The sequence below is a fragment of the Streptomyces sp. NPDC107538 genome (genome assembly GCF_055657445.1).
On record NZ_JBVKAY010000001.1, the window covers coordinates 510,457 to 741,142 of the forward strand.

Annotated in this window: 186 protein-coding genes and 9 pseudogenes (2 of these 195 running past the window's edge); 96 read left to right on the plus strand and 99 right to left on the minus strand. The window is 72.0% G+C overall.

What is annotated here, in order from left to right; genetic code table 11:
• Nucleotides 1–1,182 carry the 3' portion of a serine/threonine-protein kinase gene (locus ACZ7MG_RS02265; RefSeq protein WP_471385813.1) on the plus strand. 720 nt of this gene lie to the left of the window's left edge, so 1,182 of the gene's 1,902 nt are visible here — the last part of the coding sequence; the start codon falls outside the window, past its left edge; its stop codon occupies nt 1,180–1,182.
• A gap of 14 nt (nt 1,183–1,196) precedes the next feature.
• Here ACZ7MG_RS02265 and ACZ7MG_RS02270 read toward each other — a convergent pair whose 3' ends face one another.
• Both ACZ7MG_RS02270 and ACZ7MG_RS02275 read right to left on the minus strand, forming a co-directional pair.
• Complete coding sequence (locus ACZ7MG_RS02270) at nt 1,197–1,964, minus strand: hypothetical protein (RefSeq protein ID WP_471385811.1); 768 nt, start codon at nt 1,962–1,964, stop codon at nt 1,197–1,199.
• Nucleotides 1,965–1,967: 3 nt separating this feature from the next.
• Entirely contained in the window at nt 1,968–3,044 is a 1,077-nt protein-coding gene (locus ACZ7MG_RS02275) for a LacI family DNA-binding transcriptional regulator (RefSeq protein ID WP_471385809.1), read from the minus strand.
• Nucleotides 3,045–3,273: 229 nt separating this feature from the next.
• Here ACZ7MG_RS02275 and ACZ7MG_RS02280 point away from each other — a divergent pair, with 229 nt between their 5' ends.
• From ACZ7MG_RS02280 to ACZ7MG_RS02290, 3 genes are all read left to right on the plus strand, one after another.
• Nucleotides 3,274–4,218, plus strand: coding sequence for an ROK family protein (locus tag ACZ7MG_RS02280; protein ID WP_471385807.1), 945 nt, complete (start codon nt 3,274–3,276; stop codon nt 4,216–4,218).
• Nucleotides 4,219–4,532: 314 nt separating this feature from the next.
• Nucleotides 4,533–4,778 (plus strand): hypothetical protein, encoded by a 246-nt coding sequence (locus ACZ7MG_RS02285; RefSeq protein ID WP_471385805.1) that lies wholly within the window; start codon nt 4,533–4,535, stop codon nt 4,776–4,778.
• A 171-nt stretch (nt 4,779–4,949) separates the two neighbouring features.
• Nucleotides 4,950–5,987, plus strand: coding sequence for an NUDIX hydrolase (locus ACZ7MG_RS02290; RefSeq protein ID WP_471385803.1), 1,038 nt, complete (start codon nt 4,950–4,952; stop codon nt 5,985–5,987).
• A gap of 124 nt (nt 5,988–6,111) precedes the next feature.
• On the opposite strand, the gene ACZ7MG_RS02295 is transcribed toward ACZ7MG_RS02290, so the two are convergent.
• Nucleotides 6,112–7,467 (minus strand): M20/M25/M40 family metallo-hydrolase, encoded by a 1,356-nt coding sequence (locus ACZ7MG_RS02295; protein WP_471385801.1) that lies wholly within the window; start codon nt 7,465–7,467, stop codon nt 6,112–6,114.
• Between the two features lie 182 nt (nt 7,468–7,649).
• Between ACZ7MG_RS02295 and ACZ7MG_RS02300 the strand changes: the two genes are divergently transcribed.
• Entirely contained in the window at nt 7,650–8,855 is a 1,206-nt protein-coding gene (locus ACZ7MG_RS02300; protein WP_471385799.1) for a geranylgeranyl reductase family protein, read from the plus strand.
• 39 nt (nt 8,856–8,894) lie between these two features.
• On the opposite strand, the gene ACZ7MG_RS02305 is transcribed toward ACZ7MG_RS02300, so the two are convergent.
• The gene (locus tag ACZ7MG_RS02305; RefSeq protein ID WP_471385797.1) at nt 8,895–9,347 is read right to left on the minus strand and encodes a nitroreductase family deazaflavin-dependent oxidoreductase; all 453 of its coding nucleotides are present in this window, start codon (nt 9,345–9,347) and stop codon (nt 8,895–8,897) included.
• 135 nt (nt 9,348–9,482) lie between these two features.
• Here ACZ7MG_RS02305 and ACZ7MG_RS02310 point away from each other — a divergent pair, with 135 nt between their 5' ends.
• Genes ACZ7MG_RS02310 through ACZ7MG_RS02320 form a run of 3 tightly spaced genes read left to right on the plus strand, consistent with a single transcriptional unit; the run spans nt 9,483 to nt 12,273 of the window.
• Nucleotides 9,483–10,187: a TetR/AcrR family transcriptional regulator gene (locus tag ACZ7MG_RS02310; protein WP_471385795.1), complete on the plus strand. Its 705-nt coding sequence runs from the start codon at nt 9,483–9,485 to the stop codon at nt 10,185–10,187.
• A gap of 59 nt (nt 10,188–10,246) precedes the next feature.
• The gene (locus ACZ7MG_RS02315; RefSeq protein ID WP_471385794.1) at nt 10,247–11,611 is read left to right on the plus strand and encodes a sensor histidine kinase; all 1,365 of its coding nucleotides are present in this window, start codon (nt 10,247–10,249) and stop codon (nt 11,609–11,611) included.
• Nucleotides 11,608–12,273: a response regulator gene (locus ACZ7MG_RS02320; protein ID WP_471385792.1), complete on the plus strand. Its 666-nt coding sequence runs from the start codon at nt 11,608–11,610 to the stop codon at nt 12,271–12,273. Before ACZ7MG_RS02315 ends, ACZ7MG_RS02320 begins: the two co-directional genes overlap by 4 nt.
• Here the strand turns inward: ACZ7MG_RS02320 and ACZ7MG_RS02325 are convergent.
• The 5 genes from ACZ7MG_RS02325 to ACZ7MG_RS02345 all read right to left on the minus strand — a co-directional run bounded on the left by ACZ7MG_RS02325 (nt 12,234) and on the right by ACZ7MG_RS02345 (nt 16,223).
• Nucleotides 12,234–12,575, minus strand: a complete 342-nt coding sequence (locus ACZ7MG_RS02325) for a DUF6332 family protein (protein WP_471385790.1) — start codon at nt 12,573–12,575, stop codon at nt 12,234–12,236. The two genes, ACZ7MG_RS02320 and ACZ7MG_RS02325, sit on opposite strands and share 40 nt — an antisense overlap.
• A gap of 149 nt (nt 12,576–12,724) precedes the next feature.
• The gene (locus tag ACZ7MG_RS02330) at nt 12,725–13,471 is read right to left on the minus strand and encodes a maleylpyruvate isomerase family mycothiol-dependent enzyme (protein ID WP_471385788.1); all 747 of its coding nucleotides are present in this window, start codon (nt 13,469–13,471) and stop codon (nt 12,725–12,727) included.
• A gap of 160 nt (nt 13,472–13,631) precedes the next feature.
• Nucleotides 13,632–14,615 (minus strand): ATP-grasp ribosomal peptide maturase, encoded by a 984-nt coding sequence (gene tgmB, locus ACZ7MG_RS02335; protein ID WP_471385786.1) that lies wholly within the window; start codon nt 14,613–14,615, stop codon nt 13,632–13,634.
• A 16-nt stretch (nt 14,616–14,631) separates the two neighbouring features.
• Nucleotides 14,632–14,823 carry a putative ATP-grasp-modified RiPP gene (gene tgmA, locus ACZ7MG_RS02340; protein ID WP_013005676.1) on the minus strand — a complete coding sequence of 64 codons (192 nt, stop codon included), beginning with the start codon at nt 14,821–14,823 and terminating at the stop codon, nt 14,632–14,634.
• Between the two features lie 179 nt (nt 14,824–15,002).
• Nucleotides 15,003–16,223 carry an MFS transporter gene (locus tag ACZ7MG_RS02345; RefSeq protein WP_471385783.1) on the minus strand — a complete coding sequence of 407 codons (1,221 nt, stop codon included), beginning with the start codon at nt 16,221–16,223 and terminating at the stop codon, nt 15,003–15,005.
• A gap of 503 nt (nt 16,224–16,726) precedes the next feature.
• Between ACZ7MG_RS02345 and ACZ7MG_RS02350 the strand changes: the two genes are divergently transcribed.
• Together ACZ7MG_RS02350 and ACZ7MG_RS02355 are read left to right on the plus strand one after the other, a co-directional pair.
• On the plus strand, nt 16,727–17,704 hold the full coding sequence (locus ACZ7MG_RS02350) for an SMP-30/gluconolactonase/LRE family protein (protein WP_471385781.1): 978 nt from the start codon (nt 16,727–16,729) through the stop codon (nt 17,702–17,704).
• A 388-nt stretch (nt 17,705–18,092) separates the two neighbouring features.
• Nucleotides 18,093–18,599 carry a MarR family winged helix-turn-helix transcriptional regulator gene (locus ACZ7MG_RS02355; RefSeq protein WP_471385779.1) on the plus strand — a complete coding sequence of 169 codons (507 nt, stop codon included), beginning with the start codon at nt 18,093–18,095 and terminating at the stop codon, nt 18,597–18,599.
• A 92-nt stretch (nt 18,600–18,691) separates the two neighbouring features.
• Here ACZ7MG_RS02355 and ACZ7MG_RS02360 read toward each other — a convergent pair whose 3' ends face one another.
• A complete protein-coding gene (locus ACZ7MG_RS02360) occupies nt 18,692–20,971 on the minus strand; it encodes a heavy metal translocating P-type ATPase (RefSeq protein ID WP_471385777.1) in 2,280 nt (759 codons plus the stop codon).
• Between the two features lie 160 nt (nt 20,972–21,131).
• Here ACZ7MG_RS02360 and ACZ7MG_RS02365 point away from each other — a divergent pair, with 160 nt between their 5' ends.
• Nucleotides 21,132–22,124 carry a hypothetical protein gene (locus tag ACZ7MG_RS02365; RefSeq protein ID WP_471385775.1) on the plus strand — a complete coding sequence of 331 codons (993 nt, stop codon included), beginning with the start codon at nt 21,132–21,134 and terminating at the stop codon, nt 22,122–22,124.
• Here ACZ7MG_RS02365 and ACZ7MG_RS02370 read toward each other — a convergent pair.
• On the minus strand, nt 22,116–23,666 hold the full coding sequence (locus tag ACZ7MG_RS02370) for an amidase (protein ID WP_471386456.1): 1,551 nt from the start codon (nt 23,664–23,666) through the stop codon (nt 22,116–22,118). The two genes, ACZ7MG_RS02365 and ACZ7MG_RS02370, sit on opposite strands and share 9 nt — an antisense overlap.
• A gap of 20 nt (nt 23,667–23,686) precedes the next feature.
• On the minus strand, nt 23,687–25,018 hold the full coding sequence (locus tag ACZ7MG_RS02375) for an Nramp family divalent metal transporter (protein WP_471385773.1): 1,332 nt from the start codon (nt 25,016–25,018) through the stop codon (nt 23,687–23,689).
• A gap of 226 nt (nt 25,019–25,244) precedes the next feature.
• Here ACZ7MG_RS02375 and ACZ7MG_RS02380 point away from each other — a divergent pair, with 226 nt between their 5' ends.
• Complete coding sequence (locus tag ACZ7MG_RS02380; protein WP_471385771.1) at nt 25,245–26,249, plus strand: Lrp/AsnC family transcriptional regulator; 1,005 nt, start codon at nt 25,245–25,247, stop codon at nt 26,247–26,249.
• A gap of 84 nt (nt 26,250–26,333) precedes the next feature.
• Here ACZ7MG_RS02380 and ACZ7MG_RS02385 read toward each other — a convergent pair whose 3' ends face one another.
• Complete coding sequence (locus ACZ7MG_RS02385; RefSeq protein WP_471385769.1) at nt 26,334–27,113, minus strand: DeoR/GlpR family DNA-binding transcription regulator; 780 nt, start codon at nt 27,111–27,113, stop codon at nt 26,334–26,336.
• 109 nt (nt 27,114–27,222) lie between these two features.
• Between ACZ7MG_RS02385 and ACZ7MG_RS02390 the strand changes: the two genes are divergently transcribed.
• The 3 genes from ACZ7MG_RS02390 (at nt 27,223) to ACZ7MG_RS02400 (ending at nt 29,938) form a co-directional block, all read left to right on the plus strand.
• Nucleotides 27,223–28,113: an SIS domain-containing protein gene (locus ACZ7MG_RS02390; protein ID WP_471385767.1), complete on the plus strand. Its 891-nt coding sequence runs from the start codon at nt 27,223–27,225 to the stop codon at nt 28,111–28,113.
• A 13-nt stretch (nt 28,114–28,126) separates the two neighbouring features.
• A complete protein-coding gene (locus ACZ7MG_RS02395) occupies nt 28,127–28,999 on the plus strand; it encodes a class II fructose-bisphosphate aldolase (protein ID WP_471385765.1) in 873 nt (290 codons plus the stop codon).
• 141 nt (nt 29,000–29,140) lie between these two features.
• Nucleotides 29,141–29,938, plus strand: coding sequence for a helix-turn-helix domain-containing protein (locus ACZ7MG_RS02400; RefSeq protein WP_471385763.1), 798 nt, complete (start codon nt 29,141–29,143; stop codon nt 29,936–29,938).
• On the opposite strand, the gene ACZ7MG_RS02405 is transcribed toward ACZ7MG_RS02400, so the two are convergent.
• Nucleotides 29,925–31,130 carry a methyltransferase gene (locus ACZ7MG_RS02405; protein ID WP_471385761.1) on the minus strand — a complete coding sequence of 402 codons (1,206 nt, stop codon included), beginning with the start codon at nt 31,128–31,130 and terminating at the stop codon, nt 29,925–29,927. The two genes, ACZ7MG_RS02400 and ACZ7MG_RS02405, sit on opposite strands and share 14 nt — an antisense overlap.
• 99 nt (nt 31,131–31,229) lie before the next feature.
• Here ACZ7MG_RS02405 and ACZ7MG_RS02410 point away from each other — a divergent pair, with 99 nt between their 5' ends.
• Together ACZ7MG_RS02410 and ACZ7MG_RS02415 are read left to right on the plus strand one after the other, a co-directional pair.
• A complete protein-coding gene (locus ACZ7MG_RS02410) occupies nt 31,230–31,916 on the plus strand; it encodes an alpha-ketoglutarate-dependent dioxygenase AlkB family protein (RefSeq protein ID WP_471385760.1) in 687 nt (228 codons plus the stop codon).
• Between the two features lie 52 nt (nt 31,917–31,968).
• Nucleotides 31,969–33,210, plus strand: coding sequence for an ROK family protein (locus ACZ7MG_RS02415; protein WP_471385758.1), 1,242 nt, complete (start codon nt 31,969–31,971; stop codon nt 33,208–33,210).
• 7 nt (nt 33,211–33,217) lie between these two features.
• Here ACZ7MG_RS02415 and ACZ7MG_RS02420 read toward each other — a convergent pair whose 3' ends face one another.
• The 4 genes and pseudogenes from ACZ7MG_RS02420 to ACZ7MG_RS02435 form a co-directional block, all read right to left on the minus strand.
• Nucleotides 33,218–33,607 carry a GtrA family protein gene (locus ACZ7MG_RS02420; RefSeq protein WP_471386454.1) on the minus strand — a complete coding sequence of 130 codons (390 nt, stop codon included), beginning with the start codon at nt 33,605–33,607 and terminating at the stop codon, nt 33,218–33,220.
• A 44-nt stretch (nt 33,608–33,651) separates the two neighbouring features.
• Nucleotides 33,652–34,647: a glycosyltransferase family 2 protein gene (locus ACZ7MG_RS02425; protein WP_471385756.1), complete on the minus strand. Its 996-nt coding sequence runs from the start codon at nt 34,645–34,647 to the stop codon at nt 33,652–33,654.
• Nucleotides 34,648–34,674: 27 nt separating this feature from the next.
• Complete coding sequence (locus ACZ7MG_RS02430; protein ID WP_471385754.1) at nt 34,675–37,356, minus strand: YfhO family protein; 2,682 nt, start codon at nt 37,354–37,356, stop codon at nt 34,675–34,677.
• Between the two features lie 230 nt (nt 37,357–37,586).
• Nucleotides 37,587–38,322 (minus strand): annotated as a pseudogene (locus tag ACZ7MG_RS02435) (LysR substrate-binding domain-containing protein); the annotation flags it as partial.
• A gap of 249 nt (nt 38,323–38,571) precedes the next feature.
• Here ACZ7MG_RS02435 and ACZ7MG_RS02440 point away from each other — a divergent pair.
• A pseudogene (locus tag ACZ7MG_RS02440) lies at nt 38,572–39,945 on the plus strand (ketol-acid reductoisomerase); the annotation flags it as partial.
• 264 nt (nt 39,946–40,209) lie between these two features.
• Here ACZ7MG_RS02440 and ACZ7MG_RS02445 read toward each other — a convergent pair.
• On the minus strand, nt 40,210–40,710 hold the full coding sequence (locus tag ACZ7MG_RS02445; protein ID WP_471385752.1) for an ATP-binding protein: 501 nt from the start codon (nt 40,708–40,710) through the stop codon (nt 40,210–40,212).
• 273 nt (nt 40,711–40,983) lie between these two features.
• A complete protein-coding gene (locus tag ACZ7MG_RS02450; protein ID WP_471385750.1) occupies nt 40,984–41,304 on the minus strand; it encodes a hypothetical protein in 321 nt (106 codons plus the stop codon).
• Nucleotides 41,305–41,658: 354 nt separating this feature from the next.
• Between ACZ7MG_RS02450 and cds1 the strand changes: the two genes are divergently transcribed.
• On the plus strand, nt 41,659–42,789 hold the full coding sequence (gene cds1, locus ACZ7MG_RS02455; protein WP_471385748.1) for an L-cysteine desulfhydrase Cds1: 1,131 nt from the start codon (nt 41,659–41,661) through the stop codon (nt 42,787–42,789).
• A gap of 70 nt (nt 42,790–42,859) precedes the next feature.
• Here the strand turns inward: cds1 and ACZ7MG_RS02460 are convergent, their stop codons facing one another.
• On the minus strand, nt 42,860–43,693 hold the full coding sequence (locus tag ACZ7MG_RS02460; RefSeq protein WP_471385746.1) for a DeoR/GlpR family DNA-binding transcription regulator: 834 nt from the start codon (nt 43,691–43,693) through the stop codon (nt 42,860–42,862).
• Between the two features lie 292 nt (nt 43,694–43,985).
• On the opposite strand from ACZ7MG_RS02460, the gene ACZ7MG_RS02465 reads away from it, so the two are divergent.
• Nucleotides 43,986–46,451, plus strand: a complete 2,466-nt coding sequence (locus ACZ7MG_RS02465; RefSeq protein WP_471385744.1) for a hypothetical protein — start codon at nt 43,986–43,988, stop codon at nt 46,449–46,451.
• Nucleotides 46,452–46,496: 45 nt separating this feature from the next.
• Here ACZ7MG_RS02465 and ACZ7MG_RS02470 read toward each other — a convergent pair whose 3' ends face one another.
• From ACZ7MG_RS02470 to ACZ7MG_RS02490, 5 genes are all read right to left on the minus strand, one after another.
• Nucleotides 46,497–48,005: an alpha/beta hydrolase gene (locus ACZ7MG_RS02470; RefSeq protein WP_471385742.1), complete on the minus strand. Its 1,509-nt coding sequence runs from the start codon at nt 48,003–48,005 to the stop codon at nt 46,497–46,499.
• Nucleotides 48,006–48,102: 97 nt separating this feature from the next.
• Entirely contained in the window at nt 48,103–50,541 is a 2,439-nt protein-coding gene (locus ACZ7MG_RS02475) for a right-handed parallel beta-helix repeat-containing protein (protein ID WP_471385740.1), read from the minus strand.
• Nucleotides 50,542–50,652: 111 nt separating this feature from the next.
• Entirely contained in the window at nt 50,653–51,276 is a 624-nt protein-coding gene (locus ACZ7MG_RS02480) for an Rv1733c family protein (protein ID WP_471385738.1), read from the minus strand.
• 169 nt (nt 51,277–51,445) lie between these two features.
• Complete coding sequence (locus tag ACZ7MG_RS02485) at nt 51,446–52,270, minus strand: MOSC domain-containing protein (RefSeq protein ID WP_471385736.1); 825 nt, start codon at nt 52,268–52,270, stop codon at nt 51,446–51,448.
• Nucleotides 52,271–52,348: 78 nt separating this feature from the next.
• Nucleotides 52,349–52,783, minus strand: coding sequence for a DUF6643 family protein (locus ACZ7MG_RS02490; protein WP_471385734.1), 435 nt, complete (start codon nt 52,781–52,783; stop codon nt 52,349–52,351).
• Nucleotides 52,784–53,100: 317 nt separating this feature from the next.
• On the opposite strand from ACZ7MG_RS02490, the gene ACZ7MG_RS02495 reads away from it, so the two are divergent.
• Nucleotides 53,101–54,402, plus strand: coding sequence for a TerD family protein (locus ACZ7MG_RS02495; protein WP_471385732.1), 1,302 nt, complete (start codon nt 53,101–53,103; stop codon nt 54,400–54,402).
• Nucleotides 54,403–54,435: 33 nt separating this feature from the next.
• Here the strand turns inward: ACZ7MG_RS02495 and ACZ7MG_RS02500 are convergent, their stop codons facing one another.
• Nucleotides 54,436–55,611, minus strand: a complete 1,176-nt coding sequence (locus ACZ7MG_RS02500; RefSeq protein ID WP_471385730.1) for a glycosyltransferase — start codon at nt 55,609–55,611, stop codon at nt 54,436–54,438.
• A gap of 57 nt (nt 55,612–55,668) precedes the next feature.
• On the opposite strand from ACZ7MG_RS02500, the gene ACZ7MG_RS02505 reads away from it, so the two are divergent.
• Nucleotides 55,669–56,475 carry a glutamate racemase gene (locus ACZ7MG_RS02505; RefSeq protein WP_471385728.1) on the plus strand — a complete coding sequence of 269 codons (807 nt, stop codon included), beginning with the start codon at nt 55,669–55,671 and terminating at the stop codon, nt 56,473–56,475.
• A gap of 50 nt (nt 56,476–56,525) precedes the next feature.
• Nucleotides 56,526–57,083, plus strand: coding sequence for a hypothetical protein (locus ACZ7MG_RS02510; protein WP_471385726.1), 558 nt, complete (start codon nt 56,526–56,528; stop codon nt 57,081–57,083).
• Nucleotides 57,084–57,100: 17 nt separating this feature from the next.
• Here the strand turns inward: ACZ7MG_RS02510 and ACZ7MG_RS02515 are convergent, their stop codons facing one another.
• Nucleotides 57,101–58,090, minus strand: coding sequence for an O-antigen ligase family protein (locus ACZ7MG_RS02515; RefSeq protein ID WP_471385724.1), 990 nt, complete (start codon nt 58,088–58,090; stop codon nt 57,101–57,103).
• Between the two features lie 293 nt (nt 58,091–58,383).
• Here ACZ7MG_RS02515 and lnt point away from each other — a divergent pair, with 293 nt between their 5' ends.
• Together lnt and ACZ7MG_RS02525 are read left to right on the plus strand one after the other, a co-directional pair.
• Nucleotides 58,384–60,000 carry an apolipoprotein N-acyltransferase gene (lnt, locus tag ACZ7MG_RS02520; protein WP_471385722.1) on the plus strand — a complete coding sequence of 539 codons (1,617 nt, stop codon included), beginning with the start codon at nt 58,384–58,386 and terminating at the stop codon, nt 59,998–60,000.
• A gap of 67 nt (nt 60,001–60,067) precedes the next feature.
• Complete coding sequence (locus ACZ7MG_RS02525) at nt 60,068–60,541, plus strand: NUDIX hydrolase (RefSeq protein ID WP_471385720.1); 474 nt, start codon at nt 60,068–60,070, stop codon at nt 60,539–60,541.
• A 42-nt stretch (nt 60,542–60,583) separates the two neighbouring features.
• On the opposite strand, the gene ACZ7MG_RS02530 is transcribed toward ACZ7MG_RS02525, so the two are convergent.
• From ACZ7MG_RS02530 to ACZ7MG_RS02540, 3 genes are all read right to left on the minus strand, one after another.
• On the minus strand, nt 60,584–61,786 hold the full coding sequence (locus ACZ7MG_RS02530) for a hypothetical protein (RefSeq protein WP_471385718.1): 1,203 nt from the start codon (nt 61,784–61,786) through the stop codon (nt 60,584–60,586).
• Between the two features lie 87 nt (nt 61,787–61,873).
• The gene (locus ACZ7MG_RS02535) at nt 61,874–62,884 is read right to left on the minus strand and encodes a zinc-dependent alcohol dehydrogenase (protein ID WP_471385716.1); all 1,011 of its coding nucleotides are present in this window, start codon (nt 62,882–62,884) and stop codon (nt 61,874–61,876) included.
• Nucleotides 62,877–63,338, minus strand: a complete 462-nt coding sequence (locus tag ACZ7MG_RS02540; RefSeq protein ID WP_471385714.1) for a tautomerase family protein — start codon at nt 63,336–63,338, stop codon at nt 62,877–62,879. Before ACZ7MG_RS02540 ends, ACZ7MG_RS02535 begins: the two co-directional genes overlap by 8 nt.
• Nucleotides 63,339–63,433: 95 nt before the next feature.
• Between ACZ7MG_RS02540 and ACZ7MG_RS02545 the strand changes: the two genes are divergently transcribed.
• The gene (locus tag ACZ7MG_RS02545; RefSeq protein WP_471385712.1) at nt 63,434–64,024 is read left to right on the plus strand and encodes a TetR/AcrR family transcriptional regulator; all 591 of its coding nucleotides are present in this window, start codon (nt 63,434–63,436) and stop codon (nt 64,022–64,024) included.
• 54 nt (nt 64,025–64,078) lie between these two features.
• On the opposite strand, the gene ACZ7MG_RS02550 is transcribed toward ACZ7MG_RS02545, so the two are convergent.
• Nucleotides 64,079–64,831, minus strand: coding sequence for a PaaX family transcriptional regulator C-terminal domain-containing protein (locus ACZ7MG_RS02550; protein WP_471385710.1), 753 nt, complete (start codon nt 64,829–64,831; stop codon nt 64,079–64,081).
• A gap of 75 nt (nt 64,832–64,906) precedes the next feature.
• Here ACZ7MG_RS02550 and ACZ7MG_RS02555 point away from each other — a divergent pair, with 75 nt between their 5' ends.
• Both ACZ7MG_RS02555 and ACZ7MG_RS02560 read left to right on the plus strand, forming a co-directional pair.
• Nucleotides 64,907–66,586 carry an acyl-CoA dehydrogenase family protein gene (locus tag ACZ7MG_RS02555; RefSeq protein WP_471385708.1) on the plus strand — a complete coding sequence of 560 codons (1,680 nt, stop codon included), beginning with the start codon at nt 64,907–64,909 and terminating at the stop codon, nt 66,584–66,586.
• 98 nt (nt 66,587–66,684) lie between these two features.
• Nucleotides 66,685–67,263, plus strand: coding sequence for a TetR/AcrR family transcriptional regulator (locus ACZ7MG_RS02560; protein WP_471386451.1), 579 nt, complete (start codon nt 66,685–66,687; stop codon nt 67,261–67,263).
• Nucleotides 67,264–67,282: 19 nt separating this feature from the next.
• On the opposite strand, the gene acnA is transcribed toward ACZ7MG_RS02560, so the two are convergent.
• From acnA to ACZ7MG_RS02585, 5 genes are all read right to left on the minus strand, one after another.
• On the minus strand, nt 67,283–69,955 hold the full coding sequence (gene acnA / locus ACZ7MG_RS02565) for an aconitate hydratase AcnA (RefSeq protein ID WP_471385706.1): 2,673 nt from the start codon (nt 69,953–69,955) through the stop codon (nt 67,283–67,285).
• Nucleotides 69,956–70,092: 137 nt separating this feature from the next.
• On the minus strand, nt 70,093–70,983 hold the full coding sequence (locus ACZ7MG_RS02570; RefSeq protein ID WP_471385704.1) for a GntR family transcriptional regulator: 891 nt from the start codon (nt 70,981–70,983) through the stop codon (nt 70,093–70,095).
• An 83-nt stretch (nt 70,984–71,066) separates the two neighbouring features.
• Nucleotides 71,067–71,453: a beta-propeller fold lactonase family protein gene (locus ACZ7MG_RS02575; protein WP_471946114.1), complete on the minus strand. Its 387-nt coding sequence runs from the start codon at nt 71,451–71,453 to the stop codon at nt 71,067–71,069.
• A complete protein-coding gene (locus ACZ7MG_RS02580) occupies nt 71,450–71,575 on the minus strand; it encodes a hypothetical protein (RefSeq protein ID WP_471386512.1) in 126 nt (41 codons plus the stop codon). Before ACZ7MG_RS02580 ends, ACZ7MG_RS02575 begins: the two co-directional genes overlap by 4 nt.
• A 66-nt stretch (nt 71,576–71,641) precedes the next feature.
• Nucleotides 71,642–71,821, minus strand: coding sequence for a hypothetical protein (locus tag ACZ7MG_RS02585; RefSeq protein WP_471386509.1), 180 nt, complete (start codon nt 71,819–71,821; stop codon nt 71,642–71,644).
• Between the two features lie 218 nt (nt 71,822–72,039).
• Between ACZ7MG_RS02585 and ACZ7MG_RS02590 the strand changes: the two genes are divergently transcribed.
• On the plus strand, nt 72,040–72,750 hold the full coding sequence (locus tag ACZ7MG_RS02590) for a FadR/GntR family transcriptional regulator (RefSeq protein ID WP_471385702.1): 711 nt from the start codon (nt 72,040–72,042) through the stop codon (nt 72,748–72,750).
• Nucleotides 72,751–72,813: 63 nt separating this feature from the next.
• Here ACZ7MG_RS02590 and ACZ7MG_RS02595 read toward each other — a convergent pair whose 3' ends face one another.
• The 4 genes from ACZ7MG_RS02595 to ACZ7MG_RS02610 form a co-directional block, all read right to left on the minus strand.
• Nucleotides 72,814–73,539, minus strand: a complete 726-nt coding sequence (locus tag ACZ7MG_RS02595) for a macro domain-containing protein (RefSeq protein WP_471385700.1) — start codon at nt 73,537–73,539, stop codon at nt 72,814–72,816.
• A gap of 160 nt (nt 73,540–73,699) precedes the next feature.
• Nucleotides 73,700–74,593, minus strand: a complete 894-nt coding sequence (locus tag ACZ7MG_RS02600; RefSeq protein ID WP_471385698.1) for an SDR family oxidoreductase — start codon at nt 74,591–74,593, stop codon at nt 73,700–73,702.
• A gap of 381 nt (nt 74,594–74,974) precedes the next feature.
• A complete protein-coding gene (locus ACZ7MG_RS02605; RefSeq protein WP_471385697.1) occupies nt 74,975–77,287 on the minus strand; it encodes an ABC transporter permease in 2,313 nt (770 codons plus the stop codon).
• The gene (locus tag ACZ7MG_RS02610; RefSeq protein WP_471385695.1) at nt 77,284–78,054 is read right to left on the minus strand and encodes an ABC transporter ATP-binding protein; all 771 of its coding nucleotides are present in this window, start codon (nt 78,052–78,054) and stop codon (nt 77,284–77,286) included. Before ACZ7MG_RS02610 ends, ACZ7MG_RS02605 begins: the two co-directional genes overlap by 4 nt.
• Before the next feature lie 139 nt (nt 78,055–78,193).
• On the opposite strand from ACZ7MG_RS02610, the gene ACZ7MG_RS02615 reads away from it, so the two are divergent.
• The 5 genes from ACZ7MG_RS02615 (at nt 78,194) to ACZ7MG_RS02635 (ending at nt 83,618) form a co-directional block, all read left to right on the plus strand.
• Nucleotides 78,194–79,129 (plus strand): sensor histidine kinase, encoded by a 936-nt coding sequence (locus ACZ7MG_RS02615; protein WP_471385693.1) that lies wholly within the window; start codon nt 78,194–78,196, stop codon nt 79,127–79,129.
• Nucleotides 79,126–79,830, plus strand: coding sequence for a response regulator (locus tag ACZ7MG_RS02620; RefSeq protein ID WP_471385692.1), 705 nt, complete (start codon nt 79,126–79,128; stop codon nt 79,828–79,830). Before ACZ7MG_RS02615 ends, ACZ7MG_RS02620 begins: the two co-directional genes overlap by 4 nt.
• 205 nt (nt 79,831–80,035) lie before the next feature.
• Entirely contained in the window at nt 80,036–81,478 is a 1,443-nt protein-coding gene (locus ACZ7MG_RS02625; protein WP_471385690.1) for a hemolysin family protein, read from the plus strand.
• Nucleotides 81,475–82,497: a hemolysin family protein gene (locus ACZ7MG_RS02630; RefSeq protein ID WP_471385688.1), complete on the plus strand. Its 1,023-nt coding sequence runs from the start codon at nt 81,475–81,477 to the stop codon at nt 82,495–82,497. Before ACZ7MG_RS02625 ends, ACZ7MG_RS02630 begins: the two co-directional genes overlap by 4 nt.
• A 164-nt stretch (nt 82,498–82,661) precedes the next feature.
• The gene (locus tag ACZ7MG_RS02635; RefSeq protein WP_471385686.1) at nt 82,662–83,618 is read left to right on the plus strand and encodes an ion transporter; all 957 of its coding nucleotides are present in this window, start codon (nt 82,662–82,664) and stop codon (nt 83,616–83,618) included.
• A gap of 45 nt (nt 83,619–83,663) precedes the next feature.
• On the opposite strand, the gene ACZ7MG_RS02640 is transcribed toward ACZ7MG_RS02635, so the two are convergent.
• The 6 genes from ACZ7MG_RS02640 to ACZ7MG_RS02665 form a co-directional block, all read right to left on the minus strand.
• Complete coding sequence (locus ACZ7MG_RS02640; RefSeq protein WP_471385684.1) at nt 83,664–85,619, minus strand: hypothetical protein; 1,956 nt, start codon at nt 85,617–85,619, stop codon at nt 83,664–83,666.
• On the minus strand, nt 85,616–89,752 hold the full coding sequence (locus tag ACZ7MG_RS02645; protein ID WP_471385682.1) for a vWA domain-containing protein: 4,137 nt from the start codon (nt 89,750–89,752) through the stop codon (nt 85,616–85,618). The genes ACZ7MG_RS02640 and ACZ7MG_RS02645 overlap by 4 nt, the downstream gene beginning before the upstream one ends.
• Nucleotides 89,749–90,909, minus strand: a complete 1,161-nt coding sequence (locus tag ACZ7MG_RS02650; RefSeq protein WP_471385680.1) for an ATP-binding protein — start codon at nt 90,907–90,909, stop codon at nt 89,749–89,751. Before ACZ7MG_RS02650 ends, ACZ7MG_RS02645 begins: the two co-directional genes overlap by 4 nt.
• A gap of 220 nt (nt 90,910–91,129) precedes the next feature.
• On the minus strand, nt 91,130–96,097 hold the full coding sequence (locus tag ACZ7MG_RS02655) for a DNA-binding protein (RefSeq protein ID WP_471385678.1): 4,968 nt from the start codon (nt 96,095–96,097) through the stop codon (nt 91,130–91,132).
• Nucleotides 96,094–96,960 (minus strand): DUF4132 domain-containing protein, encoded by an 867-nt coding sequence (locus ACZ7MG_RS02660; protein WP_471385677.1) that lies wholly within the window; start codon nt 96,958–96,960, stop codon nt 96,094–96,096. Before ACZ7MG_RS02660 ends, ACZ7MG_RS02655 begins: the two co-directional genes overlap by 4 nt.
• Nucleotides 96,961–97,312: 352 nt before the next feature.
• On the minus strand, nt 97,313–97,906 hold the full coding sequence (locus tag ACZ7MG_RS02665; RefSeq protein ID WP_471385675.1) for a TetR/AcrR family transcriptional regulator: 594 nt from the start codon (nt 97,904–97,906) through the stop codon (nt 97,313–97,315).
• A 525-nt stretch (nt 97,907–98,431) separates the two neighbouring features.
• Here ACZ7MG_RS02665 and ACZ7MG_RS02670 point away from each other — a divergent pair.
• From ACZ7MG_RS02670 to ACZ7MG_RS02715, 10 genes are all read left to right on the plus strand, one after another.
• Nucleotides 98,432–98,959, plus strand: coding sequence for a hypothetical protein (locus ACZ7MG_RS02670; RefSeq protein ID WP_471385673.1), 528 nt, complete (start codon nt 98,432–98,434; stop codon nt 98,957–98,959).
• A 430-nt stretch (nt 98,960–99,389) separates the two neighbouring features.
• Nucleotides 99,390–101,519, plus strand: a complete 2,130-nt coding sequence (locus ACZ7MG_RS02675; protein WP_471385671.1) for a hypothetical protein — start codon at nt 99,390–99,392, stop codon at nt 101,517–101,519.
• A gap of 186 nt (nt 101,520–101,705) precedes the next feature.
• On the plus strand, nt 101,706–103,214 hold the full coding sequence (gene pelF, locus ACZ7MG_RS02680) for a GT4 family glycosyltransferase PelF (protein ID WP_471396763.1): 1,509 nt from the start codon (nt 101,706–101,708) through the stop codon (nt 103,212–103,214).
• Nucleotides 103,211–104,629 (plus strand): hypothetical protein, encoded by a 1,419-nt coding sequence (locus tag ACZ7MG_RS02685; protein WP_471396711.1) that lies wholly within the window; start codon nt 103,211–103,213, stop codon nt 104,627–104,629. Before pelF ends, ACZ7MG_RS02685 begins: the two co-directional genes overlap by 4 nt.
• Before the next feature lie 57 nt (nt 104,630–104,686).
• Nucleotides 104,687–105,688 carry a GDP-mannose 4,6-dehydratase gene (locus ACZ7MG_RS02690; protein WP_471396713.1) on the plus strand — a complete coding sequence of 334 codons (1,002 nt, stop codon included), beginning with the start codon at nt 104,687–104,689 and terminating at the stop codon, nt 105,686–105,688.
• 84 nt (nt 105,689–105,772) lie between these two features.
• Entirely contained in the window at nt 105,773–106,486 is a 714-nt protein-coding gene (locus tag ACZ7MG_RS02695) for a nucleotidyltransferase family protein (protein ID WP_471396716.1), read from the plus strand.
• 7 nt (nt 106,487–106,493) lie between these two features.
• Nucleotides 106,494–107,579 carry an NAD-dependent epimerase/dehydratase family protein gene (locus ACZ7MG_RS02700; RefSeq protein ID WP_471396717.1) on the plus strand — a complete coding sequence of 362 codons (1,086 nt, stop codon included), beginning with the start codon at nt 106,494–106,496 and terminating at the stop codon, nt 107,577–107,579.
• On the plus strand, nt 107,576–108,238 hold the full coding sequence (locus ACZ7MG_RS02705; RefSeq protein WP_471396719.1) for a spherulation-specific family 4 protein: 663 nt from the start codon (nt 107,576–107,578) through the stop codon (nt 108,236–108,238). Before ACZ7MG_RS02700 ends, ACZ7MG_RS02705 begins: the two co-directional genes overlap by 4 nt.
• Entirely contained in the window at nt 108,235–109,041 is an 807-nt protein-coding gene (locus ACZ7MG_RS02710; RefSeq protein ID WP_471396722.1) for an endo alpha-1,4 polygalactosaminidase, read from the plus strand. The genes ACZ7MG_RS02705 and ACZ7MG_RS02710 overlap by 4 nt, the downstream gene beginning before the upstream one ends.
• A gap of 185 nt (nt 109,042–109,226) precedes the next feature.
• Entirely contained in the window at nt 109,227–110,456 is a 1,230-nt protein-coding gene (locus ACZ7MG_RS02715) for a PP2C family protein-serine/threonine phosphatase (RefSeq protein WP_471396725.1), read from the plus strand.
• A gap of 25 nt (nt 110,457–110,481) precedes the next feature.
• On the opposite strand, the gene ligA is transcribed toward ACZ7MG_RS02715, so the two are convergent.
• Nucleotides 110,482–112,599 (minus strand): NAD-dependent DNA ligase LigA, encoded by a 2,118-nt coding sequence (gene ligA / locus ACZ7MG_RS02720; protein ID WP_471396727.1) that lies wholly within the window; start codon nt 112,597–112,599, stop codon nt 110,482–110,484.
• Nucleotides 112,600–112,777: 178 nt separating this feature from the next.
• Entirely contained in the window at nt 112,778–114,223 is a 1,446-nt protein-coding gene (locus tag ACZ7MG_RS02725) for a glyceraldehyde-3-phosphate dehydrogenase (RefSeq protein WP_471396731.1), read from the minus strand.
• A gap of 209 nt (nt 114,224–114,432) precedes the next feature.
• On the opposite strand from ACZ7MG_RS02725, the gene ACZ7MG_RS02730 reads away from it, so the two are divergent.
• Nucleotides 114,433–117,081: a glycoside hydrolase family 2 TIM barrel-domain containing protein gene (locus tag ACZ7MG_RS02730; protein WP_471396734.1), complete on the plus strand. Its 2,649-nt coding sequence runs from the start codon at nt 114,433–114,435 to the stop codon at nt 117,079–117,081.
• Nucleotides 117,082–117,110: 29 nt separating this feature from the next.
• Here the strand turns inward: ACZ7MG_RS02730 and ACZ7MG_RS02735 are convergent, their stop codons facing one another.
• Complete coding sequence (locus ACZ7MG_RS02735) at nt 117,111–120,017, minus strand: helix-turn-helix transcriptional regulator (protein ID WP_471396737.1); 2,907 nt, start codon at nt 120,015–120,017, stop codon at nt 117,111–117,113.
• 135 nt (nt 120,018–120,152) lie between these two features.
• A complete protein-coding gene (locus ACZ7MG_RS02740) occupies nt 120,153–121,442 on the minus strand; it encodes an alpha-L-fucosidase (protein ID WP_471396740.1) in 1,290 nt (429 codons plus the stop codon).
• A 231-nt stretch (nt 121,443–121,673) separates the two neighbouring features.
• On the opposite strand from ACZ7MG_RS02740, the gene ACZ7MG_RS02745 reads away from it, so the two are divergent.
• Entirely contained in the window at nt 121,674–124,652 is a 2,979-nt protein-coding gene (locus tag ACZ7MG_RS02745) for a carbohydrate binding domain-containing protein (RefSeq protein ID WP_471396743.1), read from the plus strand.
• 101 nt (nt 124,653–124,753) lie between these two features.
• Nucleotides 124,754–125,176, plus strand: coding sequence for an SseB family protein (locus tag ACZ7MG_RS02750; RefSeq protein WP_471396745.1), 423 nt, complete (start codon nt 124,754–124,756; stop codon nt 125,174–125,176).
• A 22-nt stretch (nt 125,177–125,198) separates the two neighbouring features.
• Here ACZ7MG_RS02750 and ACZ7MG_RS02755 read toward each other — a convergent pair whose 3' ends face one another.
• From ACZ7MG_RS02755 to ACZ7MG_RS02785, 7 genes are all read right to left on the minus strand, one after another.
• A complete protein-coding gene (locus ACZ7MG_RS02755; protein WP_471396748.1) occupies nt 125,199–125,600 on the minus strand; it encodes a MarR family winged helix-turn-helix transcriptional regulator in 402 nt (133 codons plus the stop codon).
• A 70-nt stretch (nt 125,601–125,670) separates the two neighbouring features.
• Nucleotides 125,671–126,024: a VOC family protein gene (locus ACZ7MG_RS02760; RefSeq protein WP_471396751.1), complete on the minus strand. Its 354-nt coding sequence runs from the start codon at nt 126,022–126,024 to the stop codon at nt 125,671–125,673.
• Between the two features lie 329 nt (nt 126,025–126,353).
• Entirely contained in the window at nt 126,354–128,597 is a 2,244-nt protein-coding gene (gene glgB, locus ACZ7MG_RS02765; RefSeq protein WP_471396754.1) for a 1,4-alpha-glucan branching enzyme, read from the minus strand.
• A 4-nt stretch (nt 128,598–128,601) separates the two neighbouring features.
• The gene (locus tag ACZ7MG_RS02770; protein WP_471396757.1) at nt 128,602–129,990 is read right to left on the minus strand and encodes a maltokinase N-terminal cap-like domain-containing protein; all 1,389 of its coding nucleotides are present in this window, start codon (nt 129,988–129,990) and stop codon (nt 128,602–128,604) included.
• Nucleotides 129,991–130,019: 29 nt separating this feature from the next.
• Nucleotides 130,020–131,738: a maltose alpha-D-glucosyltransferase gene (treS, locus tag ACZ7MG_RS02775; RefSeq protein WP_471396760.1), complete on the minus strand. Its 1,719-nt coding sequence runs from the start codon at nt 131,736–131,738 to the stop codon at nt 130,020–130,022.
• On the minus strand, nt 131,735–133,774 hold the full coding sequence (locus tag ACZ7MG_RS02780; protein WP_471946103.1) for an alpha-1,4-glucan--maltose-1-phosphate maltosyltransferase: 2,040 nt from the start codon (nt 133,772–133,774) through the stop codon (nt 131,735–131,737). The genes treS and ACZ7MG_RS02780 overlap by 4 nt, the downstream gene beginning before the upstream one ends.
• Nucleotides 133,775–133,842: 68 nt before the next feature.
• Nucleotides 133,843–134,178: a DUF5133 domain-containing protein gene (locus ACZ7MG_RS02785; protein WP_471395668.1), complete on the minus strand. Its 336-nt coding sequence runs from the start codon at nt 134,176–134,178 to the stop codon at nt 133,843–133,845.
• A 267-nt stretch (nt 134,179–134,445) separates the two neighbouring features.
• Here ACZ7MG_RS02785 and ACZ7MG_RS02790 point away from each other — a divergent pair, with 267 nt between their 5' ends.
• Together ACZ7MG_RS02790 and glgX are read left to right on the plus strand one after the other, a co-directional pair.
• A complete protein-coding gene (locus ACZ7MG_RS02790) occupies nt 134,446–134,949 on the plus strand; it encodes a pep a2 (RefSeq protein ID WP_471395669.1) in 504 nt (167 codons plus the stop codon).
• Nucleotides 134,950–134,972: 23 nt separating this feature from the next.
• Complete coding sequence (gene glgX, locus ACZ7MG_RS02795; RefSeq protein WP_471395670.1) at nt 134,973–137,072, plus strand: glycogen debranching protein GlgX; 2,100 nt, start codon at nt 134,973–134,975, stop codon at nt 137,070–137,072.
• Between the two features lie 30 nt (nt 137,073–137,102).
• Here glgX and ACZ7MG_RS02800 read toward each other — a convergent pair whose 3' ends face one another.
• Nucleotides 137,103–137,927 (minus strand): VOC family protein, encoded by an 825-nt coding sequence (locus ACZ7MG_RS02800; RefSeq protein ID WP_471395671.1) that lies wholly within the window; start codon nt 137,925–137,927, stop codon nt 137,103–137,105.
• A 225-nt stretch (nt 137,928–138,152) separates the two neighbouring features.
• On the opposite strand from ACZ7MG_RS02800, the gene ACZ7MG_RS02805 reads away from it, so the two are divergent.
• Complete coding sequence (locus ACZ7MG_RS02805) at nt 138,153–139,766, plus strand: MFS transporter (protein ID WP_471395672.1); 1,614 nt, start codon at nt 138,153–138,155, stop codon at nt 139,764–139,766.
• 27 nt (nt 139,767–139,793) lie between these two features.
• On the opposite strand, the gene ACZ7MG_RS02810 is transcribed toward ACZ7MG_RS02805, so the two are convergent.
• The 4 genes from ACZ7MG_RS02810 to ACZ7MG_RS02825 are packed head-to-tail and all read right to left on the minus strand — an operon-like array spanning nt 139,794 to nt 143,966.
• On the minus strand, nt 139,794–140,825 hold the full coding sequence (locus tag ACZ7MG_RS02810; RefSeq protein ID WP_471395673.1) for a LacI family DNA-binding transcriptional regulator: 1,032 nt from the start codon (nt 140,823–140,825) through the stop codon (nt 139,794–139,796).
• On the minus strand, nt 140,822–141,727 hold the full coding sequence (locus ACZ7MG_RS02815) for a carbohydrate ABC transporter permease (protein ID WP_471395674.1): 906 nt from the start codon (nt 141,725–141,727) through the stop codon (nt 140,822–140,824). The genes ACZ7MG_RS02810 and ACZ7MG_RS02815 overlap by 4 nt, the downstream gene beginning before the upstream one ends.
• Nucleotides 141,724–142,647, minus strand: coding sequence for a carbohydrate ABC transporter permease (locus tag ACZ7MG_RS02820; protein ID WP_471395675.1), 924 nt, complete (start codon nt 142,645–142,647; stop codon nt 141,724–141,726). Before ACZ7MG_RS02820 ends, ACZ7MG_RS02815 begins: the two co-directional genes overlap by 4 nt.
• A complete protein-coding gene (locus tag ACZ7MG_RS02825) occupies nt 142,644–143,966 on the minus strand; it encodes an extracellular solute-binding protein (RefSeq protein ID WP_471395676.1) in 1,323 nt (440 codons plus the stop codon). The genes ACZ7MG_RS02820 and ACZ7MG_RS02825 overlap by 4 nt, the downstream gene beginning before the upstream one ends.
• 210 nt (nt 143,967–144,176) lie before the next feature.
• Here ACZ7MG_RS02825 and ACZ7MG_RS02830 point away from each other — a divergent pair, with 210 nt between their 5' ends.
• A complete protein-coding gene (locus ACZ7MG_RS02830; protein ID WP_471395677.1) occupies nt 144,177–146,198 on the plus strand; it encodes a beta-galactosidase in 2,022 nt (673 codons plus the stop codon).
• A 200-nt stretch (nt 146,199–146,398) separates the two neighbouring features.
• The gene (locus tag ACZ7MG_RS02835) at nt 146,399–147,967 is read left to right on the plus strand and encodes a glycoside hydrolase family 53 protein (RefSeq protein ID WP_471395678.1); all 1,569 of its coding nucleotides are present in this window, start codon (nt 146,399–146,401) and stop codon (nt 147,965–147,967) included.
• A gap of 76 nt (nt 147,968–148,043) precedes the next feature.
• Here ACZ7MG_RS02835 and ACZ7MG_RS02840 read toward each other — a convergent pair whose 3' ends face one another.
• Nucleotides 148,044–148,868: an ATP-grasp domain-containing protein gene (locus tag ACZ7MG_RS02840; protein ID WP_471395679.1), complete on the minus strand. Its 825-nt coding sequence runs from the start codon at nt 148,866–148,868 to the stop codon at nt 148,044–148,046.
• A 110-nt stretch (nt 148,869–148,978) separates the two neighbouring features.
• Here ACZ7MG_RS02840 and ACZ7MG_RS02845 point away from each other — a divergent pair, with 110 nt between their 5' ends.
• The 10 genes and pseudogenes from ACZ7MG_RS02845 to ACZ7MG_RS02890 all read left to right on the plus strand — a co-directional run.
• Nucleotides 148,979–149,962, plus strand: a complete 984-nt coding sequence (locus ACZ7MG_RS02845) for an SMP-30/gluconolactonase/LRE family protein (RefSeq protein ID WP_471395680.1) — start codon at nt 148,979–148,981, stop codon at nt 149,960–149,962.
• A gap of 403 nt (nt 149,963–150,365) precedes the next feature.
• Entirely contained in the window at nt 150,366–150,929 is a 564-nt protein-coding gene (gene crcB, locus ACZ7MG_RS02850; RefSeq protein ID WP_471395681.1) for a fluoride efflux transporter CrcB, read from the plus strand.
• Nucleotides 150,926–151,300, plus strand: coding sequence for a fluoride efflux transporter CrcB (gene crcB / locus ACZ7MG_RS02855; protein ID WP_471395682.1), 375 nt, complete (start codon nt 150,926–150,928; stop codon nt 151,298–151,300). The genes crcB (ACZ7MG_RS02850) and crcB (ACZ7MG_RS02855) overlap by 4 nt, the downstream gene beginning before the upstream one ends.
• Before the next feature lie 74 nt (nt 151,301–151,374).
• The gene (locus tag ACZ7MG_RS02860) at nt 151,375–152,208 is read left to right on the plus strand and encodes an undecaprenyl-diphosphate phosphatase (protein WP_471395683.1); all 834 of its coding nucleotides are present in this window, start codon (nt 151,375–151,377) and stop codon (nt 152,206–152,208) included.
• Nucleotides 152,209–152,282: 74 nt separating this feature from the next.
• A complete protein-coding gene (locus ACZ7MG_RS02865; protein WP_471395684.1) occupies nt 152,283–153,014 on the plus strand; it encodes a FadR/GntR family transcriptional regulator in 732 nt (243 codons plus the stop codon).
• Nucleotides 153,011–154,456, plus strand: a complete 1,446-nt coding sequence (locus ACZ7MG_RS02870) for an amino acid permease (protein WP_471395685.1) — start codon at nt 153,011–153,013, stop codon at nt 154,454–154,456. Before ACZ7MG_RS02865 ends, ACZ7MG_RS02870 begins: the two co-directional genes overlap by 4 nt.
• A gap of 11 nt (nt 154,457–154,467) precedes the next feature.
• Nucleotides 154,468–155,511: an asparaginase gene (locus tag ACZ7MG_RS02875; RefSeq protein WP_471395741.1), complete on the plus strand. Its 1,044-nt coding sequence runs from the start codon at nt 154,468–154,470 to the stop codon at nt 155,509–155,511.
• A 322-nt stretch (nt 155,512–155,833) separates the two neighbouring features.
• Entirely contained in the window at nt 155,834–157,246 is a 1,413-nt protein-coding gene (gene aspA, locus ACZ7MG_RS02880) for an aspartate ammonia-lyase (protein ID WP_471395686.1), read from the plus strand.
• 137 nt (nt 157,247–157,383) lie between these two features.
• Entirely contained in the window at nt 157,384–158,772 is a 1,389-nt protein-coding gene (gene mptB / locus ACZ7MG_RS02885) for a polyprenol phosphomannose-dependent alpha 1,6 mannosyltransferase MptB (RefSeq protein ID WP_471395742.1), read from the plus strand.
• 266 nt (nt 158,773–159,038) lie between these two features.
• Nucleotides 159,039–159,626: pseudogene (locus tag ACZ7MG_RS02890) on the plus strand (glycosyltransferase 87 family protein); the annotation flags it as partial.
• Between the two features lie 275 nt (nt 159,627–159,901).
• Here ACZ7MG_RS02890 and ACZ7MG_RS02895 read toward each other — a convergent pair.
• The gene (locus tag ACZ7MG_RS02895) at nt 159,902–161,086 is read right to left on the minus strand and encodes a D-alanyl-D-alanine carboxypeptidase family protein (protein ID WP_471395687.1); all 1,185 of its coding nucleotides are present in this window, start codon (nt 161,084–161,086) and stop codon (nt 159,902–159,904) included.
• Nucleotides 161,087–161,181: 95 nt separating this feature from the next.
• On the minus strand, nt 161,182–162,324 hold the full coding sequence (rho, locus tag ACZ7MG_RS02900) for a transcription termination factor Rho (RefSeq protein WP_471395688.1): 1,143 nt from the start codon (nt 162,322–162,324) through the stop codon (nt 161,182–161,184).
• 384 nt (nt 162,325–162,708) lie between these two features.
• Here rho and ACZ7MG_RS02905 point away from each other — a divergent pair, with 384 nt between their 5' ends.
• The gene (locus ACZ7MG_RS02905; RefSeq protein WP_471395689.1) at nt 162,709–164,502 is read left to right on the plus strand and encodes an alkaline phosphatase family protein; all 1,794 of its coding nucleotides are present in this window, start codon (nt 162,709–162,711) and stop codon (nt 164,500–164,502) included.
• Nucleotides 164,503–164,575: 73 nt separating this feature from the next.
• Here ACZ7MG_RS02905 and ACZ7MG_RS02910 read toward each other — a convergent pair whose 3' ends face one another.
• Complete coding sequence (locus ACZ7MG_RS02910) at nt 164,576–166,168, minus strand: alpha-amylase family glycosyl hydrolase (protein WP_471395690.1); 1,593 nt, start codon at nt 166,166–166,168, stop codon at nt 164,576–164,578.
• A gap of 64 nt (nt 166,169–166,232) precedes the next feature.
• Between ACZ7MG_RS02910 and ACZ7MG_RS02915 the strand changes: the two genes are divergently transcribed.
• Nucleotides 166,233–167,030 carry a class I SAM-dependent methyltransferase gene (locus tag ACZ7MG_RS02915; RefSeq protein ID WP_471395691.1) on the plus strand — a complete coding sequence of 266 codons (798 nt, stop codon included), beginning with the start codon at nt 166,233–166,235 and terminating at the stop codon, nt 167,028–167,030.
• A gap of 70 nt (nt 167,031–167,100) precedes the next feature.
• Here the strand turns inward: ACZ7MG_RS02915 and ACZ7MG_RS02920 are convergent, their stop codons facing one another.
• The 8 genes from ACZ7MG_RS02920 to ACZ7MG_RS02955 form a co-directional block, all read right to left on the minus strand.
• Complete coding sequence (locus ACZ7MG_RS02920) at nt 167,101–167,907, minus strand: alpha/beta fold hydrolase (protein WP_471395692.1); 807 nt, start codon at nt 167,905–167,907, stop codon at nt 167,101–167,103.
• Nucleotides 167,908–168,051: 144 nt separating this feature from the next.
• Nucleotides 168,052–169,212: a serine hydrolase domain-containing protein gene (locus tag ACZ7MG_RS02925; protein ID WP_471395693.1), complete on the minus strand. Its 1,161-nt coding sequence runs from the start codon at nt 169,210–169,212 to the stop codon at nt 168,052–168,054.
• A 183-nt stretch (nt 169,213–169,395) separates the two neighbouring features.
• A complete protein-coding gene (locus ACZ7MG_RS02930; protein WP_471395694.1) occupies nt 169,396–170,364 on the minus strand; it encodes an acetylxylan esterase in 969 nt (322 codons plus the stop codon).
• A 171-nt stretch (nt 170,365–170,535) separates the two neighbouring features.
• On the minus strand, nt 170,536–172,155 hold the full coding sequence (locus ACZ7MG_RS02935; protein WP_471395743.1) for a solute symporter family protein: 1,620 nt from the start codon (nt 172,153–172,155) through the stop codon (nt 170,536–170,538).
• A gap of 32 nt (nt 172,156–172,187) precedes the next feature.
• A complete protein-coding gene (locus ACZ7MG_RS02940; RefSeq protein WP_471395744.1) occupies nt 172,188–172,661 on the minus strand; it encodes a DUF485 domain-containing protein in 474 nt (157 codons plus the stop codon).
• A 55-nt stretch (nt 172,662–172,716) separates the two neighbouring features.
• Nucleotides 172,717–173,301, minus strand: coding sequence for an Rv1733c family protein (locus tag ACZ7MG_RS02945; RefSeq protein WP_471395695.1), 585 nt, complete (start codon nt 173,299–173,301; stop codon nt 172,717–172,719).
• An 844-nt stretch (nt 173,302–174,145) separates the two neighbouring features.
• On the minus strand, nt 174,146–174,919 hold the full coding sequence (locus tag ACZ7MG_RS02950; protein ID WP_471395696.1) for a ferredoxin reductase: 774 nt from the start codon (nt 174,917–174,919) through the stop codon (nt 174,146–174,148).
• The gene (locus ACZ7MG_RS02955; protein ID WP_471395697.1) at nt 174,912–175,517 is read right to left on the minus strand and encodes a sulfite oxidase-like oxidoreductase; all 606 of its coding nucleotides are present in this window, start codon (nt 175,515–175,517) and stop codon (nt 174,912–174,914) included. Before ACZ7MG_RS02955 ends, ACZ7MG_RS02950 begins: the two co-directional genes overlap by 8 nt.
• On the opposite strand from ACZ7MG_RS02955, the gene ACZ7MG_RS02960 reads away from it, so the two are divergent.
• The 5 genes from ACZ7MG_RS02960 to ACZ7MG_RS02980 all read left to right on the plus strand — a co-directional run bounded on the left by ACZ7MG_RS02960 (nt 175,516) and on the right by ACZ7MG_RS02980 (nt 180,397).
• Complete coding sequence (locus ACZ7MG_RS02960) at nt 175,516–175,731, plus strand: hypothetical protein (RefSeq protein ID WP_471395698.1); 216 nt, start codon at nt 175,516–175,518, stop codon at nt 175,729–175,731. The two genes, ACZ7MG_RS02955 and ACZ7MG_RS02960, sit on opposite strands and share 2 nt — an antisense overlap.
• A gap of 108 nt (nt 175,732–175,839) precedes the next feature.
• On the plus strand, nt 175,840–176,586 hold the full coding sequence (locus ACZ7MG_RS02965; protein ID WP_471395699.1) for a GNAT family N-acetyltransferase: 747 nt from the start codon (nt 175,840–175,842) through the stop codon (nt 176,584–176,586).
• Nucleotides 176,587–176,793: 207 nt separating this feature from the next.
• On the plus strand, nt 176,794–177,579 hold the full coding sequence (locus ACZ7MG_RS02970; RefSeq protein WP_471395700.1) for a putative protein N(5)-glutamine methyltransferase: 786 nt from the start codon (nt 176,794–176,796) through the stop codon (nt 177,577–177,579).
• A gap of 190 nt (nt 177,580–177,769) precedes the next feature.
• Entirely contained in the window at nt 177,770–179,800 is a 2,031-nt protein-coding gene (locus tag ACZ7MG_RS02975) for an FAD-dependent oxidoreductase (protein ID WP_471395701.1), read from the plus strand.
• Between the two features lie 21 nt (nt 179,801–179,821).
• The gene (locus ACZ7MG_RS02980) at nt 179,822–180,397 is read left to right on the plus strand and encodes a PadR family transcriptional regulator (RefSeq protein ID WP_471395702.1); all 576 of its coding nucleotides are present in this window, start codon (nt 179,822–179,824) and stop codon (nt 180,395–180,397) included.
• Between the two features lie 41 nt (nt 180,398–180,438).
• Here ACZ7MG_RS02980 and ACZ7MG_RS02985 read toward each other — a convergent pair whose 3' ends face one another.
• Nucleotides 180,439–180,975: a hypothetical protein gene (locus ACZ7MG_RS02985; protein ID WP_471395703.1), complete on the minus strand. Its 537-nt coding sequence runs from the start codon at nt 180,973–180,975 to the stop codon at nt 180,439–180,441.
• A 200-nt stretch (nt 180,976–181,175) separates the two neighbouring features.
• A complete protein-coding gene (locus ACZ7MG_RS02990) occupies nt 181,176–182,075 on the minus strand; it encodes a fibronectin type III domain-containing protein (protein ID WP_471395745.1) in 900 nt (299 codons plus the stop codon).
• Nucleotides 182,076–182,573: 498 nt separating this feature from the next.
• Here ACZ7MG_RS02990 and ACZ7MG_RS02995 point away from each other — a divergent pair, with 498 nt between their 5' ends.
• The gene (locus tag ACZ7MG_RS02995; protein WP_471395746.1) at nt 182,574–183,305 is read left to right on the plus strand and encodes a glycoside hydrolase family 75 protein; all 732 of its coding nucleotides are present in this window, start codon (nt 182,574–182,576) and stop codon (nt 183,303–183,305) included.
• Nucleotides 183,306–183,356: 51 nt separating this feature from the next.
• On the opposite strand, the gene ACZ7MG_RS03000 is transcribed toward ACZ7MG_RS02995, so the two are convergent.
• From ACZ7MG_RS03000 to dhaK, 3 genes are all read right to left on the minus strand, one after another.
• Nucleotides 183,357–183,830 (minus strand): PTS-dependent dihydroxyacetone kinase phosphotransferase subunit DhaM, encoded by a 474-nt coding sequence (locus ACZ7MG_RS03000; RefSeq protein WP_471395704.1) that lies wholly within the window; start codon nt 183,828–183,830, stop codon nt 183,357–183,359.
• The gene (gene dhaL / locus ACZ7MG_RS03005; RefSeq protein ID WP_471395705.1) at nt 183,823–184,440 is read right to left on the minus strand and encodes a dihydroxyacetone kinase subunit DhaL; all 618 of its coding nucleotides are present in this window, start codon (nt 184,438–184,440) and stop codon (nt 183,823–183,825) included. The genes ACZ7MG_RS03000 and dhaL overlap by 8 nt, the downstream gene beginning before the upstream one ends.
• Before the next feature lie 85 nt (nt 184,441–184,525).
• Nucleotides 184,526–185,518, minus strand: a complete 993-nt coding sequence (gene dhaK / locus ACZ7MG_RS03010) for a dihydroxyacetone kinase subunit DhaK (protein WP_471395706.1) — start codon at nt 185,516–185,518, stop codon at nt 184,526–184,528.
• A gap of 675 nt (nt 185,519–186,193) precedes the next feature.
• On the opposite strand from dhaK, the pseudogene ACZ7MG_RS03015 reads away from it, so the two are divergent.
• Both ACZ7MG_RS03015 and ACZ7MG_RS03020 read left to right on the plus strand, forming a co-directional pair.
• A pseudogene (locus tag ACZ7MG_RS03015) lies at nt 186,194–186,624 on the plus strand (transposase); the annotation flags it as partial.
• Between the two features lie 24 nt (nt 186,625–186,648).
• A pseudogene (locus ACZ7MG_RS03020) lies at nt 186,649–187,500 on the plus strand (IS5 family transposase); the annotation flags it as partial.
• Nucleotides 187,501–187,521: 21 nt separating this feature from the next.
• Here ACZ7MG_RS03020 and ACZ7MG_RS03025 read toward each other — a convergent pair.
• Together ACZ7MG_RS03025 and ACZ7MG_RS03030 are read right to left on the minus strand one after the other, a co-directional pair.
• On the minus strand, nt 187,522–188,037 hold the full coding sequence (locus ACZ7MG_RS03025) for a DinB family protein (protein ID WP_471395707.1): 516 nt from the start codon (nt 188,035–188,037) through the stop codon (nt 187,522–187,524).
• 251 nt (nt 188,038–188,288) lie between these two features.
• A complete protein-coding gene (locus ACZ7MG_RS03030; protein WP_471395708.1) occupies nt 188,289–189,044 on the minus strand; it encodes a WD40 repeat domain-containing protein in 756 nt (251 codons plus the stop codon).
• 177 nt (nt 189,045–189,221) lie between these two features.
• On the opposite strand from ACZ7MG_RS03030, the gene ACZ7MG_RS03035 reads away from it, so the two are divergent.
• Complete coding sequence (locus ACZ7MG_RS03035) at nt 189,222–189,554, plus strand: hypothetical protein (RefSeq protein ID WP_471395709.1); 333 nt, start codon at nt 189,222–189,224, stop codon at nt 189,552–189,554.
• Here the strand turns inward: ACZ7MG_RS03035 and ACZ7MG_RS03040 are convergent.
• Nucleotides 189,524–190,132 carry a hypothetical protein gene (locus ACZ7MG_RS03040; protein ID WP_471395710.1) on the minus strand — a complete coding sequence of 203 codons (609 nt, stop codon included), beginning with the start codon at nt 190,130–190,132 and terminating at the stop codon, nt 189,524–189,526. The two genes, ACZ7MG_RS03035 and ACZ7MG_RS03040, sit on opposite strands and share 31 nt — an antisense overlap.
• A 377-nt stretch (nt 190,133–190,509) precedes the next feature.
• On the opposite strand from ACZ7MG_RS03040, the gene ACZ7MG_RS03045 reads away from it, so the two are divergent.
• The gene (locus tag ACZ7MG_RS03045; protein ID WP_471395711.1) at nt 190,510–191,625 is read left to right on the plus strand and encodes an alpha/beta hydrolase; all 1,116 of its coding nucleotides are present in this window, start codon (nt 190,510–190,512) and stop codon (nt 191,623–191,625) included.
• A gap of 245 nt (nt 191,626–191,870) precedes the next feature.
• Nucleotides 191,871–192,062, plus strand: a complete 192-nt coding sequence (locus ACZ7MG_RS03050; RefSeq protein WP_471395712.1) for a hypothetical protein — start codon at nt 191,871–191,873, stop codon at nt 192,060–192,062.
• A gap of 652 nt (nt 192,063–192,714) precedes the next feature.
• On the opposite strand, the gene ACZ7MG_RS03055 is transcribed toward ACZ7MG_RS03050, so the two are convergent.
• Complete coding sequence (locus ACZ7MG_RS03055; RefSeq protein WP_471395747.1) at nt 192,715–193,182, minus strand: DUF6194 family protein; 468 nt, start codon at nt 193,180–193,182, stop codon at nt 192,715–192,717.
• 32 nt (nt 193,183–193,214) lie between these two features.
• Between ACZ7MG_RS03055 and ACZ7MG_RS03060 the strand changes: the two genes are divergently transcribed.
• Complete coding sequence (locus ACZ7MG_RS03060; protein WP_471395713.1) at nt 193,215–194,021, plus strand: MerR family transcriptional regulator; 807 nt, start codon at nt 193,215–193,217, stop codon at nt 194,019–194,021.
• A 424-nt stretch (nt 194,022–194,445) separates the two neighbouring features.
• Here ACZ7MG_RS03060 and ACZ7MG_RS03065 read toward each other — a convergent pair whose 3' ends face one another.
• The 3 genes and pseudogenes from ACZ7MG_RS03065 to ACZ7MG_RS03075 form a co-directional block, all read right to left on the minus strand.
• Entirely contained in the window at nt 194,446–194,886 is a 441-nt protein-coding gene (locus ACZ7MG_RS03065) for a hypothetical protein (protein ID WP_471395749.1), read from the minus strand.
• 11 nt (nt 194,887–194,897) lie between these two features.
• Nucleotides 194,898–195,044 (minus strand): annotated as a pseudogene (locus ACZ7MG_RS03070) (IS5/IS1182 family transposase); the annotation flags it as partial.
• Between the two features lie 128 nt (nt 195,045–195,172).
• Nucleotides 195,173–196,585, minus strand: a complete 1,413-nt coding sequence (locus ACZ7MG_RS03075; protein WP_471395714.1) for a cytochrome P450 family protein — start codon at nt 196,583–196,585, stop codon at nt 195,173–195,175.
• 128 nt (nt 196,586–196,713) lie between these two features.
• Here ACZ7MG_RS03075 and ACZ7MG_RS03080 point away from each other — a divergent pair.
• A pseudogene (locus ACZ7MG_RS03080) lies at nt 196,714–197,130 on the plus strand (winged helix-turn-helix domain-containing protein); the annotation flags it as partial.
• Nucleotides 197,131–197,272: 142 nt separating this feature from the next.
• Nucleotides 197,273–197,765 (plus strand): annotated as a pseudogene (locus ACZ7MG_RS03085) (transposase family protein); the annotation flags it as partial.
• Between the two features lie 326 nt (nt 197,766–198,091).
• On the opposite strand, the gene ACZ7MG_RS03090 reads toward ACZ7MG_RS03085, so the two are convergent.
• The 6 genes and pseudogenes from ACZ7MG_RS03090 to ACZ7MG_RS03115 form a co-directional block, all read right to left on the minus strand.
• On the minus strand, nt 198,092–199,351 hold the full coding sequence (locus ACZ7MG_RS03090; protein WP_471395715.1) for a DUF3500 domain-containing protein: 1,260 nt from the start codon (nt 199,349–199,351) through the stop codon (nt 198,092–198,094).
• 423 nt (nt 199,352–199,774) lie between these two features.
• Nucleotides 199,775–200,377, minus strand: a complete 603-nt coding sequence (locus ACZ7MG_RS03095; protein WP_471395716.1) for a hypothetical protein — start codon at nt 200,375–200,377, stop codon at nt 199,775–199,777.
• The gene (locus ACZ7MG_RS03100; protein WP_471395748.1) at nt 200,374–200,946 is read right to left on the minus strand and encodes an RNA polymerase sigma factor; all 573 of its coding nucleotides are present in this window, start codon (nt 200,944–200,946) and stop codon (nt 200,374–200,376) included. The genes ACZ7MG_RS03095 and ACZ7MG_RS03100 overlap by 4 nt, the downstream gene beginning before the upstream one ends.
• Before the next feature lie 13 nt (nt 200,947–200,959).
• A complete protein-coding gene (locus tag ACZ7MG_RS03105; RefSeq protein WP_471395717.1) occupies nt 200,960–201,319 on the minus strand; it encodes a hypothetical protein in 360 nt (119 codons plus the stop codon).
• A gap of 39 nt (nt 201,320–201,358) precedes the next feature.
• Nucleotides 201,359–201,481 carry a hypothetical protein gene (locus tag ACZ7MG_RS03110; RefSeq protein WP_471395750.1) on the minus strand — a complete coding sequence of 41 codons (123 nt, stop codon included), beginning with the start codon at nt 201,479–201,481 and terminating at the stop codon, nt 201,359–201,361.
• Between the two features lie 131 nt (nt 201,482–201,612).
• Nucleotides 201,613–201,972, minus strand: a pseudogene (locus tag ACZ7MG_RS03115) (FAD-dependent oxidoreductase); the annotation flags it as partial.
• Between the two features lie 119 nt (nt 201,973–202,091).
• Here ACZ7MG_RS03115 and ACZ7MG_RS03120 point away from each other — a divergent pair.
• The 3 genes from ACZ7MG_RS03120 (at nt 202,092) to ACZ7MG_RS03130 (ending at nt 205,264) form a co-directional block, all read left to right on the plus strand.
• Entirely contained in the window at nt 202,092–202,766 is a 675-nt protein-coding gene (locus ACZ7MG_RS03120) for a DUF485 domain-containing protein (protein ID WP_471395718.1), read from the plus strand.
• Complete coding sequence (locus ACZ7MG_RS03125) at nt 202,763–204,340, plus strand: sodium/solute symporter (protein WP_471395719.1); 1,578 nt, start codon at nt 202,763–202,765, stop codon at nt 204,338–204,340. Before ACZ7MG_RS03120 ends, ACZ7MG_RS03125 begins: the two co-directional genes overlap by 4 nt.
• A gap of 312 nt (nt 204,341–204,652) precedes the next feature.
• On the plus strand, nt 204,653–205,264 hold the full coding sequence (locus tag ACZ7MG_RS03130) for a helix-turn-helix domain-containing protein (RefSeq protein ID WP_471395720.1): 612 nt from the start codon (nt 204,653–204,655) through the stop codon (nt 205,262–205,264).
• Nucleotides 205,265–205,281: 17 nt separating this feature from the next.
• Here ACZ7MG_RS03130 and ACZ7MG_RS03135 read toward each other — a convergent pair whose 3' ends face one another.
• Nucleotides 205,282–206,055, minus strand: a complete 774-nt coding sequence (locus tag ACZ7MG_RS03135; RefSeq protein ID WP_471395721.1) for an IclR family transcriptional regulator — start codon at nt 206,053–206,055, stop codon at nt 205,282–205,284.
• 476 nt (nt 206,056–206,531) lie between these two features.
• On the opposite strand from ACZ7MG_RS03135, the gene ACZ7MG_RS03140 reads away from it, so the two are divergent.
• The 14 genes from ACZ7MG_RS03140 to ACZ7MG_RS03205 all read left to right on the plus strand — a co-directional run bounded on the left by ACZ7MG_RS03140 (nt 206,532) and on the right by ACZ7MG_RS03205 (nt 220,689).
• Nucleotides 206,532–207,872, plus strand: a complete 1,341-nt coding sequence (locus tag ACZ7MG_RS03140; RefSeq protein WP_471395722.1) for an aromatic ring-hydroxylating oxygenase subunit alpha — start codon at nt 206,532–206,534, stop codon at nt 207,870–207,872.
• Complete coding sequence (locus ACZ7MG_RS03145) at nt 207,872–208,234, plus strand: bifunctional 3-phenylpropionate/cinnamic acid dioxygenase ferredoxin subunit (protein ID WP_471395723.1); 363 nt, start codon at nt 207,872–207,874, stop codon at nt 208,232–208,234. Before ACZ7MG_RS03140 ends, ACZ7MG_RS03145 begins: the two co-directional genes overlap by 1 nt.
• Complete coding sequence (locus tag ACZ7MG_RS03150; protein ID WP_471395724.1) at nt 208,231–209,457, plus strand: NAD(P)/FAD-dependent oxidoreductase; 1,227 nt, start codon at nt 208,231–208,233, stop codon at nt 209,455–209,457. Before ACZ7MG_RS03145 ends, ACZ7MG_RS03150 begins: the two co-directional genes overlap by 4 nt.
• A 127-nt stretch (nt 209,458–209,584) precedes the next feature.
• A complete protein-coding gene (locus ACZ7MG_RS03155; RefSeq protein ID WP_471395725.1) occupies nt 209,585–210,151 on the plus strand; it encodes a 3-phenylpropionate/cinnamic acid dioxygenase subunit beta in 567 nt (188 codons plus the stop codon).
• Between the two features lie 71 nt (nt 210,152–210,222).
• The gene (locus ACZ7MG_RS03160; RefSeq protein ID WP_471395726.1) at nt 210,223–211,089 is read left to right on the plus strand and encodes an alpha/beta fold hydrolase; all 867 of its coding nucleotides are present in this window, start codon (nt 210,223–210,225) and stop codon (nt 211,087–211,089) included.
• Between the two features lie 2 nt (nt 211,090–211,091).
• Nucleotides 211,092–211,949: an SDR family NAD(P)-dependent oxidoreductase gene (locus ACZ7MG_RS03165; RefSeq protein ID WP_471395727.1), complete on the plus strand. Its 858-nt coding sequence runs from the start codon at nt 211,092–211,094 to the stop codon at nt 211,947–211,949.
• A 61-nt stretch (nt 211,950–212,010) separates the two neighbouring features.
• Nucleotides 212,011–213,597 carry an acyl-CoA synthetase gene (locus ACZ7MG_RS03170; RefSeq protein WP_471395728.1) on the plus strand — a complete coding sequence of 529 codons (1,587 nt, stop codon included), beginning with the start codon at nt 212,011–212,013 and terminating at the stop codon, nt 213,595–213,597.
• 24 nt (nt 213,598–213,621) lie between these two features.
• Nucleotides 213,622–214,194, plus strand: a complete 573-nt coding sequence (locus tag ACZ7MG_RS03175) for a GNAT family protein (protein ID WP_471395729.1) — start codon at nt 213,622–213,624, stop codon at nt 214,192–214,194.
• Nucleotides 214,195–214,363: 169 nt separating this feature from the next.
• The gene (locus tag ACZ7MG_RS03180; protein ID WP_471395730.1) at nt 214,364–215,365 is read left to right on the plus strand and encodes a zinc-binding dehydrogenase; all 1,002 of its coding nucleotides are present in this window, start codon (nt 214,364–214,366) and stop codon (nt 215,363–215,365) included.
• 9 nt (nt 215,366–215,374) lie between these two features.
• Nucleotides 215,375–216,313 (plus strand): 3-carboxyethylcatechol 2,3-dioxygenase, encoded by a 939-nt coding sequence (locus ACZ7MG_RS03185; protein ID WP_471395731.1) that lies wholly within the window; start codon nt 215,375–215,377, stop codon nt 216,311–216,313.
• Nucleotides 216,310–217,146 carry a 2-keto-4-pentenoate hydratase gene (locus ACZ7MG_RS03190; RefSeq protein WP_471395732.1) on the plus strand — a complete coding sequence of 279 codons (837 nt, stop codon included), beginning with the start codon at nt 216,310–216,312 and terminating at the stop codon, nt 217,144–217,146. Before ACZ7MG_RS03185 ends, ACZ7MG_RS03190 begins: the two co-directional genes overlap by 4 nt.
• Nucleotides 217,143–218,093 carry an acetaldehyde dehydrogenase (acetylating) gene (locus tag ACZ7MG_RS03195; protein ID WP_471395733.1) on the plus strand — a complete coding sequence of 317 codons (951 nt, stop codon included), beginning with the start codon at nt 217,143–217,145 and terminating at the stop codon, nt 218,091–218,093. The genes ACZ7MG_RS03190 and ACZ7MG_RS03195 overlap by 4 nt, the downstream gene beginning before the upstream one ends.
• The gene (dmpG, locus tag ACZ7MG_RS03200; protein ID WP_471395734.1) at nt 218,090–219,112 is read left to right on the plus strand and encodes a 4-hydroxy-2-oxovalerate aldolase; all 1,023 of its coding nucleotides are present in this window, start codon (nt 218,090–218,092) and stop codon (nt 219,110–219,112) included. The genes ACZ7MG_RS03195 and dmpG overlap by 4 nt, the downstream gene beginning before the upstream one ends.
• Before the next feature lie 233 nt (nt 219,113–219,345).
• A complete protein-coding gene (locus ACZ7MG_RS03205; RefSeq protein WP_471395735.1) occupies nt 219,346–220,689 on the plus strand; it encodes an MFS transporter in 1,344 nt (447 codons plus the stop codon).
• 485 nt (nt 220,690–221,174) lie between these two features.
• Here ACZ7MG_RS03205 and ACZ7MG_RS03210 read toward each other — a convergent pair whose 3' ends face one another.
• Genes ACZ7MG_RS03210 through ACZ7MG_RS03225 form a run of 4 tightly spaced genes read right to left on the minus strand, consistent with a single transcriptional unit; the run spans nt 221,175 to nt 226,287 of the window.
• Nucleotides 221,175–222,014, minus strand: a complete 840-nt coding sequence (locus tag ACZ7MG_RS03210) for an ABC transporter ATP-binding protein (protein WP_471395736.1) — start codon at nt 222,012–222,014, stop codon at nt 221,175–221,177.
• Nucleotides 222,011–223,780, minus strand: a complete 1,770-nt coding sequence (locus ACZ7MG_RS03215; protein ID WP_471395737.1) for a dipeptide/oligopeptide/nickel ABC transporter permease/ATP-binding protein — start codon at nt 223,778–223,780, stop codon at nt 222,011–222,013. Before ACZ7MG_RS03215 ends, ACZ7MG_RS03210 begins: the two co-directional genes overlap by 4 nt.
• Nucleotides 223,777–224,718 carry an ABC transporter permease gene (locus ACZ7MG_RS03220; RefSeq protein WP_471395738.1) on the minus strand — a complete coding sequence of 314 codons (942 nt, stop codon included), beginning with the start codon at nt 224,716–224,718 and terminating at the stop codon, nt 223,777–223,779. The genes ACZ7MG_RS03215 and ACZ7MG_RS03220 overlap by 4 nt, the downstream gene beginning before the upstream one ends.
• 9 nt (nt 224,719–224,727) lie before the next feature.
• Nucleotides 224,728–226,287, minus strand: coding sequence for an ABC transporter substrate-binding protein (locus ACZ7MG_RS03225; protein WP_471395739.1), 1,560 nt, complete (start codon nt 226,285–226,287; stop codon nt 224,728–224,730).
• 384 nt (nt 226,288–226,671) lie between these two features.
• Between ACZ7MG_RS03225 and ACZ7MG_RS03230 the strand changes: the two genes are divergently transcribed.
• Nucleotides 226,672–227,673: a LacI family DNA-binding transcriptional regulator gene (locus ACZ7MG_RS03230; protein WP_471395740.1), complete on the plus strand. Its 1,002-nt coding sequence runs from the start codon at nt 226,672–226,674 to the stop codon at nt 227,671–227,673.
• 472 nt (nt 227,674–228,145) lie between these two features.
• Here ACZ7MG_RS03230 and ACZ7MG_RS03235 read toward each other — a convergent pair whose 3' ends face one another.
• Nucleotides 228,146–230,686: the 3' portion of an alpha-L-rhamnosidase gene (locus tag ACZ7MG_RS03235; RefSeq protein WP_471946104.1), read on the minus strand. 132 nt of this gene lie beyond the right edge of the window; the window shows 2,541 of its 2,673 coding nt (coding positions 133–2,673); the start codon falls outside the window, past its right edge; its stop codon occupies nt 228,146–228,148.

A 230,686-nucleotide genomic window follows, 5' to 3' on the forward strand; every position in this document is an offset into this window, starting at 1 on the left:
CTCACCGCGATCGTGAGCGACGCGCTGCCCGAACCCCGGCGGGCGGGACCTCTCGGGCCGGTCCTGCAACAGCTGATGGACAAGCGCCCGGAGTACCGCCCGGACGCCGACCGGGCCCGCGCCCTGCTGGAGGCCGTGGCCGCCGGGGCCGCGCTCGACTCCCCGACCGCGGGCATCGGCGGCGGCCCGGCGCCGGGGCCGAGGGCGGAGACCGAGCGGAGCGTTCCCTCGGTACCGCCGGGCTTCGGCCCGGCCACGGCGGGCGGAGGGCTCGACGGCACGGGCGCGGGCGCCGGGTTCGGTGGGACGGGAGCGGGCGCGGGCGCCGGGGTCGGCTCGACCGGCCCGACGCCCGGCTTCGGACCGCCCCAGCCGCTGCCGGGGCCCGGCACGGGGGCGTCCCCGGCGATCGGCGGGCCCGGCGCGGGTGCCCCGCAGCCGCCCGTACCCGCCTCCGGCGCCGCCACCACCGTGTCCTCGACCGACGGCGGCCGTCGCCGCAAGGGCCGCGCCCTGCTTGCCGCCGTGGCCGTCACCGTCGTCCTGGCCGCCACGGCTGGCACGGTCGCGCTGCTCAACGCGAACGACGACACGGGGACGAGTGCCCGGCCCTCGGCCGACGGATCGAGCAGCGGCACGCCCTCCCCGGGCCGCAGCCGGGGCACGGTCGACATAGCGGACGGCTCCGGCGGCGAGGAGAAGGAGAAGGGGAAGGACGACAAGACCTCCCCGAGTCCCAGCGAGAAGACCGAGAAGGACGACGAGGGGAAGGACAGCGACACGTCCGCCTCCCCGTCGCAGGACACGAGCGGCGACACGACCGGTGGCGGCACCGGGGGTTCGGACACCTCGGGTGGCTCCACGACCGGCGGGACGACCGGCGGCGCGACCAAGGAGGCCCCGGTCTGCCATTCCATCGGCGGCGGCAAGTACAACTGCACGGTCTGGACCACCGCCAAGTCCTACACGGCCTCCGGCACCGAGGTCGGCATCCTCAAGCAGGGCACCAACTATTTCTTCTGCCAGGAGAACCTGGGCCGCCGCGAGACCTCCGGTCAGTGGACCAACGTCTGGTGGGCCAAGACCGACGACGACAGCGGCAACACCAATGTCTACGTCAGCGTCGTCTACGTGCAGGGCGGCGACAACGACGCCCCGGTGCCCGGCCTCCCGGTCTGCTGAGCCGGGAACACGCGCTACGCCCGCGGGTGCGGCCGTACGTACTGCTCCAGGCCCGACACCGTCGTCCACCGGTGCTCGGCGAACAACTCCCGGCCCCGCAGGCACAGTTCCCGGTTGCCGCGGGCGCGGGCCGCGAACTCGTCGGGGGTGGTGCCGAACAGGTCCCGCAACTCCGGGGACGCGGCGAGGAGTTCGGTGATCAGCGGGCGCTGCCGGCCGGGGTGGGGGCGCGGTCCGGGGCCGCCGTCGAGCAGGACGCCCCACCGGTTGACGTAGATCCAGGCGTGGTCGAGGACTTCGCCCGACTCCAGTTCGACGCGGAAGTCGGCGCCGGGCAGGGCGGCCCGCTGGAAGTTGCCGGTCGGGGAGTCGACGCCCTCGCTGGAGTCGACCACGGCGAGCTGGGCCTCGTCGAGCCAGGTGAGGAACAACTCCGTGACGGCGCCGGGGGAGTGGAACGGTGACGCGGACAGGTAGCCGAGCAGGCTGACATGGGCGGAGACACCGATCCCGATGCCCGTGACCCTGGTCCTCACCATGGGGATCCGGCACGCGACACCGTGCTCGGCCATCTTGTGCACGAGTTGCGCGGGGCAGGCGTTGGAGCCGACCGAGAGGACGGGGACGCGGTCCTCGAAGACCAGCGTGTCCAGCGGCAGCATCCGGTTGCCGTCCAGCAGCGCCGACTCGGCGGGCCACGCGCCCGGATAGCTCAGCGGGTCCTCGCGCGGCGCCACGGCGAGGCCCAGTGCTTCGAGCGTACGGGGGTCGGGGGCGTCCAAGGGTCAGTCCGCGGGCGGGAGTTCGCCCGAGCCGCGGGCGATCAGCCGGGTCGGCAGTTCGATGCGCTCGGGGGTGACGAGGGAGCCGTCCAGCTGCTGGAAGAGGCGCTCGGCGGCGGTGCGGCCCAGCCGGGCGGGGTCCTGGGCGACGACCGTGATGCCGGGGCGGAGCAGATCGGCCAGCTCGAAGTCGTCGAAGCCGACGAGGGCGACCGGGCGGGGATGCTCGGCGAGGACCCGTACGACCGTGACGGTCACCCGGTTGTTGCCCGCGAAGACCGCCGTGACGGGAGCCGGGCCGGACAGCATGTCCTCGGCGGCCCTGCGGACCCGCTCGGGGTCGGTGACGCCCAGGGACATCCACGCGTCCTGGACCTCTATGCCCGCGTCCTCCATCGCCGCCCGGTAGCCGCGCAGCCGCTCGGCGGCGGTGTGGATCCGGGGCATGTCGCCGATGAAGCCGATCCGGCGGTGGCCGTGGGCGATGAGATGGGCGACGCCGTCGCGGGCCCCGCCGAAGCTGTCCGAGAGCACGGCGTCGGCGTCGATCCGGCCCGCCGGACGGTCCACGAACACCGTGGCGACGCCCGCCCTGATCTCGGGCTCCAGATAGCGGTGGTCGTCCCCGGCCGGAATGATCACCAGCCCGTCGACCCGGCGGGCGCACAGGGCGAGCGCCAACTCCTGCTCACGGTCCGGGTCCTCCGCGCTGGAGCCGTTGATCAGCAGTGAGCCGTGGGCGCGGGACACCTCCTCCACCGCCCGGCTGAGCGGGCCGTAGAACGGGTCGGCGAGGTCCTCCAGGACCAGGCCGATGGTGGCCGTACTGCCCTTGCGCAGCACACGGGCGCTGTCGTTGCGCCGGAAGCCGAGCGCCTCGATGGCCTCCTGGACGCGGCGCTCGGTGTCCGGGGTGACGCCCGGCTCGCCGTTCACCACCCGGGAGACCGTCTTCAGACCCACCCCGGCCCGCGCCGCGACGTCCTTCATCGTGGGACGGTTGCCGTAGCGGTTCTCGGGGCGGCGGGCGATGCCGCCTGCGGTCTCGGGCACGGTGCGCTGTCCTGTCCTGTCGTCCATGGGGTGGGCTCGGTGGTGTGCCGTGACGGAAATGTGCGGCTGTTGAGGATGTGGCGTCGAGCATAGAGCCTGGACAACGTTGTCACAGCCGGGGGAGACTGTCTATCGCATTCTCCGGCCGGCGCCCCCCACCAGGCGAGCGTCGTGCTGCCCGTTTTCCGGCCGGAGATCCGGGTGCCGCTGTGTTCGGGCGCCCGGTAGGAGACTCGCAGCGGGAGAACTGACACTGATGCAGACCGACCTCGTGGCCGCGCTCGACATCGGCGGCACCAAGATCGCCGGAGCGCTGGTGGACGGCCACGGCCGGATTCTGGTACGCGCCCAGCGCCCGACACCCGCGCAGGAGGACGGCGAGACCGTCATGCGGGCCGTGGAGGAGGTGTTCGGCGAGTTGACCGCCGATCCTCGGTGGAGCGGGGCCACGGCCGTCGGGATCGGCAGCGCGGGTCCGGTGGACGCCTCCGCCGGCACGGTGAGCCCGGTGAACATCCACGGCTGGCGCGGCTTCCCCCTCGTCGAGCGGGTCCGGGCGGTGACCGGCGGGCTGCCCGTCGAGTTGATCGGCGACGGAGTGGCCATCACGGCGGCCGAGCACTGGCAGGGCGCGGCGCGCGGCCACGACAACGCCCTGTGCATGGTCGTGTCGACGGGCGTCGGCGGCGGCCTCGTCCTCGGCGGAAAGCTGCACGCGGGCCCCACCGGGAACGCCGGTCACATCGGCCACATCAGCGTCGACCTCGACGGCGACGTCTGCCCGTGCGGCGCCCGGGGCTGCGTCGAACGCATCGCCAGCGGGCCCAACATCGCCCGGCGCGCCCTGGAGAACGGCTGGCGGCCCGGCCCCGACGGGGACACCTCGGCCGCGGCGGTCGCCGCCGCCGCGCAGGCCGGTGACCCGGTCGCGGTGGCCTCCTTCGAACGAGCCGCGCAGGCCCTCGCCGCCGGGATCGCCGCCACCGCCACCCTCGTCGAGATCGACATCGCCGTCATCGGCGGCGGTGTGGCGAACGCGGGCGATGTCCTCTTCGCCCCGCTCCGCGCCGCCCTCAAGAACTACGCCACGCTCTCCTTCGTCCAGGACCTCACCGTCGCCCCCGCCGTGATGGGGACCGACGCGGGTCTGGTGGGAGCGGCGGCGGCCGCGCTGGCCGGGCGGGGGGCCGAGGCCGGGTGAGCCCGTGGCGCGGGGCCTCCCGGGCCGGGTGGGCCGTGGCCGGATGTCGACTGCGGGCCGGTGGGGGCTGGTCGCGCAGTTCCCCGCGCCCCTGAAAAGCAGGGGCTGCGCCCCTTGCTTTCGGCCCGAAAGGGCCGCAGGCCTTCAAGGGGCGCGGGCCTTCAAGGGGCGCGAGGAACTGCGCGAGAAGCCCCCACCGGCCCGCAGTCGACATCGGGCCAGGGCCGACCCGGACCGGTCCCAGCCGAAACGGAAAGCCACGGCCCTGGAAATCGGGGCGTGACCCCTCGGCCCGTTCCGCAGTTGAGCGGGGCATGAAGAAGCGCAGCATGCTCGCCATCGCCTCCCTCGCCACCGGTTTCGTCGTCGCGGCCGTCACGCCGTCGCACGGTCTCGACGCCACGGACGCGCTCGGGAAGACGGACGGCCTGAGCAAACTGGATGTCGAGGACACGCTCGGCACGGTCGGCAAGACGGTCTCCAGCGACAGCCTGGCGGTCGACGAGGACGCCCTGGGCGGCAACGCGGACCAGGAGGGCAAGGGCGGCAAGGAAGGCTGACGGGCTTGTGGCGGGCGGTGGATCCACCGCCCGCTCTTCCGTGCCTCGCAGACGGCGGGTCCCCACTCGGGTGGGGGCCCGCCGCCCGCGTATTCGGGCTGCTCGGCAGCGGCTGGTTTCCGTGGCGGAGTGGAGGGCAAGCCTCAGGGGGTCAACAGAAGAGGGGGAACCGTGATCGTCTGGATCAACGGTGCGTTCGGTGCGGGGAAGACCACCACCGCACGGGAACTGATCGAACTGATCCCGAACAGCACGCTCTTCGACCCCGAGGTCATCGGCGGCGCACTGACGCACATGCTGCCGGCCAAACGCCTCGCCGAGGTCGGCGACTTCCAGGACCTGCCGAGTTGGCGACGGCTCGTGGTCGACACCGCCGCCGCGCTGCTCGCCGAGCTGGGCGGCACCCTCGTGGTCCCCATGACCCTGCTCCGCCAGGAGTACCGCGACGAGATCTTCGGCGGCCTCGCCTCCCGCCGCATACCCGTACGGCATCTGCTGCTGGCCCCGGCCGAAACGATACTGCGGGAGCGAATAGCCGGGCGGGAGATTCCGCCCGACCTCCCCGACGGCGAGATGCGGCTGCGTCAATGGGCGTACGACCACATCGCGCCCTATCGCGCCGCGCTGAGCGGCTGGCTCACCGCCGACGCCCATCTCGTCGACACCGGCGCCCTCACCCCGTACGAGACCGCGCGGCGCATCGCCGACGCCGTGGCCGCCGACGACGTACCCGTGTGCGACATCGTGCAGACCCCCGAGCCGACCGCCGAGACGGTCGCCGCGGGGGTTCTGCTGTTCGACGAGGAGGACCGGGTACTGCTCGTCGATCCGACCTACAAGCCCGGATGGGAGTTCCCCGGCGGGGTCGTGGAGGCCGGGGAGGCTCCGGCGCGGGCGGGGGTGCGGGAGGTGCTGGAGGAGACCGGGATACGGCTGGCGGAGGTGCCCCGGCTGCTGGTCGTGGACTGGGAGGCGCCGGCGCGGCCGAGGTACGGCGGGTTGCGGTTGCTGTTCGACGGGGGGCGGCTCGATGTGCGGGGGGAGCAGCGGCCGGTGCTGCCCGGGCCCGAGTTGCGGGACTGGAGGTTCGTCACGGAGGAGGAGGCGGCGGATCTGTTGCCGCCGGTTCGCTTTGAGCGGTTGCGGTGGGCGTTGCGGGCGCGGGAGCGGGGCGCTGCGCTGTACTTGGAGGCCGGGGTGCCGGTGTGAGGTTCGCTTTGCCGCCGTGGGGGGTCGGTTGTGCGGCGGGTGCGGGTGGGGCGTGGTTGCTCGCGCCCACGCGGCGGAGCCGCATATGTCACAGCCCCGCGCCCCTTTCGGGGCGCGGGTGCGGTCAGTTCGCCGCGTAGTTCTGGAGGAACAACGCCTCTGTCACGGACATGCGTTCCAGCTCCTCCGGGGACACGCTCTCGTTGGCCGCGTGGATCTGGGCCTCGGGTTCGCTGAGGCCGATGAGGAGGATCTCGGCGTCGGGGTAGAGGGCGGCGAGGGCGTTGCAGAGGGGGATGGAGCCGCCGTGGCCCGCGTACTGCATCTCCTGGCCGGGGTAGGCGACGGCCATGGCCGCGGCCATCGCCTCGTAGGCCGGGCTGGAGGTGTCGGCGCGGAACGGCTGGCCGTGGCCGATCAGTTCGCAGCTCACCCGGGCGCCCCACGGGGTGTGTGCGACCAGGTGGGATTCGAGCAGCTTGATCGCGTGCTGGACGTCGGTGCCCGGCGGGACGCGCAGGCCGACCAGGGCGCGGGCGCCCGCCTGGATCGACGGGGTCGCGCCGACCACGGGCGGGGCGTCGATGCCGAGCACGGTGGCGGCCGGGCGGGCCCAGATGCGGTCGGCGACCGTGTCGGCGCCGACCAGCTCCACGCCGTCGAGCACCTTGGCGTCCTGGCGGAACTGCTCGTCGGCGTACTGGAGACCGTCCCAGGTGCCGTCGCTGGGGAGGCCGTCGACGGTCGTGGTGCCGTCCTCGGCGCGCAGGGAGTCCAGGACGCGGATCAGCGCGGCCAGCGCGTCGGGGGCCGCGCCGCCGAACTGGCCCGAGTGCAGGTTGCCTTCGAGGGCGTCGACCCGTACGCGCATGAGGATCATGCCGCGCAGGGAGGAGGTCACCGTCGGCAGGCCCACGCGGAAGTTGCCCGCGTCGCCGATGACGACGGTGTCGGCGGCGAGGAGTTCGGGGTGCGCCTCGGCGTACCGCTGGAGCCCGCCCGTGCCCATCTCCTCGGAGCCCTCGGCGATCACCTTGATGTGGACGGGGACGCCGCCGTTCGCCTTCAGGGCCCGCAGTGCGAGCAGGTGCATGATCACGCCGCCCTTGCAGTCGGCGGCACCGCGCCCGTACCAGCGGCCGTCGCGCTCGGTCAACTCGAACGGCGGTGACAGCCATGCGGCCTCGTCCAGCGGCGGCTGCACGTCGTAGTGGGCGTAGAGGAGGACGGTCTTAGCGCCCTCGGGGCCCGGGAGGAAGCCGTACACGGACTGGGTGCCGTCGGGGGTGTCGAGCAGGGCCACGTCCTGGAAGCCCTCGGCGCGCAGCGCGTCGGCGACCCAGTTCGCGGCGCCCTCGCTCTCGCTCCTCGGGAACTGGTCGAAGTCCGCCACCGACCTGAAGGCCACCAGCTCGGTCAGCTCCTCCCGCGCCCTGGGGATCAGTGCGGCGACGGTCTCGGCGACCGGGTTCGACGGCATGGGCACGCTCCTCGTGGGTGCGACGTTGTCCTGGTGGGTGGGTGGCCGCGTACGCCCCCGCCCGGTGTGTCGGTGTAGGGCGCACGCGCTGCCGATCCTCCCACAGCGGCCTGGGGCGTCACCCGCCGTAGGATGCGTGGGACAGGTGCGGCAGGCGGCTGGATCGGGAGCAGTAGACCATCGTGAGCAGCGAGAACTCTTCGGCGGACGACGTGCAGCGGGTGTGGGACGTCGTCGTGGTGGGCGCGGGCCCCGCAGGGGCTTCGGCCGCCTACGCGGCGGCGGTCGCGGGACGCAGCGTCCTGATGCTGGAGAAGGCGGAACTGCCGCGGTACAAGACGTGCGGCGGCGGCATCATCGGTCCTTCGCGCGACTCGCTGCCGCCCGGCTTCGAACTGCCCCTCAAGGACCGGGTGCACGCGGTCACGTTCTCGCTGGACGGCCGCTACGCCCGTACGCGCAAGTCGAAACAGATGCTGTTCGGGCTGATCAACCGGCCCGAGTTCGACCAGCAACTCGTCGAGCACGCCCAGAAGGCGGGTGCCGAACTGCGGACGGGCGTCACGGTCACCCGGGTCGAGCAGCACGGCTCGGCCGTGCCCGACCGGCGCACGGTCGCCGTCGTCCTCCAGGGTGGTGAGACGCTGCTCGCGCGGGCCGTCGTCGGGGCGGACGGCAGCGCCAGCCGCATAGGAGCCCATGTCGGGGTGAAGCTCGACCAGGTCGACCTCGGCCTGGAGGCGGAGATCCCCGTTCCGGAGACCGTGGCCGAGGACTGGAAGGGGCGGGTCCTCATCGACTGGGGCCCGATGCCCGGCAGTTACGGCTGGGTGTTCCCCAAGGGCGACACCCTGACCGTGGGCGTGATCTCCGCGCGCGGTGAAGGCGCCGCCACCAAGCGGTACTTGGAGGACTTCATCGGGCGGCTCGGCCTCGCCGGCTTCGAACCGAGCGTCTCCTCCGGGCACTTGACGCGCTGCCGGGCCGACGACTCGCCGCTGTCGCGGGGCCGGGTGCTGGTCTGCGGGGACGCGGCGGGGCTGTTGGAGCCGTGGACCCGGGAGGGCATCTCCTTCGCGCTGCGCTCCGGACGGCTCGCGGGGGAGTGGGCGGTACGGATCGCCGAGGCGCACGACGCGGTGGACACCCGTCGCCAGGCCCTCAACTACGCGTTCGCCGTGAAGGCGGGGCTCGGCGTCGAGATGAGCGTCGGCAAGCGGCTGCTGATCGCCTTCGAGCGGCGGCCCGGCCTCTTCCACGCGGCACTCACCGGGTTCCGGCCCGCCTGGCGGGCCTTCGTCGACATCACCCGCGGGTCGACCTCCCTGGGTGAGATCGTGCGCAGCCATCCGATCGCCCAGCGCGCGCTGACCAGGTTCGACAAGTAGGGCCGGGAGCCTGCTCCTTGCCGGGCGCACCCCGCCCGGTCACCGCTGCACGGTGATCCGGAAGACGGGGTGCTTCGGCGCGGCGGCGAGCAGCTCCTCGTCGGTGGAGTCGGCGTCGACGTCGCCGAAGAACCGGCCCACCTCCCAGCCCCACTTCTTGAGGTAGGTGCGCAGCACCACGGGCTTCTCCGCGTCGGGCAGCTCGACCGCGGTGAACTCCTGCACCCGGCGGCCGACCTGGAGCCGTCCGCCACCGGCCGCCCGCATGTTGCGCACCCACTCGGAGTGACCGCGCGCCGAGACGAGGTAGGGGCCGCCGTCGTACGGCAACGGGTTGACCGGCAGCCGGCGCCACTCGCCGCTCTTGCGGCCCCGCACGGACAGCTCGGCCGTACCGAGGAGGCTGACACCGCGGCGGGCGAGCCAGCCGATGATGCCGTTGACCGCGCGGTCGAAGGGGTTGGCCTTGATGTAGTGGGGCGACGACGACATGGGGTTCCTCCGTGGGATTCGAATGCGAGAGCACTGCTCTCGCTTGAGAGCAGTGTGCACGAGTTCGGCGGTCGGATGCAAGAGCAGTGCTCTCGTTTGTGTGCGGTGCTCTGCCTTTGTGGCACACTCCTTCGCATGAGCACAGCACGAGGGGCCCGCGCTCGCGCCCGGATCGAGGTCACCGCCGCCATCAAGGACGAGGCGCGCAGACAGCTCGCCGCCGAGGGTGCCGCCAAGCTGTCGCTGCGGGCCGTGGCACGGGAACTCGGCATGGTCTCCTCCGCGCTGTACCGCTACTTCCCCAGCCGCGACGACCTGCTGACCGCCCTGATCATCGACGCCTACGACTCCCTCGGCGAGGCCGCCGAGACCGCGTGGGCCGAGGCCGCCGCGGAGAGCCCGGCGGGCCAGTGGGTCGCGGTCTGCGAGGCGGTGCGGAGGTGGGCGCTGGCCCGGCCGCACGAGTACGCGCTGATCTACGGCTCGCCCGTGCCCGGGTACACCGCGCCCGACTCGACGGTGCCGGCCGCGGCCCGGGTCGGGCGGGTGCTCATCGGGATCACGGGGGACGCCCACCGCGCCGAGGGGACGGCGCGGCCGGAGCTGCCGGCCGAGCTGCTGCCCGAGGCGCGGCGGATGGCCGGGGACTTCGCGCCCGAGCTGCCCCCGGAGGCGGCCCCTGGGCTGGTCGGGGCGTGGGCGCAGCTGTTCGGGCTGGTCGGCTTCGAGGTGTTCGGGCAGTTCCACCGGGTCGTCGAGGAGCGCGAGATCTTCTTCCGGTACGCGGCGGACGGCCTCGCCCGCCAGGTGGGGCTCAAGGGCGTACTTCACGGGGAGTAGACGTGATCCCCTCGCTCGGGTGACGTCGTGCCCGGTGGGCGGCGTCTAGCGTGGCCGGTATGGGAGCGAGGGAGAGGGATACGCGGGCGGCCGGCCCCCGCGAGCGGGGCGGTCCGCAGGCGTGGGACGGTACCCCGGCGCGGGGCGGGCCGGCGTGGCGGCGGTGGCACGGGGGCGGACCTTCGTGGTGGAACCGGCCGGACGGGGGCGGACCTTCGTGGTGGAACCGGCCGGACGGTGACGAGGCCCGTCCCCGGTGGCCTTGGCGCTCCACGCTGTTGTTCACCGTCTTCGTGCTGGTCGGCTCGAACGCGGCGGCCGGGTCCCAGACGGACGAGCGTGCCGCGCTCGACCCCTTCGCGCGCGTCCTGCTGCTCGTGGGCGCCCTCCTGCTGCTGTGGCGGTGGCGCCACCCGGTGCTCGTGGCCTTCGGGACGGCCGCGACCGCCATGGTGTACCTGGGGGCCGGATACCCGTACGGGCCGGTGTTCCTCACGGTCGCCGTCGGCTGCTTCAACGCGATCGTCGCCGGGCACCGCAGGGCCGCCTGGACGGCGATGGGGGCGCTGTGGGCGGGGCATGTGCTGGTGGCGCACTGGCTGTACCGGTGGCTGCCGCCGGGCGGGGACGACGCCGCGAGCTGGGGGCAGGAGGTCGCCGTCGTCACCTGGGGCGTGGCGATCGTCGCGCTCTCGGAGCTGGCCCGCACCCGGCGTGAGCAGTGGGCGCGGGAGCGGGCCGAGCGCGCGCAGGCCGCCCGGCGGCGGGCCGACGAGGAACGGCTGCGGATCGCCCGTGAGTTGCACGATGTCCTCGCCCACAGCATCTCGGTCATCAACGTCCAGGCCGGTGTCGGCCTCGCCCTCCTCGACTCCGACCCGGAACAGGCCCGCACCGCGCTCACCACCATCAAGGCCGCCAGCAAGGAGGCCCTGGGCGAGGTCCGCCAGGTCCTCGACACCCTCCGCACCCCCGGCGACGCCCCGCGCACCCCCGCCCCGGGCCTCGACCGGCTCCCCGAACTCGTCGAGCAGGCCGCCGGCGCGGGCCTGACCGTCGACATCGAGGGCGAGGCACCGCCCCGGCTGCCACCAGGTGCCGATCTCGCCGCCTTCCGCATCGTCCAGGAGGCGCTCACCAACGTCGTACGGCACTCGGGTTCGCGGCACGCGCGCGTGCGCCTAGATCACGGTGGTGGTGAGCTGCGGCTGCGGATCGACGACGACGGGCCCGCGACGGCCGCCGACGCGGGCGGTGGCGGCAACGGACTCGTCGGGATGCGGGAGCGGGCCGCCGCGCTCGGTGGCAGGATCGACGCGGGACCGCGCGCCGACGGGGGGTTCCGGGTGCTCGCCGTACTGCCGGGACGGGCGTCCCGAGGGCCTTCGGCGCGGGCGTCCCACGAGGTCGAGGAGGACCGGTGATCCGCGTACTGCTGGCCGACGACCAGGCGCTGGTGCGGGCCGGGTTCAAGGCGCTGCTCGACGCGCAGCCCGACATCGAGGTGGCCGGGGAGGCCGCCGACGGCGAGGAGGCACTGCGCCGGGTGCGTGAACTCCGGCCGGACGTGGTCCTGATGGACATCCGCATGCCCGTGCTCGACGGGCTCGCCGCGACCCGGCGCATCACCGGGGACCCGGGCCTCGACGGCGTCCGGGTCGTCATGCTGACCACCTTCGAACTGGACGAGTACGTCTTCGAGGCGATCCGCTCCGGCGCGTCGGGTTTCCTGGTGAAGGACACCGAACCGGAGGAACTCGTGCGCGCGGTACGGGCGGTGGTCGACGGCGACGCGCTGCTGTCGCCGGGGGTGACCCGGCGGCTGATCTCCGAGTTCGCGGCCCGTTCCAAGGAACCCTCGGCGCTCGCCTCGCTCGCCGGGCTCACCGAGCGGGAGCGGGAGGTGATGGCCCTCGTCGGCATCGGCCTCACCAACGACGAGATCGCCCGCCGACTGGTCGTCAGCCCGCTCACCGCCAAGACCCATGTGAGCCGCACGATGGTGAAGCTGGGCGCCCGCGACCGCGCCCAACTCGTCGTGCTGGCCTACGAGTCGGGATTGGTGCGGCCGGGCTGGCTGGGCTGAGCGGGGTCCCGGCGGACGGGTTCCACGGTACGGGCGGGTTTCGCGGGGCTCCGGCCGGGAGGGCGCATGGCATGGCGGAAACGGGTCAGCACGATCGTGACGACCGCGATGAACACCACCACGGTCAGCGACACCGCGAGGGCGCCGAGCATGCTCGGCCGGTCGCGCAGGGAGCCCACGACGTCCGGCAGGAACTCGGTCACGCCGAAATAGGCCGCGCCCGCCAGCACCGACCCCGCGAAGAGCGCGAAGCCGATCTCCGTGGTCATCGCGTCCCGCTCGGCCTGCGTTCGTCTCCCCATGGGCCGAGTGTGGGGGCGGCCGGGCGTGCCCGACAAGGGAACGAACGCACCGGGTAAGGGAATGGGTGCACCCGGTAAGGAACGGGCTTGCGTGGCGAGGGAGTTGGGCGCGCCCGACCGGGCCGGAGGCGCGCCCTCCGGGTCCTGGTTCAGCCGACGCCCGAGGTGGCCCGCCACAGCTCCGCGAGTGCGGGGTCGCCGGTGACGGTGGGGAGGGGGAGCCGGTTCCACAGGGACAGGTACAGCCGGGGCGCCGGGCCCGCGATCTCACAGTCGGCGTCCGCCGCCTCCGCCTCCGTCCCCGCCACCCGCTGCGCCGCGGGTGGCTCCGAGGACAGCCGTACGGTCCATACGGCGTCCGTGTCGGTGGCCCGCACCCGCAGGACGCGTGGAGCCTCGGTACGGACCCGGCTGCGGGAGCGGGCGTGGAAGCCGAGCAGGAGTTCGTCGATGCCGTCGACGGCGAAGTCCACGGCGGGCTCGGTGAGTTCACCGCCGAGCGCGGACTCCGCGTCGACACGGTGCACGGCCGTCTCGTGGGCCTGGCGGCGGGCCCAGAAGGACCGTGGGGAGGGGGCGGGCAGGAAGCTCCAGCAGTCGAGGTCGGCGGGGGCGGTGCGCAGGGTGTCGACGAGCCGTCGGTGCCCGTCCTCGAACCAGGTCAGCAGGGCGTCCCCGTCCAGGTCGGGCTCGTCCGGGACGGGGCGGGGCGAGAGGAGTCCCTCGGCGAGGAACGCGGTGGCCCAGCGGTGCACGGCTCCCGTGTGCCGTACCAGGTCCCGTACCCGCCACTCGGGGCAGGTCGGCACCTCGGCGTCCGTACCGGCCTTGCGGGCGGCCGTGACGAGCAGCCGGCCTTCCTCGTCCAGGGCTCTGATGTGCTCGGCGGTCTCCATGGGGGCGAGTCTGCCCGACGAAGGGTGTACGTGGCACCCGCCCGGCACGTTGGCTGAGCGTGGCGGGCGGGCGGGACGGTCGGGCGCGCGTACGTGTGGGCGGGCGCGTGCGCGAGCGGGGTGTTCGGGGGGCGCCGAGGTGGGCACGGTCGTCGGGGCGTCAGGGGGTGGCGCGGATCCGGCCGTCGTGGCGTGTTCCCGCTCCCGGTTCCCCGTGCGCCAGCCACTCGGCGACGCTGTGCGCGATCGGCTGGCCGGTGTCCATCTCCACGAACCCGAACTGGCCGGACTGGTTGCACTCCAGGAACCACCAGATCCCGTCCGCGTCCTCCGCGAAGTCGAAGGCCCCGTAGGAGAGTTCGGCGTCGCGGAGGTAGGCGCGCACGGCCGTGGCGGTGCGGTCCGGGACGTCGACCGGCTGCCAGGGCGCGGCGGAGGGGGCGAAGCGGACGTCCACCTCGTCGGGGTGCGCGTCCGGGGCGACCGCCTTGCGGGCGGCCAGCATCCGGTCGCCGACGGCGGTGAGCCGGATGTCGGCGGTCTTGGCGATCCGGCGCTGCAGCAGTGTCGGACCGAACGCCACGGCGGTGAAGTCGGTGCCGGGCGCGACACGGCTGGTCGGGACCGTCCGGGCCGGCTCCTGCGGATGGGTGCCGGAGACCGGCTTCACCACCAGGTCCGGGAAGCGCTCGGCGAAGTCACGGGCGGCCTGCGGGAACGTGGTGATCAGCGTGGCCGGTACGGGCAGCCCGCAGCGCTGGGCGTGCCGGAGCTGCCAGGGCTTGTGGCGGGCCCGCCGGGCCGCGTCCGGGTCGTTCATCCAGCGGGCGCCCGTGCCGCGCAGCATGCCGTACAGCGCCTGCGAGGACTCCTCGGTCAGCCAGGCGGACGGCTCGGCGACCCCGCTGGCCGGCACCCCCGGCCGGCGCAGCCAGATCGACCGCAGCCCGCTCATGCTCACCAGGCGCCCCCCGGCGGACAGATGGCCGCGGAAGGCGCCGTGCACGTACTCGCCGGAGAGCGCCACGCCGCCGGGCAGGTCGGCGGGATCGAGCCGGACCACCGGGACGCCGGTCCTGTTGAGCCGCGCCACCACCAGGTCCGCCGTCACATCCTGTTCGCAGGTGAGGATCAGCACCGTCATCGTCGCCGGTCCGCGTTCAGTCGTCGAAATGGGTCTTCGAACCCGCGGTGGACGTGGTCGCCCCCAATTCCCGCATAAGGCCCTGGTCGTGAGCGGCTATCCGCCCGTCGGCGAGCACGTTCAACTGCAGCCCGGAGTCGTAGGTGTACGGAGCGCTGAACTCCAACTGCTCAGCGGCGCGAGCGTAGTTGAGCACGAACAGTCGCATCGTTTCTCCTTGTTCGGGACCATCCGGAAAAGCGGATGGTGACGCTCCGGCCGCCCTCTGTCCGGCCGGGTCGCAGGGCCTCCAGGGAGTTATACGAATCGAACGACTGAATGGTTGCCTCATGTTCTCGGAGGGCTGACTTCATGCACCGCGAGGTGTGACGGGGCAACGGTGAGTGGTCATTCAGCGGTGGAGTGACGGGTGGCGAACGCGATGAGGGAGGCGAAAGCGGCGAGTACCGCGACGCTCGTGAGCGCGACGGGCAAAGAGAACCATTCGGCCATGAACCCGATCGCGGGCGGGCCGAGCAGCATGCCCAGATAGCCGAGCGTGGAGGCGGTGGCCACCCCGCCGGGACCGGCCAGCGCGCCCGCCCGTTCGATGGCCACGGGGAAGATGTTGGCGAGGCCCAGACCGGTGACCGCGAAGCCGAGGAGGGTCGCCCACACCGAGGGGGCGAGGGAGCCCAGCAGCATCCCGGCCGTCGCCGTCGCGCCACCGGCCACGAGCACCGTGGTCCTGCCCAGCCGTTCGAGCAGGGCCGTCCCGGTGAGCCGGCCGATGGTCATGGCGAGCGCGAAACACGTGTAACCGATCGCCGCGACACCCGGCGAGGTGTCCAGGTCCGCCTCCAGATGCAGGGCGCCCCAGTCGGCCAGCGCCCCCTCGCCGTACGCCGTGCATCCGGCGATCAGACCGAGGACGACCACCAGGCCGCGCGTACGGCCGTCCAGGCGGCCGGGGGCGGACTCCCGGGTGCCGCGCGCGGGGGTGTCGCGCTCCGGGGCGCGGTCCGGGGGTGCCGGTGGTGCGTGGCGCAGCAGGGTGGGGGCGGCCAGGGTGGTCACCAGCAGCCCGACGAGGGTGATGCCGAGCAGATGGCGGGTGGGGGAGAGGGAGCCCGCGACCAGGCTGCCGAGGCCCGCCCCGACCATGCCGCCCAGGCTGAACGCGGCGTGGAAGCTGGGCATGATCGGCCGTCCCAGCGCGGCCACCAGGTCCACGGCGGCGCTGTTGAAGGCGACGTTGATGCCGCCGAAGGCCGCTCCGAAGAGCAGGAGGACCGCGCCGAGCGCGAGTGCCGAGTGGGTGAGCGGGGGCAGGGCCACGCTGAGCGACAGCAGGACGGCGCAGGCGACCGTCACCGGGTGGCTGCCGAAGCGGCGGCAGAGGCGGCCGGTGAGCATCATCGTGATCACCGCCCCGGCGGACACGCCCAGCAGTGCGAGGCCGAGTGCGCCCGGCGAGGCGCCGGTCTGCTCCTTGATCGCGGGGATTCTGACCACCCAGCCGGCGAAGACGAAGCCGTCGAGGGCGAAGAAGGCGGTGAGGGTGATGCGCAGGGGGCGGAGGTGGGAGGGGGTGCGGACGTGACCGTCGCGGCCTTCGGGGCCCGGCACGGCGTTGTGCGTTCGGGTTTTGTTTATTCGCGGCACAAAATCAGGTTAGGTGGGGGTGGGGGGCGGGACAAGGTTGTTTGGGGCGTGGGCGTGGGCGTGGGCGTGGTGGGGCGGGCGCGGGTGGGGGCGGGCGCGGAGGGGGATCGTCTGCGGGTGGGGGAAGGGGCGCCTGGAATCGGGCGGTGGGTCGGATGCGGGGTGTGGCGGGTGCTGGGTGCCCGCCAGTGGCCGGTGGCGGGGCCGGAGCCGCAGTCGGCGCAGTGGGGGGACGGCGGTGGCACCGATCGCCGTGAACGTCCGCGTCCCGGACAGGCCCTGCCGAGGTGTCGCTTCGGGCCTCGTCCAGGGCCTCGTCCAGGGCTCCCCGCGCGACCCCGACCGGCCGTATGCCCTGCGCCGGTTGGATGAATGTGCGGCCGTGACTGTCGGGGCCGTCGGGTGGGGCGTCGGCATGTTCGTGGGGCGCCGGTCGTGGCGTGACAGGACCTGTCCGAGGAGAACCCGTGCCCCGAGTCGCCCACCTGCCCGCTGTCGCCGCGGTCACCGCCGCCGTCGCTCTGCTCGCCGCGGCTCCGCCGCCGGACGGGGAGCAGGCCGTGTCCCGGCCGCGTATCGTCGCGCACTTCGACATCGCCCGGGGGCAGACACCGGAGAACATCGCCCTGGAGCCGGACGGCTCCGCCGACCTGACCTTCTCGGCCGCCCGCCAGGTCGCCCGGGTCACCGAGCAAGGACACACCCGCATCCTCGCGACCCTGCCCGCCGAGCCCAACCCGCGGACCCCCCTCGTCGGCGATGACATCGTCCTCGGCATCGCCCGCGCCCACGACGGCACGCTGTACGTCACCTACGCCACCGGCACCGACAAGACCGGCGTCTGGCGCATCACCCCCGGCCGCGCACCCCGGCGTATCGCCCAACTGCCCGCCGACGGACTGCCCAACGCCATCGGCCTCGACGAGCGCCGGGGCGTGCTCTACATCGCCGACTCGGTCCGGGGAACCGTCTGGCGCGTCCCGCAGCAGGGCGGTGTCCCCACCGCATGGGCCACGGGAACCGCGCTCCAGCCGCTCCCGGCCTCGGAGGGCGGCTTCGGAGTCGGCGCGAACGGCCTGAAGGTCCACAACGGCGAGGTGTGGGTCTCCAACACCGACCGGGGCACCCTGCTGCGCATCCCCGTCCGCCGGAACGGCGACGCGGGCGCGATCCGGACCAGGGCGACCGGCCTGGTCGGAATCGACGACTTCGCCTTCACTGGACGCGGAAACACCGTTCTCGCCGCGATGGTCCTCAGCGACGAACTCGCCCTCGTCCGCCCCGACGGCACCCACACCGTCGTCCTCACCGCGGAGGCCGGCCTCTCCAACCCGACCTCCGTGGCCGTACGCCACCGCACGGTCTACGTCCCCAGCGGCGCCTTCTTCACCAGGCGGGACCCGAACCTGCTGCTCGCCGACCTCGGTGGGCGTCACGATCAGTGACCGACCGCGGTGAATTCCGTATGCGGGCCATCGGCCCCGGACGCTCTTGCGGATGACAGAATTCCCGCAGTCTGCGCAAAGGGAATTCATCGATGACGATCCGGATACCCCATGTGAATACCCCATGTGAATACGTCGATTGCGCTCCGGACATGTGAAAGGCCCTCTCCCCACCCCATCGGTCCCGGCATTCCACACCGTTCTCACGACGGCACCCGAGGCGTCCCGAATCGCTCCTGGCGGAATCGGAAGCGGAATTGTCGTCCGCCCCGGCGGACGACACCGACGGACCCGCGCCGGTGCTCAGTGCTCACCGAACGGATCGAGGCCGGGCCCCGGGCCAGGTCGGTGTGATCGAGGTTCGAACGGTGGCCGCTGGAGTCCGATCATGTCCACTACGCCACGCTGGCTCGATGCCGAGGAGCAACGGGACTGGCTGGCCTACATCGACTTCTCGACCCTGCTCCACGACTACCTCAACCGGCAGCTGCGCCGCGACGCCGGTATGACGCACGCCGACTACGCGCTGCTGTCCCACCTGTCGTCGGCGCCCGGCCGGGCCCTGGGCATGTCCGAACTGGCCCGCCGGCTGAAGATCACCCGCAGTCGGCTGACGCACGCGGTCGACCGCCTCGGCGGTACCGGACTCGTGGACCGCCGGGAGGACCCCGCCGACGGCCGGGGCCAGTTGGCCGTCCTCACCGACGAGGGGCAGGCCTTGCTGGTCCGCACGGCCCCGGGCCATGTGGACGCCGTACGCCGTGTGGTCTTCGACGCCCTCACCCCCGAACAGGTGCGCCAGCTGGCGGAGATCGGCGAGGCGATCGGCGACGCCCTCGTCCGCGCGGAGGGGGCCTCGGCGGACCCGGCGCTCCTGCCCTGGCGGCGCCGCTAGCGCGCCGGCGCGCGCCGGAAGGGCCGTTCCGCGCCGTACCCGGCACCGGAACGGCCCTTCGGCCATGACGGGTCGCGGTTTCGCGGGCCGCCTCAGCCGACCGCCCGGAACGTGCGCAGCCGCAGGGAGTTGCCGACGACGAAGACCGAGGAGAAGGCCATGGCCGCCCCGGCGATCATCGGGTTGAGCAGGCCGGCCGCCGCGAGCGGCAGGCCGGCCACGTTGTAGGCGAAGGCCCAGAACAGGTTGGACCGGATGGTGCCGAGGGTCCGGCGGGCGAGGCGGATGGCGTCGGCCGCCGCGCGCAGGTCGCCCCGGACGAGGGTCAGATCGCTCGCCTCGATCGCGGCGTCCGTGCCCGTGCCCATCGCCAGCCCCAGGTCGGCCTGCGCGAGGGCGGCCGCGTCGTTGACGCCGTCGCCGACCATCGCGACCGAACGGCCCTCGCCCTGAAGGCGCTTGACGACCGCGACCTTGTCCTGCGGCAGTACCTCCGCGATCACGTCCCCGGGCGCGATCCCGACCTCCCGGGCCACGGACTCGGCCACGGCCCGATGGTCGCCGGTCAGCAGGATCGGGGTGAGACCGAGCCCGCGCAGCCGGGTGATCGCCTCCGCGCTGGTCTCCTTCACCGCGTCGGCGACCTCCAGCACCGCGCGGGCCTCGCCGTCCCAGGCGACCACGACGGCCGTACGCCCGGCGGCCTCCGCCTCCGCCCTGGTCTCCCGCAGCGCGGAGGGCAGCTCCATGGCCCACTCGGCGAGGAGCCGCTCACGGCCGACGAGGACCGCGTGGCCCTCGACGATCCCCTGGACGCCCAGGCCGGGTACGTTCGCGAAGTCCTCCGGCGCGGGCAGCGCGCCGACCCGGTTCCGCGCGCCCTCGGCGACGGCGCGGGCGACCGGATGCTCGGAGGCGTGCTCCAACGCGCCCGCCAGGCGCAGCACTTCGGACTCCTCGACGCCGGTGGCGGGGTGCACGGCCAGCAGGGTCATCCGGCCGGTGGTGACGGTCCCGGTCTTGTCGAGGACGACGGTGTCGACCCGGCGTGTGGACTCCAGTACCTCCGGGCCCTTGATCAGGATGCCTAGCTGGGCGCCGCGCCCGGTGCCGACCAGCAGCGCGGTGGGTGTGGCGAGGCCCAGGGCGCAGGGGCAGGCGATGATCAGTACGGCGACGGCGGCGGTGAACGCGGCCGTCAGCCCCGCGCCGTTGCCCAGCCAGAAGCCGAGGGTGCCCAGGGCCAGCGCGATCACGATCGGCACGAAGACGCCGGAGATCCGGTCCGCGAGCCGCTGGGCCGCCGCCTTCCCGTTCTGCGCGTCCTCCACCAGCCGTGCCATCCGGGCCAGTTGGGTGTCGGCGCCGATCCGCGTGGCCTCGACGACCAGCCGCCCGCCCGCGTTCACCGTGCCACCGGTGACCGGGTCGCCGGCCACCACCTCCACGGGCACGGACTCGCCGGTCAGCATGGACGCGTCCACGGCGGACGAGCCCTCGACGACCGTCCCGTCCGTGGCGATCTTCTCGCCGGGGCGGACCAGGAACCGGTCACCGACCGTCAACTCGGCTACGGGGACCGTCCGTTCACCCCCACTCGGGGTGAGTACGGTGACGTCCTTCGCGCCCAGCTCCAGCAGCGCCCGCAGCGCCGCGCCCGCCTTCCGCTTGGAGCGCGCCTCGAAGTAGCGCCCGGCGAGGATGAACGCGGTCACCCCGGCCGCGGCCTCCAGATAGATGCTCCCGGCGCCGTCACCCCGGACGATGGTCAGTTCGAAGGGGTGTGTCATGCCGGGGGTGCCCGCCGTCCCGAGGAACAGCGCCCACAGCGACCAGCCGAACGCGGCCAGCGTGCCGATGGAGATCAGCGTGTCCATGGTGGCGGCGCCGTGCCGGGCGTTGGTCCAGGCGGCCCGGTGGAAGGGCCACCCCGCGTACGTCACCACGGGCGCGGCCAGCGTCAGGGACAGCCACTGCCAGTACTCGAACTGCAACGCGGGGACCATGGCCATCGCGACGACGGGGACGGCCAGGACCACCGCCGTGATCAGCCGCTGCCTCAGCGGCAGTAGCTCGTCGTCCTCCGCCGCGCCCGTCCCGTCGGGCTCGGCCCTCGTGGGTGGCGCGGGCTCCCGTGCCGTGTAGCCGGTCGCCTCGACGGTGGCGATCAGATCCCCCACCGAGACGTCGTCGGCGTAGCTGACCTTCGCCTTCTCGGTGGCGTAGTTGACCGTGGCCGTGACGCCGTCCATACGGTTCAGCTTCTTCTCGATCCGGGCCGCGCAGGAGGCGCAGGTCATCCCGCCGATGGCGAGTTCCACCTCGGTGGCGGGCCCGCTCGTGGTCTCGGTCCCGGTCCTGGTGATGGTCATGGCTGCTCCTCGTCCCATACAGGGTGGGGGTATCCTCGCGCTGTGTTCTGTATACCCCTGGCGGGTATCTGAGGCAAGTTGCTCCACGAGCTTGACTCTATACCCCCTAGGGGTATCGTGAGCTGAGTGGAGGCCCCGAGAACCCCCGAAGGAGACGGTCATGAACACCGGACTGAGGATCACCGCGTTCGCCGCGGCACTGGCCGCGACGTTCGGCACCGCCTACGGCGTGGGCAAGGGGGTCGAACCGGTCGTCTCGGACACCAAGGACTCGGCGGAGACCGCGCCCCATGACGCCCACGGCGAGGACGCGGAGTCACCGGATTCCGGAAGCGAGGACGAGGGCGGGCACGCCTCCGCCCCGCCCGGCGGGCTGCAGATCTCGGACGGCGGCTACACGCTCGACCTGCGCACCCCGGACGTCACCGTCGGGCACCGCACCGACCTGCGGTTCGTCATCCGGGACGAGGACGGCCGTGCTGTCACCGCGTACCAGCGCGAGCACGACAAGGAGCTCCACCTCATCCTCGCCTCACGTGATCTGGTCACCTACCGCCATCTGCACCCCGTCCGCGCCGCCGACGGCACCTGGAGCACCCCCGTCGACCTCCCCCGGGCGGGTGACTACCGCGTCTTCGCCGACTTCACCCCGGCCGGGAAGAACGCCGAGAACCTCACGCTGGGGGCCGACCTCGCGGCGGCGGGCACGTACAAGCCGCAGAAGTTCCCGGCGCCGAGCGCCACCGCCGAGGTCAACGGCTACGAGGTCGAGCTGGACGGCGGCCTGCGCGCGGGCGCCGCGAGCGAGCTGAAGCTGAAGGTCTCCCGCGACGGCAGGCCCGTCACCGATCTCCAGCCCTACCTGGGCGCGTACGGCCACCTGGTCGCCCTGCGCTCCGGCGACCTCGCCTATCTGCACGTACACCCGAACGGCGAGCCCGGCGACGGGAAGACCCGCCCCGGCCCCGCCATCTCCTTCACGGCCACCGCCCCCAGCGACGGCACCTACCGCCTCTTCCTCGACTTCAAGCACGAGGGCAAGGTGCACACGGCCGCGTTCACGGTCCGCGCGGGAGAAGCGGCGCAGCCGGGACAGACGACGGAGCCGGGACACGCTGACGAGCCGGGACAGGCGGAGGAGCACTCACACTGACCGCCGTGCGGCACCCTCCGGCGGCGCGTTCACCACCGGGGGCCGCCGTGCCCCCACCCGCGTCGCCCCCTCGAACGCGTGCCCGGCCCGCAGCACCGACCAGTCCCGCCGATGCGGCCCCACGATCTGCAGCCCGACCGGCAGCCCCTCCGGCGTGAACCCGGCCGGCACGGACAGCGCGGGGCACCCCGTGACGGAGATCAGATACGCCGAGCGCATCCAGTCGAGATAGGTCTCCATGGGCGTGCCGTCGACGACCGTCGGATACGCCAGCCCGATGTCGAAGGGCGCGACCTGGCTGACCGGCAGCAACAGCAGGTCGTAGTGCTCGAAGAACTCACGCACCCGGTGGAAGAGCGCGCCGTGCAGCGCCTGGGCCCGCCCCAGATCGGGTCCGCCTAGCCTGCGGCCCTCCTCGATGTTCCAGATCACGTCCGGGGCGAGCCGGTCGCGGTGCTCGTCCAGCAGTGCCCCGTAGGACAGCTCCACCTGCCAGGCACGCTGGGCGAGGAAGACCTCGTCCGCGCCGGAGAGGTCCGGGCAGGCCTCCTCGACCTCGCAGCCCAGCGCCGCGAACACCCCGGCCGCCGGGCGCAGCGCGTCCCGTACCTCCGGGTCGACGGGCACCAGCCCGCCCAGATCGGGGGACCAGGCCACCCGCAACCCCCGTACGTCGCCGTCGAGTTGCCAGGCGAAGGTGGAGCCGGGCGTCTGCAGGGAACGCGGGTCGCGGGGGTCCGGACCGGCGAGCACGGAGAGGGTCAGGGCGACGTCCGCCACGGTCCGTGCCATCGGCCCCTTCACCGACAGCTGCCCCCAGGGCGCCTTGTCGGGCCAGGACGGCACCCGGCCGGGCGACGGCCGCAGTCCGACGACGTTGTTGAAGGAGGCCGGGTTGCGCAGCGAGCCCCCGGTGTCGCTGCCGTCGGCGATCGGCTGCATCCCGCAGGCCAGGGCCGCCCCCGCCCCGCCGCTGCTGCCACCCGCGCTGCGGGAGAGGTCGTACGGATTGCGGGTGGCCCCGAAGACGGGGTTGACGGTGTGCGAACCCAGGCCCAGTTCGGGGACGTTGGTCTTGCCGAGGGTGATCGCCCCCGCCTTCCGCAGCCGCTCCACGACCAGATGGTCCCGGCCGGGCACCCGCTCGGCGAAGATCGGCGAGCCGGACGTCGTCCGGATGCCCGCCGTGTCGTGCAGGTCCTTGTGCGCGACGGGCAGCCCGTGCAGCGGACCGACCGGTTCCCCGGCCGCCATGCGGTCGTCCGCCGCCGACGCCTGCTCCAGCGCCCGGTCGGCCACCAGCGTCACGATCGCGTTCACCGCCGGATTCACCCGCTCGATCCGCTCCAGATGAGCGGTCACCACCTCCCGCGCGGACAGCTCACGCCGCGCCAGCGCGACGGAGAGTTCGTACGCGGTCCGGAAGCACAGGTCGTCCGTCGTCGGATCCGCGTCGCCCGTCGGGTTCACGGGGTACTGAACGGGATACCGCGCGGGGTGATCGACGAGGTGGTCCACGGATTGGTTCACGAGGTGGTCCACGGAATGGTTCACGAGGTGGTTCACGCTCCTCCCAGGGAGTCCTTGAGCTGGACGGCCGCGAGCACCCCGAAGAGCACGAAGGAGCCGCCCAGCAGTACGTTCGAGGTGACGCGGTTGCGCAGGGCGGGCTCCACGCTCCGGCGGTTGAGCAGCACCAGCAGCGCGCCGGAGAGCAGCGGCAGGATCAGCGAGCCGACGGCGGCGTAGGTGAGGACGAGGGACACCGGCCTGCCCAGGAAGGTGACGGCGACCGAGGTGAGCGCGCAGTAGAGGACGAACAGCCGGAACGGGCGGCCGTGCTGCGCGATGTGCGGCTCCGCCTCGGCGTCCGGGATGCCGCGCAGCGCCCGCAGCGAGTCGGCGAGCAGGTAGCACAGGCCGTTGAAGCCGCCGACGAGCGCGCTCAGCGTCACCAGGAAGAACGTGCCGAGGAACAGCACCCGCGCCACCGAGCCCAGGTCGGCGCCGAGCGGATCGGCGAGCGCGGCCAGCCCGTCACTGCCGGTGATGCTGCCGCCCGTGCCGTACAGCAGGCCCGTGCCCACCACCGTCGTGCACAGCACGAACAGCAACGTGACGCCGTAACTCACCGCCGAGTCCGCCCGCATGAGCCGCAGCCGGCTCCGGTCCGCCCAGCCCTTCTCCCGCACCCAGTAGCTGTACGAGGCGATCCCGGCCGTGCCGCCCACCCCGCCGACCAGCGCCAGCACCGTCACCACGTCACCCTCCGGCAGCCGGGGACGCAGGGTGCCGAGCAGGCCGGGCAGATCGTCGGCGGTGGCGAGCGTGGCCACCGCCAGGACGGCCATACCGAGGAACTTGGCGAGCATGAAGACACTCATCACCCGCTCGAACACCGCGTACCGGCCGACGTACACGATCGCGGCCGCCGCCAGCGCGATCACGACGGCGACCGGCCGGACCGGCAGCACGGGGAACAGCGTCGACAGCGCCAGGGACGCCACCGAGCTGAGCGCCGCCCCGTACAGCAGCCCGATGACGAGGACGAAGAGCATGAAGGCCGCCGGGAGCCAGCGGGCCGCCGACTTCAGGCTCGCGATCACGGTCTGCCCGGTGGCCAGGTACAGACGGCCCACCGCCTCGGTGAGCGCGTACTTGAGGACGACACCGATGACGATCGCCCACATCAGCGCCATCCCGTACCCGGCGGCGCCCGCGAGCGAGGTCACCATGTCGCCCGCGCCCACACTGGCGGCGGCCAGCACCAATCCGGGGCCCAGGAGGGCCAGTCGGCCCCGCCGGGTGCCGGTGGGGCGTGGCCCGGCCGGCGTGGGGGAGGGGGCTGCCGGGGAACGTGGGGGACTGCCGGGAGTCACGGTCACGTCAACCATCTCCGTACATCGGGGAGTCACGGGAGTCATGGGAGTGAGGGGTTCGTGCGGCGGGTGCGGGCCGAGGGAAACGCGGTGATCGCGGTGATCGCGGGGGGACGCGCCCCGCACGGCGGGGAGACCGTGCGGGACCATGCGATTCCACTTCACGGCAGGCTGGGCCACCGCGACGGAAGGGAACAAGAACCCCTGCGGAGTTGACGGAATCCGCCATAGGCTGGGGCCGATGGACGCACCGCAGACCGGCCCCGTGACGGATTCGCTGGACCGGCGCATCATCAGCGCGCTGCAGATCGACGGCCGGGCCCCCTGGCACCGCATCGCGGCGGCCCTCGGCGAGCCCGAACGCACCGTGGTCCGCCGCGGCACCCGGCTCCTGGAGGCCGGTCTCGTCCGGATCGGGGCCATGGCGATGCGGGGCCGCAGTGTGGTGGTCGGCGTGCGCTGCGCCCCCGGCCGGGCCCGGGTCACCGCCACCGCGCTGGCCCGCCGCCCCGACTGCGTCTTCGCCCACGTCCTCACCGGCACCCCGGACTGCCTCGCCGAACTGCGCTGGCCGCGCGAACGGCTGGCGGGCCTGGTCCTGGACGAACTCGCCGGTCTGCCGGGCGTGGTGGAGACCCGCACCCTCCCCGTACTGCGCCATGTCCGCACCATCCGGGAGTGGCACACGGGCCTGCTCGCGGACGCCGAGATCACCGCGCTGAAGGGCGAGCACCCCTCCGACACCGCCGCGCCGCCGGTCACCGCCCCCCTGCCCACCGGCGAGACACCCTCCGAACTCTCCCGCGCCGACCGGCTGTTGCTGCACGCCCTCGCCGAGGACGGGCGCCGCACCTACGACGAACTGGCGCGCGTCTCGGGGGTGTCGGAGGCCACCGCGCGACGCCGCCTCGGCACGTTACGGCGCGAGGGCAAGGTCCGTATCCGCGCCGTGATCGAACCCGCGGTGCTCGGACTGCCGGTCGAGGCCGTCCTGTGGGTCCGCACGCCCCCGGCCGCGGTCGCCTCCGTCACGGCGGCCCTCGCCGATTCCGCCCACGTCCGCTACACCAGCTTCGTCACCGGCGAACGCCAGCTGCTCGTCCTCACCGCGTTTCCCGACGAGTCCGCCCTCCACGACTTCGTCACCGGCTCGCCTTGGATCCACGACGTCACCGCGATCGACGTGTCCCTCGTCCTCACCACCCTCAAGCGGGGCGGCATGCTGGCCCCTTGGCTCCAGGACTGACCCGATGCCGGCCAGGGCGGCCCATCCGGCTCATGCGCATCGTGCGCACCATGCATCTCACGTGCCTCACGTGCCTCACGTGCCTCATACGGCGACGACCCGCACCCCGGCGTCCTCGAACCCCCGCACGATCTCCGGCGCCGCCGCCGAGTCCGTGACGAGCGTGTCCACCGACTCCGTCGCGCAGATCCAGGCGAAGGCCCGCCGCCCCAGCTTGCTGGAGTCGGCCGCGACGACGACCCGCTGGGCCCGCTCGCACAGCAGCCGGTTGACGGCGGCCTCCGCCTCGTCGTGGGCGGCGGCGCCATGGACGACGTCGAGGGCGACGACGCCGAGGACCGCCACGTCCAGGGTGATCCGGTCGAGCACCCCGTCGGCGAGCGGGCCGACCAGCTCGTACGACTGGGCGCGGGCCACCCCGCCCGTCACCACGATCTTGAACTGGGGCCGCACGGCCAGCTCGCTCGCGATGTTGAGCGCGTTGGTGACCACGGTCAGCGCGGGCCCACCGGCCGCCAGGTCCCCCCGCACGGCGAGGGCCCGTGCCACCTCGGTGGTGGTCGTGCCGCCGGTCAGGCCCACGGCCTCGCCGGGGGCGACGAGATCCGCGACCGCCCCGGCGATGCGCTGTTTCTCGGTGGCCCGCCGGGCCGTCTTGTAGCGCAGCGGCAGTTCGTACGAGACGCCGTGCACGACCGCCCCGCCCCGGGTGCGCACGAGCATCTGCTGTTCGGCGAGCTGGTCGAAGTCCCGCCGGATCGTCGCGGCGGACACCCCCAGCTCGGCGGCCACCTCCTCGACGTCCAGCCGCCCCCGCTCGACGAGGAGTTCGAGCAGGGTCTGCCAGCGGGCGTCGCGGGACATCGATCTCCTCGGCCATGAACATACGTGACGGTGCTTGAAGATGCTCGATAGGTGACTATATCTTGCAGAAGCAAGCATGTGCCGGGCGTATCCGGGGGAGGGATCCCGTATGACCCACGTCGAGGACGAGCTGAACACCCAGCCCGAGTGCTGGACCCGCGCCGCCGCCGGGGCGGCCGAGCACGCCGGGGTCCTGCCGGCGCCGGGGGAGCGGGTCGCGCTCGTCGGCTGCGGCACGTCGTACTTCATGGCACAGGCCGCCGCCGCGCTGCGCGAGCGGGCCGGACAGGGGGAGACGGACGCCTTCGCGGCCTCGGAGTTCCCCCACGGGCGGGCCTACGACCGGGTCGTCGCCCTCACCCGCTCCGGCACCACCACCGAGGTGCTGGACCTGCTGTCCGCGCTCCGGGGCCGTACGCGGACGACGGCGATCACCGCCGACCCGGACACACCGGTCATGGCGGCGGCGGACGACGTGATCGTGCTGGACCACGCCGACGAGAAGTCCGTCGTCCAGACCCGCTTCGCCACCACCGCCCTCACCCTCCTGCGCGCCCACCTCGGCCTGCACACCGAGACGGCCGTCGCCGACGCGCGCACTGCCCTGGCGGCGCCGCTGCCCGAAGGGCTCGTCGACAGCACCCAGTTCACCTTCCTCGGCCGGGGCTGGACCGTAGGTCTGGCCAACGAGGCCGCGCTGAAGATGCGGGAGGCGGCGCTCGCCTGGAGCGAGGCGTACCCGGCGATGGAGTACCGGCACGGCCCGATCAGCGTCACTACCCGGTCCACGGTCACCTGGATGCTCGGCGAGGCCCCCGAGGGGCTGGCCGACCAGGTCCGGGAGACCGGCGGGACCTGGGTGCCCGGCACGCTCGACCCGCTCGCCGAACTGGTCCGCGCCCAGCGGCTCGCGGTCGCCGTGGCCGCCGCCCGCGGTCTCGACCCGGACCGGCCGCGCCACCTCACGCGCTCGGTGATCCTCGACACGAACGACCGCTGAACCAGGAGGAGTTGTGCCCCTCACGACGACCGGCGCACTGATCACCCGGGCCGCCGCCGCGCGGACCGCGGTGGCCGCGTTCAACGTCATCACCCTGGAACACGTCGAGGCGGTCGTCGCGGGCGCCGAGTCCGTCGCCACGCCGGTCGTCCTCCAGGTCAGCGAGAACGCGGTCGGGTTCCACGGCGGGGATGTGCTCCCGCTGGCCCGTGCCGCGACGGCCGCCGCCGAGCGGGCCGCCGTGCCTGTCGCCCTCCACCTCGACCACATCCGGAGCGACGACCTGCTCCGCCGGGCCGCCGACGCCGGGTTCAGCTCCGTGATGTACGACGCCTCCCGGCTGCCCTACCTGGACAACCTCGCGGCGACCCATGCCGCCGTGGCCTGGGCGCACGGCCAAGGGCTGTGGATCGAGGCCGAGTTGGGGCAGGTGGGCGGCAAGAACGGCTCGGCGCCGCTCGACGCGCACGCGCCCGGCGCCCGTACCGACCCCGAGGAGGCGCGGGCCTTCGTCGCCGACTCGGGCGTGGACGCGCTCGCCGTCGCCATCGGCAGCTCCCACGCCATGACCACCCGGACCGCCACCCTCGACCACGCCCTCCTGAAGCGGCTGGCCACCGCGCTGGACGTCCCCCTCGTCCTGCACGGCTCCTCCGGCGTCCCGGACCACGAACTGCGCGCGGCCGTCACGGGAGGCATCACCAAGGTCAACATCGGCACCGCCCTCAACCTCGCCCTGACCGGCGCGATCCGGGACCACCTGACCGCCCACCCCGAGGTGGTGGACCCCCGCCGGTACCTCACGGCGGGCCGCGCGGCGATGACGGAGACGGTGGCCCGCCTCATCGGCGTCCTGCGCACGGAAGCGGCCGTTCCACCCCGGTAGGCGCGCCCGTACGCGCCTGTACACGTTCGTACGTGCCCGAACACGCCCGTACGCGTCCGTCCCGCGTGGGAACGTGACCGTCTTGCGAAGTGCGCCGCCCGGGACCTGAGTGTGACGCCCGTCACTGCTATTTTTCCGGTCATGCGGGAGACGGAGATCCACCTCGGTGAGCCGCCGGATGTCGCCCTCATCGGTGTCGGCGTCCACGGCGTCGCGAGCCGCACGGACGTGTTCCGGCTGCCGGAGCTGTGGCAGCTGCACCTCTACCAGTACGAGGCCGAACTGACCGTCGACGGCACGGCCCACACCATCCGCCCCGGCCGGGTCAGCCTCGTACCGCCCGGCACCACCGTCCGCTACCGCTACCGGGGCCGCTCCGAACACCTCTTCGCCCATCTGCGGATCACCCCGGCCGGACCGCCCCGCACGGTCCCGGTCGTCCAGGACGCCGGACCCGAACTCCCCACCCTCACCGGCCTGTTGCTCCAGGCGGTGGCCGCCGCCCCGAGCGAGCCCGACCGCACCCGGGCCGAGCTGTGGACCACCCTGTGGCGCGTCGCCCACCTCACCCCGCCCGACGCGGCGGACCCCGGCCCGCATCCGGCGGTCACCACCGCCATCGCCCACATCGAGGCCCATCTCGCCGCGCCGCTCACCATCCCGGAGGTGGCCCGCGTGGCCGGGGTCTCCCACAACCATCTGACCCGGCTGTTCCACGCCGAGACCGGCGGCACGGTCGTCGCCTACATCCGCCGCCGCAGACTCGAACGCGCCCACCATCTGCTCCGCGCCACGACCCTCTCGATCCCCGCCGTGGCCGCCTCCGTCGGCATCCCCGACCTCCAGGCCTTCAACAAGGCCTGCCGCCGGGAACTGGGCGCCTCCCCGCGCGCCCTGCGCGGCGCCACCCTCACGATGGGCGCCGCTAACTCCGCCTGACCGCCCGCAGCACCACGAACTTGGCGTCGCTCGCGACGAGTTCACTGTTGCCGAAGATCCGCCGCAGCGTCACGTGATAGCCCAGATGACGGTTCCCGACCACCCACAGCTCCCCGCCCGGCCGCAGCGCCCGCAGCGCCCCGCCGAACATCCGCCGGGCCGTGGCGTCGGTCGTCGCCTGATGGGAGTGGAACGGCGGATTGTTCAGGACGAGATCGACACTCCCCGCCGCGAACCCCTCCATGCCGTCGCCGACACGGAACTCCGCCCTGCCGCCGGCGTCCGCCCTGTCGTCGGTGTCCGGCCGGTTCGCCCGGTACGTCTCCTCCGCCGAGGCCACCGCCTGGTACGACTCGTCCACGAACACCACCTCGGCGTCCGGATCCGCCAGCGCGACCGCCGTACCGACCACACCGTTGCCGCACCCCAGATCGACGACCCGCCCGCCGCCCGTGTCCCCCGGAAGATGCCGCAGGAAGAACCGGGTGCCGATGTCGAGCCGCTCGGCGCAGAACACCCCCGCGTGGTTGACGACGGTCCGACCCGCCAACAGGCCGGTGTCGTCCGGGAGTTGATAGGAGTACGGCCATGGATCGTCGCCCCGGGCCTTGAGGACCGCCGCGTCCGGGGTGCAGAAGATCAGCCGCGCCTTCTGCCGCGCGAGCGAGGTGCGCGTCGGGCCGAGGATCCGCTCGAAGAGCCGAAGCGTGGAGGTGTGGATCTCCTTGACCATCCCGGTGCCGATCACCACCGTGCCCTCGTGCACGCCGGGCGCGAGCCGGTGCAGCTGGTCCTCCAGCAGCGCGAGACTCTTGGGGACGCGCACCAGGAGGACGTCGATCCGGTCCGGGGGCGTGTCCCGGGTGGTGAGCAGCCGGACCGAGTCCGCCGCCACGCCGGCCCGCTCCAGGTTGGCCCGTGTCGCCTCCCGGCTCAGGAACGAGTCGGTGATCTGCGTCGGCCCGTACCCGGCGAGCGCGGTGGCCAGCGCACCCCACCGGTCCCCGACGACCACGACCGCCCCGGCCGACGCACGGTCCGCGACCGTCCCGTCCAGTGGCGTCCCGCTCTCCGCGAGATGGCGCAACAGATACGCGTCGGACGCGTCCCAGGCACGCAGCGGGTCACGGGGGTCCTCGGGAAAGCGGGCCAGGGTGTATTCGCCCCAGGGCGCGGTCATACGGTCGCTCATCGTGTGCCCAGGCTAACCGAGCACCGGCCCGCGCCCGCCCGCCGAGCGAGGCCCCGGGGTGCCGGGCGACGCCCTGCGGCGCCGCGCGATGATGGCCCCATGGACGCCGAGCTGTTCCCCCGCGCCCGCACGGAGATCGCTCCCGGAGCTGTCCACGTGCCGGACTGGCTGGACGAGGAGCGGCAGCGGCGGCTCCTGGAGGCCTGCCGCGTATGGGCCCGGCCGCCCGCCGGCCTCCGCACGGTCCGCACCCCCGGCGGCGGCACCATGACCGCCCGCCAGGTCTGCCTGGGCCGGCACTGGTACCCGTACGCCTACGCCCCCACGGCCGTCGACGGCGACGGCGCACCCGTGAAGCCGTTCCCGCCCTGGCTCGGCGAACTCGGCCGGCGCGCGGTCGCGGACGCATGGGGACCGGACGCCTCGGGCACGGACGCCCTGCCCGAAGAGGTCGCGTCGGCCGCGTACGACATCGCGCTGATCAACTTCTACGACGCCGACGCCCGCATGGGCATGCATCGGGACGCCGAAGAGCGGTCGGACGCGCCGGTGGTGTCGCTGAGCCTCGGCGACACCTGTGTCTTCCGCTTCGGCAACACCGGGACACGGGGGCGGCCGTACACGGACGTGGAGCTGCGCAGCGGTGATCTCTTCGTGTTCGGCGGCCCGGCCCGGCGCGCGTACCACGGGGTGCCCCGGGTGCGGGCGGGGACCGCGCCCGCCGGGCTGGGGCTGACCGGACGCCTGAACGTCACCCTGCGGGTCGGCGGGTTCGAGGACGGCTGAACACCTGACGGACGGGGTTCGACGCGCTGCGGATCATGGGAGACTCCCCCTCATGGACGGGAAGGCGGCCCCCAAGGCGGCGGGCGAAGGGACGACGACACGTACGCGGCTGGACCGGGGGAGGGGCGCGCTCGGTCCGGCACTCGAACTGGTGCACACCGGCCGCGCACCGACCAGGGCCGTGCTCACCACCGAACTGGGTGTCACCCGGGCCACGGCCGGTGCCGTCGCCGCCGAGCTGGAAGCGCTGGGGCTGATCCGGGTCGACGCGCACCCGGGCGCCGCCGCCGGGTCCCAGGGCCGGCCCTCGCACCGCCTGGAGGTCGCCGAGGAAGGGCCCGTCGCCCTCGCCGCCCAGGTGCACGCCGACGGCTGGCGGGCCGCGCTGGTCGGCCTCGGCGGACGGATCGTGGCCACCGCGCCCGCCCGCGAGATCGTGGACGCCGACCCGGCCAAGGTCCTCGGCTCGGTCGTCGACGCGGGCGCCGTACTGCTGCGGGAGACCGGCCGGCGCTGTGTGGGCGCCGGGCTCGCCGTGCCGTCCGCGGTCGCCGAACCGGCGGGGCTGGCGCTGAACCCGCTGCACCTGGCCTGGCCGGCCGGGGCACCCGTCCGGGAGATCTTCGCCGAGCGGGTGCGCGCGGCCGGGATCGAGGGGCCCGCGTTCGCGGCCAACGACGTCAACCTCGCCGCCCTCGCCGAACACCGGCACGGCGCCGGGCGCGGCTCCCGCGATCTGCTGTGCGTGGCCACCGGACACCGGGGCGTCGGCGGGGCGCTGGTCCTCGACGGCCGTCTGCACACGGGCAGTTCGGGCCTCGCCCTCGAAGTCGGCCATCTCACTGTCAACCCCGCGGGCCGCCCCTGCCACTGCGGCGGCCGCGGCTGTCTGGACGTCGAGGCCGACCCGCGCGCCTTCCTGGCCGCCGTGGGCCGCGACCCGGGCCCCGAGGGGTCACTGCTCAAGCAGGCCAACGACCTGATCGGCACCCAGTACGGCGACCCGGTCGTCCGGACGGCCGCCGAGGCCATCATCGACCGGCTCGGCCTGGGCCTCGCGGGCCTGGTCAACATCCTCAACCCCGACCGCATCATCCTCGGCGGCATGCACCGCGCCCTACTGGACGCCGACCCCGAGCGGCTGCGCTCCGTAGTCGCCGACCGCAGCCTGTGGGGTCGGCAGAGCGGGGCCCCCCCGATCCTGGCCTGCACACTGGACCACAACAGCCTGGTCGGCGCGGCCGAGTTGGCGTGGCAGCCGGTGCTCGACGACCCGCTGGGCGCGCTGGTCTGACCCGCCGTCACCGGCCTGGGGAGCCCCGCAGCATGATCGTGCGGGACACCACGAACGTCACCGGGATCGCCGCCCCCGACGCGAGCAGCGGGGCGAACCGGCTGCCCGCGTGCAGGACGTCCACGATCACATACACACCCGCCGTGGTGAGCAGGAAATTCGTGGCATTGGTCAGCGGAAACAGAAGGAATTTACGCAGGGTCGGACGGGTGCGATAGGTGAAGCGCGCGTTGAGGAAAAAGGAACCCGTCATGCTCAGGGAGAATGCAAGAACATGCGCGCCGAGATAGGGAAGCCAATGGAGGAACAAGAGGTAAAGGCCGTAGTAGGTCAGGGTGTTGACCACACCGACCAGGGCGAAGGTGATGATCTGTCCTGATATGCGGCGCTCCGGCACCGGCCGGACCTCGGGGGGTGTCTTGGTACGCGTAGCCGTCCCCATCAGCGAATGAGGTCCTTCGTCGTACCGCACGCCGCGTGCCCCTCCGTCCGCTCCACCTGCGCCGCCTCCTCCACGTTGGTCGCCTTCACCAGGAAGTGCGGGCGCCCCTTCACCTCGTAGTAGATCCGCCCGGTGTACTCCCCGATCACCCCGAGCATGATCATCTGTACGCCGGCGAGGGCGGTGACGGCCATGACGATGGTGACATAGCCCGGTGTCTCCACGCCGTTGACGAGCGCGGCGCCCACGATCCACGCCGTGTAAAGCCCCGCGCACACCAGCAGGCACAGGCCCAGGTACAGGGCGGCGCGCAGCGGCCGGTTGTTGAAGGAGAGGAGCCCGTCGAGCCCGTAGTTGAGCAGCGACCGGAAGCTCCAGGAGCTGCGGCCGTGCTCCCGCACCGCGTTCTCGTAGGTGAAGGTCGTGCCCGGGAAGCCGACCCAGGCGAAGAGCCCCTTGGAGAAGCGGTTGTACTCGGTGAGGTCCAGGACCGCGTCCACCACCCGGCGCGACAGCAGCCGGAAGTCCCCCACGCCGTCGACGAGTTCCACGTCCACGAGCCGGTTGACCAGCCGGTAGTACACCCGGGCGGTGGCGGTGCGCAGCAGGCCGTCGCCGGTCCGGGTACGGCGGGCGATGACCTGGTCGTAGCCCTGTTCCCGCAGGGCGACCATACGGCGGATCAGTTCCGGCGGGTGCTGCAGATCGGCGTCCATGACGATCACGGAGTCGCCGGCGGCGTGCCGCAGTCCCGCGAGCAGCGCCGCCTCCTTGCCGAAGTTGCGGCTGAACGAGACGTACCGGACCCGTGAGTCCAGCTCCGCCAGCTGCTTCAGCACGGCGAGCGTGCGGTCCCGGCTGCCGTCGTCGACGTACACGAACTCCATGTCGTGGCCGAGCGGCAGCAGTTCCTCCGCGACCTTCTGGATCTCCTCGTGGAAGCGCGCGACGACGGCTTCCTCGTTGTAGCAGGGTGCGACGATCGAGATGAGCATGGTTCTCCCCCAGGGGTGCGGTTCGGTTCAGAGACCGGTGGTCACTCGCTCGCGTGCGGTCGGGCCGTCGGGCGCGGGTCCGCCGGCCGGGGGCACGGGTTCGGGTTCGGCCCGTTCCCGGCGACGGCGGACCAGGCCGGTCGCCCCGATCAGGAGCACGGCGGTGAGCGAGACGGCCCCGACCGCCGTGCCCAGCCGCAGCCCCGGTGGATGGAAGGTGCAGGTCACGCTGCTCGCGGAGCCGTAGAGCGGTACGGCGATCAGGCCGTGGTAGTCCTTCGCGGGTACGGCGGGCGCGTTGTCGGCGGCACAGCGCCAGCCGGAGATCCGGGGCGCCGCGATCACGGCGATCCCTGTGCTGTGGGCGGGCAGTTCGGCCTTGATCGTGCCGTCCTCCACGCTCACCTTCGTGGCACCGGTGGCCTTCAGCCCGTCCACGGCGGTGCGCAGCCGGGCGGTGTCCAGGCAGCCGACCGCCCCGTCCGGCACGAGACTCGTCTTGTCGGGCGACAGCTCGATCCGGAACCGGCCGGAGTCCCCGACCGTGCCCAGCCACTGCATCGGAGCGATCTTCGTCACCGGCTGATCGGACCGGAACCGCCCGGTCGGCTCCCCACCCGAGGCCGAACCGGTACCCGTACCGGAATCGGCGCCGTCGGCGAGCCGCGCGGTGCCCGAGAGATGCGGCGCCCACAGATACAGCTCGGACCCCGCCGGGCAACTGCCCGTGATCGTGGGCTTGTCCGGCGCGCTGATGTAGGGCAGCGGGCCCACCCGCACCCCCGGCCGCCCGTCGTCGCTGGGGGACGGCGGCTTCCCCGCCGCGGTGCGCACGGTGAGCGGGGGCACGGTGTACACCCGCGTGCCCAGCAGCATTTCCTGGTTGCGGTACGGCGACGGCCCGAAGGCGGAGAGGTCCGTGGCGCCCTCGGCCCGGTCGGCGTGCGGCCGTACCGTCACCAGCGGCGGCACGTCCCGCCGGGTCACGGTCACCCCGCTGCCGTCCTGCGCGAACCAGTTCTGGTGCGGGTCCGGCGGCGAGTGCACCCGGGCGCCGACGGAGAAGATGACGTCCGTGACGGCGTTGTCCAGGCTCTGCACATTGCGGCCGCGCGAGGTCCAGCCGCCCCCGAGCGCGGTCATCGTCCGGCTGAGCACGTCGGAGGTGAGACTGCTGTAGTACTGGGCGCCCTGCCCGCCCACCACCAGCGGGTCGTTGCCCACGGTCTGCTCCCGGCCGGGGTCGGTCCGGTACCGGGGCCAGCCGTCCGCCTCGGCGATCGCCGCCGACTGGTCCCGCTGCCGCGCGCCCCAGGGCGCGTAGTCGTCCATGTGCCCGAGCCGCAGGCGGGTGTCGGCGGCGGCGGTGACGGCGGCCTCGCCGAACTGCGTGCACACCAGCAGCGCCACGGCGAGGACCGCGAGGGGCCTGCCGTCCCGCCGCCGCCTCCCGAGCAGGAGCAGTCCGCCCAGCGCACCGGCGGCGGCGAGCAGGGCGAGCGGCAGCGTGAAGGCGCGCGTGGTCAGCTCACGGCCGCTCGCGACGACGATCACCAGCGCCAGCAGTGCACCCGCCGCGCCCAGCGCACGCGGGTCGGGAACGCCGTACGACAGGGTGTGCCAGGCGGCGATCACCAGCAGGGCGCAGAGCGCGAAGGCCTGGCGGTACGGGCTGCCCTGCGGGGTGGCGAAGGCGTGCCAGAGCAGATGCGTCGGCCCCCACTGCATCGACAGGGCCACGGCCACCACCAGCAGCGTCCACCCGGTGCGCACCCGGGCCGGGGCCGCCCTGTGGAAGGGCAGGGCGAGCACCAGCAGCAGAGCCGTGGTGCCCACGAACACGGCCGGTGTCCCGTAGCTGTACGTCCCCGGCAGCAGCCGGGCCAGCAGGTCCTCGGCGGGGACGGGGGCGAACTGCCGCACCCGGCCCGGATAGGCGTGCCGGGTGCCGAAGTAGACGACCGCCACCAGCGGCGCGGCCAGGCCCATGCCGAGGACCGTGATCAGGGCGGCACGGCCCGCCGCCGCGAGCCGCTGCCGGCGCGAGAGGTCGCCGAGCCACAGCCGGAGCAGCAGCACCAGGGCGGCGGCGAGGGTGGCCATGTACGCGGTGTAGAAGTTGGCGGTCCAGGCGAGCGCCACGATCAGCACGCCGAGGAGCGGGCGCCGCCCCCGCCGGGCCCATTCGCCGACCAGGCAGAGCAGCGGCAGGAAGACCAGACCGTCGAGCCACATCGGGTTGTAGACCCCGCTCGCCAGGGTCCAGCCGCACAGCGCGTACGACGAGCCGAGCAGCCCCGCCGCCCACCAGCGCCCCGGCCGCAGGGCGAGCAGCAGCCAGGCCATGGCGGCGGCGGCCGACGCGATCTTCAGCAGGGTGACGGCGTACACCGCGAGGTCGATCTCGTCCCTCGGGAACACCGCCACGAGCGGGGCGAACGGGCTGCTGAGGTACGTGCCCAGGTCGGGCAGGAAACTGGCGCCGAACCCCGACTGCCAGTTGACGAGCAGCCCGCCGTCGGCCCTGCCGTGCAGCAGGTCCCACAGATGGGCGTGGAACGGCACGTACTGGTTGCCGAGGTCGTTGACGCTCCGGGTGCGCGGCCCGAACGGATGGCTGCGGGCCACCACATCGCCGGCGCAGAGCACGGCGACGGTGAGCACGGCGGCGAACAGCGCGGCTTTTCCCTGCGGCCGGAGTCGAGCCACGGTACGGGTTTTCGCTTTCACACCCGGTCCCTGTCCGCTCGGCGCACCGAGTTCCGTTGAACTACCCACTTCATTTTCCGACGGCCCCCATTTCGGTTCGCCGGATTAGAGGTCCGTGGCTCGTTGAAGGTTGTGCCGTCGGGGAAAAGTGAAAGCGATAATTCCGAATACCGTCGCGGTGGGGAAATGGGGAATTGCTTTCGAGCGTACGAGAGTTGTCCCTCGGATGGTCAGAAGGTGAACTCCGCCGTGAGGCTCCACAGCGCCGCCACCTGGGGCCGTCGCAGATCCACCCGGCGTACGCACAGTCCGATCGGGAGCGGCTCGGGCCCGGTGCCGGCGGAGATCGCCGTGAGCCGGTCGCGTACGGCGCTGTGGTCGAGCACCAGCCGGGGGACCACGCCGGTGCCGCAGCCCAGCGCGACGAGCGTCAACAGCGCCTCGTGGCCCTCCGGTTCGGCCGCCAGATCGGGTGGGGTCCCCCGTGAGCGGAACCAGCGGTCGGCGGCATCGCGGACCGGGCCGCGGTGGGGCAGCACGAAGGGGCCGCCGAGACCGGGGTCCGGGCGGTCGTGCGCGGTGACGAACACCAGGTCGGTCGTCGCCACCGTCCGGCTCACCAGCGGCTCCGGCAGCCGCGCCGGGAGGCCCGCGACCGCCACGTCCACCTCACCCTCGTCCAGCCGGGCCAGCGCCGCCGCCGCGTCCCCCGTGCGCAGATCGAGCCGGACCTGCGGATGGGCCGCACGAAAGGACGCCAACAGGTCGGGCAGCAGCGCCTGGCACGCGGTCCGTCGCGAACACGGCCAGCCGCCCCGTGAGTTCGGCCGGGTCCGGATGCTCCTCGCGGTACGCGCGCCACAACTCCAGCGCCCGCACGGCGTATTCACGAAAGCGATGCCCCTCGGCCGTCAGCGACACGCCCCTCGGCCCCCGGTCGAAGAGCCGGTGCCCGAGGTCGGCCTCCGGCCACCAGTGGATATCGCCGTGGGCTGACGCCGGGCGCGTACGGGGGTGGGGGTGCGGCGTTCGTCGGCGGCTGCGGGTGCGTCGTGGTTGCTCGCGCAGTTCCCCGCGCCCCTAAAAGACCAGGCCCCGCGGCCCTGTAAGGCAACCGGCGGCGGGCCTGAAAGCATGGGGCGCAGCCCCTGCTTTTCAGGGGCGCGGGGAACTGCGCGAGAAGCCCCACCGGGCCCGCACCCGGCGACGCACCGCGCCCTCGCCGGGGTGCGCCGCATCGGTGTCGTCGGCTGGGGGCCGCAGGGCCGGGCCCAGGCCCGCAACCTGCGCGACTCCCTCGCCGGCACCGGCATCACCGTGGCCGTCGGACTGCGGCCCGGCTCCGCCTCGGCCGCCGACGCCCGCGCCCACGGCTTCACCGAGGCGGACGGCACCCTCGGCGACTGGCTCGCCGTCACCGCCGCCAGCGACCTCGTGATCCTGCTGATCGCGGACGCGGCCCTCGCCGCCCACCACCGCGAGCTGTTCGCCGCCCTGAAGCCCGGCGCCACCCTCGGCCTCTCCCACGGCTTCCTCCTCGGCCACCTCCGCGAGACCGGCGGCGACTTCCCGCCCGGCCACGGCGTCATCGCGGTCTGCCCGAAGGGGATGGGCGACTCGGTCCGCCGCCTGTACGAACAGGGCGTCGCGATCAACGGCGCGGGCATCAACAGCAGTTACGCCGTCCACGCCGACCCCGACGGCAACGCGACCGACCGCGCCCTCGCCTGGTCCGTCGCCCTCGGCTCCCCGTACACCTTCCGCACCACCCTGGAGAGCGAGTACCTCTCCGACATCGTCGGCGAACGCGCCGTCCTGCTCGGCGCCGTCCACGGCATCGTCGAGAGCCTCTACACCCGCTACCGGCTCGCGGGCGACGACGAGGTCACCGCGTACGAGCGCTCCTGCGGGAACATCACCGGCCCGATCGCCCGGACCATCTCCCGCGCCGGGCTCCGCGCGGTCCGCGAGAACCTCGACCCGACCAGCCGGGACGTCTTCGACCGCGCCTTCACGGCCACGTACGGGCCCGCCCGGGAGATCGTCGCGGAGATCTACGACGAGGTCGCCGACGGCACGGAACTGCGCAGCGTGATCCTCGCCGAACGCCGCCTCGGGGCGCGGCCGATGAGCACGATCGGCGGCTCCCCGATGTGGTCCGTGAGCGACCGGGTCCATGCCCGTCGGGGCGAACGCGCCCGGTCCGAGGGCCCCGTGGACCGGGTGGACCCGTTTACCGCCGGTGTCTTCATCGCCACCATGACCGCCCAGATCGACGAGTTCGCCGAACGCGGCCACCCCTGGTCGGAGATCGTCAACGAGTCCGTCATCGAGGCGGTCGACTCCCTGCTGCCCTATATGCACGCCCGGGACGTCGCCCACATGGTCGACAACTGCTCCCGCACGGCCCGCCTAGGCGCCCGGCGCTGGGGTCCCCGCTTCCAGGCCGCCTACGAGCAGATCGCCTACCCGTCCGCCGAACGCCCCGCCGACCAGGCCCTGTTGACCTCCTTCGCCACCCACCCCGTCCACGAGGCCCTGGCTGCGGCGGCGAAGCTCCGGCCGCCGGTGGATGTCGCCGTGGGCTGACGCCGGGCGCGTACGGGGGTGGGGGTGTGGCGTTCGTCGGCGGGTGCGGGTGCGGGTGCGGGTGCGTCGTGGTGGCTCGCGCAGTTCCCCGCGCCCCTGAAAAGCAGGGGCTGCGCCCCATACTTTTCAGACCCGCCGTCGGTCGCCTTCCAGGGCCGCGGACGCCTGGTCTTTCAGGGGCGCGGGGAACTGCGCGACCAGCCCCCACCCACCCGCACCCGGCGACGCACCGCACCCACCCCACCACGAATGGTCACCGCCCGATCAGCCTGCGACGGCCGACCGGGCGGGAGCATGTTCGGGCCTGCGCCCACGCGTCGCGGTGGCCCTGCGCCCGGCGTCGTACGGCGAGATCTTCGGCACCGCCGCCGAGGACGCCGTCAGCGTGAACCACACGACCTTCCCCGACTCGCCGTGCGGCCGCACACCCCAGCTCTCACTCACCGCGGCGACCATCGCGAGACCGCGACCACACGTGGCGAAAAGCTCCGCGTCCTGGACGACCGGGAGGCGGGGGTCGTTGTCGTGCACCGAGACCGTCAGCCGCCCGAGGAGCAACTCCATCTCCACGGTGCACATCTTGTCCGGCTCGGCGTGCCGGTGGACGTTGGACAGCAGCTCGGTCACCCCGAGTGCGGCCCGCTCTATCAAGGGATCCATGTGCCAGTAGCGCAATTGCGCAGATACGATTCTGCGGACCTGGCCGATCCGCGACGGCAGGGCTTGGAGCTCCACCGTGCAGTGCCTGCTTTGCTGGCTGATCACGGCTGCGACTCCCCGAAGTTGAGTCCGGAAGAAGATCGGAGTACGGATCCAGCGAGGTGGCTGGGCGAAAAACGCCGCCTGCTGTGGTGCGGCCGCCTGTGACTGCCGCCTGGTGACGGAAGCCGGGGCTGCCGCCTGCTCGTGGGGTGGCTGCGTACAACCGCCGCCCGCTGACGTGGCCGGCGGGCTGGTTCGCAGCGTTATCGCCGGTAAACCCAGAGTGAGGTGAGACCAGAGTGACGCAGGGGGTCCGGTCCCGCAACTCGCGGTGCGTCAGCCGCGCCCAGCCGCCCTGCGCACCGCCTCTATGAACCGGCGCGCCGAGGGCGGACCGGGCTTGCCCGGAGCGGGGTCGTGCTCGTTCAGTGTGAGCGTGTAGCGGGTGCCGTTGACATCGGCCAACGCCCGGTCGTCGTTGGCGAACCAGGGCCGCGAGGCGCGCACCGCCTGCACCGGGGCGCTGTCGATCTCGCTGCCGTAACTCGTCAGCAACTGCAGCCGCCCGTCCTCGATCCGGACCTGGCCCGCCCGGGTCAGCTGCCGCAGCCTCTTCCCGATCCGCACGCCCGTGGCCGTGAACTCCGGCTCGGCCATGTACCCCGCCCCCTAGTGCGCCTCGACTGTCCTGTGTCGTGATCCGTGTCCGGCGGACCGTGATCCAGTGTGCCCGAGGCCGCCTCCCCTGAGTGGCCCCGGCGTCGACCCGGCCCGTGCGGTGAAGTCTGCACGTCCCCCGCGTCGAGCACCAGTGCGCACGGTGGACCGGGGGCGGGGTTCCGGCGCACGCGCGGCATGCGCCCCCCATGCGCCCCGCGCATCCTTGCCACAGGAGTGCCTTTGAGGGGCTCAAAGTGATGTTTATGCAGGTGAGAAGCGTGCGGAAGCTGTTTATGATCGGATGGTCCGACGCCGCGATCCGCCGTCGGCGCGATGCGTGAGGAGCACGCTGTGAGCACCCCCCACCCCACCCGCCCGGGCGCCACCCTCGACGTCGATCACAGCGACACCGAGTACCGCGGCTGGCTCAAGGAAGCCGTCCGCAAGGTCCAGGCCGACGCCAACCGCTCCGCCGACACCCATCTGCTGCGCTTCCCGCTGCCGGAGCGCTGGGGCATCGACCTGTATCTCAAGGACGAGTCGACGCACCCCACCGGCAGCCTCAAGCACCGCCTCGCCCGCTCCCTCTTCCTCTACGGCCTGTGCAACGGCTGGATCCGGCCGGGCCGCCCCGTCATCGAGGCCTCCAGCGGCTCGACAGCCGTCTCCGAGGCGTACTTCGCCCATCTGATCGGCGTTCCCTTCATCGCCGTCATGCCCCGCACGACCAGCGCCGAGAAGATCCGTCTGATCGAGTTCCACGGCGGCCGCTGCCACTTCGTGGACGACTCACGGAAGATGTACGAGGAGTCCGCCCGTCTCGCGGGGGAGACCGGCGGCCACTACATGGACCAGTTCACCTACGCCGAGCGGGCCACGGACTGGCGGGGCAACAACAACATCGCCGAATCCGTCTTCCGCCAGCTTCAGCTGGAGCGCTTCCCCGAGCCCGCCTGGATCGTCGCCACCGCCGGCACCGGCGGCACCTCCGCGACCATCGCCCGCTACGTCCACTACATGCAGTACGACACCCGCATCTGTGTCGCCGACCCCGAGAACTCCTGTTTCTTCGAGGGCTGGACCACCGGCGACCCCCATGTCACCTGCGACTGCGGCTCCCGGATCGAGGGCATCGGCCGCCCCCGCATGGAGCCCAGCTTCGTCCCCGGCGCCGTCGACCGCATGATGAAGGTCCCCGACGCGGCCAGCGTCGCCGCCGTACGCGCCCTGGAGAACGCCATCGGCCGCAAGGCCGGCGGCTCCACCGGCACCGGTCTCTGGAGCGCCCTCAAGATCACCGCCGAGATGGTCGCGGAGGGCCGCAGGGGCAGCGTCGTCACCCTCCTCTGCGACCCGGGCGACCGCTACCTCGACAAGTACTACTCGGACGAGTGGCTGAGAGAACAGGCCCTGGACATCGCCCCGTTCACGACGGCCATCGAGTACCTCCTGCAAACAGGCGTGTGGGCAGCGCCCCGATAGGGGCGCGGGGAACTGCGCGACCAGCCACGAACAACCCGAAGCCGCAAGCCGTCCCCGCTCACAACGGCGCTCAGTCGTCCACGTCGTCGTCGAAGTCCTCCCCGGCCACCACCAGCCGCCGCAGATGCTCGGCGATCTCGGCCCGCGCCTGCGCGGCCAACCCCGCATCGGTCACCAACGTGTCCACCTGCTCCAGCGCGGCGAACGAACTGAGCCCCACCGTCCCCCACTTGGTGTGGTCCGCCACCACGACGACCCGCCGGGCCGACTGCACGAGCCGCCGGTTCGTCTCGGCCTCCGCCAGATTCGGCGTCGACAGCCCCGCCTCGACCGATATCCCGTGGACCCCGAGGAACAGCACATCGAAGTGGAGCGCCGCGATCGCCTGATCGGCCACCGGTCCCACCAACGAGTCGGACGGTGTGCGCACCCCGCCCGTGAGCACCACGGTCGCCGCTCCCTGCCGGGGGCCGGTCGTGCGCTGGGCGGCGTGGAAGACGTCCGCGACCCGCACCGAGTTGGTGACCACGGTCAGATCCGGCACGTCCACGAGCCGGTGCGCCAGCGCGTAGGTCGTCGTACCGCCGGACAACGCGATCGCCGAGCCCGGAGCGACCAGCTCCGCGGCGGCCCGCGCGATGTCCTCCTTGGCGCTCAGCTCCAGCCCGGACTTCGCCTCGAAGCCCGGCTCGTGCGTGCTCGCCTCGGCCACCGGCACCGCGCCGCCGTGCACCTTCTCCACCGCGCCCTGGCGGGCGAGGGCGTCCAGATCCCGGCGCACCGTCATGTCCGACACGCCGAGCCTGCGGGTCAGCTCGTTGACCCGGACCCCGCCCCGCCGCCGTACCTCGTCGAGGATCAGGGCCCGGCGCTGCTCCGCGAGGAGGTTCTGGTTCTCACTCACGCCCGCTCCGGTCCTCTCGCCCCATCACACCCGACACGCCTTCCCTACCCCCTCCGACGAGGACATTCCCCCGTCCCCGGTCCCGAGGACGTCCCATATTCGCACGCCCCACCACGGGTGACGCCACTACTTGCCCAGCCACGTGCACGTCACGCTCCGTTCCTCGCGCCCGCCACTATCACACGGATCGGGGAGATTCGGTGATCACAGGTGTACGAGGCCCGCTCAGCGGCGATCATCAGTGCCTGCACATCACACCTGACTTGCGGCGCATCACGGGGGAAGCGGAACAGTGGATCGTGCGAGGGAACATACGACACATACGGAACCCAGGGAACATCCGCGGCCCGTCGAGGCGGAAGATCAGCCGGAATCCGACCGGTCCACCCCGGACGGCACCGCCCTGGAACTCCTCGTCCACGGCGTCGGCGGCACCACCCCCGAACGCATGCTGGACGACCCCCGTACGGTCCGGATCACCGGTGACGACACGGCCGCCGTCTTCCGGCGCATCGACGACGCCGACGCGGAGAAACGTCCCGCCGACCACCGTGGCAAGCCCGTCCCCGAGGCCTATGTGTGGTGCAACCTCACGTCCGGGAACGGCTCCCGTGCCCTGTGGCTGTTGCTGCTGCCGTTCATGGTCGTCAACCTCGCCCACTGGATGCGCCCCAGCGCCCGCGACCGCCGACGGACCGTACGCCTCTACGGCCTCCTCGTCCGGCTGGCCGGGCTGACCCTGACCGTGCTGCTCGTCGCGGCGGTCTGTGAAGTGGCCCTCGATCTGACCGCCTGGCAGTGCGCGGGCGCACGCGCGTGCGCGGAGGCGCACACCTGGCTCGGGTTCCTCTCCCCGGCCGTCTCCGACGACGGCTGGTGGAGCCAGCCCGGCCGCCGCCTCGCCCTGGCGGCCCTGGTGCCCACCGCGCTGACCGGTCTCCTGTGGTACCTCTCCCACCGCACCTGGAGCGAGTACGAGTCCCAGCGCCCCATGGACCGCGACGACGACCGCCCCGACGACCGGACAGCGCGCCGTGTCGCCCCCGACGTCGAGGACACGGCACGTGTCGCCCTCGGCCGGCCCGGCTTCTGGTACGGGCGCCGGCTCGTCGCCAGGCTGCGGGCCGCCCACGCGGCGGCCGGTCTCCTGACCGTGGCGGCGGGCGTCGGCACCTCCGCGGCCCGTCAGGACCGCCGCGCCGGCGGCCCCGCCCTGCTGGAGATCCTCGGCTGGCTGCTGAACGGCGCCCTCGTCCTGCTCGCCGTCGTCGTGGTGTGGGTGGTGTGCCGCCGGGGCCGCAGCGAGCGGCGCCTCGACAAGCACCTGGACGAGCGTCTGGTGCGTCTGCTGCCCGCCTGTGCGATCGCCGTGCTCGTCCTGGCCGTGGTGTACGCCGGGTGGTCACGCCCCGGCTGGCGGTCGGCGGGGCGGCTGCCGGGTGACATGACCTTCGGGGGGATCACCCTGGTGCAGAGCCTGCTGGTCATCGCGCTCGGCGTGGTCGCCCACACGCTGTACCGCTCCCGCCCCGATTCGCGCACCGCCATGTACGGTCTGGCCGGCCCCGCCGTCGCGATGCTCGCCTGCGCCCTGGGCGGGGTGATGTCCGCCGGGGTCGCCCAACGCGTCGCCGACTGGCTGGGCGGCACCACCGACGCCCTGCCCGGCCCACCCGTCCTCCTCACCTGGCAGGCCTCCGTCATCCCACCCCTCCTCCTGGTCGTCCTCGCCCTCCTCTGCTGGCTCGCCCGCCGCACCTGGGTCCTGCGACGAGCGGAGACCGCGGCGGTGGAACAGGAGTACGACGTGACGGAGGAACGGCCGAAGGGGAGGGGACCGGTCCAGGCACCGCCGGTTCAGGTGCCCCCGGGTGAGGAGCGGGAGTCCCAGGACGCCGGCCGGACCCGTCGTATCGCCCGCACCCGGGCCATGGCCGCGCTCACCGACCGGGCGCCCCGGATCGTCGGCATCCTCTCCACCGTGACCCTGCTGCTCGGCGCCGGGGCCCTGACCGGCGCTCTCGTGACCCGCGAGACTCCGGCGGGGGCGGCGCACGGCTCGGCCGACTTCGTCGAGGGCGCCGCCCAGACCGCCCAGGCGCTGGGGTCCTGGCTGATCGGCGTGGGCTTCCTGCTGTTCGTCACCTGGGGGCGCCGCGCGTACAAGGACGCCTCCGCGCGCCGCACGATCGGCATCCTCTGGGACGTGGGCACGTTCTGGCCCCGCGCCGCACATCCGTTCGCACCGCCCTGCTACGCCGAGCGGGCCGTGCCCGACCTGACCTGGCGGATGGCCACCTGGACCCGCACCACGGGCGGCCGACTGGTGATCTCCGGGCACTCCCAGGGCAGCGTCCTCGCGGCGGCCGCCGCCTGGCAACTGACCCCGTCCGTGCGCAGGCGGGTCGCGCTGCTCACCTACGGCTCGCCGCTGGAGCGCCTCTACGGCCGCTGGTTCCCGGCCCACTTCGGCCCCGAGCCGCTCGCCTCGCTGCACCGAGAGGTCGACTGCTGGCGCAATCTGTACCGTCTCACCGACCCCATCGGCGGCCCCGTGCGGCTGACGAGCCGGCACGGGCCGCGGGTCGACGCCGAGCCCTTCATGGACCCGCTCGCCTACGGCCGTACCGGCGCCCACCCGCTGCCGGCCCCGATCCTCGGCCACTCCGACTACCAGGCGGACCCGGCGTTCGCCCAAGAACGCCAGGAACTGCTCGCCCGCCTCGGCCCAGAACTGCCGAAGCCCCGGCAGTCCTAGGCCACGGCCCGCCCGGCTCCCGGGACCCGGGACCCGGGACCCGGGTCAGTCGGCCGGGCAGGAGATGTCCCGTTCCGGTCGCGCGCCTGTGCGGAGGAAGGTCGTCACCGTGCGGTCGCCGCACGGGTTGCCGTTGGCGAGATACGCGCCGTGGCCGCCGCTCTCCACCGTGACGAGCCGGGCCCGGTCGCCCAGCGCGGCTCGCAGGTTCAGGGCGCCGGAGTAGGGGGTGGCCGGGTCCCGTCGGTTCTGGACCATGAGGATGTTGGACGGCCCGTCGTCGGTGATCCGGGTCGGCCGCTCCACCGGCCGGTCCTTCCAGAAGGAACACGGCGTGATGTTCACCGGCATCCCGGCCGTGAGCGGATACCGGGCCCGGCTGTCGGCCACGGCCCGCCGGTGCTCGCCCACGGACGTCGGCCAGCGCACGTCGTTGCAGACCACCGCCATGGTCACCGCCGCCTCCTCGTCGCTCAGCGGCCCGGCCACGTCGGGCGGCAGGACCGGTGTCGCCTTCGGGTCCATGACCTGCCGTAGGAGCGTGGCCAGGCCGTCGAACGCGTCGTCGGTGTACAGGGCGGTCTGCATCGCCTGCCGCAGCCGGTTGCCGGTCAGGGGGACGCCCCGCGTGGTCGTCTCCCTGGGCGCCCGGTCCAGTCCGGCCGCCAGCGTCAGGAACAACGGCCGTACGTCCTCGGGCCGTTCGGCGAGCCGCAGGCCCTTCTCCTCCTGGGCCGGGTCGGCGGCGAAGGCCGCGAAGTCCGGGAAGCGGTCCTCCGCACCCCGCGCCATGTTCGCCAGCCACCCGCGCGCGACCCGCCGGGGATTCGGGTCGTCATTGCTGTCCAGCACCCAACGGTCGGTCCGCTCCGGGTACTTCTGCGCGTAGACGGCACCCACGTACGTCCCGTACGACACCCCGTACGCCGACAGCCGTTCCTCGCCGAGGGCCTGCCGGAAGCGGTCGATGTCCCGGACCTCGTTGGCGGTGGTGAGGCCGCGCAGCACCGCGCCGCCGTTCTTCGCGCAGGCCTCGGCGACACGCCGGGACCGGGCCACGTTCTCGCCGATGTCGCCGTCGGGCGCGGGCCAGGGCCGCAGGGTCACCAGGTGCCGGTCGTCGGCGGCGAGGCCGCAGCCCGCCCGGGTACGGCCGCCCGTGCCGCGCGGGTCCAGGCTGACGATGTCGTACGTGTCGCCGAGTTCCCGCCGCAGTGCGTCTCCCTGCTGGGTGAGCCGCCTGACGCCGGAGCCGCCCGGGCCGCCCGGGATCACCAGCAGGGTGCCGCGCAGGGCCTCGGGGTTCCCACTGCGTAACCGGGAGACGGCGAGGGTGAGCCGAGGGCCGTCCGGGGCGTCGTAGTCGAGCGGTACGGGCAGTTCCGCGCACTCCTGGCCCGCGGGGCCGTCGGGCCGTTCGCAGGGGCGCCAGGTGAGGGCGGGGGAGGAGGGGGCCGCGGTGGCGGACGCCGGGCCGGTGACGGCGGTCAGCGCGGTCGCGGTGGCCGAGACGGAGAGGGCCAGGACCAGGGTGCGTCGGGTGCGGTTTCTCATGCGGATCATGCTGTCCGCCGGATCGCTCCGGTCCCATCCGGCCGACAGCACACCTCTGGTGGGGACAACCCCCGGGGGTTACCCCCAGCGACACCCGCTACGGCAGCTCCGGCAGGTCCTCCGCGTAGAGCAACGTCAGCGCGTCCTTGTCCGGTTCGTCGACCTGGGCCACCCGGCTCGCGTGCCGCTCGACCATCGCCTCGAAGGTCTGCCGCGCCGTACGGCCGTTGCCGAAGGCCGGGCCCTTGGGGATCGCCGTGAAGTATGTCAACAGCGCCTCGTCCGCGCCCGGCGCCAGCCGGTACTCGTGCTCCTCGGCCTGCTGCTCCACGATGCGCAACAGCTCCTCGGGGACGTAGTCGTCGAAGGTGATGGTCCGTGAGAAACGCGACGCCACACCGGGGTTGACGGTGAGGAAGCGCTCCATCTCGGCCGTGTAGCCCGCGACGATCACCACGACCGCGTCGCGGTGGTCCTCCATCAGCTTCACCAGGGTGTCGATGGCCTCCTTGCCGAAGTCCCGCCCCGAGTCCTCCGGCGACAGCGCGTACGCCTCGTCGATGAACAGCACACCGCCATGGGCCCGTTGGAAGGCCTCCTGGGTGCGGATCGCGGTGGAGCCGATGTGCTCGCCGACCAGGTCCACCCGGGACACCTCGACGAGATGCCCCTTCTCCAGGACCCCGAGCGAGTGCAGGATCTCGCCGTAGAGCCGGGCGACCGTGGTCTTGCCGGTGCCGGGGGAGCCCGTGAACACCAAGTGCCGCTTCACCGAGGCCGCCTTGAGGCCGGCCTGCTGGCGGCGGCGGCCCACCTCGATCATGTCGGTCAGGGCGCGCACCTCGCGCTTGACGCTGTCCAGGCCGACCAGCGCGTCCAGTTCACCGAGGACTGCCTTGGAGGCCCGGGCCGGTGTCTCCGGCTCCGCGGCGGGCACGGCGACCGGGGGCTGCTCGGTGGTGCGCTGGCCCGGGATGGAGCCCAGCAGGCCGGATGTGTGGGCCGTGGTCTGCGTGGCCGTCTCCTGCGGGGCCGGGGGGCGTACGCCCGCGCTCTCGTCGCTGGTGCAGTCCTCGACCACCGGACCGCCGCCCGGGGCGCCGGGGCCGCCGTCCGCGAACTCGTAACCACCGCGCGCGCAGCGCTCCGTACGGCACTTGCGCAGGGTGGCCCGGCAGCCGTCGATGATGTGGAAGCCGTAGCCGCCGCTGCCCGTCACCCGGCAGTTGAGGAAGCTGCCGCGGCCCTCGGCGGAGACATAGAAGCCCGCCTCGGCGGGCGAGGTGACCGTGCAGCGCTCGATGGTCGGGTCGGCGCCCTTGGTGACGATCACGCCGGTCTGGGTGCCGTCCACCGTGCAGTTGCTGAGGGTGCCGCCGCTGCCGTGGTCGCGGAACCAGGCGCCCGTCGCGGCGTCCCGGATCCGGCAGTCGTCGAGCTGCGCGGTCGCGCCGTCGCTCACCGACACCGCCGTGTTCCGCACCTGCGACAGATCACTGTCGACGACGTCCGCGCGCGAGCCCCGGTCCAGCACGAACAGGGCGTCCGGCACGTCGTGCACCCGGCAGGACTCCAGCACCACGGTCGCGCCGTCGCTGACCCAGACGGCCGGGTAGTCGCCGGTGCTGTCGAAGATCTCGCACTGGTTGGCGTCCACCCGGGTGCCCGGGTCCCACACCGACAGTCCATTGCGCCCGAACTGCCGCACCGTCGTGCGGGTCAGGGTGAGGACGGAGCGCGAGCGGAGGTCCACCGCGTTCTCCGGGATGTCGTGGATACGGCAGTCCGCGAGGGTGAGCACGGCGTCCGTGTCGAGGGTGACCCCGTCGGTCGTCGTCCGGTGCACATCGCAGTCGGTGAGATGGCCCGTGGCCCGCCCGGTGATCTGCACACCGCTGCCGCGGACCTCGTAGACCTCGCAACCGACCGCTTCCAGCGCGGAGTTCTCCCCGGTCGCCGCCAGGCCCGAGCCCGAGGTGTGGTGGATCCGACAGCGCTCCAGCCGGGGGTGGCCGCCGCCGCGCACCGCGACTCCGGCCTGGCCGGCCGCGACGACCTCGCACTCCTCGAAGACGCCCCCGCCGCCGTCGACCACGGCGATACCGATCCCGGCCGGGTTGTCGACCGTGCAGCGACGGACCGTGGGGCGGGCGCCGCCGCGCACCTCGATACCGGCCGCGGACCGGGTGACGATCCTGAGGTCCAGCAGCTCGGGGGTGCCGTCCTCGACGAGCAGCGCGGGCGCCGCCGCGTCCTGGCCCTCCACATGCAGGTCCTGCACCACGGCGGAGGCCGACACGGTGAGCGGCACCCCGTCCAGCGGCGCGATCCGGACCGAGCCGGGCGAACCCTCCGGGCCGCGCAGTGTGACCCCGCGCCGCACGACGAGGTTCTCCCGGTATGTGCCGGGGGCGACGATGAGCACATCGCCGTCGCTCGCGGCCTCCAGGGCCGCGGCGAGCGAAGCGTACTCACCCGTGCGGCGCCGCCACCGCGATGTACCGGTGTGCGTCACCTGGACCGTGCCCTGTGCCATGGTGTTGCTCTGCCCCCACCTCGTGGAACGCGGGTCGATGCCGAACAGTTCGGCTGGTCGGTCCACCGTAGCGTGCGCGGGCAGGGGGAGTTGACCGGAGTGGGAAGGCCGTCAGCTGCCCGTGCCCGTCCTGCCCCAGTCCGGCCCCGCCTTGTCCCATGCCTGGTCCCAACGGGCGTACCGCCGGCGGATCATGCGCCAGACGATCAGCCGTCTGGCACCCTCGACGAGCCCGGCGGCGAGCACGGTGGCGCCGAATCCGGCCAGGACCGCGTGGGTCGTGGCGGTGGCGGTGTCCAGGGGACGGCCCACTGTTCGGCCCTGGCCGTCCGTCCACAGCGTGAAGTGGTCGCCGGGGCGCGGGGTCTTGAGGTTCGCCATGACCGTGCCCTGCCGGTCGGTGCCGTCCGGGCCGGTCCAGTCGGCCACCACCCGGCTCTGCCGGTCGCGGGTCGTGGCGGTCTCCGGATCGGGGTCCAGCGGGGAGCCGTCGACCTTCTTGACGACGGTGGCCGTCACCCGGTGCCGGGTCTGCTGCTGGTCGCGCACGGACTGCTGCAGGGCGCTCTGGGCGCTGGTGCCGGCGACGGCGCCGATCAACGGGGCGGCGACGAGGATCAGTACGAGGGCCGCGAACGCCAGCCAGGCCTCGACGAGATCGGTCGCCCGACACAGCGGATTGTGCCGCCAACGCCACAGCCCGCCGAACGCCCGTAGCCCACCGATTGCCCGCACTGCCCCACCACCCCCTTACGAGAGAGCGACATCACCCTCCCACCGGCCTTCTCACGGACTTCTCACAAAGGCCCAACGGCCGGGACCGAGGTCTGTGTTCCCCGCACGGACCGAATCATAGGAGGTTGAATATTCAAAGAGGAAAGGGGGTGCAAGGGCGTCGAGAGCGCTATTCGAGCACCCGTACCGGATCACCGACGCGGACCGTACCCCCGGATTCCGGAACGAGGTTCTGCCCGAAGACCAGCTTGTCGCCGAAACGGCGGTGGCGGGCGAGTGTGCGCAGCGGCTCACGGCCGCGCGCGGCCGTCTCCTGGTCGGTGGTGGTCACCACGCACCGGCCGCACATCTTGGCGACCCGGAAGGAGACCTCGCCGATCGCGACGCGCCGCCAGCCGTCCTCGGCCCAGGCGTCGGTGCCGTCGACGACCACGTTCGGCCGGAAACGGCTCATCGGAAGCGGGGCCTCCTCGGGGTGATCGCCCTGCGCGACCAGGGAGTTGAGCGCGTCCAGGGAGGCGAGCGTGGTCAGCAGCAGGGGGTAGCCGTCGGCGAAGCTGACGGTCTCGCCGGGGCGGCCGTACTCGGGATCGATCGGGCGGCGGGTCGCCGGGTCGTCGAGGTGCACGAGCCGCACGGGGATGCCGAGGAAGTCGCTGAACCAGGCGTGTGCCGCGGCGTCGGCGGGGACCCCCTCCACCTTGTCCCGCCAGATCTCCACGGTGACCGTGCCGGTCGGCTCGGGGACGGGGACCGTGAGCGGCGCGCGGCCGGCCGCGGACAGCAAGAGGCCGCCGCCGGGCTGCTGCCCGGCGGCGGCCAACGCCATACGCGGATGCGGACGTTGAGTGATGACCTTGCCCGAGCCGTCGACCAGCACCCAACGACGGTCGCCCGCCAGCCCCCAGGGCTCCACGACGGCCTCGTCGGGGGCGAAGCCCCGGGCCGCCTTCAGCGGGTGGACATGGATCGAGTGCAGTGACGGATTCCCCATGGGGTCATCCTGCCAGCAGGCGGTGGCAACCCCATGCGAAATATGCCGAATGCTCCGGTTGTCTCAGTGGCGGGCGCCTCAGTACCCGCGGTACTGCTGGCCGTTGTACGGATCCTGCGGATACGGGGCCGCCGGGCCCGGGCGGGGAGCCGCCGGGCGCATGGCCTCGTAACCGGCCATCGGGCGCTGTTGCTGCTGGGGCTGGGCGCCCGGGTAGCCGCGCGGGCCCCCGGCCTGCTGTGGGATGTAGGCGCCCGGGGCCTGCTGCAGCGGCGAGGGCTGCTGGGCCTGCGGATAGCCGTAGGCGGGCTGGGAGGGACCGGCCGGCAGGGCGGGCAGCGCCGACGGGAGGGCGGGCAGGTTGCTGCCCGGGGTGTCGTACTGGGCGGGTACCCGGATCGGGGCGATCTGAGGGGTTCCCCGCTCGGCGACGAGTGAGTCGTAGATCGGGGTGTCCGCGAAGGACGAGGCGGAGTAGTAACCGCCGCCGTAGGTGGAGCGGGGGGAGGTCATGGCACATAAGTTAAGCCCACGATGTGCTGGTTGGGGAGACCGATAAGAGGGTTGTTTTCCGTGTCGGCAGTGACGCTGGATCCCCAATGCGAGCGAACTCGGCGAAAAAGGGCAGCAAAGCGCGTACTGATCGTGTAAAGGGCGAGTTCCCAGGCGGTTACCAGCGGTTGGCCAAGCATCTTTCCGTACGGGATCTGGGGGTTCCGGGTCCCGGGGGAATAGGTTTGGCGCCGACAACGGATCCGGCCGGATCCGACGGTCCGCGTGGGACGCGGCCTGGCGACGACCTTCTGGATGACCTTCTGATGGGGGCGGACATGTCAATGCCGAAAGGATCGAACACCGCGGTGCCGACGACGGCGCTGCGCGTGGAACTGGGCCGGCGCTCCGGGCCGGGCGTGCCCGACACGGACGCCTCGGCCCTGCTGCTCGTCGGCGGAAAAGTGCGCTCGGACGCCGACTTCGTCTTCTACAACCAGCCCGCGCACTCCTCCGGCGCGGTCCGGCACGAGGGCAAACGGGACGTCGGCGGACAGGTGACCGAGTCGCTGCTCGTCGACCTCGCGCGCGTGGAGCCCGCCGTCGAGACCGTGGTGCTGGCAGCCTCGGCGGACGGCGGCACCTTCGGACAGGTCCCCGGACTGCACATCCGGGTCCTCGACGAGCGGGCCGGCGCCGAGATCGCGCGCTACGACAGCACGGACGCCGGTGCCGAAACCGCTTTCGTACTCGGGGAGTTCTACCGCCGTCAGGGCGCCTGGAAGTTCCGCGCCGTGGGCCAGGGCTACAGCAGGGGCCTCGAAGGCCTCGCCACCGACTTCGGCATCACCGTGGACGAACCGCAGCAAACCGCCGCGGTGGCACCCGCGCCCGCACCGGTGGCCGCGCCCGCGCCCGTCGCTCCTCCCGTCACCGTACGGCCCCCGGTCACGCCCGCCCCGCCTCCGCCGCCCGCCCCGCCGGTGACACCACCGGCCCCCGTCCGTCTCTCCAAGGTCACCCTCACGAAGGAGGCCCCGGCGGTCTCCCTGACCAAACAGGGCGGCACCTCCGGCGCGATGCGCGTGAACCTCAACTGGGAGGTGCGCAAACAGTTCAAGGGGTGGGGCAGCAAACTGGGCCGGGCCGTCGCCATGCACGGGGACCTCGACCTCGACCTGTGCGCCCTGTTCGAACTGTCCGACGGCAGCAAGGGCGTTGTCCAGGCGCTCGGCAACGCCTTCGGCTCGCTGCGCCAGCCGCCGTTCATCCACCTCGACGGCGACGACCGCACCGGCGCCGTCAGCAGCGGCGAGAACCTCACCATCAACCTCGACCACCAGCAGTACTTCCGGCGCATCCTCATCTTCGTCACCATCTACGAGGGCGCCCGCTCCTTCGCCGATCTGCACGCGACGGTCACCCTCCAGCCCCAGCACGGCGCCCCCATCGACTTCTCCCTCGACGAGTGCACCGTCCCCTCCACCGTCTGCGCCCTCGCCCTCATCACCCACCAGGGCGGCGACCTCATCGTCCAGCGCGAGGCCCGCTACCTCGTCCCCGAACGCGGCGTGAGCCCGCAGCGCACGGTCGACTACGCGTACGGATGGGGCATGAACTGGACGCCCGGCAGGAAGTAGCGGTGCGCGCGTGAGACAGGTGCCGGTGCCGGGCTAGCCCTCGTCCGGCACCGGGTCCGGGCGTGCGTAGGTGCGGCCCTTCCAGGCCGCACCTCGTCCCCGGTGGTGCCGCACCGCCGAGTCGACCGTCATCAGCAGGTACAGGAACGCGGTGCACGGCAGCAGGGGAGCGAGCCCGAGCGGCTGACCGTAGTGGCGGAGCATCGGCAGGTACGTCGCCGTCATCACCAGCCAGGCGAGACCGCCGAGGAGCGCCGTCGCCGTGTCCCCCGTGGCCGCCCCCGCCAGGAGCGCGACGGGCGGGACGAGGTAGACCAGGGCGAGGCCGAGGACCGTGCCGAGCAGCAGCAGCGGGTTGTGCCGCAGCTGGGCGTAGGCGCTGCGCGCGACCATGAGCCACAGATCGCGCAGCCGGGGATAGGGGCGCACACTGTCCACCCGCTCCGCCAGCCCCAGCCAGATGTGGCCGCCGCTCCGCTTGACCGCCCGGGCCAGCGCCACGTCGTCGATGACCGACTGCCGGATCGCGTCCGGGATCCGCGCCCGCTCGGCCGCCCCGGCGCTCAGCAGCACACAGCCGCCCGCCGCCGCGGCCGTGCGCGCACCCCGTACACCGATCCACCGGAACGGATACAGCTGGGCGAAGAAGTAGACGAACGCGGGGACGACGAGCCGCTCCCAGACGCTCTCGGCGCGCAGCCGGGCCATCTGGGAGACGAGGTCGAAGCCACCGGTGCGCGCGGCGGCCACCAGCGCGCGCAGGCTGTCCGGCCGGTGCGAGATGTCCGCGTCCGTCAGCAGCAGGAACGCGGGCCCACGCGCGCGTGCCAGCTCCATCCCGTGCCGTACGGCCCAGAGCTTGCCCGTCCAGCCGGCGGGCGGTTCCCCGGGCGAGGTCACCGTCAGGGGCAGCCCGCCGAAGCGCCGGGACAGGTCATGGGCCAGGTCACCGGTGCCGTCCGAGCTGCCGTCGTCGACCAGGAAGACCTCGGCCCGGCCGGGGTAGTCCTGGGCCAGCAACGACGGCAGGCTCTCGGGCAGCACGGCGGCCTCGTCGCGCGCGGGGACGACGACACAGACGTACGGCCAGACGTCGGGGTCCCGGCGGGGTGGCAGACGCACATCGGTGCGCCAGAAGAAGCCCTGGCCGAGCAGCAGCCACAGCCAGGCGGCGAGTGATCCGGCGGCGATCCAGGCGAAGGCGCTCACGCCCGCAGTCTGCCCCACGGGAGCGGCCCCACCGAGGCCATCGTCTATCGTGGCCGGGTGAAGATCGCGCTCATGGATTCCGGAATCGGTCTGCTGCCCGCCGCCGCCGCGGTACGGCGGCTGCGGCCCGACGCGGATCTCGTGATCTCCTCCGACCCCGACGGCATGCCCTGGGGACCGCGTACCACCCAGGATCTGACGGAGCGTGCCCTCGCCGTGGCCGAGGCGGCGGCGGCCCACCGGCCCGACGCCCTGATCGTCGGCTGCAACACCGCGTCCGTTCACGCCCTGCCCGCCCTGCGAGCCCTCCTCGAACCCGGACTGCCCGTCATCGGCACGGTCCCGGCGATCAAGCCGGCCGCGTCCGGCGGCGGCCCCTTCACCATCTGGGCGACGCCCGCCACCACCGGCAGCCCCTATCAGCGGGGCCTCATCGAGGAGTTCGCCGGCGGGGTGCCGGTCACCGAGGTGCCCTGCTGGGGGCTGGCCGAAGCGGTGGAGCACGCCGACGACGCCGCGATCGACACCGCCATCGCGGCGGCGGCCGCGCTGACCCCCGGTGATGTGACGACCGTCGTCCTGGGCTGCACCCATTACGAACTGGTCGCCGAACGCATCCGCGCGGCCGTCCAGCGGCCCGGCCGGCCGCCCCTCGTCCTGCACGGCAGCGCCGGCGCCGTCGCCGCGCAGGCACTGCGCCGCATCGGCGAGCTGCCGAAGCCCGAGGCCGACTGGACCGGGTCGACCCTCACCGTCGTCCTCAGCGGTCGCGAGGGCTCGCTGCCCGCCGCGGCCCTGGCCTACGAGGAGGGCAGGCTGCTCGGCACGACCGCCGGCGCGCTGGCCGTCCATCCGGAGCAGTAACGTTCCGCAACCAGGTGCCCGCGCTGCGGAACCTGAGTAGTCTCAAGGCCATGAGGGACCACCCCCACGGCGAGACGGGCGCCCCAGCGGGCCCGCACCCCGAGGTCTGGACCGGCCGCGCGACCAACCGCGGCCAATGGCTGCTGGCACTCGGCGGCGCCGCCTTCATGGCACTGGGCATCGAACTCGCGGTCGACTCGGCGTGGGCGTCCGGGGTCGCCCCGCTCGTCATGTCGGTCGTCGGCTGTATCGCGGCCGGGCTGCTCGTCCTCTTCGGCACGCTCGCGTTCGTCCATGTGTCCGTGAAGGTCGACGACGTGTGCCTCGAAGTCCGCTGCGGCCACATCGGTGTGCCCCGGCGCCGCATCCCCCTCTCCCAGGTCGCCGACGCCGTCTTCGCCCCCTGTGTCACCCCGCACCAGTGGGGCGGCTGGGGCTACCGCTGGCGTCCCGAGAAGGGAACCGCCGTGGTCGTACGGCGCGGGGAGGCCGTGGTCCTGGAACTCTGGGACGGCCACACCTTCACGATCACCGTGGACAACGCGGAGACGGCCGTGAACGTCATCCGCGCCCGGCTCACCCCGAAGGCCTCCGGCGCCGCGCGCTGATCACCACCGCCGCGCGACTACCGGTCGTCGAGGCCGGGTCCCCCCACGCCGTCCACGCCGTCCGTCAGGGGCCGGGCCGTCGCCATCCCCGCGAGCAGGCCCGCACCCGCCGTCACCGTCGTGAAGCTCAGCGCGTTGCCGACCGCCGCGATCGCGGCCAGCGCGGCCAGCGCCGCGCCCGCGGTGAGGACGACCGGGGTGGCGCGGGGGGCCCGCCACAGGACGTACAGGATCCAGCCGAACACCGCGGCGAGCAGGGCGACCCCGACGAGCCCCTGCTCGGCCGCCAGTTGCAGGGGCGCCGAATGGGGCTTGTCGTCGGCCGCCACCGACTCGGCCACCGTCGGACTGAGTTCCCCGAAGCGGCCCGGCCCCACGCCCAGCAGCGGATCGTCGTGGACGAGGCCGAGCGCGTCGTGCCACAGCAGGATCCGGTGCGGGGTGAGCTGCCCCTCCAGCGAGTCGGTCAGCCCGGCCGGCAGGGCGTCCTCGGCTATGGCCCAGACCGTCGCCGTCACCAGGGCGGTGCCGAGCGCCGGCCCCGCGAGCCCCAGGCCCCGATGGCGCATCCGGGCCGCCGCGAGCGAGCACAGCAGCACCCCCGCGCACGCGGCGAAGCCGGTGATCGAGCCGAGCACCGCCGCCGTCACCGCGATACCGCAGGCCAGCAACCACAGCGCCGGCCGGGGCCCGGACGAGCGGGCCGCCCAGGCGGCACAGCAGGCGGCGCCCGCGGACAGGGCCAGCAGCGCGGAGGTCGCGCCCGTGTGGCCGAGCGGCGAGATCAGCGGAGAGCCCGCCATGGTGTGCGGGGCGGTGACCGCCAGACCGAGACCGGCCAGCGCCGCGGCGGACGGGGCCAGCACCGGCAGCAGGGCGCCGCAGATCCGGCCCGCCGCATAACCGGCCGCCACCGCGAGCACCGCCAGCAGCACACCCTCCGGACGGCCGCCCCGGGCCGTCGCCGTGATCAACGACCAGGCCGCGCACGCCCCGAGCAGGAGCACGCCCGTGACATCGGAGACGTTCCGTCTCTCGTGCGCGGCCGACGCCCCGGCCGCGGACTCCGTCCCCGTTGACCCCAAACCGCCGCCCCCCGACTGTGCCGGGCCCCGACGCCCGGACCGCGTTCGGCCGCACGTCAGAGGCTCGCGCACACCGTAACGGGTGATGCGCCGCTTTGTGGACGAGTTATGCAGGAACGTTGCGGCTGGCGTGCGGTCGATGTGCGACAAATGCCTCACCCGGGACGCACGGGCCGCGCTGTCGGCGCCGGGGTGACGCGCCGTAGACTCCCCGAGTGACCGTCACCACCACTCCCGTAGACGAGCCGGAACAGCTCGAACCCCAGGCCACGCCCGTCTCCCGGGTGTCCCGATGGGTCAACCGGCTCCTTCCGGCCGCCGCCGCGGCGCTCTCCGGGGTGCTGCTCTACGTCAGCTTCCCGCCCCGCACCCTGTGGTGGCTGGCCCTGCCGGCCTTCGCGGTGTTCGGCTGGGTGCTGCGCGGACGGAGCTGGAAGGCGGGCCTCGGCCTCGGCTATCTCTTCGGCGCCGGGTTCCTGCTGCCGCTGCTGGTGTGGACCGGGGTGGAGGTCGGCCCCGGCCCGTGGCTCGCGCTCGCCCTGATCGAGGCGGTGTTCGTGGCGCTCGTCGGCGCGGGCGTCGCCGTCGTGTCGAAACTGCCCGGCTGGCCGCTCTGGGCGGCGGCGATGTGGATCGCCGGCGAGGCGGCACGCGCGCGTGCCCCGTTCAGCGGCTTCCCCTGGGGCAAGATCGCCTTCGGCCAGGCGGACGGCGTCTTCCTGCCGTTGGCCGCGCTCGGCGGCACCCCCGTCCTCGGCTTCGCGGTCGTCCTGTGCGGCTTCGGCCTGTACGAGGTGGTGCGCCTGGTCGTGGAGAACCGGCGCACCGGCGAGGCCGTACGCCGGAGCACCGCGATCGTGGCCGCGCTGACCGTGTCCGTCCCCCTGGTGGGCGCCTTCGCCTCCCGCGCGCTGGTGAGCGACAAGGCCGAGGACGGCACCGCGACCGTCGCCGTCATCCAGGGCAATGTGCCGCGTCTGGGGCTCGACTTCAACGCCCAGCGGCGGGCCGTGCTCGACTACCACGCCAGGGAGACCGAGCGGCTGGCCGCCGAGATCAAGGCCGGCAAGGTCGCCCAGCCCGACTTCGTGCTCTGGCCGGAGAACTCCTCCGACATCGACCCCTTCGCCAACTCCGACGCCCGCGCGGTGATCGACCAGGCCGCCGCCGCCATCGGCGCCCCCATCTCCGTCGGCGGTGTCGTCGAGCGGGACGGCAGGCTCTACAACGAGCAGATCCTCTGGGACCCGGAGAAGGGCCCCGTCGACACCTACGACAAGCGACAGATCCAGCCGTTCGGTGAGTATCTGCCCCTGCGGTCGCTGATCGGCGCCATCAACAGCGAGTGGACGTCCATGGTCCGCCAGGACTTCAGCCGGGGCACCGAGCCCGGTGTCTTCACCATGGACGGCGCCGAGGTCGGGCTCGTCACCTGCTACGAGGCGGCCTTCGACTGGGCCGTGCGCTCCGAGGTCACCGACGGCGCGCAGCTGATCTCGGTGCCGAGCAACAACGCCACCTTCGACCGCAGCGAGATGACCTACCAGCAGCTCGCCATGTCCCGGGTCCGCGCCGTCGAGCACAGCCGTACCGTCACCGTCCCGGTGACCAGCGGTGTCAGTGCGATCATCATGCCGGACGGCAGGATCACCCAGAAGACCGGAATGTTCGTCCCGGACTCGCTGGTGCAGAAGGTGCCGCTGCGCTCCTCAAAGACGCCCGCCACCCAGCTCGGTATCGCGCCCGAGATGCTGTTGGTGCTGGTCGCGGCGGGTGGGCTCGGCTGGGCGATCGGGGCCGGCGTGCGCGGGAGGCGCGCCGGTGGCGTGTAGCCGTACGCCTCTCGTGCGCGCGCGGGATGCGACGGGGTGACGGAACCGGCCCGTTAGGGTCGACTCCATGGCTACCCCTGAATTCATCAGCACACTCCGTGCTTCCGCCGGCAACCAGCTCCTCTGGCTTCCCGGAGTCACCGCCCTCGTCTTCGACGACGAGGGCAGAGTGCTGCTCAACCGGCGGTCGGACAACGGCAAGTGGTCGCTGATCGGCGGAATCCCGGACCCGGGGGAGCAGCCGGCGGCCTGTGCCGTGCGGGAGGTGCACGAGGAGACGGCGATCCGGTGCGTCGCCGAACGGATCGTCCTCGTCCAGGCGTTGGAACCGGTGCGGTACGACAACGGGGACGTCTGCCAGTACATGGACATCACGTTCCGCTGCCGTGCCGTCGGCGGCGAGGCGCGGGTCAACGACGACGAGTCGCTGGACGTCGGCTGGTTCTCGCTGGACGCCCTGCCGGACCTGAGCGAGTTCGGGCTGTTCCGGATCAAGCAGGCGATGTCCGACACGGTCACCTGGTTCGACCCGACGGTCTGAGCCGGACACCCCACGCCCCCTGGTGCAGGGACCGGGGGGCGGTCAGCCGTCCTGGGCGGGGGCCGCGGTGCCGGTGGTCTTCGGGCTCTCCGGAGCCTCCGTGGCCTCCGCGGGGTCGGGAGCGCCGGTGGTCTCCGTGCGGGCCACCGCCACCCGCAGGGTCACGGCGGTCGCCACTCCCGCGAGCAGGCCCCAGGTCAGCGCGGCCGGGACGCCGCCGCCCAGGTCGGCGGCCACGTACAGGTCCCAGCGCAGGGTCGTCCCGTCCACCAGCATCCGCAGGAACTGGCTCGTCAGCAGGCCGAGGACGGTCGCGCAGACCGCGCCCAGCGCCAGCGCCGGGACGGTGGCACGGGTGAGCAGGCCCGGCAGCAGACGCAGGGCCCACCACACCACGACGAGCAGCAGGGCGTCGACGGCCCGGTACGGCAACCAGTCGCCGAACGGGGTGCCCGCCGGGCCCGACCAGCCGCCCAGCAGCAGCCACTGGCGCAGCAGATCGCCCGGCTCGGAGAGCAGTCCGCCGCCGGAGAAGGCCGTCTGGAGGGAGGCGGCGACCGACTGGTAGGAGAGGACCACCAGGGAGAACGCGACCACCAGGGTTCCCGCCGTGGCGGCCAGGCGGGCGGCCCGCGCCGGCAGGACCTCCTGCGGCAGCGGACCGGCGCCCTTGGCGGTGACCCGGGCGACGAGCACCGTCACCGCGGCGGCGGCCAGCGCCGTCACCACCAGGACCTGCCGCCCGGACGAGATCACGCCCGCCAGCTGCGGCAGGAAGCGGTAACTGCCGTGCCCCTGCGAGGCGATCAGCCAGGGCGCGGACACCGTGACCGCCAGGGTGCCCGCCACCAGACCCCAGGTCCACAGCGCGAGCAGCGCCGCCGTCGCCCGGCCGCGCACCGGCGGCAGCCTGCGGACCAGGAGCAGCGCCCCGGGCACGAAGAAGGCGAGGACGGCGGCGAACCGGATCTGCAGCGCGGTCTCGTACAGCGAGAGATAGCGGGAGCTGTCGCTGCGGAACGTGTCCCCGAGCCCGCTCGCCTCCGCGCCCAGCTGCGACGAGCCCGGCGGGTCGTACGACCAGGGGGCGAGCCAGCGTTCCAGGTCGGCGGCGGCCTGGGCGCCCAGTACGTCGGTGGCGCCCCGCAGCCGTAGCGCGCTCTCGCTCGCCCCCGCCCACCACAGCAGCGCCACCAGCAGCACTCCGCCGACCACCGCCGGTATCGCCGCACGTCTGTATGTCATGTGTCGTCCCCCGATCGACCGTGTACCCGTGATTCCCCGGGCAGAGGGAAGAGAGTACGGCGTGTTGATCACATGGGGATCACGACGTCAGGCGTCGGCGCGCACGAAGACCGGCTTGAGGTGCTTCTCCGGTAGTGCGTCGGGGAGTTGCTCCCAGTCGAGGACGTGGGAGACGACGCGGGCGGGGTCGACCTTGCCGGTGCGGGCGAGGTCGAGGGCGTCGGGCATGTGGGTGCGGACGTTGTCGCGGGCGATGCGCAGGGTGACGCCGGTGAGGTACATGTCGAGCAGGGGCAGTTCGCCGGGCCGGAAGTGGTTGCCGGCGGACTCGCAGATCCCTTCCGGGGCGAGGGACTTGACGGCGAGGGCGAGCTGGTCGACGCGCCCGGTGGCCTCGACGGCGATGTCGAAGCCGTGCGGGACGGGTTCGAGCGCCTCGGCGGTGCGGGCGCCGTAGCTCTCGGCGAGGGCGCGGTGTTCCGGGTTCGGGTCGACGTACAGCACGTCGGAGGCGCCGAGCGCGCGGGCGATGTCGCACACGTACAGGCCGATGCTGCCCCGGGCGACGACCAGGACGCGGGCGCCGGGCCGGTTCCTGAGATGGGGTGCGACCAGGCGCCAGGACAGGGACCAGTTGTCGCTGGCGGAGGCCATGGCGACGGGGTCGAGTCCGGCGGGCAGCGGGACGAGCATGGCGTCCGCGTACGGGACACGGACCAGGTCGGAGAAGAGGCCGCCCCAACTGCCGCCGATCGGCGCCCCGTACATCGCCATGTGCGGGACGGCCGAGCAGTGCGCGGTGAGTCCGGCCCGGCAGGGGTCGCAGGCGCCGCAGCTGATGGACCAGGGGACGACGACCAGGTCGCCCGGGGCGACGGTGGTGACGGTGTCGCCGGTCTCGACGACCCGGGCCACACACTCGTGGCCGAGGGCGAAGGGCGGGTCGAGGAAGCCATGCCCGGCGAGGATCGCGGAGTCCACGTCGCAGGAGGTGGCGGCCACCGGGGCAACGATCGCCTCCCTGCCGGACCGTAGCCCGGGGTCGGGGGCCTCGCGCCACTCCACGGTGTGACGGGCGACGTAGGTCAGTTCACGCATCGGACCGCTGCTCCTTCTGCTCCTTCTTCTGCTCCTTCTGCCCCTGCGCGAGCGCGACGAGGTCGGCGAAGCGGATGACGGAGCCGCCCGCGCCCCAGGTGCCGTCGGGCTGCTCGTGCACCAGCACCCACACCCGCAGGGCCTCCTCCTTGCCGAGTCCGGCGGCCGCGAGGACGGTCGTGGTGGCGTCCTCGACGAGGCCTGCCCTGCGCCGCTCGGAGAGCGCGCCCTGCGGCACCGTCACCTCGACCAGGAAGCGCGGCGCGTCGTCCTCCGCCGTGGTCTGCGCCCCCTCGGGCAGCTCGACCAGATAGCTCCAGGCCTGGGCACGGAAGAACGCGGTGTCGGGCGCGCCCTCCCAGCGCAGCAGTATGGCGGCCAGCTCGCGCTGGATGGTCCCGCGGCCCTCCTCGGTGAGCGAACCGGTCGGGGCGGTGAGCCGGATCATCGGCATGACGGCATCCCTTCGTCCATTGTTTTATGACGATCGTTATAGGCGGGGGCCACGCTAGACTATGACGAGCGATATAGCCAGAGGGGAGCACGGTCTTGACCCAAGGCGGCACGCCGTCCCGTGAACGCATCGTGGCCGGGGCGGCCGACCTGATCAGCAGGCGCGGTCTGAACGCCGCGAGCATCCGGAACCTGGCCAAGCACGCCAAGGCGCCCCTCGGCTCGACCTACCACTACTTCCCCGAGGGCAAGGGGCAGCTCGCCACCGAGGCCGTGCGGTACGCGGACACGGCCGTCGTCCGCATCCTGCGCAAGGCCCTGGAGGCGGGCCCGGTCGCCGGACTGCGGGCGTTCCTCGCTCTCTGGCGCGGCATCGTCCTCGACAGCGACTTCCGCGCCGGCTGCCCCGTGCTCGCCGTCTCGGTCGAGGAACCGCCGGCCGACGAGATCCCGTCGGCCCTCACCGCCGCCGCCGAGGCGTTCGCCCACTGGGAGGGCCTGCTCGCCGACGCGCTGCGCGAGCACGGCGCCGACCCGGAGCGGGCCCCCGCCCTCGCCGCCCTCGTCGTCGCCTCGGTCGAGGGAGCCATCGCCATGTGCCGCGCCAAGCGCAGCAGCCAGCCGCTCGACCATGTGGCGGAGCAGCTGGAGGCGCTGGTCGCGGGGGCGGTCGAACGCCGGGCCTGAGCGCGAGCGCGCCGGTGTGCGCGGCGCCCGGCCCTCAGTCCGCGCGCCCCACGATCAGTCCGCGCGCCCCACGATCGTCTCGACCAGGTCCCGCCGGTACGCCGTGTACGCGGCCCGCAGTTCGGGGCCCGGCCAGCGGTCCGGCAGGAGTGCGGGCGGCAGGACGGGGTCGGCGAGCAGATGCCGTACGGCCGCCGCGAGGGCGGTGAAGCGGTCGGCGGGTTCCTGGCTCCGCTCGATGTGCGCGAGCAGTGCCTCGGCGGTGGCGGCCCAGGCGTCCAGCGGCCACAGGCGCGCCGTCAGGTCCTCGGCGGGCTGGTCCGGGCGGCCCGTGAAGCGCTGGAGCGTCGGGTCCGGGGCCGGTGGGCGGGGGTGGTGGAGGTTGGCCGGGCGGAGCCACACGCCTTCGCGCAGTTCGGCGAGGCGCAGGGAGGTGAGGCGGGCGCGGAGGTCGGCGCGTTCGGCGGGGCGGCGGCCGGTGGCCGTGACGACCACCATCTCCCAGTCGCCGTTCCACGGCCGGGTCTCGGGGTGCACCGACTCGTCCTGGCGGCGCTGACGGTCGAGCAGCCGGTCGCTGAGCCGGTACACCGCGTCCGCGCGCCGCAGATCCCCGGCCGACACCATCCGGCTGAGCGCGGCCCGCAGGGTGGACCCGGCCACTCCGAACGCCTCGACATGGCGCACCAGATCCTTCACCGGCAGCTCGGGCGGATGCATGCCCAGCAGCAGGCTCAGGACGACCGAGCGGGCGGACAGCGGCCGTAGTTCCAGCTCGGTGGGCCGCCCCGGCGCGTTCGTCTGCATGAGCCGTACTGTACGGGGCGCGCGATCGGTGTTACGGGATGGCTGCGGCCGTAGAAATAATGTAATACTCCGCTCATGGCCTCGATACTCGCGCACACGCAGCCGCAGCCACAGCCGCCGTCCCCGTCGCGGTACGCCACCCACGACGTCACCAACCAGCCCCCGCCGCTCGCCCCCTACGACGCCGCCGAGGACGTGGCCCTCCTGGAGGGGCTGCGCAGGGAGGGCGCTCAGTGGGCCGAGCAGGACGTCCGGCGGCTCGGGCTGCTCGCCGGGGGCGTGGAGGCGCAGGAATGGGCCGAGCGGGCCAACCGGTACGAGCCGGAGCTGCGCACCCACGACCGCTACGGCAACCGTGTCGACGAGGTGGACTTCCACCCCGCCTGGCACCACCTGATGCGGACCGCCGTGCGCGAGGGGCTGGCCGGCGCGCCCTGGGCGGACGACCGGCCCGGCGCCCATGTCGCGCGCATCGCGGGCGCCCTGGCCTGGGGCCACACGGAGGCCGGGCACACCTGCCCGACCTCGATGACGTACGCCGTCGTGCCCGCGCTGCGCCGGCAGCCGGAGCTGGCCGCCGTGTACGAACCGCTGCTGACCGGCCGGGAGTACGAGCCGGAGCTGCGGGTGCCCACAGAGAAGCGCGGACTGCTCGCCGGGATGGGCATGACCGAGAAGCAGGGCGGCAGCGACGTACGCGCCAACACCACGACGGCGACGCCGAGTTCCGAGCCCGGCCTGTACACCCTGCGCGGGCACAAGTGGTTCACGTCGGCGCCGATGTGCGATCTGTTCCTGGTGCTGGCGCAGGCGCCGGACGGGCTGACCTGCTTCCTGGTGCCGCGCGTCCTGCCCGACGGCAGCCGCAACACCTTCCGTGTCCAGCGGCTCAAGGACAAGCTGGGCAACCGCTCCAACGCCTCCTCGGAACCGGAGTTCGACGGCACGGTGGCCTGGCGGGTCGGGCCCGAGGGGCAGGGGGTGAAGACGATCATCGAAATGGTCAACTGCACCCGGCTCGACTGTGTGATGGGGTCGGCGACCCTGATGCGCAAGACACTCGTCGAGGCGGGCCATCACGCGCGGCACCGCAGTGCGTTCGGAGCGCGGCTGCTCGACCAGCCCCTGATGCGCAACGTCCTGGCCGATCTCGCGCTGGAGTCCGAGGCGGCGACGACCCTCACCCTGCGGCTGGCCGGCGCCGCCGACCGGTCGGTGCGCGGCGACGAGGGCGAGCGGACGTTCCGCCGGATCGCCACCGCCGTCGGCAAGTACTGGGTGACCAAGCGCGGCCCGGCCTTCACCGCCGAGGCGCTGGAGTGCCTCGGCGGCAACGGCTATGTCGAGGACTCGGGCATGCCCCGCCACTACCGCGAGGCACCCCTGCTGTCGATCTGGGAGGGCTCGGGCAACGTCAACGCCCTCGACGTCCTACGGGCGTTGACCCGCAGCCCCGGCACCGCCGATGCCCTGTTCGCCGAGGTCGCCCTGGCCCGGGGCGCGGACGCCCGGCTCGACGGGGCCGCCGCCCGGCTGAAGGACGCGGTGCGCGCGGCCGACGAGAGCGGCGCCCGGCGCCTGGTGGAGCGCATGGCCCTGACCCTCCAGGCCTCCCTGTTGGTCCGGCACGCCCCGCCCGCCGTCGCCGACGCCTTCTGCGCCACCCGCCTCGGCGGTGACTGGGGCCACGCCTACGGCACCCTCCCGGGCTCCGCCGACCTGGACGGCATCCTGCGCCGGGCGCTGCCGGGGTGACGCATGGGGGCTCGGGCCGACCGTACATCGCGGTAAGGTAGCCCTAAGTGGACATCCGTCCGTCAGGGCTGGGCGTGGGTCAGGGAAGAGGGCCGGTGGTGTCGACGGGTGAGGTGCCCCAGAGGTCCGACGCACAGCGGAACCGACAGCGCATCCTGGAAGTGGCGCTGGCCGAGCTGTCGCGTTCGGCCGACGTCCCGCTGAGCGCGATCGCCAAGAAGGCGGGGGTCGGACAGGGCACCTTCTACCGCAACTTCCCCAACCGCGAGGCGCTCGTCCTGGAGGTCCACCGCCAGGAGATCCAGCATCTCGTCGACACCGCCGCCGAGTTGCTGCGGACCCACGAACCCGACGACGCGCTGCGCGCATGGATGGACGGCCTCGCCCGCTACGCCATGGCCAAGGCCGGTCTCGCGGACGCGCTGCGCCAGGCCTCCGCCGCGACGGGCGGCGCGGCGAAGCCCGGCTATCCGCTCCTGGTCGCCGCGATCGAGGGCCTGCTCGACGCCAACCACAGGGCCGGCACCATCCGCCCGGGGGTCACCGCCGACGACTTGATCCTCGCCATCGCCGGTGTCTGGCAGATCGGCCCCGGGGACGACTGGCAGCCCCGCGCCACCCGGCTCTTCGACCTCGTCATGCGCGGCCTGCGCTCGGGGGCGTCCGGCCGCGGGTGACCCCGCCGGGGCAGGGCGCTCAGGAGCGGTCCAGGGTGCGGCGGACGACGTACGGCAGGATGCCGCCGTGGCGGAGATACGCCAGCTCCTGCCCGGAGAAGATCCGCAGCCGCAGGTCCACGGTCTCCACGCGGCCGTCGCCGCGCGTGATGCGCAGGGTGACGGGACTGGTCCCCACGGACAGGCCGTCGATGCCCTCGAAGGTCAGCTCCTCCGCACCGGTGAAGGTGTACGAGGAGGCGCGGTCGCCCTCGGTGAACTCCAGCGGCAGTACGCCCGTCCCGATCAGATTGCTGCGGTGGATGCGCTCGTAGGACTCGGCGACAACGGCCCGCACGCCCAGCAGGGCCTGGGCCTTGGCCGCCCAGTCGCGGCTGGACCCGGCACCGTAGTTGCGGCCGGCGACGACGACCAGGTCGTATCCGGCCTCCCGGTAGGTCGGCGCGGCCCGGTGCACGGGCAGGACCCGTCCGCCGTCCGCCGTGCGGGCGTAGCCGCCGGGTGCCGGCTGTGCGCCCCCGTCGAGCAGCTGGTTGACGACGGCCGGGTTGGTGAAGGCGCCGCGCAGCATGACCTCGTGGTTGCTGCGACGGGTCGCGTACTGGTTCAGGTCGCGGCGCGGGACTCCGCGCTCGGTGAGCCACAGGCCCGCCGCGCTGTCGGCGGGGATACGGCCCGCGGGGGAGATGTGGTCGGTGGTGATGTCGTCGCCGAGGTGCAGCAACACCTTGGCGACCCGCAGCGCGAGACGGTCCGGGGCGCTCGTCGACAGGCCGGTCAGCTGCGGGGGCCGGCGGATGTACGTGGACTCCGGGTCCCAGGGGAAACGGGTGCCGGCGGGGGCGTCCAGCCGGCGCCAGGCCTCGGTGCCCTCGCGCAGCCGCTCGGCGTTGGCGCGGAACATCTCCGGACGGACGTGCGCGGCGATCCGGTCCCGCACCTCCTCGTCGGACGGCCAGAGATCCCGCAGGAAGACGGGACGGCCGTCGGGGCCCGTGCACAGCGGCTCGCTGTCGAAGTCGTGCAGGATCGAACCGGCCAGCGCGTAGGCGACGACCAGGGGCGGGGACGCCAGATACGACAGCGGGGTGCGGGGGTTGACCCGGCCCGCGAAGTTGCGGTTGCCGGAGAGCACGGCGACCGGATCGACCGCGCCCTGCTCGGCGAGGCGCTCCATCACCGGGTGCAGCGGGCCGGAGTTGCCGATACAGGTCATACAGCCGAAGCCGACGATGTGGAAGCCGGTCTTCTCCAGGGCGAGCAGCAGACCGGAGGCGCGCAGATACTCCTCGACCACCCGCGAACCGGGGGAGAGGGAGGTCTTCACCCACGGTTTCGCGGTCAGCCCGGCGGCCACGGCCCGCTCGGCGAGCAGACCCGCCTGGATCAGCAGCGCCGGGTTGGCGGTGTGGGTGCAACTGGTGATGGCGGCGAGGGCGACCGGGCCGTCGGCGAGGGGCTCACCGAAGGCGTCCACGTCAACAGCCGGGTCCCGCACGGTGGTTGAGCCGGCGGCACGGTACGACTCGGGCACGCGGGAGAGCGACAGCCGCTGATGGGGCAGGTTCGGGCCCGCCATGCTCGGCTCGACCGCGCCGAGAGCGAGGTCGATGACCTCGTCGTAGCGCGGTTCGGGGCGGTCGTCGGTGCGCTTCAGCCCCTGGGCGGTGAGGTAGGCGTCGACGAGACGGATGTGCTCCCCGGTCCGGCCGCTGAGTCGCAGATACGCGGCAGTCTCGTCGTCGTACGGGAAGAACACGCAGGTCGCCCCGTACTCCGGGGCCATGTTGGAGACCGCGGCGCGCTCCGCCCAGCCGAGGGTGGTGACGCCGGGGCCGCAGAACTCGACGAACCGGTTCACCACGCCGTGGGCGCGCAGCAGTTCGGTGAGGGTGAGGGCGAGATCGGTGGCGCCGACGCCGGGGCGCAGCCGTCCGGTCAGCCGGACACCGACCACCTCGGGGTACTGGATCGTGACCGGCTCGCCCAGCATCGCGGCCTGGCCTTCGAGACCGCCGACGCCCCAGCCGACGACACCGAGCGCGTTGATCATGGGGGTGTGGCTGTCGGTGGCGACCAGCACGTCCGGGTGCAGCACCGGCGGACCGCCGTCGGCGGGGTCCTCCTGCCAGACGACGCGGGCCAGTGCCTCCATGTTGACCTGGTGGATGATGCCGGTGCCGGGCGGTACGACACGGAAGTTGTCGACGCTGCGCTCGGCCCACTTCACCATCTCGTAGCGTTCGCCGTTGCGGCGGAAGTCGATGAGCAGATTGCGTTCGACGGCGTCGGGGCGGCCGTACTCCTCGACGATGACGGAGTGGTCGACGGTGAGGTCGACGGGGATCGAGGGCTGGAGCCGTCCGGGGTCGCCGCCCAGCTCGGCGACGCTGTCCCGCATGGCCGCGAAGTCGGCGAGGGCGGGCAGACAGGTGGTGTCGTGCAGCATGATCCGGTTCGGATGCACGGGCACCTCGCACGCGCCGCTCCCGGCGCGCACCCGGTCCAGCACGTCCGCCAGCGCCTCGGGGGCCCGGCGGGCGACGTTCTCCAGCAGGACGCGGATCGCGTAGGGCAGGGCGTCCAGATCCGCGGCCGGCAGGAGGCCGGTCAGCGGCAGGTGGCGGTACGGGCGGCCGTCCACGGTGAGTACGGCGGAGACGGTGGGCGCGGCGGTGCGGTCGGCGTTCATGGTCCCCTGCTGCGGTGAGGGCGTGCGGCTACGGCGGCGGTCGGCTTCCGGTAGCCCTCATATTGTCTCAGTGCGCGCATTAGTACAACAGGGTCGAGTGTTCTTCTGGGGTCTTCGGCGGGGCCCGGTCCGCCTCGCTATGCCTCCGGTGCGTCCCCGGTCTTGATCGAGCGCACCTTGTCCAGGTGCTCACGCAGGAACGCCGACGCCTCCGCGAGGTCGCCCCGCTCGACCAGGTCGAGAAGCCGCAGATGCTCCCGTGCCTGCTGGGCGAGGCGGGAGCGGTCGATCTGGTGGCGGTACTCGATCAGCCGGCGGAGCCGGTTCTGCCGGCGTACGGCGTCGAGCAGGAACGGGTTGCCGGAGCAGCCGGTCAGCATCTCGTGGAACGAGGCGTTGACCTGGAACAGCTCGGCGCGCGGCAGCAGCAGGATGTCGCCGTGGAGCAGGTCCTCCTGCTGCCGTCGGTGCCGCGCGAAGGCCGCCGCGTCCACGGTGAAGCCCGGCTCCAGCAGCGCGGCCGGCTCCACGACCATGCGGAACCGGTAACTCTGGGCGTGTGCCTCGACGGTGGCCATGACGTGCTGGAACTCCCAGCCCCGGCCGCCGGGCTTGCGCCGTACCAGGTCCTCGCTCTCCATCCGGGCCAGCACCCGGTCCGCCTGGCGCGCGGTCAGACCGTAGCGGCGGCCGATGTCGGCCGAGGTGAACGATCCGGTGAAGCGCCCGCCGACATAGTCGTCCGCGATCTCGAAGTACGCCGTCCCTTCCGTGTCGTCGCCGTCACCGAGATCCGGCCGGGCGAGGGCGCTCGCGTCCCGGGTGAGGAAGAAGCCGCGGTGAGGGACCCGTTCGAGGATGCCCACCTCGGTGAGGAAGAGCATGGCCTTGCGGACCGGCGTCCGCGAGACCTCCAGGGTGTCCGCCGCCCACTGTTCGGTGATGTGCGCGCCCTCCTTCAGCCCGCTGCGCCGGAACAGGTCCAGCAGACGGGTGGCGAGGGAGGTGGTCAGGTTCGGCCGCGACATCGGTCCCCGTGCTCATCGGATGGGAGTGGATGGAGTGGAAGGAGGGGCAGGCGGCCATCCTAGGAGTTCCGGTGAACCGTCCGTCAGCGGTCGAGCCGCAGGAAGAGCACGCACACCGGCGAACCGGTCCGCACCACCCGTCCCGTGCGGCGCAGTGTGCCGTCCTTCCGGTCGACGTCGAACGGCACGATCGTATGGCTGCGCTCGTTCGCGGCGAAGAGCTGCCGGCCGTCCGGGCTGACGGCGATCTCGCCTCCCCTGCTGTCGCCGGTCTGGTGGGGGCGGTGCTGGACAGGGTCTGCACCGGCGATGCCGGGGCCCGGCCATCTCGCGGGCGGCGGTGAACGGGACCGGGCCCGACGACAACTTCCCCGTCGCGGCGTCCAGCCGCAGGGTGAAGATCCGGTCCAGGCCCTTGTCCGGGCCGGTCTGCTCCGCGCGGTGGGGGCCCGGGGTGCCGGGCGGGTCAGCCGGAGGAGTGGTTGGCCACCACCAGGAAGCGGTTCGACGGGTCCACCGCCAGGTGCGCCGGGTTGCGCCCGCCGGTCTCCTGACCGTGCGCCGCGTACAGGAACCGCCGGGTGCGGTCCATGGCCAGGAACGATGGATTGTATCGGGTGGGATATTGATGCAATGGGGTGCTGCTCGCGGTGCGCTCTCAGGCCGCAGGGTGGAGCAGGCAGTCCTCCGGGCGGACGAGGAGGTTGATCTCGTCTCCTGTGTGGCGGACGGGGCTCTCGGCGTGGAGGTCGAGGCCGCCGACCGCGTCCGCGTCCGCGTGTTCGGCGAGGGTGACCCGCTCCGAGCGCAGACCGGGCCCTGAACGGGTGGAAGGCATGAAAGCTCTTCTCCATGTCTGGCGCGACGGCGCTGGCAGCTGCGACGGCGATGGCTTCAACCGGTCGACCTGTCAACCGCTCTGCCCGCTTCGATGCCCCGTCGACCGTCGCACGACCGTGGTGGGGAGAGCGATGGACGCTACGGTTGCGGGCGTGCGCGACGGTGCCGGCGCGCGGGTGGACCATCGGAACCAACGGAACACGGGAGGCTGCGCCCATGGCCGGACTCGTACGGATCGAGCGCGCGGAGCCACAGGCTCCGGCGGTGGAGGTGGCGCGCCGTCTGCTCGATCACCTGCTGACGTCGGGCCAGCTCAGAGCCGGTGACCGGCTGCCGCCGGAACGGGAGTTGGCGGAGACGTTCGGGGTGGGCCGCTCGGCCGTGCGCGAGGCGCTCAAGTCCCTCTCCCTGCTCGGTCTGCTGGAGATCCGGCAGGGCGACGGCACCTATGTCAGGGGCGCCACCTCGGATCTGCTGCCGCAGGTCCTGGAGTGGGGGCTCATGCTGGGCGACCACACCATGGAGGAACTACTGGAGACACGGGCCTGCGTCGAGGTGGACCTCGCCGAACTGGCCGCCCTGCGCCGGACCGACAACGACGTCACCGCCCTGGAGGCCCACCTCGCCAGGATGACCGCCGTGCACGACGACCCCGAGCGCTATCTCGTCGCCGACCTGGCCTTTCACCGCGCCCTGGCCGAGGCCTCGCACAACGGCGCGCTGGCCGGTCTCCAGGCGAGCCTGGAGACCCTGGTCGCCGTGCAGATCCGGCAGAACATCCGCAAGCCGGGCGAGGGCCGGCTCGATCAGCACGAGGCCGTGCTGAAGGCGGTGCGCGCCAAGGACCCGAAGGCCGCGCGGGCGGCGATGCACGCGCACATGGACTCGGCCACGCGACGGCTGCGGGCCCGGCTGGGACGGGTCTGAGCGGCGGTCCGGGCGTGGATGGCGGGGGTCGGCGGGGTCGGCCGGAGGCCAGCGAGCAACTGGTTAACCGGTTGGTGGCGCGCTGAGAGCGCGTCGGTACACGGCCTCGTCGTCCGCGCCGAAGACACCGGTGCTCACGGAGCAGAAGGCGACGGTGCGGATCGACCCCACCTCGGTGGCCAGGTCCAGGCAGGCCCGGTACGCGCCGGCCAGGGCCTCGGCGTCGCCCGGCGCGGGGCGGCCCCGGATCACGGGACCGACCGTGTGCAGGACATGGGCGGCCGGCAGATGGTGACCCCGGGTGATCTTGGCGGTGCCGGTCGGCTCCGACGTGCCCTGCAGGGTCATGACGGTGTGGCAGTCGTCCCGCAGCCGGGGCCCGGCCGCGCTGTGGAGCGCGTTGTCGACACACGGGTGCAGCGGCTGGAAGCAGCCGAGCAGCGCGCTGTTGGCCGCGTTCACGACGGCGTCCGCCGCGAGCGTGGTGAGGTCGCCCCGCCACAGGGGCATGAGCCCGGCCGACCGGTACGCGGTGCCCGGGAACTCCTCGGCGACCGTGGGCAGTCCGTCGACGGGAACGGACGGCCGCAGCCGGCGCTCCAGGTCCAGGACCGCGTCCACCGCGTCACCCGCCTCGGCCGACAGGGGGCCCGGCAGACGGACGGTCAGCAGGGCGCGCAGCACCCGGCGGGCCGTCGTCGCGTCCGCGTCCCCGAGGTCCCGCAACGTGTCGGCCCGCGGACCGAGCAGGGGTACGGCCGCATCGCCGCTGAGCAGCCGCAACGCCACGTGGACGTACGCGTCCAGCTGTTCGGCGAGGCGTCGGCGGCGGGCGCGGGCCGCTCGACCGGCTCGTCCAGCGCGATCGCGGCACGGTAGGCGGCCGGCGGCAGCGCCGACGGCCCGGCCTAGTGCGCGGCCGGGCCGTCGTACGGGGTGCGGGGCATCGTCACGGGTGGGTCCGGGCGGTGGCGTCGAGGACATCGGCGAGGGAGCGGGCGGGGTGGCCGGTGAGGTCGGGGACGGCACTGCTGACGCCGTCGAGTTCACCGGTCGCGATGGCCGTGTAGGTGGAGACCCAGGCGTCGAGCTGCCAGGGCGGGGCGTTGTACGGGGCGCGCGAGGCGTACGCCTCCTCGATCGTCTCGGCCCGGTAGCGGAACGGGCGCCCGAGCCGGTCGGAGAGGATCGCGGCGGCCTCGTCCAGCGTGAGCGACTCGGGGCCGGTCAGGTCGTAGGTCGCACCGGCGTGGTCGGCGGGCCGGGTCAGGACCGTCACGGCGGCGTCGGCGATGTCGTCCTGGGCGACGAACGCGGCCCGCCCCTGCCCGGCGGGGCCCCGGATGACGCCGTCCTCGCCGGCCAGATGCCGGGAGAAGTCCGCGTACAGGTTGTCCCGCAGGAAGGTGTGGGCGAGGCCGCTCGCCCGGATGTGCTCCTCGGTGTGGAAGTGGTCGCGGGCGAGGGTGAAGGCGGCCTCGGGCGCGGCGCCGAAGAAGGACACGTACACCAGGTGCTCGACCCCCGCCGCCACGGCCGCGTCGACGAACGCCCTGTGCTGGGCCACCCGGTCGACGCTCTCGGAGGCGGAGACCATGAACACGGTCCGCGCGCCGGTGAGGCCGCGCACGACCGCGTCACGGTCGCCGAAGCCGCCCTTGACCGCCGTCGCACCGGGCAGCTCCGGCGCCCGCTCGGGGCTGCGCACCAGCAGCCGCTGTGTCACGCCCCGCTCGGCCAGCCGGCGGGAGACGCGTCCGCCGAGGCGGCCCGTGGCTCCGGTGACGACGATCGGCGGTGTGGTGGGTGTGCCGGGTGGGGTGGGGGAGGTGGGTGTGGTCATGGTGCTCACGTCCTGGTGGGTCGGTGTCCTCGATGGTCCTGCGGTGATCCTGTCGCCGTACCCGGCATACCCGGCACGCGGTGGCGCGTCCTCACGCGGCGAGCGCGTCCAACAGCCGGTTCGCTCCGAACGGTACGGACAGGGCCCGGTCGCCGAGGTCGGCGGGGACCTCCGGGTGGTCGGGGTTCACCCGCACCAGGCGGGCCCCGGGGGTTCTGGACCGTCATCTGTCGGGATCCTTTCAGGGGGCCCTCTCAACCTAGGGCGCGGGGCGGCCGGGGGCAGGGTCGGTTCGCGACCGGTGATGGTCGGAATCCGACACGCTGCCGCCCTGCCGCCCTGCCGCCCTGCCGCCCTGCCGCCCCGGATGCCCGGGGGGCCTCACTCGTTGTGCAGCACCTCCGCGACTGTCAGCCGTGCCGCGCGGCGGGCCGGGACGTAGGCGCCCAGGACGGCGATGACGAGTCCCGCGAGGGCGAGGCCGGCCAGGGCCGGGGCGCTCCAGACGTCCGTCATGTACGACGGCAGGGTGATGTCCACGGCGTCCGCCATGCGCGGGACGACCAGGTGGTGGCCCGCGATCCCGAGCGGGATGCCGAGGAGTGAGCCGAGGGCGCCGAGCACGGCCATCGAGGCCACCGTCATCGCCGTGACCTGGCGCGGGGTCATCCCGATGGACTTGAGCATGCCCAGGTCGCGGCGGCGGTCGCGGGTGTTGAGGACGGCGGTGTTGAAGACGCCGAGGGACGCGACGGCGGCGAGCAGCAGGGTGAGGGCGGTGGCCGACCCGATGATCGTCTGCGTGACGGAGTTGGAGCCGGTCGGCGACGGGCTGAGTCCTGGATCGGCGGCCTCGGCGGCGCGGGCGTAGGCGTTCGGGTCGGCGCCGTCGCTCAGCTTGACGTGGTAGGCGATGGGCTTCTCCGTCGGGGCGACGGACCGCATGGCCGACCAGTCGGCGACGACGACCCGGGCGTTGCTCTCCATGAACTCCCCGACGACGACCAGGTTCGTGTGCCGGTCGCCCTTCTCCACACGGATGCGGTCGCCGACGTCCAGCCCGTTGCGCCGTAGGAAGGCCGACCCGGCCACGACCTCGCCGCCGCCCCGGTACCAGCGGCCCTCGGTGAGCACACTGTTCATCCGGGGCCGGTCGCCCCGGCGGGCTTCGAGCCACAGCTTCTCCGCCGAACCCGCCAGCCGGGCCTCGGTGTCGGCCCTCGCGGTCACCTCGCGCGCGCCCGGCAGCGAGCGCAGCAGGGCGTGCAGTTCGAGGTCGTCTTGGACGGGCTTCGTCTCCTTCCCGTCGTGCCACTTCCCCACATAGACGGTGACTTGATAGGCGTCACGGCCCGCGTTGCCGAACCGGTCCATCGTCGTGGCCAGACCGGTCGCGAACGTCACCGTCGTCACGCCGAGGACCACGGCGGCCAGCGTGAGGGCGCTGCGGCCCGGCCGGGCGAACGGCAGCCCCAGCCCCAGACTCAGCGAGCGGGGCAGCCGGGTGCCCGCCAGCCGGCGCTGCACACCGAGCGCCCGCCCGGCGCGCGGCGCGCTGCCCGCGCTGATCGCCCGCGCGGCGGACAACCGGTGGGCGCGCACGGCGGGCGCGAGCGCCGCCAGCAGACACACGGCGGGCATCCCGAGCAGCGCGAGCGCGTTAACCCAGGGCGCGAGGGCGACACTGTCGTGGAACACCCCCGCGTCCGGCCCCGTGAACACGGATTCCAGCAGGGGCCGCGCCGCCACATTGCCCGCGACGGTCCCGAGTACACAGCCGACCACGGCCGGGACGGAGATCATCACCAGGTAGACGGCCACCACCTGTCGCGGCGTGAACCCGAGCGCCTTGAGGATGCCGATGTGCCGGAAGCCGGAGATCACCGCGCCGCTGACCACATTGGCGACGATGAGCACCGCCACCACGATGCCGAGGACGCCGAAGGCCAGCAGGTACGGCGCGTAGGCCCGCGCCGAACTGCCGATCTGGTCCTTGAGGGTGAGGTACGACCGTGAGCCGGCCAGCGCGCCGGTCGGCAACGCCTGTGTCACCGAAGCGAGTTGGGTGTTGAGCTGGCTCTCCGTCGACGCGTCCGTGAACCGGAGCAGCAGCTGGGTGGTCGTGGGGTTCAGGGCGCCGATCTGCTCGGGCGCGACCCAGGCGTCGGCGGTGCGGCTCAGGTCGAAGGCGAAACCGACGATGGTCAGGGCCGGGCCCGAGGGCACCCGGAGCCTCTTGCCGAGGTCGTCCGCCGTCCAGTCCGACTGCCGGTTGAGGACGACCTCGCCGGGCCCGGTCGCCCAGCGGCCCGCCCACAGGTCCAGCCGGTCCACCGGGCCACCGGGATCGGAGCGGCCCACGACGGTGAGTTCGCTGCCGAGGCCGTAGTTCATCGCCTCCCTCGGCAGCTCCACCGAGGCCTGGGCGAAGGGACCGGCGCTCGCCGCCACCCCGGACTGCCGTGCCACCCGCGTCAGTTGAGCGTCGGAGACCTTCGCGGAGTCGAACGCGGCGATCACATGCGGTCCGCGCTGCGCGCCGAAGGCCTTGTCGAACGGGGACGAGGCCGCGTCGACCAGACCGAGTGCCACCACGATCGCGGTCGTCGAGGTCAGGGTGACCAGGGCGATCACCAGCGTCTGGAGCCTGCGCCGCCGTACCGCCGCGCGCGCGGCCCGCCACACGGCCCTCATACGGACCGCTCCAGGGGAGACCGCTCCAGGGCGGATCGCTCCAGGCTGGTCCGCTCCAGGGTGTGTTCGCCGGTCACCCGGCCGTCGGCGAATTCGACGAGACGGCTCGCGCAGCGCCGGGCCAGCCGCTGGTCGTGGGTGACCAGGATCAGGGTCTGGCCGATCTGGTTGAGGTCGAGCAACAGGTCCATCACCTGCTCCCCGGCCCGGCTGTCCAGCGCACCGGTCGGCTCGTCGGCCAGCAGCAGCGCCGGCCGGTTCATCAACGCCCGTGCCACGGCGACCCGTTGCCGCTCACCGCCGCTGAGCACCGCCGGGTAGGCGTTGCGCCGGTCGGCGATACCGAGTTCGTCGAACAGCTCCAGGGCGCGGCGGCGGGCCTGCCGGGCCGGGGTGCCGGTCAACTGGGCGGCCAGCGCCACGTTGTCGAGCGCCGACAGGTCGTCGATGAGGTTGAAGAACTGGAAGATCATGCCGATGCGGCGTCGCCGGTACAGGGCGAGCCCCTTCTCGTTCAGGTCCCCCACGCTCTCCCCGTGCACCCTGACCGTGCCGCCCGTCGGACGGTCCAGCCCCGCGATCATGTTCAGCAGCGTGGACTTGCCGCACCCCGAGGGCCCCATCACCGCGACCGCCTCCCCGGCCCGGATCTCCAGCGACACCCCGTCCAGCGCCGTCGTCTCCCCGTACTCCTTGCGCACCCCGTCGAGCCGTACGACGGCCTCCGCGCCGCCGTCCCCGTAGTCCGTGTTCTCCTCAGTGACCATGCACCGGACGCTAGGCGAGGAACGCGGCCGGGACATCCCTCCCCGGATGGCACCCGGTCCCGCGCCTCATCCCGGAGATGCAGGGGCCCGCATCCGGGGGTTGATGCGCGGTGCCGGGCGGGTCTGCGAAGGTGAACCCATGTGGGAACGGGGGGTCGAGGGCCTGGTGGCGGCGCTGGGGGTGGTGAGCGCGGTCGCGGTCGGGCTGGCGGTGGCACTGGTGCGTACGCGTCGGCGGTGGCAGCGGGCCGTGGGGGAGCGCGGCTGGCTGCTGGAACGGGAGCGGGAGAGCGCCGCCCGGGCCGCGATCGAGGCCGAACGCGACCGTATCGCACGGGAGTTGCACGACATCGTCAGCCACAACGTCAGCCTCATGGTCGTCCAGGCGGGCGCGGCCCGCGAGGTCCTGGGCACCATGCCCGACGAGGCCGCCGCGGCCCTGCTGGCCGTCGAGGACGCGGGGCGCGGCGCGATGACCGACCTCCGGCATCTGCTGGGCCTGCTCGCGCCCTCCCAGGACGGCGAGGACGCGGAGGACACGAGGGAAACGGGGGACACGGGGCATGCGGGGGACGACATGGGGGAGGGCGGGCGCGCGGTGGTCCCGTCCGGCGCGGGCCGGCGCGGCGAGGACCGGGGGGAGCTGTCGCCCCAGCCCGGTCTCGACCGGCTGGGGCCGCTCGTCGACCGGATCTCGTTCGCCGGGCTGCCCGTCGAGGTGCGGATCTCCGGCGAGCCGCGCCCGTTGCCGCAGGGCGTCGACGTGACGGCGTACCGGATCGTGCAGGAGGCGCTCACCAACGCGCTGCGGCACGGCGACGGCGGCAAGGCCGAGGTCACCGTGCGGTACGCCGAGCACGCGCTGCGCGTGGAGGTGCTGAACACCGGCCCCAGCGTGCTGACCGGCGACGACCTGGCGCCGCCGCGCCCCACCCGGCTCCACCGGGACGGCACCGGGCGCGGGCTGCTGGGCCTGCGCGAGCGGGTCGCCGTGTACGGCGGTGACCTGGACGCCCGCCGCCGACTGGGCGGCGGGTACCGCGTCCGGGCCCGCATCCCCCTGGACCGGCCGTGACGGCGGCAGACCCGGCGACGGACACGCCGTCGGCGCCCCGGGTGCTCGTCGTCGACGACCAGACGCTGATCCGGACCGGGTTCCGGCTGATCCTCACCGCGCGGGGCATCGAGGTGGTGGGGGAGGCGGCCGACGGCGTGGAAGCGGTGGCGATGGCCCGCGAGCTGGAACCGGACGTCGTCCTGATGGACATCCGGATGCCGAACATGGACGGCCTGGAGGCCACCCGCCGCATCCTGGACCGGACCCCGGCCTGCCGGGTGCTGATGCTCACCACCTTCGACCTCGACCGCTACGTCTACGCGGCCCTGTCCATCGGCGCCAGCGGCTTCCTGCTGAAGGACGTCACCCCTCGGCACCTCGCGGCGGCCGTACGGCTGGTCGACACCGGTGACGCCCTGCTGTCCCCCACCATCACCCGGCGGCTGGTGGAACGCTTCGCCACCGAAGCCGCCCACCCGCCCGCCGCGCACGCCGACCTCCGGTCCCTGACACCCCGCGAACTGGAGGTCCTGACCCTCCTCGGCCGTGGCCTGTCCAACGCGGAACTCGCCGCCGAACTCACCCTCAGCGAGGCCACCGTCAAGTCCCATGTGGCCCGCATCTTCGCCAAACTCGACCTGCGCGACCGCGCCCAGGCCGTCGTGATCGCGTACGAGAAGGGGCTGGTCAGAGCGCGGGGCACCGGCGACGACGGGTGAGCGCCGCGCCGGGGCCGGGGCGGTCGCGACCGGGAACGAAGATCGGGTCAGAATCGTTCACCTGTCGCACACCGACCTCAAGGAGCAAGCCCGTGTCCGCCAGACCGACGGACTCCCCGGGGCACAGTCCCCGACCATCCCGCCAGACCTTGGCCGATATCTTGGCCGATCGTTTCGATCGCGGCACGCGACGGGGTGGTGTCCGATGAGTGCCGCGAACGCCGTCCTCGGCCTGCTGGCCGTCCTCGTCCTCACCGCCGGTACCGGCTATTTCGTCGCCCAGGAGTTCGCGTACGTCTCCGTCGACCGGCTCGCCCTCGCACGCGACGCGGAGGCGGGCGACCGCCGGGCCGCGCGCGCCCTGACCGTGCTGGAGCGGCTGTCGTTCATGCTCTCCGGCGCCCAGCTCGGCATCACCGTCACCGGCCTGGTCGTTGGCTTCATCGCCGAACCGTCCGTCTCCGCCCTCCTCGAACCGGCCCTGACCGGCGCAGGCGTCCCGGAGGGCGCGGTCGGCGGGATCTCCGTCGTCCTGGCCTTCACGGCGGCCACCGTCGTCCAGATGGTGCTGGGCGAGCTGGCCCCGAAGAACCTGGCCCTCGCCGTCCCGGAACGGCTGGCGAAGTCGCTGGCCGGCTCCACGCTGGCGTACCTCAAGGTCGTCGGCCCGGTGGTGCACGTCTTCGATGGTGCGGCCAACCGGCTGCTGCGCAAGGTGGGCATCGAGCCCGTCGAGGAACTGCACCACGGCGCCACCCTGGAGGAGCTGGGCCATCTCATCGGCGAGTCCCACGAGCAGGGCGAACTGCCCAGGGACACCGCCGAACTGCTCGACCACGCCCTGGAGTTCTCCGAGCGGACCCTCGACGAGGTGATGGTGCCGCGCGCCGCCGCCGTCTTCGTCCGCGAGGACGCCTCCGGCGCCGAGGCGGTCGAACTGATCGCGCGGCACGGCCACTCCAACTACCCCGTGCTCGGCGACCACCCGGACGACGTCACCGGCGTGCTCGGCGTCCGTGAGCTGATGCGGCTGCCCGCCGGGCCCCTCACCGCCACCACCGCGGGGGCCCTCGCCCGCCGTCCGCTGCTCCTGCCGGACACCCTGCCGCTGCCGGACGCGGTGACGCGGATGCGGGAGCGCGACGACGAGTTCGCCGTCGTCCTCGACGAGCACGGCGGTGTCGCCGGCATCGTCACCTACGAGGACATCGCCGAGGAACTGGTGGGCGACATCGCCGACGAGTCCGACACCGTCACCGAACTCGCCGTCGCCGACGGCACGGGCTGGCTGGTGGACGCCGGGCGTCGCCTCGACGAGGTCGCCGACGCCACCGGTGTCGACCTGCCCGAGGAGGACGACTACGACACCGTCGCCGGGCTGGTGGTGGACCGGCTCGGTCGCTTCCCCGCCATCGGCGACCGGCTCACCGTGGACCTGCCCGACGGCGGGCGCGCGGTCATCGACGTACGCACCCTCGACCGGCACGTCCCCGACCGGGTCCGCCTGGAGCGGCTGCCCGCGCTCGTCGAGCGTGAGACGGAGCGCGAGGCAGAAAACGAAGCAGAGCGTGATGCCGAGCGCGAGGCAAGGCGTGGGGCCGAGCGCGAGGCAGCGCGCGGGGCCGGGCGTGAGGAGGAACAGGCATGAGTTTCCCCATGGCTCTCTTCGTCACCGTCCTGCTCCTGATCGGCAGCGGGTTCTTCGTCGCCGCCGAGTTCGCGCTCGTCGCCGCGAAACGCCACCGCGTCGAACAGGCGGTGGCCTCGGGGCAGCGCGGCGCCAAGGCGGCCCTCGCCGGTATGCGCGAGCTGTCCCTGATGCTGGCAGGTGCCCAACTCGGCATCACCGTCTGCACTTTGGGCCTGGGCTCCGTCTCCAAGCCCGCCATCTCCCACGAACTCGACCCCCTGCTCCACGACCTGGGCCTGCCCAGTGCCCTCAGCTACGGCGTGGCCTTCGTCGTCGCCATGGTCGTGGTCGTGTTCCTGCACATGGTCGTCGGCGAGATGGCACCCAAGTCCTGGGCCATCGCCCACCCCGAGCGTTCCGCGATGCTGCTGGCCCCGTCCTTCCGGGCCGTGGTCAGGGCCGTACGACCGCTGATCGGGCTGCTGAACCGGGTCAGCAACGCGCTGGTACGGCTGTGCAGGGTCACCCCGCGCGACGAACTGGCCTCCGTGCACAACCGTGAGCAGCTCACCCACCTCGTCGAGGAGTCGCGGCGGCTGGGGCTGATCAGCGAGGCCGACTCCGAGCTGATCACCCGCTCGCTCACCGAGCCCGGAACCCCGGTGCGCGACCTCGCGATCCCGGCCGCCGAGATCACCGCGGTCGACGCGGACGCCGACATCGAGGCCGTCCTGCGGGCCGCCGCCGCACACGACCGCACCCGGCTGCTGGTCCGCGCCGACGACACCACCGTCCTCGGCTCCGTCCACGCCCGCGACGCCCTGGTCGCCCGGACGAAGGGGCGCGCCGTCACCGCCCGCGCCCTCGCCCGGCCGGTGCCGAAGCTGCCGGACGACGCGACCGTGGCCGACGCCATCGACACCCTGCGCCGGCACCGCGCCACGCTCGCCGTCGTCCACGACGACATGGGCCGCCTCACGGGTCTGGTCACCCTGGACGACCTGCTGGCGCGCTATCTGCAGCCCCGGGCGGGCTGAGGGCCGAGGGCAGGGCGGCCGGGGCACCTGCCCGGCCGCCGGCCGGCGCACCTCGCGGCGACCGTGCTGTAGAAGTCTCCTGGAGCGTGATCGTTCCACCGGACCCGCCGCCCGATCCCGGGGCGGCGGGACGTCGCGCTGCGCGAAGGAGCAGGTACAGCAGGATGATCGACCCGCACGACCGTACGACCCCCACGGCCCGGCGCCCCCTCCGCCGGGCCCTCGCGGAACGGGCCCGCGCCGTCACGGAGGCCCGCTGGTTCGGCGTCACCGTGTTCGCCCTGATCCTCACCAACGCGGCCCTGCTGGGCGTGGAGACCTACAGCGCGTTGGTGACGGGCTGGGGAGGCTGGTTACGCCTCGCCGAACACCTCTGCCTCGCCGCGTTCACGGTCGAGATACTCCTGCGTGCCTGTGCGCACGCCGACCGCCCCCGCGACTTCCTCCGCGACCCGTGGAACCTGTTCGACCTGGCCGTCGTGGTCTCCGCGTTCCTGCCCGTCGTCCGCGAGAACGGCACGATCCTGCGGCTGCTGCGCCTCGCCCGTGTCCTGCGCACCGCCCGCTTCCTGCCCCAGCTCCGCGTCTTCATGGTCGCCGTGGGCCGCAGCCTCCCCGGCACCTTCAGCTTCCTCCTCGTCGGCGCCCTGCTGCTGTACGTCTACGCCATGGTCGGCTGGGTCTTCTTCGCCGACCACGACCCCGAGCACTTCGGCTCCCTCGGCCGCGCCGTCCTCACCCTCTTCCTGCTGATGACCCTGGACGGCCTCGGCGACGCCGTCCGCGCCGGCCTGGAGATCTCCCGCTGGAGCATCGTCTACTACGCCTCCTACGTCCTCTTCGCCTCCTTCGTCCTCGTCAACGTCCTCATCGGTGTGGTCATCAGCTCGCTGGACGAGGCCCGCGAGATGGAACGGGAGCAGGACGACCACGAGCCGGCCCCGGCCGCCGACGGGGGTGCGGACGGTGGCCTCGTCGCCGAAGAGGAGCTGCGGGTCCGCATCCTGGCCGCCCGCCAGGCACTCGACGCCCTGGAATCGAGCCTTGCGCACGGGTCGGCGCACCGGCATGTCGCGGCCCGCGCGGTTCAGGACTCCCCGGAGGCGCTCAGCCACCGCTGAGGGTGCGCGAGCCGGTCCGGCGCCCCGGGGAGTACCGCATGCTGATCAGGCGTCGGAGGAGTGCGACCCCCAGGTGGCCCGGACCAGCGCGCGTTCCGTGCCGGCCAGGTAGACCGCGGTGGCGAGCCAGGCGCGGGCGTAGCGGTCCGGGGCGGGGTCGGTGATGCGGCCGAAGACGTCGCGGGAGCGACGGTCGGCCTCCGCCGTGAGCGCGGCCGACAGATCGGCGGCCCCCCGGAACCCACTGCGCCGCAGCGCCGCGCCCCCGCCGTTCCGGTCGCCGTCGCGGGCCGGCTCGGCGACCGCGCGGCGGCCTCCGGAGACGGCGACCTCGACGAGCCGCCGCAGCCGCCACAACGGGGCCTCGGCGAGCGGATCGGCCGGGACCCCGGCCGGACCGTCCACGGCGGGCAGGGCGTCCGGCGGCGGGAAGTACGCGCCCTGGAGACGGTCGTAGCCCAGATCCGCGTGGCCCTGCCACTCGTCCGGCAGCCGCAGCGTCGCCTCGGTGTCCGGGACCGGACCGATCGCGAGCGGGCGGAGCGTGGCCGCGCGGTCGGGTTCGAGGCGGCCGAGCACCCGTAGCCGCAGACCGGGCCGGGCGGCCAGCTGACGGAAGTTGGCGGTGTGCGCGAGGTCGGGGTGGCCGTTGGCCGGGGTCAGGCGGACGAGGAGGCCCTCGCCGTCCGGTTCCCCGGAGCGGGACACCTCACGGGCGAGCAGTTGGTCGCCCGCCGCGCCGACCAGGACCAGATCGCAGCCGATCAGCCTGCGCGCCGCCTGCTCGGCCTGCTCCGGGTCCGCCCCCGGGGCGACCGAGAGCCGTTCGGCGGCCGCCTCCGCCAAGGGGCGGGCGAAGAGCGCGGCCAGCGGACCCGACGTCCAGGCGAGCCCGGCGAGCGGAGTCGCCCGGACCCCCTTGCCGGAGCCGAGCCGGCCGTCCGGGGAGAGCGTGGCCCCGGAGATCAGCAGCCCGCCACGGGAGAGCCCCGCGTGGTCCAGGGTGCCGGAACCGAGCGCGACGGGGGCCTTGGCGGCACCCCGGGCGCGGGCCGGGCCTCCCGGCTTGACGTCGGCGAGCGAGAACCACTCCCCGTCGTCGGAGACGAGATGGGTGACGACCCCGCCGTAACCGGTGGCCGAGATCACCGGCTCCCGGCACACCCCGTGCACCCGCAGACCGCCGCCCGGCCGGTACGCGCGCCGGGCGGTGCCGACGAGGGCCGGATCCGGGTTCGCCGCCGCCAACAGGCCGGTGGTGAGCAGCAGTTCGCGTACGTTGGCGACCAGGTCGGCGAGCCGGTGCCCGTCGCGCCGGGCCCGCGCCCCGCGCAGTCCGCGCACCACCCGCAGGGCCGCCGCCTCGGCGCGGTGCAGCCCGGCCAGCCGGGCGGTGTGCGCCGCCCGCAACAACTCCGCCTGCGGCACCGCCCCCGCCGCCGGGACGCCCGCGGCGAGCACGGCGGCGGTGGCCGCCCAGAGGGCGTTCGCGGCGGAGATCTGGGCGGGGGTGGGGGGTTGGGCGCCGCCGGTTCCACCGGTCTCGCTGGTGCTGACAACTTCGGTGTCCGCAGCTCGACTTGTGCCTTCGGGGGGTGCGGCGGCCTCACTGGAGCCCGGTGTGCCCGTTGCCGTCGCCGTGTCCGCTGCCGGTGAGCCGTCGGCCGATGGCTCCGGCTCCGCCTCGGCGGCGGTCGCGAGTGTGTCGGCGTCGGCCACCGGGCACGCGCTCAGCACGGCGGCGCGGTGCAGACAGCGGGGTGCGAGCAGACAACCGCACACCGCCCGCTCGGCGTCGGTGACCGCGCCCGAGGGTCCGGGCGTGAGCGTCACCTCGGCGTCCTCGCCGCACCGGACGCGCACGGTGTCGCCGTCGACCGTGACGGGCAGCGCCGCGTACGACTCGACCGCTGCGTCCAGCTTCTTGCGCAGCCGGGAGGTCAGACTCTCGACGGCGGCGGCCACCACATCGGGGGCCACCGGGGGCAGTTCGGCGTTCATCGGGTCTCTCCGCGGAGCCGGTCGCCCACCCAGCGGGCGAGGGCGAGGGGACTGAGGGCGGCGACCGGCATCCCGGCCGCGACGAGCTGCTGGGCGACGGGCACCGAGTAGCGCGGGGTGCCGGTGTCGTCCAGGGCGGCGCAGCCCATCAGATGGACCCCGGACCCGGCGAGGGCGCGGACCTCGCCGAGGAGACCGCCGAGCGGGTAGCCCTCCTCGAAGTCGCTCACCACGACCACGAGGGTCCGGCTCGGCACGGTCACCAGCGAACGGGCGTGCGCGAGCCCCGCCGCGATGTGCGTACCGCCGCCGACCTTCACCTCCAGGAGCAGCGACAGCGGATCGTCCACCCGGTCGGTCAGATCGATCACATCGGTCGAGAACGCCAGGAAGTGCGTCGACAGCGTGGGCACACCGCCCAGGACGGCCGCGGTCAGCGCCGACCAGATGACGGAGGCCTCCATCGACCCGGACACGTCGACGACCAGGATCAGCCGCCAGTCCGCCTCCTTGCGGGACCGAGTGCTGAACACCGGCCGCTCCGGTACGACCACGGTCCGGCCGTCCGCCGTACGGTGACTGCTCGCCAGGTTGGCCCGCAGGGTGCGCGGCAGGTCCAGCCGGCCGCCGGGGCGGCGGGTCGGGCGCGGGGTGGCCAGACCGGTGAGCGCGGGGCGCATCCGGGTGGCGAGTTCCTTGGACAGTTCGTCCACCAGCCGCCGTACCAGCGGGCGCAGCCTGGCCAGTTGCTGTTCGGGCATCCCTCCGGCGAGGTTCAGCACGGAGGTCAGCAGATCGACGGACGGGCGTACGGACTTGGGGTCCAGCTCGGCCAGTACGTCTCTACGGCCCTGGTCGGCGGCGCGTGCCAGCACCTCCTCGCGGACCTCCGCGCCGAACAGCGCGTCCAGTTCGTCGGCCCACTCACGGGCCGTCGGGAACGATGCCTCCTGGCCGCCGCCCTGCCCCTGGCCACCGCTGCCCCGGCCGAGGTCGTCGGCCCCCTCGCCCCGGCCGGTGCCGTACAGCTCGTCGAGCGCGTGCGCGTAACGACGGGCCCCCTGCGGCAACTTCTCGCTCTCCCGACCGAGCAGCAGGCGCCAGCGGTCGGTGGGGGCGAGGTGGAGCGGGGTGGGGGAGGGGGACGCGGGTGCGGGGGCTTCGGCGGCCTCGGGGGCCTTGCCGGGGTCGGTGGTCGCGGGCCCGGCTGTGGCTTCCGGCTCGGTGGTCTCGGGGTCGGTAGGCCCGGCGAGGGGTTGCGCCACCGGGGGGAGCCCTGGGGCGGTGTTCGAGCCGTCCGAGGTCTCGGGGAGCCCCGAGGTGCCCGCTCCGGTCCGCAGGCGCAGTGCGTCGAGCGCCGCCAGGCCCGCCGTGTCCGCCGCCGTCCAGAGGACGAGCAGCGCCGGTGAGGCGGTGAGGGACAGGTCGAGGCGGTCGCCGAGGCGTTCGGTGACCGTGCTGAGCAGCCGGTCGCGGCCCGCCGGGGTCAGGGTGTCGAAGCCGCCGCGCAGGGCGGGCAGCCGGTCCAGGAAACCCTGGTCGGTGAGCGTGTCGACACGGTCGAGCAGCGGGTCCAGCGCGGTCGGCGCGGACTGGAGCAGCGGGGCCGCCGCGCTGAGCAGGCCGGTGAGCCGACGGGCGAGCGCGAGGCGGCTGTCGGGCCCGGTGGCCGTGTCGATCCAGCCGGCCGCACGCGCCCCGAGGGTGTCGGCGCCGTCCAGGTCGAGCAGCACCCGGGCGGCCAGGGCGGCCCCCTGGACCAGCGGGGAGCCGGTGCGCGCCAGCGTGCCCAGGGCGTCGTCCATGCGCAGACCGAGGCGGTGTTCGCCGGCCCGCGAGGCGAGCGCGACGAGCGCGGCGGCGTCCTCCGGCTGGTCGCTGCCCGCGAGTCCGGGCAGTGCGCGGACGGCCGCCTCCAGCAGGTCGACGGCCAGTTCGGCGGCCGACCGCCTGCCCTCGGCCGTGGTGCCGGGCAGATGGCCCCGGCGCAACGCCTCCAACAGGTCCAGCGCTTCCAGCAGTTCGGGGAGCGTGGCCGCGGCGGGCAGCACGGCGGCGGCGTCGGCCAGCCGGTCGGCGACCAGCACGGGCAGATCGCAGCGGGCCGCCGCCCGCAGCCCGGCGAGCACCAGGGCACAGGTGGGCCCGCCGTCCGCCGACTCCCGGCGGAAGGTCTCCCGCAGGGTGCCCTCGGCCGCCAGGGCCGCGGTCACGCCTCGGATCCCGGCCAGGTCGAGCCGTACAGGGACCGCGGGCGTCCACGACAGCCGCCACCGGGTGGTGAGCGCCGTACCGTCGCCCGTGCCGGCCACCTCGACGGCCTCGCCGTAGCCCGCGCCGCACACCGCGAGGCGCTGGAGCAGGATCTCGCGGCGGCCGTCGAGGGCGGAACGGAGCGGGTCGAGCCGGAGTTCGCGCGAGGCCGGTTCGTCCGGGCCGGGCAGCCGCAACGCGGACAGCTCCGCCTCCACGGACGGGCCGAGACCGGAACGCGGGGTGCCCGGCGCGATCCGGCCCCGGTCGGTGCCGACGAGGACCACGTCGAGCGCGCGGGCCAGGGCCCGGCCCCGGCCGAGCGGCTCGCCCTGGCCCATCACGGTGGTCAGCGCCTCCAGGACCTCGCCCCGGCCGGGGGCCGCGAGCCCCCGGATACTGGCCAGGTCGCCCGCCATCCGCAGGGTCTCCGTGGCCTCACCGGTGCCCGCGGTGTGCCCGGCCGCGCGCAGTTCCCGGCACACGTCGGTGATCGCCCGCGCGGCGGCGCCGTACAGCAGCCCGGGGTCGCCCCCGGCCGTGAACACCGCCTGTTGCCAGCGCGGGTCCCGGATGCCCGCCGGGTACCCGGAACGGGAGTCCAGCAGATCGAAGGCGTACGGGACGAGCGAGGTGACGACCGGCGGCCGCTCCCCGACGAGACCCGCTCCCCGGGCCCCGGCCACGGAGCCGCCGCCCGCACGCGGAGCCGACACGGTGCTGCCCACGCCGGACGACTCCGTGCCGCCCGAACCATCCGAACCACCCGAGCGGCCCGAACCATCCGAACCACCCGAGCGGCCCGAAACACCCGAACCGCCCGCGCCGGCCGAGTCGTTGCCCACGCCGGTCACGCCGGTCACGCCGGTCACGCCGGTGATGGCGGTCACGTCGGTCGCGCCGGATACGCCAATCGCGCCGGTCACGCCGGCAACGTCCGTCAGCGCCGGGGCGTGGAACGCGCCGATCACGGCCGCGACCCGGCGTCCGCCCGTCGCCGCGCGGGCGATCGTGTCCCGCATGTGCGCCTCACGGGCCAGGTCCACCGACGGCACCCCGCCCGCCGACTCGGCGTCGCGCCGCAACGCCCACCCCACCCCCAGCGCCGCCCGCCGGATGGCCTCGGGCGCACAGCCGGGAGCGAGTACCTCCACACACCGGTCCCACAGATCGTCACCGTCCCGCCCGGACCCGGCGGCGGTGAGCGCCGCCGCGAAGGCCGTGGGCGCGGCGACGGCGGTGCCTTCGGCGGCCACGCTTCGGGTCTCCACGACTGGGCCGGAGCCGTCCCCGCCCGCTGCCGCGCGGTCGGTCGTCGTGGCGCCCGAGGGATGCGAGTCCGCCGACGCGAGGCCGGCGCCCGGCGCCGCCGACGCGCCGCCCGTGTCCGGGGGTGTCCCAGGACTGCCCGTACCGGCCCCCGAGCGGTTCGCGGTGTCCCCCGGCCCCCTTCGGCCCGCCATGTCCCCGTCCCCGTCCGCTCCCGGCCGGTCCACGCTCACCCCCGCCCGGGGCAGCGTCCACGCCGGGTCCGACATCGGCAGGTCGCAGCAGATCACCTCCACACCCCGCTCCCGGGCCCAGCGGAGGGCGGCGAGTTCGGGGGAGAAGTCGGCGAAGGGGTAGAAGCCGAGTCGGCCCCCCTCGCTCGCCCCGGCGAGGGCGACCGGCGCGAGGGTGCCCGGGGCGGCGAGGTGGGGCAGCCAGTGCTGGAAGTCGGCCGGCAGCTCCACGCAGACGACATCCGCGCCGGAGGCGTCCAGCAGGGCGGGTACGGCCGCGGCCAGGGCCGGGCTGTGGTGCCGTACCCCCAGCAGATACGGCGCCGCCGAGTCGGCGAGCGCCGTGACGGCCGCCCGCGGTTCCTGAGTGGTCGTCACCGAAGGTTCTCCCGCAGGTCCCAGAGGCGGCGCCACATCGCCGAGCCGTCCTCGGCGCGCCGGCGCACCGGACCGTCCCAGTAGCCGAGCAGCCGGGCGTGGTCGGCCGGGTCGTCCTTGCGGACCACGCCCAGCAGGTGCCCGGGGACCAGGTCGAGCGCGTCCCCGCCCGGCAGATACGCGGCGGCCACCCCGAGGGAGGCGGCCACCTGCACGGCCTCGGCGGTGGACATCACCGTGCCGGGCCGCTCCACGTCCCAGCCCTCGGCGGAGCGCCCCTCGCGCAGATCACGGAAGACGGTCACCAGTACGTCGAGCACCGCGTCGTCCACCCCGAACGCCGCGCCCGCCCGCTGCACGGCCGCCTCCGCCTGCCGCCGGACCAGGGCCGTCTCGGCGTCGACGTCCGCGATCGGGTGCACGGTCTCGAAGTTGAAGCGGCGCTTGAGCGCGGCCGACATCTCCGAGACGCCCCGGTCGCGCAGGTTGGCCGTGGCGATGACGGTGAACCCGGGCACGGCCGGGACCTGGGCGTCGTCCGTGCCGGACAGCTCGGGCACGCTCACCCGGCGGTCGGACAGGATCGACACCAGGGCGTCCTGCACCTCGGGCAGACAACGGGTGATCTCCTCCACCCGCGCCACCCGGCCGGAGCGCATCGCGCCGAGCACCGGGGAGTCGACCAGCGCCTGCGGGGTCGGGCCCTGGGCCAGCAGCAGCGCGTAGTTCCAGCCGTAGCGGAAGGCGTCCTCGGTGGTGCCCGCGGTGCCCTGCACGGTGAGCGCGCTGGTGCCGCACACGGCGGCCGCCAGCAGCTCGGAGAGCATCGACTTGGCCGTACCGGGCTCGCCGACGAGCAGCAGCCCGCGCTCACCGGCGAGGGTGACCACGCACCGCTCCACCAGGGCCCGTTCGCCGACGAACTTGGGGGCGATCACCAGTTTGTCGGGCAGCGTCTCGTGCGGCTTGGCCAGCTTCAGGGTCTCGCCGCCGCTGCCGCAGACGAAGGTGACCACGGAACGCGGGGTCAGCCGCCAGCCGGGCGGGCGGGGGCCCTCGTCATGGGCGGCGAGGAAGGCGAGTTCGGTGGCGTGGCGCTCCTCGGCGGGCAGGGTCTGCCGGGCCGGAAGAGCCGTCGCCGTATCGGTCGCGGTCATGAATGTCCTTGCTGAATAGGTCAGTTGATCGGTCGGTAGATCGGTAGATCGGTAGGTCCGTAGGTCTGTCGGCCGTTCTTGGCAGCCGCAGCCGCAGCCGCAGCCGCAGCCGCAGCCGCAGCCGGAGCCGGAGCCGGAGCCGGAGCCGGAGTTGCAGCCGCAGCCGAGGCCCGGGGCCGGGGGCGCCCGTCGCGGGGCGCCCCCTTGTTCCCCCGGCTGCTCAGCGGCGGCGCCCCCGCCGCACCTTCAGCTCCTCGAACCGGGGCGTGTCGCCGTCCTGGATCCGCTGCCACGCCCTGCGGTACAGCGCGGCGGGCGGTTCGGCCGGCACGATCACGCCGAACGTGGCGTGCTCGTCGGTCATCAGCGCGTCGTACAGCGGCAGCTTCCACCGCTCCAGCGGCAGCCGCGGCGCCTTCGGGTCGAGCCAGGCGCCGGGCAGGAACAGCGAACGCCCGGCCCGGGTGCGGCTGGCCTCCACCACCAGCTCGCCCGCGGCCAGTTCGGCACGGGCCGCCTTGAGCCGGGCCGGCTTCCACCCGGTCCAGCGGGCCGTCATCCGGTCCGTCGGGTCGGGCATGGCGAGCAGCATCAGATACAGCGTGGCGGCGTCCTCACCGAGGCCGTACTCCTTCGCCACCTCCGTCACCAGCTCGGGCACGGAACGGCTCGGGTCCTGCGGCCACCAGGTGCCGTCCTTGTCGCGCTCGCCCGCCACCGGGTCGCCCGGATCGGCGAGGAGATCCCCGTACGGCGTGGAGCGGGCCAGGCGCAGGGCCACCTCGGCGGCGTAGGGCCGCTGGTCGTCGATGCGCAGGGCCGGCAGATACGGGTCCTCGCCGGCCTCGTCGAGCAGCGCGACCCGGATGCCCGGCGCCGGCTGGTCGTCCTGGGTGGCCAGGACCACCGCGCCGTACCGCTCGTAGCCCTCGCCGACCTCGGTCGGGGTGCCCGCGGTCTTCCGGAACGCGGGGAGCCCGATGTACCGCCCGAGGTCCAGCACCAGCCCCGGGTGGGCCAGCCGCTCGCGTACGGCGGTGAGCGCGGTCGGCAGCCCGGACCGGAGCGGGTCGCCGGCGGGCAGCCGGTGGGCGAGCCAGGCGGCGAGGCCGACCGAGCCGACCAGCGTGTCCGCGGTGAAGCCGACCGCGTCGTCGCCGACGGGCTTGACCCGGTCGCCGTCGACCGCCCACTCCAGGTCCCGGTGGAGCCGGGGCTCGTCCGCCGGGAAGAGCAGCGCGGGCAGGGCGCTCCGCAGGCCCCACGCGGAATGCTTGACCGCGCGAGAGGCGTCGGCGAGCAGCTCCTCGGGGATCGACCTCCGCCTGCCCACCTTGCTGTTCCAGACCTCCGCCGCAGCGGCCACGTCCGGGCCGTCGGTCCACAGCCGGGCGGGGTCGGCGGGCAGCAGCGCGCCCACCACGGCGGCGCGGATCCCGCCGTCGACACCGCGCAGTTCGTCCTTGGCGACGGCGGCCGGCGCGAGCTTGACGCCGATGGCGTTGCGGGTCTCGGTGGTCAGGAACGAGCGCTCGTACGTGTCGACCTGCGGCAGTCCGGCCACGATCAGCCGGGCCGTCGTCTCCGTGACCCCGGTGAGCCGGGCGAACTCCGCGGCGGCCTCCGGGAACCAGGGCGCCGGGCCGCGCTCGGCCGGCTCCGCGAGGAACGCGTCGAGCAGCGCCGCCCGCCCCTCCCCGCCCGGCGTGGAGGACGCGACGAGCGTGTACGGCTCGGGTGTCTCGAACCGCTGGGCCGGGTCGTGGAAGAGCCCGGTGAACGTGCAGCCCTCGTTCTCGTCCGGGTAGGTGCGCTCCATGAGGGCGACGAAGGCGCCGCCGCCCAGCGGCAGCAGTCCGTGCCACTCGCCGTCGCGCCACTCGCCCGACGGGGCGCGCAACTGCGCGGCGGGAAGCTTCAGGACCACCTTGCGCCACCGCTCGGACTGGGCACCGACCCCCAGCCCCAGGGTCCGGAACCGGTCGAGCAGGGTGCGCAGCGCCTCCCGGTGCTCCTCCGTGGTGGTGCCGGCCGCCGCCCGGAAGGCGATGGCCGCCGCGCGGTCGGCCAGCGACACCAGATCCAGTTCCCCGGTCGGCAGCTGCGGCCCGTCGAGGTGCAGCCGTACGGTCCGCTCCTCCGGTACGGCGGTGTCCGGGAGCAGTCCGGCGGCCCGGGTCATCGCGCGCAGGGCGCGGAAGAGGGCGTCTCCCTCGTCCTTGCGGTTCCAGTAGCGATACCGCTCCGGGACACCGAGACCGCTCAGCGCGTCCTGGAGCACGGAATCGGCGGGACCGGCCGGTCCCTCCGGCTCCTCCACACCCTGGTCGAGCGCCCGGGTGAGCCGGGCGGACGCCTCGTCGAGGACGGCCTGCTGGGCGGCTGCGTGCCGTACGACGCCGGCGATGCCCGCGACGAGCGCGTCGTCCGTGACCGGCAGGATCGCCCGGATCTCCTGGAGCAGCGCGGCCCGGTCGCCCTTGCCCTCCGCTTCCTTCTTGATCTCCTGGGCCGCCGCCGACAGCAGGGCCGCCGTCGTGTCCTGGTCGACGCGGCGCAGAGCGGCGGAACCCTTGGGGTCGCGGGCCGTCATGCACTCCCAGAACTGCACCGGCGGCAGCAGCAGCGTGCCCTCACCGAAGACGCCCGGGGTGCGGTCGATCTTCGCGGTGGAGGTGACGACGCCGTCCGTGTCGACGATCTCCATCTGCCAGCCGTTGCGGACGACGGCACGCGCCCGGTCGTCCCCGGGGAACACCAGCAGCGCGGCCGGCGTGCCCCGCTCGGCGGGCAGGGTGACGGTGTGTCCGGCCAGGTCCTCGGTGCGCCGGGAACCGTCGGGCAACTGGATCGTACGGATACCGAGCACGCCGTCCACGGGCGCGGAGGCCGGCGCGTGGCCGAGGGTCGGGGAGGGGCCGAGCCAGCCGCTTTCGTAGGTGCTGCCCTCGGGGGCGTCGTGCAGCGCGTCGGCGAGGAAGGCGGGCATGCTCATCCGGCCGCGCTTGTTCGTCACCGGGTCGTACTCGTAGAGCCCGTGGGTGTCCCGCTCGCCCTCCGCGTGCCACACCCAGTACGAGGCGCCGTCGAACAGCAGCCACTGCTCGTCGGGGATCGTGGTGTCACCGGGGTGCAGCACGCCCGCGCCGGTGGCCCGGCCGCCGCCCGGCAGGGCCACGGTCGTCCGGAGGTTGCCCCGGTACCAGTCCATCTGCGTGCTCCGGGTGCCGCCCGGGCCCTCCATGGTCTGCGGCTGGTCGGCGCGGGTGTGCCAGTAGCCGCGCAGGCCGCCGCCGCGGGAGCGCCAGTAGACGAGCAGTTCGCCGTCCACGTGGTGGAAGCCGGGGTCGCCCCACTTGTCGTCCGCCGGGATACGCAGGTCGTGGGTGAGGAGGGTGCCGTCCGCGCCGATCACCCGGGCCTGGGCCTCGCCCGCCACGACGAGGTGCGGCCAGGCGTCGGCGACGACGATGTCCTCGACGTCCTTCTTCGGGACGAGGGTGGCGGTCGCGTCCTCCCAGGCGGGCCAGCCCAGTTCGTCGAAGAGCCCGGCGCGCAGGGTGCGGCGCAGCACCGGCGCCAGATCGGTGGCGACGGCCGCGCGGACCTCGTCCTCGGCGAGCGCCAGCGCCTCGGCGGGCAGCCACTTCAGCCGGCCGAGCGCCTCGGGCAGCTGCGGTAGACCCACGGCGGCGAACCGCCGGACGACCCCGCGCACCCACTCCGCCAGCAACGGGCGCCCGCCCGGCGACGCGGCCAGCGCCCGGATCGCCCGCAGCCCGTCGGTGTCCCTGCTGAACCGGTCCGCGCCGCGCCGGAACGCCTCGTGGAACCGGGCGTCGGCGGACAGCGACAGCAACTCGCGATGCCCCTCGCCCCGGGCCCACTGCTCCAGCGGCAGCGCCGTGTTCCGGACCGGGGCGGCCACCGGCACGTCCAGGGACAGCAGCAGGTCCATCAGATCGATGTCGTGTGTCACCGACAACTCGCGTCCGGCCGTGGTCAGTTCGGCACGCAACACCTCCACCGCGCGCTCCACCAGCGGGTACAGCTCCGGCATCCGAGTGGCGCTGTTCCAGGATCGCGCACGCTCCCGGAACCTCAGGAACCGCTCCAGCCAGCCCGCCGTACCGTCGTGCGGACGCTGCTCCGCGGGCAGCGCGGAGTCCCACAGCCCCGCCGTGGCACCGCAGGCCTCCAGCATGTCCAGCCACATCGCGGGCATGTCGTCGTCGTAGGACGAGGGAAGCGTGTCCAGCAGGATGCCGCGCACCTTCGGCTCACGCTTCGCGAGCGCCACCAGCGCCGAACGGTGGCCCTTCCACCAGCCGGCCGCCGCGCGCAGCGTGGACGGCAGGGCCAGCAGCTCGGCCAGATAGTCCTGTTCGGTGCGGTCCGCGTCCCGGCCGGCGGCGCGGGCCAGCCTGCGCAGGTCGCCCGCCATCTGCGCCGACGGCGGCAGACCGCCCGCCGTGCGACGCAGGCACAGCTTGGTGAAGCGCCGCAGCGCCTCCTCGGCCGGGACCCGCGCGGCCAGTTCCTTCGCGTACGCCGACAGCACCTTCACCGGGAGCGCGCCGGCCAGCGCGAACTCCAGGAACACGGCGTCGAGCCGCTCCTCCTCGACGACCAGCCCGTGCTCCGCCTCGGCCTTGCGGGCGCGGGTGAACAACTGGGCCGCGTAGGTGGCGTTCTCCTCGGCGATGAACACCCGCCCCGCCTGCTCGAAGAAGGTCGGCAGGAAGTGCGGCACCGATGCCGCCAGCCGCAGGCCCAGCTCCAGATAGGCGTCCATCGCCGCCTTCGGCTTGGACTTCACCTGCCGGGCCGCCTTCTCCAGGTCCGGCACGATCCCCAGCGCGTGGTGCCCGTCCGCCGGGTGGTGCACCAGCACCCACTCGGGGAAGCCCAGCGACTGCCGCAGCCCCAGCCCCACGACCTCCGGCTCCGCGTCCTGCTCCAGACCGAGGAACCCGGCGGCCAGATCCTCCGCCGCGCCCAGTTCCCCGGCGACCAGCCGCACCACCACCCGGTCGTCCAGGCCCGGATGACGGTACGTCCGCGCGGTCAGCGGCACCGCCCGCTCCCCGGCCCCCTCGATGTCCGGCGGCAGCACCCCGCCCGCCGCCAGCAGTTCCCCGTACGACACCTCGGTCCCCCCGCTCGACACGTCAGTCCCCCCGCTCATGCGTCCTTGCCCTCCTCGATCACACGCCCCGCGTACAGCGCCGCCGCCATCCGCATCCCCTCCGACCAGGCCACCGGGCCCACCTCGCCCAGCGGCAGGGCGCGGCCGTCCGCGTTCTGCCAGGTGAGGGTGCCGGTCTCCACCTCGTCGTCGTAGTACGGCTCCCCGATCCACACGGAGGCCTCGACGGTGCGCTCGCCGTCCCGGATCCGGGCGGTGGCGTACCCGCCGGAGACGCGGTACCCCAGCGAGGTGGCGCGGGCGGCGAGCGCGAAGCGGGAGCGGTACTGGCCGCCGGAGAACTCCCGTACCTGGGTGGCCTTGGCCGCGAGGTCGTCCGGCCGCCGCCAGGTCGCCCGGTGTATCTGCTCGACGCGCTGGACGATGCCCAGTTCGGCCGCGAACTCCCGGATGTCGTCCAGGTCCGGCAGCAGCACGGGGTGCGGCAGGGTCACCGTACGCGGGGAGAGGCGGACCGTCTCACCGTCGAGGTTGACGATCCGCAGCTCGCCGGAGTCGGTGGCGCCGCGCAGGAAGCCCACCTCGTCCGGGTCGTCGCCGACCACGGCGAGGTCGCGCAGCGCGGTCTGCCAGGCCTCGTCCGGCCACACCCGGGCCAGCAGGCCGGTGGGCACGGGCAGTGACGACACCATCCAGGTGTCCACCTGGGTGACGCACGCCGTCGCGTGCCGATCCAGCCATTCGGCGAACCGGCGCAGCCGGTCCACCTCCGGGTGGTCCTTCAGCGCCTTCGGCAGCGACTTCAACTGCCGTCCCGCCGCCCGGCCCGAGGTGGCCCGTGCGGCCACCCGCCCCTCCACAAGAGCGACTTCGTACCCGTCGCCCGCCGACAGCCAACCCACGAACCCCAGCCCTCCGCGTCAATTCCACCAGAAGAAAGCACAGTTCAGCCGGGGGATCCCGGCCCAGGTGCGATCATGTGCGGAACGCTAGCGGCAGCCACTGACAATCGGTCCGGGTACCTCCCCGCGCACCCCCGCGACGCACCGGAGAACCCCGGCGGCGAGCGGGCACGCGAGAGAAGACCCCTCCGGCGTCCGCCAAGCCAATCGAAGCGGGAACGCCGGCGCATCCGTAGACCTACGTAACCGAAGTACGTACTACCGGCCAGTCACCGGCCCCGAACGCCGTAGGCCCGGGGTGCTCACCCTCCGCAGTGGCACACGGTTCAGAACTGCTTTGCGACCTCACCCCTCAACCGATCCCGCTCCGCAGCCCGTCCAGCAGCCGGTCCAGTGCCGCCGCCGACTGCTCCAGGGCCTCCGGGTCCGTCGACCTGGCCAGCCAGAGCGCCGCCTCGTTCATCGCGCCCGACAGGAGGCGGGCCAGCGGCTCGACCGGCTGATCGGCGATGATCCCGGTGTCGACGAGGAGGGCGAGGGCCGCGGTGAGATGCCGGGCGGAGGACCGCTCGTCCATGGCCCGCCACTCGTCCCAGCCCAGCACGGTCGGCGCGTCCACCAGCAGGACGCGGCGCATGGCCGGATCGGAGCCGGCGGCCAGGAAGGCGCGGCAGCCGGCCCGTAGCTGCTCCCACGGGTCGTCGTGCCGCCCGGCGGCCTCCGCGACCCGCTCGCCGAGTTCCCCCTGCGCCTCGGCGACCACGGCCCGGAAGAGCCCCGCCTTGCTGCCGAAGTGGTGGTAGGCCGCGCCCTTGGTGACGCCCGCCGCGCGGGCCACGTCGGCGAGCACCACGGCGTGATAGCCGTCGGCGGCGAACCGCCGTCGCCCCTCGGCCAGCAGCGCCCGCCGCGTCACCGCGCGCTGTTCGGCCCTCGTCGATGCCATCGGTGCCGCACCCCTTCCCTTCGCATACCCCAGGTATGTTAGCGTCCCCCTATCGCATACCCGGGGTACGTGAAGCGGGCGTACGCCCGCTCGACAAGCCGACTGGTACGTCAGCCTCCACCGCCCGGACGCGCCGCGGGGCGAGCCCCCTCGCCGGCGGACCGCTGACCTCACCAGGGTCCGGTCAGGCGCACGCTCCCGCCGACCGGGCCCGGGTCACCACTTGACGGCCGGAAATCGGCGGATGGCCGAGAAGCCCCGCCCCGCACGGCGGCGTGGGGCCGGCCCACAAGGTGAACTACGCGCCATTACCGTCCCGTCCGCAGCACGGGCCGGACCGGCATCACCCACCTCCTCCGCACCCCCCGTCACATCGCGGTTACCGTGCGCTGATGTGGGCGCTGGGGTCGCCGCCACGGATTCACCGCAGTGCCTTCACTCGCCGCACACTTCCGGCCGAGCGGCATCCGGCCGGTCCCCGTCGGGGCAGACGGCGCGCTCGGCGGATGCCTAGCCTCCCGGCCCATGCGATCACCACTGATGAGACGCTTCGGCCTCGGTGCCGTCCTGGCCCTCGCCCTCGCCGTGTTCGGCATGGCGCCCAGTGCGAGCGCGGTCGCCGCGGCACCCGCGGAGCTGACGTTCACCACCAGCAGTGCCACCACCACGCCCGGCGGCACGGTCGACGTGTCGATGACGATCACGAACAGCCACACCTACGACGTCTGGTTCGTCTACCAGACCATCGAGCCGACCTGGCTGACCAACCAGCGTCCCGACCTGAAGTACTCCTTCACCGGCTGCAGCCTCGCCACGGCCGCCGGCGCCACCCCCTGCTCCGGGACCGGCCCCGCCAACCTCGGCACCAACTACGGCGCCACGATCCCGCCCGGCCAGAGCCGTACGGTCACGCTGACGCTCCAGGTCGCCGCCGACTCCGGCTGCAACGGCAACATCGGCTTCTACTCGTACTTCTACGCCGAGTTCAGCGACAGCACGAACGTCAGCGGCGGCCCGGTGTACACCCCCGAGACCCGGGTGCTCTGCGCCTGACGGTCCGCCGGGAAGATGGACGGCCGTGACGGGAGTGACCTGAAATGATCTGCGATCGGGCTTCCGTCATGGTCTGGACCACTGGCGAACGATTTCGCGGGCCCGGACGGTCCGCCGGTACGCCCCGCAGGGCCCGGACCAGCGCGCCGGGCCCTCGCGGTCCTCGGGCGCCACGCCCAGGGGCGGATGAGAAAACGTCCAATTCGGTTCCAGATTCGCTCAGTTGGACACCTGCGCTTTTCCGTCATGTTTCGCTGCATGACCACGAAAGCCACACACAGACACCACTATGTGACGCGACGGATGCGTCGACGACTGGGTTCTGAGGGGGACGCCGGCGTCACGCAAGGGGTGTGTCCGCTCCAGGGGGTGTCGCGAAGCACCCCCTGAGAGGCGTGCTCATCCCTGCCCGGGGAGGGGACTTCACCGCATGAAGCGGACCTTACGCAGCACCGTGCTCACGGTGGGCGCGCTCATCGCCGCGCTCGGCCTGCCGGCCGGCCCGGCACAGGCCGACGACACCACACCCCGTATCGACCTGCGCGTCCTGGTGGTGAGCGACGGCGGCCCGTCGACGGACGCGATAGCCGCCGAACTCACCGAGGCCGGCACGCCGTACACCGAGATCGACCTCACCAGCGCCGACCGGCCCGTCATCGACGCGGGCTTCCTCGCGGACACCGTCGACGACCGGCCGCGCGCCAAGTTCCAGGCCGTGGTGCTGCCCAACGACAACCCGTTCCCGGCCGGTTCGGCGGAGATGGCGGCGCTCGCGACGTACGAGCAGACGTACGCGATCCCCCAGGTCGACGCCTACACCTACGCGCGTCCAGAAGCCGGTTTGCAGTATCCCGTGTACGGCGGCTACTCCGGCAGCCTCGACGGCGCCGAGGCCCAGGTGACCGACGCCGGGCAGGCGGGCCCCTTCGGCTACCTCGACGGCGCGGTGCCTTTCGAGGACAACGACCCGGCCATCGGCGAGAGTTACGCCTACCTGTCCAGACCGGTGGCGGGCGCCGACTTCACCTCCTACGTCGACGCGGCGATCCCCGGCCAGTCCACGCGCGGCTCGCTGGTCGGCGAGTACCGGCACGACGGGCGCCGCGAACTCGTCGTCACCTTCGTCTACAACCAGTACCAGCAGCAGTTCCGGCTGCTGGCCCGCGGCATCGTCGAGTGGATGACCGGCGGCGTGCACCTGGGCGCGTCACGGAACTACTTCGCCGTACACGTCGACGACGTCTTCGCCGCCGACGACCGCTGGAACACCGAACTCAACTGCACCCCGGGCGACGTCGACTGCACCGACCCGAACGTGGAGCCCGACCCCATCCGCATGACCCCGGACGACGTCGACCACGCCACCGCCTGGCAGACCGAGCAGAACTTCACCCTCGACCTCGCGTACAACGGCGCCGGCAGCGTCGACCACCGCGAGGACAACAACGGCGACGACGCCCTCACCGACAAGTTCGTCGCGGACCGGAACCAGTTCCGCTGGATCAACCACACCTACTCGCACCCCTTCCTCGGCTGCGTCCAGGACACCAGCGTGGTCCCCTGGAAATGCGCGACCGCCGCGGACGGCTCCACCCGGTGGGTCAGCCGGAACGACATCTCCGACGAGATCGCCACCAACCGGGTCTGGGGCGAGAGCGCCGGACTCCCCCTGGAGAACGGCGAGTTGGTCACCGGTGAGCACTCCGGCATGAAGGTGCTCCCGCAACAGCCCGTGGACAACCCCAATCTGGCGCTCGCCCTCGACGACAACGACATCGCCTGGCTCGGCTCCGACAACTCCCGCGAGCCCGCCCAGCGTCAGGTCGGCCCCGCCACCACCGTCCCCCGCTACCCGATGAACGTCTTCTACAACGCGGGCCGGGCCGCCGAACAGGTCGACGAGTACAACTGGATCTACACCAGCCGCGCCCAGGGCGGCAGCGGCATCTGCGAGGACAACCCGGCGACCACCACCTGCCTCACGGCCCCGCTGGACACGGCCACCGGCTACGACGAGGTCATCGTGCCGCTGGAGAAGCGGATCGCCCTCGGCCACGTCCTCGCCAACGACCCGAAGCCGCACTTCATCCACCAGTCGAACCTGGCCGAGGACCGCATCGCCTACCCGGTGCTCGACGGCGTCCTCGACGGCTACGCGGCCCTGTTCGCCGAGAACACCCCCGTGGTCAACCTGCGGATGAAGGACATCGGCACCGAACTCCAGCGCAGGGCCGCCTGGCGGGCCGCCCTCCAGGCCGGCGAGATCACCGCCTACCGCATCGGCGACACCGTCACCGTCGAGGCACCGGACGGCCTGGCGATCACCGCCACCGCGCCCACCGGCACCACCCTCGCCGGTTCCGCCTTCGGGGACGCCTACGCGGGCGCGGTCTCCGGCTGGACCCCGTCCGCGGGCGCCCCCCTGGCCCTCGCCCTGCCGACGTCCGCCGACACCCCGGCCGACGTCACCGGCGAGTCGGCCGAGACCACGGCTCCGGCGCCCGACACCCGCGTCCCCGCAGGCGTCAGCGACAGAGTGCCGTACACCGCGGACAACTGACGACGGCACCCGCCCGTACCCCGTCCCGGCCGCCCGACCGGCGGCCGGGACCGGCAGGGAGTCACCGGAGTCACCGCGATCACCGCGATCACCGGGATCACCGGGATCACCGGGATCACCGGGATCACCGGGATCACCGGGATCACCGGGAACCACCACCCCACACCACGGCCGTGGAGCACACCGATGCCCGTACCCCACGACGCGCGCCGACTCGGCGCGACGCGCGTCACCCTCCTCACCGAAGGCACCTATCCCCACAGTCACGGCGGCGTGAGCGTCTGGTGCGACCAGCTCGTCCAGGGCATGCCCGACCTCGACTTCGATGTCATCGCCGTCACGGGCACCGGGCGGGAACCCGTCGTCTGGGACCTGCCCGCCCATGTGTCCCGCGTGCTGTCCGTCCCCATGTGGGGCGACCCGCCGGAGGGCCGCCCGCCCCGGGGCCGCGCCCGGCAGCGGCTCACCACCGCCTACGAGCGGTTCCTCACCGCGCTGTTGGACCCGGGCGCCGAGAGCGGGTTCGCGCCCGCCCTGTACGAGCTGGCCGACGCGGCGGCGGACCGCACACTCAGCCCCTTCCTGCGCTCGGACCGGGCGATCGCCCTGCTGGCCGCCGTCTGGAACCGCCCCGGCCTCGCCGTACGCGAGGCCCGGCCCACCCTGCACGACGCGCTCACCGCGACCTCCCTGCTGGAACACGCCCTGCGCCCGCTCGCCGCACCGCCACCCGAGACCGGCGTCGCCCACGCGGTCAGCGGCGGGGTCGCCGTCCTCCCGGGCCTCGCCGCCCTCGAACGGCACGGCGTACCCCTGCTGCTGACCGAACACGGCGTCTACCTCCGCGAGCGCTACCTCGGCTATCGCACCGCCCCCTACCGCTGGCCCGTCAAAGCCGTTGTCCTCGGCTTCTTCCGCCTCCTCGCCGAGGAGACCTACCGCAGGGCCGCCCTGATCACCCCGGGCAACCGCTACAACCGGCTCTGGGAGGAACAGGGCGGCGCCGACCCCGAGTCCATCCGCACGGTCTACAACGGCGTCGACCCCGCCGCGTTCCCGCCCGCCGGGCCCGAGCCGGACACGCTCACCCTCAGCTGGGCGGGCCGCGTCGACCCCATCAAGGACCTGGAGACCCTCATCCGGGCCTTCGCCCTCGTCAGGGACCAACTCCCCATCGCGCGGCTGAGGTTGTTCGGCGGCACACCGCGCGGCGGCGAGGCCTACCGCGACCGCTGCGAGGCACTCGCCGCCGAACTGGGCCACGCCGACGCGGTCACCTTCGAGGGCCGCGTCGACGACATCAAGGACGCCTACGCGGCCGGCAACGTGGTGATGCTGTCCAGCATCAGCGAGGGCTTCCCGTTCACCCTGATCGAGGCCATGTCCTGTGGTCGGGCCACCGTCTCCACCGACGTGGGCGGCGTCCGCGAAGCCGTCGGCGACACCGGGCTCGTGGTGCCGCCGCGCGACCCGGAGGCGATGGCGAAGGCCGCTCTGGAACTCCTGGGCGACCCCGCGCGCCGCCGGGCGATGGGCGAGGCGGCACGGCTACGGGTGATCGAACAGTTCACCCTCCGCCAGACCATCGACACCTTCCGCTCCATCTACCTCGAACTGCCCACCCTGGACCGGCAGTCGACCGGCCCCGCGCTCCCGGCGGCGGCACCGGCCCCGATCAGCACGGTGGCCGGATGAGCGGGCCCATGTCACTCGAACCCGGCGGCGTCGAACACGACACCCTCGCCATCCGGCTGGCCGACCGGCGCCGCCCGCGCCGCCGCCCCAGCTGGGCCCTCGGCGACGACACCACCCTCACCATCCGGCTGCCCCACCAGGGCCCCGACGAGGAGGCCGTCAGCGAACTCGCCGCCGAACTCGCCGACCGCGTCGGCCCCGCCGTCCACCCCTACGAGGTCGCCGCCCTGCTGGAGGCCGAGGGCCTGTCCGCCACCCTCATCAAGGACCGGTACGGCCACCCCAACCTGTTCTCGCTCGCCTCGGCGCTCTACGAACGGGTACCCCGCACCTTCCCGGAACCGGCGCCCACCGCCGACCCCTGGCGCCCCGACACCGTCCGCTGCCTCCTGCGGGGCGTGCTCTTCGCCCTGCCCGGCCTCGCCTATCTGCTGACCGCACCCCTGTGGAACCCCGGCGCCCACGCCCCCGCCCTCATCGTCGCCGGACTCGTCTCCTGGGCCTGGGGCCAGGCCCTCGGCCACCGCGCCCACCTGCGGATGGCGACCGGACGCCACGAGGCCGGCCGTACGCTCCTGACCGGCGCCCCCGTCGGCGCGCTGGTCGCCACGGCGATCGCCGCGCTCCCGGCGGAAGGCGGCCCGGTGACCCTGGTGGCCGCCGCGCAGTCCGCGTACCTCGCGGCGGCGGGCGTCCTGCTGGTCCTCGGCCGGGAACGCCAACTCCTCGCCGCGCTCAGCCCGTTGATCGCCGGCGCCGCCGTCCTGCCCTGGTGGGAACCGGGCCCCTGGCCACGCGCCGGACTGCCTCTCCTCGCCCTGCTCGCCACCCTCGCCGTCACCGGCCGGACCCTGAGAGCCGCCCTGACCACCCCTTCCGTACCCGACGCCCGCCGCCCCCGCCTCCTGTGGTCCCTGCCGTACGGCCTCTTCGGGCTGGCCGCCGGTGTGCTGGTGCTCCTTGAAGGCCGCGACGAGCCGTACGCCGTGATCGTGCTGACGGTGAGCATGGGCCCGGCGGAGTGGCTGCTCTACCGCTACCGGGGCCTGTCGGTGGCCGCGCTGCGGGCCGCGGCGACACCCGCCGGGTTCCTGCTGCGCTCGGCCGGCATCCTCGGCCTCTGCCTGCTCGCCTACCTGCTGCCGCTGCTGCCGGCGGCCCTGCTCACCGACGCCGACCCGGCGCCCCTGCTCCTGCTCGCGGCCGTCCTGTGGACCGCACTGCTGCTCCAGGCGTTCGGGGCGGCCTGGCCACCGGCCGCGATCTGCCTCACGGCCGCGGGCACCGCCGGGGCCGTCACCCTGCTGCGGCTGCCACCCGGCGACCTGGCGCTGCCCCTGTGCTGCGCCGCCGCCGCGCTCTGTCTGTCGGCGTGCGCGCTGCGGCTGCTCGGCCGGCCCGCGCCGCACGCCTGAGCCCCGGGCCCACCCACGACCACCACCCACCACCAACTCACCGGAAGGACACACCAGTTGACCTCCGCACCGCTCGCCGCCGTCACCGGAGCCGAGGGCTTCATCGGCTCGCATCTGACCGAGGCGCTCGTCGCCGCCGGCCACCGGGTCCGGGCCATGGCCCAGTACAACTCCTTCTCCTCCTACGGCTGGCTGGAGACCCTGCGCCCGGACGTCCTGGACCAGGTCGACATCGTCCTCGGCGACGTCCGCGACCCCGGCTCGGTCCGCTCCCTCCTCGACGGCGCCGACACCGCCTACCACCTGGCCGCCCTCATCGCGATCCCGTACTCCTACCAGGCACCCCACAGTTACGTGGACACCAACGTCACGGGCACCCTCAACGTCCTGGAGGCCGTCCGCACCCTCGGCACCCCGCGCCTGGTGCACACCTCCACCAGCGAGACCTACGGCACCGCGCAAACGGTGCCGATCACCGAGGACCACCCGATCAACACCCAGTCCCCGTACGCCGCTTCGAAGGCGGGCGGGGACCGGCTCGCCGACAGCTACCACGCCAGCTTCGACACCCCCGTCGTCACCCTGAGACCCTTCAACACCTTCGGGCCGCGACAGTCGATGCGCGCGGTGATCCCCACCGTGATCGGCCAAGTGGCCGCCGGAGAACGGGAGATCACCCTCGGCGACCTGCGCCCCACCCGGGACTTCACCTTCGTCAAGGACACCGCGCAGGCGTTCCTGGCCGTCGGCACCGCGCCCGCCGCGCAGGTCGTGGGCCGCACCTTCAACGCCGGGACCGGCGGGGAGATTTCGGTCGGCGACCTCGTCGCGCTGATCGGGAAGGTGATGGACAGCGACCTCGACGTCCGCGAGGACACCGCCCGCATCCGGCCGGCGAACTCCGAGGTGATGCGGCTCGTCGCGGACGCGAGCCGACTGACCGCCGCGACCGGCTGGCGGCCCGCCCACACCCTGGAGGAAGGCCTCGCGCACACCGTGGAGTTCTTCCGCGACCCGGCCCACCTCGCCCGCTACAAGACCGGCATCTACAACATCTGACTCCCGTCCGGCACGGCCGCGGCACACCTGCGAAGTGCGTCCGCGCAGCACATCCCCGAAGCACCTCGACGAAGGAGGAGCACCATGCACGCAGTGATCCTGGCGGGAGGCAAGGGCGTACGACTGCGGCCCTACACGACCGCGCTGCCGAAGCCGCTCGTCCCCATCGGCGACCAGCACGCCATCCTGGAGATCGTGCTGCGCCAGCTCTCCACGGCCGGCTTCACCCATGTCACCCTCGCCATCGGCCACCTCGGCGAGATCATCCGCGCCTACGTCGGCGACGGCTCCCAGTGGGGCCTGACCGTCGACTACGCCATCGAGGAGAGCCCCCTCGGCACCATGGGCCCGCTGCTCAACCTGCGGGAGAGACTGCCCGAGTCGTTCCTCGTCATGAACGGCGACATCCTCACCGACCTCGACTACGCCGACGTCCTGCGCCGCCACCGCGCGTCCAAGGCGCCGCTCACCATCGCCACCTACGCCCGCAAGGTCCACATCGACTTCGGCGTGCTGACCACCGACGACTCCAAGGTCGTCGCCTTCACCGAGAAGCCGAGCATGGACTACCGCGTCTCCATGGGCGTCTACGGCGTCTCCCGCTCCACCCTGAACGACTACACCCCCGGACTGCCGCTGGGCTTCGACGAGTTGGTCCTCGATCTGATCAGGGCTCAGAACCAGCCCCACGCCTACGACTTCGACGGATACTGGCTGGACATAGGGCGCCCCGACGACTACGACCGGGCCAACGCCGAGTTCACCACCCGCAAGTCGCTTCTGCTCAAGGGAGCCTGAGCACCACATGCGCATTCTCGTCCTGGGGCACACCGGCTATCTGGGCACCCACATCGCCGAGGGGCTGCGGGCCCTGCCGGGCGCGCTGGTCCTCGGCGGTGGACGCGGACCCACCGCCGACCACACCGTGGACCTCGCGACCATCGGCCCACCGGAACTGGCGAAGATCCTGGCCTCGGCCGCGCCCGACACCGTGGTCAACTGCGCGGGCGCGATCGGCGGCGATCCCGTGACCCTCGCCGAGGTCAACGCCCGCGGCCCCGCCGTGCTGTGCGCCGCGCTCCGCGAGGCCGCCCCCGGCGCCCGGCTGGTGCACCTCGGCTCGGCCGCCGAGTACGGCCCCGGCGTCCCGGACATCAGGGTCACGGAGTCGGCGGCCACCCGGCCGCTCGCCCCCTACGGCGCGACCAAGCTCGCGGGCACGGTCGCCGTGACCACCTCCGGCCTCGACGCGGTGGTCCTGCGCGTCGGCAACCCGGTCGGTCCCGGCGCCCCACCGACCGGCCTGCCCGGCCGTATCGCCACACTGCTCCGCACGGCCGGCACCGACCCCGACGCCGTCCTGCCCCTGGGCGACCTCTCCGCGTACCGCGACTTCGTCGACGTCCGCGACGTCACCCGGGCGGTCGCGCTCGTGGCCACGGCCCCCGGTCCGCTGCCCCGCGTCCTCAACATCGGCGGGGGCCGGGCCGTCCCGGTCCGCGAGGTCGTCCTGGGCCTGGCGGCCAAGGCCGGCTTCCGGGGCCGGATCGCGGAGAACGCGCTCGGTACGGGGGCGCGCGGCGGAACGGGGGCGGTGGGCCGCGCGGGGACGGGTGCGGGTGGGGTGACGGGGGCGGGCGCCGGGCCTGCCGGGGCCCCTGGGGCGGCCGGGACTGCCGGGAACGCTCCTGGTGCGGCTGCCGTCCCGGCGTCGCCGGCCGGGTCCGTCCGCTCGGCCGACGTGTCGTGGCAGTGTTCCGACATCACCGCCGCCGAGGCGGCCCTCGGATGGCGACCCGTGCACAGCCTGGACGACGCGCTCACCGCGCTGTGGGAGAGCGGACGGGACGACAACGGCGGGGGCGGCGAGAAGGGTGAGCGTACGCCGTGAGTCTGCTGATCCCGCTGTATGTCCACCCGGCCGAGGACCCGGGCGCCTGGCACCGGCTGATCCGGGCCGCGACCCGCACGTACGGCGTCGTCCTCAACCCGGCGAACGGCCCCGGCGACGGCCCCGACCCCGCGTTCACCGCGGCGGCCGGGGCACTGCGCGCGGCCGGGGCCCGGCTGCTCGGTTACGTCGACACCGACTACGGGGTGCGCGACCGCGCCGAGATCGCCGACGACGTACGCCGTCACCAGGAGTGGTACGCGGCCGACGGCTGCTTCCTCGACCAGGTGACGGCCACCCCGGACGGCCTGCCCGCCTGCCGTCGGCTCGTCCGGGCCGTACGCCGGCTCGGCGCCGGGACCGTCGTCCTGAACCCCGGGGTGCATCCGGCCCCGGGGTACGCCCGCCTCGCCGACCTGACCGTCACCTTCGAGGGCCACTGGTCGACGTACGTGTCGGCGTTCAGCAGGCCCACCTGGGCCGCCCGGCACCCACCCGAGCGGCTCTGCCACCTCGTCTACGGCGTCCCCGAGGCCCTCGTCCCGCTCGCCGTCCGCACCGCGCACGACCGGGGCGCCGCGGTCTGCGGTCCGGTCACCGGTGAACCACCCAACCCCTGGGCCCAGTTGACCCCCGCGCTCACCGGGACGGACCGATGAGGCGACCGCCGCTCGCGTACCTCGTGCTGCTGGCCGCGCTGGTGGCCTCGACGCTGTCGGGCTGCACCGGTGACGGCGACAGCGACAAGGGCACGGACTCCAGGGCGCTGTGGAAACCCCGGCCCGGTCTCGCCTGGCAGTGGCAGCTGGACGGCAGGGTCGACCCCTCGGCGGACGTACCGGTCTACGACATCGACGGCTTCGAGAACACGGCGGCGGACGTGGCCCGGCTGCACCGCGACGGCCGGAAGGTCATCTGCTACATCAACGTCGGCGCCTGGGAGGACTTCCGCCCCGACAAGGACGACTTCCCGCGCGCCCTGCTCGGCGAGCAGAACGGCTGGGCGGGCGAACGATGGCTGGACATCCGGAAGCTCTCCGCGCTGCGGCCGATCATGGAACGCCGCTTCGACATGTGCCGCGACAAGGGGTTCGACGCGGTGGAGCCCGACCTGCTGGAGGGCTACGGCAACGACACCGGGTTCCCCCTCACCGCACGGGACCAGCTGACATACAACCGCCTGATCGCGGACATCGCCCACGACCGCGGCCTGTCCGTGGGTCTGAAGAACGACCTGCCGCAGATCCCCCAGCTGCTGGACGACTTCGACTTCGCGGTCAACGAGGAGTGCGCCCAGTACGACGAATGCGCGCTCCTCACCCCGTTCATCAAGGCGGGCAAGGCGGTGTTCCACGTCGAGTACACCGAACCCAGGAACAGCTTCTGCGCGGAGTCCCGCAGACTGCGGCTGTCGTCAATGGTGAAGCGACTGGAACTCGGGGTCTGGCGACAGCCCTGCTGAGGTGGACATCCTGCTTCGTGCCGCCCGCTGACCGGAGCGCGGACCCCTGCAGGGGCCGCGACGCTGCGTCTTATATCGCACAACCGTGCGTGACCAGCCCTTTTTTCCGGAACAGGACCGCGCCCCCGAAGCCATCCGATCCTATGGTGGAGATCAGGCACGGGGCGGACGCTGAGGCGGCGACCATGGCGGATACGGAGATCGACTACGCGGCGGTGTTCCAGGCGCTGCCGGGCATGGTGGCGCTGCTGACACCCGAGCTGGTGTACGCGGAGGCGAACGAGGAGTTTCTGCGGATGGCGGGCCGCACCCGCGAACAGGTCGTCGGCCGGTACCTCTTCGACGTCTTCCCCGACAACCCCGAGGACCCCTCCGCGAACGGCATGCGCAATCTGGCGGCCTCCCTCAACCGGGTCGTCGAGACCGGCGAGCGGGACGCCATGGCGCTGCAGCGCTACGACGTGGAATCGGCCGAGCGCCCGGGGGAGTGGTCGGAGCGCTACTGGAGCCCGGTGAACGCCCCCGTCCTCGGCCCCGACGGCAAGGTGGTGCTGCTGATCCACAAGGTGGAGGAGGTCACCGAGCTGATCCGGGCCCGCGAGCGCGCCCCCGACAACCGCGCCCAGGTGATGGAGGCCGAGCTGTACACCCGTGCCCGGGAACTGCAGGAGGTCAACGAACGGCTCCGCGAGGCGCACGCCCATGAACGGGAGGTCGCGCTCGTCCTGCAGAAGGCGATGCTCCCCGCGCCCAGCCCGCTCGGCCACCACCGGGCCGCCGTGCGCTACCAGCCCGCGACCGACGCGCTGAACGTGTGCGGCGACTGGTACGACCTCGTCGACCTGTCCGGCGTCGACCGCATCGGGATCGCCGTCGGTGACGTGGTCGGACACGGGCTGGCCGCCGCCTGTGTCATGGGCAAGCTGCGCAGCGCGCTGAGCGCCGCGTCCCTGGTGGCGGACGGCCCCGCCGAGGCACTGGACGCGCTCGGCCTGTACGCCCGCTCCGTCGACGGCGCCGAGAACACCACCGCCGTGCAGACCTGCGTCGACTGGGACACCCATACGATCACCTACAGCAGCGCCGGTCATCTGCCGCCCGCCCTGCTGCGCCGGGACGGCAGCGTCGTCCTCCTCGACCAGGCCACCGATCCACCGCTCGGCGCCCGCCCGGAACACACGCCCCGCCTTGAGGCGACCCTCGGCTTCACCGAGGGCGACATGCTCGTCCTCTACACGGACGGTCTCATCGAACGCCGGGACGAGGACATCGACGTCAGCCTCGACCGTCTCGCCGGCGCGCTCACCCGCCACCGCCGGGCCGGGCCCGAGCCCCTCGCCGACGCACTCCTGCTGGACCTCCTCCCCGAGGGACGGGCCACCGACGACGCGGCCCTCGTGATCATCCGCCTCTGAGCGGGGCTTCCGCGTGGTCGTCGGCTCAGTCGAGGAAATCGGCCACCAGCGCGGCGAACTCGTCCGGGTCGGCCAGCCGGATGCCGAGCGTCTCGGCCTTGGCACGCTTGGAGCCGGCGTTCTCGCCCGCGACGACCAGAGATGTCTTCTTCGAGACGCTGGACGAGGCGCGTCCGCCCGCCCGTTCGATGAGTTCGTTCATCTGGTTGCGGCTGAGCTTCTCCAGAACGCCGGTCATCGCACCCGTGACCACCACGGCCATCCCGGCGAGCGGACCGCCCGGCTCCGGGGAGGGCACCGGAGAGTCGGCATCGGCGTCAGCCTTGGCCTCGGCATCGGCGGACGTGTCGTCGGCCGGGGCGGGCGGTGTGGCGCCCGGCTCGGTCATGTTCACCCCGGCCGCCACCAGCTTGTCGATGAGCGGGGCCAGTTCGGCCAGTTCGGCCACGATGGACGGGGCCTTCTCGGTGCCGATGCCCTCGACCCGCTGGATCGCCTCGGCGTCGGCGGCCCGCAGGTGGTCCATGGTGGCGAAGTACCGGGCGATCCGGCGGGACATGGAGCGTCCCGTGCCCCGCACCCCCAGCGCGCACAACACCCTGGACAACGGCCGCCCCTTGGCCGTCTCCAGCGCGGTCAGGAGGTTGTCGGTGCTGGTCTCACCCATGCGCTCCAGACCGAGGAGCTGCTCCCGGGTGAGCGTGAACAGATCCGCGAGGTCCGCCACCAGGCCCGCCTCGACGAGCTGGACGACCCGGGTGTGGCCGAGCCCTTCCACATCGAGCTGGTCGCGGCCGACCGCGTACGAAAGGGACGCCACCAAGTGGCAGTTGCGGCCGTTCTCGCAGCGCCAGCGCTGCTCCCCGGTGTCGATGGCGGAGCCGCATCTCGGGCACACCTCGGGGAAGACGATGGGCTGTTCGTCGCCGGTGCGCAGATGGGCGACGGGCGCCTCCACACGCGGGATGACGTCACCGGCGCGGTGCACCATGACGTGGTCGCCCAGCCGCAGATCGCGACGGGTGATGTCGGCCGGGTTGTGCAGGGTGGCGTAGGTGATCGTGGAGCCGTCGATCTCGACCGGCTCCAGCACGCCGCGCGGGGCGATGATGCCGGTCCGGCCCACGTTCCACTGCACCTCCAGAAGCCGGGTGATCTTCTCGACGGCGGGCAGTTTGTACGCGATCGCCCAGCGCGGGGCGCGCGAACCCGACCCGGCGGCCCGCTGGTCGGCGGCGAGGTCGGCCTTGACGACGATCCCGTCGATCCCGAACGGCAGCTCGGCCCGCAGCGCGCCGATCTCCTTGACCCGGTCCAGGACGGCCTCGACCGAGTCGGCGGTGACACCCGGCACGGCCGTGCTCGCGGTGGTGTTCACGCCCAGTTCGGCGGCCCGCGCCATCAGCTCGCTGTGCGCCAGCTCGCCCAGCCGCGCCACGGACTCGGCGTCCGTGTCCGGCAGTGCCAGCAGCCCGTATCCGAAGAACGTCATCGGCACGGTGTACGCCCGCTCCCTGGCCCGCAGGGTGCCCGCCGCCGCGTTCCGCGGATTCGCGAACGGCTGCCCGCCATGCCCGGTGCGCACCTCGTTGGCGTGCTCGAACTGGGCGTTCGTCATGAGGACTTCGCCCCGCACCTCCACGGTGACCGGCTCGGCCAGCTCGCCCGGCAGGCCCTCGATGGTGCCGATGGCGTGCGAGACGTCCTCCCCGGCCGTCCCGTCGCCCCGCGTGATCAGCCGGGTGAGCCGCCCCTGGGTGTAGCGGGCGGCGACCGCCAGCCCGTCGAGCTTCGGCTCCACCCCGAACCGCTCCACGTCGTGCCCGATCCGCCGGGCCAGCGACGCCGTCCACGCGGTGAACTCCTCGCCCGAGAACACGTTGTCCAGGCTCAGCATCGCCACCGTGTGCGGCACATCCCCCTCGACCGCCCCGCCGGCCACCTTGCCCGTCGGCGAGTCCGGCAGCACCTGATCGGGATGCTCCGCCTCCCACGCCGCGATCCCCCGCACGAGCCGGTCGTAGGCGTCGTCGTCCAACACCGACGTCCCGCCCGTGTAGTAGGCGGCCGAAGCCCGCACCGCGTCCTCGACGGCCTGGGCGTACGCGGCGGCATCCACGATCACTGCAACTGATGTCGTCATGCGGTCCATCCTGCCTGCCACCACTGACAACGCCCCGTTCGCCAGGAACGGGCGGCGCTCAGCGCTTCGGCCGGGTGAAGTGGAAGCAGTCAGGGGCCGGGAGAGCGGATCACTCTCCCGGCCCCTGAACCGAACCGACCGAACCGACCGAACCGACCGAACTGACCGGCCCGACCGATCAGACCGCCGGCGACGGGTACGTCGGGTACTCCACCCCGGAGACGTGCTGGACGACGCGGATGACTTGGCAGGAGTAGCCGAACTCGTTGTCGTACCAGAGGTAGAGGATCGCGTTGTCGCCGTCGACCTTGGTGGCGCCCGCGTCGACGATCGAGGCGTGCCGGGAGCCGATGAAGTCGCTGGAGACCGAGTCGGGCGCGTTGGTGAAGTCGATCTGGCGCTTGAGCGGTGACGTCAGCGAGACGTTGCGGAGGTAGTCGAGGACCTCCTCGCGGTCGGTCTCCCGGCCGAGGCGCAGGCTGAGGATCGCGATCGAGACGTCCGGGACGGGCACGCGGATCGAGCTGCCGGTGATCGGCGCCTTCAGCTCGGGCAGCGCCTTGGCGACGGCCGACGCGGCACCCGTCTCGGTGATCACCATGTTGAGCGGCGCGGAACGGCCCCGACGGTCCGACTTGTGGTAGTTGTCCAGCAGGTTCTGGTCGTTGGTGAACGAGTGGACGGTCTCCACATGGCCGCGCAGCACGCCGAACTCGTCGTCCATCGCCTTCAGTGGCGGGACTATGGCGTTGGTGGTGCAGGAGGCGCAGGACAGGATCTGCTCGTCCGGCTTGATCGTGTCGTGGTTGACGCCGTGCACGATGTTCGGGACGTCACCCTTGCCGGGCGCGGTCAGCACGACCTTGTCGATACCGGGACGCAGATGCGTCGACAGACCCTCGCGGTCACGCCACTTGCCGGTGTTGTCGATGAGGATCGCGTTCTTGATGCCGTACTCGGTGTAGTCCACCTCGGACGGGTCGCCGGCGTAGATCACCTTGATCTCGTTGCCGTTGGCGTTGATCGTGCTGGTCGCCTCGTCCACGGTGATCGTGCCCTGGAACTGGCCGTGGATGGAGTCCCGGCGCAGCAGCGAGGCGCGCTTGACGATGTCCTGTTCACCGCCACCGCGTACGACGATGGCGCGCAGCCGCAGCCCGTTGCCCGAGCCGGCCTTCTCGATCAGCAGCCGGGCCACGAGGCGGCCGATGCGGCCGAAGCCGTAGAGGACGACGTCGCGTCCCTCGCCGCCCTCGATCTTGTTGGCGCCCGTGGCGCCGGCGACGGCCTCGGCCGTGAACTCCTCGACCGACAGCCCCCGGTCGTCGGCCCGGTGGGCCTCGGCGAGCAGACCGATGTCGATCTGGGAGGGGCCGAGGTCGAGCGTGGTGAGGGTCTGGAGGAACGGCAGGGTGTCGGTGACCGAGAGCTCCACACCGGCGATCTGGCGGGCGAAGCGGTGGGTCTTCAGGATGCTGACCACCGACTTGTTCACCAAGGAGCGGCTGTGCAGCAGGACCGTCACGTCCCGCTCACGGTGCAGCTTCCCGATGATCGGGATCATCGACTCCGCGATCTCCTCGCGGTTCTTCCATTGGGTGAACGAGTCCTCGTTGACAGTCACAGATTTATCTTTCGAGCTAGGCGGCGCTCATATGCTAACCACCCCGCTCGGAGGAGACGCACCGAGGGGGTACACATCACACTCCTGTCACCCCCGACCCTTGACGCCACAGCCGCGACGCCCTACTCCTGACATGTCTATGCCAGTTCAGCATTCTGCTTGAGGTTCGACATACCGAATTCATCTGAAGTGTGCGGAGGGTGACAGGGATGACGACGAGGCGACGACGCATCACACGCCGCAGGGCACTCCAGCTCGGCGCGGCGGCCACCGCGGCGGGCGCGGCCGCGACGGCACCGGACCTCGGGGGCACGGCCGTCGCCGCCGAAGCCCGGGGCGGGAAGGCCGTCGAACGCGAGCAGTCGTTCGACGAAGGGTGGCTCTTCTTACGCGGCGACGCCCCCGGCGCCCAGGAACCCGCCCACGACGACGGCTCCTGGCGCCCGCTCGACCTCCCGCACGACTGGAGCATCGAGGACCTCCCGTACGCCGACTCCGACGGCGGCGGCGCCACGAGCTTCCCCTCCCTGCTGGTGCCCAAGGAGCCCGACCCGGCCTGGCCCACGCCCCCTCGGGTGATCGGCCCGTTCGACCCGGACCGCAGCGAGAACGGGGGTTCGATCGGCTACACGGTCGGCGGAGTCGGCTGGTACCGCAAGCACTTCCGCGTCGGGGGGACGGCCGACGCGGCCCGGTCACATATCGAGCTGCGGTTCGACGGGGTGTACCAGAACGCGGACGTCTGGCTGAACGGGAAACACCTCGGCTTCCACCCCCACGGCTACACCTCCTTCGCCCACGACCTCACCCCGCACCTCGATCCGACCGGCCCGAACGTGCTCGCCGTCCGCGTCGACAACACCGGCCGCAACAGCCGCTGGTACGCGGGCTCGGGCATCTACCGGCACACCTGGCTCACGGTCACCGGCCCCGTCCGCATCCCCCTCTGGGGCGTGCACCTGACGACCCCCGAGGTGAGCACCGGCCGCTCGCTCGCCCGCGCCGAGGTGTCCGTCGCCAACCTGGGGGAGCGGCCCGCGTCGGCGGCCGTCCGCGTGACGGTCCTCGACCCGCGCGGCAGGACCGTCGCCGTACGCCGCGCACCCGCCCGTGCCCTCGCACCGGGCGCCACGGACGTCGTGACCCTCGACCTCCCCCTCAGACGGCCGGCGCTGTGGTCCATGGACACCCCGCACCTGTACACCGCGCGCACCGAGATCCTCGTCGACGGCGGGACCGTCGACACGGTCACCACCACCTTCGGGATCCGCTCCCTGGCCTGGAACGGCGAGAGCGGCCTCCTCCTCAACGGCCAACCGGTCAAGGTGATGGGCGGCAACGTCCACCACGACCACGGTCCGCTGGGCGCCGTCGCCCTCGACCGCTCCGAGGAACGCCGCGTCGAGATCCTCAAGGAGGCCGGCTTCAACTCCCTCCGCACGGCCCACAACCCGCCCACCCCGGCCCTGCTCGACGCCTGCGACCGCCTCGGCATGCTGGTGATGGACGAGTTCTTCGACGTCTGGGACACCGGCAAGAACCCCGACGACTACTCCACGCACTTCGCCGAGTGGTGGGAGCGCGACCTGACGAGCACGGTCCTGCGCGACCGCAACCATCCCAGCGTGGTCATGTGGTCGCTGGGCAACGAGATCACCGACCGTACGAACGGCCACCGGGGCGCCGAACTCGCGGCCCTGCTCCGCACCCTCGACACCACCCGGCCGGTCACCCTCGGCGGCGGCTCCACCCACTCGCCGGACGACCCGTCCTGGAACTACGTCGACATCGGCGACGTCCACTACAACGCCAACGGCAAGGGCTACGCCCAGATGCACGCCGCCCACCCCGGCAAGGCGATGACGCACAACGAGACGTTCCCGGCCACGATCCACCAGGACATCACCTTCGCCGACCGGCACGACTGGGCCGTGGGCACCTGGGTCTGGGCCGCCTGGGACTACCTCGGTGAGGCCGGCATCGGCAAGACGGCCATCCCGCCGGCCGGCACGGGCGCGACCATCGGCGACCAGAGCGTCATGCCCGGCTGGTCGATCTCCCGCGAACTGCACCACACCTGGGGCGGGTTCGGCTATCCGTACCCCTACTTCCACGCGAACTGCGGCGACTTCGATCTCATCGGACAGCGCAAACCGCAGAGGCACTGGCGGGCCGCCGTCACCGGCCGCAGCCCCGTCGAACTCCTCGTGGAACGCCCGACCCCACCCGGCACCGAGCAAGTCGCCCTGTGGTGGGGCTACTTCGACGAACTCGCGAGCTGGACATGGGAGGGCGTGGAGCACGGACGTCCGATGACCGTGCACGTCTACACACCCGGCGACCGCGTACGGCTGCTGCTCGACGGCGAGGAGTTCCCCGGCGGCGCCCCGACCGCTCCCGAGCGGGCCATGGCCACCTTCACGGTCCCCTACCGGCCGGGCGCACTGACGGCGGTCGCCGAGCGGGACGGCACGGAGATCGGCCGGACGACCCTCACCACGGTCGGCGCCCCGGCCGCCCTGCGGCTCGTGTCCGACGTCCGGACGCTCACCACCGGCCGCGACGACCTCGCCCACGTCCTCGTCGAAGTGGTCGACCGCCACGGCCGGGTCGTTCCCGACGCCACCCGCAAGGTCACCTTCGAGACCGCCGGCGCCGGGGAACTGTTCGGCGTCGCCAACGGCAACCCGCACAACGTCGACAGTTTCCGCCGCCCGTCCCGCCACACCTGGCACGGCAAGGCGCTCGCGATCCTCCGCCCGGCGAAACGACCGGGCCGCCTCACCCTCACCGCACGCTCCTCGGGCCTGCGCCCGGCGACCCTCGCGCTACCAGTCCGCCGCCACCGACGCGCATAAATCCGTCAGGTCCCCGCCCGCCGCTCCACCTACGCCCCGCCGTCGCCCAGTTCGCCCCGCACCTGCAGCGCGGCCAGCGCCGCCCGCGTGGTGACGCCCGTCTTGCGATAGATCCGGGAGAGGTGCGTCTCGACCGTACGCGGACTGAGGAAGAGCCGCTCGGCGATGGCGGGGCTGGTCAGCCCCTCCGCGACAAGCACGGCGACCTCCCGCTCACGCGGGGACAGCACGGCGGGCTCCCTGGCCACCGCCACCTGCGACGAAGCACCGACACCGGCACGGGGGCGGGCGCCCGCCCCCGTGCCCCGACCCGCCTCTGCCTCCCCTGGTGGCTCCGTTCCCGTCTCGACGAACACGGCCGGACGTATCGCCTCCGCGAGGCCCGGGAACAGTGGGGTGTCGCCGTCCGCGCTCAGTTGTACGGCGCGTTCCCACATGGCGCGGGCGCGGGCGGGGTGGCCCGCGAGCGCGGTGAGGGGCGCGCCCAGCAGCAGCGAGTGGGCCTCCCACAGTCGGCCCTGGCCCCGGGCGGCCTCCTCGGCGGCCCGCTCGAACAGGTCGGCCGCGGTGGCCCAGTCGCCGTCGGCCAGCGGCACCTGCGCCAGGCTGCGCAGCGCGGACGCCCGCTGGGTCACGAGATCGAGCCGCTCCGCCTCCTTGCGGGCCTGTTCCGCCCACTGCCGGGCCCCGTCCTGGTCCCCGGTGGCCACGGCGGCGGTGACCAGGATCTCGGTGAACAGGGGCCGCATGCTCGGCTGGAGCCCGGCGAGGTCCTCCCCGCCCGCGCGGAGCACGGCGGCCCGGGCCCGCGCCGGATCACCCGCGTGCAGCGCGGCGTACCCGAGCACGCCCCAGGCGATGGAGGCCCACCAGTGGGAGCCGGCACCGGCCCGGGCGACGGCCTCCTCGGCCACGGCCAGCGCCCCGCCGTCACCGGGCGGGAGCGCGGGGATCAGCGCCTGGGCCTTGGAGGCCAGCACGAAGGCGAGCAGCTCGTCGCTGCCGATGCCCCGGGCTATCGTCTCCGCCTCCTCGGCGAGTTCGACGGCCGACCCCAGCCGCAGCGTCATCACATGAAGGTGGGACCGGCACAGCAGCAGATGCGGCACCACGTAGAGGAGGCCGCCCCGGCGGGCGATCACCAGGCCGCGCTCGGCGTGCCGTTCGGCGTCGGCGTACCGCTCCAGGAACGCCTCCGCCCAGCTGAGCCGGGCCAGCGGCTCGCACAGGCCCGCGAGATCCTGGTCGGTGAGGGAGTCGATGAGCGCGGCGGCCCGGTCGGTGGCCTCGGCCGCGGCCTCGGTGTCGCCCTCGTACGCCTCCCCGAGCGCGGTCACGGCGAGCGCCCCCGCCTCCGCGACCTCGTCGCCCAGCGACCGGGCCAGCTCCAGGGTGCGGAGCACGTCGTCCCGTACGTCCGCGTAGGCGCTGGCGTGCGGCGCCGACGAGCCCAGTTCCAGGCCGAGTTGGATGGTCTCGGCGGGGGAGAGGTCGGCGCCCCGGGCCAGTTCACGGCGGAGCAGGGCCACGGCCTCCGTGTACCGCCCGAGATGGCGTTCCATCACCGCGCACAGGGTGACGGCCGAGGCCCGTACGCCTTCGTCGGTGCCCGGCGGCGACAGACTGATCACCTCGTGCAGCAGATCCCGGCTCTCCCGCAGCCCGCCGCAGGCGCCGAGCGCCTCGGCCCGGCGCAGCATGAGCGCGCGGCGCAGCGCGCCGTGCACCGGCCGGTCGGGCAGATGGGCCAGGGCGACACCCAGCCAGTGGGCGCCGCTCGCGGGCGCGGTCGCGGCGGCCTGCCGGGCGGCCTCGACGAGGATGTCCACGGCGTCCGGGTCCCAGCCGGTCAGCGACCGCTCGACATGGTGGGCCCGTTCGGTGACCGGTGCCCCGATACGGCCCAGTTCGGCCGCCGCGAGCTGGTGCATCCGGGTCCGCAGCAGCGGGTCGGTGGTGTCGTGGACGAGGGACCGCAGCACCGGATGCCGCAGCGCCCAGCGGCCGTCGGCTCCCGGACGTGCGAGATCACGGGCGGTCAACTCCCGGAAATCCGCCTCCAGTTCGCTTTCGGTACGGCCGGTGACAGCCGCCACCACCGCGGGTGCCGCATGGTCGCCGAGCACGGCCACGGCCTGCACCGTCCGGCGTTGGCCGTCGGTGAGGGGCGTCAGCTCGTCCAGCAGCAGTGAGCTGAGCCCCGCGGGTCTGCCCGCCTGGAGCAGGGCGAGGAAGTACAGCGGATTTCCCTCACTGGCCGTGTACAGTTCCGCGGCGAGGTCGGCCGGCCGGTCGGGGGCGAGCGCCGCGAGACAGGCGCTCCGGTCGAGGGGGCCGAGTTCGAGACGCAGGACCGTCCCCGCCTCCACACCCCGGGTGAGGGAGGCGGCGAGCCGGGGGGACGTCTGCCGTTCACGGCGCGCCACCACGATCACCACGGGCGCGCGGCGCGGCGGATGGCGGACGAGATGGTCGAGGAGTTCCAGGGACGCCGGGTCGGCCCAGTGCACGTCGTCGAGGGCCACCACCAGGCCGTTGCCCGCCTGCGCGATCCGGGCGAGGAAGGCCGCCGCCGCGCGCTGCAGAGCGAAACGGTCCATGGTGTGGACATCGGCGAGCGGGGAGGGAAGCCCGGTCTCGGCGTCGAGGTCCGCGAGGGCGTCCGCGAGCGGCTGGTACGGCAGTTCCTGCTCGTACTCGGTCGCCCGGCCGCGCAGCACCGTCATGCCCCGCTCCCGGGCCCGCGCGCAGAACTCCGACACCAGCCTGCTCTTGCCGATCCCCGCCGCACCCGTGACATCGACGACCGCCGGCCCGTGCCCGGTCGTGCCGTGCCCGGCCGGCCCGTCGCCGGTTGCCGTCAGCCCGTCGAGCACGTCGGTGAGGCGTGCCAGTTCCGTCTCCCGGCTCACCAGCGGAGCCACGTCCCACGGCAATGCGATTCCCCCCGAAGCCGGACCCGGGCCGTCCCGGGCAGACCCGAAGGTTCATGAAAGCGAACCTCCGGCCGATTTCAGGAGATTGTACGGAGCCCCGGTGGGCCCGGTGGCCCCCGGCCGACGCGTCCCCGGTCAGTCGCGGCCCGTGCCCCGGTAGAGGTCCAGCTCCCCGTCCAGCTCCAGGGCGAGCACCGTCGCGTACGGGTCGAGGTCGGCCTCCGCGGGGGCGTCGATCCAGGTCACTCCGGGTACGGCGTCCAGGCCGCCGATCACCCGGTGGCCCAGCTCGGTGCCCGTGCCGACGACGGTGACCTTCTTGACCGGGTTGCGCAGCCCCCGCACCGCCACGGACTCGCGGGGCACGTCGAAGCATGTCAGATACAGGGTGCGCCGGTCGGCGGAGAGGGTGCTGGGGCCGTAGTGGTGCCCGGCGGGGAGCCCGGCGACCGTCCCGTACACGGCGTCGGAGTGCCGCCCGATCCATGCCCCGAGGCCTTCCAGGCGCTCGATCTGTTCGGCGGGGATCGTCCCGTCCGCCTTCGGCCCGACGTCCAGCAGCAGATTGCCGCCCATGCCGATCGTCTCGGCGAAGTAACGCACCAGCTGCCGTACCGACTTGTGGTTGTCGTCCTGATGCTGGAAGCCCCAGGAGTCGTTGATGGTCAGGCACAACTCCCAGGGCCCGTCCGGTGCTTCGAGCGGTACGCCCTGCTCGGGAGTGGCGTAGTCGCCACGGCTGAGCATGCGGGCGTTGAGGACGGTGTCCGGGTTCTCCGCGAGGATGCGGTCGGCCAACTCCTGGATCCGCCACTGCTGTTCGGTGCGCTCCCACTCGCCGTCGAACCACAGCAGATCGGGGCGGAACCGCTCGACCAGCTCGCTCACCTGGCCGTCCCGGTAGGCGAGGTAGCGGTCCCAGGCCGCCGGGTCCTCCTCGCCGGGCGCGGCATGGGAGTAGCGGTTGGCGTCGTTGCCGCCCGGGTGGGTGTCCGTCCACCGGTCGATCTCGGGGTGGCGGACGCTCGCGTAGTCGGGGTGGTTCCAGTCGGAGTGCGAGTAGTAGAGGCCGACCTTGAGGCCCCGCTCGCGCAGCGCGTCGACGTACCCGGCGATCAGGTCCCGGCCCGCCGGGGTGCGCCGGACGACACTCAGCTCGCCCTCGGCGGTGTCCCACAGGGCGACCCCGTCGTGGTGGCGGGCGGTGAGCACCGCGTACTTGGCGCCGACCCGGTCGAACAACTCGGCCCAGGCCCCGGGGTCGTACGCGGACGCGGTGAAGCCGTCGAGCTGTTTCATGTACTGCTCGTGCGTCACCTCGCCCCAGTAGAAGGACCAGGACTCCGGCACTCCGTCCACGGCGTAGATGCCGTAGTGGATGAAGATGCCCAGCTTGGCGGCGGGAAACCAGGGTTGCATGGTCATACGGCCACGCTAGGCGGAAGGCCCCGCCGGGCGCGTGGGCGCGGGTCACCACTACTGGTTCGTTTTCACCTCGGCGCGCTCCGCCGCATCACCCCTCGCGCGATCCCTTTACGCGGCTGTCATGTCCCTGTAGCTTCCGCGCTGCAAAGGCTTTCAGGAATTTGCCGGTTCCTCTTGCATCGCACCTTGCAGTGCAACTCCCCACCTCCCGGCCCGCATTGGAGACGGCACATGAGACGAACACCCCCCGGTCGGCCACGGCGGCGCCCGCTCGCCTCCTTCGCCGTGGCGACCGGCCTGCTCGGAGCGCTCGCCACGGTCCCGGCGACCCCCTCCGGCCCGGTGGAGCCGGCCGCCGCCGAGGCGAACACGGCCACGGTCTTCTACTACACGAAGACCAAGAACTGGGCCTCCACCTACCTCCACTACGCCCCCGACGGCGGCTCCTGGACCACCGTGCCCGGCACCGCGATGGAGGCCGCCTGCACGGACTGGGTGAAGAAGACCGTCGACCTCGGCACCGCCGGCGGCCTCCAGGCCACCTTCAACAACGGCGGCGGCACCTGGGACAACAACGGCGGCGCGAACTACGCGCTCGGCACCGGGAACATCACCGTCAAGGACGGTGTGATCGCGCACAGCGACCCCTGCGCCGGCACCGGCCCCGTCGAGGGCAACAAGGCCACCGTCTACTACTCCACCGCGACGACCGGCTGGACCACCGCCAACATCCACTACCAGCCCGCCGGCGGTACCTGGACGACCGCACCCGGCGTCGGCATGGAGACCGCCTGCACCGGCTGGTGGAAGAAGACCCTCGACCTGGGCACGGCCACCTCCCTCAAGGCCGCCTTCAACAACGGCAACGGCGTCTGGGACAACAACAACAGCGCCGACTACACCATCCCGACCGGCACCACGACGGTGAGGGACCGCACGGTCACCCGGGACGCCGCCGACCCCTGCGCGGCCGAGGCGCCCGACACCGAGGCGCCGACCGCCCCCACCAAGGTCATCGCGACCGCCACCCACACCTCGATCGTGCTGGGCTGGGAAGCCGCCACCGACAACAAGGGCGTCACCAAGTACCAGGTCACCCGGACCGGCGGCACCAAGGGCACGACCGTCACGGACACCGGCTCAACCGTCCTGTCCGACACGGGGCTTGAGGAGAAGACCACCTACACGTACACGGTGAAGGCGGTGGACGCGGCCGGCAACACCTCGCCCGCCTCCGCCCAGGCCACGGCGACCACCGGGGAGGAGGCCCCCGGCCCCGCCACCGGCACCCCGCTCGGCACCGACCCCCGCAAGGACCCCATCTACTTCGTCCTCACCGCCCGCTTCTTCGACGGCGACCCGGGCAACAACCGGGGCGGCAGCCAGCACACCAGGTCCGGCAACGCGGCGAACGACGACCCCATGTTCCGGGGCGACTTCAAGGGCCTGGTCGACCGGCTCGACTACATCAAGGCGCTCGGCTTCTCGGCCGTGTGGATCACCCCGGTGGTCCTGAATCGCTCCGACTACGACTACCACGGCTATCACGGCTACGACTTCTACAAGGTCGATCCGCGCCTCGAATCGGCCGGCGCGAGCTACCAGGACCTGATCGACGCGGCCCACGCCAAGGGCATGAAGATCTACCAGGACGTCGTCTACAACCACAGCTCCCGCTGGGGCGCCAAGGGCCTGTTCACCCCCACGGTCTACGGCGTCCGCGACTCCCAGTGGAGCTGGTACTACGACGAGCGCGCCGAGGGCTTCGAGTACGACGGTCTCACCGTCGAGCCCAAGTCCGGGAAGTCGTACTACAACGGCGACCTGTGGTCCACGGCCGAGCCGACCGGCAACACCTGCGTCAACTGGGGCAAGCCGACCGGCGGCAAGAGCGCCGAGGGCTACACCCTCTACAACTGCCAGTGGCCGAGCCCCACTTCGGGCATGTTCCCCAAGGCGTACTACCACCAGTGCTGGATCGGGAACTGGGAGGGCGAGGACGCCCGCTCCTGCTGGCTGCACGAGGACCTGGCCGACTTCAACACGGAGAACACCACCGTCCAGAACTACCTGATCGGCGCCTACAACAAGTACATCGACATGGGTGTCGACGGCTTCCGCGTCGACACGGCCGTCCACATCCCGCGCGTCACCTGGAACCGCCGCTTCCTGCCGGCCATCCAGGAACGCGTCACCCAGAAGTTCGGCGCGGAGGCCGCGAAGAACTTCTTCGTCTTCGGCGAGGTCGCGGCCTTCGTCAACGACAAGTGGAACCGCGGCTCGGTCAACCACTCGGCGCAGTTCTACACCTGGAAGGAGCGCAAGGAGTACAGCGCCGACGACCAGACGGCGGCCATCGAGCAGTTCACCTACGAGAACGACCTCGGCACCGGCAACCAGCCGACCTCCACCAACGCCTTCCTGAACGGCAACAGCTACCACACGCCCGACCACAGCCGGTTCTCCGGGATGAACATCATCGACATGCGCATGCACATGAACTTCGGCGATGCGCAGAACGCCTTCGGCAACGGCAAGGACTCCGACGACAGCGTCAACGACGCCACGTACAACGTCGTCTACGTCGACAGCCACGACTACGGCCCCAACAAGTCGAGCACCCGCTACAGCGGAGGCACCGACGCCTGGGCCGAGAACATGGCCCTGATGTGGACCTTCCGCGGTATCCCGACCCTCTACTACGGCTCGGAGATCGAGTTCCAGAAGGGCCAGAAGATCGACTGCGGCCCCACCTGCCCGCTGGCCGGCACGGGACGGGCCTACTACGGCGACCACCTCGCCGGATCGGTCACCGCCTCCGACTTCGGCAGGGCCGACTCCGCGAGCGGCCAGGTCGCCACCACCCTGTCCCAGCCGCTGGTCAGACATCTGCAACGGCTCAACCAGATCCGCCGGGCGGTCCCCGCCCTGCAGATGGGCCAGTACTCCACCGAGGGCATCAGCGGACAGATGGCCTTCAAACGTCGGTACACCAGCGGCTCGACCGACAGCTTCGCCCTGGTCACCGTCACCGGCGGCGCCACCTACACCGGCATCCCGAACGGCACCTACCGGGACGCCGTCACCGGCGACGCGAAGACCGTCTCCAACGGCACCCTCGCCGTCGGCGCCCCCGGCAAGGGCAACCTGCGGGTCTACGTCCTCGACGGCCCCGGCAAGATCGGCGCCGACGGCCCGTACCTGAGGTGAGGAAGAGGAATGCCCGCGTCCCTGTCGGGTACGCGAGGGGCGTCGCGCCCGGGACGGACGCCGTCCCGGGCGGCCTTTTCCATCACTACCTGGGATCTTCCATGGACATCTCCTCCAACGGCCACCACGCGCCCCAGGCCGTCTCACCGGCACAGCGCGCACTGACCGTGCTCGCCTTCGACACCCATGACACAGCCGCGCTCCACACGCTCGCCGACAGCGAGGTGCTGATTCCGGTGCCGGACGACGCCGACGAGGCGGCCGTGAGCGATCCGACGGCCGTGGCGCTGCCCGTCCTGGAGCAGCCGGGCGGTGAACAGATCGTGCCGGTCTTCACCTCGGAGCCCGCGATGGCCGAACTCCTGCCGTACGTGTCGCGCTACCGCCTGGTCCCACTGGGCGCCCTCGCCTCCCAGTGGCCTGCCGACGCCGATCTCTCCCTCACCATCGACGCCGGCTCCCCGCACGGCCTCACCCTCGACGCCCACGACGTGGGCACCCTCCTGGGAGGACAGGACGGCTGACCCTGGTGCGCGGGCGGTGCGGTCAGCCCTGCCGGAGCATGCGGGCCAGGACGTCACGCTGGAGCGGCAGCACGTCCGCGTGCAGCTCGCGCCCCTTGTCGGTCAGGGCGACCCACACGCCGCGCCGGTCCTCCGCACACACGGACCGTTCCACCAGGCCGTCCTTCTCCAGGCGGCCGATCAGCCGGGACAGCGCGCTCTGGCTGAGGTGGACCTTCTCCGCGATGTTCTGCACCCGGCACAGATCACCGGCCGCCGTGGCCGCCGCCATACCCGAGGCCAGGATGTCGAGCACCTCGAAGTCACTGGCACCGAGGCCGTGCGGGTGCAGCACACGGTCGATCTCGCACATCGTGCGGGCGTGCACGGACAGGATGCCCCGCCACTGGTCCTCAAGCCGGACCCCGGCCGTGTTCGCTGCCATATGTGCACGGTAACAGAGGGCGAAGGTGTTGTTGTCTGTGCAACTACTGCAGACGCAACCACCCCCGGCACTACTCCGCGGCGGTGTCCTCGACGAGCCCGACGAGATTCCCGTCCGCGTCCCTCACCGAGGCGATGAGCCGGCCGCCGCCCACGTCGTGCACGTCCTCCAGGGTCTCCGCGCCGGCGGCGAGCAGGGCGGTGAGCCGCGACCGGATGTCGGTCACGTGCCAGTACGGCACCGGTCCCGTCATCCCCTTCGCGTGCCCGTTCGGGTCCAGGCCCACGTCCTGCCCCGCGTCCTTGAACCCCACGTAGTACGGGGTGTCCGCATACGGCTCGACCCCCAGCAACGCGCTGAACAGGGCCTTCGCCCCTGCGAGGTCCTTGACGGGGTACACGACGGTCTTCAGCCCAGCAGTCATGACGCACTCCTCGGTGTGGTGTTTCCGGCCCTAACGACCTGCACCCCACGCTAGGCCGCGCCCCCGCTGCGCGGCTTCTCCGATCCTGACCGTTCGTAGGAAGGGACGCTGTCGGGTGCGGGTCCGGTGGGGCTTCTCGCGCAGTTCCCCGCGCCCCTAAAGGCAAAAAGCACGGGGCGCAGCCCCTGCTTTTTGAGGGGCGCGGGGAACTGCGCGACCAGCCCCCACCGACCCGTACATACCCACCCACCCCGCGCGGAGCGCGAAGGGGGGTCGAAGGGGCGCAGCCCCTGGGGATGGGACGGGTAGGGGCGGCGGGGGCGAGGAAATCAGGCGGGCCGGAGCCAGATCGTGGACAGCGGAGGCAAGGTCAAACGAATACTGGACGACCGCCCGTGCCAGCCACACGCCTCACGCTCGACGGGCCCCGGGTTGATCACACCACTCCCCCCATAGACCCCCGCATCGGTATTCAGCACCTCACCCCACACCCCCACATCCCCCGGCACCCCCACCCGATACCCCTCCCGCACCACAGGACTGAAGTTGGACACGGCCAACAAGGGCACCCCACCCCCATCGAGCCGCAGAAACGCGAACACGTTGTCCTCGGCCGCATCCCCACACACCCACTGGAACCCCGCCGGATCCGTGTCCCGCTGCCAGAGGGAAGGCGTCACCCGGTAGACGGCGTTGAGGTCACGCACCAGATCCCGCACCCCCCGATGGTCCGCCTCCGCCCCGTACCCCGGATCGAGCAACCACCAGTCCGGCCCGTCCGGCTCCGACCACTCACCCCCCTGCGCGAACTCCTGCCCCATGAACAGCAGTTGCTTACCGGGATGGGCCCACATGAACCCCAGATACGCCCGGTGGTTCGCCCGCCGCTGCCACCAGTCACCCGGCATCTTCGACACCAACGCCCGCTTCCCGTGCACGACTTCGTCGTGCGAGATGGGCAGCACGTAGTTCTCGCTGTACGCGTACACCATCGAGAACGACATCTCGTCGTGGTGGTACTTACGATGCACCGGCTCATGCTCCATGTACTGCAACGAGTCGTGCATCCACCCCATGTTCCACTTCAGCCCGAACCCCAGCCCCCCGCTGTCCGTGGGCCGGGTCACCCCGTCCCACGCCGTGGACTCCTCCGCGATGGTCACGACCCCCGGCGCCCGCCGGTACACGGTGGCGTTCATCTCCTGGAGGAAGGCGACCGCGTCCAGATCCTCCCGCCCGCCGAACACGTTGGGCGACCACTGCCCGGAGTCCCGCGAGTAGTCGAGGTACAGCATCGACGCCACGGCATCCACCCGCAGCCCGTCGACATGGAACTCCTCGCACCAGTACACCGCGTTCGCCACCAGGAAGTTGCGTACCTCGACCCGCCCGAAGTCGAACTCGTACGTCCCCCAGTCCGGATGCTCGGCCCGCCGGCTGTCCCCGGGCTCGTACAGCGGCTCCCCGTCGAAGCGCCCGAGCGCCCAGTCGTCCTTGGGGAAGTGTGCGGGCACCCAGTCCACGATCACCCCGATCCCGGCCTGGTGCAGGGCGTCGACGAGGTACTTGAAGTCGTCGGGGGAGCCGAGCCGGGCCATCGGCGCGTAGAACCCGGTGACCTGATAGCCCCAGGACCCGCTGAACGGATGCTGCGCGACCGGCATCAGCTCGACATGGGTGAAACCGAGGTCCGCGACGTACTCCGGGAGCACATCTGCGAGTTGACGGTACGTCAGTCCGGGCCGCCAGGACGGCAGATGGATCTCGTAGACGGAGAACGGCGCCTCGTGCACCGGGATGTCCCCGCGCCGCGCCATCCACTCCGCGTCGCCCCACTTGTAGTGCGAGGCGTGCACGATGGACGCCGTCGCGGGCGGCACCTCCGCCCGGCGCGCCATCGGGTCGGCCTTCAGCAGCCGGTGGCCGTGGCGCGAGACGATCTCGTACTTGTAGTGGGCGCCCTCGCCCACCCCCGGCAGGAACAGCTCCCAGACCCCGGACGAGCCGAGGGACCGCATCGGGAACGCCGTCCCGTTCCAACAGGCGAAGTCCCCGACGACCCGCACCCCCTGCGCGTTCGGCGCCCACACGGCGAACCGGGTCCCGGCCACCCCCTGATGGGTCATCGGCTCCGACCCGAGCGCCTTCCACAGCTGCTCGTGCCGCCCCTCACGGATCAGATGCAGATCCAGCTCCCCGAGCGCGGGCAGGAACCGGTACGGGTCGTGGACCTCCTGATCGGTGTCCTCGTACGAGACGAGCAGCGTGTACTCCGGGACGGTGACGGTGTCGAGCGGCAGCAGGACGGAGAACAGACCGTCGCCCTCCGACGCCAAATACGTGCGCTCGCCGCCGATCACCACGCTCACCGCGTGGGCGTACGGACGCAGGGCCCGGACCGCGACCCCGCCCGGCGCCGGGTGGGCGCCGAGCAGGGCGTGCGGGTCGTGGTGGGCTCCGGAGAGCAGCCGCCCCCGCTCGTCCGGGGCCAGGGGAGGGGCGGGCACGGTCAGCCGGGGCCCGCGCGGGGGCGGGCCCGCCGCCTCCGGGGGAGTGGTGTCGCGCAGAGCCACGGTCTCAGTCTCCTCTCACGGCGAGACGCTCGATCGCCGCCATCGGTACGGGAAGCCAGTCGGGGCGGTGCCGGGCCTCGTACAGCACCTCGTACACGGCCCGGTCCGTCTCATAGGCGCGCAGCAGACCGTGCTTCGTGCGCGGGTCCCAGCCGGCGCGGGCCGCGTAGCCCGCGCAGTACGCCTCCCGGCAGCGGCGCGCCCACTCCGGCCGCCAGGGGCGGCGCTGCCGGGCCGCGTAGTCGAAGGAGCGCAGCATCCCGGCGATGTCCCGCACCGGCGACTGGGCGCCGCACCGCTCGGCCAGCGGCTTCGACGGCTCACCCTCGAAGTCGATCACGAACCACTCCCGGCCCGCCCGCAGCACCTGCCCCAGATGCAGATCACCGTGGACACGCTGCGCGGGCGGCCCGACATCGCAGGAGAGCAGGGCACGGAAGGCGGTACGCAGCCCGGGGACGTACGGCCGCAGCGCCGGTACCGAGCGCGCGGCGGCGTCCAGCCGTTCGGTCATCGCGGCCGCCGTCCGCCCGTTCTCCTCCTGTGCCCCGGACGGGAAGGCCGAGGCGAGCGCCAGGTGCACCTCCGCCGTGGCCCGGCCCAGCTCACGGGCCTGCGCGGTGAAGTCCTGCCCGGTGGCCAGCGCGCCGAGCGCCAGTGTCCAGCCGTCGGACGCGTCGGGCAGGAACGGCTGCAGCACCCCGAGTGTCGCCGGGAACGGATCGGTCGTCCGGAACCAGGCCACCGGCGCCGGCACCCGCCCGCACCCCTGCCCGGCCAGCGCCCCCGGCACCTCCAGATCCGGGTTCACCCCCGCCTGGATGCGCCGGAACACCTTCAGGATGTACGCGTCGCCGTACACCAGCGAGGAGTTGGACTGCTCGGCGTCCAGCAGCCGCGGCGCCAGCCCGGCCGGTACCCGCGCGTCCGGGTCCGCCTCGAACCGCAGCGGGCCCGCCGTCCCGGGGTGCCGCAGCCGCTCCAGGAGCAACTGGGCCGACCGGGGGTCGTACAGCGCGTCGTACACGGTCAGACCCGCGAGCGGACCCTCGTGCGCCTGCCCGATGAGTGCCCGCCCGAGACGCGGCACCGCATGGTCACGCACCCCGAGCAGCAGCTGATAGCAGTCACCGGCCGGGGGAGTGCCGCCGGGCGCGGGCACCCCGCAGGGGACGGTGTGGCTCGGCTGGCCGGTGTGCACCAGCAGATGCAGACAGCCCGGATACAGCTCGGTCATCGACAGCAGGGCGAGGTCCGTGACCGGGCGGTCCTTGCCGGCGAACCAGCGCTGCCGCGGCAGCCACTCGCGCAGCAGCCCGGCCAGCGAGGTCATGAGATCGGCGGTGACCTCTTCGCCGCTCGGCCGGAGCAGCGCGGATGCGGTCTTCGACATGGTGACGCGTCCTTTCGCCGGCCCGCGCTTCAGCGCCCTCGGGCAGCGCGGGAGAGGACTCGGGAGAGCCGGAACCAGTAGAAGCCGTGGCCCGCGAGGGTGAGCAGATAGGGCAGTTCACCGATGGCGGGGAAACGGACGCCGCCGATGAGTTCGACGGGGTGGCGTTCTTCGTAGGCGCGCAGATCGAGTTCGGTGGGCTGCGGGAACCGCGAGAAGTTGTTCACGCACAGCACCAGATCGTCCCCGTGCTCGCGGAGATAGGCGAGCACGGCCGGGTTGGACGACGGCAGCTCGGTGTAGGTCCCCAGCCCGAACGCCGGGTTCTGCTTGCGGATCTCGATCATCCGGCGGGTCCAGTGCAGCAGCGACGACGGGGAGGACATGGACGCCTCGACGTTGGTGACCTGGTAGCCGTAGACCGGGTCCATGATCGTCGGCAGATAGAGGCGGCCGGGGTCGCTGGACGAGAAGCCGGCGTTGCGGTCGGGCGTCCACTGCATGGGGGTGCGTACGGCGTCGCGGTCGCCGAGCCAGATGTTGTCGCCCATGCCGATCTCGTCGCCGTAGTAGAGGATCGGCGAGCCGGGCAACGAAAGCAGCAGAGCCGTGAACAGTTCGATCTGGTTGCGGTCGTTGTCCAGGAGGGGCGCGAGCCGACGCCTGATCCCGATGTTGGCGCGCATGCGTGGGTCTTTGGCGTATTCCGCGTACATGTAGTCGCGTTCTTCGTCCGTGACCATTTCGAGGGTCAGCTCGTCGTGGTTGCGGAGGAAGATGCCCCATTGGCAGCGGGAGGGGATGGCGGGGGTCTTGGCGAGGATTTCCGAGACGGGGTAGCGGGATTCCCGCCGTACCGCCATGAAGATGCGGGGCATGACCGGGAAATGGAACGCCATGTGGCATTCGTCGCCGCCGCTCGCGAAATCACCGAAGTAGTCGACGACGTCCTCCGGCCACTGATTGGCCTCCGCCAGGATGACCGTGTCCGGATACAACGCGTCGATCTCCCGGCGGACATACTTGAGAAAGGTGTGCGTGGCCGGGAGGTTCTCGCAGTTGGTGCCTTCTTCCTGGTAGAGGTACGGCACGGCGTCGAGGCGGAAGCCGTCGATGCCGAGGTCCAGCCAGAACCGCAGCGCGGCCAGCATCTCCTCCCGGACGGCCGGGTTCTCGTAGTTGAGGTCGGGTTGGTGGGAGAAGAAGCGGTGCCAGTAGTACTGCTTGCGGACGGGGTCGAAGGTCCAGTTGGAGGCTTCGGTGTCGACGAAGATGATGCGGGCGCCGGGGAACTGCTTGTCGTCGTCGGCCCAGACGTAGTAGTCGCCGTAGGGGCCGTCGGGGTCCTTCCTGGACTCCTGGAACCACGGGTGCTGGTCGCTGGTGTGGTTCATGACGAAGTCGATGATGACGCGCATGCCGCGTTGGTGGGCGGCGTCGACGAATTCGACGAAGTCGGCGAGGTCGCCGAATTCGGGGAGGACGGCGGTGTAGTCGGAGACGTCGTAGCCGCCGTCGCGGAGGGGGGATTTGAAGAAGGGCGGGAGCCAGATGCAGTCGATGCCGAGCCACTGCAGATAGTCGAGTTTGGCGGTCAGGCCCTTGAGGTCGCCGACGCCGTCGCCGTTGCTGTCCTGGAAGGAGCGGACGAGGACCTCGTAGAAGACGGCACGTTTGAACCAGTCCGGGTCCCGGTCCTTCTGCGGAGTGTCCTCGAAGGTGTCCGGGATGGGTTTGTTCATGGTCATGGGGTGCCTGACACTCCGATCTGCGACGAATCCGGCGACGAGTCCTGCGGCGAGGGGGACGTGCTCTCGGTCCGGAGCTGGACGTGGAGGATGTGCGCGGGTGCCCGCCCGGGTTCCAGGCGCACGTAGTTAGTCCTTCCCCAGCGGTAGGTTTCCCCCGTCAACTCGTCGCGCACTGGCACGTTTTCGTCCATGCCCAGGCCGAGTTCCGCCATGTCGAGCGTGACCGTGGCCTCCTGTGCGCGGTGCGGGTCGAGATTGACGACCACCACGACCGCGTCCGGGCCCGTCCGCTTGCTGTACGCGATCACCGCGTCGTTGCCGGTGTGGTGGAAACGGAGGTTCCGGAGACCGTGCAGTGCGGGGTGGCGTCGTCGGATCTCGTTGAGCGCGGTGATGAGCGGCGCGATCGTACGTCCGTCTTGTACGGGTGTGTCCCAGTCGCGGGGGCGGAGTTGGTATTTCTCGGAGTCGAGGTATTCCTCGCTGCCGGGTTTGAGGGGGGTGTTCTCGCAGAGTTCGTAGCCGGAGTAGACGCCCCAGGTGGGGGAGAGGGTGGCGGCGAGGACGGCGCGGAGTTCGAAGGCGGGGCGGCCGCCTTCCTGGAGGAAGGCGTGGAGGATGTCGGGGGTGTTGACGAAGAAGTTGGGCCGCATGTAGGCGGCGGCCTCGCCGGCGAGTTCGGTGGCGTACTCCGTCAGTTCCTGTTTGGTGGTGCGCCAGGTGAAGTAGGTGTAGGACTGCTGGAAGCCGGTGGCGGCCAGGGTGTGCATCATCGCGGGGCGGGTGAAGGCCTCGGCGAGGAAGATGACGTCGGGGTCGGTGGTGTTGATGTCGGCGATGACCTGTTCCCAGAAGAGAACGGGTTTGGTGTGGGGGTTGTCGACGCGGAAGATGCGGACGCCGTGGTCCATCCAGTGCCGCAGGACGCGGGTGGTCTCGGCGATGAGGCCGGGCAGGTCGGCGTCGAAGGCGATGGGGTAGATGTCCTGGTACTTCTTCGGCGGGTTCTCCGCGTAGGCGATGGTGCCGTCGGGGCGGTGGTGGAACCACTCCGGATGCTTCTGCACCCAGGGGTGGTCGGGGGAGCACTGCAGGGCGAAGTCCAGGGCGATTTCCAGGCCCTGGGCGCGGGCCTCGGCGACGAAGAAGTCGAAGTCCTCGATCGTGCCCAGGTCCGGGTGGACGGCGTCGTGGCCGCCCTCGGGGGAACCGATCGCCCACGGCACGCCGACGTCGTCCGGTGTCGGCGAGAGGGTGTTGTTGCGGCCCTTGCGGTAGGTGGTCCCGATCGGGTGGATCGGGGGCAGGTAGACGACGTCGAAGCCCATCGCGGCGATGGCGGGCAGGCGGCGGGCGGCCGTGCGGAAGGTTCCGTGGGGCTGCTCGGGGGTGCCCTCGGAACGCGGGAAGAACTCGTACCAGGAGCCGTACAGGGCCCGTTCGCGCTCCACCAGCAGCGGCAGCGGCTCGGAGGACGTGACCAGTTCGCGCAGGGGGTGGCGGGTGAGGACCTCGTCCACCTCCGGCGCCAACGCCGCCGCCAACCGGTCGGCGACCGGGAGCGTGTCGTCGCGGAGCCTCCCGGCGGCCGTCAGCAGGGCGGTGTGCCCGCCGCCCTCCGGGACACCGGCGGCGGCGCGGGTGAACAGCTCGGCGCCCTCCTCCAGGACGAGCCCGGCATCGATGCCGGCCGGGACCTTGATACGGGCGATGTGGCGCCAGGTGGCGATCGGGTCGCCCCAGGCCTCGACGCGGTACGTCCAGCGGCCCACGGACGTGGGGGTGACGCAGGCGCCCCAGCGATCGGTGCCGGGGACCAGCTCACGCATCGGGGTCCACGGGGCCGGACGGCCCTCCGGGTCCTTGAGCACGACATTGGCGGCCACCACCCCGTGTCCCTCGCGGAACAGCGTCGCGGTGACCTCGAAGGTCTCGCCGACCACCGCCTTCGCGGGACGCCTGCCGCACTCGACGAGCGGACGGACGTCCCTGACGGGGACGCGGCCGACGGCCGGGGCCGGGATCGGGCTCATGGGGTCTCACCTCCGCCGTTGCTCGGGGATCGGCACTGGGCCGAACGGGTCGTGATCGAAAACGCGTCCTACCGGCCTGCCGTGGAACGCCGTCCGGAGGGCGTGTCCCGCCCGGCGGAACGGGTCTTGCGGGTCTTCTCCTTGCGGCCCTTGCCGCTCTGGTCCTGCTTGGAGCGTCCGGTCTGCTCCTGGAGATAGGCGGGCAGGCTCGTCTGGAGATAGCGCTCGGCGGCCGTCACGGCCTCACGGGCGCAGCGCTTGCCCATCAGCACGCACAGCGTGTAGCCCGAGTCCTCGAAGCTGTCCCGGGCCGCGCGGTCGGTCGGGGACGCGAGCATCACGCGTTCCCAGGTGCGGTAGCGCCGCAGATGTCTGGCCACCTCGTTCTTGGCGGGCAGCAGCATGTGCTGGTCCCTCCCGGCACTCTCGGCGGAGCACGCTTCCCGGGGGAGGTCGTGCACGGAGGGGCACCGGCGCCTCACGGAGCCGATGCCTTCACTCATGGTGCACAGGGAACCACCGGGCGTCTTGTTGGTTCTTCAACTACCCCGGGAGTCGCTCGTGTTGCACGAATGGCGTAGCCCTCCCACTCTGGAGCTGACTCAGAAGTGATCGGTGCTCACGCCCCGTGTTCACGGGGCGGACACTTCGCCGGTGAGGAGCCAACGACGATGAAGACCGCAGTGCCTCGCTACTACCACCTCGACGTGGAAGTCAGTCCGGAACGGGTCGGACAGGTCGGCCGCATCCTGGCCGCCCACCTCCGGTTCTGGGACCTGGAGACCCTTGTCGGACCCGTCTGCCACAGCGCCGAACTGCTGCTGCGCGCGATCGAGGAGCACGCCACGGACAAACGCACCTCGGTCGAGATGTGGTGGAACGGCCAGCACCTCATCGCCGCGGTGGGGGAGAACGACCGGGAGATCCGCCCGGACCGGGAGCTGCGCCCCTGTCTGACCCGAATCGCCGCGCTCAGCGACGGCTGGGGCTGCTGCTCCACGGCCGGCGGCGGCACGGTCATCTGGTTCACCCAGCGGGCGCCGGTCGACCAGGGCGTGCCCCTGGTGCCCACGGTGCCCGAACCGGCGCTGCGCGCGGTGCTCCAAGTGCCCCGCGAGACACCCGTCACCGCGCTCGCCGGTGAGACACCGGACCTGTGCGAGGGCGCGCGGTGACCGTGCGGCCGGACCGTAAAGGGGTGCCCGTGTGGAGCGGGCACCCCTACCCGCTGGGCGCGTCCTACGACGGCACGGGCACCAACTTCGCGCTGTTCAGCGAGGTCGCCGAGCGCGTCGACCTGATCCTCGTGGACGACGACGGCACCCACCGCCCCGTCCCGCTCACCGAGGCCGACGGCTTCGTCTGGCACGGCCGGCTCCCCGGCGTCGGACCCGGACAGCGCTACGGCTACCGGGTGCACGGCCCCTGGGCGCCCGCCGCCGGACACCGCTGCGACCCGGCGAAACTGCTGCTCGACCCGTACACCAGAGCCGTCGACGGGCAGACGGACAACCACCCCTCGCTCTGCGAACCGGGCGCCGACAGCGCCGGGCACACCATGCTCGGCGTGGTCACCGACCCGTTCTTCGACTGGGGGGACGACCGCCCGCCCCGGCGGCCGTACGCCGACACCGTCGTCTACGAGGCGCACGTCCGCGGCCTCACCCGCACCCACCCCGACGTGCCCCCCGAACTCCGCGGCACCTACGCCGGGTTGGCGCACCCCGCCGTCGTCGAACACCTCACCTCGCTGGGTGTGACCGCGATCGAACTGATGCCGGTCCACCAGTTCGTGCAGGACGGCGTCCTCCAGGACCGCGGCCTGACCAACCACTGGGGCTACAACACCATCGGTTTCTTCGCCCCGCACAACGCCTACGCCGCCCACGGCACCCGCGGCCAGCAGGTCACCGAGTTCAAGTCGATGGTGAAGGCGCTGCACGCGGCCGGTCTCGAAGTGATCCTCGACGTGGTCTACAACCACACCGCCGAGGGCGACGAGCGGGGCCCCACCCTCTCCTTCCGGGGCATCGACAACTCCTCGTACTACCGCCTGGTGGACGGCGACTGGGCGCACTACTACGACACCACCGGCACCGGCAACAGCCTGCTGATGCGGCACCCCTACGTCCTCCAGCTGATCATGGACTCGCTGCGGTACTGGGTGACCGAGATGCGTGTCGACGGGTTCCGTTTCGATCTCGCCGCCACGCTGGCCCGGCAGTTCCACGAGGTGGACCGCCTCTCGGCGTTCTTCGACCTGATCCAGCAGGACCCGGTGATCAGCCGGGTCAAGCTGATCGCCGAACCGTGGGACGTGGGCGAGGGCGGCTACCAGGTCGGCAACTTCCCGCCGCTGTGGTCGGAGTGGAACGGCAAGTACCGGGACGCCGTACGGGACTTCTGGCGCGGGCGCCCGCACACGCTCGGCGAGTTCGCCTCCCGGCTGACCGGCTCCGCCGACCTGTACGAGCACAGCAGACGCCGCCCGCGCGCCAGCGTCAACTTCGTCACCGCGCACGACGGATTCACCCTGCGCGACCTGGTGTCGTACAACGACAAGCACAACGAGGCCAACGGCGAGGGCAATCGGGACGGCGAGAGCGTCAACCGCTCCTGGAACTGCGGGGTCGAGGGCCCCACCAAGGATCCGCGGATCCGCGCGCTCCGCGCCCGCCAGCAACGCAATCTGCTGGCCACGCTGCTGCTGTCGCAGGGCATCCCCATGCTGAGCCACGGCGACGAGTCGGGCCGCACCCAGCGCGGCAACAACAACGCCTACTGCCAGGACAACGAGGTCTCGTGGCTCGACTGGCGGCTGGACGCCGAACGGCGCGCGCTCCTCGCGTTCACCCGCGACCTCATCGCCCTGCGCGCCGACCACCCCGTGCTGCGCCGCCGCCGCTTCTTCCGCGGCGACACACCGACCCGCGCGGACCAGCCGCTCCCCGACCTGGTGTGGCTGCTGCCCGACGCGGGGGAGATGACCGACGCCGACTGGGACCGCTCCGACGCCCACGCGGTGGCCGTCTTCCTCAACGGCGACGCCATCGCCGAACGCGACGCCCACGGCGAGCCCGTCGTCGACGACTCCTTCCTGCTCCTGCTGAACAGCCACTGGGAGCCGCAGACCTTCCGGCTGCCCGGCGCCGCGTACGGCGAGTGGTGGGCGAGCCTCGTCGACACGGCCGCGGAACCGGACGGCGTCCCCGACGAGGCCGAACACAAGGCGGGCGCGGAGGTCACCGTCGAAGCCCGGTCCCTGGTGCTGCTGTCGCGGCCCGCGAGGAGCGGCTGACCGCGACCGGTCCTCCTGACCGGACGGCGGTCAGCGTTCGCCGCGCGAGGTGATCGTGAACTGGGCGCCGTCCGGGTCGCGGAGCACCGCCTCGTGCGGCTGATGGGTGAGGACCGTGCCGCCGTGGTGCTGGGCGGACTCGACGCAGGCCGCCACGTCGGAGACGGAGAAGTGGACCTGCCAGTGCGGCCGGATCGTGGGGTCGGGCGCCGCCTCCAGCGCGCCGGAGGTGATCCGGGCCACCACCTCGCCCTCGCTGCGCAGCACGACCTCGTTGCCCTCGTAGTGGACCTCGCAAGCGCCCGGCTTCTCGGTGGCCCACTCCAGGACCTCGCCGTAGAAGATCGCCGCGTCGAAGGCGTCCCGGGTGTGCAGCCGGATGAAGGCCGGGGCGGCCTTGCGCCAGGTCTCCCAGTCGGTGAACAGCGTGCCCTCCCAGATCCCGAAGGACGCCCCGTGCCGGTCCGCCAGCAGGGCCGCCCGGCCGGGCGGGAAGGAGAGGGGCCCGACCGCGACCGTGCCGCCGCGCTCCCGGGCCCGGGAGGCCGCCGCGTCCGCGTCGGACACGGCGAAGTACGGGGTCCAGGCGACCGCCATCTGCCACAGCGACGCCACCCCGGCGATCCCGGCGACCGGCACCCCGTCCGCCAGCGCGATCCGGAAGTGGTCGCCGAGCTTGGCGGTACGCCATCGCCAGCCGAGCACGGCGGAGTAGAAGTTCTCCGTGGCCGGCAGGTCCCGGCTGGTGAGGCTCACCCAGCAGGGCGCGCCGAAGACGGAGTGGCTGGAGACGGCGTTCTCCGCGTCTCGGTGACGCGCGTTCTCCGCGCCCCGGTCATTGTTGTCGCTGTTCATGGCAGTCGCGTCCTGGTCTCGTCCGCCGGCACACCCCGGCCGCACTCCAGTGTCCAACCGGATCCGGGGCCGGTGCCCGTCGAGTACCCCGCGTCGGGCTTCCGACCCCGGTGGCGACGCGATCTTCGGACGACCGTTCGGGTGATGACCGGGAGTCCCGGGTCCTTACCGTGCGCCGCCGCCGCGCGCGTGCGCCTGGCAGCGGATCAAGGGAAAATCCACCCTATGGCCGACATAACGGAACGTTCCGGGCGTGGGCCGGCCGCATCCGGCTCCGCCGCGCCCCACCAGACCCTGGCTCTCGCGGCGATGATGTTCGCCGTGTCGATGACCTTCATCGACCAGACGATCGTCGCCATCGCCGCCCCCAGCATCGTCGACGAACTCGATCTCTCCTCGTCGGGCATGCAGTGGGTGGTGAACGCCTATCTGCTCGCCCTGGCCGCGTTCTTCGCGCTCGGCGGCCGGCTCGCCGACATCCTCGGGCACCGCCGGATGATGGTGATCGGCACCCTCGTCTTCGTCATCTCCTCCGTGCTCTGCGGCTGTGTCCCCGACGACAGCTTCGCCCTGGGCTGGCTGATCGTGTTCCGGGCCACGCAGGGCCTGGGCGCCGCGCTGATGTTCCCCGCCGCGCTCGCCGTCGTCGTCGCCGTCTTCCCCGTCGACAAACGCGGCCGGGCCCTCGCCCTGTTCTTCGGGCTCTCCGGGGCCCTCACCGCGCTCGGCCCGCTGCTCGGCGGCTGGCTCACCGGCTGGACCTGGCGGGCGATCTTCTGGGTCAACGTGCCCGTGGCGGTCATCGCCCTCGTCCTGACCGCCCTCGCCCGCATCCCGCACCAGGCCCGCCGCGAACGCCTCGACCTGCCCGGCGCCGTCCTCGTCGCCCTCGGCATGGGCCTGAGCGTGCTCGGCCTGCAACAGGCCTCCGCCTGGGGCTGGAGCAGCTTCGCCACCTGGGCCTGCATCATCGGCGGACTCGCGGTCCTGGTGCTGTTCTGCGCCTACGAACTCCGCGTCGACGAACCACTCATCAAGCTCCACGTCTTCCGCGACAAGGCGTTCAGCGTCGACGCGGCGGTCCTGTTCTTCGCGATGCTCGCCTTCGTCCCGCTGTTCTTCTTCGCCTCGGTCTACGCGCAGGTCTCGCTCAGCGCCTCGCCCAACCAGGCCGCGCTGTTCCTGCTGTACTTCTTCATCGGCTTCGCCATCGCCTCCCAGTGGGGCGGCCGCATCCTCGACAAACGCGGCGCCCGGCCCGCGCTGAAACTGGGCACGGCCCTCGGCGCGGTCGGCTTCGCCCTCTGGGCCAACAAGCTCACGGACCTCTCGATGCACGACCAGTGGCCCTACGTCGCCCTCGCCGGCGCCGGCATCGGCTTCCTGCTCGCGCCCGCCTCGACCGACGCGGTGAACCGGTCCCTCAACGCCTCCTACGGCGAGGTCACCGGCATCACCCAGACCGTGCGCAACTACGCGGCGGCCGTGGGTCTCGCGGTGTACGGGACGATCCTGACGCATGTCACCACCGACAAGGTCGTGGAGACGCTGACCTCCCAGGGGGTGCCGGACGACGCGGCAAGGGACGCGGCCCGTGACATCTCCGAGTCGGTCACCGGCAACCCGGACAGTCAGGCACCGAGCGGGGACGGCGCCGTCGGCACGGTGGTGCGCGACTCGATGGACGCCATCCGTATGGACTTCGCCGAGGCCAACCAGTGGGTGTTCTACGGGATGGCCATCGCGCTCGCCATCGGGTTCCTGTGCGCACACCGGCACCCGGGCACCCGCGTCACCGACGAGACACGGGCGCCCGAGCGGGAGCCGGTGCACCACTGACGGGCGCCGACTCCCGTGCGCGGCGGCTCAGGTCGAGTCCCGCCGCACCAGCTCCGTCGGCAGGATCACGGCGGCCGGGTCCTCGCCGCCGATCTGGGCCAGCAGGACCCGCACCATCTCGTTGCTGATGCGGTCGTAGGGCTGGCGGATGGTGGTGAGGGCGGGCACCGCCTCCGTGGCCGCCGCCGAGTCGTCGAAACCGCCCACGGAGACGTCCTCGGGGACCCGCCGGCCCGCCCGGCGCAGAGCGGCGAGAGCACCCTGCGCCATCAGGTCGGAGGCCACGAACACGGCGTCCAGGTCGGGTGCCTGGGCCAGCAGCAGATCGGTGCCCGCCTCGCCGCTGGACCGGCTGTAGTCGCCGGAGACGATGAGCCGCTCGTCGATCTCGACGCCCGCCTCGGTGAGGACCTCCTTGTACCCGGCGAGCCGGTCGACACCGCCGGGGGTGTCCAGCGGGCCGGTCACGACGCCGATACGGCGGCGGCCCAGCGACAGCAGATGGCGGACCATGTCCCGGGCGCCGTCCCGGTCGTCGGCGGCCACATAACTGACCTTGGAACCGGGTGCCATGGGCTTGCCGCACTGCACGAGCGGGATGCCCGCCTCGCGCAGCTCCTGGGCGACCGGGTTCCCGGAGTGGCTGGACACCAGCAGCACCCCGTCGACGTGGCCGGCCGTGATGTACCGCGTTATCCGGCGCCGCTCGTCCTCCGTGCCCGCGACCATCAGCAGCAGCGGAATGTCGTGCGCGGCCAGCGCCTGGGTGCAACCCCGTAGCAGGACATTGAAGTTGGGGTCCTCGAAGAGTTTCTCCTGCGGTTCCGTCAGCAGGAAGCCGATGGAGTCCGAGCGGCCCGTGATCAGTGAGCGGGCGTGCCGGTTGACGACATAACCCGTCCTGCGGATCGCGGCGTTGACCGCCTCGGCCGCCGTCGGGCTGACGTAGTGACCGCCGTTGAGCACGCGCGAGACCGTTCCCCGGGAGACTCCCGCCTCGCGCGCCACGTCGTGAATGGTCGGCGGCTTGCGCCTGCCCCCCGTGTTGCTCATGGTCATGACTTTACGGCTCCGGAGAGCAGATCCAGGCTCCAGAACCGCTGGATGACCAGGAAGAGCGCGATCAGCGGGATCACCGCGAGCAGCGCGCCAGTGATCACCAGGGTGTAGAGCGCCGGGGTGTTCGCGCCCTGTTCGAGGAGGGTGAACAGGCCCAGGGTGATCGGGAACTTCTCGTCGTCGCTGAGCATGATGTACGGCAGCAGGAAGTTGTTCCACACGGCCACGAACTGGAACAGGAACACCGTCACCAGACCCGGCACCATCATCGGCAGCGCGATCCGGGTGAAGATCCGCCACTCGCTCGCCCCGTCCATCCGCCCGGCCTCGACCACGTCCGCCGGGACGGCGGCAGCGGCGTAGATCCGGGACAGGTACACGCCGTACGGGGAGAGCACCAGCGGCAGTAGCACCGCCCAGTAGGAGTCCGCCAGGTCCGCCTTCGCCATCAGCAGGTACTGCGGGATCGCCAGGATCACCGGCGGCATCAGCACGCCCGCCATCAGGACGTTGAAGACGGTCTCGCGGCCCTTGAAGCGGTAGATCGCCAGCGCGTAGCCGCTGATCGCCGAGACGGCGGTGGACAGCAGGGCGCCGAGACCGGCGTAGAGGGCGGAGTTGCCCATCCACTGCCAGTAGATGCCGTCACGGTAGGCGTTCAGGTCGGACAGGTTGTCCGCGAAGCCGGTGCCCGGCAGGAAGGTGAAGGTGGAGAACAGCTCGCTGCCCGACTTGGTGGCCGCGATCAGCACCCAGGCCACGGGCAGCAGACAGTAGAGCGCGCCCAGCAGCAGGGTGAGCGTCGGGACGAGCGCGATCCGGCGGCGCAGCGGCGGCCCCTGGGCGGTGCCCGGGGTCGTGCCCGCCGCCGGGGCGGCCTTGCGGACGGCAAGAGAACTCATCGTGCTGCCTCCTGCTTCTGACGGGAGTTCGCGGCCCTCAGGAAGCCGAAGGAGAGGACCAGGGTGGCCACGGCGATGATCACCGCACCGGCGGCCGCCGAGTAGATGTCACCCTCGCCGAACGCGTCCCGGTGCACCTTCATCAGCGGACTCCACGTCGTGGAGACCGAGTTGGTGAGCGGTTTGAGGGTGGTGGGCTCGCTGAACACCTGGAGCGTGGCGATGATCGAGAAGAAGAAGGTCAGCACCAGCGAGGGCGCCACCATCGGGATCTTGATCCGCAGGGCGATCTGCAGCGGGGTGGCGCCGTCCAGCTTGGCCGCCTCGTACACCTCGGCGGGGATCGACTGCAGCGAGGTGTAGATGACGATCATGTTGAAGCCGGTGCCGCCCCAGATCGCGATGTTGGACAGCGCCGCGTACAGCCCGCCGCCGTCCAGCAGATCCGGCTGGGGGAGACCCAGCTTCTCGAGGACGAAGTAGAAGGGGCTGACGTCCGGGAGGTAGAGGAAGCCCCAGAGCAGGGCCGCCACGACGCCCGGGACCGCGTACGGCAGGAAGATCGCCAGGCGGGTGAAGGGGGCGAGGCGCACCTTGTCGCTGTCCAGCATCAGGGCGAAGACCAGTGCCAGACCGAGCATGACCGGGACCACGATCGCCCCGTAGCCGAGGACGCGCAGCGCACCGTCCAGCAGCTCGGAGTCGGTCAGCGCGTCGGTGTAGTTCTCGATGCCCGCCCACACCTCGTGCCGCGCACCCGAGCCGAGGCCGAGGCCCTTGACCTGCACCTTGTGCAGGCTGAGCCAGACCGCGTAGCCGATGGGGAGCGCGAAGAAGAGGGCGAACAGGATCGTCGCGGGGAGGAGGAAGGCGTACGGGGCCCCCTTGACCCCGTACGACCTCCGGCGTGCCGTCGTCACTCCGCGACCTCGAAGCCCTGCTTCTTCATGTCGGTGACCGTGTCGTCCTGCATCGTCTTCAGGGCGGCGCCGAAGTCCGACTTGTTCTTGGCGGCGGCGCCGAACGCGTCCTTGAAGGTGGTGTAGGCGACGTTCACGTTCGGGCCCCACGCGGAGGGTGCCGTGGTCTTCGCGATCTCGGAGGCGACGGTGTAGAAGTCGGCCTGGTTGGAGAAGAAGGCCGGCGGCTGGGCGAACGCGTCACTGGTCTGCGCGGTGGTGGCGGCCGGGTAGATGCCGCCTTCCTTCGCCAGCGCGGTCAGCGCCTCGGGGTCCGTGTTCAGCCAGGTGGCGAACTTCGCGGCGGCACCCTTGTTCTTGGAGTCCGTGGTGACGGCCGTCGAGGAGCCGCCCCAGCTGCCGGTGGTGTTCTCGGAGGACGACCACTGCGGCAGCGGCGCCACCTTCCACTTGCCCTCGGTGTCGGGCGCGGCGGTGGTCAGCGTGCCCGGTGCCCACACGGCGCTGACCCAGGCGATCTGCTTGCCGGTGTTGAGCGCCTTGTTCCAGGCCGGGGTGTACATCGGCTGGTTGTCGATGGCGCCCTCCTTCACGAGGCCGCCCCAGAAGTCGGCGACCCGCTGGGTGGCCGTGTCGTCGATGCCGACCTTCCACTTCTGGCCCTCGGTGGTCCACCACTGGGCGCCCGCCTGCTGGGCGAGACCGGCGAAGAGACCGGAGTCGTTGGCGGAGAAGGTGGTGAGGTCGACGTCCGCGTCCGCCTTCTTCAGCTTGCGCGCGGTCTCGGCGAACTCGTCCCAGGTCTTGGGGACTTCGAGGTCGTACTTCTTGAAGAGGTCCTCGCGGTAGTAGAACATCATCGGCCCGATGTCCTGCGGTATCGCGTAGACGGCGTCGGAGCCCAGCGTGGTCTGCTGCCAGACACCGTCGGCGAACTTGCCCTTCGCGTCGCCCGCCTCGCCCGCGATGTCGGCGACCGCGTCATTGCTGACCAGCGTCGGCAGCGCCTGGTACTCGGCCTGCACCAGGTCCGGGCCCTTGCCCGCCTTGTGCGCGGTGAGAATCTTGGTGACCAGGGTGTCGCCGGAGGCCTGCTTCTTCACCGTGACGGTGATCTGCTGCTCCTTGCCGGGCCCCTTGTTCCACAGGTCCGCGACCTTGTCCATGCCCGGCGTCCAGGTCCAGTACGTCAGCTTCGCCGGCCCCGACTGGGCCTCGCTGTCGTCGTCGGACCCGCCACAGGCGGCGAGTGTGGTGGCGCCGAGCGTGACGGCGACGGCAGTGGCCACAATTCGCCGGTGCTTGGTGATGTTGGGCATGGATCTTTCTCCCCTGACCTGGGTCCTCGCCTGCTGCGAAGACCATGCCATGCTTCTGTGAGCGTTCACAGGTACTGCGTCTGTGAGCGTTCACAGTAGAGAAACATCCCGGACACTTGTCAATGGTTGTTGCTGTGCGGTTATGTTGGCCCCGCACCGCCGCCGCTGTGTGTGCACGTTCCCAAATGATCGACTCAACGGGAGAGATCCATGCCGGAGACCACCCCCACGGGCCTCACCAGGCTCGCCTTCGGTGGGGACTACAACCCCGAGCAGTGGCCGGAAACCGTCTGGCACGAGGACGTCCGGCTGATGCGCGAGGCCGGCGTCACCATGGTGAGTGTCGGCATCTTCTCCTGGGCCCTGCTGGAGACCTCACGCGGGGAGTACGACTTCGGCTGGCTCGACCGGCTGCTGGACCTGCTGCACGAGAACGGCATCCGCGTCGACCTCGGCACCCCCACCGTCGTCCCGCCCGTCTGGTTCTACCGCGAGCACCCCGAGGCCCTGCCCGTGGCCGCCGACGGCACCCGCTACGAGTTCGGCTCACGCGGCGCCATCTGCCACAGCAACCCCGACTACCGGGCCGCCGCCGCGACCATCACCACCAAGCTCGCCGAGCGCTACGCCGACCACCCCGCACTCGCCCTCTGGCACGTCCACAACGAGTACGGCGTCCCCGTCTCCGCCTGCTACTGCGACTCCTGCGCCGCGCACTTCCGCCGCTGGCTGGAGCGGACGTACGGCGACGTCGCGGCGGTCAACGAGGCCTGGGGCACCGCCTTCTGGGGCCAGCACTACACCGACTTCGCGCAGATCAACCCGCCGCGCACGACCCCCACGGTCGGCAACCCGGGCCAGGCCCTCGACTACAAGCGGTTCGCCGACGCGACCATCCGCGAGAACTTCGTCGCCGAGCGGGACATCCTGCACCGCCTCGCCCCCGGCATCCCGGTCACCACCAACTTCATGACCGCGCTCAGCCAGTGCGACTCCCTCGACTACTGGGCCTGGGGCCGCGAGGTCGACCTCGTCACCAACGACCACTATCTGATCACCGACGGCCGCCGCACCCACGTCAACCTCGCGATGGCCGCCGACCTCACCCGCTCGGTCGGCGCCGGCGCCCCCTGGCTGCTCCTGGAGCACTCCACCTCCGGCGTCAACTGGCAGGCCCGCAACCCCGCCAAGGCCCCCGGCCAGATGGCCCGCAACTCCCTCGTCCATGTGGCGCGCGGCTCCGACGGCGCCATGTTCTTCCAGTGGCGGCAGTCCCGGCGCGGCGCCGAGAAGTTCCACTCGGCGATGCTTCCACAGGCCGGCACCGAGTCGAGGGTCTGGCGCGAGGTCGTCGAACTGGGCGCCTCCCTCGACTCGTTGAGCCAGATCCGCGGCACCCGGACCGTCGCCGACGTGGCCGTCCTGTGGGACTGGCACTCCTGGTGGGCGCAGAACCTCGCCTGGCGCCCCAGCGAGGACCACGAGGCCCGCGAACGCGCCGACGCCTTCTACGAGGCCCTCTACGACCGCCACCTCACGGTCGACTTCGCCCACCCGGAAGCCGACTTGTCGGCCTATCCCCTTGTCGTCGTACCCGCGCTGTACCTCATGACGAAGGCAGCCGGGGACAACCTCAAGGCGTACGTCGAGAACGGCGGCACCCTCGTCGTCTCCTACTTCTCCGGCATCGTCGACGAGCACGACGCCGTCCACGAGGGCCCCTACCCCGGCGCCCTGCGCGACGTACTCGGCCTCACCGTCGAGGAGTTCTCCCCGCTGCTCGGCGGCGAGAGCGTCCGGATCACCGGCCCCGACGGCTCCGAACTCACCGGTGACGTCTGGACGGAGTTCGTGGTGCCGCGCGGCGCCGAGCCCGTGTGGACGTACGCCGACGGACTCGCCGTCGACCGGCCCGCCGTCACCCGGCACCGGCTCGGCGAGGGCTCCGCCTGGTACGTCTCGACCCGCCTCGACGCGCACGGCCTGGACGCGCTGCTCGGCTGGGCCGCCGACGACGCGGGCATCGCGCCCCGCGCCGACCTGCCGCGCGACGTCGAAGTGGTGCGCCGCGCGGGGGAGTCGGGCGACTTCCTCTTCGTGGTCAACCACACCGCGCTCGACGCGAAGGTGCCGCTCGACACGTCCGGCACCGAACTTTTCACCGGTGAACGCGCGGCGGGCCGCCTCGCCGTACCCGCCGGGAGCGTCCGGGTCGTACGTCTCGACGCCTGAGCACCCGGTCACCGGCTCACCCGCTCACCCGGTACGCCGACCAGGCTCCCTCCTTCCCCCCTCCCTCCTCCCCCCGAACACCGGCCGGATCTCTGGGGACATCCGGCCGGTACCGGCGGCGCCGCGCCCACGGCCTTCGGGTGCGGCGCCGCCACAGCACCGCACAACCCCCGCTCCCCACCTTCGTCGAAGGGACGACGATGTTCCACGCGAGACGCGCCCTCAGGGCCCTGCTGATACCGCTGTTCGCAGGCCTGGCGCTCACCACTCTGCCCGCCACGTCGGCCTCGGCCGCCTCCACGCTCACCAACGGGGGCTTCGAGTCCGACGGCACCGGGACCGCGACGCCGGCCGGCTGGTCGACGTACTCGGCGGCCGGGCAGAACTCCGCCTCCTTCACCGAGTCCGGTGGCCACGGCGGCAGTTACCGCCTCACCCACTGGTCGTCCTCCGCCTACAAGGTGGAGACCTACCAGTACCTGTCCGGGCTGACCAACGGGAACTACAAGCTCACCGCGTGGGTGCGCTCCGGCGGCGGCCAGAACTCGGCCTACCTCGCGCTGAAGAACTGCGGCAGCGCCGAGCAGCGCACCGACCTCCCGGTCTCCGCCAGCGGCTGGATCCGGATCGTCACCTCCATCGCGGTGACCAACAACCAGTGCACCATCAGCATCAACTCCGATGCCAACGCGGGCAATTGGATCAACGTCGACGACCTGACCTTCGCGTCCGGCACGACCGGCGTGTCCATCAAGGGCTCCGACGTGTCGTCGCTCATCAAGAGCGAGGCGAAGGGCGGTGTCTACAAGAACAGCTCCGGCACCACCGGTGACGCGCTCGCCATCCTCAAGGGCGCCGGGCAGAACTACGCCCGGGTCAAGGTCTGGGTGAACCCCGCCGACGGCTACAACAACAAGGCCCGGGTGCTCGCCGCCGCCAAGCGCATCAAGGCCCAGGGCATGAAGCTCCTGGTCGACTTCCACTACTCGGACACCTGGGCCGACCCGGGCGCGCAGACCGTGCCGTCCCCGTGGACCGGCCACAGCTACAGCCAGCTGCGGACGGACGTCTACAACCACACCTACGACGTCCTCAACGCCCTCAAGTCCCAGGGCACCACCGCCGACATGGTCCAGGTCGGCAACGAGATCAACGGCGGCATGCTGTGGTCGGCCGGCTCCACCTCCAACTGGTCGCAGCTCGCCGGACTGCTCAACTCCGGCTACGACGCGGTCAAGGCGGTCAACTCCTCCACCCAGGTCGCGCTGCACCTCGCCAAGGGCGGCGATCTGTCCGGCACCCGCTGGTGGTTCGACAGCGCCGTCTCCAACGGTGTGAAGTTCGACGTCATCGGCCTGTCGTACTACGGCTACTGGCACGGCACGCTCGCCGACTTCCAGACCACGCTGGACGACGCGGCCGCCCGCTACGCCAAGCCGGTGTTCGTCGCCGAGACGGCGTACCCGTTCCGGCTGGACAGCGAGGACTCGCACGAGAACATCATCGACCTGAGCAGTGAGCTGGTGTCCGGCTACCCGGCCACCACCGCCGGTCAGACGCGGTGGATGAAGGACATCGCGAGCATCGTCGAGGCCGTCCCCAACGGCCGTGGTCTCGGCATCTTCTACTGGGAGTCGACGTGGACCGCCGTCTCGGGCAACGGCTGGGACCCGACCGACGCGTCCTCCGGCAACGGCTGGGAGAACCAGGCGCTGTTCGGCTACGACGACAGGCTGCTTCCGGCGGCGGCATGGTTCAGCCACCGGTAGTGAGGTTGAGGTGATCCGGGGGCCGCACGTCTAGGCGTGCGGCCCCTCTCGTTTCTCGCTTCTCGTTTCTCGCTGTTCAGCCGCCGAGGAACGCGTGCAGCGAACCGGCCATGGCGGTGACGAAGGTGTCCCGGACGGGCTCGGGGACGCGGTCCAGCGACAGGTACGGGTTGAGGTCCTCCAGTTCGACGAGGAGCAGGTCGCCGTCCTGGGTGCGGCAGGCGTCCACGCGCTGGATGCCGTGGTCGAGGGTGTTCCAGTCGATGAAACGGCGGGCGAAGGCGAGGTCGGCCTCGGACGCCGCGTAGGGCTCCAGGACCCAGCGGCGGTCCGGGTCGGGCGCGTACAGGGCGTACTGGAAGGTGTCGTCGACGTAGCAGAACGACACCTCGTGGCGGAAGTCGACGCGTGGCTGGACGAGGACATCGCCCCAGGTCAGGTCCGCCAGCTCGGGCCCGGTCAGGAAGCGCAGGCCGATGGAGTCCGCGCCGGCCTTCGGCTTGACGGCGTAGGTGGCGGTGTCGGGCAGCCGCCCCAGGTGCTCGGCCCGGTCGACGGTGGGGATGACCGGATACCCGGCTTCGGTGAGGTCCAGCAGATACTGCTTGCCGGTCATGTCGGCGCGGCCGGTCAGCGGGTTGTAGACACGGGTGCCGAGCGCCTTCGCCCGCTCGCGGAAGGCGTCGTACGCCTGCTGGTAGTGCAGGACGGGGCCGCTGTTGCGGACCACGACCGCGTCGAAGCCGTCCATCAGGGCCGTCGCGTCCAGCGGGTGGCACAGGGCGAGGTCGAACTCCGCGCGCAGCCGGGAGGTGAGGAAGACGTCCTCGTCGCCGTAGCGCCGCCCCCGGGCCGGGTAGGCGAGGTCGGTGACGTACAGCAGGCGGGGGCGGGCGGGCACGGCGGTCTCCCTGGTCGGCGGCGGTCCGTGGTGGCCAACCTAACCCGAGGCCACGCGGCCCCTGCCAGGATGGACCGGCGGGGCATCGGGCGGACCACCGGGAGGCGGACATGGCGGGCAACACGGACTCACGGGGTGCCGGACTCGTACCGGAGGCGTACGTCGGGATCGGCGGGCGCGGGCCCGAGGATGTGGTCGCCGACGGGCACGGGCGGGTGCTGACCGGCGTCGAGGACGGCCGCGTCCTGCGGGTGCACGGACTCGCGGAGCCGGGGCGGCGGGCCCGGGTCGAGACGCTCGCCGACACCGGCGGCAGGCCGCTGGGCCTCGAACTCCTCCCGGACGGCGACCTGTTGGTGTGCGACGCCGAGCGGGGGCTGCTGCGGGTCACGACCGGCGACGGGACCGTGCGGGTGCTCGCCGACGAGGTGGGCGGTGAGCGGCTGCGGTTCTGCAGCAATGTCGTGGCCCTCTCCGACGGCACGGTCTACTTCACCGTCTCCAGCCGCCGCTACCCCCTCCACCAGTGGATCGGCGACATCGTCGAACACACCGGCACCGGGCGGCTGTTGCGGCTCGCACCGGGGGAGAGGACGCCCGAAGTCGTCCTGGAGGGGCTCCAGTTCGCCAACGGCCTCGCCCCCTCCGCCGACGAGTCGTACCTCGTGCTCGCGGAGACCGGCCCGCGCCGGCTGACCCGCGTCCACCTCAAGGGACCCGATGCCGGCACGAGCGAGCCCTTCGTCGAGGACCTGCCGGGCACCCCCGACAACATGTGGCGCGACCCCGAGAACGGCCTGATGTGGGTGGCACTGGCGGGCCCACGCATCGGCGCCCTCGACCGCCTGCACCGCGCGAGCCCGGCCGTACGGAGCGCCGCGAGCCGGGTGGCCGTACGGGCCCCCTTCCGCCCCCTCGGCTTCGCCGGTGTCGTCGCCGTCGACGACCAGGGACACATCGCCCACACCCTCATCGACCGCCACTCCCGCTTCCGCATGGTCACCAGCGCCTGCGTGACCGAGGGTCGACTGATCCTGGGCAGCCTGTGGGAGCGGGTGATCGCGGTGTGCGCGCTGCCGGAGAAGAGGGGCTGAGCGGGGGATCGCGGTGCGCGCTGCGGGAGAGGTGGGTTGAGGCGAGGCGGGGCCCCGGCGTGGCGTGCCGTGAGCCGGGGCCGCCCCCGGCCGGACGTGGTGCCCCGCCATGGCAGGGGCTGGCAGCGGCTCCGGCCCCACGGCTGCCTCGCGTGGGCGGGTCCGGCCGCGCCGGTTCACGCGCCGTCCGGCTGCGACGTGGTGCCCCGCCGGATCACGCGCCGTACAGCCGAGTGGGGCGCACACAATGCCCGCGCTACCCTGTTGACCGGCCGCGACCCGCTCGCGGCGCGGTGGTGGGGCCCGCCGTACCCGAACCGCGGCATCGGTGCCGACAACGGTCCCTGCTTGCGACGGAGCACGCCCGGACACCCGGGCCCCGGCGAGTAGGAGTCGTACGCCCATGCCAGCCCCGCACCCTGACGGGCCCGAAGGCCTGCCGCTCCCCGGAAAGTCCCCCGATGGGCCTGAAGATCTGCCGCTCCCCGGAGAATTTCCGGACGCGCCCGTCGCGGATCCGCCCCGCCCCGCCCCCTGGCACGGTCAGGCACCGGTCGTCGTGGTCGTTGCCGTCGGCGGTGCGAGCGGGGCGGTGGCCCGCTACGCCGCCGCGCTGCTGTGGCCCACCGGCGCGACCGGCTTCCCCTGGACCACGTTCGGGGTGAACGTCGTCGGCTGCTTCGTGATCGGCTTCTTCATGGTCGCGATCACGGAGGTGTGGACGGTCCACCGTCTCGTCCGCCCCTTCTTCGGCACCGGCGTCCTCGGCGGCTTCACCACCTTCTCGACCTACGCCGTCGACATCCAGCGCCTGATCGAGGAGGGCCGCCCCGCCACCGCGCTCACCTACCTCGCCGCGACCCTCCTCGCCGCCCTCACGGCGGTCTGGCTCGCGGCGACAGCGGCCCACCGCGTGCTGAGCGCCGGCCCCACCCCAACACGTGAGAAAGGTAAGAGGTCGTCGTGAACTGGGTTCTCGTCATCCTCGGCGGAATGGCCGGCGCACCCCTGCGCTACCTCGCCGACCGCGCGGTGCAGTCCCGCCACGACACGGCCTTCCCCTGGGGCACCTTCGCCGTCAACGTCACCGGGTCCTTCGTCCTCGGCCTCCTCACCGGCGCCGTGACAGCCGGCGCGGCCTCCTCCCACCTGCACCTTCTCCTCGGCACCGGCCTCTGCGGGGCCCTGACCACGTACTCGACGTTCTCCTACGAGACGCTGCGGCTGGCTCAAAGCGGCGCCCGCTTCCACGCCACCGTCAACGCCGTCGCGAGCGTGACGGCGGGGCTGGGCGCGGTCTACGTGGGCCTGGCGGTGGCGCGGGCCCTCTGGTCCTGAGAGCGGCCTTACCCGGCTGTAGTACCACTGCTCCACCGCCCTCGCAGACCTCGCAGAGCACAGAACTGGACCCCATGAGCACCATCAGCGTCGGTCAGGCAGTCGTCCTCGGAGCGGTGGAGGGGGTGACCGAGTTCCTGCCCGTCTCCTCCACCGGGCATCTGAAGATCACCGAGGGTCTCATGGGGATCCAGGTCGAGGACAAGGCCGTCGTCGGGTTCTCGGCGGTCATCCAGGTGGGCGCCATCGCCGCGGTGCTCGTGTACTTCCGCGGCGACATCGCGCGGATCGGGTCCGCCTGGTTCCGGGGCCTGTTCGACGCGGGGCGGCGGCAGGAGCGCGACTACCGGTTCGCGTGGTGGGTGATCGCCGCGACGATCCCGATCGTCGTCGTGGGGCTGGCCGCCCGCTCGCTCATCGAGGGACCGCTCGCCTCGCTGTGGGTGGTGGCCGGTTCGCTCATCGTCGGCAGCGGTGTGATGTGGGTCGCGGAACAGGTCGGCCGACGCAGGCGCGCGGAAGCGGACACCGGGTTCCGGGACGCGATACTCGTCGGCGGTTCGCAGATCCTCGCTCTGTTGTTCCCCGGGTTCTCCCGCTCCGGCGCCACCATGTCCACCGCGCTGCTGCTCGACCTCGACCGGGTCGCCGCCACCCGGCTCTCGTTCTTCCTCGGCATCCCGGCCCTGACCGGCGCCGGGCTCTACGAACTCAAGGACGCCCTCGGCGCGGGCGTGGGCGCGGCCCCGCTCATCGCCGGAACCACCGTCTCGTTCGTGGTCGCGTACGCCTCCGTCGCCTGGCTGCTGAAGTTCGTGACCAGGCACTCCTTCAACGTGTTCATCTCCTATCGGATCGTCGTCGGGGTGCTGCTGTTCGGGCTGCTCGGCGCGGGTGGCCTCAGCTGACCATCCCGTAGATCCCGTAGATCCCTCAGGGGGCCTCTTGACAGCCCCCGCCCGTCACCCGCAGGATCACCCCCGTGAACCTGTCAGACAGCCAGACAGGTGGCTCGGCACCCCGGCGCGTCAGCGCCATGGAAGCGGTGCTCACCCACCTCCGCGACGCCATCGAACGCGGCAAGTACGCCATCGGGGACAAGCTCCCCTCCGAGGCGGAGCTGTGCCGTCAGCTCGAAGTGAGCCGTCCGGTGCTCCGTGAGGCGCTGCGCGCGCTCCAGGTGATGGGCCTGACCCAGTCCCGTACCGGCAAGGGCACCTTCGTGATCGCGAACGCCGTCGAGGACCCCACCTTCGGCGACTTCACGGCCAGCGACCTGCTGGAAGTGCGCCGCCATGTGGAGATCCCGGTCGCCGGGTACGCGGCGGTGCGCCGCACCCCGGAGAACCTTGACCATCTGGCCCATCTCCTGGACCGGATGGAGCGGGAGACCGACACCACCGCCTGGGTCGCGATGGACACGCTCTTCCACCTGGCGGTGGCCGAGGCCGCCCAGAACCCGGTGTTCCGCCGGGTGATCGAGGAGATCCGGGACGCGCTGGCCCGCCAGTCGGCCTTCCTCAACGAACTGGGCGGCCGGCGCGAGCAGTCCAACCGCGAGCACCGGGCCATCGTCGAGGCGCTGATCGACGGTTCCGCGAACGACGCGGTGGAGGCCATGGCCCACCACCTCGACCGCGTCGAGACCACCCTCACCGACATCGTGCGTTCCCCGCGCACGGACAGCACCACGGAAGGCGGACCCGAGGCGTGAGCGAGCAGTCCCTCGAAAAAGACGTCGTACCCGGCGAGAAAGCGGCCCACGTCGACGCCGGAGACGCCGGCTACAGCAAGTCCCTGAAGTCCCGCCACGTCAACATGATCGCCATCGGCGGCGCGATCGGCACCGGCCTCTTCCTCGGCGCCGGCGGCCGTCTCGTCGACGCCGGCCCGTCCCTGTTCATCGCGTACGCGGTCTGCGGCGTCTTCGCCTTCCTCGTCGTCCGCGCCCTCGGCGAACTGGTCCTCTACCGGCCCTCGTCCGGCGCCTTCGTGTCCTACGCCCGGGAGTTCATGGGGGAGAAGGGCGCGTACACGGCCGGCTGGATGTACTTCCTGAACTGGGCCACCACCGGAATCGCCGACATCACCGCGGTCGCCGTCTACACCCACTACTGGGGCATGTTCTCCGACGTCCCGCAGTGGGTGATCGCGCTGGTCGCGCTCGCCGTCGTGCTCTCCGTGAACCTGATCTCGGTGAAGATGTTCGGCGAACTGGAGTTCTGGTTCGCGATCATCAAGGTCGGCGCGCTCGTCCTGTTCATGTGCATCGGCATCTGGCTGCTCGTCACCCAGCAGCCGGTCGACGGCCACACCCCCGGCCTGTCCCTCATCACCGACAACGGCGGCCTCTTCCCCAACGGCATGCTGCCGATGCTGCTCATCATCCAGGGCGTCGTCTTCGCCTACGCCTCCGTCGAACTGGTCGGCGTCGCCGCCGGTGAGACCGAGAACCCCGAGAAGATCATGCCGAAGGCGATCAACTCGATCATGTGGCGCGTGGGCCTGTTCTACGTCGGCTCCGTGATCCTGCTGTCGATGCTGCTGCCCTGGTCCTCGTACAAGGCGGGCGAGAGCCCCTTCGTCACCGTGCTCTCCAACATCGGTGTCCCGGCGGCCGGCGGCATCATGAACCTGGTCGTGCTGACCGCGGCGATGTCCTCGCTCAACTCGGGCCTGTACTCCACCGGCCGCATCCTGCGCTCGATGGCGATGGCCGGCTCCGCCCCGAAGTTCACCGGAGTGATGAGCCGCAGCCAGGTCCCCTACGGCGGCATCCTGCTCACCAGCGGCATCTGCGTCCTCGGCGTCGGCCTCAACTTCGTGGTCCCCGCCTCGGCGTTCGAGATCGTGCTCAACTTCGCCGCCATCGGCATCATCGCCACCTGGGGCATGATCATGATCTGCCATCTGCTGTTCTGGCAGAAGACCGAGCGGGGCGAACTGACCCGCCCCGGCTACCGGCTGCCCGGCTCCCCGTGGACCGAGCTGGTCACCCTGTTCTTCCTGGCCTCGGTCCTGGTCCTGATGTACCTGGACGGCGGCGTCGGCCGCACCACGGTGCTGTGCCTCCCCCTGGTCGTGCTGGCGCTGGTGCTCGGCTGGTTCGGCGTACGCCGCCGGGTCGCCCAGCAGCCGGCCGGAGTGAAGAAGTGATGCAGGCAGTGATGTACGACCCCACGACCACCGGCGCCGCGGCGATCCCAGCGCCTCCGGTGGCCGCGGCCCCCGCGATCCGGGAACCGCTGCACGCCCCCGTCGCCCACCTCGTACGCGGAGGTGTCATCGAGGGCATCCACTACGGCTCCGTCGTGGTGCTGGGGGCCGACGGGGAGGTGGAACTCCAACTCGGCGACATCGAGGCGGCGTTCTACCCCCGGTCGGCGCTCAAGCCGGTCCAGGCCGTGGCGATGCTGCGCGCCGGACTGCCGCTGGACGGCGAACTGCTGTCCCTGGCCGCGGCCAGCCACTCCGGCGAGGAACGCCACCTCGCCGGAGCCCGGCGGATCCTGGAACTGGCCGGGGCCGGCGAGGACGACCTGCGCAACGTCACGGACCTGCCGTACGACCCTGCCGTCCGGGACACCTGGATACGCGAGGGGAGGCAGCCCTCCCGTCTCGCGCAGAACTGCTCCGGCAAGCACGCGGCCATGCTCTACACCTGCAAGCTCAACGGCTGGTCCCTGGACGACTATCTCGACCCGGCCCACCCCCTGCAGCAGGCCATCGCCGAGATCGTCGAGGACCTCACCGGGCAGGGCATCGCCCGGGTGACCGTCGACGGCTGCGGCGCCCCCCTCTTCTCCGTCTCCCTGCACGGCCTGGCCCGCGCCCTCGCCCGGATCACCAACGCCGCCGAGGGCACGCCCGAGCGGACGGTCGCCGACGCGATGCGCGACCACGCCGAGATGGCCTCCGGCGCGGGGCGCGATGTCGCCGAGCTGATGCGGGCCGTGCCGGGGCTGCTCACCAAGGACGGCTTCGAGGGCGTCCAGGTCGCCGCGCTCCCCGACGGGCGGGCCGTCGCCGTGAAGATCGCCGACGGGGCGAACCGGGCGCGGGTGCCGGTCGCTGCGGCGGCGCTTGTGCGGGCGGGGGTCGAGCCCGAGGCTCTCGCCGCGTTCTCGGGTGAGGTGTTGCTCGGGGGTGGGCGGGAGGTCGGTCGGGTCAGCGCGGTGCGGGCGCTGGACCCGATGCCGCGTCTGCCCTGACGGTCGGGTGCGTCGTCGGCTGCGGGCCCGGTGGAGCTCCTCGCGCAGTTCCCCGCGCCCCTGAAAAGCAGGGGCTGCGCCCCGTGCTTTTCAACCCGCAGCCCCGTTGCCTGTTCAAGCCCGCAGCCCCGTTGCCTGTTCAGGCCCGCAGCCCGGTTGTCGTTTCAGGCCCGCAGGGCCGTGGTCTTTCAGGCCCGCAGGGCCTGGTCTTTCAGGGGCGCGGGGAACTGCGCGAGAAGCCCCACGCACCCGCACCCGACAACGCACCCACCCGGCCCGCCACAACCCGTCCCGCACATCACCACGAAAGGCCCACCCCACCATGACTGCCGCAGGCACCCGCAGTGAACACGATCTGCTCGGAGACCGCGACGTCCCCGCCGACGCGTACTGGGGCGTCCACACCCTGCGCGCCACGGAGAACTTCCCCATCACCGGCACCCCGATCTCCGCGTACCCCCACCTCATCGACGCGCTGGCCGCCGTCAAGGAGGCCGCCGCCCGCGCCAACGAGGAGCTGGGCCTGCTCGCCCCGGAGAAGGCCGCCGCGATCATCGAGGCCTGCCGGGAGATCCGCGACGGTAAACTGCACGACCACTTCGTGGTCGACGTGATCCAGGGCGGCGCCGGCACCTCCACCAACATGAACGCCAACGAGGTGATCGCGAACCGGGCGTTGGAGCTGCTGGGCCACGCCAAGGGCCAGTACGAGCACCTGCACCCCAACGAGGACGTCAACCTCGGCCAGTCCACCAACGACGTCTACCCGACCGCCGTGAAGATCGCCACGGTCTTCGCCGTGCACGGACTGCTCAAGGCGATGGCCGTGCTGCAGGACTCCTTCGCCCGCAAGGCCGTCGAGTTCCGCGAGGTGCTCAAGATGGGCCGCACCCAGCTCCAGGACGCCGTCCCCATGACGCTCGGCCAGGAGTTCTCCGCGTACGCCGTCATGATCGACGAGGACCGCAGCCGCCTCGACGAGGCCGTGGAGCTGATCCACGAGATCAACCTCGGCGCCACCGCCATCGGCACCGGCCTCAACGCCCCCGCCGGATACGCCGAGTCGGCCCGCCGCCACCTCGCGGAGATCACCGGGCTGCCGCTGGTGACGGCGGCCAACCTGGTCGAGGCGACCCAGGACTGCGGCGCGTTCGTGCAGATGTCCGGCGTCCTCAAGCGGATCGCCGTCAAGCTGTCCAAGAGCTGCAACGACCTGCGGCTCCTCTCCTCCGGCCCCCGCGCGGGCCTGAACGAGATCAACCTGCCGCCGGTGCAGGCGGGTTCCTCGATCATGCCGGGCAAGGTGAACCCGGTGATCCCCGAGGTCGTCAACCAGGTCGCCTTCGAGGTCATCGGCAACGACGTCACCATCACCATGGCCGCCGAGGCCGGACAGCTCCAGCTCAACGCCTTCGAGCCGATCATCCTGCACTCCCTGTCGGAGTCGATCACCCATCTGCGCGCCGCCTGTCTGACGCTGGCCGAGCGCTGCGTGGACGGCATCACCGCCAACACCGAGGCGCTGCGCGCGAGCGTGGAGAACTCCATCGGCCTCGTCACCGCCCTCAACCCGCACATCGGCTACAGGGCGGCCACCGACATCGCCAAGGAAGCCCTCGCCACCGGCCGGGGCGTCGCCGAACTCGTCCAGGAGAAGGGCCTGTTGCCCGCCGAACGCCTCCGCGAACTGCTCCGGCCCGAGGTCCTTGCGGGCAACGGCGCACCCCTCGCCTGACCTCCGGGGACCCCACGTGACCCCGCCGCCCCGATCGGACAGCGGGGTTCGCTCATGGTCACGTCCTGGTACCCGCGCGGAGGGCGGTACGTCGCCTTCCCGCCACCCGGCGTTGACACGCTGCCCGAGTGTTGGCCATCGCTTTCCCCGTCGACCTACGCCGCTGCCAGGCGCTCGGCCTGGCCGGATCCGCTTTTCTCGCCCTGGGAGGTGAAACCGCCGGTGCCCTGCCGGTCCGGGAACTGCTGTCGCCGACCTCGGGGCGCGGTGCGCTGGGTCTGGTCGGTGTCTACTTCGGCGTCGTCCTGCTGATAGCCGCCTGGGCGCTGCTGGGGAAGGTGATACGCGGCCCGGAGCCCCCGACGCCCCGCGCCCTGCTCCTGGTGCTGGCCGTCTGGGCGGCACCGCTGCTGCTCGCGCCCCCGCTGTTCAGCCGGGACGTCTACAGCTACCTCGCCCAGGGCGCCATGGTCGACGCGCACATGGACGTCTACCTGCACGGCCCCGCCCGGCTCGGCGGCCCGCTCGCCGACGAGGTCGCCCCGATGTGGCGGCACACGGCAACCCCGTACGGCCCGGTCTTCCTCGCCATGGCCTCCGGGCTGTCCGGTCTGACGGAGGGCCGGATACCGGCGGGGCTCATCGGAATGCGGCTGATCGCGCTGCTCGGCGTGGCCCTGATGGCCGTGGCGCTGCCCCGGCTCGCCCGGCACACCGGAGCCGACCCGGCCGTCGCCCTCTGGCTCGGCGCCCTCAACCCGCTGGTGCTGCTGCACCTGGTGGCCGGGGCCCACAACGACGCGATGATGCTGGGCCTGCTGGGCGTCGGGCTGGTGCTCGCCCGGGGCCGCCGGTACCTCCTCGGCGTCGTCCTGGTCACCCTCGCCGCCCTGGTCAAGGCACCGGCCGCGCTGGGCCTGCTGGCGGTGGTCGTGATGCGCGGCCGTACCGGATGGATCCGCACGACCGCGGCCGTCCTGGCCGTCGCGGCGGCCACCACGGCCGCCGTCACCGCCCTGACCGGCACGGGATACGGCTGGATCGCGGCCCTGCGCACCCCCGTCTCCCCGCAGAACTGGTCGCCCACCAGCGTCCTCGGCCGCGCCACCGGCACGCTCCTGCACGACCTCGGCAGCGACCTGGCCCCCCTCGCCCTCCCTGCCTGGCGCGCGGCCGGACTCCTGCTGACCGGCGCCGTCGTCCTGTACATATGGCTCCGGCTGAGACCCGGCCCGGTGTACGCGCTCGGCCTCAGCCTGGCCGTCGTGGCCGCGCTGGGCCCCGCGATCCGCCCCTGGTACGCCCTGTGGGGCCTGTTCCTCATCGCCGCCGCCGCCCGGAACACCTCCGTACAGCACCGGGTCGCCGCCGCCAGCGGGGTGCTCGCGCTGGCCGTCCTGCCGAGCGGCTACCCGGCGGACACCGAGCAGATCGTCCTCGCGGTGTGCGGGGGCGTGCTCGCGGTGGTCGTGCTGTGGCAGGCCGAACAGGCCTCCCGGGCGCCGGTTCTGGAGAGGACGGCATGAGCGAACCGCGTCCGAGGTGGTTCCGGCCGCGCACCGACCGCGCCCGTGTCCTTCTCGTCCTCGCCCTGGCCGTCGCCGTCACCGTGTTCACGGCGACCGTCCCGCTGCTGCGCGACTGGTTCGACCTGCGCGTCTACCACGGCACGATCGACACCTGGGTCCATCACGACGGCCGTATCTACGACTATCTGGTCCCCGGCACGACCTACGGCTTCACCTACCCGCCGTTCGCGGCCGTCTCCATGCTGCCGATGGCACTGGTCGGGATGCGCACCGCCATCGTGCTCTGCCTGGCGCTCAACCTGGCGGCACTCGCGGCCGTCCTGCACGTCCTGGCCGGACCGCTGCTGCGCCGCCACGGCTGGTTCGGGGTCTGTCTCGCCCTCTGCGCGCTCGCCCTGTTCGAACCGCTGCGGGACACCTTCAGCTTCGGCCAGGTGAACCTGCTGCTGCTGGCCCTGGTGCTCGCCGACGCCCGGCTGCTGGCCACCGGACGGGGCCGCTGGGCGGGGGTGGGCATCGGCCTCGCGGCGGCGATCAAACTGACGCCCGCGATCTTCATCGGGATGCTGCTGCTCGCCCGCCGTTGGCGGGCCGCCGGGCTCGCGACGGCCGTCGCGGTGGCCGCCACCGCAGTGGCGGCCTGGATCGCCCCGGCCGCCTCCCGCTTCTACTGGACCGAGGCGCTGTGGGACACCAGCCGCATCGGCCGCCTCGACTACGTCTCCAACCAGTCACTGCAAGGCGTCCTCGCCCGACTCGTGGCACCGCATGAACCGAGCCGCGCCGTCTGGGCGTTGCTCGTCCTGGCCGTGCTGTGCGTCTGGGTGTGGCGGGTCCGTACGGCGGTGCGGGCCGAGGACTGGGCGGTGGCGTTCGCCCTCACCGGGCTGACCGCGTGTCTGGTCAGCCCGATCACCTGGGTGCACCATCTGGTCTGGCTACTGCCGTCCTTCGCCGTCCTGCTCCGGCACCGCCGACTGCTGCCGCTCGCGGCGGCGCTGTACGTCCTGCTGTGCAGCAGCGTCGTCTGGCTGTGGTTCGACGACGCGTCCGGCATCGGCGGCTTCGTCGGCAGCAACACCTATGTGTGGATCACACTCGGCCTGCTGCTGTGGCTGCCGGTCGGTCAGCCGCGGGTGAGCCGGCCGTTCCTGAACCGCAGCGTCAGCGCCACGGCCGCCGCGCCGAACCCGGCGGCGCCCGCGATCGCGCCCGCCACCGGCCAGCCGGGGGCGGTGACTTCGGCCGTCTCCGCACCGACCGGCAGCGACCCGGGGGCCGCCTGAGGGCCCGCCGCCGGGCGCGGCGGCAGCAGCGAACCCACCGCGTCCACCTGCCCGGCGGCCCGGAAACCCCAGTCGAGCAGGGAGCGCGCCTCCTCGTACACGGCGTGGCCGCCGCCCGAGGGCCGCAGCACCGTCACGACGAGGGTGCGCCCGCCCCGCTTCGCGGCGGCGATCAGGGTGTTGCCCGCCTTGCTGGTGTAGCCGTTCTTGACCCCGATCAGCCCCGGGTAGCGCTCGACCCCGGCGCCGGTGAGCAGCCGGTTGGTGTTCTGGATGCCGTACGACCAGTCGCCCGCCGGGAACTTCGCGGTGGCCGTGGCGCAGTACGCGGCGAACTCCGCGTTGCGCAGCCCGGCCCGCCCGAACACCGCCAGGTCGTACGCGGACGACACCTGGCCGGGCGCGTCGTAACCGTCGGGCGAGACCACATGGGTGTCCCGGGCGCCCAGGGCGCGGGCCTTGACCTGCATCTGCTCGGTGGTGGCCTTCCAGCCGCCGTTGAGGGCGGCCAGCACACGTACGGCGTCGTTGCCCGAACTGAGGAAGACCCCGCGCCACAGGTCGGCGACGCTGTAGGTGCGGTCCTCCTGGACGCCGACCAGGCTGCTCCCGGCGCCGATCCCGGCCAGTTCCTCGCCCTTCACGGTGTGTCTCAGGCCCGCCGGGAGGCCCGGCAGCACGGTGAGCGCGAACAGGGTCTTCAGGGTGCTCGCCGGCGGCAGCTTGCGATGGGAGTCGTGCGCGGCGAGCACCGCCCCGCTGTCGGCGTCGGCCACCAGCCAGGACACCGCCGAGACGTCCTGCGGCACCCGGGGCGCCCCGGTCCGTGGCCGTACCTGCGTCCCCGGCCGGTACAGCGACGACGACTGCCGTACGCCCTTGGCGTCCTGCGGGCCCGCCGCGATCCGGGGGCCGGTGGCTTCCGGGTTCGTCGCGACGGCCAGCGCCCCGAGCGCGCAGACGGCGGAGCAGCAGACGGCGACCCGGGCAAGACGAGGCACGCGGGATGAGAATCCGATGGTCATACCGTCAACGTAGGAACGGTCACGCCCTGGACCAGGGTGCCAGGGCCGGGCGGGCGGATCGAGCACCCGGATGCCTCATGGCGTGCCGCCCGGCGTCACGCCGCCGGCAGCGTGGGCTGCACCTGCCGCAGGAAGGCGGCGTTGTCCGGGGTGGCGCGCAGCCGCTCCAGGAGGGTCTCCAGGTTCGCCTGCCCGTCACGCGACCGCAGGGCCCGCCGCAGCCCTCGTACGGCCGTCAACTCGCCCGGTGTCAGCAGGAGTTCCTCGCGGCGGGTGCCGGACGGGGTGATGTCGACGGCGGGGAAGACGCGCCTGTCGGCGAGGCCGCGGTCCAGCCGGAGTTCCATGTTGCCGGTGCTCTTCAGCTCCTCGAAGAAGTAGTCGTCGGCCCGGGACCCGGTCTCCACCAGTGCGGTGGCCAGGATGGTGAGCGAGCCCGCCTCCTCGGTCAGCCGGGCGGCGCCGAAGAACCGCTTGGGGCCTTGCAGCGCTGCGGCGTCGACCCCGCCGCTGAGGGTGCGGCCACCGGAGGCGGCCGCGTTGTTGTGGGCCCGGCACAGCCGGGTCAGGGAGTCCAGCAGGATCACGACGTCCTCGCCCTGCTCGACGAGCCGCTTGGCGCGCTCCACGACGAGTTCGGCGAGCGCGATGTGCTGCTTGGGCGACCGGTCGAACGTCGACGCGTACACCTCGCCCCGCACGGAGCGGCGCATGTCGGTGACCTCCTCGGGCCGTTCGTCGAGCAGCACCACCATGAGGCGGGCCTCGGGGTGGTTGGCGGCGACCGCGGCGGCCACCTGCTGGAGCAGGACCGTCTTGCCGGTCTTGGGCGGGGCCACGATCAGCCCGCGCTGCCCCTTGCCGACGGGGGCCAGGAGGTCGACCAGACGGCCCGTCAGACCGCTCGCCGGGTGTTCGAGGCGCAGCCGCTCACGCGGGTGCAGCGGGGTGAGGTCGTGGAAGTGCGGGCGGTCACGCAGCTCTTGGGGCGTGCGGCCGTTGATCCGTTCGACCTCGGTGAGGGCGCGTCGGCCGTCGCGGACGCCCTCGATCGTGTCGCCCTTGCGCAGGCCGTACCGGCGGATCAGCGCGGCGGGGACCTGCGGGTCGGACGGGGCGGGCAGGCCGCGCTCGACGCGCAGGTGTCCCTGCCCGCCCTGCGCGATCTCCAGGACACCGGTGACCCGGGCCGGAGGCTGCCGATCTGTGGAAGTGCGTTCGAGTGTGGTGGTGGTCATGAGTGGGGGTCCTTTCGAGGACATGTGGGAAACGCGAGGGAAGGGGAGGGGAGGCACACACCCGGGGTACGGCGAAGCCGTGCACGGCCGTCGCGTGGGAGAGGCGGTCCGTTGCGTCGCGGGTGGTGGGGGAAGCTGACAGCCGGTCGGAGGCGACGGGCGGTTCAGCGGAAGAGATCTTGGGATCCGAGGGATCCCAGAGAGAGCGGCACCGGCGCCCGGAAGCGGGCGATACACACGTGCCAAGGCCACTGTACCACCATCGGCCGTCGGCCGTTGGGGAGTTCCTTACTGACGGCTTACCCGTGGTCTTTGAACTGATGTCGCGGACCCCCCGTACAGAAGGGGGCACCGCCAGCGGTCTTCGCACGGAAGGAACGTCGCGTGTCGCTCTTCACGCGCTCCAGCCCACCACCCGACACGGACGAGACGAGCAAGGAGCCGACGGAGGAGACGGAGGAGACGGCCACTCCGGTCCGGCGATGGCAGCGGTACCGGACGGCCGTCCGGCAGAAGTACCCGGTCGCCGCGCGGAGCGTGTCGTGGGGGATCACCGCGCTGGCCCTCGCCCTGGTCCTCTTCGCGCTGCTGATGCCCGGTCAGCCCGAGTACTTCGTGGTCCGGCAGTTCCTGCGGCTGCCCGTGGAGCCGATCCTCGCCGCCGCCCTGCTGATGGCGCTGCCCCGCCGCCCACGGCTGATCGCGGCGGTCGTCATCGGCGTGGGTCTGGCCGCCCTGGTGGTCGTGAAGGCGCTGGACCTTGGCTTCAACCAGTTCCTCGGCCGCGGCTTCAACGTGGTCCTCGACTGGGGACTGCTCGACGACGCCGAGTCGTACGTCAAGGACACTCTCGGCGCCACGGGCGCCCGGGTCGCCGTGCTCGGCCTGGTGGTCCTGGTGCTGCTGCTGTTCGCCGTCATGACCCTGGCGGTGCTGCGGTTGGTGAACCTGCTGGTCCGCCACCGGGACCGGGCGACCAAGGGCACGATCGTCGCCGGCACCGTGTGGATCACCTGCGCGGCGCTCGGCCTGACGCCACTGGAGGACACCGCGTTCGCCTCCCGGAACACCATCGGGTTCGTGCAGGAGCGCTGGGGCCGGGTCCAGGAGACCCTGCGGGACGAGGCCGCGTTCGCCAAGGAGGCCAAGAAGGACAAGTTCGCCGATGTGCCCGCCGATCAGCTGCTGACCGGGCTGCGCGGCAAGGACGTCATGATCGCCTTCATCGAGAGCTACGGCCGCGCCGCCCTGGAGGACCCGGCCATCGAGCCCGGCGTGGACGCCGCGCTCGACGAGGAGGGCGAGGCGCTGACCAAGGCCGGCTTCGCGGCGAAGAGCGGCTGGCTGACCTCGGCGACGTACGGCGGCAGCAGCTGGCTCGGCCACTCCACGTTCCTGACGGGCCTGTGGATCGACAACCAGAGCCGCTACCGCACGGTCACCGCCGGCGAACGCCTCACCCTGCCCGGCGCCTTCGCCAAGACGGACGCCTGGCGCACGGTCGGGGTCGTGCCCGGCGTCCAGTACAACTGGCCGGAGGGCGACTTCTACGGCTTCGACAAGGTCTACGACTCCCGCGATGTCGGCTACCAGGGACCGAAGTTCAGCTGGTCGACCATGCCCGACCAGTACGCCCTCACCGCGTTCGAACGTCTGGAGGCATCCAAGAAGGCCGCCGAGAAGGGCGACAAGCCGCTGATGTCGGAGATCATCCTGACCTCCAGCCACCAGCCGTGGGCGCCGCTGCCGAAGATGATCGACTGGGACAAGGTCGGCGACGGGTCGGTCTACAAGGACATCGAGAAGGCGGGCAAGGACCCGGCGGACGTGTTCACCGACCCCGTCAAGGTCAAGGAGGAGTACGGCAAGTCCGTCCAGTACTCCGTGCACAGCCTCCTGCAGTACGTGGAGAAGTACGGCGACGAAAACACCGTGCTGGTCTTCCTCGGCGACCACCAGCCCATGGCGAGCGTCAGCGGCAACGGCGCCGGCCATGACGTACCCGTCACCATCGTCGCCCACGACCCCAAAGTGCTCGACCGGATCGACGACTGGGGCTGGTCCGACGGACTGCGGCCCGGCGACGACGCCCCGGTCTGGCGCATGGACTCCTTCCGCGACCGCTTCCTCACCGCGTACGGCGAGGAGCCGAACGTGGCGGGCACACCTGCGCCGTAGCGGCCAGCGGCCAGCGACCTGTGGCACGGGGGTGGATGCCCGGAACGGGGTTGCGGGCATCCACCCCCGACGACTACCCGCCGCCGCCCAGCTCGAAGATCCCGTACCCGAAGCCTTGCGCGGTGACCGTGCAGTCCGCGATCTCCACGCCCCGCCCCTCCAGCACGCTCCGGACGGCCCCTTCGTACGGCCAACTCACCTCGCTGCGCTGGGGGTTGACCACCACTAGGTAGCGCCCGCCCCGTACGTACACGAACGGATGTCCCGCGTGCAGCACCTCCACCGAGCCGCCGGGGCCCAGTTCGGGGGTGTGCCTGCGCAGGGCGATCAGGCGGTGGACGAGGTGGAGGAGCGAGGTGTCGTCGGCGCGCTGGGCGGCGACGGACGGGCGGTCGGGGGAGGGGTCCACGGGGAGGTAGAGGCGGTCGGCGGGAGCGGTGGAGAACCCCGCGTTCGGGGTGTCGTCCCACTGCATGGGGGTGCGGGAGCCCGCCCGGTTGTAGCGGGGGCCGAGGACACTGCCCTCCTTGTCGGGCAGGCCCGGGACGTACCGCATACCGATCTCGTCGCCGTAGTAGATCGCCGGGAGCGTCGGCCAGGTCAGCTGGAAGGCGAAGGCGGCGGGGAGCTGATCGGCCGTGCGGGGGCCGCAGTTGAGGCGGGAGAAGTCGTGGTTGGCGGTGGGCAGGGAGACGAAGCCCGTACCGTCGACGGCTGTCGTCGCCCGCTGCCAGGCCTCGACGAACGGCCGCGGTGAACCGGCGCCGCTCGCGTCGAAGAAGCAGTCGAGGGGGTCCCAGTTCTCGTGGACCGTGCCCCCGCCGTTGTTCCACAGCGAGCGCAGGGCGAGGCCGTCGGTGGGGCCGCCGAAGTGGAGGAAGAAGTCGGCGTGGAACCCGGCCGGGATCGACACCTCCGGCTCACCCCACTCGGCGAGCAGCACGGCGTCCGGGTGGGCGGCGTCCAGCCAGTGCCGCAGTTCCGTCCAGACCCGGGCGGTCTCGGCCTTGCCCGGGTCGTCCTTGACGAGCGACGCGGCCATGTCGACGCGGAAGCCGGACAGCCCGAGGCCCAGCCAGTGGTCCATGACCGTGCGCAGGGCGTGGCGGTTGGCGCGCGGGCCGTCGGCGTCGACCGGCAGCCGCCACGGTTCGGCCGGATTCCCGCGCGCGTAGCCGAAGTTGAGGGCGGGCTGCGAGTCGAAGAAGTTCGGGAGATACGACCCCGGGCGGGTTCCGGGGGAGGGCACGAACCCCTCGGGCCGGCCCTCTGTGGTCCAGATGTAGCGGTGGTCGTCCGGGTCGTCGGCGGAGGCCCGGAACCACGGATGGTCGACGGACGTGTGCCCGGCGACCAGGTCCAGCAGGATCCTGATGCCCCGGCGGCCCGCCTCCTCGACGAGCTTCGCCAGGTCGTCGTTGGAGCCGTAGCGCGGGGCGACGCTCAGATAGTCGGCGACGTCGTACCCGGCGTCACGGAACGGCGAGACGAAGCACGGGTTCAGCCAGACGGTGTCGACGCCCAGCCAGGACAGATGGTCGAGATGTTCGGCGATCCCCGCGAAGTCCCCGATGCCGTCCCCGTCGGAGTCGGCGAAGGACTGCGGATAGATCTGGTAGAAGACGGCGTCGGCCAGCCAGGTCGGGGCAGGACGGAACGAAGTCATGCCTCGGACGATAGGCGAGGGTCCACCCCCGCCGCTGCCCCGAGCCAGGGCCTAAGCTGACCGGATGTTCACCCCGCAAGGCCCCAGCCTCCGCGAACTCGCCGTTCAGGCGCTCTCGTCCGTCGAACGCGGCTACGACCTGCTCGCGCCCAAGTTCGACCAGACGCCGTTCCGTACGCCGGACTCCGTCCTGGAGGCGGTCGAGGCGGCGCTGTCGTCGATGGGCCCGTTCACGCACGGCCTCGACCTGTGCTGCGGTACCGGGGCCGGGATGGAGGTGCTGCGCGAGGTCTGCCGGGAGAGCGTCACCGGCGTCGACATCAGTGCCGGGATGCTCGCGGTGGGCCGGGAGCGGCTGGGCTCCGGCGCCGCCCGTTCCGCCGGCTCGGAGGGTGCCCGTGGCGCCGACTTCGCGGACGCGGGCCCGGTCGTCCCCGGTGACCCCCGTGTGTCCTGGGTGCGCGGCGACGCCCTCGCCCTGCCCTTCGCCTCCGCCTTCGACCTGGTGGTCAGCTTCGGCGCGTTCGGGCACTTCCTGCCGGAGCAGTTGCCGGGCCTGTTCTCCGAGGTGCACTCCGCGCTGCGGCCCGGCGGACGCTTCGCGTTCCCGCTGCCGGCGCCCGCCCCGCCCAACTCCCCCTGGTACTGGGCGGCGCTGGGCTTCGACACGGCCATGCGGGTGCGCAACGCGGTGTGGCGGCCGCCGTTCGTCATGTACTACCGGCCGTTCCGCCTCGGCGTCGTACGGCAGGAGCTGGAACACACCGGCTTCCAGGTGGAGTTGTTCGCCCTGCCCGAGTTCGGGCGGCGGCCCGACGGCAGCCCGCGCTGCCGGATGGTGGTGGCCACCCGTAAGGGCTGACCGGCAGGCGGACCCACGGGGACGCGGCCACCGGGCCCGGGGAGGGCGGGCCCGGACCCGGCGGCGCACGTCAACCGGTCGACTTCGCCGCCGACTTGATCAGCGCGGTCACCTTGTCCGGGTGGGACATCATCACCACGTGCGAGGAGTTGACCTCGACGGTGCGCGAGCCCGCCCGCTCCGCCTGGAACCGCTCCAGCGCGGGCGAGATCGTCTTGTCCTTCTTGGCGACCATGAACCACGAAGGGATCGTGCGCCACGCCGCAACCTGCGCCGTGGACTCGAACGCCGCGAGACTGACCGGGCGTTGGGACACCGCCAGCACCGAGGTCCGGGAACGCGGCAGATCACCGGCGAACACGTCGTGGAACTTGTCGGGCTTGATCGCCACGTCGGTGTGTCCGGCCCCGTCCGGCAGCCCCTCCAGCGCCGGGAGCAGCTCGGAACCCGGGAAGCGTCCCGCCAGCTCGCTGAGCAGCTCGCCCTTGTCGGGCATGAAGGCCGCCACGTACACCAGCGCCTTCACATCGGGCACGGACGCGGCGGCCTCGGTGATGACGGCACCGCCGTACGAGTGCCCGACGACGATCTTCGGACCGTCGATCGTGCCGAGGAGCGCGGAGATGTACCCGGCGTCCGCCTGCAGACCCCGCAGCGGGTTGGCCGGGGCGACGACGGGATAGCCCGCCTTCTCCAGCCGGGAGACGACCCCGGACCAGCCCGAGGCGTCCGCGAACGCGCCGTGCACCAGGACGACGGTGGGCTTCGGTGTCGACCGGTCGGCCGAGGGGGCGGCGGCCGACGGGATGACCGTGGCGGTGAGCACGCCGACCGTGACGGCGGCGCCGAGGATCAGAGGACGGTGCTGTCTGCGCATGCGTGTGTCAGCTCCAGACGAGGTCGAGAAATCGGCATCGATGGACCGCTGTTCGCTTCACTCGGATGTCGAAGAACCGCTGTTCGCTCTGGGGCTGATACTGACACCGGATCCGGTGCGGGAGTCGACTGAGAGTGCACTCGCTCACAGCACGCTGTACAACGCCTCGATCAGCGCCGTCTTGCGCGGGTCGTCGGCGATGTGCGGGCCCATCCGGTTCATGACGTAGCCGAGGGAGACGCCCGCCTCCGGGTCGGCGAGGCCGCAGGAGCCGCCGTAGCCGTCATGGCCGAAGGCCCTGGGGTTCGGCCCGTACGAACCGTGCGGGCCGCTCAGCCACAGGCCGAGCCCGATCTCGGTGTCCCGGCCGAACCCGGCGCCGAGCACCAGGTCGCGGCAGGCGCCCTGACCCTCGCGGACCCGCTCGGCCGCCTCCGGCGACAGCACCTCCCGCCCGCCCCAGGTACCGCGCAGCGCGAGGATCCCGTACAGCGCGGCGACCGCGCGGGCGGTGCCGTGGCCGTTGGCGGCCGGCACCTCGGCGGCCCGCCATGCGGGGCTGTTGGCCTCGGCGGCCCCGACCGGCGGGTTGGCGAGGGCGGACAGCGCGGTGGGCGTCAACTGGGCGAAGATCGCGGCCTGTTCACTGGTGGACGCGGCCGGCGGATGCACCAGCTCGGCCACCCGTCCCGCCTCCGCCTCCGGCAGCCCGATGGTGAAGTCGATGCCGAGCGGCCCGGCGACCTCGCGCGCCAGGAACGCGCCGGGCAGCAGCCCCGACACCCGCCGGACCACCTCACCGACGAGGAAACCGAACGTCATCGCGTGGTACCCGGAGCCGGTGCCCGGCTCCCACCAGGGCTCCTGCGCCGCGAGCCGCTTGACGGTCAGCTCCCAGTCCAGGAGCTGTTCGAAGGAGAGCGGCTCGCGCGGCCCGGCGAGCCCCGACCGGTGCGACAGCAGATGCCGGACGAGCACACCCTCCTTGCCGGCCGCCGCGAACTCCGGCCAGTACACGGCCACCGGGGCGTCCAGGTCGAGCAGGCCCCGGTCGACGAGGAGGTGCGCGCAGAGCGCGGTCGCCCCCTTGGTCGTCGACCACACATTGACCACGGTGTCCCGCTCCCAGGGGCGGGTCCGCGCCGCGTCGGCCCAGCCGCCCCACAGGTCCACCACGGTCTCCCCGCCCACCGTCACGGTGACCGCGGCGCCCAGCTCGTCACGCGCGCCGAAGTTCTCCTCGAACGCGTCGCGCACGGCCTCGAACCGCGCCTCGCAGTGACCCCGCACCTGGGACTGAGACATGAACCCTCCGTGGTCCGCCGCCGTCACCGGGACGGCGGCGGCCGCCCGGCCCTCCCGAACGTACCGACTGGTCGGACAGGAGGGAAGGCGTTCGGCGGAACCGCGCCTACCGGCTCCCGGAAGGGCGTCGAGCGGTGCTCGCGGTCCCGCGCGTACAACTCCGGGATCGCGTCGACGCCCCCCTCAGAGCTGGGCGGCGAGCCAGCGCAGCTTGACCGCCTCCTGGAAGGGGCCGCCGCCCTCGTGGTCGTTGAAGTCGTACACCTCGATGCGCTTGTCGCCCTCGGCCCAGGCGTTGAAGGCCGCGAAGACCGTGGAGGGCGGGCAGGTCTGGTCCTCCAGCGCAGCCGAGAACAGGGCGGCGGCCCGGCCGCGCGCGGCGAAGTGCACGCCGTCGAAGTAGGCGAGGGTCCGCCCGACCTGCTCGGTACGGCCGCGGTGGGTCTTGAGGTACTTGCCGATCTCGCGGTACGGATCGCGGTCGGTGATCGTCGTGGAGCGCGGGAAGTCGCACAGGAACGGCACATCGGGCGCGACCGCCACCAGGTCGGGGACGAGTCCGCCGACCGCGATGGAGATACCGCCGCCCTGGCTGGAGCCGACCACGGCCGTGCGCGCGGCGTCGGTCCGCGGATGCGCCCGGGCGGCCTCCACGGCGCGTACGGCGTCGGTGTAGACCCGGCGGTAGTAGTAGTTCTCGGGGGCGTCGATGCCCCGGGTCATGAAGCCGGGGAAGGCGGGCGCGCCGGCCACCGGGTCGGGGGTGTCGCCGCCTCCGCCCCAGGCGCTGCCCTGGCCCCGGGTGTCCATCACGAAGTGCGCGTAGCCCGCCGAGGCCCACAGCAGATGGGTGTGGGACAGGCCGCGACCACCGCCGTAGCCGATGAACTCCACGACGGTGGGCAGCGGTTCGGCCGCCCCGGCCGGGAGGACCAGCCAGCCCTTGACCGGGTGTCCGCCGAACCCGGAGAAGGTGACGTCGTACACCTCGACCGTCGTCAGATGGGTCTCGACCGGCTCGAAACGGGCGTCGAGGTCGTGCTCGCGGGCCTCCTGGAGCGTCTTCGCCCAGAAGGCGTCGAAGTCCTCGGGCTCGGTCGAAGCGCTTCGATAACCACGGAGCTCGTCCAACGGCAGGTCGAACAGGGCCATGAAGGACCACCTTTGAGTGCTGGGGTGCTGACGGCTGCTGAGGTGCTGACGGCATGGGCGGTGCGGATGATCACACCGTACGTGGGGCGTCGCGGGCCCGCCAAGGGTCTTTTTCCGGGCCGCCACGCCCCACCGTTCACCGTCGGCCGGCCCGCCGCCCGGCCCCGCGCCTCACGTCTCGTCGGCCCCGACCAGGGCCCGGACCTCGAAGTCCTCGTACACGCCCGCCTCCTGGCGGGGTCCGAACCGGGAGCCGAGCCCGCCCAGCAGGAAGCCCGCCGGGATCGACACGATGCCCGGGTTCTGCAACGGGAACCACGCGAAGTCGGCGTGCGGATAGACCGAGCCGGGGGTGGAGGAGACGACCGGCGAGAACAGCACGAGCAGCACCGAGACGGCCAGTCCGCCGTACAGGCTGAGGAGCGCGCCACGGGCGGTGAACCCGCGCCAGAACAGGCTGTAGACGATGGTCGGCAGGATGGCGGACGCGGCGATCGCGAAGGCCAGGAACGCCAGGGTCGCGGTGTTGGTGCCCCAGGCGAGAAGGGCGAACATCATGCTGAGGACGCCCAGGACCACCGCGGCGATCCGGGCGACGCCCAACTCCTGGGTCTGCTTGGCCTTTCCCTTGCGGACGACCTCGCCGTAGAGGTCGTGGGCGACGGACGAGGCCGCGGCGAGCATCAGACCGGCGGCGACGGCGAGCAGGGTGACGAAGGCCAGGGCCGAGACGATCGCCGTCAGCACCTCCCCGCCGAGTTCATGGGCGAGCAGCAGCACGGCCGCGTCGCCCTTGTGGTCGATGCCGGAGATGGTGTCCCGGCCCACCAGGGCGGTGGCACCGAGGCCCAGCACACCCGCCATCAGGCACACGAACCCGACCAGGCCCACGGCCCACACCACCGAGGCGCGCAGCACCCGGGTCCTGCGGGGCGCGAACATCCGCATCATCACGTGGGGGAGCGCGGCGAGACCGAGCACGATGGCCAGTTGCAGACTGAAGAAGTCGATCTTGCTGATGGGTCCGGCCCCGTAGCGCAGGCCCGGCTGGAGGTACTCGGCGCCCAGTCCGCTGCCCTCGGTCGCGGAGGCCAGGAGTCCGTCGACGTTCCAGTTGAAGCGGTTCAGCACCAGGACGGCGACCAGCGTGACCCCGGCGACGAGCATCACGGCCTTGACGACCTGGATGAACGTGGCCCCCGGCATACCGCCGATGGCGGCGTAGATGGTCACGATCGTCCCGATGATGATCACGACCATCGTCCGTGTGGTCGGGCCGGGTTCGCCCACGAACTGGGTCATCAGTGCGATGCTGCCGACCAGTTGGGCGACCAGATAGAGGGTGCACACGGAGAGCGTGCAGATGGCGAGCGCCAGCCGGACCTGCCGCTGCTGGAGGGGCAGCCGTCGCGCCAGGGCGTCGCCGAGGGTGAACTTGCCCGAGTTGCGCAGGGGTTCGGCGATCAGCAGCAGCACCATCATCCAGGCGACGACCGTGCCGCCGAGGTAGAGCAGGCCGTCGTAGCCGGTGAGGGCGACGAGGCCGGTGCTGCCGAGCAGGGTCGCGGCCGAGAGGTAGTCGCCGCACATGGCGAGGCCGTTGCGCAGCGGCGACATGTCGCGGTTGCCGAGGTAGAACTCGCCGATCTCGTCCCGCTGCGGTGCCGTCAGCAGCGCGGTGAACAGGGTGATCACGACGACGGACAGGAACAGGACGAAGGTCAGCCGCAGACTGAAGGCGTCGGCCACGCTCGCGGAGAGGGGCACGGAGGGGGTCACGGAAGTGGTCATGGAGGTGGTCACGGAAGTGGTCACGGAGGTGGTCACCATGCGCGGAACCGCCGTCCCGTCGGCACCCGGTGCCGCTCGGCCTCCTGCTCCGCCAGCTGGGAGCGGAGCCGGCGGACGACCGGGTCGATGGTGCGGCGCATGTGGCGGACGTACAGGAACGCGGTCAGGCCCATGACGGCGAACTGCGCGAGACCGAGGGCCAGGCCCAGCGTGAGGTGTCCGATCAATCGCTGATTCATTACTCCCGGCACGAAACTCGAAAGGAGGACGTACGTCAGGAATCCGCCGACGGACAATGCCGTCGCCCATACCCCGAATCTGCGATATGCGGCGCTTATTGAACGGAATTCAGGGTGTGCGTGCATGGACTGTCGACCTGTCAACAAAGCACCCTCTTCGCTGCCTTGTGCCTGTGGGGGAGGAAGCGGAGTATGGCAGCAACGCAATTGAAGTATCAACTGAGTCGGTAGGATGAATATTGTGGACGTTCTGCAATTGGCCGACATGCGGTGCACAGCCTTTTAGCTGAGCAACGTTCTGGTTCTGCGTCCCTCTCCCGCGTCAGGCCCAGCGGTGTCCCCAGTCGGGGCCCGTCCGCGCCCATTCCTGTTCCCATTCGGCGAGCCGATGCCGGATGGCGACCCGGCGGACGAGGACATGCCCGAGCAGCACGAGGCCGACGACACCGCCGGTCGCGCAGGTCCCCATGGCGAGCGCGTGCTGCCAGACGGCCGTGTCGTTCGGCGGCGGCTCGACGCTGCGGCCCGTCCTGTCCAGCCAGACATCGGCGCGATCGCCGCGCTCGGTGCCCGCCGACACCCGCGCCTCGCCGGTACGGGAGCCGCCGTCGGGCTCGGTCCAGCGCGCCCGCACCCAGTACGTGGGCTGTTTGTCGCCGTGGGTCGAGGGCACGGCGGCCGGGGCCTTCTCGACGAGCACGGCACTGACCCGGTCCAGCGCGGCCCGCTCGGCGGCGGCGTGCGCCCGCGCGTCCTCATGGGCCCACCGGCCCACCGCGAGCCCGGCGGCCGGGGCGCCCAGGACGAGCAGCAGCACGACGCACAGCACCGTCCACGCCTCGACGACGTCCGAGCGCCGGCGCAGCGAATTGGAGCGCCAACGCCACCCGAACACCTGGCCTCGCATCTCACCCTCCCTCACCGGCACGGCCCTCACATACGAGAACCCCGGTTAGGACTGGTCCGCACTTCCGGTGTACCCGAAAGAGCCCGCGATGGCATGGTTTGCGCCAGAAATCATGCAGCAGCGGGCCGTGAGCACGGCTCCGACGACAGGTAGCGGCGGGCCCCGGCGGACTCAGCCGCGGTCCGGGCCCGGGGGTCGGCTGCGCTCCAGGCTCGGCGGTCTGGAGGCGGCACGGGACCGGCGGTCTGGCCGTGGTCCGGGACCGGCGGTCTGGCCGTGGTCCGGGACCGGCGGTCTGGCCGTGGTCCGGGACCGGCGGTCTGGCCGTGGTCCGGGCTCCGGCAGGCGTGGGGCGGCCCTGGGGGTCGGCGGCCCGTCCTCACTCCGGTTCCGGCGGTCCGGCTGCGGTCCGGGCCCCGGAAGGTCCGGCCTCGCTAGGTCCTCGGGGCTCAGTCGCGCTCCGGGACCGGCGGTCCGGCTGCACTCCGGGCCGGGCGCTCCCGCCCCACTCCGGTCCCCAGCGGCTCAGTCGCTCAGGGCCTGGGGCTCCGGTTGGCCCGGCCTCGCTAGGGCCCCGGCGGCTCAGTCGCGCTCCGGCCCGGGGGCAGCCTCACTTCGGGCCCGGGTTCAGTCGTGCTCCAGGCTCCGGCGTGCCTGCCTTCGATCCGGACCCGGGCGGATCACCACGCGCCGGTCCCGGCGGGCTCAGCTACGTTCCGGTCCCCGGGGCGCAGTCGCACTCCAGGCTCCCGCGTGCCTGGCCCCCGGCGGATCATCCCAGTCCGCCCCCGGCGGCCCAGCCTGGGTCCGACCCCGGCGGCTGAGCCCTGTCCGGGACCGGTGCTCAGCCGAAGCGCTCGATGCGGATGTGGTCCACCGGCTGGCCGGCGTCGGCCAGTAGTCGGGACGCGTGTTCGGCGAAGGCGTTGGAGCCGCACACGTAGGCCTCCCAGCCGCCCTCGGGCCGCTCGGCGAGCAGCGGCGTCACGTGGGCCGCCGACAGGCGCCCCACCGGCACCCCGGTGGGCGCCCGCCGGGTGAACACGGTCGTGGTCTCCGCGCCGTACTCCGCCGCGTAGATCAGCTCCTCGGGCCCGCGCGCGGACACCAGCAGCCGCAGGGGTACGTCGAGTCCACGCACCCGGTGGTGGCGGAGCATCGACATCAGCGGTACGACCCCGGACCCGGCGCCGACCAGCAGCGCGGGCCGGTCCCCGGGCCAGGCGAAGAAGCCGCTGAGCGGACCGCGCACCTCGACCACGTCGCCCGGCCGGGCCTCCGTGTGGAACCAGCCGGAGACCTCACCGCCCTCGACATGGTCCAGGGTCAGCTCGATGTGCCCCGCGTCGTCCGGCGGGGACGCCAGCGAGTAGTGCCGCTGCGCCGTGTAACCGTCCCCGGCGGTCAGCCGCAGCATCAGATGCTGCCCCGGCAGATGCCCCGCCCACCCGGGCACCGCGAACCGGAACGTGGACACGGTCGGCGTCTCCCGCCGGATCTCCGTCAGCGTCGCCGTCTGCCAGAGCGCCGCCGCCCGGTTGCTCACCGCGATCCGGCCGGGCACCGCGAACCGCGTGGGCGGCGCGAAAGCCGTGTACGGCACTGTCGTCTCAGTCACCGGAGTACCGCTGCTCCTCCCACGGGTTGCCCCGCGCGTGATAGCCGTTCTGCTCCCAGAAACCGGGCTCGTCGTGGTCGAGGAGCCGCAGGCCCGCGATCCACTTGGCGCTCTTCCAGAAGTACAGGTGCGGCACCAGCAGCCGCGCCGGCCCGCCGTGCTCGGCGGACAGCGGCTTGCCGTCGTACTCCCAGGCGATCCAGGCCCGCCCACCCGTGAGGTCGGCGAGCGGCAGGTTCGTGGTGTAGCCGCTGTGCGCGTACGCGACCGCGTGCGTGGCGGACGCGTCGGGCCGGACCACGTCCAGGAACGCGTCCAGCGAGACGCCCCCGAACCGCACCCCGAACTTCGACCAGCTCGTCACACAGTGGATGTCGCCCTCGTACGCCGACGCGGGCAGCGCGTGCGCCTCGTCCCAGTCCCAGGTGCGCTCCTGCGCCACCAGCCCGTCGATCCGGAACGTCCAGTCGGCGGGCGTGAGGTCGGGCGTGACCTCGGCGGACAGGACCGGCCAGTCGTCGCCGGCGTCGTACTGGCCGGGCGGCAGCCCTGGATGGTGGACGCGGGGGCGCCCGGTGAAGCCTCGGGTGACGTTCATGAAGATCCAACGTGACGACGGCGGTCGCGTGATCGCGGTGAGGGTGGCGATTGTGGTGCGTGTGGCGATTGTGGTGCGGGTGATGCGTGTGGTGATCGTGGCGACCGGGGGCTGGCTGAGTCATACAACCGTACGTGTTCAGGGAGAGTGCTCCGGCCCCGGGGCGGGCGGCGATCATTGCGGCCGTATGAACACTTCGCAGGCCCGGGAATAGCGGCTCGGCGATCTCCCTTGCCGCCTTCAGCCGAGGCCGGTGGACCCCGCGGACCCCGCGGACCCGGCCACCGGATGACAGCGGAGCAGAGGCAGAGTGGGAGCGCACATGTCCGAACACGCGAGCGGCAGCAGGGGTACGGGCACGGTGCCGCACGTCCTCGACAACCCCGCCCGGGCCTCCCTCACCGGGCCGCACTCCCACTTCGCCGAGCGGCGCGGTCGGGTACTGCGCTACCCGCTCGACGTCTCGCCGTGGCTCGCCCTCCCCGAGGACCCGGACGCGGCCGACTGGGCCGACCTCGCGGCGCTCGCCGGCCCCGGCGCCGAGGTACCGGTCGCGGCCTACAACGGGAGCCTCCCGGCCGACTGGGAGGTGGTCTTCGACCTGGAGGGCGTACAGCTCGTCGACGACGGGGTGGCCGCCGCGCCGGACCCCGAGGCCCTGCGGCTCGGCCCCGCCGACGTGCCCGAGATGCTCGACCTGGTCGAGCGCACCCAGCCCGGCCCCTTCCTGCCCCGCACCGTCGAACTCGGCACCTACCTCGGCATACGCCGCGACGGCGCCCTGATCGCCATGGCCGGGGAGCGGCTGCACCCGCCGGGCTGGACCGAGATCAGCGCGGTCTGCACCGACCCCGCCTTCCGCGGCGAAGGCCTCGCCACCCGCCTCGTCCTCGCCGTCGCCCACGGCATCCGGGCACGCGGCGAGACCCCCTTCCTGCACACCTCCGCGCGCAACACCACCGCGATCCGCCTCTACCAGTCCCTCGGTTTCCGCCTCCGCCGCACCACCCGCTTCCTGGCGGTCCGGGTACCCGCGGTCGAGACGGGCGAGGAGCGGGTGGGGGTGTAGTGGGGTGTAGCCGCCGGGGCGCGGGTCTTGAGGTCCGGTCATGACCATGGGGTAGGGTTGCCGGGCCAGTCAGCACGGGAGACCGAGGAGGTGGGACCCATTACCGCTGTGTCAGGTCGGGTGCTCTCACCCCAACGCGGCGCGGTACAGGGCCGATAGGCCACCGCGCGAGCGCCCTTCGGCCCACCGAAAGGCTCCTCGGCTGTCATGCCACCTCTCTCCAGCACCTCTGTCGTCTCCGTCGTCACGGCCCTGCGCGCCGCCGGCTGCGTCTTCGCCGAGGACGAGGCGGAGTTGATCCTCACCACCGCCCGCACCCCGGACGAGGCCGCCGCCATGGTGGACCGCCGCGTCGCGGGCCTACCGCTCGAACTCGTCCTCGGCTGGGCCGAGTTCGCGGGCCTGCGCATCACCGTGGAACCCGGCGTGTTCGTCCCCCGCCGCCGCACCGAGTTCCTCGTCGAGCGGGCCCTCGCCACCGTCCCCGCCGCCTCGGTCGTCGTCGACCTGTGCTGCGGCTCCGGCGCGGTGGGCGCCGCCCTGGCCGCGTCGCTCGACGGCGCCGAACTGCACGCCGCAGACATCGACCCGACGGCGGTCCGCTGTGCCCGCCGCAACCTCGCTCCGCACGGCGGCCACGCCCACGAGGGCGACCTCTTCGCCGCACTGCCCGACCGCCTCCGGGGCCGGGTCGACATCCTCGCGGCGAACGTCCCGTACGTCCCCACCGGCGAGGTCCCGTTCCTGCCGGGCGAGGCCCGCGACCACGAACCCCTGGTCGCCCTCGACGGCGGCACCGACGGCCTCGACGTCCTGCGCAGAGTCGCCGCCGAGGCCCCCGAGTGGCTCGCCCCCGGCGGCTGCCTCCTCGTCGAGACCAGCGAACGCCAGGCACCGGCGGCCCTCGACACCTTCCGCCGCTCCGGCCTCACCGCCCGCACGGCCGTCTCGGCGGAGATGTACGCCCACGTCGTACTCGGCACCCGGCCCTGAACCACGTGGTCCTCGGCACCCGGCCCTGAACCACGTCGTACTCGGCACCCGGCCCTGAGCCGCGTCACGGGCTCGTCTAAGGCCTTCGCCCCCTCGGTGTGGCCTTGCCCTCACCCATTGTGCAACTAGTTGCATAAACGGCGTGGCGTCGTCTACAACCGTCATGACGACGCCACGCACGGAGGGCCCCATGAGCCGTACGACCCGCTACCCGCACCTGCTGAGCCCGCTCGACCTGGGCTTCACCACACTCCCCAACCGGGTGCTCATGGGCTCCATGCACGTGGGCCTGGAGGAGGCCGAGAAGGGCTTCACGCGCATGGCGGAGTTCTACGCGGCCCGCGCCCGCGGGGGAGTGGGCCTCATCGTCACCGGCGGCATCGCGCCCAACGAGGCCGGACGCCCGTACGAGGGCGGCGCCAAGCTCACCACCGACGCCGAGGCCGAACAGCACCGCGAGATCACCGACGCCGTCCACCGCGAGGGCGGCCGGATCGCCATGCAGCTCCTGCACTTCGGCCGGTACGCCTACCACCGCGACCTGGTCGCGCCGAGCGCCCTCCAGGCCCCGATCAGCCCCTTCGTCCCGCACGCGCTCACCGACGCCGAGGTCGAGCAGACGATCGACGACTACGCGCACGCGGCCCGCCTCGCCCGCCGGGCCGGGTACGACGGCGTCGAGATCATGGGCTCCGAGGGCTATCTGATCAACGAGTTCATCGCCGCCGGCACCAACCACCGCGACGACCGCTGGGGCGGCTCCTACGAGAACCGCATGCGCTTCCCGGTCGAGATCGTGCGCCGGGTCCGCGAGGCGGTCGGCGAGGACTTCATCGTCGTCTACCGGCTGTCGATGCTCGACCTCGTGCCCGGCGGGTCCACCTTCGACGAGGTCGTCACGCTGGCGAAGGCCGTGGAGGCGGCCGGGGCGACCCTCATCAACACCGGCATCGGCTGGCACGAGGCCCGTATCCCCACCATCGCGACCTCCGTGCCGCGCGGCGCCTACACCTGGGTGACCAAGAAGTTGATGGGCGCGGTCTCCGTGCCGCTCGTCACCACCAACCGCATCAACACCCCCGAGCTGGCCGAGGAGTTGCTCGCCGACGGCCACGCCGACATGGTCTCCATGGCCCGCCCGATGCTCGCCGACCCGGACTTCGTCAACAAGGCCCGCGACGGCCGCTCCGACGCCATCAACACCTGCATCGGCTGCAACCAGGCCTGCCTCGACCACACCTTCAACCTGCAGATCACCTCCTGCCTGGTCAACCCGCGCGCCTGCCACGAGACCGAACTCGTCCTCTCCCCGACCCGGCGGCGCAAGCACGTCGCGGTCGTCGGCGCGGGCCCGGCCGGACTCGCCTGTGCGGTGAGCGCCGCCGAACGCGGCCACCGGGTCACCCTGTTCGACGCCGCGAGCGAGATCGGCGGCCAGCTCAACGTCGCCCGCAAGGTCCCCGGCAAGCAGGAGTTCGACGAGACCCTGCGCTACTTCCGCACCCGGCTCGACGAGCACGGCGTCGACGTACGCCTGAACACCCGCGTCACGGCCGACGACCTCGGCGCCACGGAGTACGACGAGGTGGTCGTCGCCACCGGCGTCACCCCGCGCACCCCCGAACTCCCCGGCGCCGACCACCCCAAGGTCCTCGGCTACCTGGACGTCCTGCGCGACAACGCCCCCGTCGGCGACCGCGTCGCCATCCTCGGCGCCGGCGGCATCGGCTTCGACGTCGCCGAGTACCTGACCGACGGCGGCGAGAAGACCAGCGAGGACCCGGCCGCGTACTTCCGGCAGTGGGGCGTCGACATGGACTACCGCGCCCCCGGCGGCCTCATCGCCCCCGAACGCCCCGCCCCGCCGCGCTCGGTCCACCTCCTCCAGCGCAAGACCTCCAAGGTCGGCGCCGGACTCGGCAAGACCACCGGCTGGATCCACCGCACCGAACTCAAGCACCGCGGCGTGAGCATGGTCCCCGGCGTCCAGTACGACCTGATCGACGACGCCGGGCTGCATGTCACCGTCGACGGCGTCCGCCAGCTGCTGGAGGTCGACACGGTCGTCCTGTGCACCGGCCAGGACCCGCGCCGCGACCTCTACGACGCCCTGGTCGCCGCCGGCCGCTCCCCGCACCTGATCGGCGGCGCCGACGTGGCGGCGGAACTCGACGCCAAGCGGGCGATCAAGCAGGGCACCGAGCTGGCGGCGGCCCTGTAGGGGGCTTCTTAGGATGAGCCCATGTCACTCCCGCACGCGATCCTCACCGCCCTGCTGGAAAAGCCCTCGTCGGGCCTCGAACTGACCCGGCGGTTCGACCGGTCGATCGGCTACTTCTGGTCGGCGACGCACCAGCAGATCTATCGCGAGCTGGGAAAACTGGAGGGCGAGGGCTACATCCGCGCCCTGCCCTCCGAGCGGCCGGCCCGGGGCCAGAAGAAGAGCTACGAGGTCCTGCCGGCCGGCCGTGCGGAACTGGCCCGCTGGACCTCCGCGCCCCAGGACCCCAAGCCGTGGCGCGACACGCTCTTCGTCCGGCTGCGCGCGGCGGCGGTGGTCGGCACCGCGGGTCTCCAGGACGACCTACGACGCCATCTCGTCCTGCACGAGCGGAAGTTGGCGGAGTATCAGGAGATCGAGAAGCGGGACTTCGGGCCCGGCCGGGACACGGACCAGGACCGGCTCCAGCATCTGATCCTGCGGGCGGGGATCGACCTGCAGACCTTCTGGACCCAGTGGCTGACCAACGCCCTGGAGGAGTTCGAGACGCTGCCGGGGGACCGCGGCGGCGGTGAGGAGGACGCGGGGACGGCGTAGCGGGCCGTCCGCGTCACGGGCGGGCGCTCGCCCGGGGGCCGTCAGAGGCGGTGCGGCTTGGCCCGGCGGCGCAGGTACCAGACGGCCGCCCCCGTGCCCACGGCCACCAGCGCCCCGCCGCCCATCAGGGTGACGGTGCCGTACTCCCGGGTCGCCCCGCCGACACCGCCCATGACGCCGCGCGCGGGTGAGGCCGTGGTGGAGATGGTGGGGGTGGCGGCGGTGACGATGACGGACTGGGTGCCCGCCGTGGTTCCGTCCTTGCACACCACGATCACCGTGTACGTACCCGGGCCCACGTTCGACCAGGAGGCGGACTGGGTGGTGCTCGTGCCGGTGAGCGTCACCTGACGCCCCTGGGAGAAGTTCGCCTGCCCGCTGGAGAGCAGTGAGGCGGTGCCGAACGTGCCGTTGGTGCTGTCGGGGCAATCGCTGGTGTTGACGGTGACCGAGGATCCCGTGGTGCTGACCGAGATCCCCCTCGGGGCGGCGACGGCCGACGGCGCGGCCAAAGCGATCGGCAGCGCCGCGGCGGCCACCGTCAGGCCGGAGCGGAGGAGTAGCTGAGACGTACGCATGGTCTGCCCTCCAGCGGCACGGTGGCGGCACGTCCCGTGCACCGCCGAGGATCGGGAGACCCGTGCTGCCTCAGGGTGAGCCAACGTGCCGTACGCCCCACCCGCATGCGGACGACCCCCGGCCAGGTGACGGATACCGCCGTCCGGGGGACACCGGCCCGGGGGCGAGGGCCGCCCGGGGCCGGTCGGCCCTCGCGGACTCAGCCGCCGGTGGTGACCGTCCGCTCCGCCGAGAACCCGCCCCACGTCCCGTCCGGCAGCTTCGCGCGGATCCGCACCCGATATGTCACCCCGGCCTCCCGGCCCACGTAGAAACCGTGCGCGGCCCGGTCCCTGGGCGGTGTCCCGCCCCAGACGAGCGTGGTCGCGAGCCGCCCGTCGAGCTGGATCTCGTACTCCGTGATCACCCCGTCGACCCGCGGCGGCAGCCAGGACAGCTCGACGGAGTACGCCCCGTCGACCCGGCGGGTCTGCGCGCGGAACCCGGTGGGCGCGGTGCCCCGCCCGTCGTCGGCGCCCGGCGCGGTGGTGAGTCGCACCACCCGGCTCACCGGCGAGACGTTGTCCGCCGCGTCTCGCGCCCGCACGGTGAACGCGTACCGGGTACCGGGCCGCAGCCCCGTGACCACGGCGGCCGTCTGCTCCCCGCCGACGCTGTGGATCTTCGACCCGCCTTGCAGGATGTCGTACGACACCACGTCCCGGTCGTCCGTCGACGGCTCCCAGGACAGCTGGACCGCCTTGCTCCCGACCGCTTTTCCGCCGGGGCGCCCCGGCCGGGTCGGGGTCCGCCGGTCGGCCGTCCCGGCGGCGGGCGTCGTCGCCCGGACCTCCGCGCTGGGCGGCCCGAGATCGCCGGCGGCACCACGGGCCCGCACCGTGAACACATAGGTGGTGGACGGCCGGAGCCGGGTGATGTCCACCATGTGCTCGCCGCCCGGCACGTCCTTCACCTTCGTACGGCCCCGGTACACCTCGTACCCGGCGATCTCCGTGTCCCCGGACACCCGGTTCCACATCACATGCACGCTGGTCGCGCTCCCGGCGGCGGTGAGACCGGGCGGGGCAGGCGGCGGGCGCCGACCGGGGCTCTCCTCCATCGCGCAGGCGGAGATGAGGAGCAGCGAGCCGCAGAGCACCGACACCGTCACCGATGCCGGCACGGGAACGCGTCGCACGATCCTGCCCCCTCGATCGTCGAGCCACGGCGGGATTGGTCTGTACCTGTCTCCATGTATGACACGACTGACGCGGTCACATCAAGAGGTGGTGTGAAGCCACCGGGAGTCGCGACGCGGTTCACGACACGGCGGACGGCTACGTATGCTGATGCTCCGACACGACGTGAACTCGCCTGTCGCACAAGCCGGTTCATGTCGTACGGCGCGGGCCGCTGTCGTCGCCGATCCCGCGCCGACCAGAAGCGGCCGAGCGGCCGGGGCCGAGTCGGGCCCGGGCCCTCGGCCGCGCACCCCCACGCGACCCGCCCCCCGAGACACCGCCGTGGTCCGTCCGGCCCCCTCCCGGTGGCCGACCTCTCCGACCCCCACCACCTTTGGGTGAGTGCCCGTCATGTCCCCCAGGAGAGGGTCCTCATCGTGCGTGTCCGCTCGTTGACGCTGGCCGCCGTCGGCGCCGCCCTGCTGGCCCCCGTCGCCCTGCCCGCCCTGGCCCATCCGCAGCGGCAGGGGGCCCCGAGCGAGGGCGGGGTGACCGCCGCCGAACTGCTGGCGAGGGCACGTGGCTGCGTCCGGGTCTCCGAGGGGCTCTACCGCAGCGACGCCGGCACCCCGGCCGACATCCCCGTCTGCGGTGTCGACGGCGCGGTGTTCTGGAAGGCCGACATGGACATCGACTGCGACGGCCGGCCGAGCAGACGCTGCAACCGCGACACCGACCCGTGGTTCCAGCCCGCCACGTCGTTCCTGCAGTCCGACGGCCGCTATCTCAGGTCCGAGAGCCTGCCGTTCATCGTGGTCCCCGTCGCCAGCCGCGTCTGGGACTACCGGGTCCACGGCATCAAGGGCGGTTCGGTCGCCGCCGTCATCCACAAGGACCGGGTCCAGTACGCCGTCGTCGGCGACACCGGCCCCCAGAACATCATCGGCGAGGCCTCCTACGCCACCGCCGAGGCCCTCGGCATCCGCCCCGACCCGCGCACCGGCGGCACCGCCTCCGGCGTCACCTACATCGTCTTCGAGGACTCCAGGGTGACCCCGATCGAGGACCACGAGGCGGCGGTGGAACTGGGGGAGGAGCTGGCCCGGAAGTGGGTGGGCGAAGCGTCACCGCGCCGAGGAGCGGCGATGCGGGGCGGCACGACGAACTGACCACGAGGGCCGGAGCCCGGCGTCCGAACGGACGCAGGGACCCGGCAGATGTCACTCTTTTCGATACGTGTACGCCTCCGAAGCCGCGCCGGCCACCGCCGCGAGGTCGGCGCCCGTCGAGGCCGTGACGACCGCGGCGACCGCTCCCTCGACGAAGGGGGCGTCGACCAGCCGGGTGTCCGGCGGAAGTTCGTCGCCCTCGGCGAGGAGTGCCTTCACGGTGAGGACCGCGCTGCCGAGATCGGTGAGGACCGCGACCCCGGCGCCCCGGTCGACGGAGGCGGCCGCCGCCGAGATCAGCTCGGCGCTGGTGCCCAGTCCACCGTCCTCGGTCCCGCCGGCCGCGGCGACGGGAACCGCGGCGCCCGCACCGGCGAGCCCCCGCGCCAACTCGGCGACCGACGCGGCGACGGCGGCACTGTGCGACACCAACACGATGCCGACGAGCTTCTCGTCCTTCTTGTCCCTCTCGTTCTTGTAGTCCTTCTCGCCCTTCTCGCCCTTCTCGTCCTTCTCGTCAGCCATCGGTGGCCTCCCGGCTCCCGGCGGTGGTGGCGAGGGCCGCGATCAGGAGCGCGGCGGACGTGGCACCGGGGTCCTGGTGCCCGATGCTCCGCGCGCCGAGGTAACTGGCCCGGCCCTTGCGGGCCTGCAACGGCGTGGTCGCCCGCGCCCCCTCCTCGGCGGCGGCCCGGGCGGCGCCGAAGGACTCGGCGAGCGCGTCGACCGCCGGGACCAGCGTGTCGATCATGGTCTTGTCGCCGGGAGCGGCCCCGCCCAGCGCCATCACGGCGTCGACCCCGGCGCGCAGCGCGTCCGTCAGCTGGGCCTCGCTCACCTCGGCGTCGTCGCCGAGCGCCTTGCCGGTACGGCGCAGCAGGGTGCCGTACAGCGGGCCGGACGCGCCGCCGACGGTCGAGATCAGCTGCCGCCCGGAGAGCACGAGGACGGCGCCGGGCGTGTCCGGCGCCTCCTTCTCCAGGACGGCGGCCACGGCCGTGAACCCGCGGTGCAGATTGCTGCCGTGGTCGGCGTCCCCGATCGGCGAGTCGAGCGCCGTGAGCCGCTCGGCCTCGCGCTCCACCGAGGCCGCGGTGGCCGCCATCCAACGACGGAAGAAGTCGGCGTCGAGCACGGAATCTCCTTGCGTGGTACGTGATGTGACTGACCGTGAGGTACGGGGCGGAGGGGGCCCCGGCTGTACGTGCCGGGTGCCGGCCTTACGCACCCCAGCGCAGCCCCGGCGTACGCACCGGCGCGTCGTACAACCGCAGCAACTCCTCGTCGATCTGACACAGCGTCACCGAGGCACCGGCCATGTCGAGCGAGGTGACGTAGTTGCCGACGAGGGTGCGGGCCACGGCGACCCCGCGTTCGGTGAGGACGCGCTGCACCTCCGCGTTGAAGCCGTACAGCTCCAGCAGCGGGGTGGCGCCCATGCCGTTGACGAGCAGCAGGACCGGGTTGCGGGGGCTCATATCGTCCAGGATGGCGTTCACCGAGAAGTCGGCGATCTCGCGGGAGGTCATCATCGCGCGCCGCTCCCGCCCCGGCTCCCCGTGGATGCCGACGCCCAACTCCAGCTCTCCGGCGGGGAGATCGAAGGTCGGGCTGCCCTTGGCGGGGGTGGTGCAGGCGCTCAGGGCCACGCCGAAACTGCGGGAGTTCTCATTGACCTGCCGCGCCAGCGCCTCGACCCGCTCCAGGGTCTGCCCCTCCTCGGCGGCGGCCCCCGCGATCTTCTCCACGAAGAGGGTCGCGCCCGTACCGCGCCGCCCGGCGGTGTACAGACTGTCCGTCACGGCCACGTCGTCGTCGACGAGCACCTTGGCGATCCGGATGCCCTCGTCCTCGGCGAGTTCGGCGGCCATGTCGAAGTTCAGTACGTCACCGGTGTAGTTCTTCACGATGAACAGCACCCCGGCGCCGCTGTCCACGGCCGCCGCGGCCCGCACCATCTGGTCCGGCACGGGCGAGGTGAACACCTCACCGGGACAGGCCGCCGACAGCATCCCGGGCCCCACGAACCCCCCGTGCAACGGCTCGTGCCCCGAGCCACCCCCGGAAACCAGCCCCACCTTCCCGGCCACCGGCGCGTCCCTCCGCACCACCACCCGGTTCTCCACATCCACGGTCAACTCAGGATGCGCGACCGCCATACCCCGCAACGCGTCCGCGACCACGCTCTCCGCGACGTTGATCAGCATTTTCACCGGTACCTCCTGTAGACGTTGCCAGACGAGCCGCTGCCCCGCATCTCCGCTGGTCACTGCAGAGCTGGTCAATTATTGATCGTGGCGGTCGGTGACGGTCGGTGGCGGGGCGTCAGATCTCTGGAGCGGTCGGGCACGCGTCGGCGGGGACGCGTCTGCTGGAAGTATCGACCTTGCGACAGCGAAGGTCACGTGCCCGGGCGTTGATGAGCGTGCCAGGGTGCCCGCGGCTCCCTGCCGGTTGCACCATGGGCGGTCCCGAATCGGGGATCGGGGGGCGGAAGGGAACGCTCGAATCGCTGGCGAGGTGGTGTGAGGAAACCTCGGCTCCGACAGTGCGGGTGACTCGCCGGAACCGAAGTGCTTTCCTTACCGCTTCAGCAAGTACCTCACCGACTTCTTCGCCGAGCTCGGCACGGACTGGGTGCACGACGGCTCCGGCCCGGTGCCGCTGGGTGGCCGACATCCTTGCAGCGATGCTGGCAGAGCCGCACGACAGTACCTGCACAACCGTCGAAGTCGTTCCTGACCCGCACCACGCCGACCTCCACCTACACCTGTTCCACCCGTACCTTCTCCAGGTGCGGGAACACGATGCCCAGCAAGTCATCGCACAGCGCAGACCATGCCACCGGGATCACGCTCCGTCACCCCGTCACGGAAATCTTGACTAGCCAGGGCCTGAGGCCGCCCAAGGGCCGAACCTGGGGTCGCCGGGGCCACACCCCGGTGGTGGGCGTCACAGCCTCAGGCACCAAACGTGTCTCCATGGCGGCGCTGATCTCCGCCGAAGCCAGCCGCCGGCCACGGCTGATCTACCGTGTCCACCTCGATCGGGGCCCCGCCAAAGGTCGGCGCAAGGGCTTCACCGAGACCGACTACGCCCGCCTGCTAGATGCCGCACACCAGCAACTCGGCGGCCCGATCGTCCTGGTATGGGACACCTGGACACGCACATCAGCCGCAGCATGCGGAAGCTGATTGACGTCCGATTACGGCTGACAATCTACCAACTGCCGCCGTATGCACCTGAGTTCAACCCGGTCGATGGCGTGTGGTCGTACCTGAAGAGGTCACTGGCCAACCCCATCAAGACCGGCCTCGATCTCCAACCGCCGTAACCTCAGCCATTGAAGTGGGCACGGCTGAAGCCATATCTGCCGAAGTCCGGGCAGCCCGGCGGCCGTTGGGCTGGTCACCGTAGGGTCATCAACGGGATCCTGTATCGGAATCGGACCGGGGTGCCGTGGCGGGATCCGCCTGTGCGCTTCGGGAAGTGGAAGACCGTGTACGAGCGGCACAGACACTGGTCGGCGGACGGCACATGGGACAAGCTCTTCGCGTCAGTCCTGGCCGACGCCGACGCGGAAGGCCGCATCGACTGGTCCATGGTGAGCGTGGGCTCCACTGCTTGCCGGGCTCACCAGCACGCTGCCGGAGCGCGAAGAAGACCTCCGCGGGTGCCGGGGAAAAGACGCACGTCTCGGCAGCACCGCCCCGACGAGGGACTCGGACGCTCCCGGGGCGGACTGACCTGCAAGATCCATCTCGCTGGTGAAGGCGGCCGGCGCCCGCTGTCCCTGCTGATCACTCCAGGCCAGTGGGGCGACGCCCCGCAGCTCATCCCCGTCATGGAACGCATCCGCGTCGGCCGGCTCGGCGGAGGCCGCCCTCGCACCCGGCCTGACCATCTCGGCGGTGACCAGGCGTACTCCGCCCGGCGAAACCGCCGCTACCCGCGCAGGCGCCAAATCAAGCACACCATCCCCGAACCGAAGAACCAGCGAGCCAACCAAAAACGCCGTGGCAGCGAAGGCGGACGGCCTGCTGGTTTCAACAAGACGGTCTACAAGCGGAGGAACGAAGTCGAGCGGACGATCAACGCGCTGCAGAACTTCCGGGCCGTGGCCACGCGGTTCGACAAGCGGGCCTACGTCTTCCACGGCACGGTCACCGTGGCAGCGATCCGGCTGTGGCTCCGCTCGCAACCCGCACGACAGGCGTCAGGCGCCGGTCCGCCCGTCGACGAGCTCACGCACGACATCGAGGTGGCCGTTGTGGCGGGACGTCTCCTCAATGAGGTGGAGGATCACCCACCGGAGGTCGACATGGCGGCCGTCGCTGACGGGACGATTGGCCGTTGAGTTCAGGTCGTGGTCGGACACCAGGCGACGGTAGCGGGCGCTCTGCTCCTCGTACTCGACAAGAAGCTGGGGCAACGGGATGTCGACTGCTGTCCGCATCTCAGGGTCGGGATCATCGTCGGTCGCCCCAGCAAGCGGCCCCGCGAGCTCCTCGCCCAGAAACATCACTTGGAACCAGTAGTACTCGACCCAACGCAGATGGCTGATCAGCCCGCACAACGTCATCAGCGGTGAACTCGGGAGCGGGGCCTTGCGGGCGTCTTCGGCGGACACGCCCTCACACTTGGCTCGCGCGGTGTCACGGGCGTAGTCCAGGAAGGTGACCAGCTGCGTACGCTCGTCCCACGTAGGAGGTGTGTCGGTTCGTTGAGTCATCGCGAGGAGTTTCCCGCAGCTCGGAACGGGTGTCGACCCGATTGATCGGAAGCACCGTCAAGTGCCACAGCACCGGCTGTGCTCGGGGAGAGCCCGGCAAGATCCGCCGGACAGGCCCTGGCTTGCACTGCCCCGTGGCGACGAGAATTTTCGAAGCAGCGACGGAAGCGAACCCCAGGCCGGAAGTTGGTGCGATGGCCCCCCGTCAAGGAAACCCACCGCCTCTGGAGGTGCCGATCGACTCACCCTGCTCAGACCTTCCAGTACGACAGGCCGGGCGCGTACATCCTCCACTGAGCCCTCGTCAGCTCGCCTTCGCCGGTGCGCGCGCACACCGTCTCGATCGCCCGCGCCGGATCGACGGTGTAGCGCTGGAGCGGCACGTGGTCGCTGCCCGCGTACACCGTCGTGCCGTCGGGGCTGAAGGCGAGGGTGTCGACCTGTTCGCCGGAGGTGGCGAGCGGGTCGCCGAGCGGTTGCTGGGTGGCGATGTCCCACAACTGGAGGCTGCCTGCCTCACCGCCCACCGCGAGCGTCTTCCCGTCGGGGCTGACGGCGAGAGCACTGGTCGCTTCGGAGGTGTCGCCGAAGACGGCGTCGCCGATGTCGTCGGGGAGAGCGGAGAAGACGTTGCGGAGGACACCGACCCGCTCGCGGAGCTTGCCGTCCCACAGGGCCACCCGGCCCGTCTGGTCGCCGGCCGCGAACAGGGAGCCGTCCGTCGCGAAGGCGAGGGCGCCGATCCCGTCGCCCTGTACCAGATTCCGCACGTTGACCTTGCGGGGCAGAGCGAGGGCCCAGTTGTCGCCGACCAGCAGCCGGCCGTCAGGGGACGCGGCCAGGTGGCTGCTGGAGGGGGACAGATGGGCAGCCGTTCTGCGGCCGCGGGCCGTGTCCCAAGTCTCGTTGGACAGGCTGCCCGTGGTGCCGTCGAGAGTGTCGCTGGTGTGCAGGGCCCGGGTGGTGTGGAGGGTCTGGGCGCCGGGCCCCAGGGCGAGGGCGACCACGGCGGCGGAGTCCTTCGTGGCCAGGTCGAGGGTGGTGCGGATCCGGCGGCCAGGCAGGTCCCAGAATGGTTGGCGGCGCCGGAAACGTCACCTCGCTGACCCACTGCATGGCCCGGCTGACAGGTCGCCGTCTCCCGCCGCCGCTCGGCTGGGGCCGCGCGACGCAGCAGGGAGCGGATGCGTGCCACCAGGACGTCGCTCTTCCCCGGCCGCCGGGCCGGCCGACCGTCCCGTCCCGACCACATGTCCGCACTCCTGGGCGAGATCGGTGTCCCGGTCGCAGCCGCCCGCGGCGCCGCCATCCAGCAACAACTCCTCGAACTGCCCGCCCCCGTCGTCGCGGACGCCCTCGGCTACCGCGACAAGACCACCAGTCGCCTCCTCAGAGAGACCGGCGGGACCTGGAGCCGGTACGCCGCAGGCGACCACCTACGGTCACCATCCGACTGGACTCTCCATCGACTCACCGACGTTGAAGCTCAGATCACGTCCCGGACCGGCTGCGGGTAGCCGGTCTCGGCGATGTCCTCGGCCAGGTCTCCGAGGGTGACCTCCGAGTTCAGCGATGACACGAGCTTCTGGCTCAGCGGCCGCAAGGCATACACATCGCGCACCGCTTCCAGCGGCACGGAAACCTCGTAGTAGTCCTCGGCGAAGCGCTGGAACGCCTCCGGCGTGCGGTCGACCAAGAGCTCGAACAGGCCCGTTGCCCCGTCCGGGTCGGAACACCCGGTGGGAAAGTCGATCACGCCGTGTCGCCACCCACCATCCGTGGCACCCCGCCACAGGCAAGCCGTCACGACGGGGACGTCGTCCTGGTCGGTGAACGCCGGCTCCTCGACGAAGGGCTTGAAGACCTCCGGAACCTCGTCGATCACTCCCGGCCAGGGTTCGCCATCATTGCCATACGGGCTCATCGGTGCTTCGTGGTCGAAGCCACGGACATAGGCCCCGGCCGCCGAGAACACGATGGAGTACTCGCCCCCCGACCCGTTGCGCATCGACGCCATCTCCTCGCCGTCGGCCCAGTCGGCATTGAAGGAGTAGTACCGGCCTTCCCAGTCCGGGCTCAAGATCGCATCGAGCATCGCCAGTGAGCGGCACAGGTTCCGCAGGTCAGCGATGGAAGGGAGCTGGCGAGTTACGTCATGGACAGTCCCATCCTCATCCAACCCGATGCCCCTGACACTCAGAATCCCGCATCCGCATCGCCAACTTCCCGTGAAGGAACGCCGTTCGCGTGATTGTCACGGCCTGTGCCAGGGCCTTTGACGGCCCTTCCGCCTTCGACGACATGGGTGAAGATCGCAACGTGCCGTCGCCGAGACGTACGTCACAATTTGATTGCGTCAAATCTAGTCGTGCGCGACTTAGTCGCGAGCTACCGTTCTTGCCGTGGCGATGCCTGCTCCTCGGTAGCGCCGGCCCGTACCTCCGCTATCACCGACCCCATGGAGCGAGCCGTATGTCCTCCCACCCCCGCAAGCCCTTCGCCGGCCGTAAGATCGCGGTCGGGGTAGCCGTCCCCGTGATCCTGGGCTCGGTCCTGGCTGTCAATGGGTTGGCCACTACCGGGTCCACGTCGTCCCCGGCGCCGCCCGCGTCGGCCGGCTCCTCGGCAGAGAAGAGCACCGTGGTGCTCGAGAAGGACGCCCAGGCGTTCCTCGACGCCACCGCTGGCAGTCCCCCGATCAACACCCTCCCCATCGCCGAGGCCCGCAAGGTTCTCGACGACGCGCAGTCCGGCCCCGTCGACAAGCTCCCGGCGGACATCACCGAACGCACTCTGCCCGTCGGCCCCACCGGTGAGGTGTCCATCCGGATCGTCCGACCTCGGGGCGCCAAGGGGAAGCTCCCCGTGGTGATGTACTTCCACGGAGGCGGCTGGGTCCTGGGCAACGCCAACACCCACGACCGCCTGGTCCGCCAGATCGCCAACGGCGCCCACGCCGCCGTGGTCTTCGTGAACTACACTCCCTCGCCCGAGGCCCGCTTCCCGGTCGCGATCGAACAGGCCTATGCCGCGACCCGGTGGGTGTACCAGAACGGCGACAAGATCAACGTCGACGGGCGCCGGCTCGCTGTCGCCGGTGACAGCGTCGGTGGCAACATGAGCGCGGCCGTCACACTGATGGCCAAGCAGCGCGGCGGTCCCGCCCTGCGCCAGCAGGTCCTCTTCTATCCGGTCACCGACGCGAAGTTCGACACCACCTCATACAAGCAGTTCGCCAACGGATTCTTCCTCACCCGCGACGCCATGAAGTTCTTCTGGGACGCCTACGCTCCGGACCCCAAGCTGCGTAACGACATCCTTGCCTCCCCCCTGCGGGCCAGTCTCGACCAGCTGAAGGGGCTGCCGAAGGCGCTCGTCATCACTGGTGAGGCTGACGTGCTGCGTGACGAGGGCGAGGCCTATGCGGCCAAGCTGCGCGCCGCCGGTAATGACGTCACCGCCGTCCGCTACACGGGCATCACCCACGACTACGTGATGCTCAACGCCTTGAGCGAGACCAATGCCGCCAGGACAGCTGTCGATCAGGCCAACGCCGCCCTGCGCGCCGCATTCGCCTCCAAGGCGTGACCAGAGGGCATCGGCTCACGAGTACTGCCTCGACCTCGGCCGTTCGGCGGAATTGGGCGAGCTGACGCACCGACAGCATAGAGGCGCCGCTGACCTGTGAGGATGCGAGTGTCCGGGGCGTATCCGGTGCAGGAGTCAGGACACCTTTGCGGTGAGCGAGCGTACTTGAGAGGATCGTGGGCGGCCGGGCAACATACGCCGAGCTCGCCCGCAGGGACGAGGACTTCCACAGCGTTCGCGGCGGATTGCCGGATGAGAAGCTCGCGCTGCGGCTCGCCACCGGCGCCGACCGCCTGGAGACGGCACGCGCCGCCGACGTCCGCGTCGGCCGCCTCCGGCCCACCCGGCTCGACGCCGAGCGAGAAGTGCACCGCGTCGCCCTCATGCACACCGGCGGTTCGCTGCCGGCGGCGAAGCGGGCCGAGAACAGCGATTGAGCCCGCACGCCGTCCTGGAGCACGACGCCGCCAGGAAGGCCCACCGCATGGAGAACGGCTGGAGGGTCGCGGCCCGGGCGGCAGCGCCCGCTGATCGCACAAAAGCCGAGACGGCCCCAGGATTGCCCCCGAGGCCGCAGCAGGTCGACCAACTCTGAAGGAAGGTAACGACCGCATGGCCATCATGTCAGACAAGCCCACCGCCCCGTCCTGCGAGGGTCGTAGGCAGATCGCCACTGGCAGGCGAATACGTCGCCCGGCACAGTGCACCCTGACCATCGCGCCGACAGTGCTCAGTGCTCAGTGCTCACGGCACCGCCCCTCGACGGTCCGCTCGCCGACGAACAGGACCTGGACGATGTTCTCTTCGGTCCCTACGACGAGCACGCGAACGGCGAGGAGTGATCCGGCGGGCGCCGCTACGGGAGGTCAGCCCTTGGCGCGTTCGGTTCCAGGGGCCGGGGATCACCGACCAAGTGCCCGCCGGCAACCCGCCGTCCAGCACCGGTCGCCGGCATCCCGCCGGAGACTGCCCATCACCAGCCACCGCGCGAGTACGGAGGATCCATGGACTGGCGTCACAACGCCGTTTGTTGCCTGGAGGACCCCGAGCTCTTCTTCCCCACCGGCACGGCCGAACGCCAGTGCTGCATCAGGCAGGTCCTGGTTCGTTTCGCCGTGCGAACCGCGCTCGAGCAGCCTCGTGAGCGCTGCGCAGTAGCTGCACAACCGTGTCCGTTGTCCTCTCACCGGGATTGACGACGGAGATCCAGCTGAGCGCGCCGTATACCGGATGCGGCATCACACTGTCGGCGGCCGCGTAGTCACGAGGACGGCTGATGCTGCGTGGCTCCTCTCCAGTGAGCTCCTGGAACATCTCGCGGTCGATGTGGACGTTCACGCGCCAGCGGCCCGGAATGTCGAGGTCGGAAGCGTCGTCGTCGGGGTAGTTCTTGGTGACGATCGTCCCGTAGGGCTGAACGTTCTTGGGCAGCCGGCCGTCGGGGGCGTAGTAGAAGAACGCGTCTCCCCAGGCGAGTTCGGGAAAGCCGCCTCCCGGTTCCGGGATAAACACGAGTGCGCCGTCGAGGCCTCGCACGGTCGCGATGATCTGTTCCATACTCATGGTTCAAGCATTACCTTCAAGTGCTTATGTGGGGTTGGCCGGTGGACGAGACCACGAGCGGTTGGCGACGAGCACCGCTGAGAACAGTCGATGTCGCCCGGGAGTCGGGGTACTCGGTGCAACAGGTCCGCGACCTGGAGCGGCTGGGAGTCGTTCCCCCAGCCGCTCGATCGAGCAACGGTTATCGTTCATACACCCCAGCTCACGTGCATGCTCTTCGCGCCTACCGCGGACTCGCCGGTGCTGTTGGGCCTGCCGCAGCCCGGCAGATGCTCGCGGCGCTGCGGACGGAGACGATCGCGGCGGCCGCCTCGGCGATCAGCGCGGTGCACGTTCGGCTCGCGCGGGAACGGGACGAGGCTCTGCGTGCTCAACAAGCGTTGCGTGCGATCCACGGTGAGACGAACACACCCGAGTTCGAGCAGGAGAGCGACGCGATGACGATCACGCAGCTGGCCGCAGCGCTCGACGTCCGTCCCTCAACCCTGCGGTTCTGGGAGCAGGAAGGGCTCGTCATCCCCGAGCGAGTGACGTCACTGCGAGCACGTCGATACGGCCTCTCAGTGATCAGAGCGGCCCGAATCGTCGCGGCCCTCCGCGGCACCGGTCACGGCATTCCCGCAGTGCGCGACATCATGGGCTCCCTGCACCAGCTTGACGGCCTGGGAGAGACGCAACGCATCCTGCAGCACCGTCTTGACCAGATCGCCATGCGGACCGTGGCACTACTCCGAGCGGGCGCAGACTTGGCAGCCGTTGTCACGTCCGCTCAGGAACCGCCGATCGCCCGACAGACCCCGACCGCCTCGCGTGCTGACGATCCGGGTCGGTGACTGACCCAGCCGCGCTGGTTCAGAGCTCTGCTCAGATCCCGGTTGGCCTCCCTCGCGGCATCGAGATCGGATCGGGGCCTCCTCCAACGCGACCGTCAGCTCGACGTTCTGCTGCTCCAACCTCGTGATCTTTCGCTGTAGTTCGTCGATCTCGGCCGGGGCTCCGAGCCCTGACTCCTGCCATGCCTGGGCTCCCGGGGCCTGCGACAGCCGTTTCTCCAGCTGCTGGACGCGGGCGGCGAGGCGGGTGTTGCGGGCCTGGGCATTGGCGAGGTCGGCCTGGAGCGATGCCCGGCTGACCGGCGAGCTGCCGGCCAGGTCCTGGGGTGGCCGAGACGCTGATCGGGGTGCGGTTCTTCGCGGTGTTCCTGACTGCTGTGGCCGCCCGCTGGCGGCGGCGCTCGGAGTTGGCCTGACGGCCGTCTCACATGGTGGGGCTCATGGGAGTCCCCAGGGACGGACGTCGGGCATGGGCCGGCAGGCCCCCCCGGCCCGGGCTGGGCGATTCGCGGTATGCCGAGCATGACGGTGCGGCTGGGCGTACCACCGCGACGGCTTCCTCGATCTGGGAGCGTTCCTCGGGCGAGAGGTCGTGGAGGTCGGCCTTGACCCGGTTGATCAGGCGGCGGACGCGGCGGATCTCCTCCTCGGAGGGCACCGCTTCGCTCCGGGACCAGTCGTCGGCCTCGAAGGCTGACATGAGCCGTTCTCGGCTGCGGAGAAGGTCATCGAGGTATCGCTCCAGGTCGGGAAGGTAGGAGACGTCGGTGCGGAAGTGGTCGCAGCCGACACAGCGGAAGCGGAGCGGGCAGCTCTGTCCGCCGGCCGCGACGTTGTGGGGCTCCAGGCAGATGCCGTAGGCCATCGCGCGCGAGTGGATTCCCGGTCCGGCAATGCCTTGCGGCCGGGATACCGGAACCTGCGCTCACGCTGCGGCAGCAGCGGCTCCAGGCGGTCCCGCAACTCATCCGACACGATCCACGGCGACGTCCCCGCACCAGACCGAACGCTCAACTTCCGCACCAGTCACGGCAACCAGGACCGATCCACCTCTTTGTGTTAGCCGTTGTTAGCCGATCGCAGAGCAACTTGCCCGGAGGCCGGCGGATCTTCCGAAGATCGCGGTCATTTCCCGCGAGTGCAATGGTGCGTCACCTTCGACCGAATAGCAGACTTCGCAGCGACGACAGCAATCCCTTGGTCTCCGCCTTGGGTGAATGCGGCTGGCCCTCCGCCCGAGGGTCATAGGCGTCCCAAGAGTCACGGGGGGTGGGCTGGCGCGGCCTTTTGGGGCCGTGCATCTCGTAGCGTACCGGGAGCAGCCGTAGCCCACGTACCACCGGGCCTGATCGCCACGGCAATTGGTCGGGGGGAAGCGTGAGTTCCACCCTGGAGAAATGTTCGAAAATCCGGGCTACTGCCGTGGTCACAATCATGCTGGCCAGTTCGCGGGCGGCGCTCGGGCACTGGTGCGGGCCCGCTCCCCATCCCAGATGCGCCCGCGTACTGAGATCGTGGGCGAACAGGTTGGAAGAAGTGATGGCCAACAGGTCTCGATGGGCAGCGGCAGCCGATATCGAGACGGCATCACCTGCCCGTATCCAAAAATTGCCCATCCTCACATCACGGGCAGCGAAGCGGAAACACAGGTTCGCAACCGGAGGGTTGATCAGCGCGACGCGGTTGACCGATTCGCCGAGCAAGCCGATCGACACACTGCGCTGGACTGCATCATTGCCGCTCAGCACCTCGAGCAGGGTGTTCAGCACCATGGAGCCGGTGATGTCATTGAGGTATACGGCGTTCATGAACAACTCGCGCCCGAGTTGCTCGTCGGAGAGTTGAGGATCCGCCAGCAGCATGTACGACGTGAGATCGTCACCAGGTCTCGCCCGGCGGTGGGCGGACAGTCGAGTCATGGCAGCGAGGACCCTCGCAGTAGCCGGTGCGGCGGCGGGCCCGCCATCCAGCATCCGCCACAGGTCCATCACCAGTTCGTCACTGAGATCGCCCGGGAAGCCCAGCAGATCCGCTGTCACCATCAGGAGCAATGGCCTGGTGTACTGAGCACACAGATCGACGAATCCCGCCGGACCCGAATCTGCGGCAAGTGTTGCGATGAGATCATCTGCGTATCTGAGGACGGTCAAGCACAGGTCCCGCCCTTGGGGGGCATCCCAGCTAAGGAAAGGGCGAAGGGCGGAGTGGTGGGTCCGCCGCGCGCGCAGGTGCTCGTCCCCGTCCATGAACATGGTCTGCCGAACCTCGTACCCTGCGACGAGAGGCCAATCGCCCGGCAGCAAGCCCTCGGCCCTTGCCCTCCAGTGCCGGGGGTCGCGGCGCCACATGCTGTCGTTCCGCAGTACTTCCACGGCCTCCCTGTAATCGAGAACCAGCCACACGGGAACACCCATGAGCGCCACAGGCGCGACGGAGCCGAACCTGCTGCGCAGCCGCTCGTACATCCCGCCGGGGTTGGCGTCGAACTCGGCTGTGAGCAGCGGCTCCGCGGCGAGCGACTCAAGCGTCGGGCTGCCTGGTGGCGCGGTCTCGATCTTGTCCATGTGCTTACATATATCCAATGAAGCACGCACACAGAGTCACAGAAAGTTAAAGCTTCAATGATTTGCTACTGACCTTTTCGGTTGCCTTCGGGTTGTGACGTTGGGTGATCCCTGCGGTTTGCCGTGTCATGCGGTACGCGGATGGTGGGGGCCTGACAGCCGAGCGGCGGGCTGCGCGGGAACGGATCCGGATGGAAGCCGGCCGGAGGTTCGAGCGGGGTGGCAGAACGTCGGACATCGCCAAAGACCTTCGGGTGAGCGAGCGTTCGGTCGAGCAGCGGCGCCGGAACTGGCGTGAGCGCGGTCTGGAAGGTCTGCGGTCGAAGGGGCCCGCGAAGCTGCCGAAGCTGTCGGATGAGCGGTTCGCTGTGCTGGAAGAGGAGCTGGCGAAGGGGCCGGCGGCGCACGGCTGGGAGGACCAGTGGTGGACCCTGGAACGCGTCAGGACCCTGATCGGCTGCCAGTTCCAGGTCAGTCGCTCGATCGCGGGAGTCTGGCGGCTCCTGCACCGGCACGGCTGGTCCTGGCAGAGCCCGGCCCGTCGGTATCGTCCTGGTCCTGGCCTTCATCACTGTGGTCCTCGTAGCCGCTGCGGTGTTCTACACCGGATGGAACGAGGCCGGCGCCCTGCGCGACGCCACCCGCCTGCACACCGAACGCCTCACCACTGCCGTCTCTCAGCTCGGCGAGCCCGTCTCTGGCACGACCGAGGCGACAGACCGGTCGCGGATCGTGGACGGAACCTTGGTCCCGGTCCGCGACCGGAACGTCGGCTCATCGTCACGCAACTACCGGTTCTCGGCGAACGTGCAGGTCATCGTCGACGCCGGCACCCGCCTTGTGATCGCCGCCGCCCACCCGATGCCGGGCACCGCCGCGGACGCGCACGCCTGGAGGGTCTCCGGGCTGAGCGAACAGCGCCAGGACGTGGCTGTCGTGGGCGACGGCGCCTACCTCAACTGCGGGATGGTCGTACCGCACCGCAAACGCCCTCACCGGCCCCTGCTGCCGGGCGAGGAGGACGACAGCGCCGCCCACCGCAAGGTCCGCGTCCGGGGGGCATGTGATCGGCCGGATGAAGAACTACAAGATCCTCCGCGACTGCCGCCGGCGCGGCGACGGCCTCCACCACGCGGTCCAGGCCGTCACCCACATGCACAACCTCGCACTCGCATCATGACCACAAGACCGCGATCACAGGCCCTGACCTGCCCGAACACAGCCGGGGCCGTTCTGCGCAGCTGCGTCAGTTCGATGCCGAGGTTGAAGTCCAGCAATGTGGTCACGAGCTACCCGCGGTCGTAACCGAGTTCACCGATGAGGGAGGCGAACGCCGAGCCGTGGACGAGCCCGGAACCGGCGGCGATGGACGCCTCCCCGCGTGCCACCAGGGGCGCACGGCATGAACCGCGGACACCGCGGTGGAGAAGGCGAGACTCGGCGCAGTCGCGACCGCGCTTCGGCATCAGGGGCGTCGGCACGGCGGTTGCGGAGCTGCCGTACGGCTCAGTGGTCGTTCTCCAGGTGCAGCTTGAGCAGGTCCACGCCGTAGTCGCCCCCGTTGGGGGTGCGGATGATGGTGTGGATGTGCTGCTGTGTGGGCGTGCCCCCCGGGCCGCCCATGCCCCCATTGCCGCCGCTGCTTGACTTGTTGCCGTAGGCGAGAGGGGACTGGGCGTCGTATTCGATGAGCACCACCGGGCTGTGCACACGGTAGTAGAAGGCCGAGGAGTCCTTCGCCGCGCCGATCCAGTAGAAGTACGTGTCGTCGAGGTGCTCCTCCACCTCCTTCATTTTCACGTCGGCGTGCCCGTCGTCCATGTTCCCGACGTAGACGCGCACCAGGTCGAGCAGGTTGTCGCGCTGGGCGTCGGTCCAGTCGGCGGCGGCCAGGCCCTGGTGTGCCAGCTTGAGGTTGTCCTGACCGGCTCCGGCCTTCAGGTTGTCGCCGGCCTTGGACTCGGAGGAGATCACCTTCTTGCGCTGGGTGTCGGTGAGGGAGCGCAGCACGGTGAGACCCGCCGTGGTCTCCTTCTTGAACGTGGTGATCTTCTCGCCCTTGTAGGTGGCGGAGGTCGGCTCGGAGCCCATGAACGTGGGCGTCATCACGACCTGGTCCCCGAGCACGAAGTAGTTGATGGCCAGGTGGTGGCCCTCGTACTGGAAGCCCCACGGCTTTGTGGTGGACGGGGTGCCCATGAAGGTGAAGAAGTACGCGCCCTCGGTGAGGGTGTCCTTGTTGCCGCCGTTGTAGTCGCCCAGGAACGCATTGAGTTTCATGATGTTGCGGGTCTGGGCCAGCCCCTCGGCGGACAGGGCAGTGCCGAGCAGCGCGTAGCCGAGGCTGCGCTGCTTCTCGGTGAGATCGCCCATGCGGGCGCCCTGGCGCTGGTAGCCGTCGACGTTGCTCCAGGCCAGCCACTCGTCGTCGTCGACGTCGAAGACGGACGCCTTGCGCTCCTTGGTGGTGAGTCCGTCCAGGAAGGACTGCGCGGCCTTGACCACCTTGTCGGTGGAGACGTCGGTGGAGTGGATCGTGTACAGGTCGTCGATGACCTTGCCGTCGGTGGTGACGCCCGTGAAGTCGGCGTACTTGACCTCACTGGCGCCAGGGCCCATGCCTCCGGCTCCGCCGGACGGCATGCCGCTCGGCGCGCCAGCGGCCGCGGAGGACGAGGACGAGCCCGCTGAGTCGGAGGAGCTCGAGCTGCAGCCGGTCATGGTCGCCACCGCGGCAACGCCGCCGGCAAGCAGCGCCTTGTTCATGAACCAACGACGGCTGCGCTCAGCTTCGGGAGTACGAGGAGTGTGTCCGTGCATGTGCCCAACTTCCAGGGCAGACCTGAGACATCTCCATGGCTCGCCTGTCGGCGCACTGTGAACACCCCAAGCCTGGCCCGACTCCCCGGTCGCCCCAGCGCCGAACTGCACTCACCGCGCTCGACAGGACCGTTCCCGAGACAGCGGGCGTGAGTCGGTTCGGACGGGAGCCGGTTCGGACGGGCACTGAAGACGTCCGGCAGGGGAAAGGCAGCACCGCGGGCACCGCCTTCCCACTCGGGTGACCGCTGACCCGCACATCGATCACCTGGCTCTGCGCCGGGGCCGGCCGAACCCGCCCGGGGGCGGCCGCAGTAGTGGCTCCGGGCGCCCTCGACCGTCAGCGCGCATGTGTCAGCCGGCCGGTGGTCACGATGCCGGATACGCCTGGTTGTAGAGGCTCCGCAGTTTGGTGGTGGCCTCGGCGTCGCCGTAGCACGGCGGAATCTTGCCGTCCTCGGCGTGGACGAGGTAGGTCTCACCGACGGTGAACTCCTGCCCGAAGGACTCCGCCTCGCCGTCCTGGCTGTTGTCGATCCGGACGGTGGAGGTGTCTGTGCCGCGGTACCAGTGGTCGACCCGCAGGCTGACCTGGTCGCCCTTCACGGAGGTGACCGTGCCCTCGAAGGCGGTCGTGTACTGGTGCAGGGTCGCGACGTCCAGCTCAGCGCACATGGTCATGGCGTCGCTCTTCTGGACGGTCAGGGTCAGCCCGGCGGCGGTGGCCGGCGGGGTGTCACCGCTGTGCGTGACTCCCCAGACGGCGGTGCCGCCGATCAGCAGGGCAGCGGCTGCCGCGGCGAGCATCAGGGTGCGGCGGCGGGATCCGGTCGTAGAGCCGTGCGGGGTGCGGGTCGTGGTGTCGGCGGTCATGGCGGCCTCCAGAAGACGGTTGAGATCGGGGGCAGGAGCCTTGGAGGTCAGCGCCGGGTCCGTGGCCTTCAGCCGGGCCAGCAGTTCGTCGTCGTTCACCGGTTGCTCCTTCCTTCAGCCGTCTCATGTCCGCTCTGGTCGGCATTCTTTCGGTCGAGCAGAGCGGCGAGTTTCTTCTTCGCCCGGTGCAGCCGGATGCTGACGGCGTTGGGGGTCAGCCGGGTCACCTCCGCGATCCCGCGCGGCGTCAGGCCCTCCCACGCCCAGAGCATCACCACCTCGCGGTCCAGGGCGTTGAGCGTGCCGAGTGCGGCGTGCAGTTCCGGGTGATCGGCTTCCCCAAGCCCCGGCGCCGACGATGCCGTACGGGTCAGCCGTTCCACCAGCCGCAGCCGACGCCCCTGCGCCCGGCGGGCGTTGGACAGACAGCCGCGTGCGACGCCGTAGCACCAGGGCAGCACCTCGTCGGCGTCGACAGGCGGCCCCTCTCCGAGGCCGGGCACATCGTCGAGTCGGCGCCACAGGACGAGCATCGTCTCCGCGAGAACGTCATCGACCGCGTCCGCATCCGCCCGGCGCACCAGATATCGGTGCAGCGGTACGGCGACCGCGCGCGCCAGCGCCTCGAAGCGGGCCTCTCGGGCCCGGGCAAGCTCCTGCTCCAGCATGGATTCCACGCCTTCACCTGTCCGGCAGCAGCGGGATCCTTTCACCGCCGCGCGAACGTCGTCGCCATGCCCACACTGACGCCGAAACCGCCGGGGATTCCCGCACGGGCACCGGCTCCGGTCCGCTGGTCGATGCTCTCGGCGAGCGGTCGCAGCGCGCGGGGCGAGAGGCGGTCGGTAACAGTTTGCGCTGTTCGGTCTGCGCGGGCGGGTCCAGGTTGTGCCCGTAGCGGGAGATGAACCACAGGTCGTGTCGGCTGAGGTAGACGGCCGGGCCCAGGCCGCGCAGTGCCTTGTACTGGGGACAGGGGCCGGCGAGGGCCTCGTCGCTGAAGAGATCGAGGTCGGAGGTGAGAGGTGTCGTGGTGGTCATGGCGATCTCCTTCGATCGTCAGGGGCCGGTGGGGAGGTGTCAGGCGGCCAGCGCGCGCAAGCGGCCGACCGGGACGCGGTGGTTGAGGGCGGCGGCCACGGGGCGTTCGGGGTGGTCCCGGCGCAGTAGGGCGCAGCGGTCGGGCGGCGAGCCTTTGAGCATGGTCGGTTCCCCGGCAGCGGGCAGGTTTCCGGCGAGCTTGACGGCCAGACCGAACGCCTCGGTCCAGAAGTACGGTTGAGGGGTGTACGGCGGTGCAGCAGAGCTGTGACGCCCGCCCTTGCCTGGCCGATCGCCGCGTCCCAGTGCGGGGTGCGGCAAAAGCGGCCGTCACCGGTGGGAAAGGCGGCGACGTCCCCGACGGCGACGATGTCCGGTGCGCCGGCCCGGCATCGCTCATCGACGGCGACCCCGCCCAGCAGGGTGAGCCCCGAGCACTGAAGCCACTCGATGTCGGGGCGGCAGCCGACGGCGGTGACCACGAGGTCGGCCTCCAGGCGGCTGCCGCCGGCCAGTTGGGCGCCGTACGGCATCGGGGTCACACCGTCCGGGCACACGACGGCCGGCGCCCGCCACGCCGCCCGGATACGGACCCGTGCACCAAGAATCAGGCGGCACCTGCGGCGTCCCCAGGACCCACCCGGATCTGCCATCTGCCCTTTCTCTTTTGCAGCAAGTCCATGTGCCGTGTGGCGGTACGCGGGCTGTGAGGTGTCGGGCGCCTGCTGTGTGATGTGTGGCGTCCACACACCCAACCATCGAAGAGCCGCTCATGAACCTGCGCAAGAGCCATTCCCACGATGTTCGCCGACCACAAGCAACGCCCAGTTCACGACAGACCCCTCACCCGCAGGACTTCTTACAGGACCCGCTCGTCGCCGTCCTCCTGTACCTCAGCCATCTCGATCACGAACGCTTGCATTCCGAGGAGGAGATGAGCCGGGCGATCTACGACTGCCACCGGTCGTACGGCAGCGCGGTCGACCTGTGCACCTGGTATCGGCAGTCATTGAGCGCAAGACAGGCCGCGCATGCCGCGGCCGTCGTCCGGAAGCGGCGGGAATGGGCCCTGAACATCGCCGCCCACCTGGCTCACCGCTATCCCTACGGTCGCTCCCTGCCCTGGTGCTCGGGCGTCACGCTGTCCGATGCCTTCCGACCGGTGGATGCGGACCGCAGGATACGGGGCGCGCGCCGCCGCGCGTTCCTCGTCGCAGCTCCCGTCATCGGGTTGTACCTGGGGATCAGCTGCCTGGGAGAGGCAGCCAACAATCTCATGGCCATGCGAGTTGTGGGCCCGTTGAACGTGGGTCTCCTGCTCGGTCTGGTCCAACTCGTCGCCGTCGCGGCATGGGTTCAGTGGTACGCCCGGTACTGCCGAACCTCGATCGACCCTCTCGTCGAGAGCCCGGTGACGCCCGGCGAGCGACTGGAGCACCAGCCATGACCGGTACCTACGTCACAGCCGATCTGCCGGTCTTCTTCGTCTTCCTCGTCTGCGCCTTGTTCCTGGTGATGTGGGCCGGACCTCAGCGGGGGACGGTGACGGAGTTTTTCGTCAGCGACGGCCTTCTGAAGCCCGCCCACAACGGAGTCGCACTGTTCGGGGACGTGATGTCCGCGGCAGCCCTGCTGGGCAGCCCCGGTCTGATCGCGCTGACCGGTTACGACGGCACACTCTCCGTGCTCGGGCCGGCCGTCTCATGGATCGTCATCCTCCTCCTGGTCACCGAGCGCTACCACAGCACCAGTGAGTTCACCATCGGTGACCGCCTTGCGCGGCGTCTGCGGTCCCGACCGGTGCACCTCGCGGCGGGTGTCGCGACGCTCGTCGTCTGCTTGCTGTACCTGATCGCTCAACTCGTCGGCGCGAGTGCGCTCACGGTGGGCATCCTGGGCCCGGCCGGACGGGGCATGGAAGGGGCGGTGTCCGCTGGTCTTGGCGCGCTCATGGTCCTCTACGTGGTCCTGGGAGGGATGCGGGCGGCCACGCTGGTCCAGACGGTCAAGGCGGTTCTGCTCCTGGGCGGCGGTATCGCCCTGGCGGCGCTGGTGCTGGCCAGGTTCGACTTCGACCCGGGCGCGCTACTGACGGCGGCCGCCAAGGGGAGTGGCCACGGCGACGATTTCCTGAGCCCGGGACTCCGCTTCGGTGGTGGAGGGACGAAACTGGACTCCCTGAGCGAGCAGCTGGCTCTGCTGATCGGAGCCGCCGGTCTGCCCCACCTGCTGATGCGGATCAGTACCGTGTCCACCCCGAGCGGCGCCCGTCGATCGGTCCAGTACGCGGCACTGTTGACGGTCGTGTTCTATCTCGCCGCCCTCGTGCTCGGCTTCGGGGCCGCGGCACTCGTCGGCACACAGGCGATCGCGGGGGACAACCCCTCCGGCAACACGGCGGTGCTCCTCCTCGCGGCGCACCTCGGTGGCTCACTCCTGCTCACCTTTGTCGCCTGTCTGACCTTCGCGACCGTCCTGGCCGTCGTCGCGGGCGTCACGCTCGCCGCTGCGACCTCGCTGGCCCACGACATCTACGGCGCCTTCCTCACCCAAGGGACGGCATCCGGGCAGCAGGAACTGGTCGTCGCGCGTGCGGCGGCCGTGGCGGTCGGTACGACCGCCACGCTGCTGGCCGTGTTCGCGCGCAGCCTCAATGTCTCGTTCCTCATCGGACTGGCGTTCGCCGTGGCCGCCTCGGCGATCGTTCCCGCGCTGCTGTACAGCATGTTCTGGAAGAACTTCACCACCTGGGGCGCGACGTGGAGCATCTACGGCGGTCTGCTCACCTCTGTGTTGCTGGTGGGGCTGTCGCCCCAGGTGTCCGGGAGCGCGACCGCTCTGCTGCCGCAGCTGGACTTCTCGGTGTTCCCTCTGCGTAACCCAGCGCTCGTTGCGATACCGGTCGGGTTCCTCCTGGGCTGGCTCGGCTCGGTACTCCCCGGATCGTCCGGGCGAACACATGCCTCACCGAGTCCGCACACCGTCCCGGAAGGGCCCGGTACGTCCGCGGTCCGCCCTTGAGTGTGACCGCCTTGGGCCGGGCGAGACCGTCGGGAAGCTCGGCACGGCGTGGCCAAGTACCGGTGACACCGGTCGTGGCGGGACGGCAGTCATGAGGCTCTGGTGCCCCGTGGCCCGAGCGGGGCGCGTGACCGTCCGTCGCCGCGCTGTGAGAGAAGCTCGCCGGGCATCCTTTATCTCACGCCCTACGTCAACTGACCTCCGAGCGTGCATGGCTGACGGCTTCGTAGCCGGCGTTGGCCCGGTCCTCGACGATCCGAAGTTCGGTACAGGACAAGCTGAGCAGGGCCGTAGCCCGTTTAGAGTGGTGTGGTGTCCTCAGGAAATGCCGTCGTCGCGCGCAATGTGCGCCTTCTCAGAGAGCAGCGAGGTCTGTCCCTGGCCAGGCTGGCCCGGGAGGCGGGCCTCGCCAAACAGACGTTGTCCAATCTGGAACAAGGCACCGGCAATCCCACCGTGGATACGTTGTTCTCGATCGCGACGGCGCTGGGGGTGCCGGTGACGAGGCTCGTGGCCGAGCCCGAGCAGGTGATGACCGTTCAGCGCGGGGCTGACGTGGTGTGGAAGGAACACGAGGGGTTGGAGACCCGGGCCCTGGACCATGTGTACGGCTCGGGTGTCATCGAGAACTATCTCGTACGTGTCGGCCCCGACCGGGACGGTGTGGAAAAGCCGATCGAGCCGCACCCGGTGGGCACGCTGGAGCATCTGTATGTGATCCGTGGCCGGGTGCGGGTGGGCCCGGCCGACAGCCCGGTGGAGTTGGACGCCGGTGACTTCGTGCGCTACCCGGGCGACCGGCCGCACGTGTACCAGTCACTGGAGGGGGAGAGCCTGGTGCACATCGTGGTGAGCGTGCCGCGGGTGCAGCCGGGCACAGGGAGCGCGAAAGCGCAGCGGACCCACGGCGGCCACGCGCACTGAGCCGCGTACCGACCGGGTCAGAGAACAGGCGCGTCACCGTGGCTCGACGCCGCGTGCCGCTGGGCCCTCGCGGCCGCGTTGATCGCCCGCGCCGCCTCGTAGGCCACACGGCGCAGGGCGGGAGCGAAGCGGGCCCGGTCGAAGCGGTGGTCGGCCCCGGCCACGGAGAGGGCCGCGACCGGTCGGCCCGCGGGTCCCATGACCGGCACAGCGACACAGGTCAGGCCGAGGGTGGCCTCCTGCTGGTCGTAGGCGATGCCGTCCCGCCGGATCCGCTGCAGTTCGGTGCGGAGGACATCCGGGTCGGTGATCGTGTGCTCGGTGAGCTTCGGCAGCCCCGCGGCGATGGCCGCTTCCGTGGCGTCGTGGTCGAAGGCCAGCAGAGCTTTGCCGACGGCCGTGCAGTACGCGGGCAGCCGGGCGCCGATGCGTGAGGGGGAGCGGGTGGCGCGGTGCCCGTGGATCTTGTTGACATACACGATGTCGGTGTCGTGCAGCACCGCGAGGTGAACGGTCTCCTGGGTCAGTACGTACAGGTCCGCGAGATGGGGCAGCAGCCGCTCGCGCAGCAGCAGGGAGGTAGGGCCGTACACCCGGGTGCCGATGTCGAAGAGCTGGGCGCCCAAGCGGTAGTCGCTGCCGACCCGTTCGACGAGGTCGTTGCGCTGGAGGATGCCCAACAGCCGGAACGCGGTCGACTTGGTGAGACGGGTGCGGCGGGCCAACTCGCTCACACCGATCTCCCGGTCCTGTTCGGCGAGCGACTTGAGCAGGACGAGTGCCTTGTCCACAGCGGTCCGCTGATCCGGCGAGGCCGTCGGCACCCGGGGGTGTGAACCGTCTGTGGGCGAAGGGTCGGCGAGTGAGCTCTCGATGGATTGGGGCCTGGGGGAGGGCAGTGACATGGCGGGCTCCCGGAGCTGTACGGAAACGACCATCAAGATGGACGCGCGTCCAATGTAGAGGCCCCTTTGCGTGTTGTAAACGGGCGTGGACAGTGCGTCGACACCGGCTGTCGGTGTGCCACATCGCGGCACGTGGGCTGGGCCGGGCCCGCACGTCCGGCGTCTTCTGGGCGCATGCACCCACTCGAAACCGTCGTGCCGACGCTCCGCTCAGCAGCCCGTGTGCCTCGACACAAAAGCTCGGTGCGACCCGGGGTGTCGGGTGGCGTGCCAGTCTCGCGCCGACGACCCGGACACGGACAGGCACTCGCACCGCCCGTCCGTCCGGCCCTCGCCCGGACCCGCGCCGAGGAGACCCAGCGATGACCTCCCCTCCGGTACGGCCCCGGGACCGCCTCGCCGGGGTGTCGCGCCCCTCCGTCGACGTGAGCGCGTACTTCGACCTCGATCACGGCCTGATCGACCGCACGATCTTCAGCGACCCCGCCCTGTACCAGCAGGAGCTGCGCAGGGTCTTCGCGCCGAGCTGGCTGTTCCTCGCCCATGACAGTCAGTTCAAGAAGCCCGGCGACTTCTTCACCACGTACATGGGCGAGGACCCCGTCATCGTCGCGATGGGCCGGGACCGGAAGCTGCGGGCGTTCCTCAACGCCTGCCGGCACCGCGGGATGCGGGTCTGCCGGGCCGACGCGGGCGCGACCAAGGCGTTCACCTGCAGCTACCACGGCTGGTCGTACGACACCTCGGGCAAGCTCGTCAACGTACCCAACCAGGGTGACTATCCGGACCACTTCGAGCAGGACCGGTGGGGACTGGTCGAGGTCGCGCAGCTCGACACGTACAAGGGACTCGTCTTCGCCACCTGGAATCCCGAGGCACCGCCGCTCGTCGAGGCGCTGGGCGGGATGACCTGGTACATGGACGCGATGCTGGACCGCGACCCGGAGGGCACCGAGGTCGTCGGCGGGGTGCACAAGTGGGTGCTGGAAGGCAACTGGAAGCTGGCGGCAGAGCAGTTCGCCTCTGACTGGTACCACGTCAACATCTCGCACGCCTCCGCGCTGATGGTCATGTCGCCGACCGGCAAGGGACCCAAGGCGGAGATCGTGCAGACCCCGGGACGGCAGTACGCCGATCCGCTCGGGCACGGCCACGGCTTCCCCACCCACCCCAAGAGCCGCTTCGACGACCGCATCGTGCACGCCCACTACGACTACGAGGCGCTGCGCGCGCGACTTGGCGACGCCCGGGTCGAAGGGCCGATGACCACCGGGCACGCCACCGTCTTCCCCAACTTCTCCTACCTCCCGGTCAACGGCTCCATCCGGGTCTGGCACCCCAAGGGCCCGGACCGGATGGAGGTCTGGGCCTGGACGCTCGTCGACCGGTCCATGCCGGACGAGGTGAAGAACGCCCAACGGCTCTACAACCTGCGCACGTTCGGACCCACCGGCATCTTCGAACAGGACGACGGCGAGAACTGGAGCGAGTGCCAGGCCACGGCCCATGGGTTCGTCTCCGGCTCGATGACCCTCAACTACCAGATGGGCCTGGGGCTGGAGACCGAGGACGGTGTCCACCCGGGCACCACCGGCCGCCTGTACACCGACGGTTCCGCCCGAGGCCTCTACGCCCGCTGGCGCGACCTGATGAACATGCCCGCCTGGCACGAGAAGTCCGAGAGCGACGAGAAGGACACCTGATGAGCACGAACACGAGCGGCACCGCCGTGCGCGTCGCCACCGTCGGCGACATCGAGGACGGCGAAGCGCTGAAGGTGCCCACCGAGATGAGCGGTCACGGCGAGGCCATCGCCGTCTTCCATGACGGCGGCGCCTACTACGCCCTCGACGACACCTGCTCGCACGGCCAGGCGTCCCTGTCCGAGGGCTGGATCGAGGACGGCGAGGTCGAGTGCCCGCTGCACAGTGCCCGCTTCTGTCTGAAGTCGGGCGAGCCGCAGTGCATGCCCGCCACCCTCGCCGTGCGCACCCACCACGTCGAGGTCCGCGACGGCGCCATCTGGCTCACTTCGGGTCGGCCCGACGAGAGGGCCGCCGAATGAGTCCGCCGCCGTCCCCACCCCGGCGGATCGCCGTCGTCGGCGCGGGCCTGGCCGCCGTCTCCACCTGCGATGCGCTGCGCGCCCAGGGATACGACGGGGAACTCGTCCTGTACTCCGCCGAGCACGGCCTGCCGTACGATCGACCGCCGCTCAGCAAGGACGTCCTGCTCGGCAAGGCCCGGCGCGCGGACATCCTGCTGCGGCCCGAACAGTGGTACGAGGAGCAGCGCGTCCAGGTGCGTGAGGGTGCCTGGGTCCGCGCGATCCTGGCCCACTCGGGCGGCGTGGAACTGGCCGACGACACGATCGCCGAGGCCGACCGGATCGTGCTGGCAACGGGAGGCACGCCGCGCCCGCTGCCGGTGCCCGGTGGCGACGACCCGGCGGTCCATCGGCTGCGTACATGGGAGGACGCCGAACGCCTGCGGGAACGGCTGCTGCCCGGTGCCCGGGTGATCGTCGTCGGCGCCGGCCTGATCGGCGCCGAGACTGCCGCCGTCGCCTCGGCCCTCGGCTGCCGCGTCACCCTCGTCGACCCCGTGCCGGTGCCGCTGGCGGCGGTCGTCGGCGGCGACATCGCGGGTGCCCTGCACAACAGGCACACCTCCGAGGCCGTCGAGGTGGTCACCGCCGGGGTCGCACGCGTCGAACGGAGCCCCCGAGGTCTCCGCGTACGCCTCACCGGGGACGGCGGCACTCTGGACGCCGACACGCTGGTGGTCGGCATCGGAATCCGCCCGGCCACCGAGGCGGCCGAGGCGGCCGGGCTGCGCGTCGACAACGGCGTCGTCGTCCACCCCGGGCAGCGTACGTCCCACCCGAACGTCTACGCCGTCGGCGACGTGGCCCGCCCGGACGGCCACCGGGTGCGGCACGAGCACTGGGAGGCCGCCCAGCGGGACGGTGCGGCCGCCGCACTGGGCATCCTGGGCCGCCCGGTGCCGGACGCGGGCGCGTCCTGGTTCTGGTCCGACCGGTACGGCTCGCGCTTGGAGGCGGTCGGCACCATGGCTGACGCCGGGCGGCAGGTCCTGCGCGGCGACCCGCACAGCGGTGCGTTCACCGCCTTCGGCCTGCGCGGTGACCGCCTGGTCGCGGCCGCCGCCATCGACCGCGCCCGGGACATCAAGGCCGCCCGGCGTCTCATCGACCGAGGGGTCCCGCTGTCCGCCGCGGAACTGGCCGACGAGGACACCGACCTACGGACCCTGCTCAAGCGATGACCCTCCGAGGCCCTTCGCCTGTCCGATCCCCGCGCGCGTGTGCCGCCCCACGGCACACGCGATCCCCGCGCCCCGTACTCCGCGCTGCAATGCACGTAAGCAGCGAGGCCCGCAGGAGGAACCACTCATGAGCACGCACGCGCCGGAGCAGGCGGTCCCCGGGACGGAGACGGTGTCCGACGCCGACGTCCGGCTGCATGTCGAAGTGCAGCGACTGTACGCCCACGAGGCGCAGTTGCTCGACCAGCACCGCTACGCGGACTGGCTGGAGCTGTTCGCGGAGGATCTGCACTACTGGGCGCCGGTGCGCACCAACCGGCTGCGGCGCCAGCAGGCGCTGGCCGACGGGGCGCCGGGCGAGGTGGCGATCTTCGACGAGACCAAGGCGAGTCTGGCCTGGCGGATCCGCCGCTTCGACTCGGGCATGGCCTGGGCCGAGGACCCGCCGTCCAGGTCCCGGCACCTGATCACCAACGTCATGGTCCGGACCGCCGACGAACCGGGGGAGTACGTCGCCGAGTCGGCCTTCCTCTGCTACCGCAACCGCCTGGAACGCGAGGTCGACCTCTATGCCGGCGGCCGTACCGACCTGCTGCGCCGCGACCCGGACGACGGGCGGCTGCTGATCGCCCGCCGCACGATCCTGCTCGACCAGAACGTCCTGCTCGCCAAGAACATCAGCACGTTCCTCTGACGCCGCACAGCCGAACGCCGGACAGTCGGATGTACGAACAGCCGGATGAACGAACCACCGGGAGACCCCTCGTGAGCACAGACCAGACCGAAGAGCCGAAGCTCGTCGAGCACACCGTGCGGACCACGCTCGGATCCGTCGCGGTCAGCGAGACCGGCGAAGGACCGGCGCTGGTGATGCTGCACGGCGGCGGCCCCGGCGCGAGCGCGGTCGCCAACTATCGGCAGAACCTGCCCGCCCTCGCCCCCCGCTTCCGCGTGATCCTGCCCGACCAGCCGGGCTTCGGCGGCAGCTACCGGCCCACTGCGGCGGACCTCGACGCCCGCAGCATCACCGAGATCACCGTCGACGCGCTGCTGCAGACCCTGGACGACCTCGGCATCGACCGCTTCCACCTGCTCGGCAACAGCCTCGGCGGCGCCGCGGCCATCGCCACCGCGCTCGAAGTCCCCGAGCGCGTCGAGAAGCTGGTGCTGATGGCACCCGGCGGCGGCTGGCTGCCCTTCGGCCCCACCCCGACCGAGGGACAGAAGGCCATGTTCCGCTACTACCACGGCGAGGGCCCGACGCTGAAGAAGATGCGGGACTTCATCGGTGTGATGACCGCCGAGCCCAAACGCTGGGCGGACACCGCCCAGGCCCGCTACGAGGCCTCCCTCGACGAGTCCCACATCGCCTTCTACCACGCCTACAACGCGGCCTTCGCCAAACGGCGCGGCATGGACCCGCTCTGGCAGCGCGTCCACCGGATCAAGGCCCCCACCCTCCTGCTCTGGGGCCGCGACGACCGCACCATCACCCTGGACGGCGCACAGCTGATGCTCAAGCAGATCCGTGATGTCCAACTGCATGTGTTCGGCGGCTGCGGCCACTGGGTGCAGCTGGAGCGCCGGGCCGAGTTCGAGCGCCTGGTCACCGACTTCATCGAGGGAGCCTGACCATGGGCAGGGGCTGGCTGGAGAACGACGTCGCGCTGATCACCGGCGGGGGCTCCGGCATCGGCCGCGCCGTCGCCCTGCGCTACCTCGCCGAGGGCGCCCGCGTCGCGGTGTTCGGCCGTACCGCCGCGCAACTGGAGGAGGTGGTGCGCGCCGCCGGTGAACTGGGCGACCGGGTACTGCCCCTCACCGGCGACGTGCGAAGCCCGGACGATCTGCATCGGGCGGTGGAGACCACCGTCGAACGGCTCGGCAAGCTCGACATCCTGGTCCCGAACGCCGGGATCTGGGACTACCACCGCAGCGTGACCCGGCTGTCGGGCAAGGAACTGTCCGCGGCCTTCGACGAGATCTTCGCGATCAACGTCAAGGGGTACGCACTGGCCGTGGAGGCCGCCTGGCGGGACCTGGTCGCCTCGCGCGGCAGCATCGTGATGACGCTGTCGAACGCCTCCCTGCACACCGACGGCGGCGGCTCCCTCTACACCGCCAGCAAGCACGCCTGCCTCGGCCTGCTGCGCCAGTTCGCCTTCGAACTCGCGCCGAGAGTCCGCGTCAACGGGGTCGCCGTCGGGGGCATGCGCACCCAGCTGCGCGGCCCCGAGAGCCTCGGCCTGAACCACCGTACGCTCGCCGCGTCCTTCGCCAGGAACGAGCAGGCCCAGGCACGCTCCGGCGAGAAGCCACCGTCGCTGATCCCGTTGTACGACTCCAGCGTTGAACCGGAGGACTTCACCGGTCCGTACGTCCTGCTGGCATCCCGCACCGACAGCGGTACCGTCACCGGTGCCGTGATCCCCGCCGACGGCGGCATCGCCGTACGCGGCTTCCGCGCCCCCGCCGGCGGCGCGGGCCTTTGACCACACCCCCGCACGCCCTGCCTGAACGACCTGCCCGACAGCCATTGAAGGAGCCGCCGTCATGGCCGCCGTCGACATCAGTTGCGCCACCGCCCTGCACCGCAGAGCACTGCATCCCACGCCGACCGCCGTCGTGTACGAGGGCCGCGAGATCTCCGCGCCGGAACTCGACGGCACGGTCGGGGAGCTCGCCGCCGGGCTGTCCGAGCACGGACTGCGCCGGGGCGACCGGATCGCCTACCTCGGCCTCAACAGCGTGACCTTCCTGGAGACGCTGTTCGCCGCGGCCCGTCTCGGCGCGGTCTTCGTCCCCCTCAACTTCCGCCTCGCGGCCGACGAGGTCCGCCACATCCTCAACGACTGCGGCGCGCACACCGTCGTCGTGGAGGAAGGACACCGCGAGCTGACGGAGTCGATCCTGGCCGACGTCCCCGCCCGCAGCCGACTGCTGGTGGACACCGACCCCGCCTGCCCGGCGACGGACACCCCCGCCCCCGCCTGGACACCGCTGTCCGCACTGCGCGGCCCGCACCGCCCCGTACGGGAACCCGTGGCGCTGTACGACGACGATCTCGCTGCCCTGATGTACACCTCCGGCACCACCGGCCGGCCCAAGGGGGTCATGCTCACCCACGGCAACCTCTGGTGGAACGCGGTCAACGTCGACGCCGTCGTGGACACCCGCGCCGACGACGTGAACCTGGCCCTCGCCCCGCTGTTCCACATCGGCGGCCTCAACGCCCTCACCTTGCGCACCCTGGTGCGCGGCGGCACCGTGGTGCTGCGCCGGGCCTTCGAGCCGGCCCAGTGCCTGCGGGACCTCGTCGAGCACCGGGTGAACACCTTCTTCGCAGTCCCCGCCATGTACGCGGCCCTCGCCCGTGTGCCCGGATTCGCGGACGCCGACCTCGGCGCCCTGCGGTCCGCGATCGTCGCGGGGGCTCCCGTGCCGCCGCAGCTCATCAGGGACTACGGCGAGGCGGGCCTGCTGCTCCAGCAGGCCTGGGGGCTGACGGAGACGGCCCCGTTCGCCACCTATCTGCCGGCCCGGCTGACCCTGGAGAAGACCGGATCGGCCGGCGTCGCGATGCCGTACACCGAAATCCGGCTGACGCACCCGGGCACCGGGGCCGGGATCGACGGCCCGGACACCCAGGGCGAGATCTGCGTCCGCGGCCCCAACGTGACCCCCGGCTACTGGGACAACCCGGACGCCACCGGAGCCTCCTTCGACGACATGGGCTGGTTCCACACCGGGGACATCGCCTACCGCGACAAGGACGGCTTCTACTACATCGTGGACCGCCTCAAGGACATGATCATCACCGGCGGCGAGAACGTGTACCCCGCCGAGGTGGAGCGCGTCCTCGCCGAGTACCCCGGAATCCTGGAGGCCGCCGTCGTCGGCGTACCGGACGCCACCTGGGGCGAGACCGTGCTGGCCGTCCTGAGCTGCGCGTCCGGTACGGAGCCCACGGTGGAGGAGGTACGGGCGTTCGCGGACCGGTATCTGGCCCGCTACAAGCTCCCCACCGACGTCATGGTCATCGACGGGCTGCCCCGCAACGCCAGCGGCAAGCTGGACAAGCTCGAGCTGCGTCGGTGGGTGACCGCGCGGCGGAACACGCCGGCCGCGCCCTCGGCCTGAACCACCGAGCAGGGAGCACGAGTCGTGGTCACACTTCCCGACACCGCACCGCTGACCGCCCTCGGCGGCGGCTGGTCCCTACGGCCGCTCGACGGAGCGGCCGGCGAGCCGCTCGGGGCACGCCGGTCAGCCCCGCGCGGCTATGCGGCCTCGTACGACGGCGAGGACCGTGCCGGAGACGGGGATGCCGAAGGGGGCGGATCCGGGGGATTCCTCGTCCATGTCCAGCGGGTCCGACACCACCCGGTGCGGGCCTGCTATCCCTTTGGCGCCCATGACCTCGTCGTATGGGTCGGCGACAGCGACAGCGAACACGCCCATCGCGAGCATGCCCGTCGCACGGGGCGCGTACCCGAGGTGGCCGGCGCGGACCTGTTGCGCGTCCTCGTCCCCGCGCTCTTCGCCGCCGACGCGCGCTGCCGCCGCGTCATCGCCGCGCCGGACGAGCACGACGGCCGCGCCCAGCGCGTCCTGGCGGCGGGAGGATTCCGCAGGATCACCGAGGCGGACCTGCCTGACGGTTCCGTCGTCCTGTTCGCCGCTGAGCCACCGGACCTCACGGAGCTGTCCACGGCCCTCGACGACATGCCGCACTGAAGGGGCGGGCCCAGCCACCACACCGTTCCGCCGCGCCGTGAACCGGGACCGACCCGGCTCGCGGCGCGGCTGTGGCGTGCGCACCCCTTGCTCGTGCGTACACGGAACCCGTGCTGCCCAGCGGCACACGGGCTAGGGCGGTCCGACCGGTCGGGGCGACCGTGGCCGCGTGCTTGCCGCTACCGCAATCTCTCAGAGCGCCGCCGACCCGCTGTCGGGGCTGGTGCTGCGCGATGTCCCCGAGCCGACTCCGCGTCCGGGGTGGTCACGCGTCCGCGTCGTGGCCTCCTCACTGAACATGCACGATCTGTGGACGCTGAGAGGAGTGGGGCATCCTCCCGACCGGCTGCCGATCATCCTCGGGTGCGACGCGGCCGGCTACGACGAGGACGGCAACGAGGTCATCGTCCACCCGGTGATCGGTGACCCGGACGCGGGCGGAGGCGACGAGACGCTGGACCCCGATCGCGCGCTGCTGTCCGAGCGGCACGACGGTACGTTCGCGGAGTATCTGACCGTTCCCGCGCGCAACCTGGTCCCGAAGCCGGACTGGCTCTCCTTCGACGAGGCCGCCTGTCTGCCGGTCGCTTGGACCACCGCGTACCGCATGCTGTTCACCCAGGCCCGGATCATCGCCGGCGACCGGGTGCTGGTGCAGGGCGCGGGCGGCGGTGTCGCGTCCGCCGCCATCAGGCTCGCGGTGGCCGCGGGTGCCGTCGTCTACGCCACCAGCCGCAGCGCGGACAAGCGCGCCGAGGCCGTGTCCTGGGGAGCCCGCGCCGCCGTAGGCACGGGCGAGCGGCTGCCCGAACGGGTGGACGTGGTGATCGAGACGGTCGGCGAGGCGACCTGGTCGCACTCGCTGAAGTCGCTCCGCCCCGGCGGCACGGTCGTCATCGCCGGCGCGACGAGCGGGATGAACCCGCCCGCCGACCTCGGGCGAATCTTCTACCTCCAGCAGCGCATCCTCGGCTCCACCGGCTGCACCCGTGTCGAACTGGTCGCGATGCTGCGGCTGATGGAGGCCACCGGTGTCCGGCCGGTCATCGACCGGACGCTTCCGCTCACCGAGATCCACAAGGGCTTCCAGCTCATGATCGACGGCGGTCTCACCGGAAAGCTCGTCGTCCACCCGCCGGGCCCGGCCCGCCCCCGCACCCCGCAGAAGTAAGGAAGCACCATGACCGCAGCAGCTGTCGGGCTGTCCCACTCGCCCCTCATCGGCAGGAACGACCCCGACCCCGAGGTCCTGGCCCGGGTCGACCAGGCCGTCGAGGGGGCCCGGGACTTCATCCGCGCCTACGACCCGGAACTGCTCGTCCTCTACGCACCCGACCACTACAACGGCTTCTTCTACAAGGAGATGCCGCCCTTCTGCCTGGCCACCGAGGCCCACGCGGTGGGCGACTTCGGTACGTCGGCGGGCCCGCTGTCGGTCGACACCGCCGCGGCGAGGGCGCTGGCCCGGGGCGTGCTCGACCGGGGTGTCGATCTGACCGTCTCGGCCCGGATGACCGTCGACCACGGCTTCGCGCAACCCCTGGAGGTGCTCTTCGGCGGGATCGACAAGGTCCCCGTGGTGCCGGTCTTCGTCAACGGTGTCGCCACTCCGCTGGGCCCGGTCGGCCGGGTCCGGGCGCTCGGCACCGCGATCGGACAGGCCGCGGCCGAACTCGACCGCAGAGTGCTGTTCCTGGCCTCCGGCGGCCTCTCCCACGACCCGCCCGTGCCGGTCCTGGACGGGGCACCGCCCAGGGTCGCCGAGGCCCTTGTCGAGGGCCGCCCGCCCACTCCCGAGCAGCGGGCCAAGGGCGAGCGGCGGGTCGTCCAGGCAGGCCGCGACTACGCCGCCGGCTCGACCACGATGATCCCGATCAACCCCGCCTGGGACAACCGGTTCCTCGACCACATCGAGAACGGCGAACTGGCCGAGTTCGACACCTGGACCGTCGAAGGCATGGCGCGGGAGGGCGGCAACTCCGCCCATGAGGTCCGTACCTGGATCGCCGCCTTCGCCTCCCTCGCCGCCACCGGCCCGTACGACCTGAACTCCCGCTTCTACGAGGCCGTCCCCGCCTGGATCGCAGGCTTCGCCGTCGCCGCGGCGAAGGGACGGTGATCACGGTGGCCACTGACACGTACGCGGTGGAGCGAGCCGTCGCGCGGCTGGCGGCTGCGGTGGAAGACAGGCGTCCCGTCGCCCCGGTGCGCGATCTGCTGGGCGAGCATGACATCGCAGTCGCCTACGCCGTGCAACAGGAGCTGACACGGCGCAGGCTGGCCGCCGGCGGGGTTGTCGTCGGACGCAAGATCGGGCTCACCTCCCCGGTCGTGCAGCAGCAACTCGGAGTCGACCAGCCCGACTTCGGGATGCTGTTCGCCGACATGGACGTCTCGGCCGCGCCGGAGATCCCCATGGAGCGGCTGTCGCAGCCGAAGGCCGAGGCCGAGATCGCCTTCGTACTGGGGGAGGACCTGGCGGACGGGGACCTCGACGCCGTCCGTGTCCGGGGCGCCGTGGAGTACGCCGTCGCGGCGATCGAGATCGTCGACAGCCGGATCGCCGCCTGGGACATCCGGCTCACCGACACCATCGCGGACAACGCTTCCAGCGGCTTGTTCGTGCTGGGTGAACACCGGGTCACGCTGGGCGCGTTCGAGCCGCGCGAGACCACCATGCGCATGTACGCCGACGGCGAGCCGGTCTCCGAGGGCAACGGCGCCGCCTGCCTCGGTGACCCGTTGAACGCGCTGGCCTGGCTGGCCCGCACGGCCAGGGAGCACGGCCTTCCGCTGCGGGCCGGGCAGATCGTCCTGTCGGGGGCTCTGGGCCCGATGGTCCCGGTGTCGCCCGGCACCCGGATACGCGCCGAGATCAGCTCGCTGGGCACGGTCACCGCCGCGTTCTCCGCGCGGCAGGAAGGACTTCACCAGCCCGAGGAGGACGCATGAAGCGAACCGACGTCGCCGTCATCGGGTCCGGAAACATCGGCACCGACCTGATGATCAAGATCCTGCGTCTGTCGGACGCACTGCGGATGAGCGTCATGGTCGGCATCGACCCGGCCTCCGACGGGCTCGCCCGCGCCGCCCGGCTGAACGTGCCCACCACCCACCAGGGCGTCGAAGGGCTGATCGCACTGCCCGGCTTCGACGACATCGGCATCGTCTTCGACGCGACCTCGGCCCAGGCCCATCGCGCCAACGCCGCTCGACTGGCGCCGTACGGCAAGCGACTCATCGACCTCACTCCCGCCGCGATCGGCCCGTTCGTCGTGCCGCCGGTCAACGGGGACGCCCACCTGGACTCCATGAACGTGAACATGGTGACGTGCGGTGGCCAGGCCACCATCCCCGTGGTCGCCGCGGTCTCGGCGGTGACCCCGGTCCCTTACGCGGAGATCGTCGCCTCCATCGCCTCCAGGTCGGCGGGACCGGGCACCCGTGCCAACATCGACGAGTTCACCGAGACCACCTCCCGCGCGATCGAGTCCGTCGGCGGTGCCTCCCGGGGCAAGGCGATCATCGTCCTGAACCCGGCGGAGCCCCCGCTCATCATGCGGGACACGGTGTTCTGCCTCATCGGGGACGCCGACCACGAGGCCGTACGCGCGTCGGTCGAGGCCATGGTCGACCGGGTCGCCGAGTACGTCCCCGGCTACCGCCTCAAGCAGGAGGTGCAGTTCACCCCCGTGGACGGCTCAGAACCGGTGCACACCCTGGTGCCGCCGGGAGCGGGGCCGGTGCGCACCCGGGTGTCGGTATTCCTCGAAGTCGAGGGCGCCGCCCACTACCTGCCCGCCTACGCCGGAAACCTCGACATCATGACGTCCGCCGCCCTGCGGGTCGCCGAGTCGATCGCCCGGCGCGACACCGTTCCCCCGGAGGGCCGCCCATGACGCGGAAGCTGTACATCCAGGACGTCACCCTGCGGGACGGCATGCACGCCATCCGGCACCGCATGGACCCCGCCGATGTCGGGCGGATCGTCGCGGCCCTCGACGCCGCCGGGGTCGACGCGATCGAGGTCGCCCACGGCGACGGGCTGGCCGGCGGCTCGCTCAACTACGGGCCGGGCAGTCACACCGACTGGGAATGGATCGAGGCGGCGGCAGCACACCTGACCGACGCCGTGCTCACCACCCTCCTCCTCCCCGGCATCGGCACCATCGCCGAACTGGAACGCGCCCACACCCTCGGCGTCCGCTCGGTGCGTGTCGCCACCCACTGCACCGAGGCCGACATCTCCGCGCAGCACATCGCCAAGGCCCGTGACCTGGGCATGGACGTCGCCGGGTTCCTGATGATGAGCCATATGGCACCGGCCGCCGAACTCGCCGCGCAGGCACGGCTGATGGAGTCCTACGGGGCGCACTGCGTGTACGTGACCGACTCCGGCGGCCGGCTCACCATGAACGGCGTACGTGAACGGGTCCGCGCCTACCGTGACGCGCTGGACCCGGCCACCGAGATCGGTATCCACGCACATGAGAACCTCTCCCTCTCGGTCGCCAACAGCGTGGTCGCCGTGGAGGAGGGCGTCACTCGTGTCGACGCGTCCCTCGCCGGTCAGGGCGCCGGCGCCGGGAACTGCCCGATCGAGGCGTTCGTCGCGGTCGCGAACCTCCAGGACTGGAAGCACGGCTGCGATCTGTTCGCCCTCCAGGACGCCGCGGACGACCTGGTGAGGCCGTTGCGGGACCGCCCGGTCCAGGTCGACCGGGAGACACTCACCCTCGGCTACGCGGGCGCGTACTCCTCGTTCCTGCGTCATGCGGAGACCGCCGCCGGCCACTACGGGGTCGACGCCCGCGCACTGCTCCTGGAGGTGGGCCGCCGGGGCCTCGTCGGAGGCCAGGAGGACATGATCGTCGACATCGCGCTCGATCTGGCGTCGGCGGGGAACCGCACCCGCTGACCCTTCGCACCCTACGTCGCCCGCCTCACCCCCCAGGGAGAGGCGGGTGACGTAACAGGAAAAACATGCATATTGCATGCGCTTGCGCGGGTCCCCCTCCGGCGAGGGGCCGCTGTTCCACAGAACGGCACGGTCATGCGCCGACACATGACCGGTCTTCCTACAGTCCACGGCACCAGTCCCCACTGTGGCCCGTATCACTGAGACCGGGCCTGCCGGAGGTGAGCCGCTCCATGTCAGAGACCAGCAGCGACGCTGCAGCAGTCGGTACCGTCGCGCCCCCCGCCCCACCGCCCGAGGCCAAGGAGAACGTCTCGCGCGTCGCCGTCGCCAGCCTCGTGGGCACCACGATCGAGTACTACGACTTCGCGGTGTACGGTACGGCCGCCGCGCTCGTCCTGGGCCCCGCCTTCTTCCCGTCCGGCAGCTCCACGGTCTCCACCCTCGCGGCCTTCCTTACCTTCGCCGCCGCGTTCCTCGCCCGCCCCATCGGCGTCGTGCTGTTCGGGACGATCGGCGACCGCCTCGGCCGCAAGCGGGCTCTGGTGACCTCACTGGTGCTGATGGGCATCGCCACGGTCGGGGTCGGCCTGCTGCCGACGTACGACACCGTGGGCGTCCTCGCCCCGGTGCTCCTGGTGGCCCTGCGACTGCTCCAGGGCGTGAGCATGGGCGGCGAATGGGGCGGCGCCGTGCTGCTCGCCGCCGAGCACGCCCCGCCGGGGCGCCGGGCGGTCTACGCGTCCATTCCCCAGATCGGCCCGCTGCTGGGCTTCCTGCTGTCGAGCGCCGTGATCCTGCCGACGATCGCCGTCGCCGGCCGGGACGGTTTCGCCGACGGGGCGTGGCGGGTGCCGTTCCTGCTGAGCACCCTGCTCATCGTCGTCGGGTTCTGGGTGCGCACCCGGGTCAGCGAGTCACCCGTGTTCAGCGCCAAGGCCCCGGGCGACCGCCCCGCCGCCCCGCGGTTCCCGCTGGGCGCCCTGGTCAAGGAGTACCCGGGACAGCTGCTGCTCGGCATCGGCGCGGCGGCCGGCGGCTCCGCCGTCTACTACCTGACGATCGTCTACAGCCTGTCGTACGGGCCGAAGGCGCTCGGCATCGCGCAGAACACGATGCTGGTCGCCGCGAGCGTGGCCGCCGGTGTCACGGCCGCCGCGGTGATACCGGTCGCCCGGCTGGCCGACAAGGTGGGGCGGCGGCCGGTCATCATGGCCGGGGCCATCGGGTGCGCGGTGTGGGCGCTGCCCATGTTCGGCTCGATGGCGACCGGCAACGGGCTGGTCATCACGGGCGCGTTCACGGTGGGCCTGGTCCTGTTCATCCTGATGTTCGCGCCGATCGCGGCCTTCCTGCCGGAGCTGTTCCCGGCCCGGCTGCGCTACACGGGAGCCTCGGCGACCTTCATCCTCGCCAACACCCTCGGCGGTGGGTTCGCCCCGCTGGTCGCGACCTGGCTGAACTCCCAGTGGAAGTCCCCCCTCGCCCTCGGCGTTTACGCGGGCGGGCTGTGTCTGGTCAGTCTGCTGTGCGTACTGGCCCTGCCGGAGACGCGCGACCGCGACTTCGCGGCCTGACGCCCCTTTCCCGACGCCCCTCGTCGGTGCGTGACTGAGCGCGGTGACACTGTTCGGTGTCACCGCGCTCAGTCACGCACCGTGTGTGTGTCGCTGACCAGCAGCACCGGCAAGTACCACGCGTACGCGATGGGCCGTTGGAGCGGCGGGGGGGGGGACTGACGCCGACCGCAGGTGTGCAGGGCGCGCGCGCCGCCCTTGCGCGCATCCGCCATCTGGCGGGCTTCGGAGCTGCGGCAGGTGGCGCCGCCGCCGGAGCGTCCTGAGGGCTGGCCCCGGAGGGAGCCCCGGCCTCGGAAGGGCGCTCCACCGCGCTGCTTCGGGCGGTCGGTGCAGTGTGGAGGCGAGGCGCTCGGGCTGTCACGGGCGAACGCCGACCCCTTCCAGGGGCCGCTCAGTATCCGTCGGCATGTGCAACTCCTGAACGCTCGCTTGCACTTCACCCTCCCGAAGCTCGCGGTTCCCGTAGCGGCCTTTCCGGGCACTCATCGAGCGGTCGCGTCCACCTCCGTCCGTCGCTGACGGCGCTGCCGCTGGAGATCAGGGTCGGGGACCGGTGCGGCCGCCACCAGGCGGCGGGTGTACTCGTGCCGGGGTCGGTCGCACACGTCGACGCTGTTTCCCTCCTCCACGATGCGGCCGTGCTGCAGGACCAGGGTGCGGTCCGCGAACTCCTTGACGACGGCGAGGTCGTGGGTGATGAACAGATACGCGCAGCCGAGCGTCGACCGGAGTTCGGAGAGGAGTTCCAGCGCCGCCGCCTGGGTGGTGACGTCGAGGGCGCTGGTCGGCTCGTCGCAGATGATGAGCCTGGGCTTGCGGGCGACCGCGCGGGCGATGGCGATGCGCTGGCGCTGACCCCCGCTGAACTGTGCCGGGTACCGCTCCGCCGCGTCCTCCGGCAGCCCGACCCTGCGCAGCAGTGCGGCGATGTCGTCGCGGACCTCGCCGGGGGACCGGGACGAACCGGCGAGCAGCGGCTCGGCCAGTGTCCGGCCCACCGGCAGCGCCGGGTTGAGCGATCCGTACGGGTTCTGGAAGATCGCCTGGAGGTCGGGGGCGAGCAGCCGGCGCGCCTTGCCGGTGAGGCGGGTGATGTCCCGGCCGTCGAGCAGGACCCGTCCGCCGCTGACCGGCGTGAGGCCCAGCACCGCTCGGCCGATGGTGGTCTTCCCCGAGCCGGACTCGCCGACGAGGGCCACGGTCTCGCCGCGACCGACCTCGAACGACACCTCCTCGATGACGGTGGTCGGCGGCTTGCGGAAACCACGGCCCGGGTAGCGCACCGCGAGGCCGTCGATCTGGAGTACGGGAGTTCCCATCACGCGATCCTGCCCTCGGTGCGAGCGATGCTCGGTGTGCTCTCGATGAGCTTCTTCGTGTACGGGTGCCGGGGCCGGTAGAAGATGTTTTTGACCGAGCCCTCCTCCACGATCCGGCCCTGCTCCATCACGATCGCGCGGTCGCAGCTGTCGGCCACCACGCCCAGGTCGTGAGTGATCAGGATGATCGCCATCCCGTGCTCGTCGCGCAGCGACCGCAGCAGGTCCAGGATCCCCGCCTGCACGGTCACGTCCAGTGCCGTGGTCGGTTCGTCGGCGATCAGCACCTTCGGCGACCCGGCCAGCGCCATGGCGATGACGACGCGCTGGAGCATGCCGCCGGACAGTTCGTGCGGGTGTCGGCGGGCGATGTCGTCCGGATCGCGCAGCTGGACGCTGGTCAGCAGCTCACGGATCCGCTGCCGTACGGCGTCCTTGTTGCCCGCGGACTCGCTGGTGCGCCGGATCACCTCGGCCAGCTGGGAGCCGATGGTGAAGTACGGGTCCAGCGCCACCATGGGCTCCTGCGACACCAGGGCGATCTCGCGACCCCGGAGGCGTCGCAACTCCCGCTCGGGGAGGCCGCTGACGCGGGTGCCGGCCAGCCAGGCCGCGCCGCTCGTCACCGCTCCGTTGGGTGGGAGCAGCCCGAGCAGGGACAGGCCCGTCACCGTCTTGCCGCTGCCGGACTCGCCCACGAGGCCGAAGATCTCACCGGGGCGGACGCCGAAGTCGATGGAGTCGACGACGGTGCGGGGACCCTGCGCGGTGCCGAAGGCGATGGAGTAGTCGCGCACGGCGAGGATCGCCCCGGGCGGCGGTGATGTGTCCGAGGGTCCGGGGCCGGCCTTGTCGAGGGCCGTCACGGGAACCGGTCGCCGTGACCGGCCTCCGGTCGCCTGCCGGCGGTCCTGTTCGAGGTCCCGCAGGCCGTCGCCGACGAGCCCGAAGGACAGGGACATCAGGCCGATCACCCCACCGGAGACGAACAGCAGATAGGGGTCCTGCTGCATGATCTGCGCGGCCTCCCCGACCATCCCGCCCCAGCTCGGGGCGGGCGCGGGGGTGGCCAGGCCGAGGAAGCCGAGGCCGGTCTGGATGGCGAGGGCGTTGCCGGAGAAGAGGAAGACGGGGACCAGCAACTGCCCGGAGAGGCGGGGGAGGATGTGCCGAGCCATGATCCGGGCCGGGCTGAGCCCGGACACCCGGGCCGCGTCCACGAACAGTTCCTCGCGCAGCGCCAGACAGGTACCGCGGATGATCCGGGCGAGGCCCGCGGAGGCGAAGAAGCCGAGCGTGAGCATGGCGGCGACATTGCTCTGGAAGAAGATCGCGAGGACGGCGAGCGTGATGATGACCGCCGGGACCGAGAGCATGACGTCCAGCACGCCGACGATGATCCGGTCGGTCCAGCCGCGCAGATAGCCGGCCAGCACACCCAGGGACAGGCCGACGAAGGCGTACACCAGGACCGCCGCCGCCACCCCGACCAGGGTGGGCCGTCCGCCGTACAGCAGTCGGCTCAGTACGTCGCGGCCGAGTACGTCGGTGCCCAGCGGGTGGTCCGTCGACGGACCGGACAGCGTGTGGAGCAGGTCCTGCGCCAGGGGTGGATGCGGAGCCAGGAGCGGGGCGAGGAGCACGGCGGCGGTGATCCCGACGACCACGACCAGTGCCGCGGCGGCGACGGGGCGGCGCCCTATCCCGGCGAAGGGGTTGTTGACCCTCGCCCGTGATCGCGCCCTCGGGGGCGCCTCGACAGTGGTCATTCCGTACGTACCTTCGGGTTGAGGAGGCTGTAGAGGACGTCCACGAGCAGGTTCACCACGATGACCATGACCGTGAAGGTGATGGTGAGGCCCTGGACGACCGGGAGATCGTGCTGGTTGGTCGCGTCCACGACCGTGGTGCCCAGGCCGGGCAGGGTGAAGACGTTCTCGATGAGGATCGTGCCGGGGATGAAGGTGACCATCATCAGACCGATCGTGGTCACCACCGGCAGTCCACAGCCCCGCAGGGCGTGCTTCCAGATGATCGACCTGGGGCCGATGCCGGAGGCCCGCAGCGTTCTGATGTGGTCGAGGCCGAGGGTGGTGAGCATCGCGTCCCGGGTGACCTTGGAGATGAACGCGACCCCGCCGATCGCGAGCGAGATCACGGGCAGTACCAGGCCCAGTGCCCACTGCCCCGGCGACTCGGCGAACGGGGTGTACCCGGTCGCGGGGAAGAGGGCGAACTTGACGGCGAACACGGAGACCAGGACCAGGGCGATCCAGAAGTTGGGCACCGCGCTGCCCAGCAGCGACACGACGTCGAACAGCCGGCGGCTGACCCGGCCACGCGTCGCGCTGTACACGCCGAGCACCACGCCGACCACGGTCGCCAGCACGGTCCCCCCGATCACCAGCGCCAGGGTGACCGGCAGGCGTTGCCCGATCAGCCCCAGCACGGATTCACCGGAGAACAACGAGCTGCCGAGGTCACCGCGGAGCGCGTCGCGGAGGTAGAGCCAGTACTGCACGACGACCGGCTGGTCGAGGTGCATGGCCGCCCTCAGCGCGTCGTACTGCTCCTGCGTCGCGTTGATGCCGAGGACCGTCCGTGCCGGGTCGCCCGGCACGAACGACTCCAGGAGGAAGGTGATCGCCGAGACGATCACCAGCAGCGGCACGGACAGTGCCAGCCTGCGGAGAATGATGGGAAGCATCGGCCCTCGTCAGCTGGTGGTCCACAGGGTGTTGGAGGTCAGCTGTGCGCCGCCCTCCGGGAACTTCACCCCGCGCAGCTCGCTGTTGTACATGGCGATGGTGTCGGTGCCGGAGACCGGCAGGGCGAGCGCCTTGCGCACGATCACATCGGTGAGGTCCACCGACGCCGCCGCGGAGGCCTTCGGTCCCGCCGCGGCGAGCCGGGCGTACGCGGCGTCGACGTCCGGGTCGGCCACCCCGAAAACGTTCATGATGCCCGTCTTGGTGAACGGCGGCTGCTGTGCGTAGAAGTTGGCCTCGCCGCCCGTGCCGGGCGAGAGCACGGTGGCCGCGTACTTCTTCGTCAGCAGGTCGTTGATCCAGCCACCGAAGTTGGTGGCGGCCCGCAGCTTCAGCTTCACGCCGACCTCGGCGAGCTGACCCTGCACGGCCTGGACCATCTTGGCCGTCGAGGGGTCGAACGACCCGTAGTTCACCGGGATGGTCAGGCCCTTCGCGTAGCCCGCCTCCTTCAGCAACTTCTTGGCCTTGGCCGGGTCGTAGGGGTACATGTCCGCGGCGGCGGTGCTGTAGCCGTCGTAACCGGGCATCTGCGGCTGGGAGATCGGGGTGCCGTAGTCCCCGTAGACCGCCTTGGTGATCGCGGAGCGGTCGACGGCGAAGTTCAGCGCCTGCCGGACCCGCTCGTCGCCGAGGCCCTTGACGACGGTGCCGTCACGGTCCAGGAGGAACAGGCCCGCCCAGGTGGTGGGCTTCTGGAGGGTGGTGATCGCCTTGTCGCCCTTGACGGTCGGCGCCACGTCCGGGGTGCCGTACATGAGGTCGATCTGCCCGGACTTCAGGGCCTGCACCTGGGAGTTGACGTTGGGCATCACCCGGACGGTGATCTTCTTGAAGTGGATCGCGTCCTGGTCGTAGAAGTTCTTGTTCGGGACGTAGACGTAGTGGTCGCCGGAGACCGACTGCTGGGCGCTGTACACGTACGGTCCGGCGCCGAAGGTCGTGGAGGCGAGCTTCTTCGGGGTCTTGAGTCCGGCGGGGCTGACGATGGCGCCGCCCATGTACGGGGGCGTGAACAGGGTGCCCATGTCGGGGTTGGGCGTGGGGCTGGTGATCCGGACGGTCGCGCTGTCGGGCGTGGCGAAGGCCAGGGGGCGGAACCAGGCGGCGGCGGGTCCGCTGCCTTTCTGGAAGTACTTGAACGAGTTGACGACATCGGTGGCGGTGATCGGGGTGCCGTCGGCGAACTTCACGCCCTTGCGCAGGTGGAGTTCGAACGTGGTGTTCTTCTTGCCGACGTAGCCCCACTTGTCCGCGAGGCCGGCCCCGAGGCTGCCGTCCGGCTTGCGGGTCAGCAGGGTCGCGTAGGCGGGGTCCATGTAGTTCAGGAAGGGTCCGACGGCGACCTGAGCGGGATCCAGGCTGTTGGGCGCGGAGGACAGCGCGATGGTCAGGTCGACCGGGCCGGCGCTGGCGCCGCCGCTGTTGCTCTGTGCACCACCGCAGGCGGCGAGGGTGAGCGTGGCCACCGCGCAGATCGAGGCCTGGAGTGCGGTTCTTCTCTTCATCGAGGGTCTCCGAAAGGAAAAGCGGGCCGAGTTGAGGAGGTTGCGAGGGGGGGCGAATCGGGCCACCGAGGCGGGGCCTGGTGGGCGGATCCGCCGGTGTTCGGGTGCGGGGCCGGCGGGGGAGCCGCCGGACAGGGGTGGCGATGCCGATGCGACGGACGGGACCAGGCGCGGCGTACCCGGAGGATCACTCCGTCTCATGGGCGTCGCGGGGAGTCTGCTTCAATGTCGGCGATCGGATGAGTCGGTCGGGCGTCCCGTCGCGAAACTCACATCTTCGTTACCTGGAGTAGCTTTAACGTGTCGCTAACACGTTAAAGTGGATGTCCGTAAACTAACTGTGTCTCCTGCGTCGCGCAAGAGGTTCGTGGAAGGTGGTCGTCGATGGCACCGCGAGGCGCGAGAGTGACGAGTGCGGACGTGGCCCGTGAGGCCGGTGTGTCGCGGGCGACGGTGAGCTTCGTCCTCAACAACACGGCACATCAGAAGATCACCGACGCGACCCGCCAGCGGGTGCTGGACGCGGCCCGCAAGCTCGGCTACGCCCCCTCGGCCGCGGCCCGGACCCTCCGCTACGGACGCTCCGACGTGGTGCTCGGCCTGCTGCCCGACTGGCCGCTCGGCTACGCCACCGGCCTTCTCGTCCAAGAGCTGACGCTCGCGTTCGCGAAGCGTGATCTCACGTTCGTCGTCCACTCCAGCATCCGGGGGGCCCGCCCGCTGGGCGAGATCTGGAAGGCCCTCACCCCGGCCGCCGTGCTGGCCTTCGCACCGTTCTCCGAGGCCGACGCGGCGGCGATGCGGGCCGCGGGCACCGAGGTGATCGCCGCCCTGTACGAGGACACGGGGCTGGGGGAGGAGGAGGGCATCACGAGTGCGAACGCCATCGGTGCGGCGCAGGCCCGCCATCTGGCCGCCTCCCACCGGCGCCTGGGGTACGCCTACCCCGACGACGAGCGGGTCGATGTCTTCGCCAGACCGCGCCTGGACGGTGTCCGCAAGGTCTGCTTGGAGCTGGGCCTGCCCGCCCCCGAGGTCCGGACCGTCCCGCTGGCGCCGGGCGCCGCCGCCGAGGCGGTACGGTCCTGGCTCGCCGCGGGGCCGCCGGTGACCGGCATCTGTGCGTTCAACGACGATGTGGCCGTGAGCGTCCTGTCCGGGCTGCGGCACCTCGGCCTGGAAGCGCCCCGGGACATGGCGGTGGTCGGCGTCGACGACACCCCTGCCGCGGCGGTGTCCTGGCCGCCGTTGACCACCGTCGTGCAGGACCTGCCCGGGATCGCCGAGCTGTACGCGGACTCGGTGCGGGCCGCGCTCGACGGCGGGCAGGCCGCCGGACTTCAGGTGGAGCCGCGTATCAGGCTGGAGATCCGGGGGTCGGCCTGACGGGGCGGCCGGCTGCGTTGTCGGGTGCGGGCCCGGTGGGGCTTCTCGCGCAGTTCCCCGCGCCCCTAAAAGACCAGGCCCCTGCGGGCCTGAAGACCGGGCCCTTGCGGGCCTGAAGACCAGGCCCTGCGGCCTGGGGAGACCAGCCCTCCGCGGCCTGAAAGGCGACCGGCGGCGGGGCTGAAAAGCACGGGGCGCAGCCCCTGCTTTTCAGGGGCGCGGGGAACTGCGCGAGAAGCCCCACCGGAGCCGCACCCGACAGCGCACCCGCACCCGACAGCGCACCCGCACCCGACAGCGCACCCGCACCCGACAGCGCACCCGCACCCGACAGCGCACCCCCACACGGGCGGGCCCGCCGCTCCCTGAAATGTACGAGGCGTTGAGGCGTGCGAGAGCGGCCCGCTGCGTGTCAGGGAGCAGCGGGCCGCTCGTGTGGGGGCCCGGTCGTGGGGCCGGGCGGGAGGGGGGCCTAGGCCGAGGGGGTCCCGGGGGGCGTGGTCCGAGGGGCCGGGGCCGGGTGCAGGGACAACAGATGGGTGCCGGAGGCGAGTTCGCCGATGGCGTCGGCGGGATGCCAGCCCTCGGGGGCGCTGAACCGTCCGGTGGTGCCGGGCGGCAGCACGGCCCGGACGGTGAGGGTGTCGTCGCTGATCGACCAGGCGACGGACGCGGTGCCGTACGGCGTGGCGATCGAGGCCTCGGCGGAGGTGAGCGTGGCGCCGGGGCGAGGGGCGAACTCGATCGTGCGGTAGCCGGGGGAGAGGGGTCGCAGCCCCGCCACGGACCGGTAGAGCCAGGAGGCGACGGCGCCGTAGGCGTAGTGGTTGAACGACAGCATCGTGCCGGCGTTGTCGACGTCGATGGTGCCGTCGGGACGGATCGCGTCCCACCGCTCCCACATGGTCGTGGCGCCCCGGGCGACCTGGTAGAGCCAGCCCGGACACTCGGGGTTGAGCAGCAGCTCGTACGCCTCGGCCACATGACCGGTGTCGCCGAGGGCGGGCAGGACGAACGGTGTGCCCAGGAACCCGGTGGCGATCCGGCCGCCGGCCGCGCGCACCAGACCCGCCAGTGCCTTGCCCACGTCGGCGCGTTCGCCGGCGGGCGCGATGTCGAAGCAGAGGGCGAGCGCGCAGCCCGTCTGGGTGGTGCGGGCATGGTCGCCCCACTTGTGCCAGGTTGCCTCGGCGGTGCGCCGGTGCAGGGCCGCGTAGCGTTCGGCGTCGTCCGGGCGGCCCAGTTCACGGGCCGCGTCGGCGAGCAGCCGGGCGCTGTGCGCGACGAAGGCGGTGGCGACGTACCCGGAGTCGGTGGTGGCACGCGCCGGGTCCTCCGGGGGCGCGGCCGGGTCGAGCCAGTCACCGAGCTGCGCGTTGCCGCTCCAGGTTCCGTCGTCGTCGAGGTGGGCGACGGTGAACTCGACCCAGGCGCGCATCGCCGGGTAGTGGCGCTCCAGCATGGCGGGTCGGCCGTACGCCTCGAACAGGGCGGTCGGTGCGACCGTGGCGGCGTCGCCCCACCCGGCCGCGGCTCCCGCGAACGGCAGCTCGGCGGGCGGCAGTTCACCGAGCGGAACGTCGGGGATCACCATCGGGACCGCGCCGTCCGGCCCCTGCTCGATACGGAGGTCGGTGAGCCAGCTGTCGAGGAAGGAGGCGCTGTCGAAGGTGGCGCAGGCCGTCGGGGCGAAGGCCATGATGTCGCCGGTCCAGCCGAGCCGTTCGTCCCGCTGCGGGCAGTCCGTCGGCACGGCGAGGAAGTTGCCGCGCTGGGAGCGTACGACGTTGGCGTACAGGGTGTTCACGCGTTCGTCGGAGCACCGGAACCCGCCGATGCGCCGCAGGTCGCTGGCGACGACCTCGACCTCGACCGTCTCGACGCGCACGCCGGGGGAGGTGGCGATCTCGGCGTACCGGAAGCCGTGGAAGGTGAACTCCGGTGCCAGTTCGGCGCTGCCGCCGGCCAGGGTGTACTGGTCGGTGGCGCGGGCCCCGCGCAGGATGCTCGTCAGCAGGCGGCCCTCGGCGTCGAGGACTTCGGCGTGCCGGACGGTGACGGTGCCGCCCCGAGGGCCGTCGACGCGCAGCCGCAGCCAGCCGGTCAGGTTCTCGCCCGCGTCGACGGCGATCGTGCCGTCGGGCAGGGTGTGCTGCTCGGGTCGCACGACCTGGACGACGCGCACCGGCGGATGGGCCCGCTGGGCCAGCCCCTTCGGCAGGGGCAGGACGGCGACCGGTTCCCAGCCGGTGTCGATGAAGTCCGGGAGCCGCCAGCCGTCGGGTTCGTGGCGCAGGTCGCGTTCGCAGCCGTCGTAGAGGTCCGCCGCCAGCAGGTCGCCGTAACCGCCCTTCCAGTGGCGGTCGGTGGTGACCGTGACCCTGGTCCCGTCGGCCATGTCCACTTCGAGCTGGGCGAGCAGTGCCGTCGTGTCGCCGTAGACGTCGCGGTTCTTGTGCCAGGTGAGATGGCCGCGGACCCAGCCGTCGCCGATCGCGGCCGACAGCGCGTTCGTGCCGGGGCGGAGCAGGCCGGTGACGTCGTAGGTGGCGTAGAGCAGCCGGTTGGGGTAGCTGGTCCAGCCCGGTTCCAGCAGGTCGTCGGAGACGGTACGGCCGTTGACGGTGGTGCGGTGCACCCCGAGGGAGGTGACGTACAGCCGCGCGGACACCGGCTCCGCCGGGAGGTGGAACTCCCGGCGGAGCAGCGGCACCGGGCCGGGGGAGGTACGGCCCCGGTCATCGGGCAGGTGGACGGGGCGGGCCGCCCAGTCCACGTCGTCGAGCAGTGCGGCCTCCACCCGGGCGGGGTCGCTCCACCGCGTCCACCCGAGGTCGGTGCGGACGCGGACCCGCCAGTACCGGACCTCGCGGCTGGCCAGCGGCTGGGCCGGCCAGGGGTGGTCGGTCACCGTGCCGGCCTCGACCGCCCCACTGGACGTGGCGTCGTCGAAGGACGGGTCGGTCGACACCTCGATCTCGTAGGCGTGTTGGAGGATGCCCGGCCGTTCGCC

Excerpts from the sequence above, each read along its gene's own strand:
- ACZ7MG_RS02275 (WP_471385809.1), bottom strand. The coding sequence starts at position 3,044 with ATGGACGACAGGACAGGACAGCGCACCGTGCCCGAGACCGCAGGCGGC.
- ACZ7MG_RS02280 (WP_471385807.1), top strand. The coding sequence starts at position 3,274 with ATGCAGACCGACCTCGTGGCCGCGCTCGACATCGGCGGCACCAAGATC.
- ACZ7MG_RS02285 (WP_471385805.1), top strand. The coding sequence starts at position 4,533 with ATGAAGAAGCGCAGCATGCTCGCCATCGCCTCCCTCGCCACCGGTTTC.
- ACZ7MG_RS02295 (WP_471385801.1), bottom strand. The coding sequence starts at position 7,467 with ATGCCGTCGAACCCGGTCGCCGAGACCGTCGCCGCACTGATCCCCAGG.
- ACZ7MG_RS02305 (WP_471385797.1), bottom strand. The coding sequence starts at position 9,347 with ATGTCGTCGTCGCCCCACTACATCAAGGCCAACCCCTTCGACCGCGCG.
- ACZ7MG_RS02310 (WP_471385795.1), top strand. The coding sequence starts at position 9,483 with ATGAGCACAGCACGAGGGGCCCGCGCTCGCGCCCGGATCGAGGTCACC.
- ACZ7MG_RS02315 (WP_471385794.1), top strand. The coding sequence starts at position 10,247 with ATGGGAGCGAGGGAGAGGGATACGCGGGCGGCCGGCCCCCGCGAGCGG.
- ACZ7MG_RS02325 (WP_471385790.1), bottom strand. The coding sequence starts at position 12,575 with ATGGGGAGACGAACGCAGGCCGAGCGGGACGCGATGACCACGGAGATC.
- ACZ7MG_RS02330 (WP_471385788.1), bottom strand. The coding sequence starts at position 13,471 with ATGGAGACCGCCGAGCACATCAGAGCCCTGGACGAGGAAGGCCGGCTG.
- tgmB (WP_471385786.1), bottom strand. The coding sequence starts at position 14,615 with ATGACGGTGCTGATCCTCACCTGCGAACAGGATGTGACGGCGGACCTG.
- tgmA (WP_013005676.1), bottom strand. The coding sequence starts at position 14,823 with ATGCGACTGTTCGTGCTCAACTACGCTCGCGCCGCTGAGCAGTTGGAG.
- ACZ7MG_RS02355 (WP_471385779.1), top strand. The coding sequence starts at position 18,093 with ATGTCCACTACGCCACGCTGGCTCGATGCCGAGGAGCAACGGGACTGG.
- ACZ7MG_RS02360 (WP_471385777.1), bottom strand. The coding sequence starts at position 20,971 with ATGACCATCACCAGGACCGGGACCGAGACCACGAGCGGGCCCGCCACC.
- ACZ7MG_RS02365 (WP_471385775.1), top strand. The coding sequence starts at position 21,132 with ATGAACACCGGACTGAGGATCACCGCGTTCGCCGCGGCACTGGCCGCG.
- ACZ7MG_RS02375 (WP_471385773.1), bottom strand. The coding sequence starts at position 25,018 with ATGGTTGACGTGACCGTGACTCCCGGCAGTCCCCCACGTTCCCCGGCA.
- ACZ7MG_RS02380 (WP_471385771.1), top strand. The coding sequence starts at position 25,245 with ATGGACGCACCGCAGACCGGCCCCGTGACGGATTCGCTGGACCGGCGC.
- ACZ7MG_RS02385 (WP_471385769.1), bottom strand. The coding sequence starts at position 27,113 with ATGTCCCGCGACGCCCGCTGGCAGACCCTGCTCGAACTCCTCGTCGAG.
- ACZ7MG_RS02390 (WP_471385767.1), top strand. The coding sequence starts at position 27,223 with ATGACCCACGTCGAGGACGAGCTGAACACCCAGCCCGAGTGCTGGACC.
- ACZ7MG_RS02400 (WP_471385763.1), top strand. The coding sequence starts at position 29,141 with ATGCGGGAGACGGAGATCCACCTCGGTGAGCCGCCGGATGTCGCCCTC.
- ACZ7MG_RS02405 (WP_471385761.1), bottom strand. The coding sequence starts at position 31,130 with ATGAGCGACCGTATGACCGCGCCCTGGGGCGAATACACCCTGGCCCGC.
- ACZ7MG_RS02410 (WP_471385760.1), top strand. The coding sequence starts at position 31,230 with ATGGACGCCGAGCTGTTCCCCCGCGCCCGCACGGAGATCGCTCCCGGA.
- ACZ7MG_RS02415 (WP_471385758.1), top strand. The coding sequence starts at position 31,969 with ATGGACGGGAAGGCGGCCCCCAAGGCGGCGGGCGAAGGGACGACGACA.
- ACZ7MG_RS02425 (WP_471385756.1), bottom strand. The coding sequence starts at position 34,647 with ATGCTCATCTCGATCGTCGCACCCTGCTACAACGAGGAAGCCGTCGTC.
- ACZ7MG_RS02450 (WP_471385750.1), bottom strand. The coding sequence starts at position 41,304 with ATGGCCGAGCCGGAGTTCACGGCCACGGGCGTGCGGATCGGGAAGAGG.
- ACZ7MG_RS02470 (WP_471385742.1), bottom strand. The coding sequence starts at position 48,005 with ATGAGAAACCGCACCCGACGCACCCTGGTCCTGGCCCTCTCCGTCTCG.
- ACZ7MG_RS02475 (WP_471385740.1), bottom strand. The coding sequence starts at position 50,541 with ATGGCACAGGGCACGGTCCAGGTGACGCACACCGGTACATCGCGGTGG.
- ACZ7MG_RS02485 (WP_471385736.1), bottom strand. The coding sequence starts at position 52,270 with ATGGGGAATCCGTCACTGCACTCGATCCATGTCCACCCGCTGAAGGCG.
- ACZ7MG_RS02490 (WP_471385734.1), bottom strand. The coding sequence starts at position 52,783 with ATGACCTCCCCCCGCTCCACCTACGGCGGCGGTTACTACTCCGCCTCG.
- ACZ7MG_RS02495 (WP_471385732.1), top strand. The coding sequence starts at position 53,101 with ATGTCAATGCCGAAAGGATCGAACACCGCGGTGCCGACGACGGCGCTG.
- ACZ7MG_RS02510 (WP_471385726.1), top strand. The coding sequence starts at position 56,526 with ATGAGGGACCACCCCCACGGCGAGACGGGCGCCCCAGCGGGCCCGCAC.
- ACZ7MG_RS02525 (WP_471385720.1), top strand. The coding sequence starts at position 60,068 with ATGGCTACCCCTGAATTCATCAGCACACTCCGTGCTTCCGCCGGCAAC.
- ACZ7MG_RS02530 (WP_471385718.1), bottom strand. The coding sequence starts at position 61,786 with ATGACATACAGACGTGCGGCGATACCGGCGGTGGTCGGCGGAGTGCTG.
- ACZ7MG_RS02535 (WP_471385716.1), bottom strand. The coding sequence starts at position 62,884 with ATGCGTGAACTGACCTACGTCGCCCGTCACACCGTGGAGTGGCGCGAG.
- ACZ7MG_RS02540 (WP_471385714.1), bottom strand. The coding sequence starts at position 63,338 with ATGCCGATGATCCGGCTCACCGCCCCGACCGGTTCGCTCACCGAGGAG.
- ACZ7MG_RS02550 (WP_471385710.1), bottom strand. The coding sequence starts at position 64,831 with ATGCAGACGAACGCGCCGGGGCGGCCCACCGAGCTGGAACTACGGCCG.
- ACZ7MG_RS02555 (WP_471385708.1), top strand. The coding sequence starts at position 64,907 with ATGGCCTCGATACTCGCGCACACGCAGCCGCAGCCACAGCCGCCGTCC.
- acnA (WP_471385706.1), bottom strand. The coding sequence starts at position 69,955 with ATGAACGCCGACCGCACCGCCGCGCCCACCGTCTCCGCCGTACTCACC.
- ACZ7MG_RS02570 (WP_471385704.1), bottom strand. The coding sequence starts at position 70,983 with ATGTCGCGGCCGAACCTGACCACCTCCCTCGCCACCCGTCTGCTGGAC.
- ACZ7MG_RS02580 (WP_471386512.1), bottom strand. The coding sequence starts at position 71,575 with ATGGACCGCACCCGGCGGTTCCTGTACGCGGCGCACGGTCAGGAGACC.
- ACZ7MG_RS02585 (WP_471386509.1), bottom strand. The coding sequence starts at position 71,821 with ATGCCTTCCACCCGTTCAGGGCCCGGTCTGCGCTCGGAGCGGGTCACC.
- ACZ7MG_RS02590 (WP_471385702.1), top strand. The coding sequence starts at position 72,040 with ATGGCCGGACTCGTACGGATCGAGCGCGCGGAGCCACAGGCTCCGGCG.
- ACZ7MG_RS02600 (WP_471385698.1), bottom strand. The coding sequence starts at position 74,593 with ATGACCACACCCACCTCCCCCACCCCACCCGGCACACCCACCACACCG.
- ACZ7MG_RS02605 (WP_471385697.1), bottom strand. The coding sequence starts at position 77,287 with ATGAGGGCCGTGTGGCGGGCCGCGCGCGCGGCGGTACGGCGGCGCAGG.
- ACZ7MG_RS02610 (WP_471385695.1), bottom strand. The coding sequence starts at position 78,054 with ATGGTCACTGAGGAGAACACGGACTACGGGGACGGCGGCGCGGAGGCC.
- ACZ7MG_RS02615 (WP_471385693.1), top strand. The coding sequence starts at position 78,194 with ATGTGGGAACGGGGGGTCGAGGGCCTGGTGGCGGCGCTGGGGGTGGTG.
- ACZ7MG_RS02625 (WP_471385690.1), top strand. The coding sequence starts at position 80,036 with ATGAGTGCCGCGAACGCCGTCCTCGGCCTGCTGGCCGTCCTCGTCCTC.
- ACZ7MG_RS02630 (WP_471385688.1), top strand. The coding sequence starts at position 81,475 with ATGAGTTTCCCCATGGCTCTCTTCGTCACCGTCCTGCTCCTGATCGGC.
- ACZ7MG_RS02635 (WP_471385686.1), top strand. The coding sequence starts at position 82,662 with ATGATCGACCCGCACGACCGTACGACCCCCACGGCCCGGCGCCCCCTC.
- ACZ7MG_RS02640 (WP_471385684.1), bottom strand. The coding sequence starts at position 85,619 with ATGAACGCCGAACTGCCCCCGGTGGCCCCCGATGTGGTGGCCGCCGCC.
- ACZ7MG_RS02650 (WP_471385680.1), bottom strand. The coding sequence starts at position 90,909 with ATGACCGCGACCGATACGGCGACGGCTCTTCCGGCCCGGCAGACCCTG.
- ACZ7MG_RS02655 (WP_471385678.1), bottom strand. The coding sequence starts at position 96,097 with ATGAGCGGGGGGACTGACGTGTCGAGCGGGGGGACCGAGGTGTCGTAC.
- ACZ7MG_RS02665 (WP_471385675.1), bottom strand. The coding sequence starts at position 97,906 with ATGGCATCGACGAGGGCCGAACAGCGCGCGGTGACGCGGCGGGCGCTG.
- ACZ7MG_RS02670 (WP_471385673.1), top strand. The coding sequence starts at position 98,432 with ATGCGATCACCACTGATGAGACGCTTCGGCCTCGGTGCCGTCCTGGCC.
- ACZ7MG_RS02675 (WP_471385671.1), top strand. The coding sequence starts at position 99,390 with ATGAAGCGGACCTTACGCAGCACCGTGCTCACGGTGGGCGCGCTCATC.
- pelF (WP_471396763.1), top strand. The coding sequence starts at position 101,706 with ATGCCCGTACCCCACGACGCGCGCCGACTCGGCGCGACGCGCGTCACC.
- ACZ7MG_RS02685 (WP_471396711.1), top strand. The coding sequence starts at position 103,211 with ATGAGCGGGCCCATGTCACTCGAACCCGGCGGCGTCGAACACGACACC.
- ACZ7MG_RS02695 (WP_471396716.1), top strand. The coding sequence starts at position 105,773 with ATGCACGCAGTGATCCTGGCGGGAGGCAAGGGCGTACGACTGCGGCCC.
- ACZ7MG_RS02700 (WP_471396717.1), top strand. The coding sequence starts at position 106,494 with ATGCGCATTCTCGTCCTGGGGCACACCGGCTATCTGGGCACCCACATC.
- ACZ7MG_RS02710 (WP_471396722.1), top strand. The coding sequence starts at position 108,235 with ATGAGGCGACCGCCGCTCGCGTACCTCGTGCTGCTGGCCGCGCTGGTG.
- ACZ7MG_RS02715 (WP_471396725.1), top strand. The coding sequence starts at position 109,227 with ATGGCGGATACGGAGATCGACTACGCGGCGGTGTTCCAGGCGCTGCCG.
- ligA (WP_471396727.1), bottom strand. The coding sequence starts at position 112,599 with ATGACGACATCAGTTGCAGTGATCGTGGATGCCGCCGCGTACGCCCAG.
- ACZ7MG_RS02730 (WP_471396734.1), top strand. The coding sequence starts at position 114,433 with ATGACGACGAGGCGACGACGCATCACACGCCGCAGGGCACTCCAGCTC.
- ACZ7MG_RS02740 (WP_471396740.1), bottom strand. The coding sequence starts at position 121,442 with ATGACCATGCAACCCTGGTTTCCCGCCGCCAAGCTGGGCATCTTCATC.
- ACZ7MG_RS02745 (WP_471396743.1), top strand. The coding sequence starts at position 121,674 with ATGAGACGAACACCCCCCGGTCGGCCACGGCGGCGCCCGCTCGCCTCC.
- ACZ7MG_RS02750 (WP_471396745.1), top strand. The coding sequence starts at position 124,754 with ATGGACATCTCCTCCAACGGCCACCACGCGCCCCAGGCCGTCTCACCG.
- ACZ7MG_RS02755 (WP_471396748.1), bottom strand. The coding sequence starts at position 125,600 with ATGGCAGCGAACACGGCCGGGGTCCGGCTTGAGGACCAGTGGCGGGGC.
- ACZ7MG_RS02760 (WP_471396751.1), bottom strand. The coding sequence starts at position 126,024 with ATGACTGCTGGGCTGAAGACCGTCGTGTACCCCGTCAAGGACCTCGCA.
- ACZ7MG_RS02770 (WP_471396757.1), bottom strand. The coding sequence starts at position 129,990 with ATGTCGAAGACCGCATCCGCGCTGCTCCGGCCGAGCGGCGAAGAGGTC.
- treS (WP_471396760.1), bottom strand. The coding sequence starts at position 131,738 with ATGACCATGAACAAACCCATCCCGGACACCTTCGAGGACACTCCGCAG.
- ACZ7MG_RS02780 (WP_471946103.1), bottom strand. The coding sequence starts at position 133,774 with ATGAGCCCGATCCCGGCCCCGGCCGTCGGCCGCGTCCCCGTCAGGGAC.
- ACZ7MG_RS02785 (WP_471395668.1), bottom strand. The coding sequence starts at position 134,178 with ATGCTGCTGCCCGCCAAGAACGAGGTGGCCAGACATCTGCGGCGCTAC.
- ACZ7MG_RS02790 (WP_471395669.1), top strand. The coding sequence starts at position 134,446 with ATGAAGACCGCAGTGCCTCGCTACTACCACCTCGACGTGGAAGTCAGT.
- ACZ7MG_RS02800 (WP_471395671.1), bottom strand. The coding sequence starts at position 137,927 with ATGAACAGCGACAACAATGACCGGGGCGCGGAGAACGCGCGTCACCGA.
- ACZ7MG_RS02805 (WP_471395672.1), top strand. The coding sequence starts at position 138,153 with ATGGCCGACATAACGGAACGTTCCGGGCGTGGGCCGGCCGCATCCGGC.
- ACZ7MG_RS02810 (WP_471395673.1), bottom strand. The coding sequence starts at position 140,825 with ATGACCATGAGCAACACGGGGGGCAGGCGCAAGCCGCCGACCATTCAC.
- ACZ7MG_RS02815 (WP_471395674.1), bottom strand. The coding sequence starts at position 141,727 with ATGAGTTCTCTTGCCGTCCGCAAGGCCGCCCCGGCGGCGGGCACGACC.
- ACZ7MG_RS02825 (WP_471395676.1), bottom strand. The coding sequence starts at position 143,966 with ATGCCCAACATCACCAAGCACCGGCGAATTGTGGCCACTGCCGTCGCC.
- ACZ7MG_RS02830 (WP_471395677.1), top strand. The coding sequence starts at position 144,177 with ATGCCGGAGACCACCCCCACGGGCCTCACCAGGCTCGCCTTCGGTGGG.
- ACZ7MG_RS02835 (WP_471395678.1), top strand. The coding sequence starts at position 146,399 with ATGTTCCACGCGAGACGCGCCCTCAGGGCCCTGCTGATACCGCTGTTC.
- ACZ7MG_RS02845 (WP_471395680.1), top strand. The coding sequence starts at position 148,979 with ATGGCGGGCAACACGGACTCACGGGGTGCCGGACTCGTACCGGAGGCG.
- crcB (WP_471395681.1), top strand. The coding sequence starts at position 150,366 with ATGCCAGCCCCGCACCCTGACGGGCCCGAAGGCCTGCCGCTCCCCGGA.
- ACZ7MG_RS02860 (WP_471395683.1), top strand. The coding sequence starts at position 151,375 with ATGAGCACCATCAGCGTCGGTCAGGCAGTCGTCCTCGGAGCGGTGGAG.
- ACZ7MG_RS02875 (WP_471395741.1), top strand. The coding sequence starts at position 154,468 with ATGTACGACCCCACGACCACCGGCGCCGCGGCGATCCCAGCGCCTCCG.
- aspA (WP_471395686.1), top strand. The coding sequence starts at position 155,834 with ATGACTGCCGCAGGCACCCGCAGTGAACACGATCTGCTCGGAGACCGC.
- ACZ7MG_RS02895 (WP_471395687.1), bottom strand. The coding sequence starts at position 161,086 with ATGACCATCGGATTCTCATCCCGCGTGCCTCGTCTTGCCCGGGTCGCC.
- rho (WP_471395688.1), bottom strand. The coding sequence starts at position 162,324 with ATGACCACCACCACACTCGAACGCACTTCCACAGATCGGCAGCCTCCG.
- ACZ7MG_RS02910 (WP_471395690.1), bottom strand. The coding sequence starts at position 166,168 with ATGACTTCGTTCCGTCCTGCCCCGACCTGGCTGGCCGACGCCGTCTTC.
- ACZ7MG_RS02915 (WP_471395691.1), top strand. The coding sequence starts at position 166,233 with ATGTTCACCCCGCAAGGCCCCAGCCTCCGCGAACTCGCCGTTCAGGCG.
- ACZ7MG_RS02920 (WP_471395692.1), bottom strand. The coding sequence starts at position 167,907 with ATGCGCAGACAGCACCGTCCTCTGATCCTCGGCGCCGCCGTCACGGTC.
- ACZ7MG_RS02925 (WP_471395693.1), bottom strand. The coding sequence starts at position 169,212 with ATGTCTCAGTCCCAGGTGCGGGGTCACTGCGAGGCGCGGTTCGAGGCC.
- ACZ7MG_RS02930 (WP_471395694.1), bottom strand. The coding sequence starts at position 170,364 with ATGGCCCTGTTCGACCTGCCGTTGGACGAGCTCCGTGGTTATCGAAGC.
- ACZ7MG_RS02935 (WP_471395743.1), bottom strand. The coding sequence starts at position 172,155 with ATGACCACTTCCGTGACCCCCTCCGTGCCCCTCTCCGCGAGCGTGGCC.
- ACZ7MG_RS02940 (WP_471395744.1), bottom strand. The coding sequence starts at position 172,661 with ATGTCGGCCAATTGCAGAACGTCCACAATATTCATCCTACCGACTCAG.
- ACZ7MG_RS02945 (WP_471395695.1), bottom strand. The coding sequence starts at position 173,301 with ATGCGAGGCCAGGTGTTCGGGTGGCGTTGGCGCTCCAATTCGCTGCGC.
- ACZ7MG_RS02960 (WP_471395698.1), top strand. The coding sequence starts at position 175,516 with ATGAAGATCCAACGTGACGACGGCGGTCGCGTGATCGCGGTGAGGGTG.
- ACZ7MG_RS02955 (WP_471395697.1), bottom strand. The coding sequence starts at position 175,517 with ATGAACGTCACCCGAGGCTTCACCGGGCGCCCCCGCGTCCACCATCCA.
- ACZ7MG_RS02965 (WP_471395699.1), top strand. The coding sequence starts at position 175,840 with ATGTCCGAACACGCGAGCGGCAGCAGGGGTACGGGCACGGTGCCGCAC.
- ACZ7MG_RS02970 (WP_471395700.1), top strand. The coding sequence starts at position 176,794 with ATGCCACCTCTCTCCAGCACCTCTGTCGTCTCCGTCGTCACGGCCCTG.
- ACZ7MG_RS02975 (WP_471395701.1), top strand. The coding sequence starts at position 177,770 with ATGAGCCGTACGACCCGCTACCCGCACCTGCTGAGCCCGCTCGACCTG.
- ACZ7MG_RS02980 (WP_471395702.1), top strand. The coding sequence starts at position 179,822 with ATGTCACTCCCGCACGCGATCCTCACCGCCCTGCTGGAAAAGCCCTCG.
- ACZ7MG_RS02985 (WP_471395703.1), bottom strand. The coding sequence starts at position 180,975 with ATGCGTACGTCTCAGCTACTCCTCCGCTCCGGCCTGACGGTGGCCGCC.
- ACZ7MG_RS02990 (WP_471395745.1), bottom strand. The coding sequence starts at position 182,075 with ATGGAGGAGAGCCCCGGTCGGCGCCCGCCGCCTGCCCCGCCCGGTCTC.
- ACZ7MG_RS03000 (WP_471395704.1), bottom strand. The coding sequence starts at position 183,830 with ATGGCTGACGAGAAGGACGAGAAGGGCGAGAAGGGCGAGAAGGACTAC.
- ACZ7MG_RS03025 (WP_471395707.1), bottom strand. The coding sequence starts at position 188,037 with ATGACTCAACGAACCGACACACCTCCTACGTGGGACGAGCGTACGCAG.
- ACZ7MG_RS03035 (WP_471395709.1), top strand. The coding sequence starts at position 189,222 with ATGCGTGCCACCAGGACGTCGCTCTTCCCCGGCCGCCGGGCCGGCCGA.
- ACZ7MG_RS03040 (WP_471395710.1), bottom strand. The coding sequence starts at position 190,132 with ATGCTCGATGCGATCTTGAGCCCGGACTGGGAAGGCCGGTACTACTCC.
- ACZ7MG_RS03045 (WP_471395711.1), top strand. The coding sequence starts at position 190,510 with ATGTCCTCCCACCCCCGCAAGCCCTTCGCCGGCCGTAAGATCGCGGTC.
- ACZ7MG_RS03055 (WP_471395747.1), bottom strand. The coding sequence starts at position 193,182 with ATGGAACAGATCATCGCGACCGTGCGAGGCCTCGACGGCGCACTCGTG.
- ACZ7MG_RS03060 (WP_471395713.1), top strand. The coding sequence starts at position 193,215 with ATGTGGGGTTGGCCGGTGGACGAGACCACGAGCGGTTGGCGACGAGCA.
- ACZ7MG_RS03065 (WP_471395749.1), bottom strand. The coding sequence starts at position 194,886 with ATGGCCTACGGCATCTGCCTGGAGCCCCACAACGTCGCGGCCGGCGGA.
- ACZ7MG_RS03075 (WP_471395714.1), bottom strand. The coding sequence starts at position 196,585 with ATGGACAAGATCGAGACCGCGCCACCAGGCAGCCCGACGCTTGAGTCG.
- ACZ7MG_RS03090 (WP_471395715.1), bottom strand. The coding sequence starts at position 199,351 with ATGAACAAGGCGCTGCTTGCCGGCGGCGTTGCCGCGGTGGCGACCATG.
- ACZ7MG_RS03100 (WP_471395748.1), bottom strand. The coding sequence starts at position 200,946 with ATGCTGGAGCAGGAGCTTGCCCGGGCCCGAGAGGCCCGCTTCGAGGCG.
- ACZ7MG_RS03105 (WP_471395717.1), bottom strand. The coding sequence starts at position 201,319 with ATGACCACCACGACACCTCTCACCTCCGACCTCGATCTCTTCAGCGAC.
- ACZ7MG_RS03110 (WP_471395750.1), bottom strand. The coding sequence starts at position 201,481 with ATGCTCAAAGGCTCGCCGCCCGACCGCTGCGCCCTACTGCGCCGGGAC.
- ACZ7MG_RS03120 (WP_471395718.1), top strand. The coding sequence starts at position 202,092 with ATGAACCTGCGCAAGAGCCATTCCCACGATGTTCGCCGACCACAAGCA.
- ACZ7MG_RS03125 (WP_471395719.1), top strand. The coding sequence starts at position 202,763 with ATGACCGGTACCTACGTCACAGCCGATCTGCCGGTCTTCTTCGTCTTC.
- ACZ7MG_RS03140 (WP_471395722.1), top strand. The coding sequence starts at position 206,532 with ATGACCTCCCCTCCGGTACGGCCCCGGGACCGCCTCGCCGGGGTGTCG.
- ACZ7MG_RS03145 (WP_471395723.1), top strand. The coding sequence starts at position 207,872 with ATGAGCACGAACACGAGCGGCACCGCCGTGCGCGTCGCCACCGTCGGC.
- ACZ7MG_RS03150 (WP_471395724.1), top strand. The coding sequence starts at position 208,231 with ATGAGTCCGCCGCCGTCCCCACCCCGGCGGATCGCCGTCGTCGGCGCG.
- ACZ7MG_RS03155 (WP_471395725.1), top strand. The coding sequence starts at position 209,585 with ATGAGCACGCACGCGCCGGAGCAGGCGGTCCCCGGGACGGAGACGGTG.
- ACZ7MG_RS03165 (WP_471395727.1), top strand. The coding sequence starts at position 211,092 with ATGGGCAGGGGCTGGCTGGAGAACGACGTCGCGCTGATCACCGGCGGG.
- ACZ7MG_RS03170 (WP_471395728.1), top strand. The coding sequence starts at position 212,011 with ATGGCCGCCGTCGACATCAGTTGCGCCACCGCCCTGCACCGCAGAGCA.
- ACZ7MG_RS03185 (WP_471395731.1), top strand. The coding sequence starts at position 215,375 with ATGACCGCAGCAGCTGTCGGGCTGTCCCACTCGCCCCTCATCGGCAGG.
- ACZ7MG_RS03195 (WP_471395733.1), top strand. The coding sequence starts at position 217,143 with ATGAAGCGAACCGACGTCGCCGTCATCGGGTCCGGAAACATCGGCACC.
- dmpG (WP_471395734.1), top strand. The coding sequence starts at position 218,090 with ATGACGCGGAAGCTGTACATCCAGGACGTCACCCTGCGGGACGGCATG.
- ACZ7MG_RS03205 (WP_471395735.1), top strand. The coding sequence starts at position 219,346 with ATGTCAGAGACCAGCAGCGACGCTGCAGCAGTCGGTACCGTCGCGCCC.
- ACZ7MG_RS03215 (WP_471395737.1), bottom strand. The coding sequence starts at position 223,780 with ATGACCACTGTCGAGGCGCCCCCGAGGGCGCGATCACGGGCGAGGGTC.
- ACZ7MG_RS03220 (WP_471395738.1), bottom strand. The coding sequence starts at position 224,718 with ATGCTTCCCATCATTCTCCGCAGGCTGGCACTGTCCGTGCCGCTGCTG.
- ACZ7MG_RS03225 (WP_471395739.1), bottom strand. The coding sequence starts at position 226,287 with ATGAAGAGAAGAACCGCACTCCAGGCCTCGATCTGCGCGGTGGCCACG.
- ACZ7MG_RS03230 (WP_471395740.1), top strand. The coding sequence starts at position 226,672 with ATGGCACCGCGAGGCGCGAGAGTGACGAGTGCGGACGTGGCCCGTGAG.